The organism is Arthrobacter pityocampae (assembly GCF_002927275.1).
Classification (GTDB): domain Bacteria; phylum Actinomycetota; class Actinomycetes; order Actinomycetales; family Micrococcaceae; genus Arthrobacter_D; species Arthrobacter_D pityocampae.
Genome location: NZ_PRKW01000001.1, coordinates 340,186 through 569,875 on the forward strand (window position 1 = coordinate 340,186; position 229,690 = coordinate 569,875).

Here is a 229,690-nt window from a genome sequence, read left to right on the forward strand (position 1 = left end):
GGTCGCAGCCCTCGGGCGGGGCCTCGAAGTCCCACAGCACCACGCGGACGCCGGGCGAGACGCCGGCCAGGGCGTCGCGCAGGTCGGCGGAGGGGACGCTCAGGGTGCGGACGGTCGGGGGCGCGGCGGCGGGGGTCGTCATGGCGACAGCCTAGCGCCGCACCGGATCCGGGCCGTCCGTGAGGGTGCCGGGCGGCACCGCTCCCCCGGTTTCAGGTTTCGGGCAAAGTGCTGGTAGAGTTTCATGCTGTTGCGGATGACCCGGACGGCACGAAAAAGCCGGGAAAACGCTACGCACCTCTAGCTCAATTGGCAGAGCAATTGACTCTTAATCAATGGGTTCCGGGTTCAAGTCCCGGGGGGTGCACATCGAAGCCCCGTCCTTCAGGTCTCGCCGCCTGGGGGGCGGGGTTTCGTTTTGCCATCAGCCCGCCCTGCCGGCCGATGTCCTCGTGAGGCTGCGGCGGCGGGCCTACGATGGACGCGTGAACGATCTCCTCTCCTTCGTCGGGAGCTACTGGTGGCTGGTGTTCCCGCTCTCGGGTGTCTTCGCGATCTGGGGGAAATCGCTGTCCGAGGCGACGGAGCGGCGGCACCAGCGCAAGATCGAGCTGTATCGGCTGAAGCACCCCGGCGGCGCACTCCCTGCGCCGCACGAGGCCCCGGTGCCCGCCGCGAAGAAACCCACTCCGACGAGGACCCAGCTCGAGCACGTGCAGCGCATGCACGACGCCGTGGACCGGAAGTGGCTGACCTACGAGCTCGACGCGGCGAAGCTCATCGACTACCCCATGATGACCGACGTCCGGGAACCCCTCACCGTGGCGTTCCTGCGGGCCAAGCGGGAGGCGGACGCGCTGCGGCCGGAGCCGTCCTCCCGCGTGACGTCCGAGGACCTCGCGGCGTACCGGTCCGCCGTGACCTCGTACGACGTCGCCTTCCAGATCGCGGAGACGGAGGCCCGACGGGTCCGGACGAGCGGGTTCACCACCGAGGAGCGGCAGCGGCTGGAGACGGCCCGCCGGCTCGTGACCGTGGCGATCGACGACGCCGCCACGGCCGCCGAACGCCAGACCGCCTATCGTCGGGCCCGCCGCGAACTCGACGGCCTGATCGTGCTGCCGGATGCCACGGTCACCTCGCTGGAGGAGAAGGTCGCCGGGGCGATCGGGCAGCGCCGGGAGCCTCCAAGGCCCTGACCTCCGCGAAGCCCTTCCCGGTCCGGCTTTCGGGGACGATAATCGCTCCGTCCAGCACAGAGCGATGGCGGACGCCATCCGAGGAAAGGCCACCCCATGGCAGCGATGATCAACTCCTACCTCAGCTTCAGGGACACCGCGAGGGAGGCGATGGCGTTCTATCAGTCGGTGTTCGGTGGAGACCTCGCCACCAGCACCTTCGCGGAGTTCCAGCTCAGTGAGGACCCGGCGGAGCAGGACAAGATCATGCACTCCCAGCTCACCACCCCGACGGGGCAGGTGCTGATGGCGTCCGACACCCCGAACGCCGAGGAGTACGTGGCCCCTGCCGGTCACTCGCTGTCGATCAGCGGCGATGACGAGCCGGAACTGCGCGGATACTGGGACGCGCTGGCCGGCAGCGGACGGGAGACGATGCCGCTCGCCAAGGCACCGTGGGGCGACTGGTTCGGCATGTGCGTGGATCGGTTCGGCATCTCCTGGATGGTGAGTATCGCCGCGGCGCCCGGGGGTCCCCGGGGCGAGGCGGCCTCGGCGCCGGTCGACACCGCGGGCGCGGCCACGGGCGTCTAGCAGGATCCGGCCGGGTCCAGCGCGGTCGGGCCGACCGCCTGGGGCGGCGGAGGGCACACCGTCCGGCGTGCCCTCCGCTGCCCGGGTGCTACTTGGATGCTTCCTTGTTGACGTCCGTCGGCGAGTCGAACTCGCGGTCGGGCAGGTTCTGGAGAGTCTCGAGGACCGAGCCCTCGGCCCCCTTGTCCTTCGCGTGCCTGACGAGGTCCTCCTTGGACGCCGGGTAGTCCACGCCGCCCAGGGCCTTCTGGATATCGATCGGGCTCGGATCTGCCATGTGGTGCTCCTTCGATTCGATGGTGTCGGATTCTGCTGCTGGTGGTGCCTTCCGGTGCGGAAGCGCCACCGTCACTGGCCCAGGATCTCCCGGGCAGCGTCTGTGTCACGGTCGACCACCGTGGTGGGTGCCTCCAGGTGCACGGCACCGGAGGGGATGATGCCGGCGCCGCCGTAGCGCTCCATGACGCGCCATTGGGCGGCCACGTCCTCCCCCGCGTGCCCGAGCGGCAACCGGTCCCAGAACTCGAACCCGCCGCAGTCCACGAGGGCCCGGCGGTCGAACAGGACGCAGCCGCCCACCCAGGCGACGTGGTACAGCCGCCACTCGCCGGGCGGGACGGCGAGCTCGGCGGCCGCGTGGGCGAGATTGGCGGCGTTGTGCAGGGGCCACCGCGCGAAGCCGTCCGTCCCCGGGCGGATACGCTCGGGCCGCACCTCGTTGCCCGGCCAGAGCTCGAACGCGCTGCGCTCGTGCGGCCGGGAATCATCGAGGTAGGACAGCCCCTGCACCGCGGAACCCACGAACCCGCACCCGGCGGCCTGCAGTGCCCGGCTCATGCGGTCGAGCGAGCCCGGTTCGAGCCAGACGTCGTTGTCCAGGAAGAGGACGGACGGCGCACTCGCCAGGCCCAGCAGGAAATTCCGGTGCTCGGCGAGTCCCCGGCGCGGCAGGTGCCGTTCGAGCCGGACGGGCCGGCCCTGCGCCTCGAGGACCCGCACCATCGCGCGGACGGCCGGCTGCCGGATCGCGGCCTCACCCTCGGTCTGGTCGCTGAGGATGACGCGGAACGCCGGCCCCTCCTGCCCGGCAAGGCCCGCCAGCGTGACGGCGAGTTCGGCGGGACGCCCGAAGGAGGGGATCAGCACGTCCACCACGGGCTCCTCGGGCGGAGGTTCGAGTGCCCACTCCCCCGACCACCGCACCGTCACGGCGCATCCCCCGCCGAGGGCGTGGCGCGGATCCGGCGGACCACCTCCGCGGTAGAGCGCTCGGGCACGTAGTCGAGGATGCTCACGCGTCCACCGCAGGCCTCGACGGCGGGGGCCTCCTCCAGCATCTGTGCGGTGTAGTCGCCCCCCTTGGCATAGATGTCGGGCTTCAGCTGCTCGATCAGCGGCACCAGGGTGTCGGTCGAGAAGACCGTGACGTAGTCGACGCAGCTGAGCGAGGCGATGATGCCCGCGCGGTCGGCGATCGGGTTGATGGGCCGGTCCGGGCCCTTGAGCCGCCGCACGCCGTCGTCGTCGTTCAGGGCGACGACGAGGACGTCTCCGAGCTGCTTCGCCTGGTCGAGGTAGCGCGTGTGCCCGCGGTGCAGCACGTCGAAGCAGCCGTTCGTGAGGACGATCCGCCGGCCCGCGGCGCGGTCGGCGGCCACCTTCCGCAGCAGCTCGTCCGTGGGGAGGGCCGTGTCCGCGAACTGCTGCAGATGACCCGTGAGGTCCGCCGTCGTGCACACGGACGTGCCGGGGCGGTGGACCACCACGTCCGCTGCGGCCTGCGCGAGGTCGAGGCTCGTGGCGAGCGGGAGTCCCGCGGCGCGGGCGACCGTGAGGCTGGCGACGAACGTGTCCCCCGCCCCCGAGGCCTGCTTCTCGGTGGCGGGCCTGGCATAGGTGCGGTGCTCCTCACCGTCCGGTCCCAGCAGGACCGTGCCGTCCCGGTCCAGCGTCACGACGACGCTGGCCGCGTTGGTCGCCGCGAGCAGTTCGCTGCGGCGCGCCGTCACGGCGGCGGCGCGGTCGGTCCGCGCGTCCAGGCGGGTACCGAGGACCTGGGCGGTCTCCTGCGCGTTCGGGGTGACGATGTCCGGGTGCAGTGCGGACCATGCCGCGGTGTCATGCGCGTCCACCACGACCACCGCGCCGGGATCGAGGGTGTCTCGGCGCGCGAGGGCATCACGGACCTCCCCGCCGAGCGCGCCGGAGCCGTAGTCGCAGACGATGACCGCATCGGCGCCCGCGACCGCGCCCGGGATGCGCGCGGCCAGCGCGTCGGTCGCCGCCGGGGGCAGGCCCTCCTGCGTGTCGTCGAGCCGCAGCATGACCTGGTCCCCGCCGAGGATCCTGTACTTGGTGGTGGTGGAGATGCGCGGGTCACGGAGGAGATGCGTGGTGTCCACTCCCGCGTCCTCGAGGATGGTGCACAGGCGGCGCCCGGCGTCGTCGTCGCCGATCAGCCCGCACATCCGGACGCGGCCACCGAGGGCGGCGAGATTCACGGCCGTGTTCGCCGCGCCGCCGGCTGCGTACTCGCGGCGGGTGATGTCGACCACCGGGGCCGGGGCCTCCCGGCAGAAGCGCTCGATCGTGCCGCTCCACCAGCCGTCCAGCATCGCGTCCCCGACCACCGTGACGGCCGGTGCGCGGTCGGCGATCGCCCCCGGGACCCAGGCCGCGAGACCGCGCACCTGTGCCAGCTCCCCCGGGTCGTCCCCGTCCTCCGGAACGGCAGCCATGGAGTCGCGGTGCAGGGCGTCGCCCATCAGCCCTCCTGCGGTGGGGCGCTGATGTGCACGACCTTCACGAGCGAGAACTCGTCCAGCAGCTCGGGGCCGTAGCCGAACCCCGCCCCGCTGATTCCGCGCGGCTGCGCGGAACCACCGGGGGCACCGCCGAACACGGCGTTGACCTTGACGGTCCCCACGGCGAGCCCGGCGACGGCCTTCTGCGCGTGGGCGATGCTGCCGGTGAGGACGGACGCGGCGAGACCGTACGGGCCGGCGGCGGCGAGGCGCAGGGCGTCGTCGAAGCCGTCGACGACAGTCACCGGCGCCACCGGGCCGAAGGTCTCCTCCGCCATGACCGTCATGGTCTCCGTGCAGTCGGAGAGCACGGTTGCCGGGTAGTGGGCGCCCGGGCCGTCGGGGATGGCGCCGCCCTCAAGGCACACGGCACCCTGTTCGATAGCCTCGCCGACCTGCGCCTGGACGGCGTCGCGCATGCGGCGGTCCACGAGCGGCGGGAAGGAGCCGCCCGTGTTGCGGTTACGGGCCTCTTCCGTGAGGGCCGCGAGGAACGGTTCGGCGACGGCCCTGCACACGTAGATGCGCTCGACGGAGGTGCAGATCTGTCCGGCATTGGCGAAGGCCCCGAGGGCTGCCTGGCTGGCCGCCCAGACGGGATCGACGTCGGCATCGACGATCAGTGGGTCATTGCCGCCGTTCTCGCGGATCACGTGGGCGCCGGTGAGCACCGCGGCGCGGGCGATCCGTGCGCCGGTGTCGCTGGAGCCCACATGGGCGAACACGTCGACGTCGGCCTCGGTGGTGAGCTGCTGCCCCACCTCGCCGCCGCCCGTGAGGGTGATGAACACCCCGTCCGGGAAGGCCGGCTGCAGCAGGCGCCCGAGGAGCTCGCCCACGTGGGGGCAGCGTTCGCTGGGCTTGTGGATGACGGTGTTGCCCGTGACGAGCGCGGCCCCGATGAGGCCGGCGGCCACCGCCACGGGGTCGTTCCAGGGGGTCAGGAGCACGGCGACACCGCGCGGCTCGGCCACGGTGTAGTCGGTGGCCGTCACGGCCCCGCGCAGGCTCAGCCCGCGATGGACGGGGCCGAGTTCGGCGTACTGCTCGAGCGTGGAGACGGCTGCCTCGACGCCACCGAGGGCGTCCGCGGGCGGTTTGCCCGTCTCCCGCGTGTTGAGGTCGGCGAGCTCCTGGGCGCCGTCGCGCAGCGCCGTGGCCGCGCGGCGCAGGGCGGCGCCCCGCTCCGCCGGGCTCGTGGACGCCCACTCGGGCTGCACGGACCGGGAGAGGGAGACGGCCAGCGAGACCTGTTCCCGTGCGGCGCAGGGCAGCGTGCCCACCTCGGTGCCGTCCCGGGGGTCGACGATGGTGATGGACTCGTCATCCCGCACATCGGTCGGCGTGGATGTCGGGGTGGTGCTGGACATGGTGCTCCTCGAGGTCGACGGCCGTGATGGCTGATCTATTCGTTCCGTACCCGGCTCGCGTCCGTTCACACAGGCGCCGGGCCGATTTCTGCACTCCCTCCCGTGGTCGTCAGCAGGCTTAGCATATGGTGGCAGAAAGCGGCCGTGGCCCGGCCCGTCGGCGGGACAGGACGGGACGGTGGTCGGCCACGGGATACAGCGGACGGGAAGGACACCCATGCAGGACGGCACGACGACGGCGGCATTCGGCGGGCGGCAGGACACGGCGCGGGCAGTGGGACCGGTGCTCGAACCCTTCAGGGACATCCGGCGGATCGCGGTCCTGCGCGGCGGCGGCCTCGGGGACCTCATGTTCGCGATGCCCGCGATCGCGGCCCTCGGAGCACGCTATCCCGACGCGGCGATCACCCTGCTCGGCATGCCCGGCCACGCGGCACTGCTGGAGGGCCGGCCGGGGCCGGTGTCCTCGATCCTGGAGCTGCCGGTCTGCCCCGGCGTCAGGCCCGGGGACGAGGAACCGGGAGCCGTGGACGCCTTCTTCGCTGGCCTTCCGGGCACGTTCGACCTGGCCGTCCAGCTGCACGGCGGCGGGCGGAACTCGAACCCGTTCCTCCTGCGGCTCGAGGCCCGTCACACGGTCGGCACCCGGACGCCGGACGCCGTCGCGCTGGAACGCACCATCCCCTACGTCTACTACCAGCACGAGGTGTTCCGTGCCCTGGAGGTCGTGGGTCTCGCAGGGGCCGTGCCGGTGGACCTGGAGCCGCGGGTGGGGGTCCTCCCGGGGGAGGTCGACCGCGCGGGGCAGCTGACCGGCGACGGCGCCGTCGTCGCCCTGCACCCCGGCGCCACGGATCCGCGCCGCCGGTGGCCGTCGTCGTCGTTCGCCGAGGTCGCGGTACGTGCGGCGGCGGACGGCTGCGAGGTGGTGGTGGTCGGGGACGCGACGGATGTCCCGGCGGCGGAGGAGATCGTCCGTCTCGCGCTCGCGCAGGCCCCGGCGGCGGACGTGCGGTCCCTCGCGGGGCAGCTCACGCTCGGCGAACTGGCCGGCCTGCTGGACCGCAGCGCGGTGATGGTCGGCAACGACAGCGGACCCCGGCACCTCGCCCAGGCGGTGGGCACGCCCACCGTGGGCGTCTTCTGGATCGGCAATGTCATCAACGCGGGCGCGATCGGCCGGACCCTCCACCGCGTCCACTTCTCCTGGGTGGCGCGCTGCCCGGTCTGCGGCGTGGACGTCACCCAGGTGGGCTGGACGGCGGAACGCTGCGAGCACGACGACTCGCTCGTGGCCGCCGTCCGGCCCGACGCCGTCTACGCGGACGTCGCGGAACTCAGGGCCACGAGCCTTCTTCTGCGTGGGCGATGACCATCTCGCGGATCTCGCAGCTCTTCGGCTGCGAGAGCGCGAAGAGGATCGCCTCGGCGACGCGCTCGGGGTCATTGAGGCGTGAGTCGTCCTGCGGCTTGTACTGCTCGTCGCGGTCGTCGAAGAAGCGCGTCTTCATGCCGCCGGGAATGATCGTCGTGACGCCGATCTGCCCGGTGGTCTCCGCGGCCAGGGCCTGCGAGAAACCCATCACGCCGAACTTCGAGGCGCAGTAGGCCGTCGCGTCGCCGACGGCCTTGATGCCGAGGGTCGAGGCGATGGTGACCACGCGACCGTGGGTCTGCTTCAGGTACGGCAGGGCGGCGCGGGCGGTGGACGCCGTTCCCATCAGATTCACGCCGATCACCTTCTCCCACTCGTCGGCCGGCACGGTGTCGAGCGCGCCGCAGCGGTCGATCCCGGCGGCGGTGACGACGGCGTCGAGCCCGTCCATCATCTCGGCGGCCTCGCGGACCGCCGTCTCCACGGCTTGGCGGTCGGCGACGTCGACCTCGAAGGCCTTCACGCCGGTGACGCGGCTGATGTCGCGGTCGAGGACCACGGGCGTGCCACCGGCGGCGAGGACGCCCTGGACGATGGCCGCGCCGAGGCCGGAGCCTCCGCCGGTCACCAGGACGCGTCCCGGGTTGTAGCCGCTTCCTGTGGTGGTCGTCGTGTTCTCGGTCATGGGTGTTCCTTTCGTAGGGTGCATGGTCCGGCCGGACGGGCCGGAAGATCTATGGTCAGCCGACCGTGTCAGCCGACGGGTCAACCGACGCGGGCGAGCGCGGCGGCCAGTTTCGTGGTGGAGCGGGCGGGGATGTAGGGGACGGTGACGGTCCTGCCGCCCCAGCTGCTCATCAGCGCGGCCTCGGGGAGGTCCTCGGCGGCGTAGTCGCCGCCCTTGACCCAGATGTCGGGCTGCAGGCGCGCGATCGCGTTCTCCGGCGTCGACTCGGAGAAGACCAGGACGGCGTCCACGCAGCCGAGGGCCGAAAGCAGCTCCGCGCGGTCCTCCTGCTTGATGATGGGCCGGCTCTCCCCCTTGAGCCCGCGCACGGACTCGTCCGAGTTGAGGCAGACGATCAGGCAGTCGCCGAGCCGGCGTGCCGCGGCGAGGGTGCGGGCGTGGCCGGCGTGCAGGAGGTCGAAGCAGCCGCCGGTCGCGACGACGGTCCCGCCGGCCTCCCGCGTGCGCCGGGCGACGGTGAGGGCGTCGAGCCCGTCGACGGGCAGCTGCTGCGGCACGTCCTCGTCCTGCCGGGCCATCGCGCCGACACCGCCGGAGGCGAGGAAGTACGCGGCGGCCTCGGTGGCCTGCTGGGCGGCCGCGTCGATCGCGGCACCCTGCGCGAGTCCGACGGCGAGCGCCGAGGCGAAGCGGTCGCCCGCTCCGCAGGGGTCGGGGGCGTCGACGCGGGGCGCCGGCACCACCTGGGGCAGGAGGCCCGGGGCGGCCACGAGCGCGCCGTGGTCGCCCATGGTGACGATCACGGCCCTGCTCCCCCACGCGGCGAGCAGGACGTCGGCCGCCGCGGCCGCCGCGCGCGTCCCGGTGCCCTGGACGTCGGCGAACCGCAGGGCCTCCCCGAGGTTCGGGGTCACCGCGGCCACGCCCGGCACCGGCGGGGCGCCGGAGGGGTGGGGGTCCCACACCACGGGCGTCGTCCCGGCGAGTACCTCGAGGCGCGCGCGCAGGGCCTCGTTGGCGAGCACGCCGCGGCCGTAGTCCGCCGCGATGATCGCGTCGGCGCCGTCGAGGGCGGCCAGCATCGCGTCGGTGGCTTCCGGGACGGGAGGCGTCGCGCAGCCCTCGTCGAACCGGACGACCGCCTGCCCGGAGGCCCGGACCCTCGTCTTGACGGGGGTGGGCGCACCGGAGGGCCCGGCGACGACGGTGATGCCGTCGAGTTCGGCGCGGAGGAGTCCGGATGCCTCGTCATCGGCGAGGACGGTGACGAGCACGGCCTCGTGCCCGTCGGCCTGCAGTATGCGCGCCACGAGGCCCGCTCCCCCGGCGCGCCGCTGGACGACGTCGACGTCGACGACGGGTACGGGCGCGTCCGGCGACAGGCGCCCTGCCCCGCCGGAGAGATCCGCGTCGAGGAGGACATCCCCGACCACCACGATCCTCATCGCTGCTCCTCCCGACGGCGGCGCACCTCGGCGTCGAAGGCCCGGCACATCGCGTGCAGGGCGATGAGGTGGCCCTCCTGGGCGTTCGCGGACGCGGCGTCGACCGCCACGGAGTCGTCGACGCACTCGGTGAGGGGGTTGGGCCCGGCGCCCGTGAGCGCCCAGGTGGTGATGCCGGCCGAGCGGGCGGCCTCGGCGGCGCGCAGCAGGTTGGGGCTCCTGCCGCTCGTGCTCAGGAGCACGAGGATGTCCCCGGGCCGGCCGTGGGCGCTCACCTGGCGGGCGTACAGGTGGTCGAACCCGTAGTCGTTGGCGATGGCCGTGACGGCGGAGCTCTCGGCATGGAGGGAGATCGCGGAGAACGGTTCGCGTTCGCCGTCGAACCGGCCGACGAGTTCGGCCGTCAGGTGTTGGGCCTCGGCGGCGGAGCCGCCGTTGCCGGCCGCGAGCAGCCGCTGCCCGGCGAGGAGACGGTCCGCCAGCTCCACGCCCCAGCCGGCCAGGGTGCCGGCGTTCAGGGCGAGGGATTCGAGGGCCGGTGTGACTGCCCGGAGGTGGTCCAGCACGAGCTGCCGTGAGTCCTCCCGCGCGGTGGCCCCGGCGGTGTCCGGGATCGTGCCGGACGCGATGTCGGGCTGGATGTCGGTCTGCGTGGTCACAGTGCCCTGCCTCCTGTGCTTTCGAGTCGACGCGCGGCACTGTGCCGGGCGGTGGCCTGTTCTGCGGGTGCTGCGTCGGCGAGGGCGCTCTGGTAGGCCTTCTCCGTGTCGGCGGCGATGCGGCTCCACGAGTAGCGGGCCTTCACGCGGCGGTAGCCGTTGTCGCCGAGCTCGCGGGCCCACCCGGGGTCGCCCACGATCCCGGCGATCGCCCCGGCGATGGCCGCCGGGTCCTGGGGTGGTACGTGCAGTCCGGTGGTGCCGTCCACCACGGTGTCGACGAGGCCGCCGACGGCCGCGGCGATCACCGGGACGCCGCAGGCCATGGCCTCCAGCGGGACGATCCCGAACGGCTCGTACCAGGGGGCGCAGACCACGGCGTCCGCGCTGCGCAGCACCGCGGGCATCTCCACCCGCGACACCTGGCCACGCAGGACCACACGGTCCGCGACACCGAGGTCGACGGCGAGCGCGCGGAGTCGCTGCGCCTCCGGGTCGTCCTCGAGCCCGGTGGAGCTGCCGGCACCGCCCACGATGTGGAGTTCGACGTCGTCGCGGCCGAGGTCGGCGAGCTCGCGCAGAGCGCGGATCACGAGGTCCATGCCCTTGCGCGGGACGAGCCGCCCCACGCTGACGATGCGGTGCGCGCGGGTGCGGTCCTCCACGGGCCCGTGCGGGGTGAACAGTTCGACGTCGACGCCGCACGGGGCGATGGACACGCGGTTGCCCGGGACGCCCATGGCCTTGAGCTCGAACACCTCGTCCGAGCAGGTGGCGACGATGCGGTCGGCGCTGCGCCCCACCATCGCCTCGAGCATGAGCCGCTCGGGCGGGCTGGTGTCCTCGGCCCCCTGGTGGCGGCGCTTGACCGTGCCGAGCGCATGGAAGGTCTGGACGACCTGGACGGGGCTGCCTGCGGCGCGCGAGCGACCGGCGGCGTCGAGCGCGGCGAGCCCGGACATCCAGAAGTGTCCGTGCACGATGTCCGGCGGTTCCTGCCCCCAGTCCTCCACGATGCCCTCCGCCAGCCGGCCCATGTAGGGCAGGAGGAGGTCCTTCGGGACGGCTCGCTCAGGGCCGGCGGTGATGTGCACGACCTCCAGGTGCGGGTCGGTGCGCACCCGGTCCGGCAGGGCCGGGTCGTCGCGGCGCGTGTAGACCGTCACGTCGTGTCCCCGGTGGGCCAGTGCGAGGGACAGCTCGGCGACGTGGACGTTCTGCCCGCCGGCGTCGACGCCTCCCAGCGCGGCCAGTGGGCTCGCGTGCTCCGAAACCATGGAGATCCTCACGGGGCCTTCCTCTCTGTGACCGCCAGGACGCGGTGCCGTGTCGGTTCCTGCTCCAGGACGTCGTCCCAGTCGGCGAGGAAACGGGCAAGCCCGTAGGAGGCGAGGGCCGCCTCCCGGGCGGCCCGTCCCCGGACCCGCGCCTCGTCGGGGTCCTCGATGAGCCGCGCCGCCATGCGGACGAGGTCGTCGACGTTCGTGGAGACGGCCCCCGCCTCCGGCGGCACCGCGCGGGCCGCCTCCGTGGTCGCGAGGGCCAGCACGGGGAGTCCCACGTGCATCGCCTCGAGGAGCGAGAGGCCGAGGGAAGTCCAGCGCAGCGGGTGGACGTAGGCCCGGGACCTCCCGAGCCGTGCGTGCAGCTGCGCCGTGGGCAGGTCGCCGCCGATGCGCAGTTCCCGGGGCGTGAGGTCCAGGGCGTCGGGGAGCCCGTCCGTCCCCATCCCGAAGACCTCCAGCGGTGCGACGCCCGCGAAGCGGGGCAGCAGGTCGGTGCCGGTGATGCGGCCGCGGCGCACGGGCTCGTTGATGACGGCGGCGAGCTGCCCGAGCTCCCCGGTGTAGAGGTAGCCGGGATCCACGATGCCGTGCTCGATCACCGTGGTGTCGGCACCGCCGTTGTCCCAGAAGAGCGCGTTGAAGTGGGTGACGTGGATGATCGGGATGTCCGTCTGGCCGGCGAGCGGGTGGACGGTACCCACGATGTCGCGGCGCGGGGTGTTGTGCTCGAGGAACACCGCCGGCAGGTCGCGGCCCGGGGTGCGTCCCAGGAGCCGTTCGCACTCGGCGATCTCCTCGACCCGCTGCAGGACGACGACGTCGATATCGGCGCCGGGGAGGTCCTCCGGCGCCACCTCGATCACGGACGTCGGCCAGTCGCGGCCCGCGCGGCCGAGGCCCCATGCTCCGCCCCCGGGCGTGGTCGGCAGCACGTAGGTGTGGTCCCCCCGCACGAAAGCGTCGGTCCACCCTCCGTGGACGTGCCATAACAGGATCCTCATCGGTGTCCCCTCGTTGGTCGGCGGCCCTCTGTGCGGCCGATGCTGCGGCGTGAGCCGAGTGACGATACGCCGGAGCTGAGCCGGAGCACGGCGTCCATGACGTCCTCCGGGGAGACGCCGGACAGGCAGGGGTGCCCCTGCACGGGGCAGACGCGGGCACGGCTGAGCGCGCAGGCGGCGTCCTGGTCGCCGAGCAGCTCCACGGGCACCCGGTAGGGCGCCCAGCGCACGGCCGGGACCACGGGCGAGAACAGGCACACCACCGGGGTGTTGACGGCGGCCGCGAGGTGCGCGGGCCCGGTGTTGCCCGTGACGATCACCGACGCCCCGGCGATGACCGAGCCCAGGGTGGCCAGGTCGGTGCGGCCCCCGAGGTCCAGGGCCTCGGGGCCCGCGACCGTGGACGTCAGCTCGGTCTCGTCCGGCCCGCCGGTGACAACCACGCGGTACCCGGCGGCGGTCAGGAGTCCGACGGCCGCGGCGTGGTGGAGCGGGGGCCAGGCACGGGCGGGCACGGAGGCGCCGGGGTGGACGACGACGTAGGGGCCGGGGCCTGCGAGCGCGGAGGCGTCGGTGAGGTGCGTGACCTGCAGCCGGCCGTCGTCGCCCGGGGGCAGGGCGTACCCGGCCGCCTCCGCGATGCCGAGCGCCCGCTCCGCTTCCGGCTGGTCCTCGGGGAAGTCCTCGCCGGGCTTGAGGCGGACGTCGAGGAGCGATCCCGCATAGTCCACGGAGGCCCCGGCGATCCGCCGGACGCCGGCGAGGCGGAGCAGCAGGGCCAGGGGCAGCGGCGACTGGTGGAACGAGGTCAGGAGCACGGCCTCGTCGACGGCGAGGGCCGTCACGGCGTCGTGCAGTTCGCCCACCAGCTCCGGTGTGGGTTCGGGGGCCGGGTCCACGATCCAGGGCGCGGACCAGGTGACGACGTCGACGACGCCCGGCAGCAACCGTGCGGCCGCGGCGCCCTGGGGCCCGCACAGCATGACGACGTCGTTCGGGGAATCCCCATGGTCCCCGGCGGCGATGGCACGGACGGCGGGACCGGCGAGGAGGACGTCGCCGGCGCTGTCGAGGCGGGCGACGAGGACCCGGCGCCTCACGGCGTCCCCGCCCACAGCGTGTCGACGGCGTCGGCGAGGGTCGCGGCGACGGCAGGAGCCGAGCGGATCTCGTCCTCGAGCGTGACGCCCGTCGGGACGAGGACGGCCTGCGCGCCCGCGGCTGCTGCGGCTCCCATGTCCGCGCCGATGTCGCCGATGACGGCGACGTCCGAGGCGTCGAGGCCCAGGCGGGTGCTGGCCGCGAGGACCATGCCCGGGGCGGGCTTCCGGCACGCGCAGCCGTCGTCGGCCCCGTGGGGGCAAAGCTCCCAGACGTCGAACGGTCCGAGCAGTTCCTCGACGCGGGCATTGACGGCGTCCACCTGGTCGCGGGTGACGATCCCCCGGGCGATCCCCGACTGGTTGGTCACCACGCCCACCGGGATGCCGCGGGAGCGGAGGCCGTCGAGCACCTCGAGCGCCCCGGGCATGGGCTGCACGAGGGCGGGATCACCGTTGTACGGGACGTCCACGACGATCGTCCCGTCGCGGTCGAACAGGACGGCCCGTGGGGGCGTCCGTGGGGGTCCGGCCGAAGTCTGCATACTGGCTTAGTTCCCGTGGAGGAGCAGTACTAAACACTTTCCGCCCGACTTCTTCTCCGCGGGCCCTGCCGCTCGTCCCGACGATATGCCCCGACGGCCCGGACCCCGATTCTCTGGCAGGATCGTTCCCATGACTTCCGAGGGCACCAGTACCACCGCCACATCCGCCCGGCCTCCCGGAGGCGGCGCGGGGCCCGGCTCCCAGCGGGTCCCCGCGTCCACGCCGGCACCGGACGGGCGTCCCGAGATCCTGGCGCTGCGGGCCCTGAAGCTCGGGGACCTCCTCGTCGCGGTGCCCGCCCTGAAGGGACTGCGGCGTGCCTTCCCCGAGCACCGCATCCTCTACGCGGCCCAGGAGTGGCTCCGTCCGATCATCCCGCTCACGGAGGCCGTCGACGACCTGCTGCCCACGCACGGGCTCGACGACCCGCTGCCCATCGAGCACGGGCGGATCGACCTCGCCGTGAACCTCCACGGCAGCGGCGGGGAGAGCCGGGGGCGCCTCGAGGAGATCGGCGCGCGACGCCGGATGGGACACCGCTCGCCGGGCTGGGACGGCCCCGTGTGGCGCGACGGCGCCCTGGAGCGCGAGCGGTGGGCGTCGCTGATGAGCTGGCACGGCGTCCCCGCGGACCCGCTGGACTGCAGGCTCCGGGTGCCCGACGTGGCGAATCCCGTGCCGGGCGCCGTCGTCGTGCACGTCGGGGCCGCCTACGGGAGCCGGCTCTGGCCCGTGGAACGCTTCGCCGAGGTGGCCCGCGCCCTGGCGGCCGCCGGGCACCGGGTGGTCTTCACGGGCAGCGGCAAGGAACGGCCGCGGGCCCTCGCCGTCGCCGATGCCGCCGCCCTGCCGGAGGCGACGGTCGCCGCCGGGGAACTGCCCCTCGACACCTTCGCCGCCCTGGTGGCCGGAGCGTCCCTGGTGATCTCCGCGGACACGGGCGCCGCCCACCTCGCCTCCGCCTACGCGCGGCCCTCCGTGGTGCTGTTCGGTCCCGCACCACCCTCGGAGTGGGGGCCGCCGCCGGGACCCCACACCGTCCTGACGGACGCCTCGGTGCGGGTGGGCGAGACGTTCTCGGCCACACCGGACCCGGCGTTGCTGGCCGTGACCGTCGACCAGGTGCTGGCCGCGGCGTCGGACCACGGGATCTTCTAGGCGGTTCCGGACCGCGGGGCCTGCCCGTTCCCCGCGGGGGCGCCGAGGAGTCTCTTCTGCAGTTTCACCAGGATCCGGGACAGCGACCTCGAGACCTGCATCTGGGACATCCCGAGCTCGTCGCCGATGCACTGCTGGGTCTGCTCCATGAAGTACCGGCGGTAGAGGAGCTCCTTCTCGCTGCCGTGCAGCTCGTTGACCGCGCCGCGCAGGGAGATCATGTCGTCGCTGCGCTCCAGGCCGCCGGTCTCGCTCGCCAGGGTGTCGGCCCAGGTGCGCCCCTCCATGGGTGCGTCGAGGGATACCGGCCGGAGGCTCGTCGAGCAGGCCTGCGCCTCGAGGACCTTGTGCTCGGGCCGGCCGAGTTCGAGCCCGAGCTCGCGTGCGGTGGCCTCACGACCGTACCGCTGGGCCAGGGCGGGACCGGTCCGGGCGATCTCCGTGCGGAGGTCCTGCACCTCCCGCGGGGGCCTGACCACCCAGCAGGAGTCGCGCAGGTACCGCTTGATCTCGCCGCTGATCGTGGGGACGGCGAACGAGGCGAACGGGATGCCGCGGGCCGGGTCGAAGCGCTGCACGGCCTTGATGAGTCCCAGGTAGGCGACCTGGCGGATGTCCGCCGCTTCGGGGCCGGTGGCCGCGAAGGACCGCGCGACCGACTCCGCGATGTCGAGGTGCCGCACGGTGATGTCGTCCTGCAGGGCCGCCTTGAGGGGCCCGTCCTGGCGGCCGCGGGGGGCGTGGCCGTCCGCGGTAGCGGCGTCGGCGGAACGGCGCGGGCGCGCCGGGACGGTCGGTCGGGCTACGGCGGTACTCTGCATGCTGTTCTCCGATGGGCGCTGGACACTCACGTGACCCAAAGAAAACATCAGTACGCTTACTACGCAAACCGGACACTACGGAACGGGCGATCCGGCCCGGGGGCTTCCCTTTTCCACCGTGTCGGGGTACACGGCTTCAGGCGCCCGCGGAGAAGTCGCGCGGGGGGTGGAGGGCGCCGCGGTGGATCTCGTAGGCGCGGGAGCGCCCGGGCTCATCGGGGTCGTCGACGATGGGCTGGTCCGCCATGAACTGGCGGATGACGTGGGCGAGTTCGCCGGGATTGCTGAAATTGATCGCGTGCGCCGCCCCCTCGATGATCACCACGAGGACGTGGTTGTCCGTGCTGCCGGCGACCTCGGCGACCCGGGCAGGGCTCGGCATCAGCGGGTCCCGGTCGCCGATGACGACGAGGGTCGGGATCCTCAGTGCCAGCAGGCGGTCGAGGGACGGGTACCGGGTGAGGGCGCGGAACATCCTGACGGTGCTGGGTACGCCGAACCGGAGGTAGTCAGGGGCTGCCACGCGCATCAGCCCGACCGGCTCGCGGGTGCCGTCGAGGGCGAGTTGTCGCACGGCCCGTCGGAACGGCTGGTTGTACGCTCCCCCGGCCGGGGAGACGAGGACCGCCCGGTCCACGCGCCCGGGGTAGCGGTGGGCGAACTCGCAGATGACCGGGCAGCCCATCGAATTGCCGACGAGCGTGGCCGAGGTGATGTCGCGGTCGTCGAGGAACCGCGCAGCCGCATGGGCGAGGTCGGGCACGTCGAGGGGGTCGGTCGGCCTGCCGCTGCGTCCGAAGCCCGGGAGGTCCGGCACCAGGGTGTGGAACTCGTCGCGGAGGCGTTCCGCCGTCGGCAGCAGGTACCGGCCCGAGAGGCCGAAGCCGTGCACGTGCATCATGGTGGCCGCGTCCGGCCGGGCGGGTGACTCCCGGTAGAAGACGTCGACGCCGTCGACGCTCGTCCAGCGTTCGGCCAGCGCCGAGGCGGCCCGTCGGGGCAGCCGGCGCGCTCTCCGTCGGCGTGCGGGGAATCCGGGTGGGTCGGCCGTCACATTCCCTCCGGGGGGCTGGTCACCATGCGTCGACCGTAGTGCCCGGACGGGCGTCCCACGTCATTCCCGGGGGGTGATGCGGGACGCCCGGCGGCGCCCCACCGTGGACCCATGGCTCCACGACGACGCCCCGTGCCCGGTCCCCCGAGGGTTGACTGATGGATCCTGTCCTCAGCACCAACCTCGCCTGGATCGTCGGGTTGCTCGCGCACCTCGCCGTCTGCATCATCGCGCTCGTCGTCATCCCGAAACGGCGCAAGCCCACGGCGGCGATGGCATGGATCCTGATCATCGTGTTGCTCCCGGTGGTCGGGGTGGTCTCCTACCTCGTCATCGGTTCGGTCAAGCTGCCGGAACGACGCCGTGCGGAACAGCGCCGGATCACTGCTACGATCGCTGCCGCCGCCGAGGGACTCGACCTGGCGACACATCGGGACAGCTGGCCCGAGTGGTTCGCCCGTGTCACCCGGCAGAACCAGTTGCTCGGCGGCCTCCCGGTGGTCGGCGGCAACACCGGCCTGCTCCTGGACGACTACCGACAGTCCATCGACGCCATGGCCGCGGAGATCGGCACGGCAGAGCATTTCGTGCACGTGGAGTTCTTCATCGTGTCCTTCGACGACACGACCAGAGGATTCTTCGCTGCCCTGGAATCCGCCGTCGCCCGTGGCGTGACGGTGCGCCTGCTCGCCGACCACGTCTCCTCCACCAGGATCGCGCACCACCGGGAGACCTTCGCGGAACTCGACCGCATCGGCGTGGAGTGGAGCTACATGCTGCCGGTGATGCCCCTGAAGGGCAAGTACCAGCGGCCCGATCTCCGCAACCACCGGAAACTGGTGGTGATCGACGGAAGGGTGGGCTTCATGGGTTCCCAGAACCTCATCGACCGCAGCTACAACGCCCCGAAGAACCTGAAGCGCGGTCTGCAGTGGCAGGAGTTGGTGACGCGGCTCGAAGGACCGGTCGTGACGACCCTCAATGCCGTGTTCGTCTCCGACTGGCTGACCGAGACCGGGGAACGCCTCGACACGTCCTCACCGGCTGCCGTGCTGCCGCTGGGCGCTGCCGTCGTCGACGGGTCCGCGGAGGCCATCGAATGCCAGGTGGTGCCGAGCGGCCCGTCCTACGAGACCGAGAACAATCTGCGCCTGTTCCTGTCCCTGCTGTACGGGGCGTCGGAACGGGCGATCATCACGAGCCCGTACTTCGTCCCCGACGAGGCGATGATGTACGCCATCACGTCCGCCTGCCAGCGCGGCCTCGACGTCCAGCTCTTCGTCTCGGAGATCGGCGATCAGGGACCGGTCTTCCATGCCCAGCGGTCCTATTACGGGGAGCTGCTCGATGCCGGGGTGCGGATCTTCCGCTACCCGGCGCCGTACATCCTGCACGCGAAGCATGTCTCGATCGACGACGACATCGCGGTGATCGGGTCCAGCAACATGGACATCCGGTCCTTCAGCCTCGATTTCGAGGTGTCCCTCCTGGTGCGCGGCCGCGTCTTCGTGCAGCGGATGCGTGAGGTCGAGGAGCACTACCGTTCCGTGTCACGGGAGTTGACCCGTGAGGAGTGGGCCCGGGAACCGCTCTCGTCGACCTTCCTGGACGGCATCGCGCGCCTGACGTCGGCGCTGCAGTAGCAGGCCCTCGGTGGCCGCGGCGGTGGTCCCGACAGGAGGGCGTCGCGTGGAGGGGAGGTACGGTGGTTCCGCCCGTTGGGCAGCGTTGCGGCATCGGTCCGGTGCTGGCAGGATCACTGCACTGTCCCTGAAGCGAACGGATCGAGGAGTCAGCCATGCATTGGACGCTGGAGGTCGTGGTCGTGCCGGTGGCGGACATCGACCGCGCCAAGGCCTTCTACGCCGATCAGCTGGGTTTCGTGGTCGACCACGACACCACCGTGAGCCCCGGCAACCGGTTTGTCCAGCTCACGCCGCCCGGCTCCGGTTGCTCCATCGTGATCGGCGAGGGAGTCGTGCCGCCGATGCCTCCGGGATCCGTCCAGGGGCTGCAACTGGTCGTCCCGGATCTGGTGCGGGCGCACGCGGAGCTCGTGGAGCGCGGCGTCGAGGTCGGCGACATCCGGTCCGTGGGACGTGATCCGGAGGCGGTGCAGCGGGGCGGGACAGCACTCGACAACGTCGGTTTCGTGTTCTTCAGCGACCCGGACGGCAACGGCTGGGCGGTACAGCAGATCTCCGCCCGTGCCTGACGGGAGCCATCGGCCCCGCCCTCGGTCCGTGACCCTGCGCTTCACGAGCAGGTGCCGGGAGCTGGACCGGACGGCCGCCGGGTCAGCTGGACACGGTGGCGGCCGGCCCCGTGTCGGAGCCGTCGGCGGCAGCGCCCTCGCCCGAGGCCGCTCCTGCCGCCGTGTAGTTCCAGCGCGGCGCCCCGAGTTCGCGGATGACGGTCTTGAGATGGTCACGCAGCTCCTCGGAGACCAGGCCCCCGCCGGCCACGAGGGTGCGCTCGATGTCCTCGGACGCCTCGAGGACCTGTTGTCCGGCGGGCGAGATCGAGACCATGTGGGAGCGCCGGTCGAGGTCGTTCCGCACGCGCGTCACATGCCCCCTGGACTCGAGCCTGGACAGCGTCTTGCCCATCGTCTGGGCCTGCACCCGTACGATCTGGGCGAGGCTCGCCTGCGTCATGGCCCCCTCGTTCGCGAGGACGCCGAGGGCGATCACCCCGGCGTGGGTCACCCCGATGTCGACCAGTCGCTCATTCCATGCGTGCTCGACCAGACGCGCGGCTGTCGTCAGCAGTCGACCGGTGGGCCATTGCTCCAGATCGGGCATAGAACCGTGCACTTCCTCTCGCTTGCGAGACCGGCGGCCGCCGTCGGCGTCGGATCATCCCCCTATGATAGCTAGGCCAGCTGCCCGCTCTCTCCACGTCGGCATCCGGTCACCTGCCCTCCGGCGCGTTCCACGCTGCCGACGCCCATCGATCCCCAGGAGGACGCATGTCGGAACGACTGCCCACGGGTGCCCCTGCCCCCGATTTCACGCTCAGGAACGCCGCGGGTGAGGACGTCACGCTGTCCTCCCTCCGGGGCGGCAGCGTGGTCGTGTATTTCTACCCGGCCGCCGCCACCCCCGGCTGCACCACCGAGGCCTGCGACTTCCGTGACAATCTGGCCTCGCTCGCCGCCGCCGGGTACACCGTGCTGGGCATCTCTCCGGACCCTGTGGGCAAACTGGCCGCCTTCGCCGAGAAGGAGTCGCTCACCTTCCCCCTCCTCTCGGACGAGGACCACGCCGTCGCGGAGGCGTACGGGGCGTGGGGCGAGAAGAAGAACTACGGGAAGACCTACGAGGGCCTGATCCGCTCCACCGTGGTGGTGGACCCGGACGGCACCGTCGCGCTGGCACAGTACAACGTGCGCGCCACCGGTCATGTGGCGAAGCTGCGCCGCGACCTGGGGATCGACGCGTAGGAACCCTTCCCGCGCCCGGGGCCGCCGGCCCATTGGCGCTACAGTGAAGGGGAAGGAATGCCCTCCGCGTGAGCGGCATCCCGGGCGCGAGTGGCGGAATTGGCAGACGCGCTGGATTTAGGTTCCAGTGTCTTCGGACGTGGGGGTTCAAGTCCCCTCTTGCGCACCATCAGCAGCACCAGGCGGGCCGCTCCGGGCGGCCCGGTGAAGCCCCGTCGGGCAGTCCGCCCGATGGGGCTTTCGTCTGACCGACGGTGCTTCCGCGCCTATCACCGCAGGTCACAGGCTGGTCACAGGGGACTCTCCTTGAACATCCGACCCATCCACCTGCCGACCACGCCCGAAGTACCTCCGAGACATCGACACGATGTGCTTCACACGACAGTCACTGACCCGGGTATCCACCGGGGTCGTCACTTTGGAGGAAATTCATGCAGATCACCAAGCGCAGGAACCTGTCCATCATGGGTATCGCGGCAGTCTCGATGTTCGGTCTCGCGGCATGCGGTGGTGGCTCCGACGCAGGATCCGAGGCCACCCCGAGCAGCATGGCCGAGGAGACCAGCATGGCCAGCGAGTCCCCCTCGATGGAGGCGAGCATGAGCCCCTCTGCCGACGCGATGATGGACCCCGCAGCGAACCTCGTCGGCCCCGGCTGCGAAGGCTACGCCGAGCAGGTCCCCGAGGGTGACGGTTCGGTCGAGGGCATGTCCCTCCTCCCCGTGGCGGACGCCGCTGCGGCCAACCCCATCCTGAAGCAGCTGACCGCCGCTGTCTCCGGTGGCATCAACCCCGACGTCGACCTCGTCGACACCCTCAACGGCGGCGAGTTCACCGTCTTCGCGCCGGTCGACGACGCCTTCGCCGCACTGCCCGCCGAGACCGTCGAGGGTCTGAAGACGGACACCGAGGGCCTCAACAGCATCCTGACCTACCACGTGGTGCCGGGCAAGATCCAGCCCTCCGAGCTCGAGGGCACCACGCAGACCACGGTCCAGACCGCCGACCTCGAGGTGACCGGTTCGGGCGACGACCTCATGGTCAACGACGCCAAGGTCATCTGCGGCGGCGTCCAGACCGCCAACGCCGTCGTCTACCTGGTCGACACCGTCCTGACGCCCCCGGCCGGCTAGGACCTCCCGACCTCCCCGGTTCACTCCTCTAACGTGTCCCGGGGATCACGGACAGGCCCTCTCATCCCTCGCGGGTGAGAGGGCCTGTCCGTGTGTCCGCTCCGCGCGGTTCCTGGGCGGAGCGGACAGGACCATCGCCTACACTTGGGCATTCCAGACACCGGACCATCTTGTCCCGGCCCCCTGCCCTTCGGAGACCGACGCCAGTGAACAACCCTGCCGCGCGCCGCACCAGCCACGGACGGGCGACCCACGGTGGAATCCGCGTCGCCGGGCTGGCCGTCGCCGTCGCCGCCGCGGTGTCCCTCGCCTCCTGCACGGCCGGCCAGGTCCCGCCGCCCCAGCCCGCGACGACGACGGCGCCCCCCGCGTCGGAAGCCGCCACCTTCACCTTCGGGACGGCCGCGCATCCCCGCACCCTCGACCCGGCGCTCGCGAACGACACCGAGTCCTTCCGCGTGAGCCAGCAGATCCTGCAGGGACTCGTGGGCGTGGACCCGTTGACCTCCGAGCCGACGCCGCTGCTGGCCGAATCCTGGGACGAGGGGGACGACGGGCGGTCCTACGAGTTCACGCTGCGGGAGGACGTCGTATTCCACGACGGCGAACCGTTCGACGCCGACGCCGTGTGCGCCAACTTCGACCGCTGGTACACATTCCCCGAGACGGCGCGGGCCGCGGCGAGCAGGCTGCCCTTCGAGAACGTGTTCAAGGGCTACTCCGACACCCCCGAGGTGAGCCTCTACAAGGGCTGCACGGCGACTTCGGCGTACACCGTGGACCTGCAGCTCACCTCCCGGATCACCGGACTGATCCCCGCACTCGCCACGCCCGCGTTCGCGATGTCCTCCCCCGCCGCGCTCGAGGCCGGCGCCGCGGACGACCTCACCGAGTCCCGGGACGGCTCGGGCATCTCCCGGTACGGCCAGGCGCCCGTCGGGACCGGCCCGTTCCGCTTCGTCTCCTGGGGGGAAGGGGACGTGGAGCTCGCCTCCTTCGACGGGTACTGGGGTGAGCGCGGGGAAGTGGAGCGTGTGGTGTTCACCACCATCACCAACCCCGATTCCCGGGCGCGCGCCCTGACCGCGGGGCGGATCGACGGCTACGACTTCGTGTCCGTGGACAGCGCCGTCGACCTTGCACGCAACGGACTGCAGTTCCTGCAGCGCGACCCCTACTCCGTGCTCTACCTCGGCATGAACCAGGGCTTCCCCGGTGTCGACGATCCCCTGTTCCGCGAGGCCGTCGCCCATGCCATCGACAAGGACGCCCTCGTCGACGGCCGCTTCCTCAACGGGACCAAGCCGGCGCGCCAGTTCATCCCGGAGAAGCTCGGTGTGGGCAACGAGACGGTCGAGGACTACGGCTACGACGTCTCCCTCGCCAAGGACCTCCTCGAGCGCTCCGGGTACGACGGACGCGAGCTGCCCTTCTACTACCCGCGCAACGTCTCCCGGCCCTACCTGCCGGCCCCCGAGAAGGCCTACGCCGAGCTGAGCCGCCAGCTCACCGAGGCCGGCTTCAACATCAAGCCGGTGCCCGTGGACTGGAACGACAGCTATGTGGAGGCGGTCCAGCAGTCCGGGGACCGGGCCTTCCACCTGCTCGGGTGGAGCGGCAGCTACCAGGACCCGGACAACTTCGTGGGCGCCCTCTTCGGCACGTACTCGGAGGAGTTCGCCTACGACGACCCGCAGCTGTTCAGCAAGGTCAACCGGGCGCGGGGACTGCCCCCGGGCGAGGACCGCACCGAGGCCTACGCGGACATCAGCGCGCAGATCTCCGACAGGATCCCTGCCGTCCCGCTGGCCTTCCCGATCTCCGCGCTGGCGATGAGCCCGCGCGTGACCACCTACCCCGTGAGTCCTGTCATGAACGAGGTCTTCAACCGCATCGACCTCGCCGACGTCGAGCCCCTGCCGACGCCGTCGGACTGAGCGACCGGACGCGATGATCGCGACCCCAGGACGATTTAAGTTAGGTCACCACCAGCCGCTAGTGTTTGTCTCCTAGTGACCTCGCGACTGGAGACTCCGTTGACCACATCCCATCAGGGCACGCCCGCCAAGACCACCGACGTCGTCCTGATCGGCGGCGGGATCATGAGCGCCACCCTCGGGGCGTTCCTCCGGCAGCTGCAGCCCGACTGGGACATCTCCCTGTTCGAGCGGTTGGACGTCGCGGGCCTCGAGAGCTCCGACCCCTGGAACAACGCCGGCACCGGCCACTCGGCCCTGTGCGAGCTGAACTACTCGCCCGCAGGGAAGGACGGCTCCGTCGATCCGGCCAAGGCCGTCGCCATCAACGAGCAGTTCCAGGTCTCCCGCCAGTTCTGGTCGCACATGGTCTCCGAGGGGCTCATCGGCGATCCGCGCACCTTCATCAACCCGGTGCCCCACATGAGCTTCGTCTGGGGCCAGGCCAACGCCGAGTACCTGCGCCGTCGCTACGAGGCACTGAGCCCGCAGCCGCTGTTCAGCACCATGGAGCACAGCGAGGACCACGACACCATCGCCGGGTGGACCCCGCTCGTCATGCGGGGCCGCAACCCCTCCCAGCCCGTCGCCGCCTCGCGCGTCGAGGGCGGCACCGACGTCGACTTCGGCGCCCTCACCCGCCAGCTCACCACCTACCTCGAAGGGACCGGCGTCGACCTGCACTACGGCTTCGACGTCCTCGACGTCGCCCGGGCGACCGACGGCCGCTGGGACGTCAAGGTCAGGAACAAGGCGACCGGCGAGACCAGCACCGTCACCTCGAAGTTCGTCTTCATCGGCGCCGGCGGCGGCGCCCTGCACCTGCTGCAGCGCAGCGGCATCCCCGAGGGCCGCGGCTTCGCGGGCTTCCCGGTCTCCGGCCAGTTCCTGCGCTGCACCGACCCGGACCTCGTGGGGCAGCACAACGCCAAGGTCTACGGCCAGGCGTCCGTCGGCGCCCCGCCGATGTCCGTCCCCCACCTGGACACGCGGTTCGTCCAGGGAGAGCGCTCCCTGCTGTTCGGCCCCTACGCCGGGTTCTCCACCAAGTTCCTCAAGAGCGGCTCCTACCTGGACCTGCCGACGTCCATCCGCCCCTCGAACCTCGTCCCGATGCTCGCGGTCGCCAAGGACAACATGTCCCTGACGAAGTACCTCATCACCGAGGTCCTCAAGAACCGCGACGCCAAGAACGACGCCCTCACCGACTTCCTGCCGACCGCCGAGGGCGGCAGCTGGGAACTGATCTCCGCCGGCCAGCGTGTACAGGTCATCAAGAAGGCTCCGGGCAAGGGCGGCGTGCTGCAGTTCGGCACCGAGGTCATCACGTCGTCGGACGGCTCGGTGGGAGCGCTGCTCGGCGCCTCCCCCGGAGCGTCCACGGCGGCCCCGATCATGGTGGAGCTGCTCGAGCGGTGCTTCCCGGCCAGAATGTCCGGCTGGGAGCCGAAGCTCAAGCAGATGCTTCCCGGGTACGGCGTCAAGCTCAACAAGGACGCCGCCCTGGCCGCCGAGGTGCAGTCGATGACCGACCGGGTCCTCAAGCTCGCATAACATCCGACGGAACCAGCCGGTCGACCGTCAGCATCAAAGGCAGGTTTCTTGTTCCGTCTGGCCCACTTCTCCCTCGGCAACAGGGCGCTCATCGCGCTCATCACCATCCTCGCCTCGGTCTTCGGTGTCATCACCCTCGGCTCCCTGAAGCAGGAGCTCATCCCCTCCCTCGAGTTCCCGCAGATCACGGTGATCTCGACGCTGCCCGGAGCCTCCCCGGAGTACCTCGACCAGCAGGTCAGCGAACCGCTGGAGGCGGCGCTGAGCGGCGTGGAGGGCCTGGAGTCGTCGTCGTCCACCTCCCGCTCGAGCGTCTCCACCGTCAGCCTCGTCTTCGTGTACGGCACGAACCTCGACCGGGCCCGGGCGCAGGTGGACCGCGCCATCTCCACGGTGCGCCCCACCCTGCCGGACGACGTCGAGCCGCAGGCGCTCGCGGGCAGCATCAGTGACCTGCCCATCGTGTTCATGGCGGTCTCCTCCGACCAGTCGCTCAGCGAACTGAACGGTGACCTGGCCCGGCTGACCGTCCCCCGCCTGCAGAAGATCGACGGCGTCCGCACCGCCGACGTCTCCGGCGGGTCCACGCAGCACGTCGCGATCCTCCCGCGCGAGGGAGCCCTCGCCGACGCGGGCCTGACGGTCGGCGACATCAGCAGCACCCTCGAGGACAACGGCGCACTGTTCCCGGTCGGCAGCCTCGAGGACGATCCGCGGTCGCTGACCATCCAGGCGGGCAGTCGCATCGGATCCCTCGAGGACATCGAGACGCTGCCGGTGCTCCCCTCCTCCGAGGACCCCTCCCCCGGCCCGGTCAGCACCATCGGCGACCTGGCCGATGTCAGCCTGGCCGACGACGAGCCCACCTCCGTCGCGCGCACCAACGGCACCGAGACCCTCGCGCTGACGGTGACGAAGGTCCCCGACGGCGACACCGTTGAGATCTCGCAGCAGATCGTGGCCCTCGTCCCCGAGCTCGAGACCGAACTGGGCAACGCCGCGGACATCACCGTGGTCTTCGACCAGGCGCCGTTCATCGAGCGCAGCATCGACGACCTCACCACCGAGGGGCTGCTGGGCCTCGGCTTCGCCGTGCTGATCATCCTCGTCTTCCTCCTCTCCGTCCGCTCCACCCTCGTCACCGCGATCTCGATCCCGCTGTCGCTGCTCATCACGTTCATCGGTCTGTACGTCGCGGGGTACTCCCTGAACCTGCTGACCCTCGGCGCCCTGACGATCGCCGTCGGGCGCGTGGTGGACGACTCCATCGTCGTCATCGAGAACATCAAGCGGCACCTCGGGTACGGGGAGGAGAAGCGGGAGGCCATCCTCACCGCGGTCCGGGAGGTGGCCGGCGCCATCACCGCCTCGACGCTGACCACCGTGGCCGTGTTCGCGCCCATCGGCTTCGTCGGCGGCCTCGCCGGCGAGCTCTTCCGCCCCTTCGCGATCACCACCGGGATCGCCCTGCTGGCCTCCCTCGGGGTGTCCCTGACCATCGTCCCGGTGCTCGCCTACTGGTTCCTGAAGCGCACGCCGCCGGCGCTCGCGTCCATCGATTCAACCGCCACCGGTTCCATTCCCGCCCGTTCCATGTCCGCCGGTTCCGCCGGTTCCACCGCCTCCCGGGCGGGGTCCGACCGCCCGTCCCTCCTCCAGCGCGGCTACCTCCCGATCCTCACCGGCACGCAGCGCCACCCCGTCATCACCCTCGTCAGCGGCGCCCTCGTCCTGGGCGCCACGGCCGCGATGGTCCCGTTCCTGCCGACCAACCTGCTCGGCTCCTCGGGCCAGAACAGCTTTTCCATCACGCAGAGCCTCGCCTCGGGCACGAGCCTGGCGACGACGGCGGAGACCGCCGCCCGGACGGAGGAGATCCTGATGGACACCCCGCAGATCCGCGACGTGCAGCTGACGGTCGGCAACCCCGAGGGCGCGTTCGCCGCCCAGTTCTCCGGCGGCGCCTCGGTGGCGACTTTCACCGTCATCACCGACGAGGACGCCGACCAGGAGGCCCTGCAGGAGTCCGTGCGCCAGGACCTCGAGGGCCTCGAGGACGCGGGCACCATCTCCCTGTCCAGCCAGCAGGGCGGCTTCGGCACCTCGAGCACCATCGACATCGACATCACGGCGCCCGTCGCGGCGGATCTCGAGGCCGCGGACAGCGCGGTGTTCGAGGGGCTGCAGGGGCTCGACGGCGCGGGTGAGATCACGAGCAACCTCGCGGCGGCCCAGCCGCAGGTCCAGATCGACGTGGACCGCACGGCGGCCGTGGAGGCGGGTCTGAGCGAAGGTCAGATCGCGGGCCTCCTCGGCGGCAGCATCAGCCCCGTCCCGGCCGGTTCGGTCCGCTTCGAGGCGGACGACTTCCCCGTCCTGATCGGCGAGGGCACCACGATCACGAGCATCGACCAGCTCCGGGACCTGCAGGTCCCCACGGCGACGGGACCCGTCCCCCTGACCGAGGTCGCCTCCGTCGAGGAGGTCCAGGTGCCGCTGTCGGTCACGAGCTCCAACGGCGAACGCACGGCCCGGGTCTCGATCACACCGTCCGACGACGACCTCGGCACCCTGACCGGAGCAGTGAACGAGCGCCTCGCCGGCATCGAGCTGCCGCCCGGCGCCACCGCCACCGTCGGCGGCGCCTCCAGCCAGCAGGCGGAATCGTTCGACCAGCTGTTCCTCGCCCTGTGGGCGGCGGTCGCCATCGTGTACGTCATCATGGTCGCGACGTTCAAGAGCCTCCTCCAGCCCCTGATCCTGCTCGTCTCCATCCCGTTCGCGGCCACCGGCGCCATCGCCCTGCTGCTGATCACCGGGACGCCCCTCGGGCTGCCCTCCCTCATCGGCATGCTGATGCTCGTGGGCATCGTGGTCACCAACGCGATCGTGCTGATCGACCTCATCAACCAGTACCGCCTCCCCCACGACGGCGCGCCGGGACTGCCGGTCGCCGATGCCATCCGGGAGGGCGCCCGCCAGCGCCTGCGGCCGATCCTCATGACCGCGCTGGCCACCATCTTCGCCCTGACGCCGCTGGCGCTCGGCCTCACGGGGAAGGGCGGCTTCATCTCGCAGCCCCTCGCCATCGTGGTGATCGGCGGACTGGTGTCCTCCACCGCCCTGACCCTGGTGCTGGTCCCGGTCCTGTACCGGCTCGTCGAGGGCCGCCGTGAACAGCGGGCGCTGCGCCGGGAGGCTGCAGCCGCCGCGTGACCGGCAGAAGGACGGCGTACACTCGATGCGTCCGTATCTAGTTGCCGGCCGCCCGGCAGGAGGCCCGAAAGCACCATGACTGACGCCCCGCACCCCGCCGTCGGTTCCGCCGTCGAACCTGCCGGCGAAGCGTCCGACGGCGCGGCTGGTGTCTCACACCCGACCGCCTCCGTCCGCCAGGCGTCGGAGACCTGGGAATCGCTCTTCCGGGCGCAGGTCGGCATCATGCAGCGCATCCGGCAGGACCCGGCGTTCAAGGACCTGCCCATCCGTGAGTACGACGTCCTGTTCAACCTCAGCCGGTGCCCCACCGGCTGGACGCGGCTCAACGAGCTCAACCACTACCTCCTGATCAGCCAGCCCAGCCTCAGCCGCATGGTGGACCGGCTCGAGGCCAGGCACCTCGTGCGCAGGCGGCCGGCGGCCAGCGACCACCGCGGCGTCGAGCTGGCGCTGACCGAGGAGGGCCGTGCGCTCCAACGGCGGATCGGCGCGGGCCACGTGCAGCGCATCCGGGAGGTCCTCGCGCCCGTCCTGGACCCCGGGGAGATGGATCAGCTGAAGGCCCTCACGGACAAGATCAACGCCCGGCTGGGCACCACACACGAAGGGTCAGGACCAGCATGAACGATTTCACGGCGGACGCGATCGGCGATCTCACGGGCAGGCGCGCGGTCATCACCGGGGCCAACAGCGGGCTGGGCCTCGAGACGGCCGTAGGGCTCGCGAGGAAGGGCGCCGAGGTGATCCTGGCCTGCCGGAGCGAGGACCGCGGGCGGGACGCCGAGCAGCGGGTCCGCTCGCTCACGGGCAGCGACCGCGTGGAGCTGCGCCTCCTCGATCTCGCCAGTCAGCAGTCCATCCGCGAGTTCGCGGCAGGCCTCAGCGGTCCCGTGCACCTGCTCGTCAACAATGCCGGGGTGATGGCCACGCCGCGCTCGACGACGGCGGACGGTTTCGAACTGCAGTTCGGCACCAACCACCTGGGGCACTTCGCCCTGACGGGCCTGCTGCTGGAGAACCTCCGCGAGGCCGGGTCGTCCCGCGTGGTCACCCTCTCGAGCCTCGCCCACAAGCGGGGACGGATCGACTTCGACGACCTGCAGTCCGAGCGCCGCTACCGCCGGTGGGCCGCGTACGGGCAGAGCAAGATCGCGAACCTCTACTTCATGGTCGAACTCGACCGCCGTGCCCGGGCCGCGGGCTGGGACCTCACGTCGGTGGCGGCGCACCCGGGCGGGGCCACCACGAACCTGACGGCCGGGATGAAGATGCCGGCACTGCTCGATGTGCTCGCCGGCTTCATGGCGCTGATGGGCCAATCCGCGGCCGACGGCGCGCTGCCCACGCTCTACGCGGCCACCGCGGACGACGTCCAGGGCGGGGACTACTACGGTCCGTCCGGCGTCGGCGAGACCCGCGGCGCACCCCGCCTCGTCGCGCCGGTGCCGCGCGTCCTGGACCGTGACATCGCGGTGCGCCTCTGGAACCGCAGCACCGAGCTCACGGGTGTGGACTTCGCGGCCCTGCAGCCCGCGGGCTCCGGCGGGCCCCGGCCTCCGGAGGGGCCCCGGGGGTGATCAGCCCGCGGCGCCGGGGGCGATCCGGAGGGAACCGAGCATCTCGCGGATGGTTGCATAGCCCGGGGTGTCGTAGTGCTTCTGCGCTTCCCCGATCGTCCCGAACGTGACGTTCTGCGGCCCGGTGTTCTCGGGCGTCTTGGGGGCCAGGACCTCGACCTCCCCGAAGCTGACCCGGCCGAGTGGGTCACCGGCGTCGACGGTGTTGGAGAGCGTGCAGGCGAAGCCGTCCGCGCCGCCCAGCCGGTCCGTGATGCCGTAGGAGCCGAAGAAGCGGAAGCCGGCGATGATCCGGATCACGACGCGCGGCTCGAACTCCGCGCTCGCCGGCGCCTCGTCCGTGAGTTCGAGCGGTTCACTGCTGATGACGTGGTAGGGGGTGAGGTTCGCGTCCGGGCACGGAGCTTCCGGCGTCTCGATGCCGGTGTGCAGTTCGGCGATGGTCACGCCCTCCGTGGTGCGGACCGCGTAGTGCAGCGACTCGGGGGCGTAGACCCCGGGCCCCGGCTCGATCAGCTGCACCACCCACTTCTCCGGCAGCTCGAAGCTCAGCCGGCGCCCCTGATCGGTGAAGACCTTCCAGCCCTCGCGGGCCTCGCGCAGCGGTGTGCGCGCGGGCTCGGCGGGCCCGGCCGTCGCGCTCGCGGCAGACGGAGCCGGTGCTCCGCCGTCGGCCCAGGGTGCCGTGCACGCGGTGATGAGCGTCAGGACGAGCGCGGCAGCGGCGAGGGCCTGGGGCTGGTGCCGTCGGCCCGGCCCTCCGGACGGTCGGTGGTCCATGGCGTCCTCTCTGCGGGGAACTCGGTGCCGTCATTCTAGGCGCGGGCGTAGCTGCCGGCGGGTGCCGCGCCGAGGGACCGGACGGCCTCCACGGCGGCGACGACGGCGTGGGCCGCCGTCTCGAGGTCGGCGGACGGGGTGTCCTGGGTCCAGGAGAGCCGTACGGCGCTCTGTGCCGTCGCGTCGTCCAGGCCGAGCGCCAGCAGCACCGCGGACGGCTCGGAGGAGCCGGCCGCGCACGCGGACCCGCTCGAGCAGACGACGCCGCGACGCTCGAGTTCGAGGAGGATCGCCTCCCCGCTGACGCCGGGGAAGCAGAAGGAGGCGAGGTTCGGGAGCCGGTGCACGGCGTCGCCCGTGAGCAGCGCCCCGGGCACGCCGGCGAGCACGTGGCCGGTCAGGGCGTCGCGGGCCGCCGCGGACCGTCCTGCGGCCCCGGGCAGGGCCGCCTGGGCGAGTTCCAGTGCGCGGGCGAGCCCGACGGCACCGGCCACGTTCTCCGTCCCCGAGCGGCGCCCGCGTTCCTGGCCGCCGCCGTGGAGCACCGGTTCGCAGGGCGTCCCGGAGCGGAGGTACAGCAGGCCGATGCCCTTCGGCGTGCCGAGCTTGTGCCCCGAGATGCTGAGCGCCGTGACGCCGAGGCGGTCCACGTCCAGGGGGAGCCACCCGGCCGCCTGCACGGCGTCGGTGTGGAAGGGCACGCCGGCGCGCCGGCAGAGCTCCGCGAGGGCGGGGATGTCCTGGACGGTCCCCACCTCGTTGTTCGCGTACATCACGGTGCACAGCGTCGTCGTGTCCTCGAGCGCCGCAGCGAGGTCCGACGGCGCCACCCGGCCGCTGCCGGAGACGGGCAGCACCGTGATCCGGAAGCCGTGGAACTCCTGCAGGTAGGCCAGGACCTCCAGCACGGCCGGGTGCTCGATCGCGCTGGTGACGATGTGCCGGCCCCGGGGGGCTGCGAGCGCCATGCCCTTGAGCGCGAGGTTGTCCGCCTCCGTGCCGCCCGAGGTGAAGATCAGTTCGCCCGGCCGGCAGCCGAGCAGCGCAGCGATGCGGGAGCGGGCGCGGGCGTAGTCCGCCGCCGCGGCCTCCCCGACGGTGTGGTGGCTGGACGGATTGCCGAACGTCGAGGTCAGCAGGGGCCACATCTCCTCGAGGACCTCGCGGCGGGACGGTGCGGTGGCAGCGGCGTCGAGGTAGATCATGGCCGCCCTCCCGGGTCGGGGATCGCCTGCTCGGGAACGGCGAAGTCCAGGCCGAGGTCGAGGGAGCGGACGCTGTGGGTGAGCGCTCCTGCGGAGATGATGTCGACGCCGGTGGCCGCGATCGCACCCACCGTGTCCAGGCGGACAGTGCCGCTGGCTTCGACGAGCGCACGGCCGGCGATCCGGCGCACACCCTCCGCGAGGTCGGTCAGGGTGAAGTTGTCGAGCATGACGGTGTCCACCCCGGCGGCGAGGACGGGCTCGAGCTGGTCCAGCCGGTCCACCTCGACCTCCAGGTGCACGGTGTGCGGGAGCCTCGACCGCGCGGACCGGAGGGCCTCGGTGAGGGCCTCCGGGCCGTCGACGTCGAGGAGCGCCAGGTGGTTGTCCTTGACCATCACGGCGTCGGACAGGCCGGAGCGGTGGTTGGAGCCTCCCCCGCAGCGGACGGCCCAGCGCTCCAGCACCCGGAGCCCCGGCGTCGTCTTGCGGGTGTCGGTGATGCGCGCCCGGGTGCCCGCTGCGGCGTCCACGAAGGCGCGGGTCAGGGTCGCGATGCCGCTGAGCCGCTGCACGATGTTGAGGGCGGTCCGTTCGGCGGTGAGGATGCCGGCGGCCGGTCCGGTGATCGCCGCGAGGGTGTCACCCGCCGCGAAGGCGGTGCCGTCGGCGCGCGGGAACGTGACGCTGATCCGGGGGTCCGTGAGGCGCATCGCGGCCTCGACGGCGGCCGTCCCGCAGAGGACACCCGGTTCGCGGGCCGTGATGGTCGCTGTCGCCTGCTGGTCCGGGTGGATCAGGGCCTGACAGGTGAGGTCCCCCCACGGGGCGTCCTCGGTGAGAGCTGCGGCCACGACGGCGTCGATCAGGTGCTGGGGCGGCCGCGCCGGTGCGACGGTGGTCGGGGCGGGAGGAGTGATGGTCGTGGTCATGGGCGTGTTCCTTCGGGGGTTCGTGCGTAGGACCGGCTCGGCGCGGGAGCCTGCGGCGGGGAGTCGGGCTGGTCCAGGCGCTGGTGTGCGCCGACCGACGCGGTGCGGCGGGACGCCGCGTGGACGAGCAGGCGGGCGCACAGCAGCAGATTCGCGAGTTCGGGGTCGGCGTCCGTGTCCGGGCGGTAGGAGGCGAGGTGCTTGCGGGCGAGTTCCAGTCCGGCGCCGGTGCGCAGCACACCCGCGTGGTCGGACAGAACGGACTGCAGGTCGGCGCGGGTGAACGACTGCGTGCCCGTCTCCTCCGCCTCGAGGTCGAGGTGGTCGACGTCGAACGACGGCGCCTCTCCCCCGCCGGCGGCGAGCGCCTCCGCGCAGCGGGCACCGAACACCACGCCCTCGAGCAGGCTGTTGGAGGCGAGCCGATTGGCGCCGTGCACGCCGGTCCGGGCCACCTCCCCGACCGCGAGGAGTCCGGGGACGGAGGTCCGCCCCGCGGTGTCGGTCCGCACCCCGCCCATCCAGTAGTGGGCGGCCGGCACCACCGGGACGGGGGTGGAGGACCAGTCGAGGCCATGCCTGGCGGTCAGGGCCGTGAGGGTGGGGAAGCGCCGGGCCAGGAAGTCGCGGCCGAGGCCCGTCGCGTCCAGGTACACGGCCGGACGCCGGCGCCCGTCCTGTGCGCCGGGGCCGCCGCGATCGCCGTCGCCCGCGGCACGACCGGTACGGCCGCCCGCAAGGTGCTGCGCGATGCTGCGGGAGACGACGTCCCGCGGCGCGAGGTCCCCGTCCGGGTGGTAGCCGGCCATGAACGGGTGGCCGTCGGCGTCGATGAGGCGGGCCCCCTCGCCGCGGACGGCCTCCGAGATGAGCGGGTTACCGGGGACGTCGAGGGAGGTGGGGTGGAACTGGAAGAACTCGAGATCCGCCACCGCGGCACCGGCACGCCAGGCCAGCGCGACGCCGTCGCCGGTGGCGATCCGGGGGTTGGTCGTGGACTCGAACAGCTGGCCGGCCCCGCCCGTCGCGAGGACGACGGCGTCCGCCGGGAGGTCCCGCGCCACGCCGCCGGAGAGCACCTCGACGCCCGTGGCGCGCCGCCTGACCCCAAGGGCCGGGCCGTCGCCGCCGAGGGCCGGGCCGTCGCCGTCGAGCAGGACGCGCGTCACGAGAGTGTCCTCGAGGACCTCGATACCGGGGTCGCGGCGGACCGCGGCGGTGAGCGCCGCGACGAGCCCGGCCCCCGTGGCGTCGCCGCCGAGGTGCAGGACCCGCGCGGCCGAGTGCGCGGCCTCGCGGCCCCGGGCCGGCACGCCCGGGTCCGCAGGTGAGGTGTCGAAGACGACGCCGGCGGCCTGGAGGGCGGCGATGCCCTGTGCCGCCTCCCCGCAGAGCACGGCGGCGGCCTCGGGATCCGACAGTCCGGCACCCGCGGCGAGCGTGTCGGCGATGTGGGCGTCGACGGAATCGCGCGGACCGTCCGTGGCTGCCTCCACGCCGGCCGCGGCGTCGGGCACGACGGCGGCGATTCCTCCCTGCGCCCACCGGGTATTGCTCTCGGCGAGCGACGTCTTCGTGGTGAGGACCACGGCGCAGCGCGGCGCGAGCCGGCGCAGCACCAGCGCGGTCTGCAGGCCGGCGACGCCCGAGCCCACGACGACGACGCGCTGCAGCGACTCCCCCGTCATGGCCGGACCCCGAGCATCCGGTTCAGCGCCACCCGGGCGGGCTCGGCGACGGCGTCGGGCACCGTGATGCGGTTGAGCACCCGGCCCTCCACGAGCCCCTCGAGCACCCAGGCGAGGTAGCCCGGGTGGATCCGGTACATCGTGGAGCACGGGCAGATGACCGGGTCGAGGCAGAAAATGGTGTGCTGCGGGTACTGGGCGGCGAGGCGGTTCACCATGTTGATCTCGGTGCCGACGGCGAAGGTGCTGCCGGGTGCTGCGGCGTCGATCGCCTTGCGGATGTAGTCGGTCGACCCCGCCTCGTCGGCGGCGTCCACCACGGGCATGGGGCACTCGGGGTGCACGATCACGCGCACACCGGGATACTCGGCGCGGGCCTTCTCGATCTGCGCCACCGTGAAGCGCCGGTGCACCGAGCAGAAGCCGTGCCAGAGGATCACGCGGGAGTCCCGGAGGGTCTGCTCGTCCGTGCCGCCCCAGGGCTTGCGCGGGTTCCACAGGGGCATCTGCTCCAGCGGCACACCCAGGGCCTTGGCGGTGTTGCGCCCGAGGTGCTGATCCGGGAAGAACAGGACCCGCTGGCCCCGCTCGAACGCCCACTCGAGCACGGCCGCGGCGTTCGAGGAGGTGCACACGATCCCGCCGTTCTCCCCGCAGAAACCCTTCAGGGCCGCCGAGGAGTTCATGTACGTCACGGGGATCACGGGCTGGCGGCCTCCGGCGTCCGGTTCGGAGCCGAAGAGCGCGGTGAGCTGGTCCCAGCACTCCGCGACGGAGTCGACGTCCGCCATGTCCGCCATCGAGCAGCCGGCGGCGAGGTTGGGCAGGATCACGGCCTGCTGCGGCGTCGAGAGCATGTCCGCCGTCTCCGCCATGAAGTGCACTCCACAGAAGACGATCGCCTCGGCCGCCGTGCGTTCCGTGGCGGCGCGGGCGAGCTGGTAGCTGTCGCCCACGAAGTCGGCGTACTGCACCACCTCGTCGCGCTGGTAGAAGTGGCCGAGGATGACGACGGACTCGCCGAGGGTCTCCTTCGCGGCACGGATGCGTCCGTCGAGTTCCTCGGCGGAAGCCGCCCTGTACTCCTCCGGCAGCTCCCCCTGCCGGGGGGTCGCGGCCGGGGCGGTGTCGTGCATCGACGCTCCGGGGCCGTAGTCGGGCAGGGGAAGGGCGTCGAAGGCCCACGGGTCCCGGGCGAGGTCCGGCGAGCAGGTCCCGGTGGCCCCGGCAGCCTCGATGTCTGCGCTGGCCGCGGCCTCGCCGCGGGTGATCAGCTGGATGGCGGTGGTGACGGACATGGGATTCTCCCTGGGGGTGGGGCCGGCACGGCGTCCGGCGTCGGGGAATGGAGTCTGGGTATGGAGTCTGTGAACGGGGTCTGTGAACGGGAGGGTCACGGGCCCGTGTAGCGGTAGAGGCGCGGCGGCCGGTTCCGTCCGCCCTGCAGGACCTCGTCCGTCGCCGCGATGTCCTGCGCCGATCGGAGCTGGCGCCGGAAGTTGGCCGGATCGAGGTGCTTGCCGAGCACGGCCTCGTAGACGCCCCGCAGTTGCGCGAGGGTGAAGCGGTCGCCGAGGAAGTGGTAGGCGACGGACCCGTAGGTGACCTTGCCACGCAACCGCTCGAGGGCGTAGGCGACGATCTCGTCATGGTCGAAGGCCAGGCCCACCGCCTCGGAGGCGCGGAACCACCGGACATTCTCCGAGTCGCGGGCCAGATCCGCCTGGTCCGGACGGACGAGGGCCCAGTAGACGATGGACACGAGCCGCTGGGTGGCGGACCGGTCCAGCCCGCCGAACGCGTAGAGCTGTTCGAGGTAGGTGGGGTCGAGGGCCGTCGTCTCCCGCAGGTTCCGTGCGGCGGCGTCCTGCAGCGACTCCCGGGCGCCGAGCGGCCCGCCGGGCAACGCCCACTTGCCCAGGTGCGGCTGCCGGATCCGCCGGACGAGCGGCAGCCAGATCTCGGACGCGCCCGAGGAGGGGTCCGTGCGGAGCGCGAAGATCACGGTCGAGATGGCGAGGGACGGTGCCTGGGACTGCCGTTCCGCGACGTTGGCCGAGTTGTACATCCCGGTCCTTTCGTCTGCCGGAGAATCCCCGGCCGTTAGGGTCATGATGACTATAACTCATGGCGGGCGATTCCTCCAGGGGACTTGCGACCCGGTCGCGCCCGCAGATGGTGTCCGGTCGGCCCGAACGGTGCCACGCCCCTACGATGGGAGGCATGGACCACCATGCCGTGCACGTCGTCGAAGGCGTCGACCCCCGCCTGTCCCTCACCCGCAGCGACGCGGACTCACCCCTGGACCTGCCGCCGATCCTGCTGCTGCACGGCTTCGGGTCGTCGTCCCGGCAGAACTGGGTGGAGACCGGCTGGGTCCGTTTCCTGAACGAGGCCGGTCGGAACGTCATCATGGTGGACCTCCCCGCTCACGGCGACAGCGCGGCTCCGGAGGACGCGGGGTCCTACGCCCCGAGCCGCATGCGCGCGGACATCCTCCAGGCCCTGTTCGACGCGCGGGTGCTCCCCCTGCGCAGCGACGTACCGGGCTCCGGCGTCGACGTCGTCGGCTACTCCCTCGGCTCGCGACTGGCCTGGGAGTTCGGCGCCACCCAGCCCGAACTGGTCCGCAGGATGGTGCTCGGGGGTCCCGGCACCGCCGATCCGCTCGCCATGTTCGACCTCGAAGGGGCGGAGCTCTTCCTCGCCGGCGGGCCCGCCTCGCAGGACCCGACGACGGCGGACCTCCTGCGCATGGCCCAGGCCGGCCCGCACAACGACCTACCCGCGCTGCTCGCGATGGTCTCCGCCATCAAGACGGAGCCGTTCGACCCGCAGCAGGCCGTCCCGAAGATGCCCCTGCTCCTGGTCGCCGGAGACGAGGACGAGTACGCCGAGGGCATCACCGATCTCCAGGAGTGGGCGCCCGATGCCCGCATCGCGACGCTGCCCGGCAGGAATCATTCCAACGCCATCACCTCCCGGCCGTTCAAGGACGCGGCCCAGGCCTTCCTGGCCTGACCCGCCGATGATCAAGGTTCGATAAAGGGACCTCCGGCCCGGTATTCCGCGGATCGGCGGCACTATACTGGCGCTCAATCGGCAGACTTCGGGGCCTGCTGGGCGACGGCCATCAGCGGTAGGGGGAGGACGCGCGTGACTGTTCTCCTCGCGGACCGCTACCGGACCACGGACCTGCTGGGGGTCGGCGGCACGGCGTCCGTGTACCGGGCCCACGACTGCAGGCTCCACCGCGACGTCGCCGTGAAGATCTTCAACGCCACCACCTCCGACGACGACGCCTACCGCCGCCAGCACATTGAGACGATCCTGCTGACCACCCTTAACCATCCGGGCCTGGTGACCGTCCACGATGCGGGGATGCACAAGGACCAGGAGGGCCGCACCGCAGGGTACCTGGTGATGGAGTTCGTGGACGGCGAGGACCTCAGTCACCTGCTGCAGCGCGGCGCGCTGCCCGCCGACGTCGTCGCGCAGCTCGGGGCCGACATGGCCGACGCGCTGGCGTACATCCACTCCGAGGGCGTCATCCACAGGGACGTGAAGCCGGCGAACATCCTCCTGTTCTACAGCAGCGACCACGGCACGCGCCTGTACCCCAAGCTGACCGATTTCGGGATCGCGCGCGTGGTGGAGGCCGCCTCGGCGACGGCCGTCGGTGCGACGATCGGCACGGCGAACTATCTCAGCCCCGAGCAGGCGAAGGGCGATCCCCTCGACCGGCGGAGCGACATCTACTCCCTGGGCCTGGTCCTGCTCGAGTGCCTGCTCGGCGAGAAGTCCTTTCCCGGCCCGGTGGTCGAGGCCGCGCTGGCCCGGCTCCTGCGCGATCCGGACGTGCCCGACTCCCTGGGACCGGACTGGGTCCGGCTCCTGCGGCAGATGACCGCGAGGGATCCCCTGCTCCGGCCGGACGCGCACGAGGTCGCCCTGCGGCTCCGCAGCCATGACGATGCCCCGTTCCGCGCCGGCGTCGTCGACTCCGGGATCCTCCCTGCCCCGCCGGGGGCGATCGGCGGGACGGAGGCCGGCGACCTCCTCACCGGCGGTGTCTTCACGGGGAGCGTCCACATCCCGGCTCCGCCCTCCCGCGCTCCCAGCATCCACTGATCCGGGACCACCCGGGCCGCTCCCCGGGCCGTTCTACAGACCGCTCCCCAGACCGCGACCCGGACCGCTCCCTGGACCGCCGACAGTCCCCGGACAGGACTGCGCCCCCGACGGGGTCGTCCGGCGGGGGCGCAGTTCCAGCGGTCGTCGGAGCGGCTAGCGCCCGTCGCCTGCCTCTTCCTCGGGTTCGAAGCTGTTCGGCTCGTCCGTGGAGCCGGCGGCCACGCCGTCACTGCTGGCCGGGATGGTGCCCTCGGGGCCGGCGCCCTCGGAATCGTCGGCGTCGTCGCGCCCTGTGCCTTCGGTACTCATGGGTCCTCCTGGATGTGGGTGTCCGTCGATCCTATGCGGGACGCGGAGTGGTTGTCAGCCTGCTGATGATCGGGGCGTGCCCGTCACGCCCGGCTGACGTCCCGCAGCGCGACGGCGGACACCGCGCCGAGCACGAGCAGGACGGCGGCGGCTGCCGCCGGGACCACGACGGCGGCGGCCGCTCCCCCGCCTTCGGCGAGCAACCCGGCCAGTCCGGACCCGATGGCCGTGCCGGCGACGATGCCGCTGGCGAGGAGCGTCATCACCGTGCCCAGGCGGTGCGCCGGGGCGACGGCGGAGCCGATGGAGAAGATGGTGACCATGGTGGGCCCGACGAAGACACCGAGGAACAGCAGTGCGACGAGCATCGCGCCGATCGTGGCGGGCAGGGCCAGCGCGGCTGCGGCCACGGCCATCGCGGCGGCCGAGGCGATCCATCGGTGGGTGTGGCGGAAGCGCTGCGGCCAGTAGGCGACGGACAGCGCCGCGACGGCCGAGGTGAGACCCATCACCGCGTAGAGCAGGCCCGAGGACTCGGCGGCACCGAACTGGCCCGAGAAGGCGGTCAGGAAGGTCTGGGTGGACCCGAAGAACGTACCCACCGCGACCATACCCGCGACCGGCAGGAGGACCAGGGCGAACCGGGCCCCGGGCGCGTGGTCCTCGGTCGCATGCTCCGCGATCGACGTCGGGCCGGCAGTCTTCCCGGCCGGGATCGATTCCGTGTTCCCGTCGGCGAGGCTGCGGGGGGCGGAGGTCCCCCGATCGCTGTAGAGGACGGTCCGGTGGACGGCGAAGGCACTGACGAGCGTGAGGGTGAGCGCCGCGGCCAGCGCGAGGGGGAGCCAGGGGGCGATCAGGCTCGCGAGCAGGCCGACGAGGGCCGGCCCGAGGACGAACGTCAGCTCGTCCGCCGTCCCTTCGTAGGACAGGGCGGTGTCGAGGGCGGAGCGCGGGCTCCGCCGGGTCATGGCCATCCAGCGGACCCGGGCGAGCGGGCCGATCTGGGGGCAGGTGAACCCGACGGCGAAGGCCGCTGCGAGCACGAGGGCCAGCGCTCCCCCGGTGAAGGTCGCACTGGTCAGCGTGACGATCAGGAGGGCCGCGATCGCCGCGGTGTTGAGCAGGGCCGAGACGAGCAGGACGATGCGCTGGCCGCGCTTGTCGGCGAGGAACCCGAGCAGGGGGGCTCCGAGCGCGGACCCGAGGCCGACGGCGCCTGCGGAGAAGCCTCCGGCGGCGTACGAGCCGCTCGCCGTCGTGACGAGCGTCAGGGCTCCGACGGTGAGCATCGCCAGGGGGAGGCGGGCGAAGAGGCCGAGCACGAGGAAGGAGGTGCCGGCGAGCTGCGGGAGGACCCCGAACTTGCCCAGGCGGGACCGTTTCGGGGCTGGCTGGGAGGTCGAGGGGGTGGCGGAGGACGGCGAAGCGTCCGGCGTGGCCGAAGGATCAGAGGTGTACATGCGCTTTCCCGGGTGCATCGAACGCGCATCGTCCCTCCTCCCGATGTGCCCGACCCGGTAACGGACCGAGTTTACACGCTGGCGGGCTGCTCCACATAGCGGAGGACCGAGCCCTGCCGGCCCTTCACGACCTGCAGTTGCGCGCTCACCCGCTGCTTCAGTTCCGGCACGTGACTGACCAGCCCCACCACGCGTCCGCCGCTCCGCAGCCCCTCCAGCGCATCCATGACCTGCTCGAGGGCCTGGTCGTCGAGGGAGCCGAACCCCTCGTCCACGAACAGGGTCTCGATGTCGAGGCCGCCCGCCTCCTGCTGCACCACGTCGGCCAGTCCGAGCGCGAGGGCGAGGGAGGCCATGAAGGACTCCCCTCCCGAGAGCGTCGAGGTGTCGCGCCGGTTGCCCGTCCAGCCGTCGATCACGTTCAGGCCGAGCCCCGACCGCCGGTTGCCGGCCGTGGCGTCGCTGTGCACCAGCTGGTACCGGCCGTCGGACATTTGCAGCAGACGCTCGGTCGCGGCGTCCGCCACCTGTTCGAGGCGTGAGGCGAGCACGTAGGTGGCGAGGGACATCTTGTAGAGGTTCTCCCCGCCGCCGCGCGCGGTCTCGGCCACGGCCGCGGCAAGCTGGGCCTCCTCGCGCAGCGGGGCGATGTCCTGCTCGAGGTCGGCGAGCTGCCGGGCATAGGATTCCAGCTGCACGACCGAGTGCCCGAGCACCTCGACGCCGATGCCCGCCCGGTGCGCCCGCCCGCGCAGGTCCTCAGCCGTGGCTGCGGCGGCGTGCTCGTCGTCGTCGGTCGGCGCGAGGATCCCCTCCTGCTCCTCGCGGAGGGTCTCCCGGACGGCGTCGTCGTCCTCCGCGGCGTCGAGGCGGTGCCCGCGCTGCTCGTACTCCTTCAACGTGACCGCGAGGCCCGCGGCGCGGTCCTCCGGCAGGAGGGCGCTGCGGGCCTCGTCCGCCGTGTCGAACGGTGTCCCCCGGAGCGCGTCCTCGAGGCGTCGCGCGTTCTCCTGCTGCACACCCTCCGCCCCCGCCAGCGCTTCGAGGCTCTTCCGGACGCGGTCGAGGTCGTCGTGGGCGTGCTGCACGGCGTCGATCCGCGCGGCGAGCGACGGCGCGTCCGCCTGCAGTCCTGCGAGCCGCCGGGACAGCTCGGCGTCCTGGTCGGTCAGGGACGACTGCCTGCTCCCGGCGGCGGCGCGCTCCTCCCGCAGCGTGTCCCGCTTCTCGGTCGCGGTGTCCTCCTCCGCGACCGCGCGGCGTATCCGCTCTTCGACGGCGGTGCACTCGGCATCGGCGGCCTCGGCGGCCTGCAGCGTGGAGCGCGCGGTCCGGGTGGCCGCCGCGGCGTCCTCCGGGGCCGTCCCGCCGCCGCGGGCGGCCAGCTGTGCCACCTCGAGCCGTCCGCGGTCGCGCACCTCGCGCGCCTCCTGCTGCACGGCCTCCGCCTCGGCCTGCAGGCGGCGCGCCTCCTGTTCCTCGTCGAGGCTGATCCGCTCGCCCTCCGGGGACGGCACCGGTGCCGGATGCTCGGTACTGCCGCACACAGGGCACGCGTGCCCGTCCTCCAGCTGTTCGGCGAGTTCCTGGGCCGCCTGTTCGAGCCGGAGCTGCAGCTTGGCCAGCCACTCCTCCTTGAGTGCCAGGAACTGCTCCGAGGCGAGCGCGTAGCGGGCGTCGGCTGCTGCCAGGCGCTGCGTCGCGGCGCCGTACTGCCTCACTGTCTCCTCGGCGGCCACCACGGCGGCGAGGTCGGAGCGGAGATGGGCGAGGCCGTCGGCGGCCTCCCTCAGGGGAACGAGCGTCCCGGCGTCGTCGGCCCGCTGGCGCTGCAGCCGGGTGATGGTGTCGTGGGCGTCGTCGAGCCCTGCATCGAGCCGGCGGATCATCGACTCGAGGGCTTCCCGCTCCGCGCGGACGTCGAGCAGCCGCTGCTCGTCGGGCAGTGCTGCCCGCAGGACGGCCAGGACGGAGGAGGACGCCGCGCAGGCGTCCGTCAGGGCGGTACTGTCCGCCGCGTCCCCCGGTTCGAGGTACTCGTCGGCCGCGCTGTTGTGCCGGAGGCGGTCCAGTGCGTCAGCGTGCCGCGCGCGCGCCTGCCCGAGCAGGGAGGCCGCCTCGTCGTCGAGCCGGAGGTGGGCTGCGAGCCCGCGGGCCTCGTCGTGGCGCCGCGCCTGCTCCCTCAGGTCCGCGATCTCCTCCGCCCGGGCCTCGTGCTCGGCGCGGTGCGCCCGGAGTTGCGCCAGCGCCGCGAAGCGGTTCCGCCGCTGCCTGAGCGTGGCCAGCGCGGTGTCGGCGAGCGCGCTCTGCCCAGCGAGCTCCGTGGCGTCGAGGGTCGCCGCGTCGCGGCGTTCGGTGAGGGCCCCCGACAGTGCCTGCAGGGTGGCCGCCCAGGCGTCCGGTGCCTCCGGATCGGCGCCGACGTCCACCGGGGCGAGGTCGTGGCGTCCGGCTTCGTCGACGGCGCGGAGGAACAGGTGACGCTGCCGGTCCTCCTGCTCCGCCAGCCGGCGCGCGGTCCGCTGGTGCTCGTCGGCGAACAGCTTCTCGAGGTCCTCGAAGCGGGCGGTCGAGAAGAGCCGCTGCAGCAGTTCCCGGCGCGGTTTGGCGTCCGCCCTGAGGAAGGCCGCGAACTCGCCCTGCGGCAGCATCACCACCTTCGTGAACTGTTCCTTGTCCATGCCGAGCAGGGACTGCAGCTCGAGCCCGGCTTCGTCGTTCCGCGCGGACTTCTGGACCCAGTCGCTGCCGATCCGCTCGCTGAGCAGGGTGTGTGCCTGTTCGGTGGTCGTGCCGCCCCCGCGGCGCGCCGGCCGCTCCCAGGCCGGTGACCGGACCACCCGGAAGCGCCGATCGGCGACGGAGAACTCGAGGGATACCTCCGGGGCGAGGGACTCGGCCGCGTGGTCGCTCCGCAGCCTCTTCGCCGCCTGGCGCGCCCCCGGCACGGAGCCGTACAGGGCGAAGCACACGGCGTCGAGCACGCTCGACTTGCCGGCGCCCGTGGGGCCGTTGAGGAGGAACAGACCCTGCGCCGAGAGGGCGTCGAAATCGACGGCCTGCCGGTCGGCGAAGGGGCCGAAGGCCTGGATCTCGAGGTGGTGCAGTCTCATGCGTTCCCTACCGTTCGTGGGCGAGGCTCAGCGCGGCGTCGACAGTGGCCCGGACGAGCGCCTGCTCCTCGGCCGAGGCCTTCCGGCCGCGCACATGGTCGAGGAAACCGCAGCAGATCTCGGCGTCGTCCCGGGCTTCGGCAATGCGCTGGCTGTACGTGCGGGCGTCGGCCTTCTCGCCCCCCTCCGGCGCGAAGGCGAGGACGAGCGTGTCGGGGAAGCGGGCCCGCAGTCGCTCCATGGCCCGCGCCGGCCGTTCGGGGTCGGTGAGCGTGATCTGGCAGTAGGCCGCCTCGGCCCAGGCGAGGTCCTCCCGGACCAGCAGCTCCTCGAGCCGCCCGCTGAGGACGGCCAGGTCACGGGGTGCGGGCCACTCCACGGCACGGATACCGCCGATGCCGTCCGGGGTCACCTCGAGGAGCCACGCACCCTTGGCCTGGTTGGCCTCCGAGAAGGAATACGCGAGGGGCGAGCCCGAGTACCGCACGCTCTCCGAGAGCTTCTGCCGGCCGTGGAGGTGTCCCAGGGCGCTGTAGTCGAAGCCGTCGAACAGGGAGAGCGGCACCGATCCGAGCCCGCCGATGGCGAGATCGCGCTCGCTGTCCGAGCCGGCGCCGCCGGCGGCGAACGTGTGGGCCAGGACGATCGAGACGGTGCGCCGCACGGACGAGCGCTGGGCCAGGTCCTCCCGGATGCGCTCGAGTGCCGCGCGGGTCACCGCGGTGTGCGTGGGAGCCTCTGCCTGCAGGCTCTCCGCGACCACCCGCGGCTCGAGGTAGGGCACACCGTAGATCGCCAGCTCGGCGTCGCCGTCGAGGGGGCGCAGAACGGGGACGGAGATGTCCTCGATGCGCGTGCGCAGGTGGACCCCGCCACGGGCGAGGATGCGTCCGCCGAACCCGAGCCTCGTGGCGGAGTCGTGGTTGCCGCTGCTGATGACCACCTGGGCGCCGGCCAGCGTCAGCCGGTCCAGCGCCTCGTCGAACAGGGCGACGACGTCCACCGCGGGCAGGGCCCGGTCGTAGACATCCCCGGCGACGAGGACGACGTCGACGCCCTCCTCGCGGACCGTCTTCTCCAGGTTGTCGACGAAGATGCGCTGGGCGTCGAGGGTGCCTGTGCCGTGGAAGGACCGGCCGAGATGCCAGTCCGACGTGTGGAGGATCTTCATGATTTTCACGCTACCGCCGTACTCCGACATATTCCGTATCCGCGCGCGACGGGCCGTGATCCCGGTCGGGGCTCCGGCGCCACGGAACCCCCGGGCGCTGCAGGCCACCGCCTCCTAGACTGGACCGGTGATGACGAACGATACCGCCGGCACCGGCAGCACCACCGATCCCGCCTCGAACGGCCCGCGTGCCGTCGGGAGTGCGCCGCAGGGCTCCCCGGCCGCCTACGAGGACCGGGTGCTGGGGTGCCTCCTCGGCACGATGGCAGGTGATGCGTACGGGCTCCTCTCCGCGGCGGGGGACGATCCGCTGCTCGCCCTCGCCGACCCCTCAGATCTGGCGGTCTCGGACGCCACCCAGCTGACGCTCTACACCGTGGACGGCCTGACCGACGCGCTGGAGTGGGCGAACGACGGCGTGGCGGCCGACGAGACAGCCTGCCTGTGGCTCGCCTACCTCCGCTGGCTCATGCGCCAGGGCGAGCACCTTCCGCCCCGGGCGCCGGCCCCGCCCGCCCGGTGGCTGGACCGGCAGGAGGACCTCCTCCCGGTCCACGACCCGGACGCCGACACCGTCCGGGCCCTGCTCACCGGGGAGATGGGGACGCGCGCCCGGCCCCTGAACCCGGACGCGGAGGGGGCGGGGGCGGTGATGCGGTCGGCGCCGTTCGGCCTGGTCCCCCGCATCCCGGCCAGCCTCGTGGAACGGCTGACACTCGAGGCTGCCGCCCTCACGCACGGATCCGCGGCCGCCCGGGCCACCGCGGCGCTGTACAGCGGGATCATCCGGTCGCTCGCCATCGACGGTCTCTCCCTCGAGGACGCCGTCGCCGCCGAACGCGGTGAGGAGCAGCAGCTGGCGGAGGGCACGGGGAGGGACGCGGCGCGTGCTGTCGCGGAGGGCGCCCCGGCACACCGCGCCCCGGCCGATCGGACGGGTGCGGGGACGACGGCCGCCGCGACGCTGGAGGCGGCTCTCCAGGCGGCCCGCGAGGGTGCGGCCGCCGCATCCCCCCGCGACCAGTTCGCCGCCGCCCTGGCGCATGCGGCGGGCGCCGGCCGCCCCGACGCCTCGCCCGCCGTCGCGGCCTCGCTCGCGGGCGGCATCCTCGGGGCGCTGCACGGCACGATCGCGCTGCCCCCGGCCTACCTGGACGCACCCGGGGCCGCCGGCGTCGTCCGGTCCATGGCGAGGACGCTGCTGAAGGCGACCACCGGATCCTGAGCAGCGTCCCCGGCGCAATCCCGCACCCCTGCGACGGCGATCCGGCGGCCGGGGACGGCGGTTCACCCTAGGCTTGGTCGCATGTGGAATCCCCTCGACCTCCCCCCGCTCGCCGGCGAGCGCATCCTCGTCACGGGCGGCAACGCCGGTCTCGGCTATTTCGCCTGCGAGCAGCTGGCCGCGGCCGGCGCCTCCGTGGTGATGGCGTCGCGGAGCGCCGACAAGGCCGAGCGGGCCATGGACGCCATCCGCGGCCGGCATCCCGGCGCGGAGGTCTCCTTCCAGAGCCTCGACCTGGCGGACCTCGCGTCGGTCCGCGCGGCCGCCGCGACGATCGCCGACGGGGCGCCGCTGAGCGGCCTGCTCGCGAACGCCGGGGTGGTGGGGTCCCGACGGCGCCGGACGACGGCGGACGGCTTCGAGCTCCAGTTCGGCACCAACCACCTCGGGCACTACGCGCTGATCGCCTGGCTCCTGCCCTCGCTGTCCGCCGCGGGGACGAGGATCGTGCACCTCGGCAGCATCAGCCACCGGTGGGCGCGCCTCACGCCGTCGTTCCTGGATCCGTCGAGGTACAGCGGCGCCCGCGCCTATGCGACGTCCAAGCTCGCGGTCATGGCCTTCGGATTCGAGCTCGCACGGCGTCTGGAGGCCACGGGCAGCCCGGCCACGAGCGTCGTCGCCCACCCGGGACTGGCCCTCGGCATGCTCACCCCGGACCGCCCGGGGGTCGCCGCCGGCCCGTCCGTGCCGGCGCCCCGGTGGAGGCGGCGGATCATGGGGCAGGTGGCGCAGGGGAAGGACGACGGCGCGTGGCCGCTCGTGCGCGCCACGATCGACCGCACGATCCCGAACGGCGCCTACTGCGGCCCGGACGGCTGGTTCCAGCTCACGGGTCGGCCCGTCGTCGTCCCGGCCAAGCGCCACGCGCGGGAGCGCAACGCGGCCTCCCGGCTGATCGATCTCTCGGCCCGGCTGACCGGCGCCGACCTGCGCTTCTGAGTCACGAGTCGCCGGTATGCGACGGTCGGCCGGTTCGGCTACTGGCTGTCGGTTCGGCTACTGGCTGTCGGCCGGCCAGCGTCCGCCGGTCATCTGCAGGAACTCGGCCTCGGACAGCACCTCGATCGCCTGGCCGCGCTCGTGCAGTTCGAGGACCCGCCGTGCCTTGCCGGTGACGCGGCCGTTGCGGAGGTCGGCGGCCACGAAGCCGTCCCCGACCACGAGGACCGTGGTGCGCCGGGTGACGTTGCTCGCCGGCTGCGCCCCGAGGCGCGCGGCGCGCTCCTTGGCCTGGGGTCGCGGGATGCCGAGATTACCGGTGAAGACGACGGTCTGCCCGTACAGCGGGTGCCGCGGATCGGCCTGCGCGTTCGCGTGCGGGTTCTCGCCCTCCTCCGGCCAGCCGGACCAGCCGGCGGGCGAGGTGCCGCGCTCCAGGGCCGTCCGCGTGGCCTTCGAGAGCTCGTCGACGCCGGGCGCGTAGGGCTCGGCACGCGAGAGCGGCAGGTTGTGGCTCGAGAGCACGCCCTCGACGGTCGGGGCGTCATACCGTCGCGCGATGTCGATCATGATGCCGGCGCATGCCCGGGCGTCCTCGACGGCGTCGTGGTGGTTGAGCAGGGGCACCCCGGCCGCCTCCGCGACGAACGGCAGGGAGTAGGAGGGCAGCGAGTAGCTCCGGCGCGCGAGCACCACGGTGCAGGCGTAGTCCCAGGCCGGACCGGACAGCGCGGAGACCTCGAGCGCGGACCGGATGACCCCGAGGTCGAACGCCGCATTGTGCGCGACCAGGACGTCGGAGCCGATGAAGCCGCCGATCTCCGGGAACAGCTCACCGAAGCGCGGGGCGTCCTCGACCATCGCCGAGGTGATGCCGTGGATCGCGATGTTGCGGGAATCGAAGTGGTCGTGCCCGACGGGCGGCCGCATGAGCCACGAGGCCTCCTCGACGACTCGGCCGTCCCTGACCTTCGTGAGGCCGACGGCGCACGGGGAGCCGCGGAAGCCGTTCGCTGTCTCGAAGTCGATGGCCGTGAACGCGATTCCCACACCCCCAGTTTACCGCCGCGCCTGCCGTTCACCCGACGTTCACCGCGGTACCGGTGTCGGGGGCCGGGCACCATTCCTATGCTGGAGGATGGCCCGCACAGACAGCACCCGACGGTGGTACCTCTTCGACTACGGGAACGTGATCTCCACGGCCCCCACGCCCGAGGACTGGGACCGGCTCGCGGAGGCGACCGGCGTCGACCGCCTGCAGGACCGCGGGTCCTCCTACTGGCGGCACCGCGTCGCGTACGACGCCGGATCCCTGACCTCCGACGAGTACTGGTCGCTCGTGCAGGGCCGCCGCGTCAGCCCGGCCCGCTCCGCGTGGTTCGACGTCCTCGATGCGCACCAGTGGTCACACCTCAACGTCGAGGTCCTCGACGTGCTCGAGGACCTCGAGGCGCGGGGCGAACGCCTGGCGGTGCTGTCGAACATGCCGGCGGCCATGGTGCTGCAGTTCGCGGGCGCCCCGTGGACGAGGCTCGTGGGACACAGCTTCTTCAGTTCGTCGCTGCGCCTCGTCAAACCCGCTCCGGCGATCTTCGAGCACGTCCTCGCCGACCTCCAGGCCGCCCCGGGACAGGTGACCTTCGTCGACGACTCCCCCGCGAACGTCGCCGCGGCGCGGTCCCTGGGGATCCACGGGCTGCTGTTCGATCCGTCGTCGGACCTCTCGCGCGTGCTCGCGCAGGGCCTGGCGGTCAGTCCGGCGTCCCGGGACTGAGAAGCTCCAGGGCGGCGTCGCCGCCCTGGACGTCGACCACCCAGCCGGGCCGTAGGAAGTCCTCCCGCATGAGCAGGAGGTTCTGCTGGACGTCGACCTCCCCGGGGCGCGCCTCCACGAGCGAGGTCCCGTTCGGCGCGTAGCCGAGCCGCGTGGACACGCCGAGAGAGGCACCGTTCCATGCTGCGGCCTCGGACACCGCGGAGGTCGCGCCCAGGTGGTCGAACGCGAACTGCAGCACGGCCGACCGCATCTCGGTCCCGAGCCCCTGGCCGTGGGCGGTGCGGGTGAGCCACGATCCGGAGCCGACGCGCCGCAGCGACGGGAACGAACGGGCGTTGAGGTCCTGCACACCGATCACGCGGCCGGCGTGCAGGACGGCGAAGTTGATGGTCCAGTTCTCCCTCGAGACGCCGGCGCGGACCCGCCACTGGTGTCTCGCGGTCTCGGTGATCAGGACCTCCCGCGGCGCGTCCGTCCAGGGAACGGTGAAGGGCATCTCGGCCGGGTCGTGGATGCCGGCGAGGACGGCGTCGATCAGCTCCGGCAGGTGCTCGTCGCGGACCGGGGTGAGGACCAGCCGGGGCGTCGTGAGCACGAGCCCGAACAGCGGCCAGACGCGGACCAGGGGGCCCTCGGCGGCCCCGCCGGCACGCTCCCCGGTCACTGGATCCGCTTCTTCGCCCGGTATTTGCGCACCTTGGAGACGATGAAGTAGAGGAGGAACAGCACGACGGCGACGATCACGATCTTCTGGAACGTGCTCGCGTACTGCTCCACGATGTGCCAGTTCTCCCCCAGGTAGAACCCGGCGAGCACGAAGATCGAGTTCCAGATCAGGCTCCCGGCGGTGGTGAGCAGGAGGAACTTCCCGACCGGCATCCGCTCGATGCCCGCGGGGATGGACACGAGGCTGCGGAAGAGCGGGATCATGCGGCCGAAGAAGACGGCCTGGTACCCGTGCCGGTTGAACCAGGCCTCCACCTTGTCGACGTCCTCCAGGTCGATGAGCGGCACCCTGGACACGAGGCGGCGCATGCGGTCGCGGCCGAGCCAGGCGCCGAGGGCGTACAGCGCGTAGGCGCCGACGACGGAGCCGATGGTGGTCCACAGGATCGCCTCGAACAGGGAGAAGTTCCCGCGGCTGGCGGTGAAGCCCGCCAGGGGCAGGATCACCTCGCTCGGCAGAGGGGGGAAGAGATTCTCGAGGGCGATGGCCAGACCCGCGCCGGGCGCGCCGATGGTCTCCATCAGGTTCACCGCCCAGTCGGTGACCGCGCCGAGAGCCGAACCGTCCGACGTCGTGGTCGCCGCTGCGACGTGGATCGTCTGGACTGTCTGGGAAATGCTCACGGTGTATCCGTCCCTCTCATGGACCGTCCTGCAGGACGGCCGGTGTGCTGTGCTGGCGGGTGCTGAAGATCAGATGTGTGGCCGGGGCGCGCTGCGGGTCGACCGCTACCGCAGCGCCTCGACGAGATGCGGCAGGAGCGCCCTGAATGCGATGCCTCGGTGGCTGATCGCGTTCTTCTCCTCCGGGGCGAGTTCGGCGCACGTGCGGTCGAGTCCGTTCGGGACGAGGACGGGGTCGTAGCCGAAGCCGCCGGCGCCGCGCGGGGCGGCCAGGAGCGAGCCCCTCAGCTCGCCGCGTTCGGTGTGCCCGGCGGGACCGCCGTCGGGGTGGGCGAGGGCCGCCGCGCAGACGAAGGCCGCGCCGCGGCGTTCGGACGGGATGTCTGCGAGCTGGGCCAGGAGGAGGTCGAGATTCGCGGCGTCGTCGCCGTGGCGGCCCGCCCACCGGGCGGAGAAGATGCCGGGGGCCCCGCCGAGGACGTCCACGGCCAGCCCGGAATCATCGGCGACGGCGATCACGCCCGTGGCGCGGGCGGTCTGCTCGGCCTTCAGCAGGGCGTTCTCCTCGAAGGTGACGCCGCTCTCCACGACGTCCGGGGCACCGAGCGCGGCGGCGTCGACCACCTGCGTGTCGACGTCGAGCCCGGGTACCTGCCCGCGCAGGAGATCGCGCAGCTCGCGCAGCTTCCCTGGGTTCCGGGTGGCGAGCACGAGCCGGGGACGGGACTGCTCAGGCATCCCGCGAATCCCGGAGGGTGTCGAGCTGGATCTGCGTGAGCTGGGCGGTGCCCAGCAGCGCGAGGTCGAGCAGGGCGTCGAGCTCGGCGCGGTCGAACGGGGCGCCCTCCGCCGTCCCCTGGACCTCGACGAAGGTGCCGGACCCGGTGACGACGACGTTCATGTCCGTCTCGGCGCGCACGTCCTCGACGTAGGGGAGGTCGAGCATGGGGACGCCGTCGATGATGCCGACGCTCACGGCGGCCACGGTGTCCGTGAGCGGCGAGGCGGAGGCGGGGATGAGCTTCGTGTCCTTGGCGTACCGGATGGCGTCGGCGAGCGCCACGTACGCTCCCGTGATCGCAGCCGTCCGCGTGCCGCCGTCGGCCTGCAGGACGTCGCAGTCGAGGACGATCGTGTTCTCGCCCAGCGCCTTCGTGTCGATGACGGAGCGCAGCGACCGGCCGATCAGCCGGGAGATCTCGTGCGTCCTGCCGCCGATCTTCCCCTTGACCGATTCGCGGTCGGACCGCGTGTTCGTGGCGCGGGGAAGCATCGCGTACTCGGCGGTCACCCAGCCCTTGCCCTCCCCCTTCAGCCACCGCGGCACGCCGCTGGTCAGCGACGCCGTGCACAGCACGCGGGTGTTGCCGAACTCGATGAGGGCCGATCCTTCGGCCTGCTTGGACCAGCCGCGCGTGATGGTGATGGTGCGCAGCTCGTCGGGTGCCCGGCCGTCCGCGCGGAGGGCGGGGGCGGTGCTCACGGGGGCAGGGACGGACGTCGGGTTCGCGGGGGTCATGGCGTCCAGTCTAGACGGGCGCACAGAGGAGGACGCTGGCAAGCATCCCCTTGCGACGGCCCCGCCGTCACGTCAGACGGTGTAGGAGACGCCGGCGACGGCGACGGCGAGGTGTCCGTCGTAGCTCTCGCGGGCCTCGCTCACGGCGACGTTGGCGTCGTTCCAGACCGGCAGGTGCGTCAGGAGCAGGCGCTTGGCGGACGCCCGGGTGGCGACGTCGCCGGCCCGCTTGCCGGTGAGGTGGACCCCGGTGATGGCGTCGTCGCGGCCCTCGTGGAACGCGGCCTCGCAGAGGAAGATGTCGGCGTCGCGGGCGGCGTCCACCAGGCCGTCGCACGCGTCGGTGTCACCGGAGTAGGTGACGACGCGCGTGCGGTCCGCGCCGTCGGCGTCGGTCTCGGTCACCTCGACGCGCAGCGCGTACGCCTCCTCGATGGGATGGAGGACCCGGTACGGGGTGATCGTGAAGGGACCCACCGTCACCGGGCCGCGGTCGGCCCAGGACCGGAAGTCGAAGTCCTCGTGCATGCCCGGGTCGAGTTCGAGCCCGTAGGCGCTCGCCATCCTGTCCGCCGTCGCCGCCGGTCCCCACACGGGGATGCGGGGCAGCCCCCAGCCGGAGGGGTCCCAGTGGACGGCGACGTGCAGGCCGCACAGGTCCATGCAGTGGTCGGGGTGCAGGTGGGACAGGAAGACGGCGTCGATCTCGCGGAGGTCCATGTGCCGCTGCAGGGCGCCGAGCGACCCGTTGCCGAGATCGAGGAGGATCCGCCAGGTCCGCCCCTGCCACTGCGCGCTCAGCAGATAGCAGGAGGCCGGCGACTGGGGGCCGGGGAAGGAGCCGCTGCACCCGACGATCGTGAGCTTCATGACCGCGGGAACCCCGCAGCCGCGATCATCTCGGGCGTGATCCGCGCGAGGCTGCCCGTCGGGTACTGCGCGGCCACGTGGTCCACGTGCTGCACGCTGAGCACCTCCGGGCCGAGGAAACGGCGCGCGAGGACCTCGAAGCCCGCGGCGTCGCCGGTCGCGATGAAGCGGTGCACGCCCGGTGCGGTGGTCTCGCGCTCGAGGCCGTGCGAGACGAGGGCGCGGTAGACGTCCTTGGCCGTCTCCTCCGCGCTGGAGACGAGGGTGACGGCGTCCCCCATGACGTAGGAGATGACGCCGGTCAAGAGCGGGTAGTGGGTGCAGCCGAGTACGAGGGTGTCCACGTCCGCGTCCCTGAGCGGCCGGAGGTACTCCTCCGCCGTCCGCAGGAGCGCCTCACCGCCCGTGACGCCCGCCTCCACGAATTCGACGAACGCCGGGCAGGCCACGGAGGTGATCTCCAGGTGCGGGGCGGCCGCGAACGTGTCGTCATAGGCGCGTGAGCCGACGGTCGCCGTCGTCCCGATGACGCCGATCCTGCCGGAGCGGGTGGCGGCGACGGCGCGGCGCACCGCGGGCTGAATGACCTCGATGACGGGGATGCCGTAGCGGGCCGTGTAGCGCTCGCGGGCGTCGCGGAGGACCGCGGCGGAGGCCGAGTTGCAGGCGATCACGAGGAGCTTGACGCCGGAGTCGACGAGTTCGTCCATGACGCCGAGTGCGTGCGCGCGGACGCGGGCAATGGGCAGCGGGCCGTACGGGCCGTTCGCGGTGTCGCCGACGTAGATGACGGATTCGTGCGGCAGCTGGTCGATGACCGCTCGGGCGACCGTCAGTCCGCCGACGCCGGAGTCGAAGATCCCGATGGGCGCCTCGCGGCGGTCCGTGGTCGTTGGCTCTGGGCTCATGATCTCCGACCATATGACGTGCCGCCGTCGAAAACTATTCACCGATCCGTGGGTTTTGTCACAGCCCCCCGTCCGAGCGCGCATGGGCGGTCCCGGTCGGCGGGTCAGCGCTCGAGCTTCACCGCTTTCAGCATCGCCTGCACGAGCGATTCCTGGAGCCAGGTGACGAAGTTGTAGACGAGGGCGAGGTAGGAGTCGACGTCGTCGACGTCCTTCGAGTCCGCGATGTCGTGGAGGCGCTCGGCGTCCTCCTCCGTCTCGATGCCGATCCGGTCCGCGAGGACGAGCCGGACGTCGTTGAGGGCCTGGGCGAGCAGCCGCGCCTGCTCGCCGGAGAGCGTCATGGGGCTGGACTCGATCAGCAGCGCACTGCTGCGGAGCGCACCGATCTTCTGCTCCCGCAGGGAGCGCTCCGTCAGGCGGCGGAAGGCGAGCGCTTCGTCGTCGTCGCCGCGCACAGCGTCGGGGAGGAGGCGCCGGACGGCGGAGTCGTCGGGCACTGTGGCGTCGGCGTCGGCGTCGGACATGCCGACCATCGCCGCCAGCGGATCCTCGCTCGGCGCCGTCTCGGGTTCGAGCATGGAGACGACGTCGTCGAGGAGGGCGCCCAGCAGGCGTGCCTCACCGGGTTCGAGCGCTCCGGTGATACCGCGGCGCGTCGATTTGAAGGGTTTCGCCATGGCGTCCGACTACTCGCTTCCGACTTTTTCGAAGGTGGCCCACAGTCCGTACGAGTGGAGGGCGACGGTGTCCTGCTCCACCTTCTCGCGGCTCCCGGAGACGACGGCGGAACGGCCCTGCTCGTGGACCTCGAGCATGAGCGTGCGCGCCTTGGCCTCGCTGTAGCCGAAGTAGGACTGGAAGACGAAGCTCACGTAGCTCATCAGGTTTACGGGGTCGTTCCACACCACCACGACCCAGGGCTGGTCGAGGTCGGTCTTCTCGGCCGTCCCCACCTCTTCCCTGGTGTCGGTACCGGTTGCAAAGCCTACTGTCATAGTCGCCATTCTAGGTCGGCCCGCCCGCCCCGGGGTGCCGGGTACTCTCTCGGCGGACGCCCGGCTATCGTTTTGGGGGTGACCGATGCCCTGACCACGAATCCGCCGGCCGCTGCCGGTCCTGCGTCGCCGATGGTGACCCCACCGAACAGCGCGCTGTTCACCGACCAGTACGAGCTCACGATGCTGCAGGCGTCCCTGCACTCCGGTGCGGCGCACCGCCGGTGCGTGTTCGAGGCCTTCGCGCGGCGCCTCCCGGCGGGCCGCCGCTACGGCGTCGTCGCGGGCACGGGTCGGCTGCTCGAGGAACTGGCCGGCTTCCGGTTCGACGACGCCCAGCTCGCGTTCCTCGGCGATCACCGGATCGTGGACGACACCACCCTCGCCTGGTTGGCCGGCTTCCGTTTCTCGGGGTCCATCTCGGGGTACGCGGAAGGCGAGGCCTACTTCCCCAACTCCCCCATCCTGACCGTGGAGTCGACCTTCGCCGAGGCCTGCATCCTCGAGACGCTCATCCTGTCGATCCTGAACCATGACAGCGCCATCGCCTCCGCGGCGTCCCGCATGACGGGGGCCGCCGCCGGGCGCCCGTGCATCGAGATGGGCTCGCGCCGCACGCACGAGGAGTCCGCCGTCGCAGCCGCGCGTGCCGCGATCATCGGCGGCTTCGCCAGCACCTCCAACCTTGAGGCCGGCCGACGGTACGGCGTCCCCACGGTGGGGACGGCCGCGCATTCCTTCACGCTCCTGCACGACTCCGAGCGGGAGGCCTTCGAGGCGCAGGTCGCCGCCCTCGGGCGCAGCACCTCGCTCCTGGTGGACACGTACGACGTCGAGCAGGGCGTACGCACGGCCGTCGAGGTCGCGGGCCCCGAGCTGGGTGCCGTCCGTCTGGACTCCGGGGACCTCGTGGCCCAGGCACGGTGGGTGCGCGAACTCCTCGACGACCTCGGCAACGACACCACGAAGATCGTGGTGACCTCCGACCTCGACGAGTTCGCCATCGGGCTGCTCGCCTCGGCGCCCGTCGACTCCTACGGCGTCGGCACGTCCCTCGTCACCGGCTCCGGCGCTCCGACCGCGGGCATGGTCTACAAACTGGTCAGCCGGCAGGACGACGGCGGCACGTTCGTGGCCGTTGCGAAGGCGGCCAAGAACAAGGCCTCGGTCGGCGGCCACAAGCACGCGCTGCGCCGCCTCGACGAGCACGGCACGGCGCAAGCCGAGATCGTGGGCATCGGTATCACCCCGGCCTCCGACGGCAACGACCGCCCGCTCGTGCAGCAGTTCGTGAAGGACGGCGTGGTCCTGCCCGGCTGGACCGGGCCCGAGGCCGTCGCCCGCGCCGCCGAGCGGCACGCACAGTCCATCGCCGAACTGCCGGGAGCAGTCCGGCGGCTGCAGCGCGGCGAACCCGTCATCCCCACCGAGTACGAGGAGGCAGCATCATGACGCGCGCACTGATCATCGTGGACGTACAGAACGACTTCTGTGAGGGCGGTTCACTCGCCGTCGACGGCGGCGCGCAGGTCGCCGCCGACATCAGCGACCACCTCGACGAGCAGGCCGCCCGGTACGACTACGTCGTCGCCACCCAGGACTGGCACATCGACCCGGGGAGCCACTTCTCCGAAGCCCCCGACTTCGTCGACTCCTGGCCCGTCCACTGCGTCGCGGACACCAAGGGCTCCGACTTCCACCCGGACCTCGACACCGAGAGCATCGACGCCGTGTTCCGCAAGGGCATGTTCGAGGCCGCCTACTCCGGCTTCGAGGGGGTCAAGGCTCCCGACGACGAGGTGCCGACGGGAGACCAGAAGCTCGGCGCCACCGTGGACACCGACGAGGACCCGATGACCCTCGACGACTGGCTTCGCGACCACGACGTGGACGACGTCGTCGTGGTGGGCCTCGCGACGGACTACTGCGTCCGGGCGACCGCCCTGGACGCGCTGCAGGCGGGCTACTCCGTCACGGTGCAGACCGCACTCACGCGGGGCGTGCACGGGGACCGGTCCGAGGAGACACTCGACGAGCTGGAGGCCGCGGGCGCCGAACTGGTCCGCTAGGGACTTACACGCGAAGGCCGGGCCGGCTCTCCGGTCCGGCCTTCTTCGGTCTCTTCCCGCTACTTCTTCCCGATGAACCAGTCCTGCAGTTTCTGCAGGCGGCGCTGGAGCTGATCCTCGTTGGCCTGCGCCACCGCCGGCCCGCCGCACTGGCGCCGCAGCTCCGAGTGGACCTGGCCGTGCGGCATGCCCGTACGGGCCGCCCACGCCGAGACGTTCTTGGCGAGCTGGCCGCGCAGCTCGGTGAGCTGGCGGTGGTCCACCACGAGCGGCTCGGCGGCCTGCACCGCGGCCGGCCTGGTCTTGCGGCGGGACTGCTGCTCCTGCTGGCGCTGGCGCAGGAGCTGGCCCACCTGGTCGGCGTCGAGCAGGCCGGGGATGCCGAGGAAATCCTGCTCGTCCTCGCTGCCCATCTCGCCGCCGGTCCCGAATTCGCCGCCGTCGAAGAGGACGCGGTCGAAGGACGCCTGCGATTCGAGCGCCTCGAACTTCTGCTTGGTCAGGGAGTCCGAGGCCTTGTCCTCGCGGTTCGCGGCCTCCATCAGGGCGTCCTCGAGGCCGAACCCCTCGTCGTCCTTCTCGGGCCGGTCGAGGGCATGGTCGCGCTCGAGTTCGAGCTGGTTGGCCAGTGCCATGAGGTTGGGCACCGAGGGGAGGAAGATCGACGCCGTCTCCCCGCGCCGTCGCGCCCGGACGTACCGGCCCACGGCCTGGGCGAAGAACAGCGGGGTGGCCGTCGACGTCGCGTAGACGCCGACCGCGAGGCGTGGGACGTCGACGCCCTCGGACACCATGCGCACCGCGACCATCCAGCGCTTGTCCCCCGCGGAGAACTCCTCGATCTTCGAGGACGCCTTGGCGTCGTCGGACAAGATGACGGTCGGGGACTCCCCCGTGATCCGCTTGAGCTGCCCGGCGTAGGCGCGGGCGTCGTCGTGGTCCGTCGCGATGACGAGACCGCCGGCGTCGTGCACGGTGCGGCGTACCTCGGTGAGCCGCTTGTCCGCGGCCGCGAGCACGGCGGGGATCCACTCGCCGGTGGGATTCAGGGCCGTCCGCCACGCCTGGGCGGTGATGTCCTTCGTGACCGACGCCTCGCCGAGGGAGGCCGCCATCTCCTCGCCGGCGCTCGTGCGCCAGCGCATCTGGCCGGAGTAGGCCATGAACATGACGGGCCGGACCACGTGGTCCTTGAGGGCCTGGCCGTAGCCGTAGGTGTAGTCCGCGCGGGAACGGCGGATGCCGTCGCGGTCCTCGGCGTACTCGACGAACGGGATGGCGGCGGTGTCCGAGCGGAAGGGCGTCCCGGTGAGGGCGAGGCGGCGGGTGGCGGGCTCGAACGCCTCGCGGATGCCGTCGCCCCAGGACAGGGCGTCGCCGCCGTGGTGGATCTCGTCGAGGATCACGAGCGTGCGGGCGGCCTCGGTCTTGGCGCGGTGCAGCATGGGCTTGCTCGCCACCTGCGCGTAGGTCACCGCGACGCCGATGAACGCTCCGCCGTGGCGGCCGTCGGCGTTCTTGAAGTTGGGGTCGATAGCGAGGCCCACGCGTGCGGCGGCGTCGGCCCATTGGCGCTTCAGGTGGTCGGTCGGGGCGACGACGGTCACCCGGTTGACCACTCCGCGCTCCACGAGCTCGGTCGCGACGCGGAGGGCGAAGGTGGTCTTGCCGGCGCCGGGCGTGGCGACGGCGAGGAAATCGCTCGGCGAATCGTGGAAATACTTCTCCAGCGCCTCGCTCTGCCACTGGCGCAGTTTGGGGGCCGTGCCCCAGGCGGCGCGCTCGGGGTATGCGGGGGGCAGGGTTGCGCCGGACCCGAACAGGGTGTCACTACTCACGCCGGGACAGGACCTTCCATTGGCTTTCTGGGGGCGAGACCGGGGCCGTCACCGGATGACCGGGCCCCTCTCAGACCCGAAACTATACCTGCTGCCGTGAACACCCAGAGAGCCAGCCAGATCGCAACGAAGGTGGGGACGTGCCCCGGGTCGGCGTCGTCGTGCAGGAGGGCGAAGAGGGCGCCGGCCCCGGCCGTGCCGACCACCCCGCCGAGCTGGTCGGAGATCTGCAGGGCCGCGGAGTTCCTGCCCTGCTCGCTGGTGGCGGAGAGCTTCAGGACCAGGACGGAGGTGCTGGAGAGGGTCATGCCCATCGCGAAGCCCGACAGCCCCCACACCACGGCGAGCATCCAGAGCGGGGCCTCCACGGCCGTGGCGAGGGCGAAGGCGCCGAGACTGAGCGAGAGGATCGAGGATCCGGCGACCAGGAGCCACTGGCGGGCGAACGTCACGCGCGCCTGGACGAAGGACCCTGCGCTCCAGCCGAGCGCCCCGGCGCTCAGGGTCAGGCCGGCGGTGCCCGGGCTGATGTCGCGGGAGCTGACGAGCATGAGCGGGATGAAGGCCTCGGTCCCGAAGAACGCGACGTTGACGAAGCCGCGGGTGGCGATGATGCTCGGCAGCCCGCGCGCGAGGACCAGCGTGCCCTTCGGCAGGAGGGCGGGGAGCACGAGGAGGGCGACGACGACGCCCGCCGCCGCGAGTCCCACCAGTCCGGCCACCGTGGCGGCGCCGGGGTCCTCGGTGTCCGCGAGATGGACGAGCGACCACTGGGCGGCGAAGACACCGGAGGCCAGCGCGAGCCCCCGCAGGGTGCGGGCCTTCGCCGAGCCGGCGTCCGGGGCGTCGACCGGGCCTAGAGCCTTTGTCCTCGGCCAGACGATGAGGACCGCCGCGAGCACGATCGGCACGACGCCGAGGAACACCCAGCGCCAGCCGAGGTGCTCGGTCACGAAGCCCGCCACCACCGGGCCGATCAGCGCGGGTAGCACCCAGGCGGCCGCCAGCCAGCCGAAGACCACGGGCCGCGCCTTCTCCGGGAACGACCGCCCGATCACGACGTAGACGGCGACGATCATGAAACCGCCACCGAGACCCGAGATGGCGCGGCCCACCGTCACGAGCCAGAAGGCGGGTGCGGCACCCGATGCGAGTAGTCCCAGCACCATGAGGCCCAGCCCGACGGCGAGGGCCGGCCGGGGTCCTCGGCGGTCACACCACGAGCCGGCGACGACGGTGCCGAGCAGCGATGCCGTCAGGTACATCGAGAAGGCCAGGCCGTAGCTCGACTCCCCCGAGAGCTCACGCGCCACCGACGGCATGGCGGTCACCACGGCCATCGCCTCGAAGGCCGCGCACGTGATGATCGCCAGGATCCCGATGGTCAGGGGCCGCAGCTCGGGCGACATCGCCCCGCCGGTCGCGCCCGTGGATGGATCCGCAGTCCTGCTCATGTCACCTCGGGTTCAGGGCGGGGCTCTTCCGGCCGCCGCCAGTGGGTTGCCCCTCCGGGCGCGCCAGTGGCGCCGACCGTACCGGCCGACGCGGTGGGGCGAGCCCGGTCAGGCGGGTGTAGTCAGTCCTTGGGCTTGTCGTTGCCCGGGCGGAGACCGTTGTAGATCTCCTTGCACTCGGGGCAGACGGGGAACTTCTCGGGGTCGCGTCCGGGAGTCCACACCTTGCCGCAGAGGGCGATCACGGGCTCGCCGGTGAAGGCCGACTCCATGATCTTCTCCTTGCGCACATAGTGCGCGAAGCGCTCTGCGTCGCCGGGCTCGACCTCCTGGCGGACCTCCTCCCGCTCGATGGTCGCAGTCGAGCCGCCGGTGCCGGGATCGCGGGGATCGTTGTCGAAGGGATCAGCAGGCATAGTCATGGCGCCAGTCTATCGCCCGACCCCCGCGGCCTCGAGGTATTCGCCTCCCGGGAGGTGTGCCGAATGGCGGTTCCGGGCCCTCGGAATGTCGGTGGCAGGCGGGAGAATAAGGCCATGGGAACGGCAGCGGAACACGCGAGGGAATTCGATCGGATCTCCGATCGGATCACCGCACTGAACGCCGAGAAAGCACGGATCGACGCCGAACTCGCGGCGAGTACCGAGGAATTGAGAAAAGTCTTCGAGACGAAGATGATGGACCATTTCTGGCCCGGCCGGCCCGGGCCCCACCGCACCAATCTCGCCGACACGACCACCGCCACGGAGATCGCGTGCCTGCTGCGCATCTCCGAGCGCAGCGCGCACCGCCTCGTCCAGTACTCCGCCCTGCTGGTCAACTATCACCCCAGGACCCTCTCGGCTCTCCGCGAGGGTGCCATCTCGTGGCCTCATGCCACCACGCTCCTGCACGAATACCTCGGCCTGCCCCACCATGCCGCGGCCCGTCTCGAGGAGGCCCTGCTGCCCATCGCCGCGGACACCACCGTGCCCCGGCTGAGCTACCGGGCCCGCCGGCTCCGCACCGAGCTGCATCCCGAAGCACTCGAGAAGCGCGCCTGCACCGCAGCCCAGGGACGGCGCGTGGATCTCGAGGCCGCCGACGACGCCATGGCCTGGCTCCACGTCCACCTGCCGGCGACCGACGCCGCCGCCATCGACGCCCGGCTCACCCATGCGGCCCGCACCCTCGAGGGCCCCGCCGAACGCCGGACGCTCCCGCAGCTGCGTATCGACGTCCTCACCGATCTCCTCCTCGGGGACTCCGCGCGCCCGGACCACGGGGGCGCACCCGGTTCCTCGGCGTCCGGCGGGTACCGGATCCGGGCGCACGTCAACGTCACGGTTCCGGTCCTCACCCTGCTCGGCGTCGACGACGCGCCGGCGGATCTGGAAGGGTACGGGCCCATCCCCGCCGACATCGCCCGTCGGCTCGCCGCGCATGCACCCTCCTTCACGCGGCTCCTCACCCACCCCGAGACCGGGGCCGTCCTCAGCGTGGGACGCAACACCTACGCCGTCCCCGCGGATCTGAAGAAATGGCTGCGGGTGCGCGACCGGACGTGCCGACATCCGGGATGCAGCATCCCGGCAGTCCGGTGCGAGCTGGACCACACGGTCCCCTGGTCCCGCGGAGGACCCACCACCCACGACAATCTCGCCCACCTCTGCCGCAAGCATCACATGCTCAAGAGCGAAGGCATCTGGCACTACGACCAGCCCACGCCGGGCACCCTCGTTGCCACCTCGCCCGGCGGCCGCGCGTATGCCTGCGACCCCGAGCCTCCGCCCTTCTGACCCCGGGCCCGGGCGCCGCCCAGCGGGCGAGCCGACGGGCCCGGGAGCTCACTGGCCCCGGAGCTCACTGGCCGCTATCGGGTGGGGGCTGCGCAGCCGATCCCCTGGGGATTCTCGATGCAGTTCTCGCTCACGTTGTGCCCTTCGGTGCGCCAGATACTCATGAGGTGCGGTTCGGACACGACCGCCGCCTCGCCCGCGACCGGCTGGAACGGGCCGCCGTCCACCGAGTAGTCGCCGGCGAAGTACGTGGTCAGGATCAGTTGGAAGTCACCGGTCCGGGTGTACTGGTGGCTCGTCGGCGTCTCGGTGTCGAAGGCGGCTCCGTCCACGGGGCCTCCCGGGGTGGTCGTCGTGGCGCCCGTGCCGTCGCCGTAGTTCCACTGGTAGGACACCGGGCGGGCCTTCAGGACGATCTCGGCGTCCTGGAACTCGAAGGTGAACTCCTGCTCCTGCGCCTGGGCATAGACGTTGGAGTGTGCGTTGCGGAGGCCGAAGTTGGACGGCTGCGACACGATCGTGGCCGCCAGGACGGGTTGCTTCTGGAACTCCTCGAGGGTGATCACGATCGGCGCTTCCTCGGGGGCCTCGACGCCTTCGATCGGGGGAGCAGGCGCCTCACCGGGATACATGCAGGACGACCTCCCCGTCGGCGTCCGCGTGGCCGGCCGCACGGTGCTGTCGAGCTCGATCCAGTTGACGAGGATGCCGTCGTCCTGGGCATCACACTGGGCATCCATGCGGGGGCAGGTCGCGGGGTCCAGATCGCTGCCGGCGCCGGCGGTGCAGGCCCGGACGTAGGTGTAGGAAATGCCGTCGTCTTCAGGTAGGGCGGCTGGCTGAGCATCAACTCGCCCCATTGTGGGCGCCCGTTTCCCGCCACCCACCGCCTGTCTCACTGTGTTCCCCGCATTGACCCACCCGGACTCTGTTATTCCTGCCGATGGACCGGCTTCTTCATCAATTGCAGGAGTAGAGGATGCGACGAGCGCGATTAAGAACGCGACGAGTGCGATAGTCTTCAGTGCCGCGCTCATCTTAGGAACCCTCCGGGGAACCGAAGTCGAGCATTACCCAATGATCGACTTCCCAATACGCGATGGAAACTCCCAGGACTGGTTCTGTTTTCTTAGAACCCTTCACTTCAATGCCACTTGAGTCGAAGTAGAGTATTTCATTCTGGGTGATGTCAATGAAAGAATTTATCGAACCTGTTGTGTTTTCTACGAATTCCGTATTGGTCGAATTGAGGGAAATCCCGCCCCCGTCGATCCAGCCCCCACTCTCGTAGTGCTTCTGGACCTCCGCTTTGAGGTTCTCACAGGTCCTACAGCCGGGGTCCGTCACCGCCTCGAACGGTGCCCAGTCATTGGTCTCGTAGCCGTAGGAGAACAGCTCGAGCCAGTATGCAGTGAAGGCCTCGAGGCCTTCCGGCGAGTTCTCGTCCGCCAACGCCGGCTTGACCGGAACCGGGATGTTGGTGGCAGGACCGGCCGATGACGCCGGAGACGGTTCGGGTGCAACCGACGGTGTGGTGGTCGGTTCACTGGTCGCGGGCGCCTGTGAGGAGGGCGGCTCGGAGGTCGGGATGGGTGCGGCATCGGCATCGTTCCGGCATCCGGTGAGAAGCAGCAGCGCGACCGCCGCTCCGGCGAGAATCGGTACTGCTCGTCGATGGCCTTCTGCACGCACAGGAAACACGCAACTCCCCCATCACTTGGCCGGTCTGGCCGGAATGGGCCTCAGCATAGCCCGAAGCACTCAGCCACCTGAAGGTTATGCACAGGCTGGAAATGCGGCCGGACTACCCGATCGAGTCCACTCTTGTCAGGGCACTCCTCCTGGCTTAGGGTGCATGCCGCGGCAGCAGCCCGCGCCCGGCCGGATCAGCGGTTCGCCGATACCGCCAGCAGCAGTTCCGGTGCCCTGCGGTCGTACCATCGGCCGCCCGTCCGGATACCGACCACCAGGAGGACTGCCCCGAGGACCAGCCCCACGAGCAGGCCCAGCCAGCCGTACAGTGCGTCACCGGTGACGAAGTAGACGATCGTGAGGACGATCTCCGGCAGCGCCAGGAGCAGCATGACGATCCAGCCGATGATCTGCACGGCGAACATCATGAAGTTGGTACCCGGCGGTGTCTTGAACGCACTCTCACCCGGGAGCGGCACGTTGTAGGTGTATCGCGCGGACACGAGGCTCGAGAGCCCGGTCCCGGTCAGCAGGAGACCGAGCGACAGACCCAGCATGACCGGCAGGTCCTCGAGCCGTCCCGCGATCAGCAGCGGCACCACCGTGAACACCAGGGTGGTCGGCAGCGCGAACACCAGCAGTGCGAGCGCCCGGCCCAGGCGGTCGTCGCGCCCGCTGACGCCCGTGGAGAGGTGCAGGCTGAAGGCGGTGTTGTCGTAGGAGATGTCGGCGGAGATGGACCAGGCCAGCAGGAACGCCGTGATGGGACCGAAGAAGGCGACAGCCCCGCCCTGGGGACCACCGGAGATGACGAGCAGCACGGCGAGGAACGGGACGGCCACGAGGGAGGCGAAGTAGCGCGGGTCCCGCTGCCAGTAGGTCAGGGCGCGGGCGGCCACGGCGCCGGCGGGCGTGGCCGGGAACCGGCCGAGCCACCCGAGATTACCGCCCGCACGCTTCGTCACGGCGTTGTAGGGAGGGGTGACCAGCGCGTGGCTGAGGCTGCGGCTCCACAGCACGACGAACAACGCGAGCGTCCCGAGGCCGATCAGGAAGCGGAGTGCAGCGGTCCCGGCGTTGCCTGCGGCGACGTCGGCGGGCGCTGCCCAGAGCGCACCCAGCGGCGTCCAGGCGAGGACATCGGCCAGGGACGCCGCGAACCCTGGCGAGCCCTGGAAGCCTGCTGTCACTCCCGCGAAGATCGGGCCGAGGAAGATCAGCGGGATGAAGGCGACGATGCCGTTGATGTCCTTGAACCTGCGCGAGCCGGTCATGGAGGACATCGCCGTCGTCACCAGGCGTGAGGCGACCACGCACAGCAGCACGGCGACCAGCGCGCACACCAGCGCGGTCACGGCCGCAGCCGGGTACCGGATCCAGCTGAACACCTGTGCCAGGGCGGCGATGAGGGTGACGATGCCGGGGATGCCCACCAGCCCGCCCAGCACGAGCCCCGTGAGGAGCTGCCGCTGCGGGATGGCGAAGGTGACGAACCGGGCAGGGTCGAGCGTCATGTCGATGCCGGCCGCGGCGATCGGGATCAGGATCCAGCCGAGGACGACGGCGGATCCGCCGAGCACGAGGACGGTCCGGATCAGCTCGGGGTCGGCCGCGCCGAGGAACGCGAGTCCGACGACGACCGTCCCGAGGATGCCGAGCCCGTACAGTCCGCCGAGGATCACCCCGACCAGCTGCGCGGTGCTCCGTTTGAGGGAGTTGCGCAGGAGGAGGAGCTTCAGCCTCAGGAGGTGCGCAACCATGACAACCCCTCGGAGGTGTTGCGACCGCCGACGAGTTCCACGAAGCGGTCCTCCAGCGTCGCGTCGCCGCGGACCTCGTCGACGGTCCCCGCGGCGAGGACGGTGCCGGCGGCGATGACAGCGACGTGGTCGCACATGCGCTGCACGAGATCCATGACGTGGCTGGAGACGATGACCGATCCGCCGGACTGCACGTACCCGGTGAGGATGTCGCGGATGTTCGCCGCCGAGACCGGATCGACGGACTCGAACGGCTCGTCGAGGACGAGCAGGCGGGGCGCGTGGATGAGGGCGGAGGCGAGGGCGATCTTCTTCGTCATGCCCGCCGAGTAGTCGACCACGAGCGTGCCGGCGTCGTTCACCAGGTCGAGTGCCCGCAGCAGGTCACCGGTCCGTTCGGCGACGGTCTCACGGTCCATGCCCCGCAGCAGTCCGGCATAGGTGACCAGCTGCTCACCCGTCAGCCGGTCGAACAGCCGGACGCCGTCGGGCAGGATCCCCATGAGCTTCTTGGCTTCCAGCGGCTGAGCCCAGACGTCGACGCCGTGGACCAGTGCCTGCCCGAAGTCGGGGCGGAGCAGCCCCGTGGCCATCGAGAGCGTCGTGGTCTTGCCGGCGCCGTTGGGGCCCACGAGCCCGTAGAAGGACCCCTGCGGGACCTCGAGGTCGACGCCGTTCACGGCGATCTTCTCGCCGAAGCGCTTGGCGAGCCCGCGGATGCTGAGGGCGGCGCTGCCGGCCCGCCCCCCGGGTTCGTTCTCGACGGATGGCGACGGCACAGGGGAACTCATAGTGCAACGCTAGCAACGGGTCGATCCGCTGATCGTCATCCCAAAGGAGGAACCCGGAGAATGAACCGGAGGAAGAACCAGGACGAGGGATCAGGAGACGAAACAGACGTCCTCAGTAGGCACCGGCGCGCTCGTACTGGGGTGCGGGCACCAGCTCGTGGCCGAGCTCCTGGGCGGCGCGCATCCACCAGTGCGGGTCCCGCAGGGCGGCCCGCGCGATCAGCACGACGTCGGCCCGCTCGCCCCGGATGATCTCCTCCGCCTGGCGTGCGTCGCCGATGAGGCCGACCGCGCCGGTCGGGACGCCGGAGGACCGCACCTCCTCGGCGAGCGACACCTGGTAGCCGGGTCCCACGGGGATGGCGGCGCCCGGGATCGCACCACCGGAGGACACGTCCACGAAATCGACGCCCTCCTCCGCCGCCCGCTTCGCCAGCCGCGCGGAGGTGTCGCCGTCGAGCCCGCCCGCGGTCCAGTCGGACGCCGAGATGCGCAGCAGGAGGGGCATTGTCTCCGGGATGGCACGACGGACCGCGCGGACGACCTCGAGCGTGAGCCGGAACCGGGCCTCCTCCGAGCCGCCCCAGCCGTCGGTCCGCGTGTTGACCAGCGGTGAGAGGAACTGGTGCAGCAGGTAGCCGTGCGCGGCGTGGATCTCCATCGTGTCGAAGCCGGCGTCGACGGCGAGCCCAGCGGCCGCGCCGAAGTCGCGGATGACCTGCTGGATGTCCTCCTCGGTCATCGCACGCGGTGCGGCATACGCATCGAACGCCTCGTCCGTCGGCCCGAGGGTCTGCCACCCGCCCTCCGCCTCCGGCACGGAGCCGCGCTTGCCGCTGAACGGCCAGTAGGTCGACGCTTTCCGCCCGGCGTGGGCGAGCTGCACCGCGGTCTTCGTGCCGACGGCACCGTGCCCGTGGATGAAGTCGTTGATCCGGCGCCACGCAGCGGCCTGCTCCCGCGTGTAGAGACCGGCGTCGCGCGGACTGATCATGCCCTCGGGGCTCACGGCGGCCGCCTCGGTGATGATGAGTGCCGCGCCACCGAGCGCGAACTGCCCGAGGTGCACGAGGTGCCAGTCCGTCGGCACGCCGGGCGCGCCGACGGGGTCGCACGAGTACTGGCACATCGCCGCCACCCAGCCGCGGTGCGGCAGCTCGAGGGATCGGAGCGTCAGGGGATCGAACAGGCCGGGCGCGCCGGACGGGGAAGCTGCAGAAGTCATCGTGGTCCTCAGGGAGATCGGGTGGGCGCCGGTGCGCCGGATGATGCGCCTAGAACAGTGCGCGGGCCAGCGCGCTGCGCGCCTTCGTGACGCGCGGGTCCGCGCCGCCGACGACGTCGAACAGCTCCAGCAGCCGCTTGCGGGCCGCGTCGCGGTCGTCGCCGGACGTCCTGCTGATGAAGGCGACGACGCGGCTGAACGCGTCCTCGACGTGACCGCCCGTCAGATCCAGGTCCGCGACGGCCAGCTGGGCCTCGAGGGCGTCGGGCTCGTCGGCACCGCGCTGCCGGACGTCGGCGGCGTCGAGGTCCTGGATGCGCTCCATGAGTTCCACCTGGGCGAGTCCGGCCTTCGCGTCGGCGTCGGCCGGCTGCTCCGCGAGCGCACGACGGTAGGCCGCCGCGGCGGCCCCGTAGTCACCCCGCTCGATCGCGTCGAACGCCTCCTGGTGCAGGGGCGGCAGGGGCGGCTCCTCCGCCTCGGCGGGTCCGGGCTGGGCGCCGTCGTTCAGCGTGCCCGTGACGCCGTTCGCCTCGGCGACCTTCATCAGCTCGTCGAGGTAGGCGCGGATCTGCGGATCCGGGAGGACGCCCTCGAAGAGGGGGACGGGCTGGCCCTTCACGACGGCGACGACGGTGGGCGCGCCCTGGGCCTGGAAGGCCTGCGCGATCTGCGGCTGCGCCTGGAGGTCGACGTTGGCGAGCAGCATCCGGCCGTCGAACTCCACGGCCGCGGCCTCGAGGACGGCGGTGACCTGGGTGGACTGCTCGCTGTAGGTGGCGCGGAGATTGACGACCACGGGGACCTGCGCCGAGAGCTGCACGAGCTGCGGGAAGGTCTGCTCCGTCACCTCCACGATGTACGGGCTCGGCCCGGCGGCGGGCTGCCGGGCGGCGGCGGGACGCGCGGCCGCGTCCGCGCGGGCCTTGAGGGCGGAGAGGTCCACCGCTCCCCGGAGGTTCATGTTCGACGGCGGCATCCCGCCCCGCTGTGCTGGTGTGGACAATGCTCTGCCTTTCTGTGACTGCTGCTGGTCGGAGCCGGGAGGGACATCCCGGGAAGAGGGGGTGCGGGTCAGCGGAGGGTGGCCGACAGCAGCTGCTGGGCGGCGCCGATCACCCGGATCCTATCCTCGCTGCCGGCGGGCGGTACGTACATCATCACGGCCTCGCCGTAGTTGACGTCGATGCCCTTCCCGCTCGAGGCCTTCCCGGTCAGCGACTGGTACACGGTGCCCTTGAGGTCGATCGTGTCGCCGCGGGACTTGGGGGTGCTGGAGTAGGTGTGGGTGAGGTAGCCGAAGACCATGGCCCCGCCGTCGCCCGTCATGAGGGCCTGCGTCTGGTCCTTCTGCGCCGTGTGCGTGAAGGCGATCTTCGCGGCCTTGTTGCCCGGATCCGCGACGACGTCCGACTGGAACCCGGTGATCGCCTCGGCGAAGGAGTTCTCCTCGAAGGTCTCCGCGTTCGCGCCGGAGGGTTTCGTGAGGAAGTCCGCGATGGACGCGACGGAGGCCTGCGGTGCACGCGCGAGGACGCCGTCGTCGTCGATCGGCACGGGCCCGGCGGCGCCGGGAGCCGGCGGCGAGGGGAACGTGGTGCCCGGCAGCATCTGCACGGCCGAGGTCAGTCGGTAGTTCTCGCGCGGGGTCTCCTGGACCAGCAGGAGCGCCTGCGGCACGGGGTTGTCCTCGCCCTGTGTCAGGGCGACGACCGTCCGCGGCCAGCCGGTACCTGTGGGGATCATGTCGAGCAGGAGCTCCGACGCGGCGACCGGCGCAGGCGCCACGGCCTTCTTGTCCTTCGCGCCCACGGCATAGGCGCCGGTGCGAAGGTCCAGGGCTGCGCCGTCGACCCGGGGGGTGAGGAGCTTCGCGTCGGAGGCGGCATCGGCGTCGGCCACTGTGGACGCGACGGAGGCGAGGATGCGGTCGAGCTGGACGTCGAGGACCACGGGCGGGCCGCTGGCCGCGCTCCCTGCCGACGGCGCGCCGTTCACGCTTGCCGACGACGCGCTGGCGGTCGGTGCGGGGGCCGGTGACGGCGTCGTCGTGGCCAGGGAGGGGCCGACACCCAGGAGGGAACCGGTCCCCACGAGGCCCGCGACGAGGAGGGCCGCCCCGGGCGCGGCGATCCGGGGCGAGATCCGGGAGGATCCGCCGCTCGCGGCGTGCCGGCGTGCATAGGCGCGCGTGCCCTCGACCGGCTCGGGCCGGTCCCCGCTCCCGTGGCCGCCCCCGTTGCCGGAGCGGCGGGGCGAGACCAGCAGGAGCGCGATGCCGAGGACGACGACGAGCGCGCCGCCGATGACGAGCGGCAGGGCGAAGGGGGTGGACTGGTCGTTGGGGGTGGTCACGGACACCCGGGTGGGGGCGGGGGCCTCGCCGTCGGCCGCGAGGAGGAGGGACCAGTCACCCCGGGTGGGCTCGCTCCACCGGTAGGTCAGGGAACCGTCCGCGGATTCCTCCGCGATCCAGAGATCGCTGCCGCTCGGATCGGGCACCGTGGCCTCACCCGACGAGAAGCCGGCCTCCAGCGACTCCTCACCGAATCCGGTCACGCTCAGATGGGCGGCGTCGCCCACCCAGGCCTCGACGTCGGAGGTACGCCCGACGGCGAGGGTGAACGGGCTGTCGGCCTCGACCGTCACCTCGACCGGCCCCTCGGCGTCGCCGCGGGCTCCGGGCTCGATCACGGTGACCGGCCCGGCGTCGACGCCCTGCGCCACGGCAGCGGTGACGGTCTCGGCAGGAGCCCAGACGGTCCGCTGTCCGATGCCGAGGAGCATCAGCAGGAGCCCTGCCACGATGATCGGTACTGCTGTCTTCACGCGCACTGATTGCCTATCGTTGTCCGTGACGGCGGACCGCGAGGCCCCTTCCGCTCTGATCCCGCGTCGATTCCGCTCCGGCGCGGCGCTGCACACCTCTGCAGCCCTTACAGGAACAGCTCCTCCATGGTAACGACAATCGGCAGGCCCGATCCGGGCGCCGCAGGGCGGGGCACACCCGGACGGGGATCCGTCAAGGACGGGCGCGGCATGGCCCGACTGTTAGGGTTTCGCTAGTCCTCCCTCCCCCGGCCGGGACACCTCACAGGAAAGCGGAGCTCTTCGTTGACAGACCCCCAGGACGTGCCGGTCGATCAGCCGCTCCCGCGGCCGGAGCCGGCCGCGAACGGCAACGACGAACAGCCCTCAGCGGTCGGGGCGCAGGCGGCCGACCGCCGGTTCTCGACGTGGCGCTCCCTGTTCACCCGCGTGCGGCACGCACTGCCGGCCGCGCAGCCGCGACCCCGCTTCGAATTCCCGCCGGAGGTGGAGCCCGCCGAGGTCGCCGTGGACCGGGGCGTGTCCCTGACCGACGAGCGCCTGAAGTTCGGCGACACCGGTGCGCCGACCATGCGCGCGCACCCCATCCATTTCGGTTTCATGATGAGCGTCGGCGTGGGGCTCGCCCTGCTGGCCTTCTTCATCATCACCAACGTCGGCCAGCTCCTCGTCTGGATCGGAGCGGCGCTCTTCATCGCCCTCGGCCTGGACCCGATCGTCCGCTGGTTCGAGACGAGGTACGTCCCGAGGCCCGCCGGCATCGCCGTGTCCTTCCTGCTCCTCATGGGGGTCGTGGTCGGCTTCTTCGCGCTGCTCATCCCGACGATCGTCAGCCAGACCTCGCAGATCGTCGCCCGCGCGCCGGGCTACGCCAACACCTTCCTCAACTCCGAGTTCTTCCTCGGCGTCGACCGGCAGTTCCAGGTCCGCGAGCGCGTCAGCTCCGAGATCGACAAGTTCTTCGCCAACAGCGAGGCCGTGGGCGGGATCTTCGGGGGCGTCCTCGGAGTCGGCACGGTGATCGTCAACGGGCTCTTCGGCGCCCTGGTGATCCTGGTCCTCGCCCTCTACTTCCTCGCGTCGATGCCGGGCATGAAGAAGTGGGCGTACCGGTTGGCCCCGCGCTCCCGCAGGCCCCGCGTCGAGGTGCTCTCGGAGGAGATCACGCGCAGCGTGGGCCTCTACGTCATCGGCCAGGCGTGCGTGGCGCTGCTCAACGGGGCCTTCGCGTTCATCGTGATGACGTTCGCCGGCGTACCGTTCTCCGTGCTGCTGACGTTCGTCGTCGTGCTCCTGGCCTTCATTCCGCTGATCGGCGCGGTCATCGCGGCCGTTCTCGTCTCCCTGATCGCCCTGACCGTGGGCTGGCACACCGCCCTGCTGTTCGCCATCCCGTACGTCGCCTACCTGCAGTTCGAGGCGTACTTCATCTCCCCGCGGATCATGCAGCGCGCCGTGGCGGTGCCCGGCTCGGTCGCGGTGATCGCGGTCATCGCCGGCGGCACCCTCCTGGGGGTTCTCGGCGCCCTGATCGCGATCCCGACGGCCGCCGCCGCGATGCTGCTGCTCAAGGAAGTGTTCATCGCCCGCCAGGACCGCCACTGACCTGCAGGGCCCGCCGCGAGCGTCCGCGGTGACGACGGTGACGACGGTGACGACTCAGCGTGCCGCGAGTGCGGACGGCGCGACGGCGGCCGGGCCCGACCACCGGGTGGGCAGCGGGAGCTCCAGCTCGGGGCGCACGACGCCGACGATCTCGTCGAGGGCGCGGGCCGCGTACTTCTCCCCCACCCAGAGGTGCTTGGCGCCGTCGATCCCCCGGACGTCGGCCTGCGGGACGCGGGCGAACCGGGCGGCGGCCTCCTCCGGCACCAGGTAGTCGTCGTACTCCGGCACCAGCACCTTCAGGGGCAGACCGCTTGCAGCCCATGCATCGAGGTCGGCGTCGCCCGCGCGGTGCAGCGGGGGTGAGAGCAGGATGGCCCCCTCCACGAGTTCCGCGACCGGGTCCTGGGCGCCGTACTTCAGGCACAGCTCGGTGCCGAAGGACCAGCCCACGAGCCAGACGTGCTGCAGGCCCTGCGCCACCACCCAGTCGACGGCCGCCTGGAGGTCCAGGCGCTCGCCGTCCCCGCCGTCGAACGCTCCGTCGCTGCACCCGCGCGGGGAGCAGGTGCCCCGCGTGTTGAAGCGGAGGACGGCGATGTCGGCGAGGGCGGGCAGCCGGAAGGACGCCTTCCGGTACACGTGGGAGTCCATGAACCCGCCGTGCGTGGGCAGCGGATGGAGCGTCACGAGGGTCGCCTTCGGGGGACGCCCGCCGGCGGGTGCGGCGAACTCCCCCACGAGGTTGAGCCCGTCAGCGGTCCGCAGGTCGATCTCCCGCCGATTGGCGGGAAGCACCGTGGAGGCGCGGATCTCGATCGGCTCGTGGCTGGTGGAGAAGGTGTGGTCGGTGGTGTCGCTCGCCATGCTTCCCAGTCTAGGTGGGCGTCGTGTCAGTAGCGGAAGCTGCGCGTCTGCCAGCACCGCACGTGCCAATGGCGGCGCTCGGCGAGAGCCGTCTCCGGCCCGAACAGGGAGTCCTCGCGCCAGACGACGAGGTGGGCGATCCCCGGCAGGATGGACGAGTGGCAGCCCGGGCAGGTGTAGGTCTTGGCGGCGTTCCGCTCCGTGATGCGGCGCACCGACCATTCGCCGTCGGGCGCGCTCTCCCGGGCGGGGATCCCCGCGCGGGCGCGCTCGAGGTCCAGGTCGGGCGGCGGGGTCCACTTGCTCCGCGCACCACCACCGGGCCGGCTGGGTCGGTTGGAACGGGGCACGGTTCCAGTCTGCCACCCGGCGCGGCCCCTGCGGTTCCCCGTGGACCGGTCCGCGAAGCGGGGACTGCGCCCTCCGCCCGGTAGAGTCGTGTCCGTGCGTCTCGTCATTGCCCGCTGCTCCGTCGACTACATCGGCCGTCTCCGGGCCCATCTCCCGCTGGCCACCCGTCTCCTCATGGTGAAGTCCGACGGCTCGGTGCTGGTGCACTCCGACGGCGGCTCCTACAAGCCCCTGAACTGGATGAGCCCGCCGGCGAGCCTGCGCGTGAGCGCGCCCGACGACGCCGATCGTGCCGAGGGCATCACCGAGGTGTGGACCGTGCAGCACGCCAAGACCGACGACCGCCTCGTCATCAGCATCCGCGAGCACCTGCACGACTCCTCCCATGACCTCGGTGTGGACCCCGGCCTCGTCAAGGACGGCGTGGAGGCCGATCTCCAGCGCCTCCTGGCGGAGCAGATCGAACTCCTCGGGGCGGGGTTCACGCTGATCCGGCGCGAATACATGACGGCGATCGGCCCGGTGGACATCCTCGCGCGCGACGCCCAGGGCCGCACCGTGGCGATCGAGCTGAAGCGCCGCGGGGACATCGACGGCGTCGAGCAGCTCACCCGCTACCTCGAACTGCTCAACCGCGACCCGCTCATGGCTCCCGTGCGCGGCGTGTTCGCCGCCCAGCAGATCAAGCCCCAGGCGCGGGTCCTCGCCGCGGACCGCGGCATCGACTGCCTGACGCTGGACTACGACGCAATGCGCGGCGTCGACGACAGCGCGTCCCGCCTGTTCTGAGCCAAGCTTCTAGGGAGCCCGCCCGCGGCCCCCTACACTCGGAGAATGGCTCTCTCCAGCGGAACGCCCACTGCCCTGTCCGGACGACTGGTGACCGGTGAGGGGATCATCGATGACGGCATGCTGCGCTGGAACGGCTCCCGCATCACCGAGGCCGGGGCGGCGCGTGGCGGCGCACCCGCGGAGCAGCTGCCCGATGGCTACCTCATTCTGCCGGGCCTCATCGACCTGCACTGCCACGGTGCCGGCGGAGGCGACTTCACCTCGGGCTCCGACGCGGACATCGAGGCCGCCGCGGCGCACCTGCACCGCAGCGGATCGACGACGTTTCTCGCCAGCACCTGCGCGGCACCGCTCGAGGACCTCGAGGCGGCCTTCGGCAGGCTCGCGGCGGCGGCTGACGCAGGACTGATCGCCGGCATCCACGCCGAGGGTCCCTTCCTGTCGAAGCAGCGCAACGGCGCTCACGATCCCGCCTTCCTTCTCTTGCCCACGCAGGAGGACGTCTCCCGCCTCGTCACCTCGGCCCGGGGACGCCTCGCCTCGATGACCTACGCCCCCGAACTGCCGGGGAGCGACGTCCTCGTCTACGAGCTCGTGATGCACGGGGTGATTCCCTCCATCGGGCACACGGACGCCACCACCGAGGAGACGGGCGCGGCCCTGGACCTCATCAACGAGGAACTGGCCTCGACCGGCTTCGCGGGTTTCAGCGGACGACCGACGGCGACCCACCTGTTCAACGCCATGCCGGTGATCCATCACCGCTCGCCCGGCCCGGCCCCCCTGCTCCTGCAGCGGGCGCGGGCCGGGGAGATCGCCGTCGAGCTCATCGCGGACAACGTCCACCTGCACCCGGAGACCGTCCGGATGGCCTTCACGATCGCGGGCCCCGAGAACATCTGCCTGGTCAGCGATTCGACCGCCGCGGCGGGCCGTGCCGCCGGCACCTACAGGCTCGGGCACAGGGAGGTCACGGTCATCGACGGTGCGGCCGTGCTGCTGCAGGGTGGGGCTCTCGCCGGCGGCGCCGGGAGCCTCCTCGACGTCGTGCGCTGCACCATGGCAGCGGGAGTGGGGGTGGTCGACGCCGTCCGCGCCGCGACCGCGGTTCCTGCCGTCGTCCTGGGCCTTGCGGATGAGGTGGGGAGCCTCCGCGCGGGGCTGCGTGCCGACGCCGTCGTGGTCTCGCCCGAGCTCGAGCTCAAGGGCGTCCTGCGGGACGGGGTATGGATCAGGCCGCTGGAGGGCTGAGGATCGGGCGCGGCGGGCGCTCCCGAGGGGACGTCAGCGCCAGGTGCCGATGCCGATGACCGGGCCGGCCTCGATCCACGAGGAGAGGCCCGCATAGACGTCGTAGCGCATGGCGAGGTCGAACGGCTCGCCCTCGTGCGTGAGGTGGACGATGATCGCGCCGGGCTGGATCCGCACGCGCTCCGCCTCCGTGGCCGCGCGCCACCCGTCGACCTCGAGGGAGCTCCGCAGGAACCGGAACTTCGGCAGGGGGCTGAGCGAGAGCAGGCTGAGCCACTCCAGGTGGTGGTCCGTATAACGACAAACCCCCACCCGCCAGCCCTGGGGAGGGAGGCGGATGGAGGCGTCGAACGTGCCGAGGGCACGGTTCAGGTGGTACCGGCGGAGGAGGAAGGCGCCGATCACGAGCACGAGCAGGCCGAAGAGGACCGCAAGGCAGATGAACGTCACCCCCAGGGCCTCCATGTGGGAGGCCTACTCGGAGTCCGGCGTCACCGAACCGCCGACCCTGGCGTTGTCCGCCACGATCACGACGCGGTTGGAGTCGACCGAGAAGAAACCTCCGTCGACGCCGACGACCACGCGTTCGCCGCTGACCGGCTCCACCGAGATCTCGCCGGCCTCGAGGATCGCGAGGATCGGGGAGTGCCCGGGAAGGATCCCGATCTGGCCGTTCGTCGTGCGTGCGTTGACCTTCCGCGCCGCGCCCGACCACACGAAGTGGTCGGCCGCGACAACTTCGACCTCAAGTTCGCCCTGTGCTGCCATGAGCTACTTACCGGTCTGCTCTTGGATCTTGGCCCACTGGCGCTCGACGTCGTCGAGGCCACCGACGTTGAAGAACGCCTGCTCCGCGATGTGGTCGAGGTCGCCGTTGCAGATCGCCGCGAAGCCCTCGATGGTGTCCCTGATGGAGACCGTCGACCCCTCGACGCCGGTGAACTGCTTGGCGGTGTAGGTGTTCTGCGAGAGGAACTGCTGGATGCGGCGCGCACGGGCGACGACGACCTTGTCCTCTTCGCTGAGCTCGTCGATGCCCAGGATCGCGATGATGTCCTGCAGTTCCTTGTTCTTCTGGAGGATCTGCTTGACGCGCACGGCCGTGTTGTAGTGGTCGTGCCCGATGTACTGCGGGTCCAGGATGCGCGAGGTCGAGGCGAGCGGGTCCACGGCCGGGTACAGGCCACGGGACGCGATCTCGCGGGAGAGCTCGGTGGTCGCGTCGAGGTGCGCGAACGTGGTGGCCGGGGCCGGGTCGGTGTAGTCGTCGGCCGGCACGTAGATCGCCTGCATGGAGGTGATCGAGTGGCCCTTGGTCGAGGTGATGCGCTCCTGCAGGAGGCCCATCTCGTCGGCCAGGTTCGGCTGGTAGCCCACGGCGGACGGCATGCGGCCGAGCAGGGTCGACACCTCGGAGCCCGCCTGGGTGAACCGGAAGATGTTGTCGATGAAGAGCAGCACGTCCTGGTTCTGCACATCGCGGAAGTACTCCGCCATGGTCAGGGCCGAGAGGGCCACGCGCAGGCGCGTTCCCGGCGGCTCGTCCATCTGGCCGAACACGAGGGCGGTGTCCTTGAGGACGCCCGCCTCCTCCATCTCGACCCAGAGGTCGTTGCCCTCACGGGTACGCTCTCCGACGCCGGCGAACACCGAGGTGCCGCCGAAGTTGCGGGCCACACGCGTGATCATCTCCTGGATCAGCACGGTCTTGCCGACACCGGCGCCGCCGAACAGGCCGATCTTGCCGCCCTTGATGTACGGGGTCAGCAGGTCGATGACCTTGATGCCGGTCTCGAGCATCTCCGTGGAGCCCTCGAGGGACGCGAAGCTCGGGGGCTTGCGGTGGATCGGCCAGCGCTCGGTGATCTGGAGCTCGGACTCCTCGACGTCGAGCGGCTTGCCCAGGACGTTGAAGATGTGGCCCTTGACGCCGTCGCCGACGGGCACGGAGATCGCCGAGCCGGTGTCCTGTACCACGGTCCCCCGGACCAGGCCGTCGGTGGCCTGCAGCGAGATGGCGCGCACGAGGTTGTCACCGAGGTGCTGCGAGACCTCGAAGGTGATCAGGCGGGTCTCTCCGCCGAGGGTGACCTCGGTGGTGAGCGCGTTGTACATTGCGGGGATTGCGTCGGCCGGGAACTCGACGTCGACAACCGGGCCGATGACACGTGCAATACGGCCGGTGGCGCCGGGGGCAACTGAGTCCGTACCGTGTTCAACAGTCTGGGCAGTCATCTCTCTCACTTCATTTACGTAGATGGCGTGGAAACAAGTCTAGCTGTGCACCCGGGCCCTCGAGGGTCCGGGTGGGGCGTGCGTCAGGAGGCGCTCAGCGCGTCCGCACCGGCGACGATCTCCGAGAGTTCCTGGGTGATCTCGGCCTGGCGGGCGGTGTTGCGGAGACGCGTGTACTTCTTGATCAGCTCCGTCGCGTTGTCGCCGGCGGACTTCATCGCCCGCTGACGGGCCGCGAGCTCGCTCGCCGCCGCCTGCAGCATGGCGGCGAAGATGCGCGATTCGATGTATCGCGGCAGGAGCGCGTCCAGGACCTGCTCGGGCTCCGGCTCGTACTCGTACAGCGGCAGGAGGTCGCCCTCCTGGGTCACTTCCTCCTCGACGACCTCGAGCGGGAGCAGGCGCATGACGGACGGCTCCTGCACGACCATGGAGCGGAACTTCGTGTAGACGATGTGGATCTCGTCCACTCCGCCGTCCTCGTAGTCCTTGAGGAAGGAGGCGAGGAGTGCCTCGCCGACCTCACGCGCGGTGCCGAACTCGGGGGCGTCGGTGGAACCCGTCCAGACCTTCTCGTAGTCGCGGCCGCGGAAGTCGAAGTACACCTGGGCCTTCCGGCCGAGCAGGAAGGCCTGGATCTCCTTGCCCTCCGCGCGGAGCGTCTCGAAGAGCCCCTCCGCCTGCTTGAGTGCGCTGGCCGAGTACGACCCCGCGAGACCGCGATCCGAGGTCATCACCAGGACGGCTGCACGCCGGACCTGACCGTGCTCGGTGGTCAGCGGGTGGTCGATTTCAGACTGCGACGATACGGCCGAAACGGCACGGGTGATCGCGTTGGCGTACGGCAGTGCCGAGGCCACACGCGAACGCGCCTTGCCGATGCGAGAAGTCGCGATCAGCTCCATCGCCTTGAAGATCTTCCGCGTCGACGTGGTCGAGGCGATCTTCTGGCGGTAGACCCGGATCTGGGCTCCCATTCTTGTCCTTTCCTTCGCCTCCGCTGGGGGAAGCGATCAGGCCAGGGTCCTGCGGCCGGGAGGGGCGTGGAGCCCCTCCCGGCCTGCAGATCCTCTAGCGCTTCTGTCGAACGATCTTTTCCTGCTCGACCGAATCGGCGTCGATCGCTTCGAATTCCTCGTGACCTGCCCCGAACCCGTCGGCGCCGGCACCGAAGAAGCCCTGCTTGAAACCGGTGATCTGCGTCTTCAGTTCCTCGGCGGTCGAATCCTCCAGCTTGCCCGTCTGGGCGAGCGTCGTGAGGATCTGCGACTTGTGTCCGAGGTGCTCCAGGAACTCCGTCTCGAAGCGGTTGATGTCCTCGACCGGGACGTCGTCGAGGTAGCCGTTGGTACCGGCCCAGATGGACACGACCTGCTGCTCGACCGGCATCGGCGAGTACTGGCCCTGCTTGAGCAGTTCCATCAGGCGTGCACCACGGGTCAGCTGCTGGCGGGAGGCCGCATCCAGGTCCGAGGCGAACATGGCGAAGGCCTGCATGTCCCGGTACTGGGCGAGGTCCAGCTTCAACGTTCCCGAGACCTTCTTCATCGACTTCACCTGGGCGGCGCCGCCCACGCGGGACACCGACACGCCGACGTCCACAGCGGGACGCTGGTTGGCGTTGAAGAGGTCCGACTGCAGGAAGATCTGGCCGTCGGTGATGGAGATGACGTTCGTCGGGATGTAAGCCGAGACGTCGTTCGCCTTCGTCTCGACGAGCGGCAGGCCCGTCATCGAGCCGGCACCGAGCTCGTCGGAGAGCTTGGCACAACGCTCCAGCAGGCGGGAGTGCAGGTAGAACACGTCGCCCGGGTAGGCCTCGCGTCCCGGCGGGCGCCGGAGCAGGAGGGACACCGCACGGTAGGCCTCCGCCTGCTTCGACAGGTCGTCGAACACGATGAGGACGTGCTTGCCGCCGTACATCCAGTGCTGCCCGATGGCGGAACCGGCGTAGGGGGCGAGGTACTTGAAGCCCGCGGGGTCGGAGGCTGGAGACGCGACGATGGTCGTGTACTCCAGGGCGCCCTTGTCCTCGAGGGTCTGGCGGACGGCGGCGATCGTCGACGCCTTCTGGCCGATGGCCACGTAGATGCAGCGCACCTGCTTGTTCACGTCACCGGAGGCCCAGTTGGCCTTCTGGTTGATGATGGTGTCCACGGCGATCGCGGTCTTGCCGGTCTGGCGGTCACCGATGATCAGCTGGCGCTGTCCACGGCCGATCGGGATCATGGCGTCGATGGCCTTGAGCCCGGTCTGCATGGGCTCGTGCACCGACTTGCGCTGCGTGACGCCGGGAGCCTGGGTCTCGAGCGCACGGCGCCCTTCGGCGACGATCTCGCCGAGGTCGTCGATCGGCTGGCCCAGGGGGTCGACGACGCGGCCCAGGAAGGCGTCACCGACGGGGACCGAGAGGATCTCGCCCGTGCGGTGTACTTCCTGGCCTTCTTCGATCCCGTTGTAGTCGCCGAGCACCACGACACCGATTTCGCGGGTGTCGAGGTTCTGGGCGAGTCCGAGCGTGCCGTCCTCGAACCGCAGCAGCTCGTTGGCCATGACGGAGGGAAGACCCTCGACACGGGCAATGCCGTCGCTTGCGGTGGTCACGCGGCCGACTTCGACGCGCTCCGCGTTTCCGGGCTCGTAGGACGCCGCAAAGTCGTTCAACGCACTACGGACGTCTTCGGCGTTGATGGTCAATTCGGCCATCTCAGTCCCTGCTCTCCTGTGTTGTGATCACCATGGGATGCGTGGCGACCGGTGTGTGATTCAGTGGGTGTGGCGCGGATCGGACAGGGCGCGAGCCCTATCCCGCCAGCTTGCGGCGCAGTTCGGACAGCCGCGTGACGACGGTCGAGTCGACCATCTCGTCTCCCACACTGACGCGGACTCCGCCGATCAGTGTGGGGTCTACGGTGATGTTGACCTTCAGTTCGCGGTTGTACATCGCGTTCAGCCCGGACTGCAGCCGTTCGAGCTGGCCTGCCGTCAGCGGACGGGTGACGCTGACATTGGCAATCCAGCGCTGCTGGCGCGCGGCGACCAGTTCGAGGAACCGTTCGACGAGGATCGCGGGCTTCAAGCCGCGCGGCGCACGCACGGCCTGGTCGATGAGGAGCCGGCCGGCGGGCCCTGCCTCCGGCACGAGCTTGAGACCGAGGACCACCTTCGACTCCGGGGTGGCCTGCGCATCCGAGAGCGCCCTCTGCAGGGCGTGGTTCGAAGCGACCACCTGGATGAAGGAGAACAATTCGTTCTCGAGCCGGTCCAGGCCCTCCACACCGCTGCCGCGCTCCGCCACCGCGATGACCACGGTGGCCGCGAGGGTCTCCAGGGCGTCACCGATGTCGCGGGCGTTGGCCCACCGCTCGCTGACGAGGTCCCTGACCACTGCTGCAGCTTCGGTCGAGACGCGCCCGGCGATCAGCTGATCGACGAGCACCGCCTTGTCCTTGCCGGTGCGGGAAGGATCCGTGAGTGCGCGGCGCAGGCCGGCGTTGCTGTCGAGCATCGACAGCACGCCGAACAGCTCCTCCGCGAGGCCCAGGGTCGCGCCCGGTAGGCGGGACTCAAGCCCTTCACGGACCGTTGCCAGGGACTGGCTCGATACACCTGCCATTACTTCGCCGCACCTGCGCTCTGTGACGAGGTCTCGAGGTCAGCGAGGAAGCGGTCGATGACGCGGGACGAGCGGGCGTCGTCCGCCAGGGACTCCCCGACGATCCGGCTCGCGAGATCGGTCGCGAGCGTGCCGACCTCCGCGCGGAGCGAGACCACGGCGGCCTGGCGCTCGGCCTCGATCTGGACGTGGGCCTGCTCGGAGATGCGCGCCGACTCGGCAGCCGCCTTCTCCTTCAGGTCCGCGAGGATCTGGGCACCCTCGGCGCGTGCTTCCTCACGGATGCGGTTGGCCTCGGTGCGGGCGTCCACAAGCTGCTGCTTGTACTCTTCCAGTGCCGCGTTGGCCTCCGCCTGCGCGGCTTCCGCCTTGGCGATGCCGCCCTCGATGGCAGCCGTCCGTGCTTCGAACGTCTTCTCGAATGCCGGCATGACGTACTTGATGACGATGAACATCAGCACGGCGAAGCCGGCCAATGTCACGAGGAACTCCCACCAGTTCGGTGCGAGCGGGCTCGTGCCCTCCTCCGCCGCCATAATCGCTGCGTTAAGCATTTTTCACCCGTCTTTCTTAAGCTTGTCTTCGGTCGGTCAGGCGGCCTTGTCAGGCGCCGATGACGAAGGCGAAGACGAGACCCAGGATCGCGAGGGCTTCGGTCAGCGCCAGGCCGAGGAAGGCGATGGGCTGGAGAACACGCTGTGCCTCGGGCTGGCGAGCCACGCCATTGATGTAGGCCGCGAAGACGAGACCGACGCCGATACCACCGCCGATTGCGGAGAGACCGTATCCAACGAGGTTGAGGCTACCCTGTACTTCCATTGTGTTCCTTTCAAGATGCCGCTTGGTGCGACAGGTTGCATGGGATCATCCCCGACGGGGAAGACTTGTGTGAATCAGTGGGCGTCGGCGTGCAGCGCGCCTTCGATGTAGATCGCGGCGAGCAGCGTGAAGACGTAGGCCTGCAGGATCATGATCAGGACCTCGAGCATGTACATCGCGATGGCGCCGAGGAGGACCAGGACGCTGGTGCCCTGCAGGAGGATGTTGCCCGTCATGACCATGTACTCGATGGCGGATCCCGCGAGGGTCACGATCAGGTGGCCGGCGAGCATCGTCGCGAAGAGTCGCAGCGAGTGGGTGACCGGGCGGACGATGAAGTTCGAGATGATCTCGATCGGCACGACGATCGGCAGGATGTACCAGGGCACGCCTGAGGGGACGACGGCCAGCTTGAAGTAGCGCAGGCCGTGCTTCTGGACGCCGATGCCGACCCAGAGCAGGTAGAAGATCGCCGCGATGGCGTAGGCACTGCCCGGGTGCGAGAAGCTGGGCAGCTGCAGGAACGGGATGGCCCCGAAGATGTTGTTCACCAGCACGAAGAAGAACGCGGTGAACAGCCAGGGGACGTACCGCATGAAGTCCCGGCCGCCGATGATGTCCTTGCCGATGGAGTTGCGGACGAAGCCGTACGCGGACTCACCGAGGAACTGCACCTTGCCGGGTACCAGCTGGTGGCGCCGTGACGCGACCAGGAAGAATGCGGCGATGAGGACCACGGACAGGATGACCATGAGCATCTGCTTGCCGAAGCCGGGGTCGAACCAGACTCCGTAGGCGTCACCCCACGGGAGGATGTCCCGGTAATGGGTGTCCTCGATCGTCGGGGCTACGAATCCCTCTTCGGTAGTTGCGGCCGGGAGCGCAAGCGCGATCAACGCGTTTCCTCTCTGCAGTGTCCATCGTTGGGCAAGATCTGTTCGGCCGCAGCGTGACTGGTCCGACTCCTGAAGTTCTGGGGATTCACTCGGGTTCATCCTCGGCACCGGACGTCGGCCGGGCTCCGCGCTGCGGGTCCGGCGTGTGGTCCTGGGTGAGGTTGTGCATGTGGGAGAGGTAGAAACCCCCTGCTGCACCTAAGAACGCTCCCGCCAGCACCAACCAGCGCGTGTCGAGGAGATTATCCAGCCCCCAGCCTATCAAACTCCATACCGCGATCCCGCCAATCATGTAGCTCAGGACCGTGATGCCGGCGTTGTAGCCGCCGTTGGAAAACCGCGCCTCGTCCGGCGTCGGGGTGTCACCGGAAGGGTCGCCGGGACCCGGGGAAGAGCCGGTCATGTCAGTGTCCTTCCGGTCGCGAGGGAGCGGAAGGACGCGCGAGCGCCCCGGACGTGTCGTCGTAGAGGGGTGTGCGGAGCCGCGAGAACGCGACGACCTCCGCGACCTGCCATACGAGAACGGTCGCGAGGGCTCCCCAGAAGAACCACGTCCGGTCCAGCCAGTCCGGCGTCCCGAAGAGGAACAGGACGACGGCGAACCCGACGACCTTGATGGCGTAGGTGACGGCGAAGAGTCCGAGCGCCCCGGACGGGTTGGTCCTGCCGGTGAAGTGGCCGATGAGGAGGCTCAGGCCGAAGAACACCATGACGAGGGCCGCGCCGAACAGGACACTGAGGGCGGCGGCGGGTGAGGCGGCGAGCAGCGCTGCGATCGCGAGCAGGACGGCGATCGCCGCGCCCCCGGCGGCACTCCAGCCGAGGATGCGCAGCCACGGGCTCTCCGTGGGCCCCGACGCCGGGGCGAGCGTCGCATGGTCGGCTCCGGTGGCCGGGTTCTCCGGTCGTGGCACGTGCTGTCCGCTCTGTCGGCTGCGCCGTGGGGCGCCCTGCTGGTCCCCGATCGACGGCGTCGTGAGGTCTGGAGCCGGTTCCGCAGGACCGCTGGTCCGCGGACCCGGCGCCTGAAATTCTACCGCACGGCGGGGTTCACTCCCCCGATCCGGCGTCGACCGCCGTCCGGCGGCGGGCGATTGCGCGCACGATCCGCGGGGAGTAGAGGTACAGCGCGACCACGGCCGCGGCGAGCAGCGATGCCGACACCGCGAGGGGTGCGGGGGCGGTGGCGGCCACGAAGCCCGCGGCGCCCGTGAGTGCGGACAGGACGCTCACGAGGACCGCCACCTGGACGTGGTTCAGCCCGGTGTCCGTGAGTCTCTGGTAGACGTGCTGGCGATGCGCGACGGCGAGCCGTTCCCCGCGCCGGGCCCGGCGCAGGAAGGTGGTGAACGTGTCCGCCAGGTAGATGAGCACCGGCGAGAGAAGGTACTCGAGGTAGACGCCCGCGAGCAGTCCGGTGACGGCGATGGCCGCGATCGACGCCCCGAGCAGGTAGCTGCCGACGTCGCCCAGGAACACGAATCCCCGGCCGAGGTTCCAGGGCAGGAAGCCCGCGAACGCGGCGGCGACCACGAGCCCTGCGACCGTCAGCCACAGCTGGTCGCTGAGGACGCCGGCCCCCGAGTAGAAGAGGCCCACGACCACCCCGTGCATGCCGGAGATGCCGTTGATGCCGTCCATGAAGTTGGCGGCGTTGATGTACGTGGCCACGGCCACGGCCCCGACGGGGATCCACCAGTAGCTGCTGTCCTCGATGGTCGTCGCGAGGACGATCGTGCCGACCACGCCGATCATGAGCTGCGCGCCGGCACGCACCCGCACGGACAGTCCCCGGAGGTCCTCGATCCAGCCCAGGGTCGCGGCCGCGCCCACCATCCCGATGACGACGAGGATGAGCGAGCGGTCGACGGCGACGAGCCCGATCGCGAGGGACGCGGCGAGGGCGACGAGGATCGCGACCGCGACGGCCATTCCCATCCCCCGGACGACGACGGTGGAGTGGGAGGAGCGGTGGTTGGGGATGTCCACGACCCCCCACCGCTTCAGCAGGGGCTTCACGACGACGGGCAGCGCGAGGGACAGCCCCAGGGCGAGGAGCCCGACGATCACCAGCTGCGCGGTCACGACGCCGGCCCTGCGGCGGCCGTGGACGGCGCCGTGCGGGCGGCACTCTCCGGCGTCTCGCCGGCGAGGGCACCGATCCGTCCCTGGCCGAACCCGCCCTCGGACTTCCACTGCTGGAGGCTCAGCCGCCCGGGATCCAGCGGCGCCACCGAGGTGTGGGAGATCTTCGGGTGGAGCGGGCGGGAGTCGTCCTCGCCGACGCCGATCAGGTCCTCGTGCATCTTCTCGCCGGGCCGCAGGCCCGTGAAGACGATGTCGATGTCCTTGCCGGACATCGCGATCATGCGCTGGGCGACGTCGAGGATCTTCACGGCCTCGCCCATGTCGAGGATGAGGACCTCCCCTCCCCTGCCGATCGCCCCCGCCTGGACGACGAGCTGGCACGCCTCGGGGATGGTCATGAAGAAGCGGGTCACCTCGGGGTCGGTCACCGTGATCGGACCGCCGTTGCGGATCTGCTCGGTGAAGAGCGGGAGCATGGAGCCGCGGCTCCCGATCACGTTGCCGAAGCGCACCGAGACGTACCCCTGGCCCGTGGCCTCGGCATGCCAGGACGTGAGCTTCTCGGCGACGCGCTTGGAGTGCCCGAGGACACTCGTGGGGTCTGCCGCCTTGTCCGTGGAGATGTTGACGAAGTTGGTCACGCCGACGGCTGCGGAGGCCCGGAGGACGTTCAGCGACCCCTGCACGTTGGTCTTCCAGGCCTCCTCCGGGTACTGCTCGAGCAGCGAGACGTGCTTGAGGGCGGCGGCGTGGAAGACGACCTCCGGCCTGCGGTCCTCGAAGATGTTCAGCAGCGCGTCGGCGTCCCGGATGTCGGCGAGGACGGTGTCGCGGCCGGTGAGCAGTCCGCGCCCGGTGAGGGAGATCTGCGTGGACTGCAGGCCCGTCTCGTCGCGGTCGAGCATGATGAGCTCGGCCGGGGCGAAGGCGGCCAGCTGCCGGCACAGTTCGGAGCCGATCGAGCCGCCGGCTCCGGTCACCAGGACGCGCTTGCCCGCGACGTACCCGGCGACCTCGTCCGGGTGGATGTCCACCGGCCGGCGTCCGATGAGGTCCTCGACGGCGACCTCGCGGAAGTCGGCGATGGCGGCGTGCGCGGCGCCGGCCGCCCCGAGCATGTCCCGTAGCGGTGGCAGGACGAGCACCTTGATGCCGAGGCCCGCCACGAGGTCGGAGACGCGGCGCACCTGCGCGGCCTCCACCTCCGAGAACGCAATGACCAGGATGGAGGCCTGCGTCCTCGCCACGACGTCCCGCAGGTCGTCGACCCGCCCGAGGACCGGCACGGTGGAGAGGCGGAGGTGCTTCTTGGCGGGATCGTCGTCGATCAGGCCGACGGGGAAGTAGGGCGAGCCCGGGTCCTGCATCATGCGGCTCACGAGCGAGTTCCCCAGGAACCCCGCCCCGTAGATCAGGGTGCGCTGGGCGTCCTCACCGGGCTTCGCCTTGCTCTCCACGTACATGCGCTTGAGGTAGCGGGTGGCGGCCAGGAACATGCACGCGAAGGGGAAGGCGATGATGCCGATGCTGCGCGGCACCTCGATGACCGTGAAGAACGCGACGCTGACGAGCACCAGGATGACGGCGACGAGCACCGCGACGACCACGAGCAGCTTCGCCTCGTGGAAGCTCCCGAAGCTGTACCTCCCCCGGTACAGCGCGAAGCTGAGTCCCACCACCAGCTGGGCGACGACGGCCACCGCGCAGAACACGGCGATGCCCGGCACGTTGAGCTCCTTGACGAGGAGCTCGTAGCGGAGGATCAGCGCGAGGACGATGGCCACGATCCAGGCCGCGGCGTCCAGCAGGTACTGCGACCACAGCCACAGCGCCGGTTTGTCGCCGGAGGAGGCTACGGGCGTGGAGCCGGGTGTCCGGGCGGAGGCCCGGCCTTCATTGAGTGCCATGATTCCTAACGGTGTCATGCAGGCGTCCACCGCGTCGCAGGGCGTCATGAGTCCCGTCGGTCCCGTACCCGCGGGGCCGGGACACGTGGGATCGGGACCCGTCCGGACGGGGCTGGAACACGGTGTAATAGACTGCTACTACCCCAGAATACTAACTGCCCCGCCTGTGCCAGGCCTGTTGCGCACTGCAATGGCGCGGCCCGGAAGGACCAGCTTGCACGTCCCCTCCGCCGGCTCGCCCCGCGTCTTCCTCGTGATCACGACGTTCAACCGGGCGGCCCTCCTGCGGGACCTCCTCGACTCGATCGCCGCCCTCGATCCGGCCCCGGCCGCCGTCGTCGTGGTGGACAACGCCAGCACCGACGCCACCGGGGACGTCCTCGCCGACGCCCGCCTCCCGATGGACCTCATCGTGGAGCGCCTGCCGGTGAACGTGGGTGGATCGGGCGGCTTCGCGGCCGGCATGGCGCGCGCCCTCGGGGAAGGGGCCGACTGGCTCTGGCTGATGGACGACGACGTCGTCGTCCTCCCCGACGCCCTGGCCTCCTTCGCCCCCTGGATGAGCCGGTACTCCTGCCTCCACGGACGCCGCTACGACGCCGAGGGCCGGCCGTTCTTCTGGCAGCACGTGCTCGACGAGTTCACGGGCGTGCACCTGCCGGTCCGGGGCGACGTCTTCGCGACGTCGTCCGTCTTCCACACCAACGTCGCCTGCTTCGAGGGCATGCTCGTCTCCGCCGGCGTCGTCCGCGAGATCGGGCTGCCCGACGCCCGGTTCTTCCTCAACGGCGACGACCTCACGTACGGCTGGCTCGTCTCCCAGCGGTTCCCCGTGGCGTACATCGACGCCTTCGTCCTGCGGAAGACGCGCGCGCAGCGGCAGGTGGACCTCGGCGTCCGGCACCTGAACGAGTCGAGCGACCTGTCGCGGTTCTGCGGTATGCGCAACCGCGGGCATCTGGCGCGCTACCTGCAGCTGCACGGCCGCTACCACCGGGTGGGGTTCGGCCTCGGCACCTTCCTGTCCGCCGGCAAGGAGCTCCTCCGCCTGGTCGCCGTCGAGCGGTCGGTCTCCGGCGCCGCCCAGGTGTGGCGCGGGTGGAGGGCCGCCCGGGTGATCCTCCACGACCCCGCCTGGCGGCCCGAGCCGGCGCTGCCGGAGCCCGCCGGACGGACGGGCGGATCCTGATGCGCTACCTGGTGCTCGGTGGCTCCGGCTTCGTCGGCTCGGCCGTGCTGCGGGCACTCGACGCGGCCGGTCTCGACGCGCACGCGCTGCCCGCGCCGCGCCTGGCGACGGCCGCCGCCACGCCGGCGGCACTCCTCGCCGCGGCGGACGCCACGGACACCGCGGGGCTGGCGACGGCGTTCGCGGGGTTCGACGTCGTCGTGAACGCGGCCGGCCTGGCCACACCCTCGGCGCCCGACGGAGCGGCGCTGCTCGGCGCGAATGCCCTGCTGCCCGCCGTCGTCGTCCGTGCCGCTTCCGCCGCCGGTGCCCGGCGCGTCATCCACCTGAGCAGTGCGGCCGTGCAGGGCCGGACCGGCCTGCTCGACGAGACCGGGACCGTGCGCCCCTTCTCGGCGTACTCGCGCAGCAAGGCCCTCGGCGAGCAGGCCCTGGCGCTCGCGGCGGCGCGGGAGCCGTCGCTGTCCGTCGTGACGGTGCGGGCCACCTCGGTGCAGGGCGAGGGGCGTCCGACGACGGCGGCACTGGCGCGCCTGGCCCGCTCGCCGCTCGCGTCCGTGGCGTCGCCGGGGACCGCGCGGTCCCCGATCACGTCGGTGGACTCCCTCGCGGACCTCGTCCTGGCCCTCGGCCGCTATGACGGGGCCCTTCCGCCGCGCGTGCTGCAGCCGTGGGAGGGGCTCACGGTGCGCACGGTACTCGAGGCCGCGGGCGGCCACCCCCGCACGCTGCCGGCGGCGCTGTGCCGCGCTGCCGTCCGCGGCGGCTACGCGCTCTCGTCCCTGGTGCGCGGCCGCCTCGACGGGCACGTGCGCCGGGTCGAGCTCATGTGGTTCGGTCAGGACCAGGTGACCGGGTGGGTCACCGACCAGGGCCTGGTCCCGGCGGCGCGGGTCCGTGAGGTCCTCGCCGGTGCCGCGACACCCGGTGCCGGCGGGCACTGAGCCGGATCCCCTAGGGCCGTGAGCTACGCCCCGACGGTCGGCTCGTCCGGTGTTCCGGCCGGCGGCCTTTCCGCCCCCGCGGCCGGCGCGCCCGATGCGGCCCCAGCCGCCGGAGCGTCCGGAGCGCCCGCGGCCGGCGCGCCGCCGTCGACCCCCACGACGCCCGGCACCACCTCCCGCAGCTGCTCGAGCGACACGGTGCCCTGCCGGACCACGCGCAGGGTCTCCCCCGTCGTGTCGACGATGGTGGATCCCGTGCCGCCGGCGTCGGTCCGCGGGCCGGCGTCGAGGTAGACGGCCACGGACTCGGCGAGCTGCTCGGCGGCCTCCGCCGCCGTCCTCGCGGCCGGGTGTCCCGTCCGGTTCGCGGAGGACACCGCGAGCGGTCCCGTGAGGGTCAGCAGTTCGAGGGCGAGGGCGTCGTCGGGCATGCGGAGCGCCACGGTGCCGAGGGTGTCGCCGAGGTCCCAGGTCAGGGACGGCTGGGCCAGGCAGATGAGGGTGAGGCCGCCGGGCCAGAACGCCTCGGCGAGACGGCGGGCGTCCGGGTGGACGTCGGTCGCCAGTCCGTCGAGGGTCTGGATCCGCGGGATGAGGACCGGCGGCGGCATGTTCCGCCCGCGCCCCTTGGAGGCGAGCAGGGTGGCCACGGCCTGCGGCGAGAAGGCATCCGCGCCGATGCCGTAGACGGTGTCGGTGGGCAGGACGATGCACTGCTTGAGCGATACCGCGCGCTGGGCGGCGGCCAGCCCTTCGCTTCGCAGGGCGGGATCGGAACAGTCGTAGCTCGTTGTCACCCGATCATCCTTCCACTGCTACCCGCGGCCGCGCACATCGGGCATGTTCCCCCGCCGGACTCAGGACGACGGCGGTGGCCCGAAGCCCGTACCGCGGAACCCTGCCGAGTACGCGGCGAACCAGGCGCGCAGGCCCTTCAGGTCGCGCTGCGTGAGGAAGTAGTAGGGGAAGCCGATGACGTCCGCACTGAACCAGCGCAGGTTGCGGTACTTGCGGGCGAGGTAGGCGCGGTTCCGGAAGTAGGAGAACCGCTTGAAGTCGCCGTCGGGGATCACCGGGGTGATGAATCCGCCGAAGACGGGTTTCATCTCCGACCACGTGGCAGGATGCCGGACCGCGACGGTGGCGAGCGTCCCGTACTTCAGGCCGGCCTTCCGGACGCGCGCCAGGAAGTCCACCTCGTCCCCACGGATGAAGAACTTCATGTCGGGCAGGCCGATCCTCGAGAACACGTCCGCGCGGACCAGTGCCCCGTTGAAGAAGTGCACCATGCCGGGCAGGTACCCCATCGGCTCCAGGGTGGCGCGGTCGTTGGTCAGCAGCCCGTTGATCCTGAAGTTGAAGGACAGCCGTGAGGGGTCCGACGTCGCGGCGACGAGCGGGCTCACGATGTCGAGCCCGTGCTCGTGCGCGGCCTTCAGCAGTTCGGCGAGGCAGTGCGCGTCCTCGGGGTGGCCGTCGTCGTCCATGAGCCAGATCCACTCGGCGCCGCTCGCGATCGCCGCGAGGATGGCGAAGGCGAAGCCTCCCGCGCCGCCCAGGTTGGCTTCCGAGCGCAGGTAGTGGATGGTGCCGCCGGCTGCCGTGGCGGCGTCGACGACGTCCGTGGCGGGCGTCGTCCCCGAGTCCACGAGGGCCACGGTGCGGATCGCTGCGGTCTGCGCCGCGAGGGACCGCAGGAGCTGTGCAAGTTCCTCGTGCCGGTCGTAGGTGACGGCCGCGACGGCGACCGTGGCCTGCGGGCGGGTGGCGGCCAGATCGGGGACGGACCGGCCGGGTGGGGTGTGCTCCGTCATCGGGATGCCTCTCGGGGTGTGTCGGGGAGTACGGGTTCCGCGGTCAGCACGGCACTCGTGGCACGGTCGCGGCCGCCGAGGTCCTGGTGCGTGGTGACCTCGGTCCACACGCCCGCCCGCTCGAGCACGGCGGCGACCCACGGGGCCTGCACCTCCGCGTGCTCCATCACGAAGTAGCCGCCGGGCCGGAGCAGGCGTGCGGCCGACTCCGCGGCGGCGCGGGGCAGCTCCATGCCGTCCGCTCCCCCGCCGTACAGTGCCATCCGGGGGTCGTGCTCGGCGACCTCCGGCTCCTGGGGGACGGCCTCGGCGGGGATGTACGGCGGGTTGGAGACCACGACGTCGAAGGTCCCGTCGCACTCCGGGAGGGCCGTGGCGAGGTCGCCCTGCACCAGGTGGACCCCGAAACGCGCGAGGTTCGGTCCGGCCCAGGCGAGGGCGAGGTCGCTGAGCTCGACGGCGTACACCTCGGCCCCGGGCACCTCGTCCGCGACGGCGGCGGCGATGGCCCCGGAGCCCGTGCCGAGGTCGACGATCCTGGGCGCGGCACGACCCAGCGCGCGGTCGATCACGAGCTGCGCGACGGTCTCGGTCTCGGGGCGGGGCACGAAGACGCCGGGTCCCACGGAGAGTTCGATGCGGCGGAAGTACGCCACGCCCGTCAGATGCTGCAGGGGCACGCGCCGGGCGCGCTCATCCACGAGGGCCTGGAAACCCTCAGGGACGGGCGCGCCGATCAGCGCCAGGGCGCGTAATCTTCCGCGCGAGACGCCCAGCAGGTGGGCGGCGAGCAGTTCGGCGTCGACCTGCGGGCTGGGGACGCCCGCCGCGCGGAGCTGCCGTTCGGCGGCCCGCAGGGCCTCCTCCACGGCTACTCGTCCGCGCCGATGGCGTCCAGGCGGGCCTGCTCGTCCATCTCGATCGCCGACTGCACCACGGGCTCGAGGTCCCCGTTCATGACGGCGTCGAGGTTGTAGGCCTTGTAGCCCGTGCGGTGGTCCGCGACCCGGTTCTCCGGGTAGTTGTACGTACGGATGCGCTCCGACCGGTCCATCGTGCGGATCTGGGACTTCCGGATGTCCGAGTTCGCGGCGTCGATCTTCTCCTGCTCGTGGGCCAGGATGCGGGAGCGGAGCACGCGCATGGCGGCCTCGCGGTTCTGCAGCTGCGACTTCTCGTTCTGCATGGCGACGACGATGCCCGTGGGCAGGTGGGTGATGCGCACGGCCGAGTCGGTGGTGTTCACGGACTGCCCGCCGGGGCCGGAGGACCGGTAGACGTCGATCTTGAGGTCGTTCTGGCTGATCTCGACCTCCTCGGGCTCGTCCACCTCGGGCAGCACGAGCACGCCGGCGGCCGAGGTGTGGATGCGGCCCTGCGACTCGGTGACGGGGACGCGCTGGACGCGGTGCACCCCGCCCTCGAACTTGAGGCGGGCGTAGACGCCCTCCGCGGGGTCGTTCGAGGACCCCTTGATGGCCATCTGCACGTCCTTGTACCCGCCGAGGTCCGACTCGTTCGCGGAGATGAGCTCGGTCTTCCACCCGCGGGACTCCGCGTAGCGCGTGTACATGCGCAGGAGGTCGCCGGCGAACAGCGCGGCCTCGTCGCCGCCCTCGCCGCCCTTGACCTCGATGATGACGTTGCGGCTGTCGTTGGGGTCGCGCGGGATGAGGAGCCGGCGCAGCTTCTCCTGCGCCGTCGCGAGTTGCTCCTCGAGCACGGGCACCTCGGCCGCGAATTCGGGGTCCTCGGACGCCATGCCGCGGGCGGCCTCGAGGTCGTCCTCGAGAGCGCTCCAGCGGTTGTGCGCGTCGACGATGCGCCCCAGCTCCGCGTACCGGCGGCCGAGCCGGCGGGCCAGCGCCTGGTCGGCGTGGACGGCCGGGTCGGCGAGCTGGTCCTGGAGCTCGGAGTGTTCGTCGAGCAGTCCCTGGATGGACTCAAACATCGGATGTACCTCTTTCGGCGTGTGCAGCCAGTCTACGAAGATCGAGAAGGCAGAAGTGACCACGATGCAGGGCATCTCCCGGTCATATCTGCCTTCTCGACGCAGGGTGCCGGTTAACGGACGAAGCCGTCCGGGACTCACCGGCCAGAAAATGGCCGGCACATCCCGGACGGCTGTCCGTTACTAGTCGGAGTCCTTGGAGCCCAGCGTGGTCTTCTGGACCTGCATGAGGAACTCGACGTTGGACTGCGTCTCCCGGATCTTGTTGGTGAGCAGCTCCAGGGCCTGCTGGGTCTCGAGACCCGACAGCACGCGGCGCAGCTTCCACATGATCTTGACCTCGTCGGGCGAGAGCAGGTTCTCCTCGCGACGCGTGCCGGAGGCGTTGACGTCGACGGCGGGGAAGATCCGCTTGTCGGCGAGGTTCCGCGAGAGGCGGAGTTCCATGTTGCCGGTTCCCTTGAACTCCTCGAAGATGACCTCGTCCATCTTGGACCCGGTCTCCACGAGGGCGGTCGCGAGGATGGTGAGCGAGCCACCGTTCTCGATGTTGCGGGCGGCACCGAAGAAACGCTTCGGCGGGTACAGCGCCGCGGAGTCGACGCCACCGGAGAGGATCCGGCCCGACGCCGGAGCGGCCAGGTTGTAGGCGCGGCCGAGGCGGGTCATGGAATCCAGGAGCACGACGACGTCCATGCCCATCTCCACGAGGCGCTTGGCACGCTCGATGGAGAGTTCGGCGACCGTGGTGTGGTCGTCGGCGGGGCGGTCGAACGTCGAGGCGATGACCTCGCCCTTGACCGTCCGCTGCATGTCCGTGACTTCCTCGGGACGCTCGTCGACCAGGACCATCATGAGGTGGACCTCAGGATTGTTGATCGTGATGGCGTTGGCGATCGCCTGGAGGATCAGGGTCTTGCCGGCCTTCGGAGGGGAGACGATCAGGCCACGCTGGCCCTTGCCGATCGGGGCCACGAGGTCGATCACGCGGGGACCGATCTTCTTCGGGTCCGTCTCGAGGCGCAGGCGGTCCGACGGGTAGAGCGGCACGAGCTTCGCGAACTCGACGCGGTCCTTCAGCTCCTCGGCAGGCTTGCCGTTGATGGAGGTGACGCGGACCAGGGCGTTGAACTTCTGCCGCGCGCTGGCCTGGGTCTCGCCCTCACGGGGGGCCCGGATCGCACCGACGACGGCGTCGCCCTTGCGCAGGTTGTGCTTCTTGACCTGGGCGAGCGAGACGTAGACGTCGTTCGGGCCCGGCAGGTAGCCGGAGGTCCGCACGAACGCGTAGTTCTCGAGGACGTCGAGGATGCCCGCGACGGGCAGCAGGACGTCGTCGTCGGTGACCTCGACGTCGTCGACCTCGGGGTTCTGGTTGCGTCCCCGACGGCGGTCGTTGCGCTCGTTGCGGTCGCGGAAGCGGCTGTTGCGGTCCTCGGGACCGTTGCCCCCGTTGCGGTTCGCACGGTTGCGGCGGTTGCGCCCGCGGCCCTCGTCCTCGGAGGAGTTGTTGCCGCGGTTGTCGCTGCGCTCGTTGCCGCTGCGGCCGCCGTCGTTCTGGCCGTCGTTGGTCGACTGGCCGTTCGAGGGGCTGTTGAACTGGTTGCCCGACTGGCCGTTCGACTGGTTGTTCGAGCCGTTGCCCGAGCGGTCGTCGTCGCGACCGTTGCGGGAGCGGCTGCGTCGCTCGCCGCGATCGCTGCGGGCGTCGCCCTGCCCGGACGGGGATTCGGCCTGCCCCTCGCCCTGCCCGGCGTTGGCGGACTCGCCCTGCGCGCCGTTGGACTCGGTGGAGCCCGACTGAGCGTCCGAGCGGTCCTCGCCGCGACGGTTGCGGCGGTTGCGCTGGTTGCGGCCGCCGTTCTCGCGGTCGCCGCGGTCCTGCTGCTCGGAACCCGCGGTGTCCTCGGCGCCGTCACGGGAGGGCGCCTCGGCCCGGTCGGTGGCGACGTTCTCGGCCGCCGGCACGGAGACCACGCCGTCGCTGCCTGCGCGGCGGTTGCGGTTGCGCGTGCGGGGCTGGCGCTCGGCCGGGGCGGCCTGCGCGTCCTGCTGGTCCTCTGCCCCGGCCGGGGCGCCCTCGGCAGCCGGACGCTCGGCGTCGGCGCTGCGGTCGGTGCGCACAGCGGGTGCCTTCTGGCGGTCGGCGACCGCGCCGCCGCGCTGGTGGTCGGAGATCGCGGAGACGAGGTCGCTCTTGCGCATCCTCGATCCCCCGGTGATGCCGAGCTGGCCGGCAAGCGCCTGCAGCTGCGCGAGCTTCAGGCCTGCGAGGCCGCTGCTCTTGGAAGTCGTTGCGCCGGTTGCTTCAGCGTCTTGGGTGGCCACACCTGGTAACAGGTCAGTGGTTTCAGTCACGAAGGATCCTTCCCCCTCGTCGGGCGGCCACATGATCAGTGGTCCGCGGTGGTTTGCCCCGTGCCGCATTCGAAGCGGGCGGGGATCAGCCGAACCGGATGTGATCCGGCAGGCCTGGGTGGTGCTGGGAACCTGAGAGTGTCCCTGCGCAAGAAGGTGAGTCCATACGCTCCGGGATAGGGTCGGAGGCTACACCGTCAGGATGTGCTGCTGCTGATGGGACCTGCAGTGTTGCGGCGGTCCAGAGAGGACGGCCGACTCAACAGAAGCACACGATGCTTCTCGAAACGAACTTTCCGGGAAACACAGCAGTTCGGCGTGAACGCCTCACTACCCATGGTGCCTTCCCATTTTAGCACCTTCCCGCTCCACCGCCAGCCGGAGGACCCGCCATGCCCCGGGCGTGTCGCCCGCGCCGATCAGGCGATGCAGAGTCTCCTCGGCGGCCGAGGCACCGGCCTCTCCCACGGCGAGCGTCAGCACGCTGGGACCCGCCCCGGAGATGGTGCTGGCGAATCCGGCGGCGCGCAGTGCACGCAGCAGCGTGGCGCTCGGCAGCATGGCCGGGGCACGGAAGTCCTGGTGGATCGCGTCCTGCGTGGCAGGGAACAGCAGGGACGGATTCCTGCCGAGCGCCTGCACGAGAAGGGCCGCCCGGCCGGCGTTGGCCGCGGCGGCGGAGTGGGACACGGACGCCGGCAGCAGCGCCCGTGCGCTCTCGGTGGAGAGCGACAGGTCGGGAACCGCGAGGACCGGGATGACGTCCGGGTGCACCTCGACGCGTGTGCTGTGGAACGCGCGTCCGCTCTCCCACGAGATCGCGAGGGCCCCCATGAGGGCGGGAGCCACGTTGTCCGGGTGTCCCTCGATGGAGGCGGCCCACTGCAGGAGGTGTGCGGCGTCCATCTGCTCGTGGGCCGGCAGCAGCGCGTTGCCCGCGAGGACCCCCGCGACGATCGCGGACGCGGAGGACCCCATGCCTCGGCCGTGCGGGATCACGTTCACGGTGTCGAGCTCGAGCCCCGGGGCGCGACGACCGGCCCGGTGGAGCGTACTGATCAGGGATCGCGCCACGAGGTGGCGGCCGTCGAGCGGCAGTTCCCCGGCGCCCTCGCCCGTGGGGCGTACCGTCGTCGAACCCGACGACGTCGTGCGGACGCGCACGGTGTCGCGGAGCGAGAGCGCGAGCCCGAGCGCATCGAACCCCGGCCCGAGATTCGCGCTCGTGGCGGGGACCGTGACCTCGACGTCCTGGCCGGCGTCGACGACCGGGAGGTCGATCAGGTCCTCCGGCAGGGGTGTTGCGTGCAGCATGTCAGTCCTCGAGTCCCAGGGCGGCGGCGACGCTCACGACGTCGAACTCCACCTTCGTGGGCTCGACGTCGGCGCCGTCCGCTGTGCGCAGCGCCCACTGGGGGTCCTTGAGGCCGTGGCCGGTGACGGTGATGACGATCGTCTTGCCCTGCGGGACGAGGCCTTCGGCGTGCTTCTTGAGCAGGCCGGCGACACCCGCGGCGGAGGCAGGCTCCACGAAGACGCCCTCGCGGGAGGACAGCCAGCGGTGGGCGTCGAGGATCTCCTCGTCGGTCACGGCCTCGATGAGCCCGCCGGACTCGTCCCGCGCGGCGATCGCGAAGTCCCACGACGCCGGGTTGCCGATGCGGATGGCGGTCGCGATGGTGTCCGGCTCGGTGATCGGGTGCCCCTTGACGAGCGGCGAGGCGCCCTCCGCCTGGAAGCCCCACATGATCGGGGTGTGCGTCGCGACGGCCGGGAGCTCCCCGTGGTACATGGAGTCGTAGGGCGCGGCGTACTCCTTGTAGCCCTTCCAGTACGCGCTGATGTTGCCCGCGTTGCCCACCGGCATGAGGTGGTAGTCCGGGGCGTCGCCGAGGGTGTCGACGACCTCGAAGGCTGCCGTCTTCTGTCCCTCGAGGCGCGCGGGGTTCACGGAGTTCACGAGGAACACCGGGTACGCCTCCGCGAGCTTCCGGGCCACGTCGAGGCAGTTGTCGAAGTTGCCGTTGACCTGCAGCAGCTGCGCCCCGTGCGCGATGGCCTGGCTCAGCTTGCCCATCGAGATCTTGCCGTCCGGCACGAGCACGGCGCACGTGATGCCGGCCTGCGTGGCGTAGGCGGCCGCCGAGGCGGAGGTGTTGCCCGTGGACGCGCAGACGACGGCCTTCGCGCCGGCGGCGACGGCGGCTGTCATCGCCATGGTCATGCCCCGGTCCTTGAAGGACCCCGTGGGGTTCATTCCCTCGACCTTGAGGTAGACGGCGGATCCCGTCAGCTCGCTCAGGTGACGGGCGTGGACGAGCGGGGTGCCGCCCTCGCCGAGGGTGATGACCTCGGTGGCGTCGGTGACAGGCAGGCGTTCGGCGTATTCGCGGATGACTCCGCGCCACTGGTGGGCCACTTAGATTCCCTCTACTCGGAGCACGGATGAGACGGCGGTGATGACGTCGAGCGCGGCGACCTGCGCGACGGTCGCGGCGAGGGACGCCTCGGGCGCGCGGTGGGTGACGATGCGCAGCTCAGCGGTGGTGCCGCCGTCGGGCCCGCCCTGGTGGATGCGCTGGCGCATGGTCTCGATGGACACGCCGTTCTCGGCGAAGATCTGCGCGATCCGGGCGAGGACGCCCGGCTGGTCCGCGACCTCGAGACCGATGCAGTAGCTGGTGCGGACGGTGTCGATGCTCAGCGGCGGGACGTGCCCGGTGGTGGTCTCGGTGCGGCCCGGGCCGCCGAGCACCATGCGGCGCGCGGCACTGATGACGTCGCCCAGCACGGCCGAGGCCGTGGGGGTGCCGCCGGCGCCCTGGCCGTAGAACATCAGCTCCCCGGCGTTCTCCGCCTCGATGAACACCGCGTTGAAGGCTCCGTGGACGGCGGCCAGCGGGTGGGTGCGCGGCAGCAGCGTGGGGTGGACCCGGACGCCGATCCCGGCCGCGCCGGCGTCGTCGGTGAGGATCTCCGCGATGGCCAGCAGCTTGATGACGTAGCCGTCCTCCGCCGCGGCCGCGATGTCGTCGGCCGTGACCGCGGTGATGCCCTCGCAGTGGACGTTCTCGAGGGCGAAGCGGGTGTGGAAGGACAGGGAGGCGAGGATCGCGGCCTTCGCGGCGGCGTCGTGGCCCTCGACGTCGGCCGTCGGGTCCGCCTCCGCGTACCCGAGGTCCTGGGCGGCCTTCACCGCGTCCGCGAAGGACGCACCCGTGGAGTCCATCTGGTCGAGGATGTAGTTGGTGGTCCCGTTGACGATGCCGAGCACGCGCGTGATGCGATCGCCGGAGAGGCTGTCCCGGATGGGGCGCAGGATCGGGATGGCGCCTGCGACGGCGGCCTCGTAGGAGAGCTGGACGCCGGCGGCGTCGGCCTGCTCGTAGAGTGCCGGGCCGTCCTGGGCGAAGAGGGCCTTGTTGCCGCTGACCACGGTGGCGCCGTGCTCGATGGCGCGGAGGATCAGGGACTTGGCGGGCTCGATGCCGCCCATGAGTTCGATGACGATGTCGGCGTCCTCGACGAGCTTGTCGGCGTCGAGCGTCAGGAGCCCGGCGGGCAGGTCGACGTCGCGCCGGGCGTCGAGGGTGCGGACGGCGACCCCGACGAGTTCGAGGGGCGCTCCGGCGCGGCGGCCGAGGTTCTCCGCGTCCTCGAGCAGGATGCGGGCGACCTGCGAGCCGACGGTGCCGCAACCCAGCAGGGCGACGCGGAGGGGCTTGCGGGAAGGCGTGGCTGGCGTGTTCATGCGGTCCGTGGTGCTCCTGGTTCCGGGGTGGGTGAGGCGGGGTCGTGCGAGGCCGGTTCGCGCTCGACGTCCCTGCGGAACAGGTCCTCCTCGGTCTCGCCGCGCACGATCAGCCGGGCCCGGCCGTCGGCCACCGCCACCACGGGCGGGCGCGTCAGGTAGTTGTAGTTGCTCGAGAGCACCCAGCAGTAGGCTCCGGTGCCCGGGACGGCGAGGAGGTCACCGGCTCCGGTGTCCTCGGGGAGGTAGACGTCCCGCACCACAATGTCACCGCTCTCGCAGTGTTTCCCAACCACGCGGGAGAGCACCGGGGCCGCCTCCGGCGTCCTGGACGCCAGGACGGCCGAGTAATCCGCGCCGTAGAGCACCGGGCGGGCGTTGTCGCTCATGCCGCCGTCCACCGACACATAGCGTCGCGGGTGCGTAACGGAGGTGTCCTGCAGTTCCTCGGAGCCGTTCGCCGCGGCGTCCACGCGCACGGTCTTCGTGGTGCCGGCGGTGTACAGCGTGAACGTCGTGGGACCGACGATGGCACGGCCCGGTTCGATGGAGATCCGCGGGACCTGCAGTCCCAGCTCACGGCAGGTCGAGCCGACGACGGACGCCATGGCACGGGCGATCTCCGCCGCCGGACGCGGTTCGTCCTCCTCGGTGTAGGCGATGCCGTAGCCGCCGCCGAGGTCGAGTTCGGCGAGTTCGACGCCGTGCCGGTCCCGGACCTCCGCGAGGAAGCCGAGGAGCCTCTGCGCCGCCAGCTCGAAGCCCTCGGACTCGAAGATCTGCGACCCGATGTGGCAGTGCACGCCGAGGAGGTTGATGCCCGGGTGCGCCAGGGCGTCCGCCACGGCGCGCGCGGCGGGCGAGGCGTCCTCCCCTGCGGCCTGGCCGGGGCCCTGCTCGGTGGTGAGCGACAGGCCGAACTTCTGGTCCTCGTGCGCCGTGGCGATGAATTCGTGGGTGGAGGCGTGGACGCCCGGCGTCAGGCGGAGCATGACGTTGGCGCGGCGGCCGCGCTGCACGGCCAGGTCGCCGACGAGCGCGACCTCCTGCAGGCTGTCGACGACGATCCGGCCGAGGTCGGCGTCGATGGCGCGTGTGATCTCCGCCGCGGACTTGTTGTTCCCGTGCAGTCCGAGCCGGGAGCCGGGCATGCCGGCACGGAGTGCGACGGCGAGTTCCCCGCCGGAGCAGGTGTCCAGGCCGAGGCCTTCCTCGCGGACCCAGTGCGCCACCTCGGTGCACAGGAAGGACTTGCCGGCGTAGAACACATCCACTCCGCCGCACAGGTCGCGGAAGGCGTCGTCGAAGGCGTCGCGGAACGTCGCGGCGCGCGAACGGAAGTCGCGTTCGGACATCACGAACAGCGGGGTGCCGTACTCGGCGGCGAGATCCGCGACGGACACGCCGTCGATCCGCAGCACGCCATCGGTCCCGCGCTCCACGTCCTCGGCCCACAGCTTCGGCTCCAGCCGGGACTGGTCCTGCGGGAGGGAGAGCCAGTGGGGCGCGAGCGGTGACGCTTCGTTCGATACGGGCACGACCGTCACATCCGCTCCGGCGCGGAGACGCCGAGGAGGTCGAGGCCGTTGGCGAGGACCTGCTGGGTGGCGTTGTTCAGCCAGAGGCGTGAGCGGTGGACGTCCTCGACGGGCGCGTCACCGAGCGGGGCGACGCGGCAGGCGTCGTACCAGCGGTGGTAGGTCCCGGCGATCACCTCGAGGTGGCGGGCCACGCGGTGCGGCTCGCGGAAGGTCGCGGCCTGCGCGACGACGCCGGGGAACTGGCCAAGGGCGGCCAGCAGTTCGCCCTCCGTGGGGTGGCTCAGCGAGGCCGCGTCGAAGGAGCCGGTGTCCACGCCGGCCGAGACCGCGTTGCGGCCGACGGCGTGGGTGCGGGCGTGGGCGTACTGCACGTAGAACACGGGGTTCTCGTTGGTGCGCCGGGTCAGTAGATCGAGGTCGATGTCGATGTTCGAGTCCGCGGAGAACCGGGCGAGGGTGTACCGAGCGGCGTCCACGCCGACGGCGTCGACGAGGTCCTCCAGCGTCACTACCGTGCCGGCCCGCTTGGACATGCGGACGGGTGCGCCGTTCTTCATGAGGTTCACCATCTGGCCGATGAGCACCTCGACACTGTCGGGGTCATCGCCCAGGGCCGCGGCGGCGGCCTTCAGGCGGGCCACGTACCCATGATGGTCGGCGCCCAGCATGATGATGTTGAGGTCGAACCCCCGGCGGCGCTTGTTGACGAAGTAGCCGATATCACCCGCGATGTACGCCGGCGCACCGTCGGACTTGATGACGACGCGGTCACGGTCGTCACCGAAGTCGGTCGACCTCAGCCACCAGGCTCCGTCCTCGAGGAAGAGATTGCCTGATTCCTTCAGCTGCTCGAGCAGGCCGCCGACGAAATTGTTCTCGAACAGCGAGTGCTCGTGGAAGTAGACGTCGAAGTCCACTCCGAAGTCATGGAGCGAGGCTTTGATGTCGGTGAACATGAAGTCGACGCCGACCGCACGGAAGCACTCGATGGCGTCTTGCTCTGAGAGCGTCAGGATGTCGGGCTCAGCGGCGACGACACGCTGCGCGATGTCCACGATGTACTGGCCACCGTAGCCGTCATCGGGGGCGGGCCTGCCTGCGGCGCTCGCGTGGAGCGAGCGTGCGAACCGCTCGATCTGGGCGCCATGGTCATTGAAGTAGTACTCACGCACGACGGTGGCGCCCTGTGACTGCAGCACGCGGGCGAGGGCGTCTCCCACCGCAGCCCAGCGCGTCCCACCGATGTGGATCGGGCCTGTCGGGTTGGCCGAGACGAATTCGAGGTTGATCTTCTGGCCCGCGAGCGCCTCGTTGGTGCCGTAGGCCGGCCCCGCCTCGACGATGGTGCGGGCCAGCTCGCCGGCCGCTCCGGCGTCGAGCGTGATGTTGAGGAAGCCGGGGCCGGCGATCTCCACGCTCTTCACGCCGTCGATGCCGGCGAGGCGTTCGCTGAGGATCTGGGCGAAGTCGCGGGGGTTCATCCCCGCCTTCTTGCCGAGCTGCAGGGCGATGTTCGTGGCCCAGTCGCCGTGCTCACGGTTCTTCGGCCGCTCCACACGCACCTCCGAGGGGAGGTCGATCGTGAAGTCGCCGGCGTCGACGGCGGCCGTCAGGCAGGCGGAAATAGCGGCAGAGAGTTCTTCGGGAGTCACCCGACCAGCATAGCGGCGCGGTCCCGGCCGCCCGGGGTTTCGTGACGTGGGTCAAGTGTCCGTGAAAGCATGCGAGGGAACCGTCCGCATCGGCCGTGGATACGAAGCACCATGGAGAGCGTTGGATCGAGCAGAGATGTCGGTTGCAGGTTCGACACTTCCCGACATGCCGAGCGCCCGCCCCGTATCGCCGCGGCACCCCGACAGGAGCACCCAGTGACCAGAACAAGCCCCACCCGACCCGCCGCCCGCACAGCGGCCGGCACGCACGGCGTCCCCCGCCACAAAAGGGTGCTGACGGCACTCGCCGCGGTGTCGATCCTCGGCGCTGCGGGCTGCGCCGGCGCGGAGGCCGAGGAGCCTCCCGCAGGAACCCCGGCATCCGAACAGCCGATGACCGACGCCACGACGCCGGCGACCGGTGGAGCCGCCGAGGGTGCCGGAACCGCCGGTGGAACCTACAAGGACGGCACCTACTCCGACACGGGCGCCTACCAGTCCCCCGCCGGGCAGGAGGAGGTGGGCGTGACGCTCACCCTCGAGGCCGACGTCGTCACCGCCGTCGAGGTGGAACCCATGCCCGACAACCCCACCACCACCGAGTACCAGGGCCGCTTCGCGGGCGGCATCGCGGATGCCGTCGTCGGCAAGAAGCTGGACGAGCTCTCCGTGGACAAGGTAGCCGGCTCGTCCCTGACGAGCGGCGGGTTCAACGACGCACTGGGCAAGATCAAGAGCGAAGCCCGGCTCTAGGCACGCCGACATGGCGGATTCCTTCAGCTTCGAGGCGATCGGCACCGCCTGGCGCGTGGACACCGGCGCGATACTCACGTCCGGTCAACGGGCCCGGCTGCTGCACCTCGCCGAGGAGTACGACGCCCTCTACTCGCGGTTCCGCACCGACTCCCGCGTCACCGCACTCGCCGCTGCCGGCGGCTCGCTGCCCCTGCCGCCCCACGGCGCGGAGCTCGGTCGCCTGCTGCGGACGCTCTACGACCTCACGGACGGCGGCGTCTCGCCGCTCGTCGGCGACCCCCTCACCGCGCTGGGCTACGACGTCGGCTACTCCCTGACGCCCACGCGACCGCCCGCCCCCGCCCGTGCCTGGGACGACGTCCTGACCTGGACGGACGAGGGCCTCACGCTGCAGGAGCCCGCGATCCTGGACATCGGGGCGGCCGGCAAGGGGCAGCTCGTGGACCTCATGCTGGAGTACCTGAGCGCCGAGGGCCACGAGGACGTGATCGTCGATGCCAGCGGCGACATGCGCCGGGCCGGCGAGGGCACCATCACCGTCGCCCTCGAACACCCCTACGACCCGTCGTCGGCGATCGGCGCGGTGAGCCTGGGGACCGGCGCACTGTGCGCGTCCGCCTCGAACCGCCGCGTATGGGGCGACGGCCTGCACCACGTCCTGGACGCGAGGACCGGGCGGAGCGTGGACACCGTCGTCGCCACCTGGGCCCTCGCCGCGGACGCGATGACGGCCGACGGCCTGTGCACGGCCCTGTTCCTCACCGATCCCACAGACCTCGCGGAGGCGTTCGCCTTCGACTACGTCCTCATGTACTCGGACGGACGAGCCCGCTGTTCCGCACCCCTCGCAGGAGCCCTGTTCTCATGACCGCAACACTCGACGGCCTCCTGGGCCGCATGACCATGTACCGGCTCACACTGACGCTCCTGCTGATCCTGACCGTGCAGGCGCTGATCCTCTCGCTGGCCGGCCTGCTCGCATTCACCCCCGCCGAGATCGGCGGCACCCTCGTGGCCGCCGTCGGCGGCACGATCATCGGCACCCGGCTGATGGCGCTGATCCTCCGGCTCCGGCCCCACGGCGAGTCCTCGCTCATCACCGGGCTGATCCTCTTCCTGATCATGTTCCCCTCGGACACCGGAGCCGGCCTCGGCGGGATCCTCGCAGCGGGCGTGGCGGCCGGCGCCTCGAAATTCCTCCTGGCCGTCCGGGGACGCCATGTCTTCAATCCGGCCGCGACGGGCGCGGTCGTCGCCACCCTGCTCGGGGTGGGGGTGGCCGGGTGGTGGGTCGCGAACGCCTTCATGCTCCCCGTCGTCGCGGTCGGCGGTGCGCTCCTGCTCTACCGGACGCGGAGGCTGTCCATGGCGGCCGTGTTCCTCGCGGTCACCATCGGCCTCCTGCTCTACGGACTGGTGCAGAACGGGATGATGCCCGGAGCCGGCCTGCAGCTCGTCCTCACCTCGTACCCCGTCCTGTTCCTCCTCGGCTTCATGCTGACCGAGCCGCTGACCCTGCCACCGCTGCGGTGGCAGCAGGGGCTCGTCGCCGCCGTCGTGGGCGTCGTGTTCGCCCTCCAGCTCTCCGTCGGTCCGGTGTTCCTCGGACCCGAGTTCGCCCTCGTGCTCGGCAACGCCGTCGCCTTCGCCATGGGGCAGCGCCGCGGCGTGCGGCTCTCCCTCGCCGGGAAGCGGCAGCTGACGCCCACCAGCACGGAACTGGTCTTCGAACCCGCGCGCCCCGTGCGTTTCCGGGCCGGCCAGTACATGGAGCTGGACCTGCCGCACCGCGGCGCCGACAGCCGCGGCAGCCGCCGGACCTTCAGCATCACCTCCGCGCCCCAGCAGCATGACGCCGTGACCTTCGGCCTGCGGACCACCGAGGCAGGCAGCTCCTTCAAGACCGCCCTCCTCGACCTCCCGGACGGCGCGCGGGTCACGGGAACACTCGTCGGCGGTGACTTCCACCTGCCCCGCGACCCGGCGGTCCCCCTGCTGCTGGTCGCCGGCGGCATCGGGGTGACCCCGTTCATCAGCCAGCTCCGCGACCTCGCCGAACGCGGCGAGGAGCGCGACGTCGTCCTCGTGTACGCGGTGCGCAGCGAGCAGGAGATCGCCTTCCGCGACGAGCTGGCGGCCCTGGGGACGCGCGTCCTGCTGTTCCTGCCCACACCCGGTGACACTCCGGCCCTGCCCCGGGAGTGGACCCTCGCGGGGGCCGAGCCGACGGCGGAAGCGCTGCGCGCGGCGGTGCCGGATCTTCCCGGGCGGAGGGTCCTCGTCTCGGGCTCCCCCGCGTTCATCGGACGCCTCCGCGCGGCGATGCGCACGGCGGGCGTCCGGCGGGTGACGACGGACGCCTTCCTGGGCTACTGAGCCCAGGATCCGCTGCCCTCCAGCCCTTTCCGACGCCGGTCATGCGGCCTACGCTGGACCGCACGGTCGGCGAGGAGAAGGAGCGAGCCATGGAGATAGCCCTGACGAGTCTGTTCGTCGACGACCAGCGGGAGGCGCTCGCCTTCTACACCGATGTGCTCGGGTTCGTGAAGCGCCAGGACATCCCGCTCGGAATGCATTCGTGGCTCACCGTGGTGTCCCCCGAAGCGCCGGACGGGCCCGAACTGCTCCTGGAGCCGTCCCACCACCCTGCCGTGAAGCCGTACCGGGAAGCCATGATCCATGACGGCATCCCCCTCGCCCAGTTCGCGGTCGGGGACGTCGAGGCCGAGTACGCCCGGCTGGCCGGCAGGGGCGTGGTCTTCACCCAGCCGCCGCTCGACATCGGCGCCGCCGTCGTCGCGATCTTCGACGACACGTGCGGCAACCTCATCCAGCTCATGGAACCGAAGCCGGACGAGGACCCTTCCTAGCCCGAGCACCGATGATTTCCGCGGGGGTGCGCCGTCGAAGAAGTACGGCGACCGCACGGCGTCGAACCATTCGCCCGGATCGGAAGGCCCCACCATGAGTGCATCAGTCGGTTCCACCGTCACCCGCACGTTCGCAGCACCGCCCGAGGCGGTCTTCGACGCGTGGGTCACCCCGTCGTCGTTCACGACCTGGTGGGGTGGCAGCGGGATCGAGGTCCCCCTCGAGTCCGTAGCCATGGACGTCCGCCCCGGCGGCACCTGGCGAGCCACGATGATCCTGGGCGGCGACATGCCCGATTTCCACTGGCGGGGCGAGTTCGTCGACGTCGACCGCCCGCGAAGGCTGTCGATGACCATGACCGATGAACCCGGCGAGGCACGCGAGCTCCTGAGCGCGACGTTCACCGCCGTCGACGACGGTACCGAGATGGTGTTCAGCCAGACGGGCGGCCATCTGTCGGCCGAGCAGTACGACGCCACCACGGCGGGCTGGCAGTTGGCCTTCGACACGCTGGACACGGTGCTCCTGTCCTGACGTCGTCCGTTCTCGTGTTCGCCACCCGGCAGGACGGCGAGTGGTTCACGCTGACGCCGTTCGACGGCACGCTGCCCTCCAAGCAGGAAGCGGTCGAGACCCTCACGAGGTGACGCGCGGAAAGTCGAGCACGAATTATTGTTGAACAATCTCCCTGGGTCGGGCATCCTGAAGGAACTACCCAGCAGAGACGAGGATCACAGTGATTTCCATCGACCTCAACAGCGACGTCGGCGAATCGTTCGGCAACTGGACGATGGGGGACGACGCCGCGATCTTCGGCTCCGTCTCCAGCGCCAACGTCGCGTGCGGCTTCCACGCCGGAGATCCGTCCATGATCGCGCAGACCTGCCGGGACGCCGTGGCCGCGGGGGTGACCATCGGCGCCCACGTCGGTTACCGCGATCTGGCGGGGTTCGGCCGCCGCTTCCTGGACTGCTCTCCCACCGAACTGGCCGACGACGTCCTCTACCAGCTCGGCGCCCTCGACGCGATCTCGCGGGCGGCAGGCGGCACCATCCGCTACGTGAAGCCGCACGGTGCCCTCTACAACACCATCGTCACCCACGAAGTCCAGGCCCAGGCCGTGGTGGACGCCGTCAGGGCGTTCGGCGGCGACCTCCCGCTGCTGCTCCTCCCCGGCTCCGTGGCGCTGAAGGCTGCGGAGGCGGCAGGCCTCCGCGGGGTGGCCGAGGCCTTCGCCGATCGGGCCTACAACCCGGACGGCACCCTGGTGTCCCGCCGCGAACCCGGCGCGGTCCTCCACGACGAGGACGCGGTCGCAGCCAACATGGTCCGCCTTGCGACCGACGGCGTCCTCATCGCCCGCGACGGCTCGACCATCAGGACCACGGCGGAAAGCATCTGCCTCCACGGCGACACCACCGGCGCGGTGTCCATGGCCGCCGCCGTCCGCCGCGACCTCGAGGCCGCCGGCGTCGACATCCGGAGCTTCGTGTGAGACCTCCCGGGATCCGCTGGGCCGGACCGCGCGCCCTCCTGATCGACCTGGAATCACTGGGTTCCGTCCTCACCGTCCACGCGCACCTGCAGGAGCACCCGCTCCGCGGGCAGGTCGACGTGCTCGCCGCCGCCCGGACCGTCCTGGTCGTCTTCGACTCCGGCGCCGACGCCCGCGCCGCCCGCGCCGCCGTCGCCCAGCTGGACACGGCGCCCAGGACGGACGCAGGCGCGGCCGGTGATCCGGTCCGGATCGAGGTGGTGTACGACGGCGACGACCTCGCCGAGGTGGGCCGCCTCACCGGCCTCGGCCCCGACGCCGTCGTCGCCGCGCACACCGGCCAGCTGTGGACCGCCGCGTTCGGCGGGTTCGCCCCGGGCTTCGCCTACCTGGTCGGGGAGAACGAGTCGCTCACGGTCCCCCGCCGCACCACGCCCCGCACCGCGGTCCCCGCCGGGGCAGTGGCGCTGGCGGGCAACTTCTCCGCCGTCTATCCGCGCCGCTCACCCGGGGGCTGGCAGCTCATCGGGCGGACCGCATCCCGGATGTGGGACCTCGACCGGGATCAGCCGGCCCTCCTCCGACCGGGGACCGCCGTGCAGTACGTGGCCGTGCGGGAGTCCGTGACGCTCGTCGATCCTGCCCCCGCTTCGGAGGCCCTCCAGGAGATCCCCATCGGGCAGGACCACGCCCTGGAGGTCCTCGCCCCCGGACCGCAGTCGCTCATCCAGGACCTGGGCCGGCCCGGACTCGGCGACGCAGGCGTCTCGAAGGCCGGCGCCGCCGACACCGCGAGCGCCCGGCAGGCCAACCGGCTGGTCGGGAACGCACCCGGTGACGCCGTCATCGAGACGGTCCTCGGCGGCCTCACCGTCCAGGCCCGCGGGGAACTGACCGTCGCGGTGACCGGTGCCTGGACGCCCGTCGGGATCAGCGGCGACCGCACCACGCGCCCGGCACCCATGTGCACCCCGTTCGCCCTGCACGACGGCGAGACGCTCCGCCTCGACGTGCCCGACGCCGGGCTGCGCACCTACCTGGCGATCCGCGGCGGCATCGACGTGCCGGAGGTGCTGGGCAGCCGGTCGACCGACGTGATGTCGGGGATCGGTCCGGCCCCCCTCGCGGCGGGAACCGTCCTTCCGATCGGCGCGACGGACCGCGGCCGCACGGTCGGCGCTGCCGAGCCCTCGACGCTGCCCGACGCCCTCCGGCCCGGCGCGCAGGAACCGGTGGTCCTCCGCATCACCGGCGGTCCTCGCCACGACTGGTTCACCGACGCGTCCCACACGGCACTCACCGACCGGCACTGGACCGTGACCGCCGAGTCGAACCGGATCGGGGTCCGCCTCGCGGTCGGCGCCCCGGACGACGCCACCGGCACACCGCTGGAACGCCGCACCGCTGATGAACTGCCCAGCGAAGGGGTCGTCGCCGGATCGCTGCAGGTGCCGCCCTCGGGCCTGCCGGTGCTCTTCCTCGCCGACCATCCGGTGACCGGCGGATATCCGGTGATCGGCGTCGTCGTCCCCGAGGACCTGCCCGTCGCCGCGCAACTGGCGCCCGGCACCACGCTGAGATTCCAGGCCGTGGATCCCGAGACCCTGCACCCCACCCCCCATCCGCTCGCCACCCGACGCCCGTGAAAGCAGAAGCCATGAAGAAGGTCCTGATCGCCAATCGCGGGGAGATCGCCGTCCGCATCGCCCGCGCGTGCTCCGACGAGGGGCTCACCTCGGTGGCCGTGTACTCCGACCCCGACGCCGACGCCCTCCACGTCCGCCTCAGCGACGAGGCCTACGCACTGGCCGGATCCGCGAGCGCCGACACGTATCTCGACATGGACAAGCTGCTCGCCGTCGCCGCGAAGTCCGGCGCCGACGCCGTCCACCCCGGTTACGGCTTCCTCTCGGAGAACGCCGACTTCGCCGACGCGGTGCAGGACGCGGGACTCATCTGGGTCGGCCCGTCGCCGGACGCGATTCGGAGCCTCGGCAACAAGGTCACCGCCCGCGAGATCGCGGTCAAGGTGGGCGCCCCGCTGGTCCCCGGGTCCGACGGACCTGCCGCGAACGCCGAGGAGGTCCGCGCCTTCGCCGAGCAGTACGGTGTCCCCGTCGCCATCAAGGCCGCCTACGGCGGCGGCGGCCGCGGCATGCGCATCGCCTACCGGATGGAGGACATCGACGACGCATTCGATTCGGCGGTCCGTGAGGCGACGGTCGCGTTCGGCCGCGGTGAATGCTTCGTCGAGCGGTTCCTCGACAAGCCGCGGCACGTCGAGGCGCAGGTGCTGGCCGATACGCACGGGAACGTCGTCGTCGTCGGGACCCGCGACTGCTCGCTGCAGCGCCGCAACCAGAAGCTGGTCGAGGAAGCCCCCGCACCCTTCCTGACCGACGGCCAGCGCACCCGCATCCACGAGTCGGCGCGCGCCATCTGTCGCGAGGCCGGCTACACCAGTGCCGGGACCGTCGAGTACCTGGTGGCACCCGACGGCGTGATCTCCTTCCTGGAGGTCAACACCCGCCTGCAGGTGGAGCACCCGGTGACGGAGGCGACGTCGGGCATCGACCTCGTCCGTGAACAGTTCCGCATCGCCGACGGCCTGCCCGTCAGCATCACCGAGGACCCGGCACCCCGGGGCCACGCCATCGAGTTCCGGCTCAACGCCGAGGACGCCGGCCGCGGGTTCCTGCCCTCCCCCGGGCCGGTCGACGTGTTCGAGGCCCCCACCGGGGCCGGGATCCGCGTCGACACGGGGGTGCGGTCCGGGTCCCGTGTCCCCGCCGAGTACGACTCCCTGATGGCCAAGCTCATCGTCCACGGCGAGGACCGCCCGCAGGCGCTCCGCCGTGCCCGCGCCGCCCTCGACGAGCTGCGTATCGAGGGCCTCCCCACGGTGGTCCCCTTCCACCGCGCCGTGGTCAGGGACGCCGACTTCACCGACCCCGACCGGCTCGGGGTCTACACGACGTGGATCGAAGCGGCGTTCGCGGGACGCCTGGAGGCCGCCCTCTCGAGCGGGACGGCCGGGCAGGTGGCCCGCCGGGAGACCCTGACCGTGGAGATCGACGGGAAGGCCGTACAGCTGGGGCTCCACGCCGAGGTCTTCGCCGCGCTGATGAGCGGCGGCACCGGCGGGCCGGGCGCCGTCGTCCCGTCCGCCGATCCGACGACGAACGACGCCGGCACGGTCACCGCCTCGATGGGCGGCACCCTGGTGACGTGGCTGGCCGACGACGGCGCGACCATCGGCGCCGGGCAGCCCGTCGCGGTGCTCGAGGCGATGAAGATGGAGACCGAGGTCCTGTCGACGGTCGCCGGTACCTTCCGGCGCGGCGGGCAGGAGCCGGGCGCCGCCGTCGCGCGCGGCGAGGTGCTGGGCGAAGTCCTCGGGGTGGTCGGCTAGCATCGGTTGGTGACGAGGTACGGGGGACGACCATGGCGATGAAGGCAGCAGCGGAGTTCGATCGCGCGACGGCGGCCGAGCACGCGCACACCGCGGTGTGGATCGCCACCGTGCTGCGGGGCCGCATCGCCGCCGGGGAGCTCACGCCCGGGTCGAAGCTGTCGGAGCAGGCGCTGTCGAGCGCGCTCGGTGTCTCACGCAACACGCTGCGCGAGGCCTTCTCCACGCTCGCCGGCGAATCGATGGTCACCCGGATCCCCAACCGCGGTGTGTTCGTGGCCTCCCCCGGGGTCGAGGAGGTGCGCGAGATCTACCGCGTCCGCCGGATGATCGAACCCGCCGCCGCCCTGTGGGGCGAGGTCACCCCCGAGGCCCTCGACACCATGGAGGCCATCGTCCGGCGGGCACAGGAAGCGCGCGACGCCGGCTCCGTCGCCGACATGGCCGACGCCAACCAGGCCCTGCACCGGGCCGTGGTCGGCCTGACCGGAAGCGGCTCCCTGCAGACGCTGATGGACCGCGTCCTCGCCGAGATGCGCCTCGTGTTCCACGCCATGGCCTCGACCCCGGACTTTCACAGCCACTACGTGGACCGCAACGTACGGCTCGTCGAGCGGCTCCGGGCCGGGCGGCGGGACGAGGCGGCCTCGGGCCTGAGCGCCGACCTGGACGTCGCCGAGGCCGAACTCCTGGACCGACTCGCCGACGCGTCCGGGTAGGACCCAGCCCGGCTCAGGGCACCAGGTAGTCGCTGTCCCGCGCGTCGGTGATGAGCATGTGCCCCGGCGCGTGGCCGATGGCCAGCGGCGGACGCGACTGCATCACGGCCGCCTGCGGAGTCACCCCGCAGGCCCAGAACACCGGCAGGTGCCCCTCGGGGATCCGCACCGCGTCACCGAAGTCCGGTGACCTCAGGTCCACCCCCAGTTCCTCCGGATCGCCCACGTGGACCGGTGCGCCGTGGACGGCCGGATAGCGCGAGGTGATGCGGACGGCGTCGGCCACCTGCGCCGCCGGGACCGGGCGCATCGACACCACCAGCGGGCCCGCCATGGCACCGGCGGGGGCGGCCTGCCGGTTCGTCCGGTACATCGGCACGTTCACGCCCTGGTCGAGATGCGCGATCCTGACGCCGCCGTCCTGCAGCGCCGCCTCGAAGGTGAAGGAGCACCCGAACAGGAACGTCACCAGGTCATCGCGCCAGTGGGCCGAGACGTCGGCGGGCTCGTCCACCAGCACGCCGTCGTGGTAGACCGTGTACTTCGGGACGTCGGTCCGGATGTCACCGCCGGCGAGCAGCGGCCCGGAGGTCTCGCCGGGCTCCAGCACCCCGAGGACCGGGCACGGCTTGGGATTGCGCTGGGCGAAGAGCAGCAGGTCGAAGGCCTGCTCCCGCGGGATCGACAGCACGTTCACCTGCGCGTAGCCGCGGGACCAGCCCGACGTCGGCGTCACCAGGCCGGCGCGGAAGGCGGCCCGCGCGTCGGCGGGCAGCACCGCCGCCGGATCGGCGGGCATCCCCCGGGGCGGCGTCCTCAGCCCCATAGCTTCGCCAGCCCGGTGAGTGCGGTGTAGCCGAGGAAGAGGGTCAGGAACCAGGTGGCGACGCCGACGATCAGCAGCCATTTCGGGTAGGCGTACCCGTTCATCAGATCCCTGCGGCGCCAGGCCACCCAGAGCAGCACACCGAAGCCGACCGGCAGGATCAGGCCGTTGAACGCGCCGGCGAAGATCAGCAGCTCCTGGGGCGCCTGCCCGAGGAGGAGGTAGGCCACGCCGCAGCCGGCGATGAAGACGACCGTGATGAGGTTCCGTCGGCGTTCAGGGGTCTTCGAGGTGGTGATGAAGGAGACCGAGGTGAACGCGGCGCCGATCACCGAGGTGAGCGCGGCGGCCCAGAGGACGATGCCGAAGACCCTCATACCGATGTCGCCTGCTGCGACACCGAAGGCTTCGGCGGCCAGGTTGTCGCTCGTCAGCACGGCCCCGCCGGCCACGACGCCGAAGATCGCCAGGAACAGGAGCACCCGCATGACGCCGGTGACCAGGATGCCGAGCACCGAGCTGCGGGTGATCTGCTTGACGTGCTCGACGCCCGTGGCACCGGAGTCCAGCATGCGGTGGGCACCGGCGTAGGTGATGTACCCGCCCACGGTGCCGCCCACCAGGGTGGTGATGATGAGGAAGTCGATCTGTTCCGGGAGGACCGCGTTCTTGAGCGCCTCCCCGACGGGCGGTGCGGCGACGACGGCCACATAGATCATCAGCAGGATCATGACCGCACCGAGGAGCACCACGATGCGGTCCAGCGCCAGGCCGGCCTTCTTGCTGACGAAGACCAGAATGGCGATGCCCGCGGAGATGGCGCCCCCGATCTTGGGGTCCATCCCGAGCATCGCGTTGGCCCCGAGTCCGGCGCCGGCGATGTTGCCGATGTTGAAGACCACGCCGCCGATGAAGACGAGTCCGGCGAGGAACCAGCCGATGCCGGGAAGGACCTTGTTGCCGAGCTCGTGGGCGCGGAGTCCCGAGACGCCGATGACGCGCCAGACGTTCATCTGGACGGCGATGTCGATGAGGATCGACGCCAGGATGGCGAACGCGAACGCCGCACCGATCTGGACGGTGAACACCGTGGTCTGGGTGATGAAGCCCGGCCCGATGGCGCTGGTGGCCATGAGGAACATGGCTCCCAGCAGTGCGGTGCGCCGGGCGGAGGAGCTCAGCGTCGGTCTGTTCTCGGTAGTTGCCATGGGCCCGTCCGTTGCGTCGAGGTGACCGGAGTCACGTTGCGTGGTCGAGACGACCCTACAGGTTGTTGAACAACTTTCGGCCGGCGATTGGCTCTTGCGCGAACTCCTTCGGACTGCAACCCGCCGCTCGTCGGCCGGGCGCATCCCCGGCCCTGTCCGCACGGCATGGGACGCTGTCGGGATGGCTGACGCAGCGTGGCACCACACCATCGACCGCTTCTACGAGCAGGAGTTCGACGACGCCGATCCGCAGGGCTCGAGCACGAGGATGCGGGAGCTCGTCGCGGGCAGGCCCGACGACGACGCCGAGGCGCTCTTCGAGCTGGCGGGCGTCCACGACGCTCTCGGGCTCGAGGACGAGGCGATCCCGCTGTATCGGCGGGCCATCGCGGCGGGGCTGGAGGGCGAGAGCGCGCGCCGCGTCTCGATCCAGCTGGCGAGCTCGCTGCGGAACGTCGGCAACTCCGCCGAGGCCGTGGCGATCCTCGAAGCGATGCCGGATGCCGGCGTCGACGAAGGGGCGCGCCAGGCCTTCCTCGCCCTGGCGCTGCACGACGAGGGCCGCCACGGGGACGCCCTGAGGACTGCGCTGCTCGCCCTCATCCCCACCCTCGACGGCTACAGGCGGTCCCTCACGGAGTACGCGGAGGAACTGCCGGGCACTGTCGGGAACGGCTGACGTGGAGTGCAGCGCTGATTCCGCGGTCCGGGTCGGCGGACAGTCGCGCACGGAGCTCCGCCGCTCACTCCGCGACGCCGGCGTGCGCCTCAACGCGCACGCGGAGACCCTGCTCGCCCACCCCGCGTTCGACGACCCCGGCGAGCGAACGCTACGCATCGTGGAGCGGACCGTGGAGGACCTCGGCCTGGAGGAGGGCGCCGTCCAGTCGCGGGTGTTCGCAGCGGCGAGGAGCCTGGGCCTCGAGCTCTGCCCACTGGTGGCAGGCCCCTACCTCCGGCTGGCACTGACCGATCAGGCGGACGCACCGGATTCGGTCCTGTCCGCGGGTCGCGCACCGACCGGCGCGATCCACCTCGCGTCCGAGCCGATCAGCGACGACGTGGAGTACCCCAAGGGCTTCTACCTCCGGGTCGTGGATGGACAGTCCTGGCTCCGGGGCTACTGCTGCGATGACACGTATGTATGGGCTCCGGAGCAACGGATCGCGTTCGTCGTACCCGAGGGCCGTCCGAGCGCCGGCTGACCTGGTCAACGGGCACCCGGGACGGGTCCCCGGCTCCACTGCACCTGACCGGGGAACTCGCCGAGGACGGGGAGCCTCGTCCCACCGGCCGGCCGGGACGATGGTCGGATGGCCCCGTGTGCGAGAGTGGCGCCATGACTCTGGATGACGAACTCGACCTGATCGTCGGGCGCCGGGACCGCAATGACATGCAGCCGACCATCGATGCGCTGCTTCCTCTCCACGCCGCGCACCCCGAGGATGCGCGCGTGCTCTACGAAGTCGGCGGCGCCTACGACACCGCCGGGCAGGAAGACCTCGCACGGGGGTTCTACGAGAAGGCTCTCGCTGCCGGGCTCGAGGGTGACCTGCTGCGCCGGTGCTACCTCCAGTACGGGTCGACGCTCCGGAATCTGGGCGAGTACGGGACGTCGCTCGAGGTCTTCGGAACAGCGCGCGCGACGTTCCCCGGCTCCCCCGCCCTGGGTGTCTTCGAAGCCATCACCCTGCACGCCGCGGGTAGGCCGGATGCAGCCGTCGCTGCGTTGCTGGAGCTCGTGGTGGCCCACCTCGACACCCCCGACGTCGAGCGGTACACACAGGCGATCAGGGGCAATGCGGCCCACCTACGCCGGCTAGGCGAAGCAGCCGGACACCGCCCGTAGGGACCACGGCAGAACGTCGGGATCGGGCGCATCGAAGGAGCGCCGGGACCTTTGATCGAGCTACTCCGAGGAGACGTGGTCGTCCTGGCGTAGCGCGATGATCGCCTTGGCGACGTACACGACAGCCCCGATCGCGAGGATGCAGGTACCCAGGATCAGGTACCAGGTGTCAGCACCGATGGCGTCAGGGGACGACGACGACCTTGCCGAGCGCCCGCCCGGCGCCGACGTAGGCGAGTGCCTGCGGTACCTCGCCGAGCGGGAAGGTGCGGTCGATGTGTATGCGGAGATCGCCGTCGATGCACCGCTGAGCGACGGGCTCGAAGGACGCCGGGCCCTGCCGGACGGCGAGGATCCCGATCCGTCGTCCGGTGAGGAGGCCCGCAACGGCTCCGACGGTCGCGACCTGCAGGAGCGTCCTGACGGGTCCGCCGACGCAGAGATACCGGCCGCCACGCGTCAGCGCCCGCCGGCAGGCCATCGCAGAGCGGTGGGCGACGAGGTCGAGCACCAGGTCGTAGGGCTCGAGCCGGGTGAAGTCCTGGCTGCGGTAGTCGATGACCTCGTCGGCCCCGAGGTCCCGCAGGAAGTCGAGCTTGCCGGCGTTGTCCACCCCGGTCACGTGGGCACCCGAGAGCCGGGCCAGCTGGACCGCGAGGGACCCCGACCCGCCACCGGCCCCGTTGATGAGCACGCGCTGCCCGCGGCGAGCGCGGGCGGTCCCCTGGAGGGCGATCGCGCCTGCCTGCGGCAGCGTCGACGCCTCCGCGAAGGTCAGCTCGGCGGGCTTCGAGGTGAGCGCCGCCTCGGGCACGACCGAGTACTCGGCGAAGCCGCCCTTCAGTCCGAGGTTGTCCCCGTACACCTCGTCGCCGGGCCGGAACCGGGTGACGCCGGAGCCGACGGCGGTCACCCGTCCGGCGATGTCGGAGCCCAGCACCCGGCGGGCCGGGGCCCGCAGTCCTCCGATCCGTGCGTACAGCGGGGTGCCGCGCAGCCCCTCCCAGTCCGAGAGATTGACCGACGTCGCGGCGACCTCCACGAGCACCTGGTGGGCCCCGGGTACCGGCTCCGGGACGTCCCGGAGCTTCAGCACGTCCGGTGGACCGTAGCGCTCGTACACGACGGCCTTCATGCGGTGCTGCCCTGGGTGGAAGATCCGGAACCGGCCATGCGGGTCAGGATACGCCGGGGACGAGGATCGCGCTGCACTCTCGGAGGACGCCCGGGTCCGCGGCGAGGACGACACTGCAGGGCACCCCTGTCGCCGCCCACCGTTGTACTGTCGACACCCGATGTCCCTAGCCCAGGAGGCCCCCATGAGTGTTCACTTCGCCGGCACCACCGCCCTTGTCACGGGCGCCAGTTCCGGCCTGGGCGCCGAGTTCGCCCGGGTCCTCGCCGCACGCGGCGCAGATCTCGTCCTGGTTGCACGGCGCCTGGACCGGCTGGAGGCCCTGGCGCGGGAACTGGAGACGCGGCACGGCATCACGGCGCGGATCCTCGGTGCCGACCTGGGCGAGCCCGCAGCATGGGCCCGGGTGAGGGCCTTCACCGACGCGGAGGGCGTCCGGGTGTCCACGCTCGTGAACAATGCCGGCTTCGCGACGTACGGTGTTCTCGCCGAGACCGATCCCGGCCGCGCCGACGAGGAGGTCCGGCTGAACGTGGGGGCGCTCACCGCCCTGACCCGGCTGTACCTGCCCGATCTCATGAGCGAGGGACGAGGTGCTCTGGTCAACGTCGCCAGTACTGCGGCGTTCCAGCCCGTCCCGTCGATGGCGGTGTACGGGGCGACGAAGGCCTACGTGCGCAGCTTCACCGCGGCGGTGGCGTGGGAGACCCGCGCGACCGGCCTGCGGGTGACCGCCCTGTGTCCCGGCGCGACGAGGACGGAGTTCTTCGACGTGGTCGGGTCCGAGGACGCGAAGGTCGGCCGGTACCAGAGCGCCGGGCAGGTCGTCCGCAGGGCGATGCGCGCTCTCGACGCACGGCGGACCCCTCCCGTCGTCGTCTCGGGTGTCGCCAATCGGGTCGGCGCAGTGCTGGGACGGCTGGCACCGGAGCGGCTGGGACTGCCACTGACCGAAGCACTGATGGGACGCTAGCCGGCAGTGCCCGACGGAACACAGCAGCCGTCACCGCTTCCGGATCCAGGCGGCCAGCAGGACGACGGCGGCCCCCGCCGCGGCTGCTGCGGCCGACGTCGACCGTCTGCGTTGCCCGAGCATCACACCGGCGAACGCCCACAGGAGCGTCCCGGCGTAGGACCGGGAGGAGACGCTCGCCCGCTCCGGGCCGGCCGCGACCCTGGCGCCGAGCGCGCCGAGCACCGACAGGAGGCTCACCCCCGCCACGGCGGCCTTCGGCCCGGCTGGAACGATCTCCTCGGCCACGAGCACGGCCGCCAGGTTCACGCCGCATGCCGCCTGCCCCCAGGCGGCCAACATGCCTGCTGCGGGTGCAGCCGCGGCCACCTCGGCAGCGCTCAGCCCGCCCTCCGCCTCCGCCCGGGCGATCCGACGTCGTCCCGAGTCCGCCAGCACGGCGAGCGCCATCAGCGCCGCCTGCGCACTCCAGACCCTGCCCGACCTCGCCAGCGGCGCCCAGAGCCCGGCCGCGGCGAAGGCTCCGGCCAGGGGCCAGCCCGCCGACCGCCAGACCTCGCGCGTCCGGGCGGGGCCCCGGGCCTGATGGGCCGCGTATGCGATGGACGAGGCGAAGATCGGGAACCAGACGGCGAAGGCGTACGGGGCCGGCTGGATCACGTCGGGTGGTGCGTCCCCACCACGGAACCGTGGTCCGTAGAACGTGGGCAGCAGCACCTGGGCGGCAGCAGCGACGCAGGTGAACACCTGGCGGGAGGAATCCCCCGAGGCCGCTGCCCACATACGGCCGGCGCTGCTGGGACAAGAGGCGGTCATGGGGCTCCTCATCGTGTGACGTGGGTCCGGCTGCGGATATGGTCCACGGTACGGACCAACTCGCTGCAGGTCACCCCTTCACTTCCCGCACCGCAGCGCGGCGGCCGACGTTCAGGAGGTCTGCCGCCGCAGGGTCAGCGACGCCAGCACCAGGACGCCCACCACGAAGGCCGCCATGATGCCGGCGTCCTGCCACAGGGCGGTCGTCGCATCGGCGTTGGCCGCGATCTCCTGGAGGGCATCGACCGAGAACGTCAGGGGCAGTACGTCGGAGACGGCCTCGAGGAAGCCGTTCATCTGCTCCCGGGCCACGAAGAGCCCGCACAGCAGGATCTGCGGCACCACCACCACGGGCATGAACTGCACGGCCTGGAACTCCGTGCGGGCGAACGCGGAGCACAGCAGCCCCAGGGCCACCCCGAGCACCCCGTTGAGGACGGCGATCATCACCACCAGCCCGGCGGCCCCCTGGATCTCAAGTCCGAAGATCCAGTACGCCACGGCGGTGGCCACGATCGACTGCAGCGCCGCCATGATGGAGAAGGCCGCAGCGTAGCCGAAGAGGAGATCGGCCTTGTGGAGGGGCGTGGTCAGCAACCGTTCGAGCGTCCCGGACGTCCGCTCGCGGAGCATCGTGACCGAGGTGACGAGGAACATCACCACGAACGGGAAGATGGCCAGCATCGTCAGGCCCACGCGGTCGAAGGTCCGCGGGGCCCCGGGTGGCAGGGTCTCGTTCTCGAACAGGAAGTAGACGACGGCCAGCAGGAGCGCCGGCACCACCAGGATCAGCGCGACGCTGCGGTGGTCGTGCCGCAACTGCTCCAGCACACGAACGGTCGTGGCGAGCATCATCCGCGGGTTCATCGTGGCGCCCCCCTCTGTGCGGCCGGGCCCGGGTCCGGTCCGGCGGTGCCCTCCTCGATGATGCGCAGGAACGCTCGCTCGAGGTCGCTGCTGCGACCGCGCTCGGCGAGCTCGCCGGGGGTCAGTTGCGCGAGCAGCAGCCCGTCGCGCAGGAGCAGCAGTGACGAACAGTGCGAGGCCTCCTCCATCACGTGGCCGGACACCAGCAGCGTGGTTCCTGCCTCCGCCATCGCGGCGAAGCGCTGCCACAGCTCGGCCCGCAGCACCGGGTCGAGGCCCACCGTCGGTTCGTCCAGTAGCAGCAGCTGCGGATGCGCGACGAGCGCGCAGGCCAGCGACACGCGGCTGGACTGCCCGCCGGACAGGTCCGCCGTCTTCTGCCCGGCGAACGGGCCGAGCCCGACGGCGGCGATCGCCTCCGCGGTGTCCGCCGCCGTAGCGCCGTGCATGGCCCCGAAGTACCGGACGTTCGCGTCCACGCTGAGGTCCCCGTAGACGCTCGGTGCCTGCGTGACGTAACCGACGTCGTGCCTCAGCGAGCGCTCGCCGGCCGGACGGCCGAGCACGCGGAGGGACCCGCCGGTGATCCTCTGCACGCCCACGATGGTGCGCATGAGGGTGGTCTTCCCGCTGCCGGACGGTCCGAGCAGGCCGGTGACCCGGCCGCGTTTGATGGTGAAGTCGACGCCCCTCAGGATCCTGGTGCGGCCCCGCGAGACGTGCAGCGCCACGGCCTCGACGGCTGCGGACGCGGCTGGGGCGGGAGCAGCATCACCGCCCCGGGGCACTGCACTGTTGTCTGCAGCATGGGACATCGTGGCCTCCCGCGGTCTCGACCGCTTGATCGGCCACTTCATCGACCGACGAATCGACGCTAGGCCCGATCGCCGTCGACCGTCAATGGATTGCTGCCGTCACGCCCGCGACGGGTGGGACGGGTCCAACGACGACGGTGTGATCTCCGCTGATCCGCTCATTTCCGACGACCTACCATGAACTACGGGCGTGGGCTCGCCACGTGCGAACGAGGTTCGGAGGAACCATGAGGACAGCACGCTATTACGGACGAGGCGATATCCGGATCGACGACGTTCCCGAGCCCGAGGTGGGGCCGGGCACCGTAGGCATCGACGTAGCCTGGTGCGGGATCTGCGGTACTGATCTGCACGAATACCTCGAAGGGCCGATCTTCTGCCCCACCCACGACACCCCGCACCCGATCTCGGGCGAAACCCTGCCCATCACGCTGGGCCACGAATTCTCCGGCGTCGTCTATGCCGTCGGCGACGGCGTGGAGGACCTCGCGGTGGGCCAGCACGTCGTCGTCGAGCCCTACATCATCAGCGACGACGTCGACACCGGCCCGGAGAGCACCGACTATCACCTCTCCGAGAACATGAACTTCATCGGCCTGGCCGGACGCGGCGGCGGACTCGGCGAGAGGATCGCCGTGCAGCGACGCTGGGTGCATCCGATCGCGGACTCGGTGCCCCTGGATCAGGCAGCGCTGATCGAACCCCTGTCGGTGGGCTACCACGCCGTGAACCGGTCCGGGGCCAGGGCCGGGGACGTGGCACTGGTGGGTGGCGCGGGACCGATCGGCCTGCTGACCGCGGCCGTCCTCAAAGCCCTCGGCGTCACGGTGGTGATGTCCGAGCTCAGCCCCCTGCGTCGCCGGAAGGCGCTCGAGTCAGGGGTGGCCGATCATGCGCTGGACCCCCGTACGACGGATGTCGCCGCTGAGGTCCGCACGCTGACCGGGGGCAGGGGCGCGGATGTGGCGTTCGAATGCACGAGCGTGCAGGTGGTCCTGGATACCCTCATGGACGCACTGCGTCCCACCGGTGTGCTGGTCGTGGTCTCGATCTGGGGCAAGCGGTCGGACTTCGACATGCACAAACTGGTGATGAAGGAGATCGACCTGCGCGGCACGATCGCCTACGTCAACTCCCACCCCGCGACCATCGAACTGGTGGAGTCGGGGAAGATCGACCTCGCCCCCTTCATCACCGGCAGGATCGGGCTGGACGGCCTCGTGGAGGAGGGGTTCGACACACTGATCCATCGGAACGAGACGGCTGTGAAGATCCTCGTCTCACCCTCCGGCACGGGCCTCTGACCGCGGCGCGGCGGACGGACAGTCTGCCTGCCGCGCCCGTTGCGGGTCAGTGACCCGGTCCGGTGAGGATCCTGTTCCGTTCGGACTCGTGCACGCCCCCCTTCTTCGCCAGGGTGGCGCATGCCTCGTCGATGTCCCGGGCGAGCGTGTCGACCTGCTCGCGGCTCATCGTCTCCTTGACGAGGGCCCGCATGATCGTCACGTCCTGGGCGTTCGGCGGCAGGGTGTAGGCCGGCACCATCCAGCCGCGCTCGGCAGAGAGCTGCCAGGCGATGTCGAATTCGTCGTAGCCGGTCTCCTCGGCGAGCCGGAACGCGACCAGGGGAAGCTGCTCCTCGCCGGCGCCGATGATCTCGAAGCGGCCCATGGCGGCCAGCTTCTCGGCGAGGACGCGCGCGTTGGTCTGCATGTTCTGCATGATGTACGTGTATCCGGCACGCCCGTAGCGCACGAAGTTGTAGTACTGGGCGAGGACCATCGCCGAGCCGGTGGAGAAGTTCAGGGTGAAGGTCGAGTCCGTCTTGCCGAGGTAGTTCTCCTCGAAGACGAGCTCCTTGGCGAGGTCGGCCGTCTCCCGGAAGATCAGCCAGCCGATGCCGGGGTAGACCAGGCCGAACTTGTGTCCGGAGACGTTGATCGAGCGGACCTGCTCCAGCCGGAAGTCCCACTCCGAGTGGGGGTAGAGGAAGGGCCAGACGAACCCTCCGCTCGCAGCGTCCACATGCATGGGCACGTCGAGGCCCCGCTCGGCCCTGATCCGCAGCAGCAGGTCGTTGATGCCGACGACGTCGTCCTTGTGCCCGGTGAACGTCGTGCCCAGGACGGCCGCGACACCGATGGTGTTCTCGTCGATGTACGGCTCCACGTCGTCCGGGCCGATGGTGTACTTCCCCGGCTGCAGGGGAACGATCCGCGGCTCGACGTCGAAGTAGCGGCAGAACTTCTCCCACACCACGTGCACGTCGCCGCCGAACACCAGGTTCGGGCTCGACGTCGACGCTCCGGCGGCCTCGCGGCGTTTCCGCCAGTTCCACTTCAGGGACAGGCTGCCGAGCATGATCGCCTCGGACGAACCCTGGGTCCGGGCACCCGTCGTCTCGCCGGGGGCGTGGAAGAGGTCGGCGAGCATCCTGATGCAGCGCTGCTCGATCTCGGCGGTGCGGGGGTACTCGGCGTGGTCGATGAAGTTGCGGTGCAGGTTCGCGGCGATGATCTGCTGGGCCTCCGGCTCCATCCAGGTCGTCACGAAGGTCGCCAGGTTCCGGGCGGGGTCGCCCTCCAGCGCCAGGTCCTCCGCGACGAGGTGGAGGGCATCCTGGGCGAACATGCCGGTGTCCGGGAACTCCCGGCTCGGCACCTCCTGGGTGACGAAGCGGTTGCCGAACAGTGCTGCATCGGCAGCCATCTGCCGTGAATCGATGGACATGATGTCTCCTTCAGGAACGGTTGACGGGTCTACGGATGGATTCCCTGGTCCGCGTGAACCGGGGTACCGGAGGGTTCCGGGGTGAGCATCAGGACCGCTCCGGTGAGGAAGCACAGGGCTCCGACGAACGTGCCGAGACCGGCGAGACCTGCGTTCAGGAGCTCCCCGCTCGAGGGCAGGACGAAGGCCGCGACCGCTGAGACTCCGAAGGCGACCGACCCGGCCACGTTGATCACGCTGATCGTCCACGTCCGCGGCCGGGGCCGGCCCCGGCCGGCAGTGCGGCCGGCAGAGCGGAGCACCACGCCGCTCGACACGAGGAAGGCCACCGACCCCAGCACGTCCGGCCGCCACACCCGCTGATCGGCAAGCGCTGTATCGAGGTTCACCGGCATCGCGTTCGCCGTACTCCAGTTGAACCAGAGCGTGCCGGCGAGTTGGACTGCACCGGCGAGCCAGAGGGCGTTCCGCGGCGCCCAGACCCAGGACGAGCGGCGGACCGCGGCGCCCCCGCCCGGGAGCGCGCCGACGGCTTCGCGGTACTGCAGGTACGCGGCATTCGTGAAGAACACGGAGCCCACGAAGAAGGTCAGCCCGGTCCAGCGCGGTCCCACGGCCTCGGCGTAGAGCGGCACCGCGCCCAGGGCGAACAGACTCGAACCGATGATGAACAGCCAGGCGATCCGGAGGTCCCGGGCCGCCGATCGGCCGGAGGCCGCGGTGGTCGAGGTGGTGTTCCGTGGTGCACGGCGTTCCGTGGCGCCGACGTCGCCCGGTGGACCGGGCTCCTTCGGCCGGGACTCCTTCGGCCCGGGGACGGGGAGCACGGTGATGATCACGAAGGCAACGGCCACGGCCACCACCACCTGGGGTGTCACGGCAACCCCGTCGACGCCGAGGAGCAGCGTGGCCAGCAGCGTCGAGGTCAACGGCAGCCGCAGCATCGCCGCGCACATCGCGCCCATGCCCATGCCGATGCCTGCCGAGAGGGTCATTCCCGGCAGTCCGCTCGCAGCGATGCCGAGTGCGGCTCCGATGAACATCGAGGGGAACACAGGCCCACCACGGAAGGCGCTGAGCGAGAGTGCGTAGACCAGGGTCTTGCACACGATCAGCAGGGCCAGCAAGGGCAGCGCGTAGTCCGCCGCGTTCCCGACGAGTTCCGGGAGTGCCTCCTGCCCCGAGAACAGCACCTGGGTGAACGTACGGCCGGTGATCACCTGGTAGGCCATCGCTGTCATGCCGATCAGCGCACCGAGCGTCGTGGTCACGAGGATGCGGTTCCAGTGCACGACCGGGCGCAAGGACAGCGCACCCCAGCGGATCACCCACCCGAGCAGGGCGCAGACAACACCCATGAGAACCGCCCAGCCCAGCATGGCGACCGTCGGCGGTTCTGCGGGCGGCACCGAGGGCAGCGCCAGGGAGAAGCTGCCCAGCCCGGTCCAGCCGTCCAGTCCGACGAACACCAGCGCCCCGATGCCCGAGGCGAGCAGTCCGGGCAGGGCGACCAGGCTCAGGGTCATCCCCCCGATCCCGGCGGCTTCCATGATCAGGAAGGCGCCGAGCACGGGAGAGCCGAGCAGGGTACTGATCGCCGCGAAGCTGCCGGCCGACGCCATGATCGTCAGCGCCATCGGAGGGGCGTCCTTCTTCACCAGGTGCACCGCCAGCGCTCCGAGGCCGCCACCGATCGCGATCAGCGGGGCTTCCGGTCCGAGCACCGCACCCAGGCTGAGCGTGGTCAGCGCCGCGAGCACGATGCCGACGAGCTCCCGGCCGGTGGGCGGAGCACCGCCGGTCGCGAAGCCGCGGGCGGGTGAGTGGCCTCCGGTGCCGGGCAGGAACCGGATGGTCGACGCCGTCAGCAGCCCGCACAGCATCAGCCACGGGACGGGCCACCACGCGGGTGTCGGGCTGCCGAGGATCGCCTCCGGCAACCCGACGAAGATGAACTGCTGGAGCGCTGCGACGACGGCCAGGAAGCCGTACGCGAGGATCGAGACGGGGACGCCCAGGATCGCGGCCAGGATCAGCGCAGCGATGTACGGCTTGGAACGCATCACCGCGACCGGGTCGGTACCGGGTGACGACGGGGCAGGCACGCTCATGCCCGGAAACCTAGCGCTTCCGGTGCCGTCGACCATCACCAGTGGCGGGTGAATCAGGCGCGGAGACCGTCCGAGGAACTTCGCGCACCCCCGAACCGTGCAGAGGTGAAGGAGTACAGGGCCTGGAGGAGACACGGATGACCAGCTGGCGGATCAGGGATTTCCACTCGGCGGACCTGGACGGGATCCTGCATCTGTGGGAGACCCTCAAGGCGAGCGACGTCGACCCGGTGTATGCCCTCTCCGAGGTGCTCGCCTCCTGCGAGAAGGATCATGCCGTGGTCGCCGTGCAGGCCGACCGCATCGTGGGTGCGGCGGTCGGACGCGCGGCGCACGACCAGGGCTGGATCGTCTTCCTCGCCACGCTTCCGGACTTCCGCGGCCGTGGCATCGGCACGGCCCTGCTGGCGGCGGTCGAGAACAGCATGTCGCCGCACGGGCTGAACAAGCTCTCCGCCCTGATGCCGGAGTCGGAGACGAGGGTGGAAGCGTTCCTGGGCCGTGGGTTCGCGCTGAAGAAGAACCTGCGGTACTTCGAGCGCACCATCCCCGTGCAGCGTCAGGAGCTCGGGGCCCTGGGGCAGCTCGGCGGGCGCATCCTCGCACGCGACCAGTGGGAGAAGGTGGCGGGCATGCGCAAGGAGAAGGAGCTGCTCGAGCGCCGCCTGGTGCTGCCCCTCGCCGAAGCGGATCTCGCCGACGAGTTCGGTGTCGTGCCGCCGCGCGCCGTCGTCCTCTTCGGCCCACCGGGGACCGGCAAGACCACCTTCGCCAAAGCCATCGCCTCCCGCCTGGAGTGGCCCTTCGTGGAAGTGTTCCCCTCCCGCCTGGCGGCCGATCCCCAGGGGCTGGCCGGGGCGCTCCGCGAGACCTTCCTGGAGATCGCCGAGCTGGAACACGCCGTGGTGTTCATCGACGAGGTCGAGGAGATCGCCTCGCACCGCTCCGGTGAGCCGCCCTCGCCCCTGCAGGGCGTCACCAACGAACTCCTCAAGATCATCCCGGCCTTCCGCGAACAGCCCGGGCGGCTGCTGGTCTGCGCCACCAACTTCATCCGGTCCCTGGACTCGGCGTTCCTCCGGCACGGGCGGTTCGACTACGTCATCCCCATCGGCCTTCCCGACCGTCAGGCCCGCGATGCCATGTGGCGACGCTTCGTCCCCCCGTCGGTGGCGGACGCCGTGGACGTGGCGTTGCTCGTGGACCGCACCGAGGGCTTCTCCCCCGCCGACATCGAGTACGCCGCCCGCAGCGCCTCGCAGCGCGCACTGGAGAAGGCCGTGTACGACGACGGCGGTCAGACCGGCGGCCGCCCGTCCGTCCGCGCGGCAGACCGCAAGGGACCCACCACGCAGGACTATCTGGACGCCATCGGGGAGACCCGGACCACCGTCAGCCACGAGGTCCACCAGGACTTCCTGGAGGACATCGAAACCCTCGGGCGCGTCTGACGGCGCTCCTGCTGGCGGCCCGGCGCGCCGCTCTCAGCGCCGGCGTTTTCCCCACGCATGCGCCACCTGCTAAGCTCGATAAGTCCCTCACGGGTACGGGAGTTTCCGTATCTGCCTTCGTAGCTCAGGGGATAGAGCGTCTGCCTCCGGAGCAGAAGGTCGTAGGTTCGAATCCTATCGAGGGCACATCCACCGCCGTCGGCCATCAGGCCGGCGGCGGTTCTGTTTTGGTAGGCTCCACAGGATGCGGCCCTCGTGGTCCGCACGAGTACCTACCGACGGGGGGAACGTGGGGACGACAGCCGGACCGCCGCGCGCCCCCGCCGTCCTGACCCTGGTCGTCCTCCTCCTCGCCGTGGTCGCTGCCGCATTCCTCGGCGAGTTCTCCGCCGACCCCGTGACAGTCGGTCCGGACTACTCCTCCCAGCAGACGGAGCCGCCCACCCCGCCCGAGACCGTCACGGCACCGCCAGTACCCGACGGCGAGCCAATCGTCGTCGACGGCGGCACCCTGGCCGCGGCCACCCTGGTGCTCCTCGTGCTCGCGCTGGCTCTCCTGACGCGGTTCCTGATGCGGTTCCGCGGCCGGCACGGACCCGACGGGGATCCGCCGGAGCACGCCGACCTCCATAACGGCGGGACCTTCGCCCTGGTGTCCGTCGCCCTGCCGGGCTGGGCGAAGGAGTCGCAGGCGGCACTCGTGACCGGCGGTGACACGACCGACACGATCATCCGCTGCTGGCTCGAGCTCGAGCGCGTCTGCGCCGAGGCCGGCGTGGGACGCGCGCCCACGCAGACGACGTCGGACTTCGCCTCCGCTGCGGCGGCCGCCCTCGGACTCCCGCCCCGACCTCTGACCACCCTCAACCACCTGTACCAGCGCGCCCGCTTCGGGCAGGCCGGCCGGAGCATCTCCTCCGACCCCCTGGGTCCCGCCGACCGCGATGCGGCGGCCGCTAGCGTCGACGAACTGGGACGGGCCCTTGCCGGCCGAGCCCGGCGCCCGGAGGTCAGGCCGTGAAGCGGTCGGCGTGGGCCATCACGGCAGTCCTGGTCGGCCTCGCCCTGGTCGCGGCGTGGTTCTTCGGGCTCGATGCGCGCCACGCCGTGGTCCTCGTGGGCGCAGCAGCCGCTGCGGGAATCGCGAACGGCGTCCTCGACGCCGTCGACGTCCCGCGGATCGTCCTGCCGCGCCTGCCCGAGCCGGAGCGCGGCCTCGCCGACCTGCAGGCGCTCGAGTTCTCCCTGGCGTCGGCCGAGCCCGGCGCGCGCGCGGTCCTCGAGCTGCACGCCCTTGCACTCTCGGTGGCCGTGGCCCGGCCCGGCGCTCCCCGCAGTGAGGCGCTCGACGCCTTCCTCGCGAAAACCCAACCGCCTGCCATGACCCACCGCGAGTTCCAGCTGCTCGGCGCGGAACTGGAGCGCATCGTCCTCTCCCCCGTGCCCGAACCGACCCCTTCCCAGGAGGCCCCATGACCGAGCCGAACACCACTCCGCCGGGCGCTGGTCAGCTTCCGGGCGCCGGTCAGCTCCCGGGCGCCGTCCTGACCGGCCCTGCCGACAGCACGGACGCTGGGGCAGCCGAAGCCGCCCGGGTGGGCCGGGAGGTCCTCGACCGCGCCGGGACCGTCGTCGTCGGCGCGGAGGGAGCCCTCCGCCTGGCCCTCGCGGCGGTGCTCGCGGGCGGCCACGTCCTGTTCGAGGACCTGCCGGGCCTCGGCAAGACCCTTGCGGCCAAGACTCTCGCCCAGACGCTGGGGCTCGATTTCCGGCGCCTGCAGTTCACGCCCGACCTCCTGCCCTCGGACGTGACCGGCTCGTCGATCTTCAACCCGGCCACGCGGGAGTTCGAGTTCCGGCCCGGCCCCGTCTTCGCAGGGCTGTTCCTCGCCGACGAGATCAACAGGACGTCCCCGAAGACCCAGTCGGCGCTCCTCGAAGCGATGGCAGAGGCGCAGGTCTCCGCAGAAGGCACCACCCTGCCGCTCCAGCGGCCCTTCCACGTGTTCGCCACCTCCAACCCCATCGAGTTCGAGGGCACCTACCCGCTGCCCGAGGCGCAGCTGGACCGGTTCATGGTCCGCCTGCGCTTCGGCTACCCCGGCCCCGGAGGTGAGCAGGCCATCATCACACGGCGCATCACGCGGCGGCAGGACGAGACGCAGGTGGCGAGCGTGATCACGGCCGAGGGGCTGCTCCGCCTGCAGGCCGTCGTCGAGTCGGTGGGCGTGGACGACGACGTCATCGACTACGCGGTCCGGCTCACCGCTGCGACGCGGACCCATTCCGCGGTCGAGGTGGGGGCCTCCCCGCGGGGGTCGCAGGCGCTGGTCCTGCTGGGCCGCGCGCTCGCCGTCCTCGACGGCCGGACCTTCGTGCTGCCCGAGGATCTGAAGGAGGGCGCCGTGGCCGTCCTCGCCCACCGGCTGACGCTGACGCCGTCGTCCTGGGCGCAGGGCGTGGCGACGGAGAAGGTGGTGCGGGACGTGCTGGCCGACGTACCCACCCCGCCGACCGTGCACCGTGGCTAGGGCCACTGCGGCCGTCCGCTCCCCGGTCTGGGCGCTCGCGGTCATCCTGGTACTCGTCTGCGCCGTGGCGGGCCTGGTCTCAGGCCGCCCGGACACCGTGGCTCTCGCGGCGCCGTTCGCCTTCCTCGCGCTCGCCGGTCGCGCAGGGCCGAAGTCCGGGAGCACGTGCGCGGTGCGTATCGTCCCGGACCGATCTGCGGACGCCGGTGGCCCGCGGCTGCGCGTGCTCCTCACGTCGAGCGAGGCTGGCCGCGCCTCGGACCCCGGACGCCTGGTCGTCACGACCCTGGCCGCTCCCGGCTTCCCGCCGGACGCCGTCGTCCTGCTGACCGGCGAGGAGTGCCCGGTCCTGGTGGACGCACCGCCGTCGGGGGAACGGGACGTCCTCGCGTACGGTGCCGCATCCTTCACGGCCGACCTGGCCCGGCCCACCCCCTTCGTGCCGGCGCCGCCGGTGCGCGTGAGCATCCTCCCGCCGGTGGGGCCGGTGCTTGCGCGGTCGGTCTCCCGGCGGCTCGTGGGCCTCGCCGGGACGCATCGGTCGGGGCGTCCGGGCGACGGCGGGGAGCTGCGGTCCGTCGGTCCCCTGCAGCCCGGGGACCAGCTCCGGCGGATCGACTGGCGCGCCACCGCCCGACGGTCCACCGACCAGGACCGGCTCATGGTGCGGCGCACCTTTGCGGATGCAGAGGCCTCGGTGCTCCTCGTCGTCGACCAGGCCCACGACCTGCCGTCCTCGACCGCCCACTGGTTCGTCGCGACTCCTCCGCGTCTGGCCGCCGGGTCGCTGCACGTGGCCCGGGCAGCGGCGGCGACGGTCGCGGCGTCCTACCTCGCCGTCGGAGATCGCGTGGGCCTCGAGGACCTGTCCGGCACGCGCCGTGCCCTCCGCACGGCGGCCGGAGCGCGCCACCTCGAACAGGTCCGGGTGCGGCTTGCGGGCACGGCCGTGGTGCCACGGCGGCGGCGCCGGAGGGACCCCGTGCCGCCACAGGGCGCCGTCGTCGTGGTGTTCTCCGCCTTCCTGGACGCCGAGCCGGCACGTCTGCTGCGACTCTGGCATGCACAGGGGCACGTGGTGGCCGGGATCGACTGCATGCCGCCGCTGGACAGGACGGAGACGACGACGGCGCAGGCCGAGGCAGTGCGGCTCACGCTCCTGCGGCGTCGCCTGCTCCTCGAGGGCCTTCAGGACAGCGGCATCCCGGTGATCGCCGGAGTCCACCCCGGCCGAGCGAGTGGTCTCGAGGACCAGCATCCGGCCCGGAACCCGGCCCGGACGAACGGCCTCGGCGCGCCGGGGCTCGGCACACAGGGTCCAGAAACGCCAGGCCCTGGCACACCCTCCGGGCCAAGCTCCGGGCCGGGCTCCGGCAGGCCGTCCGGGCCGGACCGTGGCAAACTGTCCGGGCCGGACCTCGGCAGCTCTTTCGGGCCGGACCTCGACACCGGGTTCCGGCTGCTCGCACGCCAAGCCGCACGGCGTGCCGGTCAGGGCTCGGGCCGGAGAAGCTCGTGAAGCCGCAGCGATTCGCCAGATCCGCCCGGTCCACCCGGTTCGCCGGTTCGCCGGCCGTCCCCGACCGGCGTGGCCTCATACCCCTATGGATGGTCCGCAGCGCGACGGCCCTCCTGGCTGTCCTCCTCGGCAGCATCGCCTGGGACGGTTCCGTATGGATCGTCCTGCCCCTCGTGGTGGCTGTGGGCGCCGCGGTCCTGCCGTCGGTCGGTGTGGTCACGCTGTCCCTGCTGCTGCTTGCGGTCGCATATGCGGTGAACGTACCCGCTGGATCCGCCTGGCTCCTGGTGTTCGTCGCCGGGCTGCACGCCATCTTCGTCCTCTATCTCCTGCTCCTGCAGCTACCCCTGCGTGGATGGATCAGCACTGCCGCGCTCCGTTCGCTCGCACTGGCCTTCCTGCGGATCCAGGCGGTGGCGCAACCCGTCGCCGTCCTGGCCCTGCTGGTGGGCGATGCCGGATCCAGCCTGCCGGCTGTGCTGGTCGGCGTCGCGGCCCTTCTCACGTGGGCGGTGTGGTTGGTGAGGGAACGCGCAGAGGCGTGATTGGCCGAAGACGACGGTGCCATTCTCAGCGAGCTGTCCTCGTACGCGGCTCCGTCATGAAGCCTGCAGTGGGTCAAGCCAGGATCAATTCGGCCCGCGCCACCTTCTCTGCCAGTTCTAACCGTTCTGCCACTTCTACCTGCTCCACCTGTTGAGCCTGTTGTGCCCGCTGAGCCCGTCGACGCTCCTTCTTGATCGTCCGTCGGGCAGCTCGTCGTTGCTGGGCTGACGTGTCGTCGGGTGGAGTGTTGTGACTGCTCCCGGGGAGGGGTGGCGCGGTGGAGTGGTAGGTGTGCCCGGTGGGCGTGGTGACCGTCAGGGCGTGCCGTTCCCCGGGCGCGGAGACGGTTCGTGCTCTCCAGCCGTCGAGTTCCTTGGTGTGGTTGCACGCCTCGCACAGCCCGGCCCCGTTGGCCAGGGTGGTGGGTCCGTTGGTGTGCCAGGGGATGATGTGGTCGTAGTGCCGGATCGGCGCATCACAGTACGGGGTCCGGCACAGATCGTCCCGGGCCTGGAGGAACCGGCGCTGCCCGGTAGTGAACAGCCGAGCCCGGGAGTCGACGCCGACCAGTTCCCCGGTTCCGGGGGCGGTGTAGAGACGCCGGAGCCACACCTGCTGCTCTGCCTTGTCCTGGGTGAGGAGGTCCCGGGCCCAGCCGGCGGGGACGATCCCATACCCGGGCAGGCGGGCCGGTTCACTGTCACCCTGCAGCAGGGTCCTATCCGTCATGATCAGCTGCACCTCGATGCGGGAGAACCCGCCCGGGGTTCCCGTGGTCCGCTCCACCAAGGCGTCCGCCATCAGCTGCCCCCTGCTGCGGGTATCACCTATGGCGCGTCGGGTGTCGGCGTGCCGGGTCAGCTCCGCATGCACCGCCACCCCCTGAGCGACCGGGAGCAGGGCGGTCAGATACGTCATGGTGTCCGGCGCAGGACGCAGACTCACATGCCGGTCCCTGGCGGCATGGCTGGCACGCTGGGTGACGCTGCGCGGATCCCGCCGATACGCCGCCGCCCGCGCCACGGCCACCAGCTGCCGGTCCCCGACACCGTCGAAACTGCCTCTATCCGCGGCCAGTTCGTCGTCGACCGCGCACCGATCCGCAGCCGACAGGCACGCCGTCTCCCGCACCAGCAGGGTCGCCCGCCACTCATTCAGGCGACCCGACTCCAGGGCCGCGAGGGTGTGCGGCATCTCCGTCACCAACGCCCTCGCCAACCCCAGCAGCCGGCCCCCGCGGGCCGGCGACTCCCGGCGGGCCAGGGCGAGCTGCGCGCCCACCCCACGACCCTGCTCCACCACCGGAACACCAGCGGCCGCCTGCACTTGGCGCTGGACCAGATCGAAAGCGACAGCAGCCCGCGCCTGGGCGCCGGCAATCGCGGACTTCAACTCCTCCAACGCGGCCACGAGATCGACCAACCCAGCCCCGTCCACGCCACCCACGGCACCAGCAGCACTGCCCGCACTACTGGCACCAGTGGTGCCAGCGGCACCACTGGCACCGACGCCGCCCTTGTTACCGGTACCGCCGACACGAGCTACCTCACCAACGCGAGCCGCCTCACCAGCACGAACGGGCAGTGAGACCACTTCCCCGATCAGTTCCCGTACCCGAGCAGCCGGGCCCGAAGACCCAGTGCAGGCGGACGAGACCAAAGGGGACGGGTCAGCAACTGGCCGGACCGTGCCGGATGAGGTTGCAGCAGGCGGGGTCGCATCGGTGGGGGTGGTACCAGGCTGGAGGAAAGTCGATAGAACGCCACCCCGCTGCAAAGCACCACCAACAGAGGCGGTCTTCAACGAGGCATTCCGGCTGCTGTCCATACTGAATTCTCCCAACCGTCACCGACACGATGCGGGCCGTTCCGGGCTATGTGGACAAGTCGAGGTGTTCCATCAGGAGGATGCTCCGTACCCGCCGGTCTCCTCGTCCGATCCCGACCTCTGGCCACCGAATCCCTCGACCCGGAGCCGATTGAGGACAGCTATCGTCCGCTTCCGGTCGTACCGTTGACCCATGATCGAGACCTCGGCGCGCCTGCTCCAGCTCCTCTCGCTCCTCCAGCTCCGGCGCGAATGGACCGGACCCGCCCTCGCGCAGCGCATGGGCGTCACGGAGCGCACGGTCCGACGCGACATCGGCAAGCTGCGGACGCTCGGCTACCCCATCAACGCATCCCCCGGAGTGGCGGGCGGGTACCAGCTCGGCGCCGGGGCTCAACTGCCACCCCTCCTGCTCGACGACGACGAGGCACTCGCCGTCGCGATCGGCCTGACCGCAGTCACGGCCAGCCCTGTCTCCGGTGTGGGCGAAGCCTCCGTGCGCGCGCTCACGAAGCTCGAACAGGTCCTGCCGCCCCGGCTGCGGCCCCGGTTCGCCGGGCTGCGTTCTGCGGTGACACGCATGGCGGCAGCCAGCACCCCGGTGAATCCGGAGATCCTGACCGCCCTCTCCGCAGCCATCACCGAACACCGGTGCGTCGCGTTCCGGTACGACCGGCACGACGGCGAATCCTCCCGACGCATCGTCGAACCGTACCGGCTCGTGGACACCGGTCGACGGTGGTACCTGGTGGCCTTCGACCGCTCCCGGGAGGACTGGCGGACCTTCCGCGTGGACCGGTGCCGGAGCGTGCCGGTGGCCCGCGACCGCTTCCTCCCCCGCCCCCTCCCTGCCGCAGACCTCGCGGCGTACGTGCAGGAGTCCATCACCCGCTCGCCCTTCTCCTACGACGCCGTCATCAGGTTCCATGCACCCCTCCGAGACCTGGAACCGCACGTCCCGCCCAGCACGGGCACCCTCGACGCCGACGGTGATCACCACACGCTCCTGCGGGCGGGCTTCGACTCCCTCGACTTCCCGCTGGCCTACCTGGCGAGCTGGGACATCGACTTCGAGGTCCTCGAACCGGCCGCGATGCGCGAGCGTGCCGCCGTAGTCGCCGACCGGCTCCGCCGCGCTGCAACACCCTCCGCCCGGGAAGCACCGCAAGAGCTGGACGGCGAAGCACCGGACGCACCGAAGGGCGAACGGCCGGACAGGGACTGACTGGACGGCGAAGCACCGGACGCACCGAACGCCGAGCGACCGGACACCGGCCCTCGGTGAACATCCCGACTGCGGCCCGGCGCGAGGAACTAGACTGGCAGGCAACTATGCCACTGACTATCTCCTATCCCGCGGACCTCCCTGTCTCGGAACGCCGGACCGACATCATGGCCGCCATCGCGGCCAACCAGGTCACCATCATCGCCGGCGAGACCGGGTCCGGGAAGACGACGCAGATCCCCAAGATGTGCCTGGAGCTCGGCCTGGCCGAGCACGGGCTGATCGGTCATACCCAGCCCCGGCGCCTCGCGGCCCGCACCGTCGCCGAGCGCATCGCCGAGGAACTGCAGGTCCCGCTGGGCGAGGAGGTGGGCTACCAGGTCCGCTTCACCGGGTCGGTGGGCCGGAAGACGAAGATCAAGCTGATGACGGACGGCATCCTCCTCGCCGAGATCCAGCACGACAGGATGCTGCGCAAGTACAGCACGATCATCATCGACGAGGCCCACGAGCGCAGCCTCAACATCGACTTCATCCTCGGCTACCTGAAGCGGATCCTGCCCGAGCGGCCGGACCTCAAGGTCATCATCACCTCGGCCACCATCGACCCCGAGCGCTTCGCCGCGCACTTCGCCGCCGACGCCGCCGTCGCGAACACCTCCCCCGCGCCGATCATCGAGGTCTCGGGCCGCACGTACCCGGTCGAGATCCGCTACCGGCCGCTCGACCAGCCGCCGGGCGGGCTCGACGACGGCGAGGGCGGCGCAGAGAGCGAACTCGAGGAGGAACGGGACCCGCTCGACGCCGTCTGCGACGCGGTGGACGAGCTCTCCCTCGAAGCCCCCGGCGACGTCCTCGTGTTCTTCTCCGGCGAGCGTGAGATCCGTGACGCCGCCGACGCCCTCCGCGCACGAATCCAGGCCACCACCCGCCTGCGCGGCACGGAGGTCCTCCCCCTCTTCGCGCGGCTCTCCCTCGAGGAGCAGCACCGCGTCTTCCGCCCCACCGGCAGCCATCGCCGCATCATCCTCGCGACGAACGTCGCGGAGACCTCCCTCACCGTGCCCGGCATCAAGTACGTCATCGACACCGGCACGGCCCGCATCTCGCGCTATTCGCACCGCACCAAGGTGCAGCGGCTGCCGATCGAACGCGTCTCCCAGGCCTCCGCGAACCAGCGGTCGGGCCGCAGCGGCCGCGTGTCCGACGGCATCGCCATCCGCCTCTACTCGGAGGAGGACTACGCCTCGCGGCGGCCGTTCACCGAGCCGGAGATCCTGCGGACCAGCCTCGCTGCGGTGATCCTGCAGATGGCGGCCATGGGCGTCACCCGCAGTCCCAAGGACATCGCCGAGTTCCCGTTCGTCGAGCCGCCCGAGACCAAGGCGATCAACGACGGCGTCGCCCTGCTCCGCGAGCTCGGTGCACTGAAGGACGACGGCGGCCTGTCCGCGGTGGGCCGCAAGCTCGCCCAGCTCCCCGTGGACCCACGCCTCGGGCGCATGATCGTCGAGGCGGGGACGCGCGGCTCCGTCAAGGAGGTCATGGTGCTCGCCGCGGCCCTGACCATCCAGGACCCGCGGGAGCGGCCGTCGGCGGATCAGCCCGCCAAGCAGCAGCAGGCTGCCGAGAAGCACAAGCGCTTCATGGACGAGAACTCGGACTTCACGGCCTATCTCAACCTGTGGCGGTACCTGCAGGAGAAGCAGGACGAGCTCTCCTCGACGCAGTTCCGGAAACTGTGCCGCACGGAGTTCATCAACTACCTGCGGGTGCGGGAGTGGCAGGACCTGTTCCAGCAGCTGCGCCAGCTGGCGAAGCCGCTCGGTATCACGCTGCCCGCCGGCCCGGTGGATCCCGTGGGCCTCCACGAGCAGATCCACATCAGCCTGCTCTCGGGACTGCTGGGCAACATCGGCCTCTACGACCAGCGCAAACGGGAGTACTCCGGCGCACGCGGCACCCGCTTCGCCGTGTTCCCCGGCTCCGCACTGTTCAAGAAGTCACCGGACTGGGTCATGGCCGCCGAACTCGTGGAGACCTCCCGGCTCTGGGCGCGCGTCGTGGCGCGGATCGATCCGCTGTGGGCCGAGCAGGTGGCGCCGCACCTCGTGAAGCGCTCGTACAGCGAACCGCACTGGTCCCGGAAGATGGGCTCGGTCATGGCGTACGAGAAGGTGACCCTCTACGGGGTGCCGATCGTGCCGCAGCGCCGCATCAACTACGGGCGGATCGACCGCGAGGTGGCCCGCGAGCTGTTCATCCGGCACGCCCTCGTGGAGGGCGACTGGAAGACCCACCACACGTTCTTCAGCCGCAACCAGGCCCGCCTCGCCGAGGTGGAGGAACTCGAGAACCGCCTGCGACGGCGTGACCTGCGGGTGGACGACGAGACGCTGTTCGAGTTCTACGACCAGCGGATCGGCCCGGATGTCGTGTCGGAGCGGCACTTCGACTCCTGGTGGAAGCAGGCCCGCCACGAATCCCCCGACCTGCTCGACTTCGACCCCGAGCAGCTCCTCAGCGAGGACGCCGCGGAGCTCGACGAGGCGGCCTTCCCGAGCACCTGGCACCAGGCGGGCTTCGAGCTGCCCCTGGCGTACGAGTTCTCGCCCCTCACACCGGGCGCGCACGACGGCGTGACCGTGACCATCCCGGTCCTGTTCCTGAACCAGCTGGACCCGAAGCCGTTCCGCTGGCAGATCCCGGGTCAGCGCGTGGAACTCGTCACCGCGCTCATCAAGTCCCTGCCGAAGCAGGTGCGGAAGAACTTCGTGCCCGCACCCGACGTCGCACGGAGTGCCGTCGCGGCCCTCGCCGCGGACTTCGATCCGGCCCAGGACGATCTCGAGGCCTCCCTCGAGCTCGCGCTGCGCCGCCTGCGGGGCCATGTGATCCCGCCCGGATCATGGACCTGGTCCGCGGTACCGCAGCACCTCCTGATGATGTTCCGGATCGTCGACGCCGCGGGGCGGGTGCTCGACGAGTCGCGTGATCTGGAGGCCCTCCGGGAGTCCCTGGCCCCTGCGGTGAGCCGCGCCATCGCCGAATCTCTCGGCGCGACGCCCGGCAGCACCCGGCCGGCGGGCGGTCCGGGTCGCGGGGGCCGCGGGAAGGCCTCCGCCGGTCCGGCCGGTCGGAACAGCACGAAGGCCGAGTCGGCGGGCCGCGGGTCCGGTCGGACGCCCGCAGCGGACGGCCCCGCGTCGGGCGGGCAGACCGCACAGGGCGCCGCCCTGTCCCGTGGGGCGGTGGCAGTGGCCGAGGCACCGGCGATCGCCGAACGGACGGGCGAGAGGACCTGGGTCTTCGGGGACATCGGGCGTGAGGTGTCCCGCACCGTCGCCGGGCACCGGGTCACCGGGTACCCCGCCGTCGTCGACGAGGGCACCTCGGTAGGCCTGCGGGTGTTCCCGACCCCGGGCGAGCAGGCGACGGCCATGCGCGCCGGGATCATCCGGCTGCTGTCACTGCGCATCCCCAGCCCGGCGAAATACGTCCTGGAGCACCTCAGCAACACCGAGAAGCTCACCTTCAGCCAGAACCCGCACGGCAGCGTCGCGGAACTCATCCGCGACTGCTCGCTCGCGGCGATCGACAAGCTCGTGCCCGAGCAGCTGCCCTGGACCGAGGCGGCGTTCGACCGGCTCTACGAGGAGGTCCGCGCCGAGCTCATCGACACCGTCTTCATCGTGACGGCGACGGTGGAGAAAGTGCTCTCCAGCAACCGGCGCATCCAGAAGCAGCTCAAGGGGACCACGAGCCTGGCTCTGATCACAGCCCTGAACGACATCCGGAGCCAGCTCGAGCAGCTCGTCCACCCGGGTTTCGTCGCGGCCACCGGCTACGCCCAGCTGGCGCACCTCCCGCGCTACCTGCGGGCCATCGAGGTGCGGCTCGAGAAGCTGCCGACCACCGTGCAGCGGGACGGTCTCGGCACCGCCGTCATCCAGCGGCTCGAGGACGAGTACGACGACGCCGTCGCGTCCCTCGCGGCGGGACGGCATCGGCCCGCGTCGCTGGGGCGTGTCCGCTGGATGATCGAGGAGCTGCGGGTGAGCCTGTTCGCCCAGGACCTCGGGACCGCCTACTCGGTGTCCGAGAAGCGCGTGCGGACGGCGCTCAACGAGGCCCTCGCCGAGACGCGGTGACCGGGACCCGCGCGGTGCCGGCCGGTGCCGGAGCGCCGACCGGCGTCCGGTCCCCCCGGACCCGGGCGGAGAGGTTCCGGGCACGCTCGGCCACCGAGGTCCGCGGGTCCTCCGCCAGGCGCTCGAGCCGGGGCTCGAGCCACGCGCGCAGGGTGGGATCGTCGTCGGACCACGCGGACAGCGTCTCCATGGTGTTGATCAGTACGATCCAGTCGTGCTCCTCGATGTTGCGCTGGAGGATGACCGTCGCGCGGTCGCGCTGATCCGGCGTCAGGTCCGGCGTGAGCCGCAGGAACAGCTTCGCGAGCGTCCACTGCGCGGAGGCCTGATCGAGCGTCCCCACCTCGTCGATGAGGCGGTCGGCGAACGGGATCAGCCACTCGTGTCGCGCGGCCTCGAGGCGTTTGAGGGCGCTGGAGGTGCGCAGCCGCACCACCGGGTCATCACTGCCGTAGCACTCGAACAGCTCCTGCAGCCTTGACCGGTCCGCAGCGACCAGCTCGACGACCTCGACCGTGCGCCCCATGGAGTTGGGGTGCCCGCCCGTCAACATGCTCTCGATAGCTTCCATGCACCGGCAACCTACCAGCGGAGAGCGGTTCGCGGTAGCGGTCTACGGCCCGTTCAGGCCGGGACGGAGGCGGAATGCCCGGCTTCGCGCAGCGCACTCCGGAGGGCCTCGGCGGTCCGGTCCATCGCGGCCGGGTCCGGCGCGTGGTCCACGCGCTTGACGTCGAAGTCCTCCGGGGACTGCGTCGGCCAGACGTGCACGTGCAGGTGGGGCACCTCGTAGCCTTCGAGCAGGACCCCGACGCGCTCGGCACCGAACGCCGCCTCCTGCGCCCTGCCGATGACCTGGGCAACGGCCATCACGCGGGTCAGGGTCTCCGGATCGGCCTCGAGCCAGTGTGGGATCTCGCGCCGCGGCACCACGAGCGTGTGCCCCGGGGTGATCGGGGCGATGGTCAGGAACGCCACCACGTTTTCGTCCTGCCAGACGAAGCGCCCGGGCACCTCGCCGTTGATGATCCTGGTGAAGAGAGTGGTCATCGGTCCTCCTGGGGTCGCTGCCGGCCGGACACCTCCGCGCGCCCGGCCGGCGGGCAGCGGGATGCCGCCGCGCAGGGGCGGCGGTGCGGGGCGTCCTGGGGTCATGCCCCGACGCTACCGTGCCGCGGTGCGGCGGGGCGACCGCCGGCCCCGCCGCGTGTCAGTCGTGCAGGCGCCATCGTGCAGGCCCCGCCGCGTGTCCGTCGTGCAGGCGCCTTCGTGCAGGCGCCGTCGTGCAGGCGCCGTCATGCAGCTGCCGTCCTGCCGGACGGCGCCTGCACCGTCCGCTACTGTCAGGCCCCCGTCGCGACGGGCAGGCCCTCCGTCGTCGACCACTGGGACCACGAACCAGGGAACAGGGCCGCGTCGATCCCGGCGATGTCCAGCGCCGCGATCGCGTGGGCCGCGGTGATGCCCGACCCGCAGTAGACCGCAGTGCGCCTCCGGCCGGCACCCATGCGTTCGAAGCGGCGGCGGAGCTCCTCCGCGGACCGGAAACGGCCGTCGTCGCCGAGGTTCTCGGTCGTCGGGGCGCTGACCGCACCGGGGATGTGGCCGGCCAGCGGGTCGATCGGTTCGTGCTCACCGCGGAAGCGTTCACCGGCGCGGACGTCGAGGACGACGTCGCCGTGCGCGGGATCGAGCAGGTCGGGGATCGCGACGACGGGCATGTGCCCCGAGGAGAGGTGGACGCTGCCGACGCAGTGCCGCTCCTCCCCGCCCTCGACGTCGTACCCGGCCGCGCGCCAGGCGGCGAGGCCGCCGTCGAGGAGGCTGACCGACGCGAAGCCGGCGTCGCGCAGGAGCCACCAGAGGCGTGCCGCCGCGAGGTTCCCGGAGTCGTCGTAGGCGACCACTGTGTCGCCGTCGGCGAGGCCCCACTGGCGGGCCGCCTCCTGGAGGGCCTCCGGGTCGGGGAGGGGATGGCGTCCGAGCCCGGGACCGCCGGGAGCGCACAGCTGCGTCTCCAGGTCCACGTACACGGCGCCGGGAATGTGGGCTTCGCGGTAGTGCCGGTGGCCGAGGGGGTCACCCAGGGACCAGCGCACATCCAGCAGGATGGTCTGCCGGCCGGAGGTCATCCGGTCCCGCAGCTCCTGCACATCCATCAGAGTCTTCATCGAGATCTCCTGTCGGAACGGTGACCGGACCGCGGGCTCACCGCGGCCGGTCCTGATGCAGGCCAGTCCACCACACCCGGGGTGCCCCACCAAGGAATCCGTCCGGCGGTCGGAGCGGGTCGGCGCGGATCAGACGTCGACGCCCTCGCGGACCGCGAGGTGCCGGAAGGTCGTCCCGTACTTCGCGCCCAGGCGCGTGAGATGGCCCTCGACGATGCCGAGCCCGGCGTCGTTGAGGAGGGCGTCGTGGATCTGGAATGCCCGGGGGGCCCGGACCGACACCGTGAAGTCCACGACCTCCCCCAGCTTCGACCACGGCGCGTGCACCGGGACCAGCAGCGTGCCCACCTCGATGCCGTCCGGCACGATGAGCGAATCACCCGGGTGATAGACGGATTCCTCGACGAGGTAGCCCACGTTGGTGATCACCGGGATCAAAGGGTGGATCAGCGCGTGCTGTCCGCCGAAGGTCCGCACCCGGAACCCGGCGGCCGTGAAGTCCTCGCCGCCGGACACGGAGTGGACGCGGTCCCCCGCGGCGTCACCCAGAGCCGCTGCGACGGTGTCGGCCACTCCTTGGGGCGCCCACAGGGCAAGCGCGGGGTCCGCCGCGAGTACGGCGACCACGCGGTCGACGGCGATGTGGTCGGGGTGCTCGTGCGTGACGAGCACGGCGGCCGCTCCTTCGAGCGATTCCTCGACCTCGGAGAAGGACCCGGGATCGAGCACGAGCACGGAGCCCTCCTGCTCGAGCCTCACGCACGAATGGGAGTACTTGGTCAGCAGCATCGCCCCAGACTACCGCCGTGGGCGCTGATAATCTGGATGCTGAACCCCGGGCACGCACGCCCGCAGGAAGGGTAGGACATGACGCCTGAGGCGACCTCCGAGGCAGGAACGATGACGGGTACGGCTGCACCCACCCGCAAGGGATCCGAGCAGCGCGTCACGCGGCAGCGCCGCGCGGTGAGCGCCGCCCTCGACGCCCTCGACGACTTCGTGAGCACGCAGGAACTCCATCGCGTGCTCCACCAGCGCGGGGAATCGGTCTCCCTCGCCACGGCCTACCGCATCCTCCAGTCGATGGCCGACGACGGCCTCGTGGATGTCCTGCGGAACGGGGACAACGAAGCGGTCTACCGTCGCTGCGCCGTCGAGCACCACCACCATCACCTGCTCTGCAGGAACTGCGGACGCGCCGTGGAGATCGAGGCGCCCGCCGTCGAGCAGTGGGCAGCCCGCATCGCGGCCGAGCACGGCTTCTCCGACGCGGCCCATACCGTCGAGATCCACGGCCTGTGTCCGGACTGCACGGCGGCCGCGGACCGGGTCTGAGGCCGTGCCGTACGCACCGGAGTCGTTCCCGCCCCCACCAGGGGTACCGATGATGTCGGCGTGGTCCATTAGGCTCGTTCCGTGACCTCCCGTGACCGCTCCGCCCACGCCGCGGACCCCGTCCAGGACCTCGTAGACGCTGTGCGCCTCTACCGGGACGCCGAGAGCTCCATGCGCAGCCAGAGCCGGGACTCCATGCACCTCGGCAGGACCGACATGACGGCGCTGCGCGTCATGCTGCGGGCGGGCCAGGCCGGGCGCCCGCTCAGTGCTGCAGCCCTCTCCCGTGAACTCGGGATCTCCACGGCAGCCACGACGGTGCTGGTCGACCGCCTCGAGCAGAGCGGCCACGCCGAACGACGCCGGAGTGCTACGGACGGGCGGGTGATCGAGGTCTGGCCGACCGCGGCGACCGAACGCGAGGTGCGCGCGACGATGGGCACGATGCACGAACGGATGATGCAGATCGCCTCCGCGCTCCCGCCCGAGGACAGCCGGACCATCCACCGCTTCCTCGTCGCCCTCGGACGGGCGATGACGGAGCTGGACTTCCCTGCGACCGGAACCGCCGGGACCGTGACGCCTTCCCCCTGAGCGGGGCCCGGGTTCGGCGGTCGGACAAGTACCTAGGGAGCTTGACTACTAGATGGTCTAGGATAAAGCCATGAATCCTACGGACGCGCGGCAGGGAGCGGGCTACTGGTATCCCCCGTCCGGCGAGGAAGGTACCCCTCAGGCTGCGACCGGCGTCGACGTCCTCAACGCCCTGCGGGCCTACCGGACCGTGGAGAGCGGCCTCCGCCGGGAGCTCAGCCAGCGACTCAGCATCAACGAGACGGATCTGGCGGCCCTACGCTACCTCCTGGGCGTGTGGCAGAAGGACGAGGGGGCCAGCCCCAAGGAGCTCGCCGTCGCCCTCGGGATCTCCAGTGCGTCGACCACGCTCGTCATCGACCGGCTCGAGAAGGCCGGCTTCATCCGGCGCCGCAGGCACCCCGTCGACCGGCGCGCCGTGATCCTGGATCCCGGGGACAGGGCCACCGGCGAGTTCCGGTCCGCCTTCGACATCGAGGAGCGCGGCGTCCTCGCCGCCGCCGACGGCCTCACGGGCGAGGAGACCGAGACGGTCACCCGCTTCCTGCGCAGCATGGGACAGGCGATCGCCGACGCCGTGCGCCCGCCGGACACGGACACCCGCGCCTAGGCCCTCCTACCGCAGCGAGGTGACGGCGGCAACTGCCGGCTCCGCCGGGCGGGATCTGCGCACCGAGCGGCGGGACCCGACCATGCGGCATACGAGGTAGATGGCGAACGAGATCGTCGTGACGTAGGGGCTGATCGGGATGCGGCCGCCCAGCGCCAGCAGGATGCCTCCCACCACCGACGTGCACGCGAACACCACGCTGAGCAGGACGACGACGCCCGGCGCCGACGAAACCCTCAGCGCGGCCGCCGCCGGGGTGATCAGCAGCGCGAGGACCAGCAGGGCCCCCACCACCTGGATGGACAGGGCCACCGAGACCCCCAGCAGCACCATGAACAGGATCGAGAGGCCGCGCACCGGCACGCCACGGGCCTCCGCGAGATCCGGGTCGGCGCTCGCGAAGGTGAGCGGACGCCAGATGGCCGCCAGGGCGAGCATGACGACGACCGCGCACCCGACGAGCAGGTTCAGCTGCACGTCGTCGACCGAGACGATCTGCCCGGTCAGGAGGCCGAACTTGTTCGCGGCACGCCCCTCGTAGAGGGCGAGGAACAGGATGCCGAGGCCGAGCCCGAAGGGCATCACGACGCCGATGATCGAGTTCCGGTCGCGGGCGCGGATGCCCATGAAGCCGAGGACGAGCGCGGCGAGGACGGAGCCGACGAGCGAACCGGCCACGACGTTGGCCCCGACGAGCAGGGCGAACGCGGCTCCGGCGAAGGAGAGCTCCGCGATGCCGTGCACCGCGAACGCGAGGTCGCGCATCATGACGAAGATGCCGATGAGTCCACCGAGGAGTCCGAGTACCGCCCCCGCGATGAGCGAGTTCCGAACCAGCGGCAGCAGCTGGGCGTAGTTGTCGAACGTGAAGAGGGCGTCGACGATGTCCTGGAGGTCCATGGCCTAGGCGCTCTCGTGGTGGTGGGTGGTGGCGTCCGGCAGGCCGACGACGACGATCCTCCCGTTGCTGTGCAGCACCTCGACGGGACTGCCGTACAGCTCGGAGAGCACCTCGCTCGTCATGACCTCGGCGGGGCTGCCCACACGGAACTTGCCGTCCGCGAGGTACAGCACGCGGTCCACGTAGTCGATGACGGGGTTGATCTCATGGGTCACGAAGACCACGGCGCTGTTCCGCTCGTGGCACTGCCGGTTGATGAGCGAGCTCACCGCCTGCTGGTGGTTCAGGTCCAGCGAGAGCAGGGGCTCGTCGCACAGGAGGACGGCCGGGTCCGTGGCGAGGGCCTGCGCGGCCCGCAGCCGCTGCTGCTCGCCGCCGGAGAGAAGGCCGACGGGCGCGTCCGCATAGGAGTCCGCGCCGACGTCGCGCAGGAGCCGGTCCACGTGCCCGCGGTACCCACGGTCCCGGAGGCGCAGCCCCCAGCGGTGGCCGTCCACCCCGAGACCCACGAGGTCGCGGGCCCGCAGCGGGGTCTCGGGGGGAAAGGATTTCTGCTGGGGGATGTAGCCGAGCGCCCGGCTCCCCCGCGTGACCGGGCCGCCGTCGATCGTCGCGGTGCCGGCGTCGAGGGGCTGCAGCCCCAGCAGGACCTTCAGGAAACTCGTCTTGCCGGAGCCGTTGGGGCCGAGGACGGCGAAGAACTCGCCGGGCAGGATGTCGAGGTCCAGCCCCTCCCACAGGGTCCGGCCGCCGAAGGACAGCGCTGCGTCGCGCAGGCTGATCGCCGGTCGCACGTCGGTCCCCCGGGGGGAGGACGACGGCCGGGGAACGGTGGAGGTCATGCGGGGCGGCTTCCAGTCTGTCGTGGTGCGGGGGCTCCGGCGGCTCAGGTGTGGAGCGGGAGCGCTGCCGGGGATCCTCAGGATCCGAGGGCGGCGTCGATGCTGTCGGTGTTGCCCGTCATCCAGGACACGTAGTCCTCGCCGTCGGGCAGGGTCTCCGTGAACTCGACGACGGGCAGGCCCGCCTCGTCGGCGACGGAACGGACGGCTTCCGTCTGCGCCCCCTCGGTCTGGCCATTGTAGGCAAGGAACGCGAGGCCGCCACCCTCGACGAGGGTCTTCATCTCGTCCAGTGCCGCGACGGGGACGTCCGACTCCTCCTCGATCGCCTCCGTGAACGCCTCCGGCGTCACGTCCTCGAGACCGGCCGCCTCCAGCAGGTACGCGGGGACGGGCTCGGTCACCGCGACCTCGACGTCCCGGCCCTCGTTCTCCGATGCCAGCGCGGCCAGCCGCTCCTGGAGGGGCCGCAGCTCCTCGACGAAGGCCTCGGCGCGCTGGCGGTAGGCGTCGGCGTTGGGCTCGTCGAGGCGGGCCAGCTCGTCCGCGATCGCCGTGGCGAGCGTGGCCATCGCGGGGAGGTCGTACCAGACGTGCTCGTTGAAGGACCCGTGCCCGTGGCCCTCCCCTGCATGCTCCTCACCCTCGTGGTCCTCGCCGGCAGGCTCCTCGTCGGCATGCTCCTCGAGGCCGGACAGCTCGACGGCGTTGAGCACCGTCTCCACGCCGGTCTCGTCCGCGAGGCGCCCGAGGAAGGCGTCGTACCCCCCACCGTTCTCGATGACGAGGCCCGCCTCCGAGACGGCCAGCTTGTCCTGCACCGTGGGCTCGTACGAGTGGGGATCCTGGCTCAGGCTGCTGACGATCGACGTGACCTCGACGTCGTCGCCGCCCACGGCGGCGGCGATGTCGCCGTACACGTTCGTCGCGGTGACGACCGTGATCGCCGCATCGCCCGCGGCACCCGCCTGCCCGTCGGCCGCGCCCGACCCGCCGTCCCCGCAGGCGGAGAGGCCGAGGGCCGAGACCGCCACCAGGGCGGGAAGAGCGAGACGGCGGGAGACAGACATCGGGGAACCTCGATCGACTAATGAGAATTGTTCAGGTTAGCGCTTCGAGCATAGCTCAAACGCGAACCGTTCGCAGTTCTCGGGTGCCGCCGGTCAGGCCACCGGCGCGTCAGGGCCGCCGATGCCCTCGCCGGACCTGCGCGCACCCTGGTTCTGGGTGGCGTCGCGGATCTCGCCGATCAGCTGCTCGATCACGTCCTCGAGGAAGAGCACGCCGCGCGTCGTGCCGTCGGGCCCGAGCACGCGCGCCAGGTGCGAGCCGGTCCGCTGCATGACCGTCAGGGCGTCCTCGATCTCGTCGTGCAGGGACAGGTTGGCCAGCGTGCGGACCTTGTTCTCCGTGATGGGCCGGCGGTACATGGCCTGCGGCATCGACATGATGTCCTTCAGGTGCATGTACCCGGTGAGGTTGTCGTGCTCGTCCACCATCACGAACCGGGAGAACCCGGTCCGGCCGACGGCGCGCTCGAAGTCTTCCGGTGTGGCGTCGGTGCGGACGGTGACGAGCTCACCCAGCGGCACCATCGACGTCTCGGCCGTCTGGCCGGAGAACTCCAGGGCGCCGGTGATGAGCCCCGACTCGTCGTCCACGAGCCCGCTCTTGGTCGACTCCTCGACGATGGACTGCACCTCCTCCAGCGTGTAGGTGGAGGACACCTCGTCCTTCGGCTCCACCCGGAGGGCGCGGAGGATGTGGTTCGCGGCCCAGTTCAGCGAGGAGATCACCGGGTTGACGATCCGGGCGATCATCACCAGGGGCGGCGCCAGGAGGAGCGCGGCCTTGTCGGCGACGGAGACCGAGATGTTCTTCGGCACCATCTCGCCGAATGTCACGTGGAGAAAGGTGACCAGGATCAGGGCGATCGCGAAGGCCAGACCGCCGGCGAGGCCCTCGGGGATCCCGACGGCCTCCAGCGGCACCACGAGAAGGTGGTGGATCGCGGGCTCGGCGACCTGCAGGATCAGGAGCGAGCAGACGGTGATGCCCAGCTGCGCGCACGCGAGCATGAGGGAGACGTGCTCCATGGCCCAGATGGTGGTCCTGGCACGCTTCGACCCCGTTTCCGCCAGGGGTTCGATCTGGCTGCGGCGCGCCGACATGATGGCGAATTCCGCGCCGACGAAGAAGGCGTTGCCGGCCAGGAGGATGACGAGCCAGAGGATTCCTGCCCAGTCGCTCATCGGGGGTCCTTTCGGTGGGCCGTGCTGCCGGCGAAGACGGGCCCGGGAGTCTGCTCGACCTTCGGTGATCCCTGGGGCACCGCCTGGTGCTCGGGGACGACGGCGCTCTCGGCGTCGTGCCCCTGCTCGGCGTCGGGGGTGGGTGCCGGGCGGAACTGCAGGCGGTCGATGCGCCGTCCGTCCATGCGCTCCACGGTGAGCGTGCCCGCGGGGACCTCGACGGCGTCCCCGGGGGCGGCGACCCGCCCGAGTTCGGCCATGATGAACCCGGCGACGGTCTCGTAGCCGGCTTCGTCCGGCACCACGAGGCCGGGTATCTGCAGGGTGACCTCGTCGGGGCGCATCAGGCCGGGGAAGAACCAGTCCCCCGCGGCGCTCTGCAGCACCCCCAGTTTCAGCTTGTCGTGTTCGTCGGCGACCTCGCCGACGATCTCCTCGACCAGGTCCTCGAGCGTGGCGACGCCGGCGGTGCCGCCGTACTCGTCGAGCACCACGGCCAGCTGGAGGTTCGCCTCACGCAGTTCGCTGAGGAGCGAATCGAGGTGCACCGTCTCGGGGACGCGCAGGACGTCGGTCATGATGGTGCCGGCGGGAAGCTCCGCGCGCTTGTGGCGCGGGACCGCGACGGCCTTCTTGACGTGCACCACGCCCCGGATGTCGTCCGCGGAGTCGCCGATCAGCGGGAACCGGGAGAACCCGGTGCGGCGCGCGGCCTCGACGACGTCGGCCACGGTCTGGTCCGAGTCGATCACCTCCATCCGGATGCGCGGGGTCATGACGTCCGCCGCCGTCCGCTCGGAGAAGCTGAAGGTGCGCGCCAGGAAGTTGGCAGTGCCCTGGTCGAGCGTGCCCATCTCGGCGGAGCGGCGCACGAGCGAGGAGAGCTCCGACGGCGTCCGTGCACCGGAGATCTCCTCCTTGGCCTCGAGCCCGAAGATGTTGAGGATGCGGTTGGAGAACCCGTTGAGGACGAGGATGGCCGGCTTGAAGACGGCCGTGAACATGAGCTGCGGGCGGGCCAGGGCCCTGCCCACCCGGAAGGGCAGCGCGATGGAGAGGTTCTTGGGGACCAGTTCGCCGATGAGCATGGACAGCAGGGTGGCGAGGATCATCGCGAGGACGAGCGAGGCGGAGGCGACCAGCGCTTCCGAGAGGCCGAGCGCCGTGAGCGGCGTCTCGAGGAGCTTGCCCACGGAGGGCTCCATGACGTAGCCGGTCAGCAGCGTGGTGAGCGTGATGCCCAGCTGGCAGCTGGAGAGTTGCGTCGAGAGGGACTTCAGGCAGCGCAGCAGGGGCACGGCTTTCGTGTCCCCCTCGTCCACCGCCCGCTGGACGTAGGTCTGGTCGAGGGCCACGAGGGCGAATTCGACGGCCACGAAGAAGCCCGTGCCCAGCACGAGGAGCAGGCCGGCAGCCAGGTAGATCCATTCCACCGCTACTTCCCCTCCTCGATCAGGTCGGGGCGGGAGAGCAGCGGCCCGGGTTTGAGGGGGTCCGCGACGTCCGTCGGGGCAGGCAGGGCGCCGCCGTGGTCGGTATCGGCGTCCACCGTGCGTCCGGCATCGGGTCCGGGCAGCGGATGGGCAAGAGGGGAGGGTGCGCCGGCGTCGAGCCGGCCCCTGGAAGGACTGTCCATAAGACTTCCAAGTTTACGGGCAGGGCTCCCGCCCGGCGGACGGCGCGGTCGGGGGTATCCCGGATTCTTCGCTCACAGCGCAACGGCCCGGACCGGCTCCGGCGCCTCGGCGCCGGAGCATGCCCCTACCAGCTCTGCGGGAGCGGGCGACCCTCCTCGTACCCGGCGGCGGACTGCACGCCGACCACCGCGCGGTCGCGGAACTCGCCGAGCGTCGTCGCCCCGGCGTAGGTCATGGAGCTGCGGACGCCGGCCGTGATCAGGTCGAGGAGGTCCTCGACGCCGGGCCGCGCCGGGTCGAGGTACATCTTCGAGGTGGAGATCCCCTCCTCGAACAGTCCCTTCCGGGCGCGGGCGAAGACGTCGTCGCTGCGGGTCCGGTTCTGCACGGCGCGGGCGGAGGCCATGCCGAAGCTCTCCTTGTACCGGCGTCCGCTGCTGTCGGTCTGGAGATCGCCCGGGCTCTCGTAGGTCCCGGCGAACCAGGAGCCGATCATGACCTGGCTCGCACCGGCCGCGAGGGCCAGGGCGACGTCGCGCGGGTACCGCACGCCGCCGTCGGCCCACACGTGGGCGCCGAGCTCCGCGGCCGCGAGGGCGCACTCGTGGACGGCGGAGAACTGCGGGCGGCCGACCGCCGTCATCATGCGCGTGGTGCACATGGCGCCGGGTCCGACGCCCACCTTGACGATCGAGGCCCCGGCGGCGACGAGGTCGCGGACGCCATCGGCGCTGACGACGTTCCCCGCGACGATCGGGACCGTCGGGTCCAGGCCGCGCACGACGGCGAGCGCGTCGAGCATCTTCCGCTGGTGGCCGTGGGCGGTGTCGACGACGAGGACGTCCACGCCGGCGTCGAGCAGCGCCGCGGCCTTCGCCTCCACGTCGCCGTTGATGCCGACGGCCGCCGCCACGCTGAGCTTGCCCCCGGCGTCGAGCGCGGGCTCGTAGATGGTGGAGCGGAGGGCCCCGGTGCGGGTGATGACGCCCTGGAGCGCGCCGTCGCGCACCACGGGAGCCAGGGAGACGCGGGACCCGTCGAGGTCCTCGAAGGCCTTCTGGAGTGCGGCCGCGGGATCGGCGTCGAACATGGACGCCTCGAAGGCGGCGGGAGCCGGGCGCATCACCGACTCCAGCGAGGCGAAGCGGTCCACCTCCTCGCAGTCGTCGGCGTCGACCACGCCGACGCAGACGCCGGCATCGTCGGTGACGAGGACCGCCCCGTGGGCGCGCTTGTGCATCAGGTGCAGCGCGTCCACCACGGTGTTGCCGGGCTGGAGCTGCAGCGGCGTCTCGAAGACGGGGTGGCGGTCCTTGACCCACGAGGTGACCTCCGCGATGACCTCCACGGGGACGTCCTGCGGCAGGACTCCGAGACCCCCGCGCCGCGCGATGGTCTCCACCATGCGCCGCCCGGTCACCGCCGTCATGTTGGCGACGACGAGCGGGATGGTGGTGCCCGTGCCGTCGTCAGAGGACAGGTCGACGTCGAACCGGGAGACGACCTCGGAGGTCGAGGGCACGAGGAACACGTCCGAGTAGGTGAGGTCCGTGGTGGGCGGATTGAGAAAGCGCATGGTTCTCCTTGATAGACAGCCGCAGAAAGTCTAATGCGTCCGGCACGGCTGATTGGATAGTCCCGGACCCTGTCACTACACTTGGACAGGGTCCGGGCACGGCTTCGCGCCGCCCGCCCGACCCCACCGCGCTCAGGCGACTTATGGAAGAGGCGTATACCCAGTGCCAGAACAGACCAGTCACCGTCTACCTGAAGAATTCGGCGGGAACGAGTGGCTTGTCGACGAGCTCTACGAGCAGTTCCAGCAGGACCGCCACTCGGTGGACCGCAAGTGGTGGGAGCTCTTCGACTCGTTCGACGGCGACGGAGCACCCTCGGGGAACGGTGAGGGCAAGGATGCCTCGGCCGACGCCGCGACGCCACCCGCTGTCACGACGCCCGCCGGTCCCGCGCCGGCCACGCCGCCGTCGTCCCCTGCCCCGGATGCGAATCCCCTGACGCAGGAACTACCGATCGTGAAGACCGAGGCCGCAGCACCGAAGGCCTCCGGCGAGTCCCCCGCGAGTGCCCAGCAGAGCGGCAAGCCGCCCGTGCCCAACGAGCCGGCGAAGAAGCCGGAATCGTCGCGCCAGGACAAGCCCGCCGTGAAGCCCATCCCCGCGCAGCTCCCCGCCTCGGACCGCAACCCCGAGATGGACGAGAACAAGATCAGCGTGCTGCGCGGCCCGGCGAAGGCCATCTCCACCAACATGGAGGCCAGCCTCAGCGTCCCCACGGCCACGAGCGTCCGGGCCATCCCCGCGAAGCTCCTCATCGACAACCGCGTGGTCATCAACAACAACCTCGCCCGTGCCCGCGGCGGGAAGGTGTCCTTCACGCACCTGATCGGCTACGCGATCATCCGCGCGCTCGCCCAGTTCCCGTCCCAGAACGTCTACTACGACGTCGTCGACGGCAAGCCGTCCGCCGTGCAGCCCGCCCACGTGAACTTCGGCCTGGCCATCGACATGCCGAAGCCCGACGGCACGCGCTCCCTCGTGGTGCCGAACATCAAGAAGGCCGAGACCATGAACTTCTCGGAGTTCTGGCACGCCTACGAGGACCTCGTCAAGAAGGCCCGGGGCGGCAAGCTCGGTGCCGACGACTACGCCGGCACCACGGTGTCCCTGACCAATCCGGGCGGCATCGGCACGGTGCACTCCGTGCCGCGCCTGTCCAAGGGCCAGGCCTGCATCATCGGTGCGGGTGCCCTCGAGTACCCCGCGGAGTTCCAGGGCTCCAGCGAGAAGACGCTCGCGAAGCACGCCATCAGCAAGACCATCACGCTGACCTCGACCTACGACCACCGCGTGATCCAGGGTGCCGGCAGCGGCGAGTTCCTGCGCATCATCCATCAGCTGCTGCTGGGCGAGCAGAACTTCTACGACGAGATCTTCGAGTCGCTGCGCATCCCCTACGAGCCCGTGCGCTGGAGCGCGGACATCCAGGTCGATCCGATGGACCAGATCAACAAGGTCGCCCGGATCCAGCAGCTCATCCACGCCTACCGCGTGCGCGGTCACCTGATGGCGGACACCAACCCGCTCGAGTACGTCCAGCGCAAGCACGCCGACCTCGATATCCGCACGCACGGCCTCACCCTGTGGGACCTCGACCGCGAGTGGCCCACGGGTGGCTTCGGCGGCCAGCCGACGCTCAGGTTCCGCGACATGCTCGGCGTACTCCGTGACGCCTACTGCCGCACCACCGGCATCGAGTACATGCACCTGCAGGACCCCGAGGAGCGCCAGTGGTTCCAGGACGAGCTGGAGCACCCGTACTCCAAGCCGAGCCGTGAGGAACAGCTGCGCATCCTGCACAAGCTGAACTCCGCCGAGGCGTTCGAGACGTTCCTGCAGACGAAGTTCGTGGGCCAGAAGCGCTTCTCCCTCGAGGGCGGCGAATCCCTGATCCCGCTGCTCGACGCCGTGATCTCCGGGGCGGCCGACGACGGCCTCGACGAGGTCGCGATCGGCATGGCGCACCGTGGGCGGCTCAACGTCCTCACGAACATCGCCGGCAAGACCTACGCGCAGATCTTCCGCGAGTTCGAGGGCACCCAGGATCCGCGCTCGGTCCAGGGCTCGGGCGACGTCAAGTACCACCTCGGCACCGAGGGGACGTTCACCTCCGACGCCGGCAACGAGACGAAGGTCTACCTCGCCGCGAACCCGTCCCACCTCGAGGCGGTGGATCCCGTGCTGGAGGGCATCGTCCGCGCCAAGCAGGACCTGCTGGACCAGGGCGGCGCCTTCCCCGTCCTGCCGATCCTCATCCACGGCGATGCGGCCTTCGCCGGCCAGGGCGTCGTCGCGGAGACCCTCAACCTGTCGCAGCTGCGCGGCTACCGCACCGGCGGCACCATCCACGTCATCGTGAACAACCAGGTGGGCTTCACCACGAGCCCGACGTCCTCGCGCTCCTCCGTGTACTCCACGGACGTGGCGAAGATGGTCCAGGCACCCATCTTCCACGTGAACGGCGACGACCCCGAGGCCGTGGTCCGCGTGGCCCAGATGGCGTACCAGTTCCGTCAGCGGTTCAACAAGGACGTCGTCATCGACATGGTCTGCTACCGCCGTCGCGGCCACAACGAGGGCGACGACCCCTCGATGACGCAGCCCATGATGTACAACCTGATCGAGGCCAAGCGCTCCGTCAGGAAGCTGTACACCGAGGCGCTGATCGGCCGCGGTGACATCACGCAGGAGGAAGCCGAGCAGGCACTGCGCGACTACCAGGAGCGCCTGGAGCGCGTCTTCGCGGAGACCCATGCGGCCCAGACCTCGCCGATCCCGGTCGTCGCCAAGGACCCGCAGGCAGTCTCCGACCTCGAGCGCCCCTACGCGCAGCAGTCCGACGCCGGCGACGGCGCGGCGCCGCAGACCGCGATCAGCCCTGAGACCCTGGCGCGCATCGGCTCGGTGCACACCGCCATCCCCGACGGCTTCACGGTCCACCCGAAGCTCAAGGCGCTGCTCGACAAGCGCGAGCAGATGTCCCGCGAGGGCGGGATCGACTGGGGCTTCGGTGAGATCGCGGCCTTCGGGTCCCTGCTCATGGAGGGCGTCCCCGTCCGGCTCGCCGGCCAGGACTCGCGCCGCGGCACCTTCGTGCAGCGGCACGCCGTCTTCCACGACCGGGCCACCGGTCACGAGTGGCTCCCGCTGGACGATCTCAGCGAGGACCAGGCGAAGTTCTGGATCTATGATTCCCTGCTGAGCGAGTACGCGGCCATGGGCTTCGAGTACGGCTACTCCGTGGAGCGCCCCGACGCCCTCGTGATCTGGGAGGCGCAGTTCGGCGACTTCGTCAACGGCGCGCAGACCATCATCGACGAGTTCATCAGCTCTGCGGAGCAGAAGTGGGGCCAGCGCTCCTCCCTCGTCCTCATGCTGCCCCACGGCTACGAGGGCCAGGGCCCCGACCACTCGTCCGCGCGCATCGAACGCTTCCTGCAGATGTGCGCCGAGGAGAACATGGTGGTGGCCAATCCGAGCAGCGCCGCCTCGCACTTCCACCTGCTGCGCCGGCATGCCTACACGCGTCCCCGGAAGCCGCTGATCATCTTCACCCCCAAGCAGCTCCTGCGCCTGAAGGCGGCGGCCAGCTCGGTGGAGGACTTCACGCAGGGCACCTTCCGGCCGGTCATCCCCGACACGCTCGAGACGCCGGGGACGGACGTCGAGCGGGTCATCCTCGTCTCCGGACGCCTGTACTACGACCTGCTGGCCTCACGCCAGAAGCTCGACGACGGCAAGACGGCCATCGTGCGCGTGGAGCAGCTCTACCCGCTGCCGGTGGAGGAGATCCGGGCCGCCCTGGAGACCTACCCGAATGCGGAGATCGTCTGGGCGCAGGACGAGCCGGCCAACCAGGGGCCGTGGCCCTTCATCGGGCTGAACCTCCCCCAGCACCTCGACCGGCCCCTCCGGCTCGCGTCGCGTCCGGCGTCGGCCTCCACGGCGACCGGCTCGGCGAAGAACCACGCGAAGGAGCAGGAACTCCTGCTCAAGCTGGCGTTCGGGCGGCAGTAGTAAGCCATCAGTATGATGTCGGGTGGGGCTCGAGGCCCCACCCGATGTCTTTAAGTGCCTGTCAGTGGCATGTCCGGGCAGCCATGCACCTTTCGACGAACACACCGAGGAACCAGTGGAACAACGCAGAATCCGGCTAGCAGCAGTGGGCGACGAACTCCTCGCAGGGCTCGGTGATCCGAGGGCTCTCGGCTGGCTCGGGCGTGTGATGGCCCGGACCAGGCCCGACAACGTCTCCGTCGAGGCGTACAGCCTGGCCGCCCCCGGCGAGGGGACCGAGGCCCTTGCGAACCGCTGGCTGCAGGAGGCCGGGCGCCGCTTCGCGGACGGCTACGACAACCGCCTGGTGATCGGCCTGTCCGACCGCGACCTGGACCTGGAGCTGTCCACCGCGAGGAGCCGCCTCAATCTCGCGAACATCCTCGACGGCGCTTCCCAGTCGAGCGTCAAGGCCCTCGTCGTCGGGCCCCCGCCCGGGCTGGACGCCGAGCGCAACCGCCGCCTCGCCGACCTCTCCGCCGCCTTCGGCGATGTCACGACGCGCCGGAAGCACGTCTTCGTCGACACCTTCACCCCGCTGCTCGCCCACGAGCAGTGGCGCCATGACCTCGCGTCCAACGGCGGGACGCCCGGTCAGGCCGGCTACGGCCTGATGGCCTGGCTGGTCCTGCACCGCGGCTGGTTCCAGTGGCTGGAAGTGCCGGCGCCAGAGTAGGGCACGCAGGCGCGGAAAGGACCCCGGGACACGCTGATCCCGGGGTCCTTTACGTTCTTCAGACCCCTTATGTTTCACAGGGGTAACAAACGGGTTATTAGTTCCTTACTGAGTGTCCGAAGGCAACGATCCTTCGCTATGCTGACCGAGTGTGATTGACGTCACGACGACAATCCGCCTCGGGGGGCCCAATGATGCCTCCCGCGCCCAGCACAGTAAGGACTATCGAATGCGTAATAAGCGCACACTGACGCTCGCCGCACTGTCCATCGGAGCGCTCGCCCTGAGCGCCTGTGGCTCGGCGGGCGGCACCGCCGGAACCACGGCCTCCGACAGTGCCGAGGAGAACCTGGCGACGACGATCAACGTCGCGATCAGCCAGGCTCCGACCGGCTTCAACGGCAACACCGCGGCGACGAACTCCGTCTACAACGGCTACATCAGCAACCTGACCACGAGCGGCTTCGCGGCCTTCACGGCGGCCGGCGAGCTGGAGGCCAACCCGGACTTCGGCACGTACGAGAAGGTCAGCGACGACCCCCTGACGATCAAATACACCATCGACGACGATGCTGTCTGGTCCGACGGCGTGCCGATCGACTACGACGACGTGCTCCTGAGCTGGGCCGCCATGTCCGGCACGCACCCCAGCGGCGAGAAGGATGCCGAGACGGGCGCCGAGTCCGATCTCTTCCTGGCCTCCTCCACCAACGGGTTCGCCCAGACCGAGATGATCGAGGGCGAGCCGGGCGACAAGGAGTTCGAGCTCGTCTTCTCGGAGCCGTACGCCGACTGGGAGGCGCTGCTCACCGGCGACCTCATCATGCCCGCGCACATCGCCGCCGAGCAGGGCGGGATGTCCGCGGACAGCGACGGCGCCGAGCTCGTCGAGGCCATCCAGGCGAAGGACACCGCCGCCCTCACGCCCGTCGCCGAGTTCTGGAACAGCGGCTGGGACTACGAGGTGGATCTGCCGAAGCTCCCCGACACCGCGCTCCTGCCCTCGTCCGGCCCGTACAAGCTGGACAACGCCACCAACGGCACCCTGACGCTCGTGAAGAACGACAAGTACTGGGGCGAGGAGCGGGCCGGCAAGACCGACACGATCGTCTTCAAGACCATCGTGGACGAGGAGGCCGTCCAGGCCCTCCAGAACGGCGACGTCGACGTCATCGACCCCTCCAGCCCGTCGGTCGACACGAAGACCGCCCTCGAGCAGATCGGCGAGACCGTCACGGTGGACACCGGGACGTCGATGACCTTCTCGCACATCGACCTCGACCAGCGCCCCGGCGCCGTCTTCGAGGACGTCAAGGTCCGGCAGGCGTTCAACGCCTGCACGCCGCGGGCCGACATGGTCGACAAGTTCGTGACCCCGATCGATCCCGAAGGGACGGTCATGAACCTGCGCGAGTACCAGCCCGGACAGCCCGACTACGACACCGTCCTCGACGGTGCTCCCGCCGCACAGGGTGACGGCGTCGCCGACATCGAAGGCGCCAAGAAGCTCCTCGAGGAGGCCGGCAAGACCGAGCCCGTCAAGGTCTCGCTGATGTACGCGTCCACCAGCCAGCTGCGCGCCGACATGGTGGCCCTGGTCAAGGACTCCTGCGACAAGGCCGGCTTCGAGATCATCCCGCAGCCCGAGGCCGAGTGGAGCGCCAAGCTCTCGCAGCCCGGCGCCTGGGATGCCGTGGTGTTCGGCTGGTCCGGCTCCGGCCTGGTCGCCTCCGGCCAGTCGATCTACGTCTCGGACGGCGAGCAGAACTTCGGCGGCTACGCCGACGAGGAGGTCGACCGCCTCTGGACCGAGATCGCGACCACCACGGAGGCCGACAAGGTCCCCGCGCTGAAGACCGAACTCGAGCAGCGCCTCGCCGAGACGCAGTACAACGTGGTGCTCTACGCGAACGCCGACATCATCGGATCCTCCTCGAAGCTCGAGGGCGTCGAGATGAACCCGACGCAGACCGGCATCACCTGGAACGCCTACAGCTGGACGAAGCAGAACTGATTGCAGCCTCTTCGCTGACGCAGAAGGACGGGCAGGCCCTCGGGCCTGCCCGTCCCTGTGCCCGGCACCGCAACTGCCTGCACCGTTTCCTAGGAGCCCCCACGTGTTCTACTTCATCGCCAAGCGATCCATCATCTCGTTCTTCATCATGCTCGCAGCCACCACGCTGATGTACTTCCTCACCATCAACTCGGGTGACCCCTTCGAGGACCTCGGTGAGGCCAGCGGTCCGGAGAAGGAGGCGACCATCGCCGCCCGCACGGCCGCCATGAACCTGGACGTCCCACCCATCCCCCGCTACTTCCTCTGGCTGAAGGAGGTCGGCTACTGCCTCGTCCCCGGCGGCGTGACCTGCACGCTCGGCATGGACCGTGCCGGGGCCGCGGTCCTCCCGCAGCTCCAGAACGCGATGGGCTCGACGCTGCGCCTCGTCGTCGTGGCGACGGTCCTCGCCCTGGTGCTCGGCGTGATCGTCGGGATCGTGACCGCCATCCGCCAGTACAGCACCTTCGACTACTCGGTCACCTTCATCTCCTTCCTGCTGTTCTCCCTGCCCCTGTTCTGGCTCTCCACGCTGCTGAAGCAGTACCTGGCGATCGACCTCAACACGTGGCTGGCGAACCCGCAGTTCTCCTATCTCTCGATCGCCCTGATCGGGGTGATCGCCGGCGTCATCTGGGCGGTCGTCGTCGGCGGCGACCGCAGGCGGCGCCTGACCACGTTCGGCATCGCCGCGGCCGCCACGGCCATCGCGCTCTATCTGCTCCTGGTCACCGGGTGGTTCGTCAGCCCGGGCTTCGGCGTCGTCGGCATGCTGGTCTCCGCCGCAGGCATCGCGGTCCTGTGGACGGCCCTCCTCGCGGGCTTCCGCCGCCGGCGCGTGCTGCACGCCGCCCTCGCGGCCGCAGGCGTGAGCTTCCTCGGCTACCTCGTCTCGCTCTTCCTCCTCGACGACCCGAACTGGCTCACCGTGCTGGCACTCGTCGTCGTCACGGCGGCGCTCGCGTACGTCGTCGCCGGGGTGGTCGGTGGGCCGTTCCGTGCCCAGGCCGCGAAGATCGGCGCCGTCATCGCGGTGTCGGTGAGCCTGCTGATCGTCCTCGACCGCCTCCTGCAGGCGTACCCGACCCTCTCGGCCAAGGCCGGCGGACGGCCCATCCCCACCACCGGCTCGCAGTCGGCCAACCTGGCGGGAACGTTCTGGGAGATCAACCTGGACTACGCGCTGCACCTGATCCTGCCGACCATCGCGCTGACGCTCATCTCGTTCGCCACCTACACCCGGTACACGAGGGCCAGCCAGCTCGACGTCATGAACCAGGACTACATCCGCACCGCCCGGGCCAAGGGCCTCAGCGAGCGGACCGTGCTCGTCAAGCACGCCTTCCGCAACGCGATGATCCCGATCACCACCCTCATGGCGTTCGACTTCGCCGGTGTGCTCGGCGGTGCGGTCATCACCGAGCAGGTCTTCGGCTGGAACGGCATGGGCAAGATGTTCATCGACGGCATCGGCCACGTGGACCCGGGGCCGGTCATGGCCTTCTTCCTCGTCGTCGGAACGGCCGCCGTGCTGTTCAACATGCTCGCCGACATCGCCTACGCGTTCCTCGACCCGCGCATCACCCTGAGCTAGGACATCATCATGAGCAATTCCCAGAATCCGCGGGACGATGCCCGCCCGTCGGTCGAACTGTCCGAGATGACCCTGCAGAGCCAGGGCACGGACATCGCCACGGCCACGCCCACGCGGGAGCAGACCGACCGCATCCGCACGACGGAGGCGAAGAGCCAGGGGCGCCTCATCCGGGAGCGCTTCTTCCGGCACAAGGGGGCGCTGGCCGGCATCGCGCTGCTCGCGCTGATCTTCCTCCTCGCCTTCACCTCGATCGGCTTCGCCGGCATCCCCGGCTGGTGGAACAAGGACTACGACGTCCTCGCGGACCGGTTCAACGAGGGCAAGCCCACCCTGACGCTGTGGCCGTTCAGCCTCGGCGAGCACCCGTTCGGCCAGGACGTGCTGGGCCGCGACTACTTCGCCCTGACCATGCGCGGCATCCAGACATCGCTGATCATCGCGTTCATCGTGGGGATCGTCGCCATGATCATCGGCACCACGGTGGGCGCCGTCGCCGGCTACTTCCGCGGCTGGACCGAGGCGTTCCTGATGCGCATCACCGACGTCGTCATCACCATCCCGACCGTCGTCATCGCGGCAGCCGTCGCGGGTATCGTCGCCAAGCACGGCATCATCCCCTTCGCCGTCTTCCTCGGCCTCGTCACCTGGACCGGGCTGGCGCGGCTGGTCCGCGGCGAGTTCCTGTCGCTGCGCGAGAAGGAGTTCGTGGAGTCCGCGAAGTCGGTCGGGGCGAGCTCGGCGCGCATCATCTTCCGCCACATCCTGCCGAACACGGTCGGCGTGATCATCGTGTCGACCACGCTCGCCATCTCCGGGGCCATCCTCCTCGAGACCGCCCTCAGCTACCTGGGCCTGGGCGTCACGGCGCCGGACACCTCTCTCGGCAAGGCCATCAACGACAACCGCTCCGCACTCACCGTGCGGCCGTGGCTGTTCCTGTGGCCCGGCGCCTTCATCATCGGCATCGCCCTCGCCGTCAACTTCATCGGTGACGGCCTGCGCGACGCGTTCGATCCCAAGCAGACAAGGGTGAAGCAGTAATGAGTTCCAGCACCATCACCATCACGGACGAGCAGACGACCCCGGCCGGCGGCCCGATCCTCGCGGTCCGGGGCCTCGGCGTGGAGTTCAACGTCGACGACGAGTGGGTCATGGCCGCGGAGGACGTCTCCTACGAGATCCACCCGGGCGAGATCCTCGCGATCGTCGGGGAATCCGGCTCCGGCAAGAGCATGTCCTCCATGGCCCTGCTCGGCCTCCTCCCCCGCAACGGCCGCTCGCACGGCAGCGCGAAGATGCTCGGCAGGGAACTCATCGGCGCATCGCAGGGCACGCTCCAGCGCGTCCGCGGCAACGAGATCGCCATGATCTTCCAGGAGCCCATGACCGCCCTGAACCCGGTCCTGACCGTGGGCGAGCAGATCCGGGAGGCCGTCGAGCAGCACACGGAGCTCTCCCCCGCCCACGCGAAGCAGCGCTCCATCGAGCTCCTGCGCATGGTCGAGATCCCGGAACCGGAGCGCCGCTACGACAGCTTCCCGCACCAGTTCTCCGGCGGCCAGCGGCAGCGCGCGATGATCGCCATCGCCCTCGCCAACGACCCCATGCTGCTTATCGCCGACGAGCCGACGACGGCGCTCGACGTCACCGTGCAGGCCGAGGTCCTGGACCTCCTGCGCAAGCTCAACAAGCGGCTCAACAGTGCCGTGCTCCTGATCACCCACGACATGGGGGTGGTCGCCGACCTGGCCGACCACGTCGTGGTCATGGAGCGCGGGCGGATCGTCGAGGCCGCGCCGACGGCGCAGCTGTTCGCGGCCCCGGCCGAGGCCTACACCCGGCAGCTCCTCGGGTCCGTGCCCCACCTGGGCTCGAAGGTGGGCGGCGTCCTCACGGACGTCGAGGTCGTCGACGGGCAGCTGAGCATCCACGAGGGGTACGCCGCGGAGGCCCTGCGCGCCCGGGAGTCGCACACCGCCTCCGGCGTCGTGCCGGCCCTGGAACTCACGGACGTCGACATCGAATACCCCGGGCGCTTCCGCCAGCCTGCCTTCAAGGCGGTCACCGGCGTCTCGCTCACCATCAACCCGGGCGAGGTCCTGGGCCTCGTCGGGGAGTCCGGCTCGGGCAAGTCGACGATCGCGCGGGCCGTCACCGGGCTGATCAGGACCTCCGCCGGAAGGGTGAGGATCGGCGGCACGGACATCACGGAGCTCAGCGCCCGGCAGCTCCTACCGCTGCGCAAGCGCTTCGCCATCGTGTTCCAGGACCCTGCAGCGTCGCTCAATCCGCGCCTGTCGATCGGCGAGAGCATCGGGGAGCCCCTGTTCCTGCACGAGAAGCTGAAGCGGGCGGACCTGGACAAGCGGGTGGCCTCGCTGCTGGAGGACGTGCAGCTGCCGGTCGCCTTCCGCAACCGGTATCCGCACGAACTGTCCGGCGGGCAGCGCCAGCGCGTCGGGATCGCCCGCGCGCTGTCGCTCCAGCCGGACCTTCTCGTCGCGGACGAGCCGACGTCGGCCCTGGACGTCTCCGTGCAGGCGAAGGTCCTGGAGCTCCTGCAGGAGCTCCAGCGCGAGCGCGGCTTCGCGTGCCTCTTCGTCAGCCACGACCTCGCGGTCGTCGAGCTCCTCGCGAGCCACATCGCGGTGCTGAACAAGGGTGTACTCGTGGAGCAGGGCAGCACGGAGCAGATCCTGAAGTACCCCCGCGATCCGTACACGCGCCGGCTGCTCGCGGCGGCGCCCGTGCCGGACCCGGCGGAGCAGGCGCTGCGGCGCCGGCAGCGCTCGGCGATCCAGGCGGCGGCCGTCGCCGAGTAGCGGACACCGTACGACGACGAAGGACCCCTCCGTGCGGAGGGGTCCTTCGTCGTACGGGCTGGTCGTCGGAGGGGGTGTCCGCTCAGTGGCGGAAGACGATCTTCCCGAACAGCTCGCCGTCGAGCATGCGCTGGAAGCCCTGGGCGGCGTCGTCGAGCGGGAGGACGGCGTCGATGACGGGCCGCACCCCGGTGGCCACGAGGAAGCGCGTCAGACGGACGAGCTCGTCCCGCGTGCCCATGGTGGAGCCGAGCACGCGCAGCTGCAGGAAGAAGACCCGGTTGAGGTCCGCCGAGGGCGCGGCGCCGCTCGTCGCGCCGCAGGTGACCACGGTGCCGCCCGGCACGAGGGACTTCAGGGAGTGCGCCCACGTGGCCTCGCCCACGGAGTCGAAGACGACGTCGACGCGCTCCGGCAGGCGGGCGCCGGCGTCGAACGCCTGCTCGGCGCCGAGGTCCAGGGCCTGTTGCCGCTTGTCCCCGCTGCGGCTCGTCGCCCACACCCGGTAGCCGGCCGCGGACGCGAGCGCGATCAGGGCGGAGGCGACCCCGCCGCCGGCACCCTGGACGAGCACCGTGGAGCCGGGGGCCGCGGGCGAGACCGTGAACAGCATGCGGTACGCCGTCAGCCACGCGGTGGGCAGGCATGCGGCCTCCTCGAAGGAGAGCTCCGCCGGCTTGGGCACCAGATTGCGCTCCGGCACCCAGACGTAGTCGGCCATCGTGCCGGGGTGCCGCTCGGAGAGCAGGGACCGCTGCGGGTCGAGGGTCTCGTCGCCGCGCCAGCCGTCCGAGGAGATGACACCATGCACGATCACCTCGTTGCCGTCGTCGTCGATCCCGGCCGCGTCGCAGCCGAGGACCATCGGCAGGCTGTCCTGCGGGAGGCCGACGCCCTTCAGGGACCACAGGTCGTGGTGGTTCAGGCAGGAGGCCACGACCTTCACCCGGACGAAGCCCTCGGGGGCGGCGGGGACATCGAGGTCCCCGACGGTGAGGCCGACGAGGGGGGTGTCCGCGGACTGGGTCGCGGCGTAGGCAGCACGCATGCATAAGCTCCTTCGATCATGGATGGTCCCCTCATCCTAGGCCGGACCCCTGTTTAGGCGACGCCCGTGGCCGTGTGGGAGACTGGGGTGCAGTTCTGCACGACTACAGTCCTGAAGAAGAAGGAGGCAGCCATGAGCAAGCGAGCACGCAAGCGTCGCGACCGGAAGCGTGGTGGCGCGAACCACGGTAAGCGCCCCAACACCTGAGTCCAGGCGTACGAGGCGTCCCCGATGTCCGGGGACCCGAACAGCAGAAAGCCTCCGGCCCCTACGGGCGCCGGAGGCTTTCTGCTGTTCGGGTCTGTGTCCCGCTCTGTGTGTCCCGGGACCTCAGTGGTCCACGGTCTTGAGGTGGCTGATCCTGTCCAGGATGCTCGCCTTCAGGGTGGACGGCGCCACCTCGGTGCAGGACCGCTTCACGACCGACCGGATGACGCACTCGAGGTCGTGCTCCTCGGCGCACTGTGGGCAGTCGTTCAGGTGGTCCTTGATCTCCACGAGGTCCTGATGGGACAGCGCACCGTCCAGGTACTCGTACAGCCGCTCGATCCTCGCATCGGCGCAGTCGCCCATGTTCCCGCAATCGCTCATTTCTCCATCTCCTCTTCCGTGCCCTTCGCGCCCGCTGCGACCGAGGCCTTGGAGCCGGCACCGGCGCTGACTCCGAGCCCGCGATCACGCGCGTACTCCGCGAGATGCTCGCGCAGCAGCTTGCGGCCGCGGTGCAACCGGGACATGACGGTCCCGATGGGCGTGTTCATGATCTCTGAGATTTCCTTGTATGCGAAGCCCTCGACGTCCGAGAAATACACGGCGAGCCGGAATTCCTCGGGGATCGCCTGCAGTGCGTCCTTCACGTCCGAGTCGGGCAGGTGGTCCAGCGCTTCGACCTCCGCCGAGCGGAGCCCGAGGGAGGTGTGTTCGGCGGCCTTGGCGAGCTGCCAGTCCTCGATGGTGTCCGAGTGCGACTGCAGCGGCTCGCGCTGCCGCTTCCGGTACAGGTTGATGTAGGTGTTGGTGAGGATGCGGTACAGCCACGCCTTCAGGTTGGTGCCCGGCTTGTACTGGTGGAAGGCCGAGAACGCCTTGGTGTAGGCCTCCTGCACCAGGTCCTCCGCGTCGCTCGGGTTGCGGGCCATGCGCATGGCAGCCGAGTACAGCTGGTCCACGTACTGCATGGCATCGCGTTCGAAGCGCGCCTTGCGATCGGCGTCCGACTCCGTCGACACGTCCAACTGTGCATCTTCCGCCGGGTTGCTGCCTGCGGGGGCTGTGGTATTCATCGAGCGAAAGTCTACGCGCCCCCGTCGGCGCGGCGCCGTGGCGTCGGCCCGCCCGGGAGAGGTCGACAACTGGAAATCCGGTCTTCCGGTCGTCGCGGTCCGTGCGCCTGCCATCGAAGAATTCCCTTCACCGTCCTGCTGTCCGTTACCCCTGGTCCAACCCCTCGCTGCAGCCCCTTATTCCTGTCCACCGTCCTGTCCACCGTCCTGTCCACCGTCCTGTCCACCGTCCGGTCCGTCAGCAGCCTGCCGTCCCGGCCCCGTCCGCAACCCCACCCGCCCGCCCGGGCCGCTGATCGTCCCCGGTGGGAGGGCATGCAAAACTAGAGCCAGCGTGCTTCGTACCCGTAACCCATGTCCGGCCCACGCGCCGGCACCCAGGAGGCAGTCATGACCCTTGTCCGCGTAATCGCCCGACCCCTGATCGCCAGCAGCTTCGTCGTGAGCGGCGTCGACCGGCTCCGCACGGCGGGCACCACGGCCCCGCAGCTCAAGCCCGTCCTGGCCGGTGTCGCGAAGGTCGTCCCCTCGGCGGGTGCGATCACCGGCAACGAGAAGCTCGTGGGCCAGGTCCTCGGCGCCACGCAGGTCGGCGCGGCCGTCCTGCTCGGCATCGGCCGGTTCTCCCGGGTGGCAGCCCTGCTGCTGACGATCACCACCACGGTGAACGCGCTCGTCGACTACCGCTCGGCGGACACGACCACCCCGGAGGGCAAGAAGGCCCGCCGCTCGCAGCTGCTCAAGAACCTCTCCCTCATCGGCGCCGTCCTGCTCGCCGCCGTCGACACCAATGGACGCCCGGGCATCGCCTGGCGCGCCGAGCACCTGGCCACGGATGCGAAGAAGCAGTTCAAGAAGGCGGACAAGGCCGTCCGCAAGACCGCGTCCGACGTCGTGGGTTCCTAGCCTCCATGGCAGCGTCATCAGGCGGGGCGCCCTCCCGGACCGGGTGGAGGGCGCCCCGCCTGACCCGTCCCGTGGACGCCGACCTCTCGGTCCCCGGCTCCAAGTCCCTCACCAACCGCTACCTCGTGCTCGCCGCCCTCGCCGACGGCCCCTGCCGCCTGCGCCGGCCCCTGCACTCGCGTGACTCGGCCCTCATGATCGCCGCGCTGCGCGGCCTCGGCGCCGTCATCGAGGAGGTTCCCGGCGACGGCGACTTCGGCCCGGACCTCACGGTGATCCCCCTGCGGGGTGGCACGCCGGCATCCCGTGCCGTGGACTGCGGTCTCGCGGGCACCGTCATGCGCTTCGTCCCCCCGCTGGCGGGCCTGGTCTCCGGCACCACCACGTTCGACGGCGATCCGCACGCACGCCGCCGCCCGATGGGCAGCATCATCGACGCCCTCCGGGGCCTCGGCCTCCGGATCGACGACGGCGGCGCCGGCTCCCTCCCGTTCTCCGTGCACGGCGAGGGGCACGTGCGCGGCGGCCGGCTGGTCATCGACGCCTCCGCGTCCTCGCAGTTCGTGTCGGCACTCCTGCTCGTCGGCGCGCGCTTCACCGACGGGCTGCACCTCGAGCACGTGGGCAAGCCCGTGCCCAGCCTCGACCACGTCCGTATGACGGTGGAGACCCTCCGGGCCGTCGGCGTCGCCGTCGACGACTCCGTGCCGAACCACTGGCGCATCCCCGCCGGCCCGATCACCGCGTTCGACGTCGCCGTGGAACCCGACCTCTCCAATGCGGGCCCCTTCCTCGCCGCCGCCGTCGTCACCGGCGGCACGGTCCGCGTCAGGAACTGGCCCGAGGGCACCACGCAGGTCGGCGACGCCTGGCGGCGGATCCTGCCCCTGATGGGCGCCACGGCCGTGCTCGACGGCGGGGTGCTCACCGTCACCGGCGGCGCATCGATCGCCGGCGGCACCTTCGCCGACACCTCCGAACTCGCCCCCACCGTCGCTGCACTCTGCGCGCTGGCGACGACGCCGTCGACCCTCACCGGCATCGCCCACCTCCGCGGGCACGAGACCGACCGGCTCGCGGCGCTCGTCGCGGAGATCACGAACCTCGGCGGGGACGCGGAGGAGACGTCCGACGGCCTCGTCATCCGTCCGGCACCGCTGCACGGAGGGGTGTTCAGCACCTACGACGACCACCGGATGGCCACCGCGGGCGCGATCATCGGCCTCGCCGTGGACGGCGTGGACGTGGAGAACATCGGCACCACGGCCAAGACCATGCCGGAGTTCCCCGCTCTCTGGGCCGCGCTCGTCCGCACGGCCGGCGGCCCCGACGGCACACCGGACTCCCCCGCACCCCGGGCCACGGCATGAGCGAGACCGGCAACCGCCGCGGATCGCGCGCCTGGGACGAGTCCGATGTCCGCATCCGCCCCAACAAGAAGGGGACGCGCCCGCGGACCAAGAACCGGCCCGCCTACGACGACGCCGTGACCGGGCGCGTCGTGACGGTCGACCGCGGCCGGTACACCACGGTGGTCGACGAGGGCACCCCCGGCGAGCGGACGGTCATCGCCGCCCGGGCGCGTGAGCTGCGCCGTAACGCCGTCGTCGCCGGCGACCTCGTGGCCCTCGTCGGTGACCTCTCGGGGGGCCCCGACTCCCTCGCGCGCCTCGTGCGCATCGAGGAGCGGACCACGGTCCTGCGCCGCAGCGCCGACGACACCGACCCGGTGGAGCGCGTGGTGGTCGCGAACGCCGACCAGCTCGTGATCGTCGTCGCGGCCGCCAACCCCGAGCCGAGGACCGGCTTCATCGACCGGGCGCTCGTCGCCGCCTACGACGCCGGCATCGAACCCCTGCTGTGCATCACCAAGGCGGACCTCCGCGACCCGGCACCCCTGCTCGCCAACTACGAGCACCTGGACCTCCGCGTCATCATCAGCGGCACGGACGAGGGCACCGGCATCGCGGCCACCTCCGACGACGGCGACTCGGCACGGCTGTCCTCCGCCGCCGTCGACGCCCTGAGGGACGAGCTCGACGGGCAGGTGAGCGTGCTGCTCGGCCACTCCGGCGTGGGCAAGTCCACCATGGTCAACGCCCTGACCGGGTCCACGCGCGCCACGGGCGGCGTGAACGCGGTGACGGGCAGAGGGCGGCACACGTCCTCCTCCGCGCTCGCGCTGAAGGCCGCCGACGCCGCGCCCGGCACCTGGATCATCGACACCCCCGGCATTCGGTCCTTCGGGCTCGCGCACGTGGAGGCGGACAGGATCCTGAAGGCGTTCCCCGACCTGGAGCCGGGCACCGAGCGCTGCGAGCGGGGCTGCCGGCACGACGACCACGCGGTCGGGTGCGGACTGGACAGCTACGTGGGCGAGGGCCTCGCAGGCGACTCCGGACCCGTGCGCCTGGCCTCGCTGCGGCGCCTGCTCGGCGCCGGGACGGCCGAGGCGCGAGGCAGCTCACACGACGCCAAGGAACTCGGACACCAGTGATCGGCCCGATCACTGGTAGAGTCGATCCTGTTGTTGTTTGCGCATTACATCTCTAAGCCTTGACCCTCCACCTGGAGTTCGACAGCTTTTTTGATAAGCGGGTAACGAACTGCACGATGAGCCCCGAACGTCGGGACGCTCTCACCTGGTAAGGAAATCTCAATGGCTACTGGCACTGTGAAATGGTTCAACGCTGAAAAGGGCTTCGGCTTCATCGCTCCCGAGGACGGCGGCGCCGACGTGTTCGCCCACTTCTCCGCGATCAACTCGAACGGCTACCGGTCCCTCGAAGAGAACCAGAAGGTCAACTTCGAGACCACCCAGGGCCCCAAGGGCCCCCAGGCCGAGAACATCACCGTTCTCTAATACTTCCGACACCGCCTGGCGGTGACAGCAGAAAGCCACCGAGCGGCGCGAGCCCTCGGTGGCTTTCTGCTGCTCCGGGCCGCTCCCTGCGCCCCGCACCGGATGCGCCCACCGAGACGATAGGTTGAACGGTATGAGTTTCACGCAGGGCTACAACGACGACCTCCGTCTCGCCCACATCATGGCCGATTCCGTGGACGACCAGACCATGTCGCGCTTCAAGGCGCTCGACCTGCGGGTGGAGACCAAACCGGACCTCACACCCGTCACGGACGCCGACAAGAGCGCCGAGGAGGCCATCCGCGGGCAGCTCTCCCGGGCCAGGCCCCGCGACGCGGTCCTCGGCGAGGAGTTCGGCAGCACCGGGTCCGGATCGCGCCGCTGGGTGATCGACCCCATCGACGGCACCAAGAACTTCGTGCGCGGGGTCCCGGTCTGGGCCACGCTCATCTCGCTCATCGACGACGGCAAGCCCGTCGTCGGGCTGGTGAGCGCCCCCGCGCTGGGCAAGCGCTGGTGGGCCGCCCAGGGCACCGGCGCCTACACCGGCAAGTCCCTCGCCGCCGCGCAGCGCCTCCGCGTCTCCAACGTCTCCCGCCTCGAGGACGCCTCGCTGTCCTACTCCAGCCTGGGCGGGTGGCGCGAGCGGGGCACGCTCGCCGAATTCGTGAACCTCGCGGACCGCGTGTGGCGCACCCGCGCCTACGGGGACTTCTGGTCCTACTGCCTCGTGGCGGAGGGGGCGGTGGACATCGCCTGCGAGCCGTCACTGAACCTGTACGACATGGCCGCGCTCGTGCCGATCGTCACCGAGGCCGGAGGGCGCTTCACCTCCCTCGACGGCGAGGACGGGCCCCACGGCGGCAACGCCCTCGCGACCAACGGCACGCTCCACAGCGAGGTGCTGCGGACCCTCAACCCCGATGTGGATGACCTGCTCTAGCAGCAGGCGCCGCGTCGCCGGCCGGGCGCGGTGAAGGGCGGGCCCCGGCTCGCCGAGGAACGCCGCCGGGACCTGGCGGCGGCCTACCTGTCCGGGGCCGGCCGCTACGATCGCGTCCGCCCCGGGTACCCTGCCGCCGTCGCCGACTGGATCGTCCCCGCGGGTGCCCGCCGCGCCGCCGACATCGGCGCCGGGACCGGCCTGTTCACGGAACTGCTCGTGGAGCGCGGACTCGCGGTGACGGCCGTGGACCCGTCCGAGGACATGCTGGCCGTCCTCGCGGACAGACTGCCCGGGGCGCCCGCCGTCCGCGGCACCGCCGAGGAGTCGCACCTCCCGGAGGCCTCCGTGGACCTGCTCACGCTGGCGCAGACCTGGCACTGGTGCGACCACGCCGCCGCCGTCCGCGAGGCGGCCCGGGTGCTGACGCCCGGGGGTCGGCTCGCCCTCCTCTGGAACCAGCTCGACGTCTCGGTGCCGTGGGTGCACCGCCTGTCCAGGATCATGCACGCCGGCGACGTGTTCTCGCCCTCCTACCGCCCCGTCGTCGGGGACGCCTTCGACGCCCCGGAGGACCTGGTGGTGCACTGGACCCAGGACCTGGACGTCCCCGGCGTCCTCGACCTCGCCCGCTCCCGCAGCTACTACCGCCGGGCGGCGCCCGCGCTGCAGGCCCGCGTCGAGGCTAATCTGCGGTGGTACCTCACCGACTACCTCGCCTTCGCCCCGGATGCCCCGCTCCGCCTGCCCTACTACACCCACGCGTGGCGGTCATCCCTGCGACAGGCCTAGATTTCGGCATGCCTAAACGTTAGTTTTAGGCATGCCTCAAACGCTGCGGCGCCCGTCCGTCCGGGCCATGGGCCTCCCGCGCCTGGTCCTCCAGTGCCTGGTCCTCGTGATCGTGGCCACCGGGTGCGCCCGCCCGGCGCCGCCGTCGTCCCCGGACGACCGCCCGCACGTGCTGACCACCTTCTCGGTCCTTGCCGACCTCGTCGACACCGTGGGCGGCGGGCACGTGCGCGTCGAGTCGATCACCAAGGTGGGCGCGGAGATCCACGGGTACGAGCCGACGCCGTCGGATCTCGTGCGGGCGCAGGACGCCGACCTGATCCTCGACAACGGCCTGGGACTGGAGCGCTGGTTCGAGCGGTTCCTGAACTCCGTGGACGCGCCCCATGCGGTGCTGTCCGACGGCGTCGAGCCCATCGCCATCCAGACCGGCGACTACCGCGGCCGGGCCAACCCCCACGCGTGGATGTCGCCCGTCGCCGCGCAGGTCTACGTGGACAACACCGTGGACGCCCTCTCCGGGCTCGCCCCGGAGCACGCGGAGGATTTCGAGGCGAACGGTCGGCAGCTCAAGGCGGACCTCGCCGGGCTCCTGACCGGCTTCCGCGAGGACCTCGGAGACGCCGACGCCGCGGCGCTGGTGACCTGCGAGGGCGCCTTCTCCTACCTCGCCCGCGACGCCGGGCTCGACGAGGCGTTCATCTGGCCCGTCAACGCCGACGCGGAGGGGACGCCGCGGCAGATCCGCGACGTCATCACGTTCGTCGAGGAGAACCGCGTGCCCACGCTCTTCTGCGAGTCCACGGTCAACCCCTCCGCCCAGGAACAGGTGGCCCTCGCCACCGGCGCGCAGCTGGGCGGCACGCTGTACGTGGACTCCCTCTCCGGGCCCGGAGGCCCGGTGCCGACATTCGTCGACCTCATCGAATACGACCTGCACACCATCGCGGAAGGACTCACACGATGACCACCCCTCCGGGGACTGCGCCCGCGCCCGTCGTCGACGTACGGCACCTCACCGTCCGCTACGGCGACGTCCTCGCCCTCGACGACGTCGGCCTGCACCTCGCGCCCGGGCGGATCTGCGGACTCATCGGCGTCAACGGGTCCGGGAAGTCCACGCTCTTCACCTCGCTCATGGGGCTCCTCACGCCGCAGGCCGGCTCCGTGGAGCTCTTCGGGACCTCCGTCGCCCGGGCCAGGAAGGACGGGCTCGTCGCCTACATGCCGCAGGCGGAGGGCGTCGACTGGACCTTCCCGGTGTCGGTGTCCGACGTCGTCGGGATGGGCCTGTACGGGCGGCTGGGCACCGCGCGCCGCCTGCGCGCCGCGGACCGGGCGGCGGTCGACGACGCCCTCGAGCGCGTCGGGCTGTCATCACTGCGGAGGCGCCAGATCGGGCAGCTGTCGGGCGGCCAGCGCAAGCGCGTGTTCATCGCCCGGAGCATCGCCCAGGACGCCCGCCTCCTGCTCCTCGACGAGCCCTTCGCGGGGGTCGACCGGTCGAGCGAGCACACCATGACCGCGCTGCTGAAGGCGCTGCGGGACGAGGGGCGGTCGGTGCTGGTGTCCACGCACGACCTCGCGGGCGTGCCCGACCTGTGCGACGAGGCCGTCCTCCTGCACCAGCGGGTGCTCGCGCACGGCGACCCGTCCGAGGTCCTCACCCACGCCAACCTCGCGCTCGCCTTCGGCCCCCTGCCCGCCGACCTCTCCCCCGGCGCGGCGCCCTCCTCCCCGAACGGAGCACCCTGACATGGACCTCCTCGCGTTCCTCCTCGAACCGCTGCAGTACGGCTTCCTGACCCGGGCCCTCGCCGTCACCGTCGCCGCGGCCGTCGTCGCCGCGGTGCTCTCCTGCTGGCTCATCCTCATGGGGTGGTCGCTGATGGGCGACGCCGTCTCCCACGCGGTCCTGCCCGGCGTCGCCCTCGCCTACATCCTCGGTATCCCCTTCGCCATCGGTGCCTTCGCCTTCGGCATCGGAGCCGTGGCGCTCATCGGGCTGGTCCGCTCCACCACCAAGCTGAAGGCGGACACCGTCATCGGGGTGGTCTTCACCGGCCTCTTCGCGGCCGGGCTGGCCATCGTCTCCGCCACGCCGTCGCAGATCGACCTCATGCACATCCTGTTCGGCAACGTGCTCGGGGTGTCCGCGGGCGATGTGTGGCAGGTGCTGATCCTCGGCGCGCTGACCCTCGCGATCCTGCTGGTGAAGCGGCGCGACCTCACCCTCCTGGCCTTCGACCGCACGCACGCCCACGTCATCGGCCTCAATACGCGATTCCTCTCCGCGCTCCTCCTCGGCCTGCTCGCGCTGACCGTCGTCGTGGGCCTGCAGGCCGTGGGCATCATCCTCGTCGTGGCCATGCTGATCACGCCCGGCGCCACGGCGTTCCTGCTCGCCCGCAGCTTCGACCGCATGCTGGTGATCGCCGTCGTCCTGACCGTCGCCGCCTCCGTGGCCGGCATCTACGCCAGCTACTACCTCGACATCTCCACCGGCGCCGCCGTCGTCCTGTGCCAGGCGCTCGTGTTCGCCGTCGTCTACCTCGTCGGCAGGCCGGACGGCGTGCTGTGGCAGGCACGACGACGGCGCACGAAGGCGGTCCCCTCCGGCACGCAGGGTGCCCCCTCCGGCACGCAGGGTGCCCCCTCCGGCACCCCGGGCGCTCCCTCCGGGACCCCGGGCGCGCGACTGCGGGACGCCTGATGGCGGGCCGCCGTGGCGCCGTCCTCAGCATCGAATCGACCAGCGTGCAGGACTACGTGAAGGCCATCTACGCGTTCACGGAGTGGCAGCCGGACCCGATCACCGCCACCCACCTGGCCGCGCGCCTCGCGGTCGCCAACTCGTCCGTCACCGGCATGGTCGGCAAGCTCGTGGACCTGGGCCTGGCCGAGCACCGCAAGTACGGGCCGATCAGCCTCACGCCGTCCGGGCAGGCCCTCGCCCTGGCGATGGTCCGCCGCCACCGGCTCATCGAGACGTTCCTCGTCACGGAGCTCGGCTACGGCTGGGACGAGGTGCACGACGAGGCGGAACTGCTCGAGCACACGGTCTCGGACGCCTTCGTCGAACGCCTCGATGCGAAACTCGGCCGGCCCGGGCGCGATCCGCACGGTGATCCGATCCCGGGCGCGGACGGGCGCGTCCGCTACCCTCCGGCGCACCGCCTCGACGGCCTGGACGACGGCCACCAGGGCACGCTCGCCCGGGTCAGCGACGACGATCCGGAGGTGCTGCGCCTGCTCGACCGGCACGGCGTCGCCCTCGACGCCGTGCTCCTGGTGGCCGGGGGCGCCGGCCCGCCGACCGAACTGCGCCTGGGTACGGACGCGTCGGCACCGAGCCTGCCCGTGGACGGCACGCTCGCGCGGTCGCTGTGGATCGAGAGCACGGCACCCCACGCGGGCTGCACGGCCGACATCGAAGCACGGCAGGGCGTCGCGCCCTCCTAGACTGGTCGGGACCTGCAACGCCCTGCGCCACGCCAGCTGAACGGAGTGCCCCGATGACCACGCTCGGACTGGAGGAGGAATACCTCCTCCTCGACCCGCAGACGGGACTGCCCGCCCACCACGCCGCCGAAGTGGAGAGGCTCCTCGCATCCCACCCCGAGGTCGGCTCCGACGAGATCCAGCGCGAACTGCTCTCGTGCCAGATCGAGACGGCCACCCCGGTCTGCGCCACCCTGACGGAGGCCGAGGAGTCCCTGCTGAACTTCCGGCGGCGGTTCGCTGACGCGGCGGCGCGCACGGGAAGTATCGGCGCGGCGACCGGTACGGCACCGCAGATCCCCCAGGCCTATCCGGAGCTCACCGACAAGCAGCGCTACGAGGACCTCCGGGCCAGCGCGCCCGGAATCGTCGGCGACCAGTTCGTCAACGGCCTCCACGTGCACGTGGGCGTGCCGGACCCCGAGCGGGGCGTGCAGGCCCTCAACCGGATCCGGCCGTGGATCCCCCTGCTGACGGCGCTCAGCGTGAACTCTCCGTACTGGCTCGGCCGTGACAGCGGTTTCGACAGCTGGCGGGTCATCCATTACCGCCGCTGGGCCGTGCAGGGGATCGCCCCGTATTTCGCGGACGCCGCCGACTACGAACGCCGCATCACCCGGCTCGCGGCCACGGGCGCGATCCTCGACCGCGGTGTCCTCACCTGGGTGGCACGGCTCTCCGACCACTACCCCACGCTGGAACTCAGGGCGTGCGACGTCCAGCTCGAGGCGCAGGACGCCGTCCTGCTCGGCGCGCTGACCCGCGCGCTCGTCGTCACCGAACTGGAGGCAGCCGAGACCGGCGCCGCTCCCCTCGTCCCGGATCCGGAACTGCTCGATGCCGCGCTCTGGCAGGCGGCACGCGACGGCATGGGACGGCACCTCATGGATCTCGCAACGGCCGAACCCGTCCCGGCGGAGCGGCACCTCGCGGCGTTCCTCGAGCACGTCGGCCCCGCCCTCGAGGCCGAGGGCGACACCGACTGGGTGAAGGCGGGCCTCGAGACTGTCGCCGACCGCGGCACCGGCGCGCAGCGCCAGCGGCGGGCCATGCACGACGGCGGCCCGCAGGCCCTGCTGTCCCTCTACACGGAGACGCTCACCGCGGAACCGTGAGGTCCCACGCCGTCGCCCCGACGCGGCCGCCTACGCGCCGACCGCGCGGAACTCGATGAGCAGGCTCTGCTCGGGGACCAGCACGGGGGCCTGGAGGCCCGCCTGGGCCAGGGAGCGGCCGGACAGGCGCACCGGCCGCCCCTCGAGGGCCAGCTGCAGCCAGGCCAGCGGCGACTGCCCGTTGCCCGGGTGCCCCTCCTCCGGGACCGCGGGGCGCACCTCGTACAGGGCGTCGGGGTCGAGGCCCGGGAACGTGAGGGGACCCGGCGGGTAGCTCGCGCTCGACGCCGTGAGCGAGTACCCGAACAGGGCGCGGCGCCGGTCCTCCGAGATGATGCCCCGCAGGTCCATGGCCGGGTCCGGACACTCGGCATGCACCACGCTCCCGCGGTGCAGGTCGTCGCGCCATGACCGGTGGAGGCCTACGTAGCGGCCGAGGACCTCGTACTCCGCCTCCGTCAGGTCGGAGATGTCCCATTCGATGCCGAAGTGGCCGAAGATCGCGGTGGCCGCCCGGAACGGCAGGGTGTGGGCGCGACCGGTCGAGTGCGAGACCGGGCCGCCGATGTGCATGCCCAGCAGCTCCGGCGGCACGACGAGGCCCGTGTACTTCTGGTTCACGAGCCGCTCGATCGGGTCGATGCAGTCGCTCGTCCAGACGCGGTCCGTGCGGGCGAGGATCCCCAGGTCCACGCGGGCCCCGCCCGACGCGCAGCTCTCGATCTCGAGGCCCGGGTGCCGGCGGCGCAGTTCGTCGAGCAGCCGGTAGAGCGCGGCGACGTGCCGGTGGACGGCGGCCCGGCCCGTCCGCGCGTCCGCCGCCTCGAGGAGGTCCCGGTTGTGGTCCCACTTGACGTAGGCGATGTCGTTGGATGTCAGGATGTCGTCGAGCCGGTCGAGGATGTACGCGTAGGCGTCCGGGTTGCCCAGGTTGAGCACCTGCTGCTGGCGGCCCGGCAGCGGCAGGCGGCCTTCCGCCTGCAGGATCCAGTCCGGGTGGGCGCGCGCCAGGTCCGAGTCGGGGTTGACCATCTCGGGTTCGAACCACAGCCCGAACTCCATGCCGAGGCTCCGCACGTGGTCGATGATGGGCGCCAGCCCGTCGGGCCAGACCGTCTCGTCCACGTACCAGTCGCCGAGGCTGGTGGTGTCGTCGCGGCGCCCGCGGAACCAGCCGTCGTCGAGCACGAACCGTTCGACGCCGAGGGACGCCGCGCGGTCCGCGAGGGCCAGCAGGCGCGGGAGGTCCAGGGCGAAGTAGACGGCCTCCCAGGTGTTGAGCGTGACCGGTCGGGGGCGCCGCGGGTGGGTTGCGCGCGCGCGCAGGTCCCGGTGGAACCTGCCGGACAGCTCGTTGAGCCCCTGTCCCCAGGACCCGACGGCGGGCGGGGTGGAGTAGCTCTCCCCCGGCGCCAGGACGACTTCGCGGGGCGCGAGCACCTCGCCCGCCGCGAGGAACACGGAGCCTGCAGGGGTCTTCTCGGCGAGGACCTGCTGGTTGCCGCTCCAGGCGAGGTGGATGCCCTGGACGAGGCCGTGCTCGAAGCCGAAGCCGGAGGTTCCCGCGGCGAGGAGGACGGTGGCGTCCGCGCCCGGCCTGCCCCGCCTGCTGGTCCGCGAGTACGTGCCCGTCGTCAGGTCGTGACGCTGCGGCGACCGTTCGCGCAGGTGCCGTCCGGTCGTATCCAGGATCTCGGTCGCCGTGTGGCGCAGCGGGAAGAACAGGTTGAGGGCGCGCACCTCGTAGTCGTCGTCGCCCGTGTTGGTGAGCTCCAGGCTCTGCGTGAACAGGCCGGCTGCCGTCAGGCCGAGACGGGCGCGCACGGTGAGGCCGGCGGCGTCGTCGCGCGCCTCCACGAGGGCACCGTCGCCGCCGGGCTGCCGCTCCATCGAGGTCACGGTGAACCGCGGGTAGAGCCGGGCGCCCCCGCGGTCGCCGGTGAGGCCGGGGGTCCCCTGCCAGCCGGTGGATTCGAGGGGCAGCAGGGTCAGGAGGGCCGGGACGTCGATTCCGCCGGACACGCGCTGGGGCTGGTGCGCCGCGGTGATCCCGCGCAGCTCGTCAGGGCCCATGTCGCCGAGGTCGGGCCCCCAGTAGGCGATGGTCGGCAGGCCGTGGGGATGCGGATCCAGCACCACGCTGGTGCCGCCGCGGGAGAGGTGGAGGGGTTCGGACGTCATAGGTTATTTTTATCGTGTAAATAACCCCCGGGCAACACGCCTATCGGGCGCGGGTGTCCCGCCGGAGCAGGCCGACGATCAGGCAGAGCAGGCCGAGCAGGAGGGGGATCAGGGTGTAGAGCGTGTGGGTCCCGCCGAGATAGCTCATGATGAAGATGTACACGAACGTGCTGCCCACGAGGATCCAGCCGAGCACGATCAGGCCCCGGCCCCGACGGGGCGGCGGCAGCGGGGGGAGCCACGGCGGCGTCCTGTCAGTCCAGCTCATGGCCCCAGTGTAGTTCGCTCTTCCGCCGCCGCTTCCGGGGGCGCACACCGCACCGTGCCGGCGCGGCAACGACGAAGCGCTCCGCCGGGGACCGGCGGAGCGCTTCGTTGTGGGTGGTGGAGATGGCGGGAATTGAACCCGCGTCCGATGCAGTGTAGTCAGGGCTTCTCCGGGCGCAGTTCGCGTCGGTTTTTCTCGGCTCCAGTCATCGTGCGAACGAGTGACTGCCGAGCCCAGTTGTATAAGAGTCCCCCCGGTCCCTACAACGAGGACCGGGAGCAGTGGCCCTCTAAATGACGCCAGTATCCGGGGCGAGAGCAAACCCGGGCTGACGGACTAGCTAGGCTGCTTAGGCAGCGAGAGCGAAGTCAGTGCGCTTTTGTTCGGCACTTATTGTTTTACAAGGAGCGTTTACGAGATAACCCTGTATCCTCGGCCCGCTTCCCCTGTCGCGACTAACATCGTCGAAACCTGTCATCCCCATGTTCAGTTATCAAATGTTCTGTTGATTCCTGTGCTGTCCGGCCCACCGGCCGTCCAGTTCCTCCACTCTACCGCACCCGTGGAATCCGGGGCAGGGCTTCGCCGCAGGTGAACGGACGGCTACTGCCCCAGCGTGGCCCCGAGGATGACGACGGGCGACTGCCAGAGGCGCACGACCACGAAGGCGAGGGTGACGAACGCGATGCCGAGGGCGGCGAGCGCGGTGGTCGCGGCCTGCTTGCGGCGGAACCCCCACCAGAAGATGGCCGCGTTGAGCACCAGCAGCACGGGCGAGATCCAGACGAGCACCTGCGCGAAGAAGACGTAGATGAGGAAGACGAACGGGATGAGGGAGAGGATCCCGACCGGCACCACGACGAGCAGCAGGATCAGATCCACGAGGGCGCCGAGCGTCACCCACCAGGGCCTCCTGTACCGGAGCTCCGACGCCTCGGGCTCCTCGTCCTCCTGGGTCTCCCAGAAGACGTCGCTCATGCCCCGAGGTTCTTCTCGCGCATGGCGCGGAGCGCTTCCCGGTTGTCCTGCTTCTCGCGGAGGGTCTGCCGCTTGTCGTAGTCGCGCTTGCCGCGGGCCACGGCGATCTCCACCTTGGCCCTGCCGTTGAGGAAGTAGAGCTGCAGCGGCACGAGGGTGAAGCCCGACTCCCGGATCTTCTGCGAGATCTTGGTGAGTTCCTCGCGGTGCAGCAGCAGCTTCCTCCGGCGGCGCGCGGCATGGTTGGTCCAGCTGCCCTGCGAGTACTCGGAGATGTGGATGCCTTCGAGCCAGAGCTCGTCGTTGTAGAAGACCGCGTAGCCGTCGACGAGGGAGGCGCGTCCTGCCCGCAGGGACTTCACCTCGGTGCCCATCAGGGCGAGCCCGGCCTCGTAGGTGTCGAGCACGGCGTAGTCGTGGAAGGCCTTCCGATTGGTGGCCACCACTTTCCGGCCACTTTCCTTCGGCACGGCGATACTCCTTCTCGCGACACTGCTGCGGACGGCGGCCCGCGGGTGGGCAGTGCCTTCCATCCTACGACCCGAGCAGGCCGAGCGGGTCCACGAGCGTGCCGTTCAGCATGGTCTCGAAGTGGAGGTGGCAGCCCTTGGAGTTCCCGGTGGTGCCCGTGTACCCGATCAGCTGGCCCGCACTGACGCGCTGCCCCACCGAGACCACGGAGCTGGTGAGGTGGTAGTAGTTCGTCGCGAGCGCGTTGCCGCCGATCACGCCGTGGTTGAGGACGATCCGGTTGCCGGCGCCGAGCAGGGCATCCGAGTCCGCGTACCAGACCTCGCCGGCGGCGGGCGCGTACAGGGGTGTGCCGCAGGCGACCCCGTAGTCGAGGCCGGTGTGGACGTAGCCGCCCGTGCCGTTGAAGTCGATGGTCCCCACCGGCGTCGGGCGCCAGCCGAAGCCGGACGAGATCGGAGCGTTGACGGGGGACCTCAGGTCGAAGGCGGCCGGGCCCGTCGGCGCAGCCGCGGGAGGGTCCGGGATGACGGGAGGGCCCGGGATGACGGGCACCACGGGAGCGACGACCTGCGGCGGGACGGGCTCGGGAGCCGGCTTGTTCGCGGCCGCGGCTTCGGCGGCGAGTCGTGCCGTCTCGGCGGCTGCGGCGGCTTCGGCCTCGGCTCTCAGGCGCGCCTCCTCGGCGGCGGCTGCTACCTCGGCCTCCGCGCGGACGCGCTCCTGCTCCGCCTTCCGGCGGGCCTCCTCCGCCTTCTGGCGGGCTTCCTCCGCCTTGCGCGCCTCCTCGATCTGGCGGCGCTGACGTTCGGCGATGTCCGCGTTGACCTTCCGTTGCGCCTTCTCGACGCCGGCCAGTTTCGCCTCGATGACGGGCTTCTGCTCCTGGAGCTTCTCGGACAGCGCCGAGGTGTCGGCGACGAGCTGGTCCACCGTGGCCTTCTCCTCTGCCGCGGCGTCGCGTGCCGACTGCTCGGCGGCGAGGGCGGCGTCCGCAGCCTCCTTGAGCCTGGTGATCTCGGCCTCGACGGCGGTCAGGCGCTCCCGGCTGCTCGCGTTCGTCGCGGTGTGCTCGGACAGCCGCGTCATCGCGGCGTCCTGGCTGCGCAGGGCCTGGTCCACCAGGTCCATGGACCGGGTGAGGTCCTCGACGCCGTCGGCGCCCAGGAGCAGCGACACGTTGGTGGGGACGCCGCCGTTCTTGTAGGCCTCCGTGGCGATCTGGCCGATGACCTCGCGGGTCTCGGCCATCTCCTGCCGGTCCGCGCGGAGTTCCTCCTCGATCTTCGTCTTCGTCTCCTGCGCCAGATCGACGCGCACCGCAAGGGCACCGACCTCGTCCGTCGCCGTCTCGACCCGACCCTGGGCGTCTGCCAGGGACTGCTGCGCGGCGGGCAGCTGGTTCTGGTAGGTCTTGAGCGCACCGATGGTCTCCGCGATGTCCTCGTCGAGGTACTCCATGGACTGCTGGACCTCGACGACCTCTTTCTCGAGGGCACTCCTGCGGTCTTCGAGCTCGTCCGCCGCCACCGGGGTGCCGGAGCCGAGCGCGAGGGCCGCGACGAGCGCGATCGACAGACCCGCCGTGCCGCGGACGGCCTGGATCCGCTTGTCCTGTCGGAGCCGCAGCGAAGAGCCTGGTGGGCGGATGGATTCTCGGGCACTGGTCGTCATCGCTGTCAGACCTTCACATAGCGGCGGAGGGTGAGCAGGGACGAGAGCCCTGCGAGGAGGGCGCCGAGCAGGATGAGCGCCGGCACCAGGAGCAGCACCTGCTGGGAGGAGATGAACGCCGTCTGCGGGAAGGTGTTCACGAGCCAGCCGTCGATCAGGAAGCGGGAGGCCCCCCACAGCGTCGCCGACGCGAGGACTGCCCCGATCACGGCGGCGATCACCCCCTCGAGGATGAACGGCAGCTGGATGACCGCCTTGGACGCCCCGACGAGGCGCATGATGCCGGTCTCCCGGCGGCGGCTGAAGGCCGAGAGCCGGATGGTCGTGGCGATCAGCAGGATGGCGCAGAACGTCATGATGCCGGCGATCGCGAGCGCGACGACGGACGCCCAGTTCATGTAGCGGAAGATCGTCTCGAGGAAGTCCCGCTGGTCGCTGACGGCGTCGACTCCCGGCTCCGAGGAGAACGCCTCGTCGATGACCTCGTACTTCTCGGCGTCGACCAGCCCGACCCGGAAGGATTCGGGCAGCTGGTCCGCGGTGACGGAGTCGACGATCGGGGAGTTGGCGAACTGGTCGCGGAAGTGGCCGAGGGCCTCCTCCTGCGTCTCGTGGGTGACGGTGTCCACGTAGGGAGCGAACTGCTCGGACTCGAGCTTCGCCTCGATGGCGGCGCGCTGGTCGTCGGTCACCGGTCCGGCGGCGCAGCTCGCCGCGAAGGAGTTGTCCACGCAGAGGTAGACGGTGACCTGGACGCGGTCGTACCAGTAACCCTTCATCTGGTTGATCTGCAGCTGGAACAGGCCGGCCGCACCCACGAAGGTCAGCGAGATGAACGTCACCAGGATCACCGAGGTGACCATGGACAGGTTGCGGCGGATGCCCGAGCCGATCTCGGACAGGATGAAGGCGACCCTCATCCGGCCAGCACTTCGGGCCGGCCCACGTAGATGCCCTGCGCGTCGTCGCGCACCACCGACCCGCTGCGCAGTTCCACGACGCGCTTGCGCATCGTGTTCACGATGTCGTCGTCGTGCGTCGCCATGACCACCGTGGTGCCGTTCTGGTTGATCGTGTCGAGGATCTTCATGATGCCCATGGAGGTGGTCGGGTCCAGGTTCCCGGTGGGCTCGTCCGCCAGCAGGATCCCGGGACGGTTGACGATCGCGCGGGCGATCGCGACGCGCTGCTGCTCGCCGCCGGAGAGCTCGTGCGGCATGCGGTTGTCCTTGCCCTCGAGGCCCACCGTGGCGAGGACGTCTGGGACGGTCTCGCGGATGACGGCGCGGCTCCTGCCGATGACCTGCATCGCGAAGGCGACGTTCGCGAAGACCGTCTTGTTGGGAAGGAGGCGGAAGTCCTGGAAGACGACGCCGATGCCCCGGCGCAGGCGGGGCACGCGCCAGCTGGGGATGTTCGCGACGTTCTGGCCGGCCACGTAGACCGCACCCCGGGAGGCCCTGTCCTCCTTGAGGACCAGGCGGATGAACGTCGACTTGCCGGAACCCGAGGCGCCCACGAGGAAGACGAACTCACCGCGGTCGATGTCGAGTGAGACGGCATCGAGGGCGGGCTGCGCCGTGGTGTCGTAGGTCTTCGTGACGTCGTCGAATCTGATCATGATCACTCTGCGCCCGTGGATCGCCGGGGCACGGGCATTGGCTCGGGAAAAGGAGCGCCGGCTCCTCGACTATAACGACTCGTCGAAAAACGCCCTATACCTGTGCGGTGTGTCGCGGGCAAGAACTCGAGCAGAAGACAAGTGGCTTGCGCCGAAAAGACGGGTAGGACTAGGTAGTGTCGTTGCGGTTGTTCGTGCGCCAGCGGATGCCGGCGTCGATGAAGTCGTCGATCTCGCCGTCGAACACCGACGACGTGTTGCCGACCTCGTGGTTGGTCCGCAGGTCCTTGACCATCTGGTACGGGTTGAGCACGTAGGAGCGCATCTGGTCCCCCCAGGACGCCTTGACGTCACCCGCGAACGCCTTCTTCTCCGCGTCCTCCTGCTCCTTCTTCAGCAGCAGCAGCCGCGACTGGAGCACCCGCATGGCCGCGGCGCGGTTCTGGATCTGGGACTTCTCGTTCTGCATGGAGACGACCACCCCGGTGGGCAGGTGGGTCAGGCGGACCGCCGAGTCCGTGGTGTTGACCGACTGGCCGCCGGGCCCCGAGGACCGGAAGACGTCCACGCGGATCTCGTTGTCGGGGACCTCGATGACGTCCGTCCCCTCGATGAGCGGGATGACCTCGACCGCGGCGAAGGACGTCTGGCGGCGCCCCTGGTTGTCGAAGGGGCTGATGCGCACGAGGCGGTGCGTCCCGGCCTCCACGGACAGCGTGCCGAAGGCGTAGGGCGCCTTGACCTCGAACGTCGCGGACTTGAGGCCGGCCTCCTCCGCGTAGGAGGTGTCGAGGACCTGGGTCGGGTAGCCGTGGCGTTCGGCCCAGCGCAGGTACATCCGCAGGAGCATCTCGGCGAAGTCGGCGGCGTCCACGCCCCCGGCGCCGGAGCGGATGGTGACGACGGCCTCGCGCTCGTCCCACTCGCCGGCCAGCAGCGTGACGATCTCGAGGTCGTCGAGGGACCGGCCGAGGGAGACGAGCTCCCGCTCCGCCTCGGCGAGGGTGTCCTCGTCGCTCTCGTCCTGCGCGAGTCCCACGAGGACCTCGAGGTCGTCGATGCGGCTCTCCAGGGTCTCGAGGCGCTCCAGGGCCGACTGCCGGTGGGACAGCTTCGACGTCACCTTCTGGCCCGCGGCGGGATCGTCCCAGAGATCCGGGGCTCCCGCTTCCTCGCTCAGTTCGGCGATGTCCTTGCGGATCCCCTCGACGTCGGACACCTGCTCGATCGACTGGTACTTGGCGCGGAGGGCGCGGATCTCTGCGGGAAAATCAGTGGTTGCCATGGTCCGTCCAGCCTACGTCATGGGCTCTGCCGCCGGCCTACCGGACGAGCTCGGCCCGGGCATCCGCCTGCGCGACGATCGGGATGCCGGCGGGCACGAGGAAGCTCACGAGCGGCGGGCGGACGACGGCGGTGAGGACCACCCGCGCGGTCCGCCCGTCCTCCGCGCCGGTCGAGGGATCGACGGACAACCGCTCGAACCGGGCCGCGGCACCGGTGGCTGCCAGGTAGCCGGCCGCCGACTCCTCCACCCCGGCGTCCTGCAGGGACGGAAGCGGCGTCGTCGTGCCCGTTCCGCCCGCCCCGCCCGCCCCGCCCGCTCCGCCCGCTCCGCCCGCTCCGCCCGCTCCGACGTCGATGCTGTAGTTGTCGGCCGCCGCGAGCGCCGCACCGTCGGCCACGGACAATAGCTTCTTGTGGTCGATGTATACGGCCGAGACGGCGAGGACGACCGTGACGACCAGGAGGCAGACGAGGAGGTAGCCGATGACCAGCACGCCGATCTGCCCCTCCTCCGAGCGGTCGCCCTCGCCGCCTGCTACTCCTGCCCTGTCCGCACCGCCCGCGCGCCTCCTCATCCGAAGCGCTCCACGATCTGCGTCGAGGTGGCGTCCACGGTGGCCGCCGAGGGATGGGTTCCCGCGATCGCGGGGACCAGCGGGAGGGGGACCTCGAGGCGGACGACGACGGCCACGGTCGTCCCGGGCGCGAGACAGTCCCCGCTGCAGGCGATGTCCACCTCGGCCTGCTCCGGGCCGAAGCCGAAATCGGCCAGTGCGATACGGGCGGCCTCGCGCGCCCTCGCATCGGCCTCCTGCGGGGTGGTCGCGTCGACGTAGACCTTCGCCGCCTGGTCGGCGGCCCCGACGACGGCGAAGGAGCCACCCTGGAGCTGCCCGACCGTCAGGACGAGGTAGACGACCGGCACGAGGAGCAGGACTCCCAGGAACACGAACTCCACGACGGCGCTGCCGCCCTCGTCCTCGAGGCGGAGCAGTGGGACAGCACGACGCCGCGGCCCTCCGCGCTCTCCCAGTCGTCCGCGGTTCGCCTCAGGACGGGAGTGCCGCATGGCCGCGGACCTCCATGGTCCCTGCGGAGCCGATCAGTCCGATGACCGGCAGCGGGGCGCGGACCACCACCTCGAGGGTCCGCACCCCGCCGACCGTGCTCTCGCCGACCGAGACGTCGGACCCGTAGGCATCGGCGAGCGACCCGCGGATCAGCTCCTCGGTCCGCCCTACGGCGTCCTGCGGGGAGCGGTCCGCGAGCGTGCCGTACCTCGCTCCCGAGGCGGCGGCGTCGATGAGCGTGTTCCGCACGTGCAGGACGAGCGTCAGCTGGATGACGGCGATGAACACGACCGTCAGCAGGCCTCCGATCAGGGCGAAGTCGACGACGGCAGCACCGCGCTCGGGATCCTCACGGTGGATCTGGCCGGCGGGGTGATGGGGCGTCGCGGGGTGATGGGGCGTCGCGGGGTCCATGGCCTAGGGCGATACCTGATCGATCGCCTGGTTGAACAGGCCTTCGAGGGCGGGCCCGGCGATCGCCAGGAGGGCGGCGACGAGGACCGCGGACATCAGCGTGATCATCACCCAGCCCGGCACGTCCCCGCGTTCCCTGTCCCCGGATCTGCTCAACAGGACCGCCGTGACGCCCAGGAGGAACTGGGTGAGGCGCGAGGCGCCGGTCAGGATCTTCATGGGATTTCCCCTTCGTTGTAGTGGGTGCGTGTCAGAAGCCGAGGTTGATCAGGGCGATGCCCGGGTAGACTGCGAAGAGGACGGTCAGAGGCAGCACACCGAACACCAGCGGGACCATCATCGCGATCTCCTTCTTGCCGGCGGACTCCATGAGTTCGCGCTTGGCCAGGTCGCGGACGTCCTGGGCCTGGGCGCGGAGGACGTCCGCGAGCGGCGTCCCGCGCTGGACCGCGACCGTGATGCCGTCGACGAAGCGCGCGAGCGGCGCGAGGCGTGTCCGGTGCGAGAACTCCTGCAGCGCCTCCACGAGTGGTTTGCCCGCGCGCGTGGCGGCGAGCACGAGGGCGAACTCGCCGGCCAGCTCCCCCGTCGCCGTCCGGCAGATGCGCTCGAGCGCACCCGTGGTGCTCTCCCCCGCCGAGACGGCCAGGGCCATGAGCTCCGCGAGGCTCGGGAACTCGGCGAGCATGCGGGCCTCGCGCCTCCTGATGTCGGCCGAGAGCACGTAGTCACGGCCCACGAATCCCAGGACGGCGCAGCCCAGGACGATGACGACGGCGAATGGCACGTCGACCGACCCCGAGGCCGCCAGGAACACCATGACCAGCGTCGACGCGGCGAGGTCGCCCGCGGCCCACAGCAGCTGCTGGGCCCGGAAATCGGCGGCGGTCTGTGCCCGTCCGGCCTGGGCGAGTCTGCACGCAAGGGTCGCGGCCGCCGGGTTGAAGCGGTGCGACCAGGCGACGGCGTCGGCCAGCAGGGGCCGGATGATGCGCTCGAGCGGCCCGAAGGGCGTGACGTTACCGGGCGCGTCCGCGAGCAGCCGGGACCGCAGGTCCACTGCCCGCAGCTGGGGTGCGATGCGCTGCGTCAGGGTGATGGCACGCATGGCCGGGATGCGGACGACGACCAGCCAGAGGCCCGCACCGAGCATCAGGCCGCACAGTATCGCCAGTGCGAGCGGCGGCGTCACCGGAGTACCCGCTCGTCCTCGGGCAGTGCGCCGATCCTGAGCATGACGCGGTAGCAGGCGATGGACACGACCAGTCCTCCCAGCAGCACGACCGCGCCGCCGGCCGTGTTGTAGGCGCGCACGGCCTCGGGACGGGTGGACAGGAGCAGGAGGACGAACCAGGGCGCCGCGACTGCCAGGCGTGCAGCGTTGATCGTCCAGGACTGTCGCGCCTCCAGCTCGCTGCGCGTGCGGGCGGCGTCCCGCAGGAACTCGGACAGCGTGCCCAGCAGGCGGCCGAGATCCGATCCGCCCACCTCGCGCGTCATGCGGAGCGCCTCGACGATGCGGTCCGCGACCGGGTCCGCCAGCCGGTCCTTGAGCCGGTTGAGCGCGTCGTCGAACCGCCCGCCCGCGCGGTAGTCGCCCGCGAAGGCACGGAAGGCCGACCTCAACTCGACGGGCCCCTTCTCCCCCAGCTGGATGAGCGCCTCCGGCAGCGAGAGTCCGGCACGGATGGCCGACCGCAGGTGGTCGACGACGTCGGGCCACAGTTCCCGGAGCGACGCCGTGCGCTTCGCTGCGCGCCAGCGCACGATGGAGAACGGCAGGAAGCTGCCGAACAGCGCGAAGCACAGCGCGATCGGCGCCGAGCCGGTCAGCACGAACCCGAGGAGCAGCACCACCAGCCCCGTGCCGGCGCAGGAGACGAGCAGACCGCGGGCCGATACCCGCTCGACGCCGGCACGCAGGAGGAGATCGTCGAGGGGCCGCCGGCGCGAGGGGCCGCGGCGTTCCACCACGGGCCGCTCCCAGCAGGACCACCAGACGAGGAACAGGCCGACGCCGAGGCCGACGCCCGCCGCCGTGTTCACGCCCGCGCGCCCAGCAGGGACGAGACGTCGACCCCGGCGGCCGCGAACTTCTCCTCGGCGGGCATGCTCGTCGCCGTCAGCTCCAGGCTCCCGTCGATCCGGGTGAAGACCGGGGAGGACTCGATGACACCGTTCTCCACCCGCCGCCCGAGTGCCATGATCTCCGTGACCCGGCGCTGCCCGCCGGGCAGCCGCGCGCAGTGCACCACGAGGTCGATGCAGGAGGCGACGGTCGGCACGACGAAGCTGCTGGAGATGTTCTCGCCCGCCAGGAGTGGCAGCGTGCAGATCTTCGTGATGGCGTCGTGCGCGCTGTTGGCATGGACGCTGCACATCCCGGGCAAACCGCTGTTGAGGGCGATGAGCATGTCCAGGCTCTCGGCCTCGCGCACCTCGCCGACGATCAACCGGTCCGGCCGCATCCGCAGGGCCTCCTTCACGAGGCGCCGCAGGGGGATCTCCCCGTGCCCCTCGAGGTTGGGCTGTCGGCACTGCAGGCCGACGACGTCGCGCAGCGGCAGCTGCAGTTCGAAGATCTCCTCGACCGTGATGACCCTCTCCCGCGGGCCGATGGAGGCACCCAGACAGTTGAGCATCGTCGTCTTGCCGGCCTGCGTCGCCCCGGAGACCAGGATGTTCAGGCCGCCGGCGACGGCCGCGCCGAGGAACCGGGCGGCATGGGGCGACAGGGTGCCCAGCTCCACGAGATGCTCGAGCCGCGATGCCCGCGCGATGAACTTCCGGATGTTCACTGACCAGTGGGTGCGGGTCACATCCGGGATCACGACGTGGAGCCTGGATCCGTCGGGCAGGGAGGCGTCCACAAACGGGGAGGACAGGTCCAGGCGCCGCCCCGAGGACTTCAGCATCTTCTCCACGAGGTCCCGGACCTGCTGGTCGGTCAGTGAGAGGGCCGTCAGTTCCGACTCGCCGTTGCGGGCTACATAGATCTCCGAGGGGGCGTTGATCCACACCTCCTCGATGGTCGGATCATCCAGCAGTGGCTGGAGGGCCCCGAAACCGGCGACGGCGTCGTAGATCTGCTTCCGCGCCGCATCCAGCCGACCGAGCGGTGGAAGGACCCCGAGCACCGACCGTTCCTCGTAGTCGGCGACGGCGTCGTGCACCAGCAGCTGCACCTCGCCGACCTGGCGGGAGGGGTCGAGTCCGCGCCTGCGGATGAGTTCCCGCACCTCGCCCTCGACCAAGCGAACAGCATCCATCGATGTCCCCCATACGTCCGCCCGCGACGTCGATATGGCGTTCGGGCCCCGGAATTGCTTCCGCCGGGCTCACACTACTGAAACCACGCCCACCCGGCTAGAGCAGGCCGCGTATGTGCATAAGCGCCGATGATCTCGGCTGGTTGACGCACCGCAGTCCTCTGCAGACCATCGATCGGGACGTGACCTCACCGTGAATGCCCATGGTCGACGATCACGGGAATCACCCGCGATGCTCAAGGGTGAGCTCGCCCGAACGCGGCGGATCGTTGCGCCCTCGCCGCAGGAAGGCTTCAAAGGACACTCCGCCCGAAGCCTCTTTGCTGTCCGGGGCAGAATTCGACGATCCTGCGCAGACCCTGGGGCATTCCTGCCGGGTTTCGGGGCGTCGCTGAGCAGGTCCATCTCTAGCCTGACAGGAGCGCCTGAAGTACCGGGCCGACCCGTCAGTACCACCAGAAATGGAGCATCACCGTGACCACCAGTTCCAAGATCGCCGCCGCCGTCCTCGCCGCGGGCCTCATCGCAGGCGCCGGGGCAGGCGCTGCCACCGCAGCACCGTCACTCACCGCAGCATCCTCGCACTCCGCGTCCGTGACGTCGCAGCCGACCGTCACCAAGGAGCGCGCTGCCGCGAACAAGCTCGCCGCCGCGGCGAAGTCGGCCGAGGCGAAGGCCGTCGCAGCAGAGAAGAAGGCTGCAGCGGAGGCGAAGAAGATCACCGCGAAGTCCACCGCAGCCGCCAAGAAGGCCGCAGCGGCACTCAGGGTGACCGCCAACAAGGAGCGGGCTGCAGCGAACAAGACTGCAGCGGAGGCCCGGGTCGCCGCGAAGAAGGCGGAGATCGCCGAGAAGAAGGCGTCGAAGCCCGCTCCGGTCGTGCCCCCTGCGCCGGAGCCCACCTCGACGGAGACCCCGGAAGCGCCTGCCGAGGGCTGATCCTCCTTGCCTGCGTGAAGCCCCGGTGTCCAACGCCGGGGCTTCTGCGTGTCCGGGAACGGGAGCGCTCAACCACATGACCGCGGCAACGCTCCAGAACCATGAGGTCGCGCGAGCCCGCCGGAGTCAGCGCCGCTCCTCCGGTGTCCGCTACGACCGGTTACGGACCCGGTGCCCGATACGACGGCGTCCCGGCCCCTGGACCCGCCCTCCTGCATCAGACCTTCGATGCCCTCTCCCACCTAAGTTCCCTGGAACAGATACCTGGTCATCGTTCGTTCCTCTTCTGCTCTGTCCGAACAGAAGCCCATCCGCACGCCCAGCGCATCCGATGAGTGAGGGATCCTGGCGTTCTCCCCCGATGGGCTGTTCGCCGAGCCCGCGCCCGTCCCTTCCGACCGACCGACCGACAACGGTCCACAGCCCCGTCTTTCCGGGCCTGGTGCAACCGCTGCGCTCATAACACCGGTCGACGTCGAAGCCCCGCTTCCGGCCTCGCCACCACAGGAGCGACGTCCGCACAAGCGCGACACACCTGCGCGCATCCGGACATAAGCGCAGGTTTTGCCTAAGATTCTATTTTCACTTCCGAAACGTTAGTCACGTAAGTCACAGAACTGTAGTCTGCACGGGATTTGATCAGTCCGCTGACGCTCAAACTCCCCTGGAGATACTCGTGACTTTGCCCTCCCCTGCCCGGCTCCTGTGCACGGCCCTGCTGTCCTTCGGGCTGCTGGGTAGCGCGGTTCCCGCCGTGGCGACGAATACCGTGACCGCTCCGACGCCGTCCGCAACGACAGCTCCTGCCGTTGCTCCGACGGCTCCGCCCCAGCCGTCGACCGCACCGACGGCCACACCGAAGACCGCAGCAACGGCGGCACCCACGCCGGCCAAGGTCCCTGCCCCGGCTGCGACGACCGCGCCGGCGGCCCCTGCGCCCACCAAGGGCGGGGAGCCGGTGAAGAAGCCCGCGGCACAGGACGAGGTGACATCCTTCGTCCCCGACCTCGACTGGAACCCACTCGAGGAGCCAGGCTCGAATGCCCGGTACGGCGAGCACTACACGGAGCCGGTCACGCCGATGAAGACCGCGTCGCCGCTGAATGCCGACGGCAGTGGTGGCATGGCAGCCATCGCCCCCCGCTCCGGCGCTTTCAAGGTAACCCTGGTCACCGTGCAACTGTCGGGGAAGACAGTTGCCGATACCAATGCGATCAACATGACCGCGGCACGCAACTCGATCACGAGCGCCAATGCGTACTGGAAATCGGCCTCGGCCGGACGGCTCTCCATGACGACGGTGAAGGAATTCCGCCACGTCTCGAAGGCGAAGATCACCGACTCCTACGGAACGATCATGGACACCGTGACGAAGGAACTGAACTGGCAGTACCGCCCGTACGAGTCTCTCGTGGTCTTCGTCCCGCACGCCGATCTCAACTACAACGGCTCCTGGGGCATCCTGGGCGGCGGATTCACCGACAGCGACACCAGCGGCCGCGTCATCATGCCCTACCCCTCCGCCCTCACGAACAACGTCGTCACGCACGAGTTCGGGCACGTGCTCGGTCTCCACCACGCGAACTCGCTGGCGTGCCCGAACGGGCGCCTCGATGCACCGCGCACGGGGTCGACCTGGGGCACCACGGGGTGCTGGTCGTCCGAGTACAGCGACATGTCCGATCTGATGGGCTACGCCCAGACCAGCTCACCTGTCATCAACGCCTTCCTCTGGGAATACGGCGGCTTCGGATCTGGCTCCGAAGTACGCAATATCGGAACACCCACGACCAAGCAGCAGTTCACCCTCAGGCCCTGGGGCGGTACCGCCCCCCAACGAGCGCTGAAGTTCACCGATCCGGTCAACAAGGAGGTCTACTACCTCGAACTGCGCGTGCCGGTCGGGTACGACGGAACCGCGGCAGTAGGCGGCAACCAGGGCGTCAAGATCACGAAGCAGGACATCCTGGGCTGGAGCGGCAACGCATCGGTGGTCCTCACGCCCAACAGCAGCTACTACGGGTACTCGTATCGGGCCCTCACCTGGGGCGCGGGACAGACCTTCGTCACGACCTCCGGAACACGCGTCGAGATCACCTCGATCAACCCCTCCACGGGCCAGCCCAGTGCTGCGAGTGCGATCGTGACCATCACCCCGCCCAACACGACTCCTCCTGCTGCTACGGCGGCGATTGCGGCGGTGGTGTCCTCTGCTCCTGAGCTCGGGGGTGTGAAGTCGGCGGTGACCTGTGGCCTGGTCAACGCCGGCTGCTACCAGAACTTCGCCAATGGCGCGGTCATCTGGTCCTCCGGGACCGGCGCCGCGATGTCCCTGAACGGGCCGATCCGCACCGCCTGGCTGGCCGCCGGCGCGCAGAACGGCGTCCTGGGCTACCCCAAGGCCGCCCAGGACTGCGGGAACCGCGACGGCGGCTGCTACCAGTCCTTCCAGAAGGGCGAGATCTTCTGGTCCACCGCCTCCGGCGCACGGATCTCCAAGACCGGCCCCATCCGCACCGCCTACCGCGCAGCCGGCGCCGAGAACGGCATCCTGGGCTACCCCATCGGCGCGGAGACCTGCGGCCTGAAGAACGACGGCTGCTTCCAGGCCTTCCAGCGAGGAGAGATCCTCTGGTCCTCGACCACCGGCGCCCGGATCTCCAAGGCCGGCGCGATCCGCACCGCCTACCGCGCAGCCGGCGCCGAGAACAGCGCCCTGGGCTACCCCATCACCGCGGAGATCTGCGGGCTCAAGCTCGGCGGCTGCTACCAGGCCTACCAGAAGGGCGAGATCCTCTGGTCCTCCGCCACCGGAGCGCAGATCAGCAGGTCAGGAGAAATCCGCGCCGCATACCGCGCCGCCGGAGCAGAGAACGGCGTCCTGGGCTACCCCACCGGCAAGGAGACCTGCGGCCTGAAGAACGGCGGCTGCTACCAGTCCTACCAGAACGGCGAGATCGTCTGGTCCTCGGCCACCGGCGCCCGGATCGTCTCCGCCGGACCCATCCGCACCGCCTACCGCTCAGCCGGAGCAGAGAACGGACGCCTCGGCTACCCCCTGACCCATCAGACCTGCGGCCTGAAGGACGGCGGCTGCATGCAGTCCTTCCAGGGCGGCGAGATCTACTTCTCGAGCACCTCCGGAGCGCAGATCAGCCGAGGCGGCAGCATCCGCACCCTCTACCGCTCCCTCGACGCCCAGAACGGGCGCCTGGGCTACCCCATCACCGCGGAAATCTGCGGACTGCGCGACGGCGGCTGCTACCAGGGCTTCCAGCGAGGCGAGATCTACTGGAGCGCCAAGACCGGAGCGAAGATGGTCAAAACCGGGTCCATCCGCACCGCCTACCGCGCCGCCAAAGCCGAGAAAGGGATCCTCGGCTACCCCCTCACCCACGAGATCTGCGGCCTGAAGGACGGCGGCTGCTACCAGTCCTTCCAGAACGGCGAAATCATGTGGAGCGCCAAAACCGGCGCCCGCATCACCGCCACCGGCCCCATCCGCACCGCCTACCGCAAAGCCGGCGCCGAGAACGGCACCCTCGGCTACCCCACCACCAACCAGACCTGCCCCACCACCACACGCTGCACCCAGAGCTTCCAACGCGGAACACTCACCTGGACCCCCACCGGCGTCAAACGAACCTGACCCCACCACCCACACGATGCTCAAGAGCCTGTCCTCCTCCCGGGGTCGCTCCGAACAAATAGGTGATTCTACTGTGATACCCACCCGAACCTCCCGACTGGCCGGCATCTCGCTGCTGCTGGCGGCGATACTCGTCAGTCCCGCGACGGCATCGTCGATGTCTCCCGTCCACGCACTCGAGACCACGGCGACGGCCCCGCCGGCCATTCCCTCCCCGACGGGCGGGAGCTCCGCGACGTCAAAGCCGGCTGCCCCGTCCCCGACGGGCGGGGGCTCGACGACGGCAAAGCCGGCCACGCCATCCCCGACGGGCGGGAGCTCTACGACGTCAAAGCCGGCTGCCCCCGCTCCGAAGAAGAGCCCGTCCCCCGCCGCCACGGCGAGTGAGCGGGAGGAGGACGCAGCCGAGCCGTCGGAGGTGAGGAATGCTTCCATGGGGCAGGGGCTCGCGCGGATCGCCGAGACGGGCGATGCCCAGACTCCTCGCGCCGCCGAGGCCCTGGACGAGAACGGCGAGAAGGGCGCAACCCGGGATCTTTCGGACACGGGCGCTGCCGCAACCAGCTACTGGAACCCCGGGGGGGTCCTCGGGGTGGACGTGAGCAGCCACCAGGGACGGTTCGTCGACTGGTCATCGGCCTGGAGGAACGGCGCACGGTTCGCCTACGTGAAGGCCACCGAGAACAACGACTACGCCAACCCGTACTTCTCGGACCAGTACGCCGGGGCTGGTGCAGCCGGCATGTATCGGGGCGCCTACCACTTCGCCCTGCCCAGCCTGTCCTCCGGAGCCACGCAGGCGACGTTCTTCGTGAAGAACGGCGGCGGGTGGAGCGCGGACGGGAAGACCCTGCCTCCACTGCTCGACGTCGAATACAACCCCTACGCGTCGCTGGGCAACACCTGCTACAACATGACGCCGTCCCAGATGGTCGCGTGGATCGCCGACTTCTCCCGTCAGATGCAGACGCTGACCGGCCGGAAGCCGATGATCTACACGACGGCGAACTGGTGGAACGAATGCACCGGGAACACCACGGCCTTCGGCGACCACGCGCTGCACCTGGCACGCTACGGGTCGACCACGCCCGGCGCCATGCCCAGCGGCTGGACCAAGCAGAGCGTGTGGCAGTACACGGACGTCGGACCGGTCGTCGGGGACTGGAACCAGTGGAACGGCGACCTCGCCAGCCTGGATGCCTTCGCGCGGAATACCGCGAAGACGACGAATCCTGCTGCTACGGCGGCGATTGCGGCGGTGGTGTCCTCTGCTCCTGAGCTCGGGGGTGTGAAGTCGGCGGTGACCTGTGGCCTGGTCAACGCCGGCTGCTACCAGAACTTCGCCAATGGCGCGGTCATCTGGTCCTCCGGGACCGGCGCCGCGATGTCCCTGAACGGGCCGATCCGCACCGCCTGGCTGGCCGCCGGCGCGCAGAACGGCGTCCTGGGCTACCCCAAGGCCGCCCAGGACTGCGGGAACCGCGACGGCGGCTGCTACCAGTCCTTCCAGAAGGGCGAGATCTTCTGGTCCACCGCCTCCGGCGCACGGATCTCCAAGACCGGCCCCATCCGCACCGCCTACCGCGCAGCCGGCGCCGAGAACGGCATCCTGGGCTACCCCATCGGCGCGGAGACCTGCGGCCTGAAGAACGACGGCTGCTTCCAGGCCTTCCAGCGAGGAGAGATCCTCTGGTCCTCGACCACCGGCGCCCGGATCTCCAAGGCCGGCGCGATCCGCACCGCCTACCGCGCAGCCGGCGCCGAGAACAGCGCCCTGGGCTACCCCATCACCGCGGAGATCTGCGGGCTCAAGCTCGGCGGCTGCTACCAGGCCTACCAGAAGGGCGAGATCCTCTGGTCCTCCGCCACCGGAGCGCAGATCAGCAGGTCAGGAGAAATCCGCGCCGCATACCGCGCCGCCGGAGCAGAGAACGGCGTCCTGGGCTACCCCACCGGCAAGGAGACCTGCGGCCTGAAGAACGGCGGCTGCTACCAGTCCTACCAGAACGGCGAGATCGTCTGGTCCTCGGCCACCGGCGCCCGGATCGTCTCCGCCGGACCCATCCGCACCGCCTACCGCTCAGCCGGAGCAGAGAACGGACGCCTCGGCTACCCCCTGACCCATCAGACCTGCGGCCTGAAGGACGGCGGCTGCATGCAGTCCTTCCAGGGCGGCGAGATCTACTTCTCGAGCACCTCCGGAGCGCAGATCAGCCGAGGCGGCAGCATCCGCACCCTCTACCGCTCCCTCGACGCCCAGAACGGGCGCCTGGGCTACCCCATCACCGCGGAAATCTGCGGACTGCGCGACGGCGGCTGCTACCAGGGCTTCCAGCGAGGCGAGATCTACTGGAGCGCCAAGACCGGAGCGAAGATGGTCAAAACCGGGTCCATCCGCACCGCCTACCGCGCCGCCAAAGCCGAGAAAGGGATCCTCGGCTACCCCCTCACCCACGAGATCTGCGGCCTGAAGGACGGCGGCTGCTACCAGTCCTTCCAGAACGGCGAAATCATGTGGAGCGCCAAAACCGGCGCCCGCATCACCGCCACCGGCCCCATCCGCACCGCCTACCGCAAAGCCGGCGCCGAGAACGGCACCCTCGGCTACCCCACCACCAACCAGACCTGCCCCACCACCACACGCTGCACCCAGAGCTTCCAACGCGGAACACTCACCTGGACCCCCACCGGCGTCAAACGAACCTGACCCCACCACCCACCACCCGGGGGGGCCGGGAGTGCCGAGGAGGCTAGTATGGGATCGCACTCGTCCTTCGAGCAGCCGGACGAAGATCTCGAATACTAGGAGAATGAGTGACCGACCGTACCTCCGTGGTGGGGTCGCCACGACGGCCGCAGACGGATTCTCCGCAGCGGCATGACATTCAGGCGCTGCGGGCTCTGGCTGTCTCCCTCGTCGTCGTCAACCACCTCTGGCCGTCGTCCCTCAGCGGCGGTTATGTGGGGGTCGATGTCTTCTTCGTCATCTCCGGCTTCCTCATCACCAAGCACCTGCTCGGTGAGTTGCGGCGGTCGAACCGGATCAGGCTCGGGCAGTTCTATGCCCGACGCGCGAAACGGCTGCTGCCGGCGGCCTTCGTCGTCGCTGTCACGTCCCTCCTGGCGGCCGCGATTTACCTCCCGTCGGACAGGCTGCTCGCGATCGGATGGGAAACCATCGCGGCCACCCTCTACGTGGAGAACTGGCTGCTCGCCGCGCAGTCCGTCGACTACTCGGCGCAGAACAATCAGGCCTCCACCGTCCAGCACTACTGGTCGCTGTCGGTCGAGGAGCAGTTCTATCTTCTCTGGCCGCTCCTGCTGCTCGGCGCGTATCTCCTGGCGGGCAGATTGCGCTCTCCGCGGGCCGTCCTGCTGACGGTGCTGGCCGTTGTCGGGGTGGCCTCGTTCGTGTTCTCGGTCGTCCTCACCTTTGCCAGTCCGAGCGAGGCCTATTTCGTGACTCCCACCCGGGTGTGGGAGTTCGCCGTCGGCGGCCTCATCGCTGCCGCGTCCTCCGCCTGGTTCGGCAACCACCGGCACCACGTTCGCCTCCGACTGGCGGGGTTCGCCCAGTGGTCGGGGCTGGGCCTGATCCTGGCGTCCGCGCTGGTGTTCGACGAAGCGACCGCCTTCCCGGGCTATCTCGCCGCTGTCCCCGTCCTGGGCACGGCGCTCGTCATCGCATCGGGCCCCGGATCCCCGGCATGGTCGCCCAACACCCTGCTCGGTGTCTCCCCGGTCCAGACGCTCGGGAACATCTCCTACTCCCTCTATCTCTGGCACTGGCCCATCATCATCCTGCTGCCGTCGATCATCGATCGCACCCTGGGCACGCCGGATCTCCTCGGGGCGCTCCTGCTCTCAGTCGTGCTGGCGGGATTGACGAAGAAATACGTGGAGGATCCCGGGCGGTCCCGGTTGCTCCCGGGCGCGTCTCCGAGGAGGGTTCTGGGCATGACCGCCGTGGCCACGGCGACGGTCCTCGTGATCTGCTCAGGGTCCGTCGTGGCTGCCACCGTCGCCCGGGCGGAAGAGGTGCAACGGCTCGATGCCCTGTCGGGAGGCGAGTGCTTCGGCGCCAAGAGCCTTTCGTCGTCCGGTTGCGCGGATCCGTTCGGCCCGCCCCAGGTGGCGAATATCGGCGAGGGCGAAGCGCCCTGGTTCGACGACGAGGAATGCAGCCCCCACCCCGATCCGATCCTCGCCGGTGCCAAGAAGGTCCTGACGCTGTGCGACTTCTCCGACGGGCAGGACGACAGCGAAACCGTCTGGCTGATCGGCGATTCCCACGCGGAACAATGGAAGGCGGCTGTTCTCCCCCTCGCGCGCGAGAACAACTGGACGCTCCACGTCAGCCTCGTCGGCGGATGCCCGTACGTCGGCGCGAAGCGATCGGCGTTCATGGGGGCGGCGACCGGTGAGAAGGTACAGACGAAGTGCCTCGACTGGAGTGCGGCCGTGTCCGATCGGGTCCTCGCGGACCCGCCCGACCTGGTGTTCCTGTCCTCGTTCTCCGTCGGGGAGGAGATCGACGACGGGACCGGCCGCTCCCAGGCCGAGCAATACAGGACCGCCTTTTCGGATCGTGTGGGCCCCTGGGCCGCGCAGGGCACCGAGGTCTACGTCATCAGGGACACCCCTCTGACGCTCGACCGCTCCAACCCGGACTGCCTGGCCCGTAACGAGTCGTCGCCGCTCGACTGCGCGAATGCGAAGACGGAGGCACTCCCCGCCGATCCTGCCGCTGATGCGGCGAGGGCCCTCGAGCAGCCGAACATCCATGTCCTCGATCTCTCCGACCGGTTCTGCCCGGACGACACGTGCTACGCCGCCATCGGCGGCCTCCACGTCTACTTCGACCAGGACCATGCGGCGAGGAGCTACATCCGCTCGCTGATCCCGGACTTCGCACAGCGGTTCGCGGCCACGACGTCCTGAGAGAGCGGGTCAGGCCCCGGACGGCGTGCGTGCCGGGGTCCGCCGGGACCGAAGGAGGAACAGGGCGATCAGGACGGCAGCGACCGCAGCAGCCTCGATCACCCCGGCGGTGACGCTGAGCGGGAACAGGCCGAGGAGGACGACGACGCCCACCTGCACGCCCAGGCCTCCCAGGAACAGGGCCACGGGCACGCTTCTGCCAGGGGGCGTCCGGAGGACCATCGCATAGGTCAGCAGGCCCAGGCACGCGAACCCGAGCACCTGGATCATGGCCACGAGGACGAGGGCGGACGCCGATGCGGCCCCGTAGGCGAGCAGGGCGACGACGACGAGGACACTGGGCGTCCCGAAGGCGAGGAGCCTCGTCCTGTCGGCGATGTACAGCAGGTTGGAGGACACGAGGAACAACGCGTACCCGGTGGACACCAGCGGGAGCGTGAGGGCGATCGGCCAGACGAGGCCGGGCTCCGTGGAGAGGACGAACGAGCCGACGGCGGCGCCGGCGGAACCCAGGAGGCCGACCGCCAGGGCCCAGGCGGCGGCTTCGACGGACACCCGCTGCGTCTCCGCCACCAGCCGGTCCTCGCCGGCGGACATCATCCGGGTGGACCAGGCGTTGTTCAGGGCGTTCAGGATGGTGATCGGGCCGAGCGCGAAGATCAGGACCGCCCCGAAGTAGCCCGCGTCCTCGACGCCGGCGGCGTAGGCGAGAATGAGGACCGAGCCCTGCGTGAGCAGCATGAGCGCACCCGTGTGCGGCAGCAGCGGCAGGGCGATCCTGAACGATTCACGGCTTGAGCCCGGCACCCTCCACGGCAGGCGTGGCCGGGCGAGGACGAGCGCCGCGACCCCGGTCGCGAGGACCGCGAGGCTGTAGGCACCCATGTAGACCTCGGCGGTGGGTGCGATGAGGAGGATCCCCACCAGCCCGAGGAGGTTGGCCAGGACGGACGAACCGATACTGAGGAGCACGAAGCGCCCGGGCCGGTTCTGGGCGCGGAGGACGGCCTGCGATCCCAGGACCGTTCCGAGCACGCCGACGCTGACCACCGACAGGACGACAGTGGTCGGCGCTGCGCCCTCCCCGCGCAGGGCGGCCAGTCCGAGGAGTCCGAGCACACCGGCGGCAGCCAGTGCTGCGGAGGCGAGGGCCATGAACCCGTACATCCCGCGGGAGCGGTCCGTCCCCCGTTCGCGGGCGAACCAGAGGTTCGTAATGGCGAGCGGGAGACCTGCAGAGATGAGGACGACGAGGACCTGGATGGTCACCACCGACGTCGAGACGTATCCCCACTGTCGTTCGTCGAGGATCCTGACGGCGAACGGCTGGATGAGCAGGAGCCCCAGGCCCTGGAGGAGCGAGCCGACGAGGTACCAGGTGCTGGAGACGCTCCGGTCGGTCCCTGTTGGCCGTGGCGTGGAGGACCTGCTGGGCACCACTACCTGGTGAGGGCGTGAGCGGTCAGCTTGCGCATCCCGCCCCACATACGGCGTCGCGCCACCTGGGGCAGGAGGGTCAGTGCGTGGAGCCGGGACGACGCGTGGCGACTCGCGGCGGTCGCGGCCCGCTCCCATCCGAGCTTCCGGAAATCCTTGACGCACTCGTCGAAGAAGGCGCGTTCCTCGGCGAACCGGCGGCCATCGAGGGCCCGCACGGAGGAATCGGATTCGCGGTGCCGCCGGTAGAGGAAGCAGGTCTCCGCCAGGACGAGCATCTTTCCGCCGGACATGATGATGTCCGTGGCCAGAGCGAGGTCCTGCACGACGTCGTACTGCTCCCGGAAGCTGTGACGCTTGATGGCGTCGGACCGCCAGGCGAGGGACGGGAAGTACAGCCAGTCTCCCGTGAGGAGGCTCGCGGCGAGCGGTTCGCCCTTCACGACCGCGCTCGCGCTCTCCCCCACGAGCCGGCGGCGGAGGTAGCTCTTGACCCGATCGCCCATCGGCTCGTAGACGGTCCCGTTCTCGTCGATGACGTCCACGCCGGGCTGGATGATGTCGACGTCCTGTCCCGCGAAGCCCGCCTGGACCACGGAGAGGTAGTTCGGCAGCATCAGGTCGTCCGCGCCCATGATCACGACGTAGTCGTGCTCGATGAGGGACAGGCACTTCCGGTAGTTCGCGTTCGCGCCGAGGTTGACCTCGTTCTTGAAGTACCGGACGCGGTCGTCCGCCTCTGTCAGGGCCTTGAAGTAGGCCGGCAGCGAATCGTCGGGGAATCCGTCGTCGACGATCGTCAGCACGAAGTCACGGTATTCCTGGTCGAGGACGGACTGCACGGCCGCCTTCATCATCTTCACGTCCCCGTAGTAGGGGAACATCACGTCGATAGTCATTGGTCTTTCCTCTGTTGGTCAAAGTTCATCGGGTTGTCGGTCCGGTCGCGGAGGGCGCTGGCGGCATTCGTGCTGCTCAACCGCTCGACGGCCGAGCGGAGGATCGAGACCTCTTCTGCGAGGATCCGTGTCTCGTCCTCGAGGATCGTCAGTTCGCGGGACACGTGGAGGGAGACTCCCAGGAGCAGGAGGATGGCCAGCGCGAAGAGCAGGTTGGCCGGGATGATCACGCCGACGGCGTCCGCCGCGAACTCCAGCATGCTGGGGAACAGCGCCAGGACGATCGACAGGCTGCCGATGACGATCCAGAGGATCGCGTACTTCTCGCGCAGCTTCCCGTTGCGCAGCATCACGAGGACGGCGACGACGATGAGGACGGAGGAGAACAGTGAGAGTGCCACGCTCATGCTGGTACGGGTCCTTCTCCTGCTATGTCCCCTGTCGAGGGAGCCTGATGATCACGCGGGGTCTTCCGGCGGGCGAGGGCGAAGCACAGGACCAGCCCGGACCGCGCGAGGTAGATGGCCGATTTCCACGGGCTCTGGCTCGGGGTGCCGGCCTGGCGCGGTCTCATCTCCACGGGTACCTGGGTGACCGTACAGCCTGACTTGAGGGCGACGACGAGCGAGTCCACCGTGTCACCGAGGTACTCGGCCGGGAAGTGCTCGATGTACTGGTGCAGTCCGCGCTGGTTGACGGCCCTGAAGCCGGAGGTGACGTCGGTCAGCTTGGTCCCGGCCACGCGGGAGATGACGACGGCGAGAAGCGACATCGCCCAGCGGCGCGGCCCCTTCGCCCGGTAGTCCCCCTTGCCGGCGAACCGCGCCCCGATGGAGATGTCGGCCGTCTCCAGGCCCTTCACGACCTTCGAGATCTCCTCGGGCATGTGCTGTCCGTCGGAGTCGACCTGGATGACGCCGGAGTACCCGTTGCGGAGCGCATACTTGAAGCCGGTACGCATCGCGCCGCCGACGCCCAGGTTGAACGGTAGTTTCAGGACGACGGCGCCGGCTTCCGCTGCGATCCTCGCCGTGTCGTCCCGTGAGCCGTCGTCGACCACGAGGATGTCCATGCCGGGTTCAACACGCCTGATGTCCCTGATGGTGTTACCGATCGCCTCTTCCTCGTTCCAGGCAGGCATGACGATCAGGATGCCGGAAGGCGGTCTGTTACCCATGATGTGCAATCATAGCAATAGGCGTCGCGACCCCGGTGCCGAGCTCCCGGGAGCCGCCAATCACGGCTCGGTGCGCCTGAGCCAGGCCACCGCCTTCCCTGCTCGGGGGCCCCGAAGTGGCAACGATCCTCTCGTAGGGCTACTGCTGTGTCCTCCGAACGCGGCCCCCAGGAACACGACGAGGAGAATGACCATATGAGCTGGTGGGCTACCGCCCCTGCTTTCGCTAGCACGGTACTCGTATTCTTCGGACCGGGACTTCTCGTCCTGGCCGCCGCCGGCGTCAGGAGGCTCAGCCTCGCCGCCCTCTCGGCCCCGCTCTCGATGACGATCGGCTCGTGCCTCGCCGTCGTGCTGCCCTTCGTCGGCGTGGCCTTCAACCCCGTCTCGTACCTGGTGTTCACCCTCTGCCTCGCCGCGGCGGCCCTGCTCGCCCGCCGGCTCCTCCTGAGGAACGATTCCGCCGGCCTCGCGCCGGTCCGCCGCTTCGGGGACCTGGCCCTCGTGGACAACCAGGCGATGCCGCGGGAGGGACTCCCTCGCTGGATCACGAGGCTGCTGGTCCCGGTCGCCGTCGCGTTCCCGGCCGTGATCATCGGCGGCCGGTACATCGCTGGTTTCGGGGCGCCGGAGAACTTCTCGCAGACCTTCGACAACGTGTATCACCTGAATGCGATCAAGCACATCGCGGAGACCCAGAACGGCTCGGCCCTGAGCCTCGGGAACCTGACGGAGGCCTCCCAGGCCTTCTATCCCGCCGCCATGCACGACCTCATGGCGCTCGTGGTCATGATGACCGGCACCTCCGTGCCCGTCGCCGTCAACGTCGGCACGATCGTCCTGGGCGCCCTGGTGTGGCCCCTCTCCTGTGTGTTCCTGATCAGCCGGGTCATCGGCTACCGGCCCATCCCGCTGCTCGCGGCCGGCGTCCTGTGCGCGGGCATGAGCGGCTTCCCCTACATGATGGTCGCCTTCGGGGTCCTCTACCCGAACCACGCAGCCATCGCCCTGCTGCCGGCCGCGCTGGGTCTGGTCGTGGAGGCCCTCGGGATGACTCCCGGGCGCCGTCGTTCGTTCTCCGTCTCCGCCGGCCTGCTCGCGGTCGCCGTCGTCCCCGGCCTCGCCCTGGCCCATCCCAGTACGCTCCTCGCCCTCCTGGCATTCGCCGGGCCGGTCGTCGCGGCGAGGGCCGTGAGGGAGTTCCAGGGGCGCCGCGGCGGAACGGGCGAGCGCTCACGCCCCGTCCTCTGGGGCATCCTCTTCGTCCTGTATGCGGGCGTGACGCTCGTCGCGTGGCTGAAGGTCCGGCCGTCACTGGCCTTCGCCCCGTGGACGCCCTTCCAGACCAACGCCCGGGCGATCGGCGAAGTACTCGGAAGTGCGCCGATGGGTGCGACCACGGCGTGGGTCCTCCTGATCCTGACGGTCGCCGGAATCTATGTCGCGGCGCGGCAGTTCCGTGACATGTGGTGGATCCTCATGATGTTCGTCATCGGCGGCGTCCTCTACATGATCGTCTCGAGCTGGAGCCTGGGCTGGTTCCGCACCTTCATGACCGGGGTCTGGTACAACGACAGTTTCCGCCTCGCGGCACTCCTTCCCGTCGTCACGCTTCCGCTGGCCGTTCTCGGTGCCGAATGGCTGACGGGTCTCCTGCGGCGGATCGGGAAGCCCCGGACCGCGGAGGAGCCCGCCGGGGGTGCGGGTACCTCCCCCGTGGCCCGCACCCGACGCGCGGTCTCCGGGATCACGAGCAGTCCGATCACCGCTGCGGCGGTCGTCCTCGTCCTCGGGGTGGGGACCCAGGGCGGGACCCTGTCCGGGGTCCAGACTCGCATGGAAGAGGTGTTCGCGCTCGAGGAGGAATCCCCCCTCCTGACCACCGATGAGCTCGCCCTCCTGCAGCGCGTCCCGGACCTCGTGCCCGCCGACGGTGTGATCGTCGGCAACCCCCGGACCGGCGCGTCGCTCGTCTACGCCCTGGCGGACCGGCGGACCGTGGCCCCGCACATCTTCGGGGACCGCACCGACGCCGAGCAGACGCTCCTCGACCACTGGGACGAGGCCGGGTACAACGTGTCCGTCTGTGATGACATCACCCGTGAGGGCGCCCTCTGGGCGCTCGACTTCGGCGACCAGGAGATCGTCCCCGGCGACGAGCCCTACATCGGCCTTCGGGCCCTGGAGGACGGGAGCGCCCCGGGGATCTCCCTCGTCGCGGAGGAGGGCGACGCCCGCCTCTACCGCGTCGACGCCTGCACGGAGTCCTGAGGTCCGACGACGGCGACCGGCGTCGACCGGCGTCGACCGGCGGCGCGTGGACCTCCGACGGTGCTCCCGGACCGCCCCGGCGGGTCAGGGCGGGGAGTACCCTGCGCTGCCCTCGCGGGTGAATCGGACCACCGAGGTGCCCGTCCCGTCGAACCGCGCGTCCGCGCCGTAGCCGAGCGACCTGAGCGTCCGCTCCGGTGCCCGCTCGCCCCTCGGATACACGACCCAGACGACGTCGTGCGGCAGGATCCTGTCCTCCACCGAGTCCACGTCGAAGCGCTGATCGTAGATCCTCCCCCACTCGTCGGCGGTCTTGCCGATGGTGATGTCGTCCAGCCCGGCGAAGGAGTCCTGGTAGGCGATCCGGCCGAGGCCCGCGTCCCCGGTGAGGGCGATCGCGTCCCCGGCCTCGGCCTCGTCCCTGATGGTGTCCGCCACGAAGCGGAAATCGTCCTGCGGACTCCTGCCGTACTCCGTCCGCTGGCCCAGGTAGGACGGCAGGGCCAGGAGCGCGACGGCAACCAGCACACCGGCCGCTGCCCGCCGCTCCCGGCTGGACGCCATCGCCGGCCGGCGCCCGGACGCCGGTTCGCCCGCCCTGAGCACCGCTGCTGCGGCGAGGAGCGGGACGGTCGGGAGGATGAAGGTGAGATAGCGGGGCAGGTAGTACGGGGACCCGAGGATGAGGGATCCACCGATGACACAGAGCAGCGGGACCACGAGGAGCGGCACGGCCAGCTTCACCGCGAAATGCCTCCGCAGCCGGATGGCGCCGACGAGCGCCATGCCCCACAGGATCACGGCGAGTCCCACCGTGGTGAGGTTCTCGCCGGGGGTCGGCAGCGGCGAGATGGCGCCGTCGAGCATGAGGTAGGCGTCGCTGAAGAACTGCAGGAGGGCGACCTCCGCGACGACGCCGCTGTCGATCGGTCGTATCCATGCGATCTGGAACTGCTGACCTGCGCCGATCGCGGCGAGGCAGGCTGCGGGGACGAGCCACGCCGGGCTGGCGGCCAGGAACGGGCGCCAGCTGCGGCGCAGTCGCCGGTCCAGGCAGACGGTCACCGCGTGGGCCACGAGCACGAGCACGGTGTAGAAGGACAGCAGGGTGGCCAGCAGGCCCGCCGCGGCGTAGCCGACCCAGAATCGCCGTCGGGGTAGCTCTCGGGCACGGACGAGGAAGTAGGTCGCGGCGACGCTGGCGGCCAGCGCCAGGGCATAGGACCGGGCATCGGTGGCCACGTACTGGGTCCGCGGCAGCAGCACCAGCAGTGTGGCCGCCGTCAGACCGTAGGCGAGGCCTCCGATCCGCCGTCCGATGGCGACGACCAGGCCCGCAGCCACACCGACCGCCAGCAGGCTCGGCAGGCGGAGTGCGACCTCGGAGACTCCGAAGAGTGTTGCCCAGCCGCGCAGGAGGAGGTAGTAGAAGCCGTGCACGGCGTCGATGATGCCCAGCATCCGGATCAGGTCGGGCAGACTGCGATCGATGGCGCTGACCGTGGCCGCCTCGTCCACCCAGAAGCTCGGTGCGTGGATCCTGAAACCGGAGTAGACGACAGCGAGAATCGTGACAAGGACAGCAGCCTTCGTCGTCCTTTGCACACTTCCCAGTAAATCATGCACCGCGGGCCTCCCGTGATCGGGGGATCCGACGCCCCGGGCGCCCCGCGGCCGGACTACTGGCGCACGTCGAAGGCGGCCTCGGCCAGGACGGGGACGAAGTTCCGCGCCAGCCACTCGAGGCTGAGCGGGGACACCATGATCATCGCGGCGCCCATCTCGTCCTTCGGGGCGAGGACGGTCTGCTGGGCCGGATCGAGGTCCTCCGCGAGGTCCTCCGCCAGCTCCTTGGCCCGCCGTCGTTCGGCGACGAGGACGAGGACCTCCGCCCGAAGTTCCTCCGCCCGGGCGCGGGGCCACCGGACCTGACCGACGGCGCCGAAGACCTCGTCCACCAGCTCGTCGGACTCCTCCAGGCCGGTCGGCACCGGGGCGGGCTCCATGCCGAACTCCTCGAGGGTGACCACGGGCCCGGATCCGGAGACGTAGACCCCGAGGTCCGCACCGGCCGCAGCGAAGGCCTCGACGACGAGGAAGGTGGTCCCGGGCAGGTCCGGGTAGTCGGCGACCGACGCCGTGATCGACTGCTCCGTGTCCCGGATGAGCTCCGCGCCCTCATCGGGCCGGCCGACCGCCCGTGCGACCTGCTCCACCGTCTCGCGCCAGGAGGGCTTCCCCGCGCTCGTCCCGTGGACGACCGGGGCGATGTCGGACAGCCGGTCGTACTGCTCGCGGGTGAGGTCGGCGCCGGTGGTGAAGATCAGGTCGGGTTCGAGGTCCTCGATCGCGGGGAGGGCGAGCTCGAGATCGTCCGGGTAGAGGACCGGCATCAGGGTTTCCTCGGCGACGCGCCGCAGGTTGTACCAGGGGGTGGCGTTCGACCCCGGCATGCCCAGGGGTGCGATCCCGAGGGCGATGCAGACATCCGCGGCGGCGTACCCGAAGGTCGCGATCCGCGCCGGCCGTTCGCTCACGGTCGTCTCCCCGAAGCGATGCTTGACCTCGACCGGGAACGTACCCGTCCCGGCCTCCGGGGCCTCGTCGCCGCTGGTGCAGGCGGCAGCGAGGAACGGCAGGCCGAGCATCCCCAGGACGACGGCCCGGCGGCTCATCATCGGATGGGCCTCACCGGCGCTCTCATGTCTCACTATTCTTCCCTCTCGTGAAATCCGTGCGTTCCGGGCGCCTGATCCGGGCCCCGGCTCCCTGCGGCGTCCCTAATGATCACTCGCGCGCTGTCTCAGCTCCGCGACGACGGATGCGACGTCGCCGTCCTTCACGAGCCGTCCGTTCTCGAGGAGGATCCCGCGTTCGCAGACGCTCGACACCAGGTCGAGGTCATGGCTCACGACGATGAGGGTCTTCCCCGCGTCCGCCAGTTCCCTGATCTTCGCCAGGCACTTCCGCTGGAACGGCTCGTCGCCGACGGCGAGGATCTCGTCGACGAGGAAGATGTCCGGATCGGTATGGACCGCGATCGAGAATGCGAGCCGGAGGTACATGCCGGACGAGTAGAACTTCACCTCGGTGTCGATGAACTCGCCGATCTCGGCGAACTCGATGATGGAGTCGAACCGCTCCTCGATGTCCTGCTGGGACATGCCGAGGATCGCCCCGTTGAGGTAAACGTTCTCCCGCCCGCTGAGGTCGTGGTGGAACCCTGCCCCGACCTCGATGAGCCCGGCGAGGTGTCCCCGCGTGCGGATGACTCCTGCATCCGGCTGGAGCACGCCCGAGATCAGTTTGAGGAGCGTCGATTTACCCGAGCCGTTGAGGCCCAGCAGGGCGACGGTCTCCCCCGTCCGCACCGTGAAGCCGACGTCGTCGAGCGCGTTGAACTTCTGGACGAGCTCACCCCTCCGCCCACGGACGAACCAGACGAAGGCCTCCTTCAGCGACCGGGTATGACGGAGGACGAAGCGTTTCCGCAGTCCGGTGGCGACGATCGCATCGGCGGCCATCCTCACAGCTCCTGGGCGAAGTTGACCGACAGGCGCCGGAACACGAACTGGCCGATGAACAGGACCACCAGTGACAGGACTGCCGCGATCGGCACCCACAGGCCGAGAAGGTCGGGCATCAGCGCGGGACCCGTCGTGTCCTCGAGCGTGGGGACCCAGAAGCCGAGATGGAACAGTTCGACCGCAACGGTCATGGGGTTCAGCTGGTACAGGAAGAACCACGGGCCGAGCGCGTCGCTGACCAGGATCCAGCTGTAGAGGACCGGCGACGCCCAGGTGACCACCATCAGGATCATGTCGACGAGGTTCTCCGCATCACGGAAGTACACGTTGACCGCCCCGAACAGCAGTCCGAGCCCGGCGGCGAGGCAGGCGACGATCAGGAAGCCGACGAGCGCCAGGGACAGCTGGAGGACGTCCGGACGCCACCCGACGATGAGGCAGGCGCCGGCGAGGACGAGGAGCTGGGGAAAGAAGTGGACGGCCGACACCCAGACCGCGGACATGGGGAACAGCTCGCGGGGAAGGTAGATCTTCTTGATGAGATCCCGGTTCTCAACGATCGAGCGGGTGGCGTTGCCGAAGGCCTCGGTGAAGAAGTTGATGAGCACGATGCCCGAGAACAGATAGATCGCGTAGTTCTCCGTCGTGCCCTGCAGATCGAGGAAGATCCCCAGCGCCACGTAGTAGACGGAGAACTGGAGGAGCGGCTTGAGGTACGACCAGAGCAGACCGAGGATCGACCCGCGGTAGCGGACGTGGATCTCCTTCCGGACGAGAAGCCGGAGGAGGAACCGGTTCTTCAGCACAGCCCCGAGCCCGCCGCCGGCCCCCGGTATCTGCATGGCGCCCGGCAGATCCGCTGCGGATCCTCGCACCCCGTTGCTCAATCTGCCGTGTCTCCCTCGATCTCCTTGGAGAACCGGCGGAAGGTCCCGTTCCAGGTCTGGCGGCTGGTGAACTCGGGCAGGGCATCGCCGTACTGTCCCTGCAGTTCGGACCAGTTGCTGACGAGCCTCCAGTGCCGTGAGAGCGTCTTGCCGAGGAGCGAGAAGAACAGGGAGCGGTCGCGGCGGTACCAGGACACACCGGTCCCGTCCGAAGCGGTGACCAGCGCGGAATCGAACCGTGTCAGACGCCACCAGCGCGCGTCCATGGCCGGGACCTCGACCGCGGGGCGCTCGCCGGCCTCGGCGGGAACCGGCCGCCACTGGGACAGCAGGGCGAGAACGGCGCGGACCAGTGATTCGGGAACCGTCGCCGGCTCCTGGATGGCATGGAGATTCCTGCGTCCCTGTACTTCCGGGAAGTCCGAGGAGTTCGGCATCACCCGGGCGTCCGTGAAGTCGCGCCGCGCCGTCCTGACCCACTGCAGCCGTTCGCCCAGGGTGGCGTGGAGGTGCGCGGGTCCGTCGAGGACGTCGTCGAGCGCCTTGATGCGGACGGCGACCGCGGAGTACTGCATCGAGAGGAGGTGCCGGACGTCGAGGGCGAGACTCTCGAAGGGCATCGTCCCACCGCGGGCGAAGGGGGAATGACTGAGCGCGGCGACCCACCGGTTGCGCTGGTGGTAGTAGGCCTGCCAGTCGATCGTGTCGTCCTTCTCCGTCCAGGGCATGTGCCACACCGCCGCCCCGGGGAGGGTGACCGTGGAGAACCCGGCCTTCTGCGCGCGCACCCCGTACTCCGCGTCGTCCCATTTGATGAAGACCGGCAGGGCGAGCCCGATCTCACGGACGACCTGCAGCGGGATCAGGCACATCCACCAGCCGTTGTAGTCGACGTCGACGCGTCGATGCACCCACGGTGTCATCCGGAGGTTCCGCTCCGAGAAATCGTGGCCCTCGAGGCTCTTCGCCGCCGGCCCCCAGAAGAAGCGACGACGATCGACCTGCTCGCCGAAGGTGTGGAGGACAGCCCGTTCGTAGAGGTTGAACATGTGGCCGCCGACGATCGTCGGATCGGTCGTGTAGTGCGCGAAGTGCAGGGCCCGGAGGATGCCCTCGGTCTCGATGCTCACGTCGTCGTCGAGGAGCAGGACGTAGTCGCTGTCCTCGCCGCGCAGGGCTTCCTCCATGCCGCGGGCGAAGCCGCCCGAACCGCCGAGGTTGGCCTGCTCGACGAGACGGAACCTCTCGCCGAGCCGCGCGGCAGCCGCCGCGTAGTCGGCCTGGTCCGTCACCCTGTCGTCGCCCTGGTCGATGATGATCAGGCGGTCCAGGACCTGGAGCAGATCGGCGTCGTTCGCGACGGTGGTCATGTGCCGTACCGCGTACTCGGGGCGGTTGAAGGTCGTGACGGCGATGGAGAGGGATCCCCGGCTGCGCGCCGAGGCGGCCGGCACGGACCAGTCCGCCCGCGTGAGCGTCACCTCCTCGTCGTGGGCGACGAGGTCGAACCAGTACCAGCCACCATCGACGAAGGAGGCCAGCGGGAGGTCGAAGACGAGCTCGCCGCCGGTCGTCGTCGTCGCCGTGTCGACCCTGTTCGAGGTGCCGCGCGGGCTGGACCGGTAGACGATGACCGACGCCTCGGCACCGGCCTCCACCTCGACGCGGAGCCGCACGGAGCGTATGGGGGTGTGCCGCCGCCAGTAGCTGGCGGGGAACGCGTTGAAGTAGGTGCCGAGGGAGACCCTCTGATGGGCCGGCAGTTTCAGGCTCGTGCGTCCGGCGATGAAGTCCGACCTCTGGTGGCTGAGGACGGGGAACGACGGCGGCGTCTTCGGCGCCCCGTTCCGGATCGCCCGGCGCGTCGGGTCGGTGACCCGGCGTGCCGGGTTGAAGTCCACGTAGAGCGGCAGGACGTCGGTGTCGCCCTCCACCGGGAGCACGACCTTGTGAACCACCTCGTACGCGGCGCCGTCCGTCACGGGGCCGCTGCCGGCGGTCTTCGTCGCTCCGACGGTCATGCGTCGACTCCGCCGCTCACGAACTTCTGCCCGCTCGTGAAGTGCGGCGCGATCTTGTTGTCGAACATGGACAGGGCCGAGCCGATGGCCATGTGCATGTCGAGGTACTTGTAGGTCCCGAGGCGGCCGCCGAACAGGACGTCCTTCTCACCCTTCGCCAGATCGCGGTAGGCGAGCATCTTCGCGCGGTCCTCGGAGGTGTTGATCGGGTAGTACGGCTCGTCGCCCTTTTCGGCGAAGCGCGAGTACTCCCGCATGATGACGGTGGCGTCCTTGGTGTAGTCGCGCTCCGGGTGGAAGTGGCGGAACTCGTGGATGCGGGTGAACGCGGAATCCTCGTCGGGGTAGTTCATCACGGAGCAGCCCTGGAAGTCCTCGACCGGGAGGACCTCCTCCTCCAGGTCGATGGTGCGCCAGGAGAGGTCCCCCTCCGCGAAGTCGAAGTACCGGTCCACGGGCCCGGTGTAGATCACGGGGACCTGGCCGAGCGTCGACGAGCGCGAGTACTCGTGGCCCTCGTCGAAGAAGTCGGTGTCGAGGTGGATGTCGATGTTCGGGTGGTCCGCCATCCGCTCGATCCAGGCCGTGTAGCCGTTGACCGGGAGCCCCTCGTACTTGTCGTTGAAGTACCGGTTGTCGTACGTGTAGCGGACCGGAAGGCGCGAGATGATCTCCGCGGGGAGGTCCTTCGGATCGGTCTGCCACTGCTTGCCCGTGTAGTGCTTGATGAAGGCCTCGTACAGCGGGCGCCCGATCAGCTGGATGCCCTTGTCGTTCAGGTTCTGGGGGTCGGTGCCGGCGAGTTCGCCCGCCTGTTCCTGGATCAGCGCCCGTGCCTCGACGGGGCCGAGCGCGGAGCGGAAGAACTGGTTGATCGTGCCGAGGTTGATCGGCATGGGGTACACCTCGCCCTTGTGGCGGGTGTAGACCTTGTGCACGTACTTCGTGAACTCGGTGAAGTTGTGGACGTAGTCCCAGACCCGCTCGTTGGACGTGTGGAAGAGGTGCGCACCGTACCGGTGGACCTCGATCCCCGTGCGGGCCTCGTTCTCGCTGTACGCGTTGCCGCCGATGTGGTGCCGGCGGTCGAGCACGGCCACCTTGAGGCCCAGCTGGGTGGCCGCTCTTTCCGCAACGGTCAGGCCGAAAAAGCCCGACCCGACGACAACGAGGTCAACGTTCACAAGTGCTCCTGAATTCATTCCGACGACGGACATACCCGGTTAAGGCTACCCGACGGAAGCGCGGGGCCTTCCAACCGACGGGGCGGTGAAGCCTCGTCGCGCACCCCGACCGGCCTAGGGACCCACTGCCTCGTCGAAGCGCTGAGTGAAGATCGGCAGCATGGATCTGAGGTAGCTCGCACTGACGTGGTTGTCGTCGATGTACACGAAGACGTTGCCGATGACGGCCGGGCAGACCTCGTCCCGGCACAGGTAGTCGGTGAAGTCCAGGAAGGCGACGTTCGGAGCCTGTCCGAGCAGCTCGGCGACCGGGGGCTGATCGCTGAGGGTGGCAGCGCGGGGAGGGTTGCACGCGGGGCTGTCCGCGCCCTGCGTCTCGACGCAGAGCACCCGGCTGGTCCCGAACCTCGGATTGTCACGGACGGCCACCACCTGGATGCCGCGGTCGTCGAGCATCCGTGCTATCCGGGCGAAGCCGGCCGGCAGGACGTCCTGCGGATCATCGCTGCGCGCGACCGTCCCCACCGTGTAGACGAGGTCCGGCGCCTGCTGGAGGACGTAGTCGGTCACCGTGGCGTTCCACTGCTCGCATTCGGGGGTGCGTCCCTCGGGGCCCGCCCCGTACTTGCATCCTCCCAGCAGGACGAACGTCATCTTCCAGCCCCGCTCCTGCGCCATCGCGGCCAGCGGCACCGCCCACTGCTGGGAATGCGAGTCGCCGACGACGACGATGTCCCGTACGGGCGTCGAGGGGGGTTCGACGACGTAGCACGCGTCCCGGATCAGTTCGGCGGCCGGGACGTCCTCGCCTGCGCATGCTTCGTCGAACTGGAAGTACTCCTTGTCCATCTCGGTCGTCGCGGGGATCGGCGGCACGCCCGCAGGGGCGGAGATGCCGAGGAGCGGATCCAGCACCAGGGCACCCGGGTTGTTCGTGTCGGCCTCCGCAGCGAGATTCCGGGCCTCCTGCGTGATGGTGTGCTGCCAGGCGGCCAGGGGCGCAGCGACGAGCCCCACGCTGACGGCGAGGACCACCACCGCGCGGCGCCGCCGCTTGTCCGCCCAGGCGAGGGCCCGCAGCGGACGCTCCACGAAGCGCATCGTCAGGTACGCGAGCACCAGCGACACGGCGATGATGATGAACCCGCCCAGCAGTCCCGGGGACGGCCGGTCCTGCCAGACCAGCGCCAGCACCAGTACCGGCCAGTGCCATAGGTACAGGGCGTAGGACAGGTCCCCCACCCGCACCAGGGGCTTGGCCGACAGGAAGCGGTCGGCGCCGATCGCGCTCCCCGTCTGGCCCGCCAGGATCACCAGCGCCGCGGCCAGCAGCGGCCACAGGGCGACATACCCGGGGAACTGGCCCTGGACGTCGAGGATGAAGCCGCCGCTGAGCATCGCGGCGACACCGACCCACCCCGCCACGATGCGCAGGGACCGCGGCAGCCGGACGAAGGGCAGGGCCAGGGCCAGCAGGGTCCCGAGGGCGAACTCCCACAGGCGGGCGCGGGTGTCGAAGTAGGCGTACGCCTGGTTCGTGTACGTCTCCCAGATCGAGAACCCGAGCGAGGCGACGAACACGGCCCCGAACACGAGCATGACGACGCCGCGTACCCTGAGCCGGAACCTGCGGGCCAGCAGCGCGCTGGCGAGGAACAGCAGCGGCCACAGGATGAAGACCTGGCCCTGGACCGACAGGGACCAGAAGTGCTGGAGCGGGCTCGCGAGACTGTGGTCGTCCGCGTAGTAGTCGACCGCGTTCGAGGCCAGCACCCAGTTCTGCACGTAGAACAGGGACGCCCAGGACTGCTCGATGATGTCGGGCCACCGCGACGGCGGCACGAGGACGTAACTCGCCCCGAGCACGCCGAGAATCACGACGACGACGGCGGGCAGCAGCCGCTTGAACTGGTGCAGCCAGTGCTGCGCGAGGTCCAGCGGCTTACCCCCCTCGATCCTTCGCAGGAAGGACAGGGACAGGAGGAAGGCCGAGATCAGCAGGAAGATGTCCACGCCACCCGAGACCCGGCCGAACCAGATGTGGTAGGAGACCACCATCAGCACGGCGAGCGCGCGGAGGCCCTGCACCTCGGGGCGGAACCCCCGGTCGGAGTCGGCGCCCCGACCACGGGGAGGACCCGGACGAGTCGCCTCAGCGACGGACATGAGTGATTCCCGGGGTAGACACGCTCCCGTACTCTACCGGGGCCGTCCGGCCCACCGGCAATCTTCCCCGCGAATGTGATGAACCCTTCGTGCTTGACAGGAATCGGGTGCGGCCGCGCGTTGTCCACATCGACTCCCTCGTCGACGCGGCCGGTCCACGATGCTCCTAGTCTGGTCCCCACCCTGCCAGGAGGCCCTCGATGGATCTGCACGTCACGCTCGCCGGCGCTCCCCCGGCAGCCTTCACCCGGGAGATCGTCGTCGACACCGACACCGTCCGCACCGGCGCGGCGCTGGCGGACCGGCTCGCGGCGGGCGGACACCGGGGGCCCTTCACTGTGGACGGGCGGCCGCTGGCCGGTCTCCTCCCGCACACCGGTGACCTCCCGCACGGTGCGGTCATCGTGTGCGGCGCGCAGCCCGGGCCTCCTGCCCCGGCGCCGCTCCCCCACCTGGTGTTCGTCGTCCACACGGGGCCGGACGCGGGCCGGGTCGTGCCCCTGACGCGGGGCAGCTACGTCATCGGACGCGCGGCGGCCGGCATCACCATCGCGGATCCCGCGCTCTCCCGGAGCCATGCCCTGCTCACGGTGACGCAGGACTCCATCCTCCTCGAGGACCTCCGCTCGGTGAACGGGACATTCGTCGACGAGGCCAGGATCACGACGGCCGCCATCACCACCGCCGCGGACCTGCGGTTCGGCAGGAGCCGGTGCGGCATCGAACTGGTCGACGACCCGGGATGAACGGCAGGCGACCCCCGAACGGTCCTCGGGCCCCTGCCCGTCGACGTGGCGCTTCCGGGCCGGCCGTCGCGCCTCCTCGTCGTGACGGCACTCCTGCCCCTGGTCCTCGGGGTCGTCCTCGCGCTGACCACCGGCCTGTGGTTCTTCCTCGCCTTCAGTGGCCTCTCCGCCGTGACCGGTCTCGTACCGTTGGTGACGTACCGCCGGGCGTCGGCCGTCTTCGCCGGCGAGGTGCGCGACGCCGCCGCACGGGACCGCGCCCGACGCCGGAGCGCAGCACCCGACCCCGGGCAGACCGCGCTCGACGCCGTCCGCGCGTCCCGCCATCCCCCGCCCGGACCGTCCGGGGGGGCAGGGCCAGCACCGGAGGTGGTCCTGTTGCGGCTGGGTACGGCGGACCAGCCGGCGCACCTCACGGCTCCGCGGGCGGACGTCCCGTTCGATCCTCCGAGCCTGGACGGGGTCCCGCTCCTCCTTCCGTGTTCGAGGGAGACCGGCGCCGCGTCCCGCCCGTTCACGATCACCGGTGACGAGGAGGGAGTGCACGGCGTCCTGCGGGCCCTCCTGCTCCAGGTGGCCCACCCGCGGTCCGGCGCCCCGATCCTCGTGTGTTGGGGACCGGCCCGGGACCTGCCGCTCCACGCGCGGTTCCTGCCGAACGTCCACCTCACGCACGACCGGGGCGTCCTCGCCGCGCTCGCTGCCCGGGCGGTACTCCTGCTGGTCTTCCAGCTCTCCGAGGACCTGCCCGGGTGCGCCGCGAACGTCGTCGTCCTCCGCTTCGCCCCCGGATCACGACCCGACCGGACGCTCCCTGGACCCGATGGGCTGCACGGGACCGATGGGATGACGCTGACCGCCGGGACCGCGAGGGCCCGCATGGGCGGTTATGACTACGCGGTCCTTGCGGACGGCGTCTCGGCGCGGACCTTCGAGCGGACCGCGCGGACGCTCGCCCGGGCGGCGGCTCTCGGCCCGGCATCGCCGGCCGGCAGCCGCGGGGTCCGGCCCTCCACCCTCGCGAGCCTCCCGCGCTCGGCCTCGCTCTGGTCGGAGGACCTGATGCCGGCCACGCTCGCGCCGGCAGTCACCGCGCGGTGGTCCCGGTCCGACGGCGGGCACGCCACCGCCCACGTGGGCAGGTCCCTCGAGGGCCGCCTGTCGATCGATCTCGTGCGGGACGGCCCGCACCTGCTGGTCGCCGGGACCACCGGCTCCGGGAAGTCCGAGTTCCTGAGGACCCTCGTGCTCGGCCTCGCCCTGAACCAGCCGCCCGAGCACCTCACGGTCCTGCTGGTCGACTACAAGGGCGGTTCCGGTCTCGGCCCCCTGGCGTCCCTGCCGCACTGCGTCGGCAGTCTGACCGATCTGTCCTCCGAGTCCACCGGCCGGGCCCTGGCATCGCTGCGCGCGGAACTCCGTCGGCGGGAACGCCTGTGCTCCGAGTACGCCGCCGACGACCTCGATGACCTTCGCCGCGTCGCCCCGGGAGCCTGCCCTCCCCGGCTGGTGATCGTGATCGACGAGTTCAGGTCGCTGAGCGACGACGTCCCGACGGCGATCCCCGACCTGATGAGGATCGCCTCGCTCGGCCGCTCCCTCGGGGTCCACCTGGTCCTGGCCACCCAGCGGGCCCAGGGCGTCGTCACTCCGGACCTGCGGGCGAACATCACCGCGTCGGTCCTCCTCAGGGTCCAGACCCCGATGGAGTCGCAGGACCTCCTCGGGACACCGGCGGCCGCGGAGCTGCCCGTCGACCTCCCGGGGCGGGCCTTCCTGCGCCGCGGGTCGGAGGCCCCGATCGCCTTCCAGGTCGCGTCGTCGTCGGAGTTGCCCGCCGCGGACCGCAGCGCGGGCTGGCAGGATGCCGCCGCCCGCATCGATGGCGCATCGGCCGCTCCTGCCCGGGCAGCCGTGCCCGACCCCGAGGGAACGGCCGGGCCGCAGACTTCCTCCGTGCTCGCCCAGGCGGTCGAAGCGCTGCGGTCCGCGGCTGGAGGATCGTCCGCTCCCCGGCCGCGCCGACCCGTCCTGCCGCCCCTGCCGGCCGTGCTCACCTCGCGGGCATGCGGGGCCTTTCCTCCCGCCACGGCCGGGCACGACACCCCCGACGCCCGGCGCGGGCACCGGGGGGTGGCCCTCGGCGTCGCCGACTTCCCGGACCGCCAGGAACAGCGACTCCTGCTCTGGAGACCCGGGGAGCACTCGCATCTCGCGCTCATCGGGCTCCCGGGCAGCGGCGCAGGAGAGGCCCTCGCGGCGGTCGCCTCGTCCCTGCCGGTCGCCGATCCCGACGTCCACCTGTACCTCCTCGACGGTGACGGCAGCCTGGCCGGCTGCTCGTCGGGTCCACACGTGGGCGCCTACGTCCGCCCGGACGAGACGCGACGCGCCGGCCGCGTCCTGCAGCGGCTCGTGGGTCGTGCGGGTGCCCGGTCCGACGACGGTCCGGGCATCGTCCTCGTGGTCACCGGCTGGGGTCGGTGGAGCAGCCAGTTCCGCCAGGGCCGCTTCGCACGCGCGGAGGAGGACCTGCAGTCGCTGGTCCGGGACGGAGCTGCGCACGGGATCGCGGTCTGCCTCGGCGGGGATCGGGAGCTGACCGCGGCCAGGTTCTTCGCCCTCCTCCCGAACCGCGTCTACCTCCCACGGGGAGCCCAGCAGGAGACGACCCTGACCTGGCCGAAGATGCCGCCCCTCGAGGCCGTCGCCGGCCGCGGCTTCGCCCAGGGCCGGATCACCGGCACCTGGGGCGACGGCACCTGCCAGCTCGTGCAGGACGGCGCCGATGTTCGTCCGACGCCCCCATCCCGGGCGCCGTTCCCGGTCCATCCACTGCCGCACGCCGTCACCGCGGAGAGGCTCCACGCGCAATCGGCGCCAGCGCAGCGCCGGGGCTCGATCGACCTGCTGGTGGGCGTGTGCGGGGACGACCTCGAGGCGTATGTCATCGGCCTCCGGCCCGGTGAGGTGTTCCTCGTGCTGGGCCGTCCGGGGACCGGACGCTCCACGACGCTGGGGGTGCTCCGGGATTCCGCCTCCCGGCTCCGGCCGCGTCCCACCGTCCTCGCACCGCGGGACGGCGGCTCGGGCGAGGACGCGGTGCGCTACTGGCGGGACCTCACCGAGCACGGCGCCCGTCCTCCGGGACAGGACTGCCTCCTGCTCGTCGACGACGCCGATGATCTCCCCGCGGACGTGCATCAGGTCCTCGCGGGGCTGGTGGCCCGGGGCGCCGCCGCGGTGCTGGCCGCCGTGCCGGGGCCGTCCCTCCTGGCGCGGGTTCCCCTGGCCGCCCAGGGGCGCGGGCAGGGTCGGGGCCTCGTGCTGTCGCCCCGGTCGTCGGGTGACGGGGATGTCCTGGGGGTCCGCCTCGAACCGGAGGGTCGCCCGATCCCGGGCCGCGGATTCGCCTGTGACCCGTCGGGCATCATGGAGCTCCAGGTGGCGCAGGGACCGGGTGATGCGGACGGGGAGGTTCGTCCGCGGGCAGGAGAGCTGCGACCTAGAGCGTCCTCGCGGGCCCCGACCCCCGGGTCGTGAAGTCGACGACGGGCTTCGAGAAGAGCGTGATGATCACCGCGGCCGCGGGCGCGATGAGCAGGACGCCGATGACGGGATCACCGGCGGTGAAGTAGGGGAAGGCCAGGATCACCAGGAACAACTGGACCACCAGCGCCGGCGAGCGCGGCCAGCGGAACCCGGCCGCCAGTTTCCTCGCCATGGCCACCAGGCCTGCCGCGACGAGCAGGAGCAGGACGGTCATGAAGACCGATCCCCCGACGGAGACCGGGTCCGCTGCGAAGACCGACAGGAGGAAACCGACCGACAGGGCGAGGAGGGCGACGGCCTCGAGCACCAGGACCGCGGCGATCAGGACGACGCCGGGCGGTCGGGAGAGGGAGTGCGGGGCAGGATCGGTGGCCACCCTAGAACCCTACCCGAGCGGCTCCCGGAGAACCGGGACACCTACGGCACCGCCTATAACAGGCATCGCTGTGACAAACCACTCATCCGTCAGTCCAATTATCCGGGTCAGACACTTGTTTACCGGTTGGTTACGTGACAGCGTTAAACCGAGTTGAGACCCGGGGGCCGAAAGCGGCCCCTTTACTATGAGCCCCCTCGTGAATGTTTTCACAAACACACGGCGTGCGAGGCTGAAGGAGAATGTGATCACCATGGATTGGCGTAGTCGCGCGGCCTGTCTGGACAAGGACCCGGAGCTGTTCTTCCCGGTCGGCAACACCGGACCGGCCCTCCTGCAGATCGAGGAGGCAAAAAGTGTCTGCCGCCGCTGCCCGGTGCAGGACACCTGCCTGCAGTGGGCCATCGAATCCGGGCAGGATGCCGGCGTCTGGGGCGGACTGAGCGAGGACGAGCGCCGCGCGCTCAAGCGCCGCGCCGCACGGGCCCGCCGCGCCTCCTAGGGGTCCGGGCCGATCCGCCGGCCCGAACGCGGGTGGATCCCGCGCTGCGGGTACTGATCGATCGACGAAGGGCCGCCCAGGGGCGGCCCTTCGTCGTCGGACCCGACAGGTGGGATGCGGCCGATCGGCCTAGGACCCCTGGTTCAGCCGCAGTCCCAGCTCGAGGGTGACCGACGTGCCGCCGCCGGGACGTGTGCTCCACGCGATCGTCCCGTCGAGCTCACTCATGACCAGCGTCCTGACGATCTGCAGGCCCAGTCCTTCGGCGTGTCCGCCCACGGGCAGGCCGACGCCGTCGTCCTCGATCGTGACGCGGAGGATCTCCTGGCCGTCGTCCTCCGTCCGGCGGTGCGCCCTGAGCCATACGGTCCCCGCCCTGCCGGACAGGCCGTGTTCGACGGCGTTCGTGACGAGCTCGTTGATCACCAGGGCCAGGGGTGTCGCGAGATCGCTCGGAAGCTCCCCGAAATCGCCGCTGCGTTCGGTCCGGACGGCCTGGGACGGCGACGCCACCTCGGCGGACAGGCGGAACTGGCGGGAGATGAGTTCGTCGAAGTCGACGCTCTGGGCCAGGCCCTGGGACAGTGTCTCGTGCACCAGCGCGATCGTGGACACGCGGCGCATGGCCTGCTCGAGGCCGAGCTTCCCCTCCTCGCTGACCATCCGGCGGGACTGCATCCGCAGCAGCGCGGCCACGGTCTGCAGGTTGTTCTTCACCCGGTGGTGGATCTCGCGGATCGTCGCGTCCTTCGACACCAGTTCCATCTCGCGGCGGCGGAGCTCGGAGACGTCCCGGCACAGCACGAGCGCCCCGAAGCGTTCCTTCTCGTCGCGGAGCGGGATGGCCCGCAGGGACAGGCTGACGCCGCGGGACTCGATCTCCGTGCGCCACGGCATCCTGCCGGTCACCACGAGGGGCAGCGTCTCGTCGACCATGCGCCGGTCCTTCAGCAGTCCCGTGGTGATCTCGGCGAGCGGCCTCCCCTCGAGGGTCTCCACGTCCCCGAGGCGCCGGAACGCCGACACCCCGTTGGGGCTCGCGTACTGGACGATGCCGTCGACGTCGAGCCTGATCAGCCCGTCCCCCACCCGGGGCGCGCCCCGGCGGGACCCGGTCGGTGTCGCGAAGTCGGGCCACAGCCCGAGCGTGCCCATGCGCAGGAGGTCGTAGGCGCACTGCCGGTAGGTCAGTTCCAGCCGGGAGGGCATCCTGGAGCTGGACAAATCCATGTGGGTCGTCACGACGGCGAGGGTCCGGCCGTTGCGCACCATGGGGACGGCCTCCACGCGCATCGCCATCTCGGTGGTCCAGTTGGTCTCCCCGGAGCGCTCGATCTTCTGGGACTCCCAGGCGACGTCGACGAGCGGCTGGAGGTCCGCGCGGATACGCTCCCCCACGAAGTCGCTGTGGAAGACGGTGTGCGACGTCGACGGCCGGGCGTGCGCGAGCGCGACGTACCCGCCGCCGTCGAGCGGGAACCACAGGGCGAGGTCGGCGAAGGCGAGGTCCGCGACCATCTGCCAGTCCCCCACCAGCAGGTGCAGCCACTCCGCGTCGCCGGGTTCGAACCCCGTGAACTCGCGGATCGGATCAGTGAAGATAGCCATGGGGTCTCTCTGTAGCGACGAACGGCGGGCGGGCCGCGGGCGGGTGCTGGACACCCGGTGGGACTACCGGGATCCAGTCTGTCATCCCCGGCCGGGCCCGCCCACCCGGCGGTTGCCTCAGCGGACGATCGAGCGGAGGAGCCGCAGCGCCACCGACAGGGACGAGATGTCGTCCTGTTCCAGCCTGTTCACCTCCGCGAACATGTTGCTGGCCCGCTGGAGCTGGTCCTCGTTCTGGTCCTGCCACGCCTGCAGGCGTTCGCCGGCGTCGCGGTCCTGCAGGTCCTGGGACGCGCGCATGACGGCCACGGTGATGTCCGCGGCGGTGGAGTACAGGTCGTCGCGCAACGCGGCCCGCGCGAGGGCCTGCCACCGGTCCGTGCGCGGCAGCTTCGTGATCCGCTCGAGCAGGTCGTCCACCTCGAAGCGGTCGTAGACCGCGTAGTAGACGTGCGCGATGTTCCCGACCGGCTCGTCGATCCTGCGCGTGGCGAGCGCGATGTCGAGCAGGGCGAAGGACTCGAACTGTTCGGCCCAGTGCCGGCCGAGTTCCTCCGGCAGGCGCCACTGGGTGGCCCGCTCCCGCCAGCGGAGGGCGCGCTCCAGGTCACGGCCCCGCAGGTACTCGGACAGATGCATGTGGAACGGCTCGATCAGCGGCTTGAACGCGGCGATGTCCTGGTCCACGGAGGTTCCCGGCTCGACGTGGTTCACGAACCAGCGGACGGCGCGGTCCAGGAGCCGCCTCAGGTCGAGGTGCACGGTGCACCAGTGCTCCGTCGGGAAGTCCGCCGGCAGCGCTGCGAGCGCGTCCACGGTCCTGTCCAGCGAGTAGATCTCGCGCAGGGCCACGAACGCGCGGGCGATCATGGGTTCGGGGACGGAGGTCTCCTCCAGTACCCGGAACGCGAACGTGATCCCGCCCATGTTGATGATGTCGTTGGCGACGACGGTCGAGATGATCTCCCGGCGCAGCGGATGGGTGTCGAGGACGTCGTCGAACCGTTCCACGAGCCGGCGCGGGAAGTAGCGCCGCAGCGTGCCGCTGAAGTGCGGGTCGTCGGCGAGGGTGCTGGCCGTGAGGACCCTGGTGAGTTCGATCTTGGCGTAGGCCGCGAGGACGGAGAGTTCGGGCGAGGTGAGGCCCTGGCCGGCGTCGACCCTTTTGCGCAGCTCCGCCGTGGTCGGGAGCGCCTCGAGGTCGCGGTCGAGATCGGCCTTCTTCTCCAGCCAGTCCATCATGCGCTCGTAGCTGGGGCTCCACTCGACGACTCGCTGGCGGTCGTTGAGCAGCAGGACGTTCTGGTCGATGTTGTCCTGCAGGACCAGGCGGCCCACCTCGTCGGTCATGGAGTGCAGGAACTCGGCGCGTTCCTCGGGCTGCAGGCGCCCGGCCCGCACCATCCGGTCGACGAAGATCTTGATGTTGACCTCGTGGTCGGAGCAGTCCACGCCCGCGCTGTTGTCGATGGCGTCGGTGTTGAGGACGACCCCGGACAGCGCGGCCTCGATGCGTCCGCGCTGGGTCATCCCGAGGTTCCCGCCCTCGCCGACGACGCGCGCCCGCAGTTCGCTGCCGTTCACCCGGATGGCATCGTTGGCGCGGTCGCCGACGTCCGCGTTCGTCTCGTCGGTCGCCTTCACGTAGGTCCCGATCCCACCGTTGTAGAGCAGGTCGGCGGGGGCCCGGAGGATGGCGCGCAGGAGTTCCGGTGGGCTCAGCTGCGTGATCCCGGCGTCGAGGTCCAGGGCCTCCCGCACCTCGGGCGAGATGGGGACGGACTTGGCCTGCCGCGGGTACACGCCGCCGCCGGCGCTGATGAGCGCGGTGTCGTAGTCCTCCCAGCTCGAGCGGGGGAGTTCGAACAGGCGCCGCCGCTCGGCGAAGGACGCCGCCGCGTCCGGGCTCGGGTCGAGGAAGATGTGGCGGTGGTCGAAGGCCGCGAGGAGGCGGATGTGCTCGGAGAGGAGCATCCCGTTCCCGAAGACGTCACCGCTCATGTCGCCCACCCCGACGACGGTGAAGTCGTCGGTCTGCGTGTCGAGGTCGAACTCGCTGAAGTGCCGCTTGACGGACTCCCAGGCGCCGCGCGCGGTGATGCCCATGGCCTTGTGGTCGTAGCCGACGGACCCGCCGGAGGCGAAGGCGTCTCCCAGCCAGAAGTCGTACTCCGCGGACAGCTCGTTCGCGATGTCCGAGAACGACGCCGTGCCCTTGTCCGCGGCGACCACGAGGTACGTGTCGTCGTCGTCGTGCCGGACGACGCGCGGCGGGGGCGCCACCGTCTCGGTGGTGCCGTTCGTGATCACGTTGTCGGTGATGTCGAGCAGGCCGCGGATGAAGGTGCGGTAGCTGGCCTGCCCCTCGGCGATCCACGCCTGGCGGTCGAGCGAGGGGTCGGGCAGCTGCTTGGCGAAGAAGCCGCCCTTGGCCCCGGTCGGCACGATGACCGCGTTCTTGACGGTCTGTGCCTTGACGAGCCCGAGGACCTCGGTCCGGAAGTCCTCGCGCCGGTCCGACCAGCGCAGCCCACCGCGCGCCACCTTGCCGAAGCGCAGGTGCACTCCCTCGACCTGCGGGGAGTAGACCCAGATCTCGAACTTCGGCCGCGGGAACGGCGCGCCGGTGATCCGGGAGGTGTCGAACTTCAGGCTCACGTGACGCTTGTCCTGGAAATAGTTGGTCCTCAGCGTCGCCTCGATGAGATTGGCGAAGGTCCGCAGCACGCGGTCCGCGTCGAGGGTGGGGACCTGCTCCAGGCCCTCCTCGAGCGTGGTCCGCGCGGCGTCTGACGCGGCGTCCCGGTCGCCCTCGAGATCGGGGTCGAACCGCGCGGTGAACAGTGCCACGAGGGCCCGGGTGACCGTCGGGTTGCGGAGCAGGGTGTCGGCGACGAACCCGTACGAGTTGGTGTTGCCCATCTGGCGCATGTACTTGGCGTAGGCCCGGAGGATCACCACCTGGCGCCAGCCGAGCTCCTCGCTGAGCACGAGCCGGTCGAACTGGTCGGACTCGCTGTCGCCCACGACGGCCGCCGTGAACGCCTCACGGAGCAGGGGCGCGGTGTCGAGCGGCGAGATGCCGGCGGGGAACCTCAGCCCGAGGTCGTAGAGGAAGAACGAGCGGTCGTCGGACCGCGTGATCTCGAAGGGCCGCTCGTCCAGCACCTCGAGTCCGAGGTTGTGGAGGTACGGCAGGATCTGCGTGAGGCTCTTCGCCTCGGCCAGGTAGAGCTTGAGGCGGGCGTCCTCGGCGTCCTGGCGGTCCGGCACGTACACGTGGAGCTGCGGAGCGCCGTCGGGCTCCTCTGCCAGCCGCTCGAAGCGGGGGATGTCCTCCAGGGCGTCCTCGACCTCGTAGTCGACGCGGTAGCTGGGAGGGAAGGACTCCGCCCACAGGGTCGCGAGCCGCTGTGCGTCGTCCTGCTCGAACCGCTGCTGGGCGACCTCCACCACGCCCTCGGACCAGGAGCGGGCCGCCCGGACGAGGCGTTCCTCCAGCTCGATGGTGTCGATCGCGGGGATCTCGACGCCGCGCTGCAGCCTGATCCGGAAGAACAGCCGGGCGAGCGCGGACTCGCTCATCCGCGCCTCGAAGTCGATGGACTCGGCATGGAGGGCCGTGCCCAGCTCGTCCTCGATGCGCCGCCGGACGCTGGTCGTGTACCGGTCGCGGGGAAGATAGACGAGGGCGGACATGAACCGGCCGTACACGTCCGGGCGCAGGAAGAGCCGCGTCCGGCGTCGTTCCTGCAGGCGGAGGATCCCGAGCGCCGTGGACACGAGGTCGGCGTCGTCGATCTGGAACAGCTCGTCGCGGGGGTAGGTCTCGAGGATGGACAGCAGGTCCTTGCCCGAGTGCGAGTCCGAGGGGAAGCCGCAGCGGCGCAGCACCTCCGTGACCTTGTCGCGGACCAGGGGCACGTTGCGGACCGACCCGGTGTAGGCGCTGGTCGCGAACAGGCCGATGAAGCGGCGCTCGCCGTCGACGTTGCCCTGCGCGTCGAAGCTCTTGATCCCGATGTAGTCGAGGTACGCGGCGCGGTGCACGGTCGAGCGCGAGTTCGCCTTCGTGATCACGAGGAGCCGCCGTTCGCGCGCCATCGCGCGTCCCGCCGCGGTGAGCTGCTGCAGGTGTCCGCTGCCGTGCCGGAGCAGGCCGAGGCCGCTGCCCTCGCGTTCCAGGAGCGCGTCGGCGCCGTCCTCGTCCCTCACGAGGTCGTACTCCTTGTAGCCGAGGAACGTGAAGTTGCCGTCGTCGAGCCACCGGAGGAGTTCCTGCGCCTGGCGCAGGTCGGGAAGCTGCTCGGCGCCGACGACCGACGCGAGCGACGCCTCGATGGAGCGTACGGTGTTGCGCATGGCGGGCCAGTCCTCGACCGCCGCACGGACATCACCCAGCACCCGGTGGAGGCCGTCGATGAGCGACTCCTTCGCCGCCGCGTCGGACAGCCGCGCGACCTCCACGGAGATCCACGACTCGATGTGCGTGGTGCGTCCGTCCAGGCCCACGAGGTCGCCGATGTTCGGCAGGGCCGCGGTGTCCCCGCTGGAGGCACCGGCTGTCGAGGGGACACGCTCGAGGGTCGTCAGGGCATGGGACTCGTCCTCGCGTACGGCGAGGAACGTCGGGTGCACCACCAGGCGGATCGCGGCGTTCTGCCGGACGAGCTCTGCCGTGACCGAATCGACCAGGAACGGCATGTCATCGGTGACGATCATGACGACGCTGGAGGTGCCCTGATCCATGATGCCGACGGCGGCCGTCCCCGGCCGGCGGGATTCGGCGAGGTCCCGATGGGCGAACGCCCGCTGGCGGAGGTCGGCGGGGAGGTGCCCGACGGCGTCCTCGCGCGCGAGATGCTCGAAGTAGTGCTGTACGAAATCCCGTGACGTGTCCGAGCTTGACTGATCCGTTGTCCTGGATCCAGACGACATGGGGAGGGCCTCCGTAACGTGATGAAAGGCCGCTCCGTTGCGACCTCTTACCGTGGAATCCTAGCCGGGATACCCGGAAACTTCACGTTGCCGGATCTCGTCCCGGACCCGCGCCGTCGCGCCTCCCCGCCCGCGGGGACGCCCGCGAGGGCGGCGATCGCGAGTCTCAGCGGCGAGCCCGGTGCGGTCTCGAGCAGGGCCGTTCCGGCGAGCAGCGCCCGGTCCGCCGCCGCGGCGTCCAGGGGCAGGAACGCGGAGATCCCGAGTGACGGCCCGAAACGCTCCCAGGCCTCCCGCAGCTGCGTCTCGGGAGCGCGGCCCACGGCCGCCGCCCGCACCTTGTTGAACACCACGCGGGGTGTCGCCGTGGGGACGGCATCACCGAGTTCCGCGAGTGCCTTGACCAGGCGCGGCACGCCGATGGTGTCCGCCGCGCCGATCGCGAGAACCGTGTCCGCGACCTCCAGGCAGCGCAGCGCCGCCCCGTTGCGGCGCGGGGCGAGGGTGTCGAAGCTGAGCTCCTCGTCGGCCTCGAGGCAGAACCCGCAGTCGACGACGGTCACCTCCGCCAGGGAGCGCCCCGCCTCGAGGACCCTGCTGAGGGCCGCGGGCCGCAGTTCGGGCCACCGGTCGGGGCGGGTGATACCCGTCAGCACGCGCAGCCGGCCGCCCTTCACCGCGACGCTCACCGCGATCCGGCCGAGCGCCGTGCCGTCGAACTGGCCCTGATCGGCGATGCGGCAGGCCTGCGCGAGCCCCGCCGACTCGTCGAGCAGGCCGAGCGAGGCTCCGATGCTCGCCCCGTAGGTGTCGGCGTCGACGAGGAGGACCGAGCGGCCGGCCGCAGCCAGTTCCGCGGCCATGTTGAGGGCCACGGTGGTGCGCCCCGGGGCCCCGGGTGGCCCCCACACGGCCGTGATGCGTCCGGCACCGGGTTCCTCGGTCACCCCGGTCCCCTCGATGGGCCGTGCCGCCGCCACGTCCGGCCGGCCCAGCGGATCGGCATAGGCGAGGGAGCCCTGCGGACGGCCCGGATCGGCGTCGAAGCGTCCCACCGCCCGGGTGATGGCCGCCGCGAGCACTCCGGCCTCCACCGATGCCTCGACGTACTCGATGCCGTCGACGGTGGGACCGACTGGTCCCGGCAGCCGGTCGCGGAGCGCGACGACGGCGACGCCCGTGAAGCGCAGGCGGTCGACGAGGGACGCCGTGAGCTCGGCGGCACCGGGGGCGATGACCACGGCTCGCGCCAGGCCGCTCTGGCAGGCGGCGACGAGCTCGGTGAGTTCCGTGCAGCGACGCACCACGGTCACGGGCCCCCGCAGCTGTTCCAGCCCGGGGACATAGGCGTTCGCCTCCGCCCCGAGCGTGATGACCGGGATGCTCACGAGCCGGCGCCCGGGTTCAGCACGACGGCGATCCGGGCGTCGTTGGACAGCGCCCCCAGCAGCGCGGGCATGGCGCCGTCGTCCACGAGGACCTGGACGAGCGTGGAGGAGCTCCCTCCGAGGGCGGACTCCCCCACCGTCAGCTCCGCCACCTCCGCGGCCTCGAGGAGCAGCCGGGGTTCGTCGTAGGAATTCGTGTCGGTCCGGAGCGAGACCCAGATATCCACGCGGTCCCCGGCAGCGGTCCCGCTTGGCAGCGGGTCCTCGACGGTGAGCCCCACCGGCTTGCGGTCCAGCCCGTCCGTCCTGCCCACCGCGGCGGCGGGGACGAGCTCGCCCCGGGGAACGAGGCGGGTCGCGACTGCGGCGTCGGGGATGCCGGCGGCCACGGTCAGGTAGGCGTCCGACACGTCGCCCAGACGGACGGGCACGGCCACCAGATCCTCCTCCGTCAGCTTCGACCCGACGGCGATGTCCTCCCGGGCGGAGTACACCTGCGTGGTGGTGTTCTGGCTGTCCAGGAGCGCGATCACCCCCGCCGTCGACGAGAGGACCAGGAGGAGGCCGATCAGCAGCCGTGGATCCTTCCAGGACGGCTTCCTCAGACGCGGAGCCTCGCTCGGCACCTGCATGGCACGCGTGTCGATACTCACTGTCGTCCCCCATTCGACCGGTGGCGCCCCGACCGGGCTTCACTCCCCGCACGCCATTGTTGTGTACGGCGGGCCCCAAGGGAACCGATCGACGGCAAATGGCGTCGACCTGTGGAGAACTGCGGCCGGCGACCCCGGCGGTGGCAGACTGGAGGCATACCCGAACGACCATGAAAGGCGGACCCGTGGCCGAGCGGCGCTTCCTCACCCTCGCCGACGTCGGTGAGGTGCTCAACATCAGCGCATCCCAGACATACGCCCTCGTCCGCTCGGGGGAGCTGCCGGCCATCCAGGTGGGGGGCCGGGGCCAGTGGCGCGTGGAGACCCGGATCCTCGAGGAGTACATCGCTGCGGCCTACGAGAAGACGGCGGCGGCGCTGAGGAACGACGCCGCGGGCACTCCACCCGCCTGATCACGGGCGACGTCCAGCCCGCACGCGGCTCTCCCGGGACGCGGCGGACGGGCGCCACGATCGTCCTCGATCCGCCGCGTGGTGCCACGGGCTCAGCCCGCCGCGGCGTCGTGCCCCGGGTTCAGTCCGCCGCCGCGTCGTGCCACGGGTTCAGTCCGCCGCCGCGTCGACGGCGTCGAGGGAGGCGAAGGGCACGGTGAGGACGTCCCGGCCCTGCGCCTGTCGGCCCTCACGGTCGACTCCCGTCGTTCCGACGTCGACGAAGTCCGCACCGACCCTGTCGATGATCCCCGCCTGGCGGGACGGGGGCGACACCGTCCAGAGCGTCACATACGCCCGGTCGCGGGACAGGACCCGGAGCGCCGATCCCAGTCCCAGGCGGGCGCCGACACCCGACAGCGGCTGACCGGCCCCACGCCCCATCCCGCGGAGCAGGTGCAGTGACGACAGCGGGACGATCACGGACCGCCCCTCCACCGCGACGGCGATCCACTCCGAGCCGACATTCGTGAGGATGCCCTCGAGTGACCGGCCGCCTCGCGTCGACACCCCGAGCGGCCGCCCGACCTGGCCGAGCAGCCGCTGCACCAGGGTCAGCCGCGCCTGCTCGGCGCGCGTGCGTTCCCTGATCTCACTCTCCTGCTCGAGGGCGGTGGCCGCCTGGAGCTGCGACTCGAGGTCGTTGAACAGGGCATCCCAGCGCATCTCCCCAACCTAGGAGCCCTCCGTCCCGACGTCAATCGAACAGGTATCCCGTGAATAGAAAGCAAGTGTAGACAAACTACATCAAACGACATCAAACTGAGGCCTCGAGGAGGAGGGTTTCCATGAAGACGTCGGACACGATTCAGGCCGGACTGATTCTCGGGTGCGGTGTCGTCACGACGGGGGCAGGGACCGCCCTGCTCGTCGGCCGGCAGGCGACCGGCAGACCGGTGCTGGAGGACGCCCTCGGTCTGGCACTGGCGGGGCTCGGGCTCGCCGTCGTCGGCGGGTGGGTGGTCCTGTTCCTCGTGGCGCTCCTCGCCGAACTGCTCCACCGACGCGGCCCGTCGATCGCCGCGACCTGCGCCTCCCGCTGCGCTCCCGCGCTGATGCGGCGCCTCGCCGTCGCACTGCTCGGCCTCAACCTCCTCGCCGTTCCCGCCGTGGCACACGCGGCGACGGCCGGCACGGCGGGGAGTCCGGGGCCGGCTGTAGCCGCGACCACCGGGGCGGCGGGCAGTCCGGGGCAGGCCCCGTCCGCTGCCGGTCGATCGGCATCCGTCGCGGCTCCGGGGCCTACGGACCCGAGGCCCGAGCCCGTGTCCCCCGCCTGGCAGCCGGAGCCCCTGCCGGTGGACGGCGGACCGCTGGTGCGGGGGCCGAGCCGCGCCGTCGTCGACGCGGAGGAGGCTGTCGTCGCGCCGGGTGATTCCCTGTGGTCGATCGTCGCCGCCCGGCTCGGGCCGCTGGCGACCGCGGCGGACATCGCCGAGGTGTGGCCGACCTGGTACGAGGCCAATCGCGCTCTCATCGGGGACGACCCGTCCCTCCTGCTCCCCGGCACGGTGCTGCAGGCGCCGTCCGGGTAGGAACCGGATGGGGATCCGGTTGCAGGCCACTCGCTGCTCACCCAGCCCGTCACCCGACCAGTCAACGAAGGGAATCCGCATGAACCCCGTGACCCAGCTCCGTCCCGCTGCCACCGAACTCGCCGCGGCAAGCGGCGCGCCACGAGCGCTGCTCGCGCCGCCCCGCCCCGCGGACGCGCAGGCCACCGTGATCCCGCTGAGGCCGGCGGAACCGCCCGGGACGGCCCCGACGCCGGGGCCGCCGCAGGACGCGGACCCCCTGGGGGCCGCTGATGCGGGGATCGAGCTCCGGATCGCCGGGATCGCCCGGTCCGTCTGCCAGGGCGCCCTCGAGGTCCTGGGCGGATCGCGCCCCCTGCAGCAGATGGCCCGCTGGCTCGACACCGAGAACTACGAGCGGTTGCAGCTGCGCGCGAACCTGGTGCGCTGCGTCGGCGCGCGTCCGGCCGGCCGGGGAGGGGAGGTCCCGGGGAGCACGGACCGGCATGTGGTGGTCCGCTCGGCCCGCGTCTGCCCCGTGAGCCCCGGCGTCTACGAGGCCTCGGTCGTCGCCTTCGACCGGAAACGCGTCCGCGCCGTCGCTCTTCGGATAGAGCAACGGCGCGGAGCGTGGCGGGTCACCGCCCTCGAGATCGGCTGACTACCGCTTCTTGTTCTTCCGGCCGGCGGACGGCGCGGCCTGCGTCTTGTTCCGCTCGACGTGCACCTCGGCCTCGCCCTGGGCATTGGGGGCGATGAAATTGAGGGTCGCGGGCTTGGCCGGTGCTTCGAGTCCGGCCGCCTTGATCGTCGGCGCCTGGACCACCCCGCGACCGTCCGTGACCCCGGGAAGACCCGTCTGGGCCGGCGCCGAGACCTCGACCTCGAGGTTGAACAGGTAGCCGATGCTCTCCTCGCGGATCGACTCCATCATTGCCTGGAAGAGGATGAAGCCTTCACGCTGGTACTCGACGAGCGGATCCCTCTGCGCCATCGCGCGGAGGCCGATGCCCTCCTTGAGGTAGTCCATCTCGTAGAGGTGCTCCTGCCACTTCCGGCCGATGACCGAGAGCACCACGCGACGCTCCAGTTCGCGGACCGTCTGCTCCCCGAGGGCTTCCTCGCGCGCCTGGTAGGCGAGCTTCGCATCGGAGAGGATCTCGTCGTGCAGGAAGTCGCGGGTGATCTTCGACGTCCCGCCCGCCTCCTCGATGACCTCGTCGGAGGTCAGGGTGATCGGGTACAGCGTCCTGAGGTTCGTCCACAGCAGGTCGTAGTCCCAGTCGTCGCCGTGGCCCTGCGCCGTGGCTTCGTCCACCATCGCGGTGATGACGTCCTCCAGGAAGAACTGCACCTTCTCCCTCAGGTCGTCGCCCTCGAGGATCCTCCGGCGGTCGCCGTAGATCGCCTCACGCTGGCGGTTCAGCACGTCGTCGTACTTCAGGACGTTCTTGCGCTGTTCGGCGTTGCGGCCCTCGACCTGGCCCTGGGCGCTCTCGATCGCCTTCGACACCATCTTCGACTCGAGCGCGACGTCGTCGGGCATGGTCGCACTGTTCATGATCCGCTCCGCGCCGCCCGAGTTGAACAGGCGCATCAGGTCATCGGTCAGGGACAGGTAGAAGCGGGACCGCCCCGGGTCCCCCTGGCGGCCGGAGCGGCCCCGCAGCTGGTTGTCGATCCGCCGCGACTCGTGGCGCTCCGTCCCGAGCACGTACAGGCCACCGATCTCGCGGACCTCCTCCTGCTCGGCCTTGACCGCTTCCTTCGCGGCCTCGAGCGCCGCGGGCCACCGGGCCTCGTACTCCTCCGGGTTGTCGGCGGGGTCGAGCCCCGCCTTCTCCAACGCTGCGACGGCGTTGAACTCGGCGTTGCCGCCGAGCATGATGTCGGTGCCGCGGCCGGCCATGTTGGTGGCGACGGTGACGGCGCCCTTGCGGCCGGCCTGCGCGATGATCGCGGCCTCCCGCGCGTGGTTCTTCGCGTTCAGGACCTCGTGGCGGACGCCCGCCTTCGCGAGCTGCTTCGAGAGGTACTCGCTCTTCTCGACGCTCGTCGTCCCGACGAGCACGGGCTGTCCGGTCTCGTGGCGCTCGACGATGTCCTTCACGACGGCGTCGAACTTCGCGACCTCGTTCTTGTAGATGAGGTCGGAGAGGTCCTTGCGCGCCATCTCCCGGTTTGTGGGGATGGGGACGACGCCCAGCTTGTAGGTGGACATGAACTCGGCGGCCTCGGTCTCGGCGGTGCCGGTCATGCCCGAGAGCTTGTCGTAGAGGCGGAAGTAGTTCTGCAGCGTGACGGTGGCGAGGGTCTGGTTCTCCGCCTTGATCTCCACGCCCTCCTTCGCCTCGATCGCCTGATGCATGCCCTCGTTGTAGCGCCGGCCGGCGAGGATGCGGCCCGTGTGCTCGTCGACGATCATGACCTCGCCGTTGAGGACCACGTAGTCCTTGTCCCGCTTGAAGAGTTCCTTGGCCTTGATGGCGTTGTTCAGGAACCCGATGAGCGGCGTGTTCGCCGACTCGTACAGGTTGGAGATGCCGAGGTAGTCCTCGACCTTCTCGATGCCGTCCTCGAGGACGCCGACGGTGCGCTTCTTCTCGTCCACCTCGTAGTCGACGTCGACGGTGAGCTTCTGGACGACCTTCGCGAACTCGGTGTACCAGCGGTTCACATCCCCCGAGGCCTGGCCGCTGATGATGAGCGGGGTCCGCGCCTCGTCGATGA

Annotated in this window: 205 protein-coding genes, 3 tRNA genes and 1 other RNA gene (2 of these 209 running past the window's edge); 83 read left to right on the forward strand and 126 right to left on the reverse strand. The window is 70.7% G+C overall.

Annotation, left to right across the window (positions count from 1 at the left end):
• A protein-coding gene (locus C4K88_RS01655) for a 2-hydroxyacid dehydrogenase (protein ID WP_104119888.1) crosses the window boundary here: on the reverse strand, positions 1-142 show its 5' end (the start). The gene continues 824 nt to the left of window position 1, outside the view; 142 of the gene's 966 nt are visible here — the first part of the coding sequence; the start codon lies at positions 140-142; its stop codon lies off the left edge, out of view.
• A gap of 152 nt (positions 143-294) precedes the next feature.
• On the opposite strand from C4K88_RS01655, the gene C4K88_RS01660 reads away from it, so the two are divergent.
• The 3 genes from C4K88_RS01660 to C4K88_RS01670 all read left to right on the forward strand — a co-directional run bounded on the left by C4K88_RS01660 (position 295) and on the right by C4K88_RS01670 (position 1,772).
• Positions 295-367 (forward strand) — tRNA-Lys (locus C4K88_RS01660).
• Between the two features lie 118 nt (positions 368-485).
• On the forward strand, positions 486-1,199 hold the full coding sequence (locus C4K88_RS01665) for a hypothetical protein (protein WP_104119889.1): 714 nt from the start codon (positions 486-488) through the stop codon (positions 1,197-1,199).
• 96 nt (positions 1,200-1,295) lie between these two features.
• Positions 1,296-1,772, forward strand: a complete 477-nt coding sequence (locus C4K88_RS01670) for a VOC family protein (RefSeq protein ID WP_104119890.1) — start codon at positions 1,296-1,298, stop codon at positions 1,770-1,772.
• 88 nt (positions 1,773-1,860) lie between these two features.
• On the opposite strand, the gene C4K88_RS01675 is transcribed toward C4K88_RS01670, so the two are convergent.
• From C4K88_RS01675 to C4K88_RS01690, 4 genes are all read right to left on the reverse strand, one after another.
• Positions 1,861-2,049, reverse strand: coding sequence for a DUF2795 domain-containing protein (locus C4K88_RS01675; protein WP_104119891.1), 189 nt, complete (start codon positions 2,047-2,049; stop codon positions 1,861-1,863).
• A 71-nt stretch (positions 2,050-2,120) separates the two neighbouring features.
• The gene (locus tag C4K88_RS01680) at positions 2,121-2,924 is read right to left on the reverse strand and encodes a glycosyltransferase family 2 protein (RefSeq protein ID WP_241521653.1); all 804 of its coding nucleotides are present in this window, start codon (positions 2,922-2,924) and stop codon (positions 2,121-2,123) included.
• 53 nt (positions 2,925-2,977) lie between these two features.
• Complete coding sequence (locus C4K88_RS01685; protein ID WP_104120287.1) at positions 2,978-4,510, reverse strand: PfkB family carbohydrate kinase; 1,533 nt, start codon at positions 4,508-4,510, stop codon at positions 2,978-2,980.
• 26 nt (positions 4,511-4,536) lie between these two features.
• Positions 4,537-5,946 (reverse strand): aldehyde dehydrogenase family protein, encoded by a 1,410-nt coding sequence (locus C4K88_RS01690; protein ID WP_104119893.1) that lies wholly within the window; start codon positions 5,944-5,946, stop codon positions 4,537-4,539.
• Positions 5,947-6,163: 217 nt separating this feature from the next.
• Here C4K88_RS01690 and C4K88_RS01695 point away from each other — a divergent pair, with 217 nt between their 5' ends.
• Positions 6,164-7,318, forward strand: a complete 1,155-nt coding sequence (locus C4K88_RS01695) for a glycosyltransferase family 9 protein (protein ID WP_104119894.1) — start codon at positions 6,164-6,166, stop codon at positions 7,316-7,318.
• Here the strand turns inward: C4K88_RS01695 and C4K88_RS01700 are convergent.
• The 7 genes from C4K88_RS01700 to C4K88_RS01730 form a co-directional block, all read right to left on the reverse strand.
• Entirely contained in the window at positions 7,284-8,006 is a 723-nt protein-coding gene (locus C4K88_RS01700) for an SDR family oxidoreductase (protein WP_104119895.1), read from the reverse strand. The two genes, C4K88_RS01695 and C4K88_RS01700, sit on opposite strands and share 35 nt — an antisense overlap.
• 80 nt (positions 8,007-8,086) lie before the next feature.
• Positions 8,087-9,454, reverse strand: coding sequence for a PfkB family carbohydrate kinase (locus tag C4K88_RS01705; RefSeq protein WP_104119896.1), 1,368 nt, complete (start codon positions 9,452-9,454; stop codon positions 8,087-8,089).
• Positions 9,451-10,068, reverse strand: coding sequence for a D-sedoheptulose-7-phosphate isomerase (locus C4K88_RS01710; protein WP_241521690.1), 618 nt, complete (start codon positions 10,066-10,068; stop codon positions 9,451-9,453). Before C4K88_RS01710 ends, C4K88_RS01705 begins: the two co-directional genes overlap by 4 nt.
• Before the next feature lie 41 nt (positions 10,069-10,109).
• Positions 10,110-11,402, reverse strand: coding sequence for a glycosyltransferase (locus C4K88_RS01715; protein WP_104119898.1), 1,293 nt, complete (start codon positions 11,400-11,402; stop codon positions 10,110-10,112).
• Complete coding sequence (locus C4K88_RS01720; RefSeq protein ID WP_104119899.1) at positions 11,399-12,400, reverse strand: glycosyltransferase; 1,002 nt, start codon at positions 12,398-12,400, stop codon at positions 11,399-11,401. The genes C4K88_RS01715 and C4K88_RS01720 overlap by 4 nt, the downstream gene beginning before the upstream one ends.
• On the reverse strand, positions 12,397-13,500 hold the full coding sequence (locus C4K88_RS01725; protein ID WP_104120288.1) for a glycosyltransferase family 9 protein: 1,104 nt from the start codon (positions 13,498-13,500) through the stop codon (positions 12,397-12,399). Before C4K88_RS01725 ends, C4K88_RS01720 begins: the two co-directional genes overlap by 4 nt.
• Positions 13,497-14,045 carry a D-glycero-alpha-D-manno-heptose-1,7-bisphosphate 7-phosphatase gene (locus C4K88_RS01730; RefSeq protein WP_104119900.1) on the reverse strand — a complete coding sequence of 183 codons (549 nt, stop codon included), beginning with the start codon at positions 14,043-14,045 and terminating at the stop codon, positions 13,497-13,499. Before C4K88_RS01730 ends, C4K88_RS01725 begins: the two co-directional genes overlap by 4 nt.
• Before the next feature lie 130 nt (positions 14,046-14,175).
• Here C4K88_RS01730 and C4K88_RS01735 point away from each other — a divergent pair, with 130 nt between their 5' ends.
• Complete coding sequence (locus C4K88_RS01735) at positions 14,176-15,204, forward strand: glycosyltransferase family 9 protein (RefSeq protein WP_104119901.1); 1,029 nt, start codon at positions 14,176-14,178, stop codon at positions 15,202-15,204.
• Here C4K88_RS01735 and C4K88_RS01740 read toward each other — a convergent pair.
• Both C4K88_RS01740 and C4K88_RS01745 read right to left on the reverse strand, forming a co-directional pair.
• The gene (locus C4K88_RS01740) at positions 15,201-16,025 is read right to left on the reverse strand and encodes a sigma-70 family RNA polymerase sigma factor (protein ID WP_104119902.1); all 825 of its coding nucleotides are present in this window, start codon (positions 16,023-16,025) and stop codon (positions 15,201-15,203) included. The genes C4K88_RS01735 and C4K88_RS01740 overlap by 4 nt on opposite strands.
• Positions 16,026-16,161: 136 nt before the next feature.
• Positions 16,162-17,079 (reverse strand): alpha/beta fold hydrolase, encoded by a 918-nt coding sequence (locus C4K88_RS01745; RefSeq protein ID WP_104119903.1) that lies wholly within the window; start codon positions 17,077-17,079, stop codon positions 16,162-16,164.
• A 158-nt stretch (positions 17,080-17,237) separates the two neighbouring features.
• On the opposite strand from C4K88_RS01745, the gene cls reads away from it, so the two are divergent.
• Positions 17,238-18,722: a cardiolipin synthase gene (gene cls, locus C4K88_RS01750; protein WP_104119904.1), complete on the forward strand. Its 1,485-nt coding sequence runs from the start codon at positions 17,238-17,240 to the stop codon at positions 18,720-18,722.
• Positions 18,723-18,877: 155 nt separating this feature from the next.
• Positions 18,878-19,294: a VOC family protein gene (locus tag C4K88_RS01755; RefSeq protein ID WP_104119905.1), complete on the forward strand. Its 417-nt coding sequence runs from the start codon at positions 18,878-18,880 to the stop codon at positions 19,292-19,294.
• Between the two features lie 82 nt (positions 19,295-19,376).
• Here the strand turns inward: C4K88_RS01755 and C4K88_RS01760 are convergent, their stop codons facing one another.
• Complete coding sequence (locus C4K88_RS01760; RefSeq protein WP_104119906.1) at positions 19,377-19,883, reverse strand: MarR family winged helix-turn-helix transcriptional regulator; 507 nt, start codon at positions 19,881-19,883, stop codon at positions 19,377-19,379.
• Between the two features lie 167 nt (positions 19,884-20,050).
• Between C4K88_RS01760 and bcp the strand changes: the two genes are divergently transcribed.
• From bcp to C4K88_RS01800, 8 genes are all read left to right on the forward strand, one after another.
• The gene (gene bcp, locus C4K88_RS01765; RefSeq protein WP_104119907.1) at positions 20,051-20,524 is read left to right on the forward strand and encodes a thioredoxin-dependent thiol peroxidase; all 474 of its coding nucleotides are present in this window, start codon (positions 20,051-20,053) and stop codon (positions 20,522-20,524) included.
• An 84-nt stretch (positions 20,525-20,608) separates the two neighbouring features.
• A tRNA-Leu gene (locus C4K88_RS01770) sits at positions 20,609-20,693 on the forward strand.
• Between the two features lie 262 nt (positions 20,694-20,955).
• Positions 20,956-21,657 carry a fasciclin domain-containing protein gene (locus tag C4K88_RS01775; RefSeq protein ID WP_104119908.1) on the forward strand — a complete coding sequence of 234 codons (702 nt, stop codon included), beginning with the start codon at positions 20,956-20,958 and terminating at the stop codon, positions 21,655-21,657.
• 206 nt (positions 21,658-21,863) lie between these two features.
• Entirely contained in the window at positions 21,864-23,594 is a 1,731-nt protein-coding gene (locus C4K88_RS01780; protein WP_241521654.1) for an ABC transporter substrate-binding protein, read from the forward strand.
• Between the two features lie 99 nt (positions 23,595-23,693).
• A complete protein-coding gene (locus tag C4K88_RS01785; protein ID WP_104119909.1) occupies positions 23,694-25,187 on the forward strand; it encodes a malate:quinone oxidoreductase in 1,494 nt (497 codons plus the stop codon).
• A gap of 48 nt (positions 25,188-25,235) precedes the next feature.
• Positions 25,236-28,403, forward strand: a complete 3,168-nt coding sequence (locus tag C4K88_RS01790; protein ID WP_104119910.1) for an efflux RND transporter permease subunit — start codon at positions 25,236-25,238, stop codon at positions 28,401-28,403.
• 75 nt (positions 28,404-28,478) lie between these two features.
• A complete protein-coding gene (locus C4K88_RS01795) occupies positions 28,479-29,030 on the forward strand; it encodes a MarR family winged helix-turn-helix transcriptional regulator (protein ID WP_104119911.1) in 552 nt (183 codons plus the stop codon).
• Positions 29,027-29,983 carry an oxidoreductase gene (locus tag C4K88_RS01800; protein WP_104119912.1) on the forward strand — a complete coding sequence of 319 codons (957 nt, stop codon included), beginning with the start codon at positions 29,027-29,029 and terminating at the stop codon, positions 29,981-29,983. Before C4K88_RS01795 ends, C4K88_RS01800 begins: the two co-directional genes overlap by 4 nt.
• Here C4K88_RS01800 and C4K88_RS01805 read toward each other — a convergent pair whose 3' ends face one another.
• From C4K88_RS01805 to C4K88_RS01830, 6 genes are all read right to left on the reverse strand, one after another.
• Entirely contained in the window at positions 29,984-30,763 is a 780-nt protein-coding gene (locus tag C4K88_RS01805) for a hypothetical protein (protein ID WP_104119913.1), read from the reverse strand.
• Between the two features lie 35 nt (positions 30,764-30,798).
• Complete coding sequence (locus C4K88_RS01810; protein ID WP_104119914.1) at positions 30,799-31,968, reverse strand: cysteine desulfurase family protein; 1,170 nt, start codon at positions 31,966-31,968, stop codon at positions 30,799-30,801.
• Positions 31,965-32,900 carry a carboxylating nicotinate-nucleotide diphosphorylase gene (gene nadC, locus C4K88_RS01815; RefSeq protein WP_104119915.1) on the reverse strand — a complete coding sequence of 312 codons (936 nt, stop codon included), beginning with the start codon at positions 32,898-32,900 and terminating at the stop codon, positions 31,965-31,967. The genes C4K88_RS01810 and nadC overlap by 4 nt, the downstream gene beginning before the upstream one ends.
• Entirely contained in the window at positions 32,897-34,588 is a 1,692-nt protein-coding gene (gene nadB / locus C4K88_RS01820; protein ID WP_104119916.1) for an L-aspartate oxidase, read from the reverse strand. Before nadB ends, nadC begins: the two co-directional genes overlap by 4 nt.
• The gene (nadA, locus tag C4K88_RS01825) at positions 34,585-35,886 is read right to left on the reverse strand and encodes a quinolinate synthase NadA (protein ID WP_104119917.1); all 1,302 of its coding nucleotides are present in this window, start codon (positions 35,884-35,886) and stop codon (positions 34,585-34,587) included. The genes nadB and nadA overlap by 4 nt, the downstream gene beginning before the upstream one ends.
• 95 nt (positions 35,887-35,981) lie before the next feature.
• A complete protein-coding gene (locus C4K88_RS01830; protein WP_104119918.1) occupies positions 35,982-36,656 on the reverse strand; it encodes an NUDIX hydrolase in 675 nt (224 codons plus the stop codon).
• A gap of 155 nt (positions 36,657-36,811) precedes the next feature.
• Here C4K88_RS01830 and C4K88_RS01835 point away from each other — a divergent pair, with 155 nt between their 5' ends.
• Together C4K88_RS01835 and C4K88_RS01840 are read left to right on the forward strand one after the other, a co-directional pair.
• Entirely contained in the window at positions 36,812-37,609 is a 798-nt protein-coding gene (locus C4K88_RS01835; protein ID WP_104119919.1) for an alpha/beta fold hydrolase, read from the forward strand.
• 135 nt (positions 37,610-37,744) lie between these two features.
• Positions 37,745-38,719, forward strand: coding sequence for a serine/threonine-protein kinase (locus C4K88_RS01840; protein WP_104119920.1), 975 nt, complete (start codon positions 37,745-37,747; stop codon positions 38,717-38,719).
• A gap of 156 nt (positions 38,720-38,875) precedes the next feature.
• On the opposite strand, the gene C4K88_RS17295 is transcribed toward C4K88_RS01840, so the two are convergent.
• The 4 genes from C4K88_RS17295 to C4K88_RS01860 form a co-directional block, all read right to left on the reverse strand.
• Positions 38,876-39,031: a hypothetical protein gene (locus C4K88_RS17295; RefSeq protein ID WP_167398948.1), complete on the reverse strand. Its 156-nt coding sequence runs from the start codon at positions 39,029-39,031 to the stop codon at positions 38,876-38,878.
• An 83-nt stretch (positions 39,032-39,114) separates the two neighbouring features.
• A complete protein-coding gene (locus C4K88_RS01850; protein WP_104119922.1) occupies positions 39,115-40,494 on the reverse strand; it encodes an MFS transporter in 1,380 nt (459 codons plus the stop codon).
• Between the two features lie 71 nt (positions 40,495-40,565).
• Positions 40,566-43,607, reverse strand: a complete 3,042-nt coding sequence (locus tag C4K88_RS01855) for an AAA family ATPase (RefSeq protein WP_104119923.1) — start codon at positions 43,605-43,607, stop codon at positions 40,566-40,568.
• 7 nt (positions 43,608-43,614) lie between these two features.
• The gene (locus C4K88_RS01860) at positions 43,615-44,778 is read right to left on the reverse strand and encodes an exonuclease SbcCD subunit D (protein WP_104120290.1); all 1,164 of its coding nucleotides are present in this window, start codon (positions 44,776-44,778) and stop codon (positions 43,615-43,617) included.
• Between the two features lie 130 nt (positions 44,779-44,908).
• Between C4K88_RS01860 and C4K88_RS01865 the strand changes: the two genes are divergently transcribed.
• Together C4K88_RS01865 and C4K88_RS01870 are read left to right on the forward strand one after the other, a co-directional pair.
• Positions 44,909-46,003, forward strand: a complete 1,095-nt coding sequence (locus tag C4K88_RS01865; RefSeq protein ID WP_104119924.1) for an ADP-ribosylglycohydrolase family protein — start codon at positions 44,909-44,911, stop codon at positions 46,001-46,003.
• 81 nt (positions 46,004-46,084) lie between these two features.
• Positions 46,085-47,005, forward strand: coding sequence for an SDR family NAD(P)-dependent oxidoreductase (locus C4K88_RS01870; RefSeq protein ID WP_104119925.1), 921 nt, complete (start codon positions 46,085-46,087; stop codon positions 47,003-47,005).
• Between the two features lie 57 nt (positions 47,006-47,062).
• Here the strand turns inward: C4K88_RS01870 and C4K88_RS01875 are convergent, their stop codons facing one another.
• Positions 47,063-48,055, reverse strand: a complete 993-nt coding sequence (locus C4K88_RS01875; RefSeq protein ID WP_104119926.1) for an exonuclease domain-containing protein — start codon at positions 48,053-48,055, stop codon at positions 47,063-47,065.
• Between the two features lie 88 nt (positions 48,056-48,143).
• On the opposite strand from C4K88_RS01875, the gene C4K88_RS01880 reads away from it, so the two are divergent.
• Positions 48,144-48,779 (forward strand): HAD family hydrolase, encoded by a 636-nt coding sequence (locus C4K88_RS01880; RefSeq protein WP_104119927.1) that lies wholly within the window; start codon positions 48,144-48,146, stop codon positions 48,777-48,779.
• On the opposite strand, the gene C4K88_RS01885 is transcribed toward C4K88_RS01880, so the two are convergent.
• From C4K88_RS01885 to clpS, 8 genes are all read right to left on the reverse strand, one after another.
• Positions 48,757-49,446, reverse strand: a complete 690-nt coding sequence (locus tag C4K88_RS01885; RefSeq protein ID WP_241521655.1) for a GNAT family N-acetyltransferase — start codon at positions 49,444-49,446, stop codon at positions 48,757-48,759. The two genes, C4K88_RS01880 and C4K88_RS01885, sit on opposite strands and share 23 nt — an antisense overlap.
• A complete protein-coding gene (locus C4K88_RS01890; protein ID WP_394252226.1) occupies positions 49,443-50,132 on the reverse strand; it encodes a DedA family protein in 690 nt (229 codons plus the stop codon). Before C4K88_RS01890 ends, C4K88_RS01885 begins: the two co-directional genes overlap by 4 nt.
• Before the next feature lie 105 nt (positions 50,133-50,237).
• Positions 50,238-50,870: an RdgB/HAM1 family non-canonical purine NTP pyrophosphatase gene (gene rdgB, locus C4K88_RS01895; RefSeq protein WP_104119928.1), complete on the reverse strand. Its 633-nt coding sequence runs from the start codon at positions 50,868-50,870 to the stop codon at positions 50,238-50,240.
• The gene (rph, locus tag C4K88_RS01900) at positions 50,863-51,651 is read right to left on the reverse strand and encodes a ribonuclease PH (RefSeq protein ID WP_104119929.1); all 789 of its coding nucleotides are present in this window, start codon (positions 51,649-51,651) and stop codon (positions 50,863-50,865) included. Before rph ends, rdgB begins: the two co-directional genes overlap by 8 nt.
• A 72-nt stretch (positions 51,652-51,723) precedes the next feature.
• The gene (locus C4K88_RS01905; RefSeq protein WP_104119930.1) at positions 51,724-52,521 is read right to left on the reverse strand and encodes an MBL fold metallo-hydrolase; all 798 of its coding nucleotides are present in this window, start codon (positions 52,519-52,521) and stop codon (positions 51,724-51,726) included.
• Positions 52,518-53,429: a glutamate racemase gene (gene murI, locus C4K88_RS01910; RefSeq protein ID WP_104119931.1), complete on the reverse strand. Its 912-nt coding sequence runs from the start codon at positions 53,427-53,429 to the stop codon at positions 52,518-52,520. The genes C4K88_RS01905 and murI overlap by 4 nt, the downstream gene beginning before the upstream one ends.
• Positions 53,430-53,533: 104 nt before the next feature.
• Positions 53,534-54,109, reverse strand: coding sequence for a DUF2017 domain-containing protein (locus tag C4K88_RS01915; RefSeq protein ID WP_104119932.1), 576 nt, complete (start codon positions 54,107-54,109; stop codon positions 53,534-53,536).
• A 9-nt stretch (positions 54,110-54,118) separates the two neighbouring features.
• On the reverse strand, positions 54,119-54,427 hold the full coding sequence (gene clpS / locus C4K88_RS01920; RefSeq protein ID WP_104119933.1) for an ATP-dependent Clp protease adapter ClpS: 309 nt from the start codon (positions 54,425-54,427) through the stop codon (positions 54,119-54,121).
• Positions 54,428-54,559: 132 nt separating this feature from the next.
• Between clpS and C4K88_RS01925 the strand changes: the two genes are divergently transcribed.
• Positions 54,560-55,879: a nicotinate phosphoribosyltransferase gene (locus tag C4K88_RS01925; RefSeq protein WP_104119934.1), complete on the forward strand. Its 1,320-nt coding sequence runs from the start codon at positions 54,560-54,562 to the stop codon at positions 55,877-55,879.
• Positions 55,876-56,496, forward strand: coding sequence for an isochorismatase family protein (locus C4K88_RS01930; protein ID WP_104119935.1), 621 nt, complete (start codon positions 55,876-55,878; stop codon positions 56,494-56,496). The genes C4K88_RS01925 and C4K88_RS01930 overlap by 4 nt, the downstream gene beginning before the upstream one ends.
• A 59-nt stretch (positions 56,497-56,555) precedes the next feature.
• Here the strand turns inward: C4K88_RS01930 and C4K88_RS01935 are convergent, their stop codons facing one another.
• The 3 genes from C4K88_RS01935 to C4K88_RS01945 all read right to left on the reverse strand — a co-directional run bounded on the left by C4K88_RS01935 (position 56,556) and on the right by C4K88_RS01945 (position 60,210).
• Positions 56,556-58,334, reverse strand: coding sequence for a DEAD/DEAH box helicase (locus C4K88_RS01935; RefSeq protein WP_104119936.1), 1,779 nt, complete (start codon positions 58,332-58,334; stop codon positions 56,556-56,558).
• A complete protein-coding gene (locus tag C4K88_RS01940; RefSeq protein WP_104119937.1) occupies positions 58,331-59,788 on the reverse strand; it encodes an MFS transporter in 1,458 nt (485 codons plus the stop codon). The genes C4K88_RS01935 and C4K88_RS01940 overlap by 4 nt, the downstream gene beginning before the upstream one ends.
• A 122-nt stretch (positions 59,789-59,910) precedes the next feature.
• Positions 59,911-60,210, reverse strand: coding sequence for a DUF3039 domain-containing protein (locus C4K88_RS01945; RefSeq protein ID WP_104119938.1), 300 nt, complete (start codon positions 60,208-60,210; stop codon positions 59,911-59,913).
• A gap of 114 nt (positions 60,211-60,324) precedes the next feature.
• Here C4K88_RS01945 and C4K88_RS01950 point away from each other — a divergent pair, with 114 nt between their 5' ends.
• Positions 60,325-61,566: an HNH endonuclease gene (locus tag C4K88_RS01950; protein WP_167398949.1), complete on the forward strand. Its 1,242-nt coding sequence runs from the start codon at positions 60,325-60,327 to the stop codon at positions 61,564-61,566.
• Positions 61,567-61,640: 74 nt separating this feature from the next.
• Here the strand turns inward: C4K88_RS01950 and C4K88_RS01955 are convergent, their stop codons facing one another.
• The 7 genes from C4K88_RS01955 to C4K88_RS01980 form a co-directional block, all read right to left on the reverse strand.
• Positions 61,641-62,306: a PKD domain-containing protein gene (locus C4K88_RS01955; protein WP_104119940.1), complete on the reverse strand. Its 666-nt coding sequence runs from the start codon at positions 62,304-62,306 to the stop codon at positions 61,641-61,643.
• A gap of 298 nt (positions 62,307-62,604) precedes the next feature.
• Positions 62,605-63,267, reverse strand: a complete 663-nt coding sequence (locus C4K88_RS17055) for a DUF6318 family protein (RefSeq protein ID WP_146065581.1) — start codon at positions 63,265-63,267, stop codon at positions 62,605-62,607.
• A 185-nt stretch (positions 63,268-63,452) separates the two neighbouring features.
• Positions 63,453-65,018: a transporter gene (locus C4K88_RS01960; protein ID WP_104119941.1), complete on the reverse strand. Its 1,566-nt coding sequence runs from the start codon at positions 65,016-65,018 to the stop codon at positions 63,453-63,455.
• Complete coding sequence (locus C4K88_RS01965) at positions 65,000-65,809, reverse strand: ABC transporter ATP-binding protein (protein ID WP_241521656.1); 810 nt, start codon at positions 65,807-65,809, stop codon at positions 65,000-65,002. The genes C4K88_RS01960 and C4K88_RS01965 overlap by 19 nt, the downstream gene beginning before the upstream one ends.
• Before the next feature lie 112 nt (positions 65,810-65,921).
• The gene (locus C4K88_RS01970) at positions 65,922-67,034 is read right to left on the reverse strand and encodes an NADH:flavin oxidoreductase/NADH oxidase (RefSeq protein ID WP_104119943.1); all 1,113 of its coding nucleotides are present in this window, start codon (positions 67,032-67,034) and stop codon (positions 65,922-65,924) included.
• 49 nt (positions 67,035-67,083) lie between these two features.
• On the reverse strand, positions 67,084-68,040 hold the full coding sequence (locus tag C4K88_RS01975) for a tetratricopeptide repeat protein (RefSeq protein ID WP_104119944.1): 957 nt from the start codon (positions 68,038-68,040) through the stop codon (positions 67,084-67,086).
• 68 nt (positions 68,041-68,108) lie between these two features.
• Positions 68,109-69,863, reverse strand: coding sequence for a DUF8094 domain-containing protein (locus C4K88_RS01980; protein WP_146065582.1), 1,755 nt, complete (start codon positions 69,861-69,863; stop codon positions 68,109-68,111).
• A gap of 285 nt (positions 69,864-70,148) precedes the next feature.
• Between C4K88_RS01980 and C4K88_RS01985 the strand changes: the two genes are divergently transcribed.
• Positions 70,149-71,468, forward strand: coding sequence for an AI-2E family transporter (locus C4K88_RS01985; protein WP_438502315.1), 1,320 nt, complete (start codon positions 70,149-70,151; stop codon positions 71,466-71,468).
• 54 nt (positions 71,469-71,522) lie between these two features.
• On the opposite strand, the gene C4K88_RS01990 is transcribed toward C4K88_RS01985, so the two are convergent.
• Both C4K88_RS01990 and C4K88_RS01995 read right to left on the reverse strand, forming a co-directional pair.
• Positions 71,523-72,335 (reverse strand): alpha/beta hydrolase, encoded by an 813-nt coding sequence (locus C4K88_RS01990; RefSeq protein ID WP_104119947.1) that lies wholly within the window; start codon positions 72,333-72,335, stop codon positions 71,523-71,525.
• 26 nt (positions 72,336-72,361) lie between these two features.
• Entirely contained in the window at positions 72,362-72,685 is a 324-nt protein-coding gene (locus tag C4K88_RS01995) for an Rv1322 family protein (RefSeq protein ID WP_167398950.1), read from the reverse strand.
• Positions 72,686-72,779: 94 nt separating this feature from the next.
• On the opposite strand from C4K88_RS01995, the gene nucS reads away from it, so the two are divergent.
• Both nucS and C4K88_RS02005 read left to right on the forward strand, forming a co-directional pair.
• Positions 72,780-73,475 (forward strand): endonuclease NucS, encoded by a 696-nt coding sequence (gene nucS / locus C4K88_RS02000; RefSeq protein WP_104120294.1) that lies wholly within the window; start codon positions 72,780-72,782, stop codon positions 73,473-73,475.
• Between the two features lie 45 nt (positions 73,476-73,520).
• Positions 73,521-74,729 carry an N-acetylglucosamine-6-phosphate deacetylase gene (locus C4K88_RS02005; RefSeq protein WP_104119948.1) on the forward strand — a complete coding sequence of 403 codons (1,209 nt, stop codon included), beginning with the start codon at positions 73,521-73,523 and terminating at the stop codon, positions 74,727-74,729.
• Between the two features lie 33 nt (positions 74,730-74,762).
• On the opposite strand, the gene C4K88_RS02010 is transcribed toward C4K88_RS02005, so the two are convergent.
• The 13 genes from C4K88_RS02010 to C4K88_RS02070 form a co-directional block, all read right to left on the reverse strand.
• A complete protein-coding gene (locus C4K88_RS02010) occupies positions 74,763-75,194 on the reverse strand; it encodes a DUF2550 domain-containing protein (protein WP_104119949.1) in 432 nt (143 codons plus the stop codon).
• Between the two features lie 9 nt (positions 75,195-75,203).
• Positions 75,204-75,497: a F0F1 ATP synthase subunit epsilon gene (locus C4K88_RS02015; RefSeq protein WP_104119950.1), complete on the reverse strand. Its 294-nt coding sequence runs from the start codon at positions 75,495-75,497 to the stop codon at positions 75,204-75,206.
• Positions 75,498-75,500: 3 nt separating this feature from the next.
• A complete protein-coding gene (gene atpD, locus C4K88_RS02020; RefSeq protein ID WP_104119951.1) occupies positions 75,501-76,964 on the reverse strand; it encodes a F0F1 ATP synthase subunit beta in 1,464 nt (487 codons plus the stop codon).
• 83 nt (positions 76,965-77,047) lie between these two features.
• Positions 77,048-77,941, reverse strand: coding sequence for a F0F1 ATP synthase subunit gamma (locus C4K88_RS02025; protein WP_104119952.1), 894 nt, complete (start codon positions 77,939-77,941; stop codon positions 77,048-77,050).
• Positions 77,942-78,035: 94 nt separating this feature from the next.
• Positions 78,036-79,670 carry a F0F1 ATP synthase subunit alpha gene (gene atpA / locus C4K88_RS02030; RefSeq protein ID WP_104119953.1) on the reverse strand — a complete coding sequence of 545 codons (1,635 nt, stop codon included), beginning with the start codon at positions 79,668-79,670 and terminating at the stop codon, positions 78,036-78,038.
• Positions 79,671-79,767: 97 nt separating this feature from the next.
• The gene (locus C4K88_RS02035) at positions 79,768-80,580 is read right to left on the reverse strand and encodes a F0F1 ATP synthase subunit delta (RefSeq protein WP_104119954.1); all 813 of its coding nucleotides are present in this window, start codon (positions 80,578-80,580) and stop codon (positions 79,768-79,770) included.
• Positions 80,580-81,134 (reverse strand): F0F1 ATP synthase subunit B, encoded by a 555-nt coding sequence (locus C4K88_RS02040; protein WP_104119955.1) that lies wholly within the window; start codon positions 81,132-81,134, stop codon positions 80,580-80,582. The genes C4K88_RS02035 and C4K88_RS02040 overlap by 1 nt, the downstream gene beginning before the upstream one ends.
• 49 nt (positions 81,135-81,183) lie before the next feature.
• Positions 81,184-81,399 carry an ATP synthase F0 subunit C gene (locus C4K88_RS02045; protein WP_019481292.1) on the reverse strand — a complete coding sequence of 72 codons (216 nt, stop codon included), beginning with the start codon at positions 81,397-81,399 and terminating at the stop codon, positions 81,184-81,186.
• Between the two features lie 74 nt (positions 81,400-81,473).
• Positions 81,474-82,295, reverse strand: coding sequence for a F0F1 ATP synthase subunit A (gene atpB, locus C4K88_RS02050; RefSeq protein WP_104119956.1), 822 nt, complete (start codon positions 82,293-82,295; stop codon positions 81,474-81,476).
• 85 nt (positions 82,296-82,380) lie between these two features.
• A complete protein-coding gene (locus C4K88_RS02055; protein ID WP_146065583.1) occupies positions 82,381-82,698 on the reverse strand; it encodes an AtpZ/AtpI family protein in 318 nt (105 codons plus the stop codon).
• Between the two features lies 1 nt (position 82,699).
• The gene (locus C4K88_RS02060) at positions 82,700-83,209 is read right to left on the reverse strand and encodes a Cg1360 family ATP-synthase-associated protein (RefSeq protein WP_104119957.1); all 510 of its coding nucleotides are present in this window, start codon (positions 83,207-83,209) and stop codon (positions 82,700-82,702) included.
• Positions 83,210-83,345: 136 nt separating this feature from the next.
• Positions 83,346-84,380 (reverse strand): MraY family glycosyltransferase, encoded by a 1,035-nt coding sequence (locus C4K88_RS02065; RefSeq protein ID WP_104119958.1) that lies wholly within the window; start codon positions 84,378-84,380, stop codon positions 83,346-83,348.
• Positions 84,377-86,290 carry a polysaccharide biosynthesis protein gene (locus C4K88_RS02070; protein ID WP_104119959.1) on the reverse strand — a complete coding sequence of 638 codons (1,914 nt, stop codon included), beginning with the start codon at positions 86,288-86,290 and terminating at the stop codon, positions 84,377-84,379. The genes C4K88_RS02065 and C4K88_RS02070 overlap by 4 nt, the downstream gene beginning before the upstream one ends.
• Before the next feature lie 214 nt (positions 86,291-86,504).
• Between C4K88_RS02070 and C4K88_RS02075 the strand changes: the two genes are divergently transcribed.
• Both C4K88_RS02075 and C4K88_RS02080 read left to right on the forward strand, forming a co-directional pair.
• Positions 86,505-87,479 carry a glycosyltransferase gene (locus C4K88_RS02075; protein WP_167398951.1) on the forward strand — a complete coding sequence of 325 codons (975 nt, stop codon included), beginning with the start codon at positions 86,505-86,507 and terminating at the stop codon, positions 87,477-87,479.
• Positions 87,479-88,423: an NAD-dependent epimerase/dehydratase family protein gene (locus tag C4K88_RS02080; protein ID WP_104119960.1), complete on the forward strand. Its 945-nt coding sequence runs from the start codon at positions 87,479-87,481 to the stop codon at positions 88,421-88,423. Before C4K88_RS02075 ends, C4K88_RS02080 begins: the two co-directional genes overlap by 1 nt.
• A 23-nt stretch (positions 88,424-88,446) precedes the next feature.
• Here C4K88_RS02080 and C4K88_RS02085 read toward each other — a convergent pair whose 3' ends face one another.
• The 10 genes from C4K88_RS02085 to argS form a co-directional block, all read right to left on the reverse strand.
• The gene (locus C4K88_RS02085) at positions 88,447-89,220 is read right to left on the reverse strand and encodes an L-threonylcarbamoyladenylate synthase (protein WP_104119961.1); all 774 of its coding nucleotides are present in this window, start codon (positions 89,218-89,220) and stop codon (positions 88,447-88,449) included.
• Between the two features lie 60 nt (positions 89,221-89,280).
• Positions 89,281-90,237 (reverse strand): glycosyltransferase, encoded by a 957-nt coding sequence (locus tag C4K88_RS02090; protein ID WP_104119962.1) that lies wholly within the window; start codon positions 90,235-90,237, stop codon positions 89,281-89,283.
• On the reverse strand, positions 90,234-91,106 hold the full coding sequence (gene prmC / locus C4K88_RS02095; RefSeq protein ID WP_104119963.1) for a peptide chain release factor N(5)-glutamine methyltransferase: 873 nt from the start codon (positions 91,104-91,106) through the stop codon (positions 90,234-90,236). Before prmC ends, C4K88_RS02090 begins: the two co-directional genes overlap by 4 nt.
• A 2-nt stretch (positions 91,107-91,108) precedes the next feature.
• Entirely contained in the window at positions 91,109-92,188 is a 1,080-nt protein-coding gene (gene prfA / locus C4K88_RS02100; protein WP_043446097.1) for a peptide chain release factor 1, read from the reverse strand.
• 183 nt (positions 92,189-92,371) lie between these two features.
• Positions 92,372-94,546, reverse strand: a complete 2,175-nt coding sequence (gene rho, locus C4K88_RS02105) for a transcription termination factor Rho (protein WP_104119964.1) — start codon at positions 94,544-94,546, stop codon at positions 92,372-92,374.
• A gap of 330 nt (positions 94,547-94,876) precedes the next feature.
• Positions 94,877-95,860 carry a homoserine kinase gene (gene thrB / locus C4K88_RS02110; RefSeq protein WP_104119965.1) on the reverse strand — a complete coding sequence of 328 codons (984 nt, stop codon included), beginning with the start codon at positions 95,858-95,860 and terminating at the stop codon, positions 94,877-94,879.
• Position 95,861: 1 nt separating this feature from the next.
• Entirely contained in the window at positions 95,862-96,965 is a 1,104-nt protein-coding gene (gene thrC / locus C4K88_RS02115) for a threonine synthase (RefSeq protein WP_104119966.1), read from the reverse strand.
• Complete coding sequence (locus tag C4K88_RS02120) at positions 96,966-98,297, reverse strand: homoserine dehydrogenase (protein ID WP_104119967.1); 1,332 nt, start codon at positions 98,295-98,297, stop codon at positions 96,966-96,968.
• Positions 98,294-99,835, reverse strand: a complete 1,542-nt coding sequence (lysA, locus tag C4K88_RS02125) for a diaminopimelate decarboxylase (RefSeq protein ID WP_241521657.1) — start codon at positions 99,833-99,835, stop codon at positions 98,294-98,296. Before lysA ends, C4K88_RS02120 begins: the two co-directional genes overlap by 4 nt.
• Before the next feature lie 5 nt (positions 99,836-99,840).
• On the reverse strand, positions 99,841-101,490 hold the full coding sequence (gene argS, locus C4K88_RS02130) for an arginine--tRNA ligase (protein WP_104119969.1): 1,650 nt from the start codon (positions 101,488-101,490) through the stop codon (positions 99,841-99,843).
• 216 nt (positions 101,491-101,706) lie between these two features.
• Between argS and C4K88_RS02135 the strand changes: the two genes are divergently transcribed.
• From C4K88_RS02135 to C4K88_RS02175, 9 genes are all read left to right on the forward strand, one after another.
• Entirely contained in the window at positions 101,707-102,243 is a 537-nt protein-coding gene (locus C4K88_RS02135; RefSeq protein WP_241521658.1) for an FMN-binding protein, read from the forward strand.
• Between the two features lie 10 nt (positions 102,244-102,253).
• Positions 102,254-103,114, forward strand: coding sequence for an FAD:protein FMN transferase (locus C4K88_RS02140; protein WP_104119970.1), 861 nt, complete (start codon positions 102,254-102,256; stop codon positions 103,112-103,114).
• Positions 103,111-104,622 carry an FAD-dependent oxidoreductase gene (locus C4K88_RS02145; RefSeq protein WP_104119971.1) on the forward strand — a complete coding sequence of 504 codons (1,512 nt, stop codon included), beginning with the start codon at positions 103,111-103,113 and terminating at the stop codon, positions 104,620-104,622. Before C4K88_RS02140 ends, C4K88_RS02145 begins: the two co-directional genes overlap by 4 nt.
• An 89-nt stretch (positions 104,623-104,711) precedes the next feature.
• Complete coding sequence (locus C4K88_RS02150; RefSeq protein WP_104120297.1) at positions 104,712-105,116, forward strand: VOC family protein; 405 nt, start codon at positions 104,712-104,714, stop codon at positions 105,114-105,116.
• Between the two features lie 94 nt (positions 105,117-105,210).
• Positions 105,211-105,651 (forward strand): SRPBCC family protein, encoded by a 441-nt coding sequence (locus C4K88_RS02155; protein ID WP_104119972.1) that lies wholly within the window; start codon positions 105,211-105,213, stop codon positions 105,649-105,651.
• 202 nt (positions 105,652-105,853) lie between these two features.
• On the forward strand, positions 105,854-106,612 hold the full coding sequence (locus C4K88_RS02160; protein WP_104119973.1) for a LamB/YcsF family protein: 759 nt from the start codon (positions 105,854-105,856) through the stop codon (positions 106,610-106,612).
• The gene (locus tag C4K88_RS02165; protein ID WP_104119974.1) at positions 106,609-108,258 is read left to right on the forward strand and encodes a 5-oxoprolinase subunit B/C family protein; all 1,650 of its coding nucleotides are present in this window, start codon (positions 106,609-106,611) and stop codon (positions 108,256-108,258) included. The genes C4K88_RS02160 and C4K88_RS02165 overlap by 4 nt, the downstream gene beginning before the upstream one ends.
• An 11-nt stretch (positions 108,259-108,269) precedes the next feature.
• On the forward strand, positions 108,270-110,024 hold the full coding sequence (locus C4K88_RS02170) for an acetyl/propionyl/methylcrotonyl-CoA carboxylase subunit alpha (RefSeq protein WP_104119975.1): 1,755 nt from the start codon (positions 108,270-108,272) through the stop codon (positions 110,022-110,024).
• Positions 110,025-110,056: 32 nt separating this feature from the next.
• Positions 110,057-110,743: a GntR family transcriptional regulator gene (locus C4K88_RS02175; RefSeq protein ID WP_104119976.1), complete on the forward strand. Its 687-nt coding sequence runs from the start codon at positions 110,057-110,059 to the stop codon at positions 110,741-110,743.
• 13 nt (positions 110,744-110,756) lie between these two features.
• On the opposite strand, the gene C4K88_RS02180 is transcribed toward C4K88_RS02175, so the two are convergent.
• Complete coding sequence (locus C4K88_RS02180; RefSeq protein WP_104119977.1) at positions 110,757-111,542, reverse strand: putative hydro-lyase; 786 nt, start codon at positions 111,540-111,542, stop codon at positions 110,757-110,759.
• A 17-nt stretch (positions 111,543-111,559) separates the two neighbouring features.
• Positions 111,560-112,777 carry an NRAMP family divalent metal transporter gene (locus C4K88_RS02185; RefSeq protein ID WP_104119978.1) on the reverse strand — a complete coding sequence of 406 codons (1,218 nt, stop codon included), beginning with the start codon at positions 112,775-112,777 and terminating at the stop codon, positions 111,560-111,562.
• A gap of 181 nt (positions 112,778-112,958) precedes the next feature.
• Between C4K88_RS02185 and C4K88_RS02190 the strand changes: the two genes are divergently transcribed.
• The 3 genes from C4K88_RS02190 to C4K88_RS02200 all read left to right on the forward strand — a co-directional run bounded on the left by C4K88_RS02190 (position 112,959) and on the right by C4K88_RS02200 (position 114,626).
• Positions 112,959-113,456, forward strand: a complete 498-nt coding sequence (locus C4K88_RS02190) for a tetratricopeptide repeat protein (protein ID WP_241521659.1) — start codon at positions 112,959-112,961, stop codon at positions 113,454-113,456.
• 1 nt (position 113,457) lies between these two features.
• The gene (locus tag C4K88_RS02195) at positions 113,458-113,982 is read left to right on the forward strand and encodes a hypothetical protein (protein ID WP_241521660.1); all 525 of its coding nucleotides are present in this window, start codon (positions 113,458-113,460) and stop codon (positions 113,980-113,982) included.
• Between the two features lie 134 nt (positions 113,983-114,116).
• The gene (locus tag C4K88_RS02200; protein WP_104119980.1) at positions 114,117-114,626 is read left to right on the forward strand and encodes a tetratricopeptide repeat protein; all 510 of its coding nucleotides are present in this window, start codon (positions 114,117-114,119) and stop codon (positions 114,624-114,626) included.
• A 184-nt stretch (positions 114,627-114,810) separates the two neighbouring features.
• On the opposite strand, the gene C4K88_RS02205 is transcribed toward C4K88_RS02200, so the two are convergent.
• On the reverse strand, positions 114,811-115,761 hold the full coding sequence (locus tag C4K88_RS02205) for an NAD(P)-dependent alcohol dehydrogenase (protein WP_104119981.1): 951 nt from the start codon (positions 115,759-115,761) through the stop codon (positions 114,811-114,813).
• Between the two features lie 184 nt (positions 115,762-115,945).
• Between C4K88_RS02205 and C4K88_RS02210 the strand changes: the two genes are divergently transcribed.
• Complete coding sequence (locus tag C4K88_RS02210; protein WP_104119982.1) at positions 115,946-116,734, forward strand: SDR family NAD(P)-dependent oxidoreductase; 789 nt, start codon at positions 115,946-115,948, stop codon at positions 116,732-116,734.
• A 30-nt stretch (positions 116,735-116,764) separates the two neighbouring features.
• On the opposite strand, the gene C4K88_RS02215 is transcribed toward C4K88_RS02210, so the two are convergent.
• From C4K88_RS02215 to C4K88_RS02225, 3 genes are all read right to left on the reverse strand, one after another.
• A complete protein-coding gene (locus tag C4K88_RS02215) occupies positions 116,765-117,550 on the reverse strand; it encodes a TspO-related membrane protein (protein ID WP_146065584.1) in 786 nt (261 codons plus the stop codon).
• A 111-nt stretch (positions 117,551-117,661) separates the two neighbouring features.
• Positions 117,662-118,405, reverse strand: a complete 744-nt coding sequence (locus C4K88_RS02220; protein WP_104119984.1) for an ABC transporter permease — start codon at positions 118,403-118,405, stop codon at positions 117,662-117,664.
• An 8-nt stretch (positions 118,406-118,413) separates the two neighbouring features.
• The gene (locus tag C4K88_RS02225) at positions 118,414-119,232 is read right to left on the reverse strand and encodes an ABC transporter ATP-binding protein (RefSeq protein WP_104119985.1); all 819 of its coding nucleotides are present in this window, start codon (positions 119,230-119,232) and stop codon (positions 118,414-118,416) included.
• Positions 119,233-119,459: 227 nt separating this feature from the next.
• Between C4K88_RS02225 and C4K88_RS02230 the strand changes: the two genes are divergently transcribed.
• Positions 119,460-120,536: a 2,3-butanediol dehydrogenase gene (locus tag C4K88_RS02230; protein ID WP_104119986.1), complete on the forward strand. Its 1,077-nt coding sequence runs from the start codon at positions 119,460-119,462 to the stop codon at positions 120,534-120,536.
• A gap of 46 nt (positions 120,537-120,582) precedes the next feature.
• Here C4K88_RS02230 and gad read toward each other — a convergent pair whose 3' ends face one another.
• Positions 120,583-121,962: a glutamate decarboxylase gene (gene gad / locus C4K88_RS02235; RefSeq protein WP_104119987.1), complete on the reverse strand. Its 1,380-nt coding sequence runs from the start codon at positions 121,960-121,962 to the stop codon at positions 120,583-120,585.
• Between the two features lie 29 nt (positions 121,963-121,991).
• Positions 121,992-124,073 carry a chloride channel protein gene (locus C4K88_RS17580; RefSeq protein ID WP_206604329.1) on the reverse strand — a complete coding sequence of 694 codons (2,082 nt, stop codon included), beginning with the start codon at positions 124,071-124,073 and terminating at the stop codon, positions 121,992-121,994.
• 137 nt (positions 124,074-124,210) lie between these two features.
• On the opposite strand from C4K88_RS17580, the gene C4K88_RS02250 reads away from it, so the two are divergent.
• The 7 genes from C4K88_RS02250 to C4K88_RS02280 all read left to right on the forward strand — a co-directional run bounded on the left by C4K88_RS02250 (position 124,211) and on the right by C4K88_RS02280 (position 130,119).
• Positions 124,211-125,524, forward strand: a complete 1,314-nt coding sequence (locus C4K88_RS02250) for an ATP-binding protein (RefSeq protein ID WP_104119988.1) — start codon at positions 124,211-124,213, stop codon at positions 125,522-125,524.
• A gap of 113 nt (positions 125,525-125,637) precedes the next feature.
• Positions 125,638-125,710 (forward strand) — tRNA-Arg (locus tag C4K88_RS02255).
• Positions 125,711-125,813: 103 nt separating this feature from the next.
• Positions 125,814-126,545, forward strand: a complete 732-nt coding sequence (locus C4K88_RS02260; protein WP_104119989.1) for a DUF4129 domain-containing protein — start codon at positions 125,814-125,816, stop codon at positions 126,543-126,545.
• Positions 126,542-127,000, forward strand: coding sequence for a hypothetical protein (locus C4K88_RS02265; protein WP_104119990.1), 459 nt, complete (start codon positions 126,542-126,544; stop codon positions 126,998-127,000). The genes C4K88_RS02260 and C4K88_RS02265 overlap by 4 nt, the downstream gene beginning before the upstream one ends.
• Positions 126,997-128,055, forward strand: a complete 1,059-nt coding sequence (locus tag C4K88_RS02270) for an AAA family ATPase (RefSeq protein WP_104119991.1) — start codon at positions 126,997-126,999, stop codon at positions 128,053-128,055. Before C4K88_RS02265 ends, C4K88_RS02270 begins: the two co-directional genes overlap by 4 nt.
• Positions 128,048-129,574: a DUF58 domain-containing protein gene (locus C4K88_RS02275; RefSeq protein ID WP_104119992.1), complete on the forward strand. Its 1,527-nt coding sequence runs from the start codon at positions 128,048-128,050 to the stop codon at positions 129,572-129,574. Before C4K88_RS02270 ends, C4K88_RS02275 begins: the two co-directional genes overlap by 8 nt.
• An 89-nt stretch (positions 129,575-129,663) precedes the next feature.
• Positions 129,664-130,119: a hypothetical protein gene (locus C4K88_RS02280; RefSeq protein WP_146065585.1), complete on the forward strand. Its 456-nt coding sequence runs from the start codon at positions 129,664-129,666 to the stop codon at positions 130,117-130,119.
• 73 nt (positions 130,120-130,192) lie between these two features.
• On the opposite strand, the gene C4K88_RS02285 is transcribed toward C4K88_RS02280, so the two are convergent.
• Positions 130,193-131,542, reverse strand: coding sequence for an HNH endonuclease (locus tag C4K88_RS02285; protein ID WP_438502316.1), 1,350 nt, complete (start codon positions 131,540-131,542; stop codon positions 130,193-130,195).
• A gap of 598 nt (positions 131,543-132,140) precedes the next feature.
• On the opposite strand from C4K88_RS02285, the gene C4K88_RS02290 reads away from it, so the two are divergent.
• Together C4K88_RS02290 and hrpA are read left to right on the forward strand one after the other, a co-directional pair.
• A complete protein-coding gene (locus tag C4K88_RS02290; protein WP_104119995.1) occupies positions 132,141-133,172 on the forward strand; it encodes a helix-turn-helix transcriptional regulator in 1,032 nt (343 codons plus the stop codon).
• Positions 133,173-133,279: 107 nt separating this feature from the next.
• Complete coding sequence (hrpA, locus tag C4K88_RS02295) at positions 133,280-137,323, forward strand: ATP-dependent RNA helicase HrpA (RefSeq protein ID WP_104119996.1); 4,044 nt, start codon at positions 133,280-133,282, stop codon at positions 137,321-137,323.
• Here the strand turns inward: hrpA and C4K88_RS02300 are convergent.
• From C4K88_RS02300 to C4K88_RS02315, 4 genes are all read right to left on the reverse strand, one after another.
• Positions 137,295-137,894, reverse strand: coding sequence for a hypothetical protein (locus C4K88_RS02300; RefSeq protein WP_146065586.1), 600 nt, complete (start codon positions 137,892-137,894; stop codon positions 137,295-137,297). The genes hrpA and C4K88_RS02300 overlap by 29 nt on opposite strands.
• A 53-nt stretch (positions 137,895-137,947) precedes the next feature.
• Complete coding sequence (locus tag C4K88_RS02305; RefSeq protein ID WP_104119998.1) at positions 137,948-138,373, reverse strand: HIT family protein; 426 nt, start codon at positions 138,371-138,373, stop codon at positions 137,948-137,950.
• Between the two features lie 293 nt (positions 138,374-138,666).
• On the reverse strand, positions 138,667-139,494 hold the full coding sequence (locus C4K88_RS02310) for a sulfurtransferase (RefSeq protein WP_104119999.1): 828 nt from the start codon (positions 139,492-139,494) through the stop codon (positions 138,667-138,669).
• Between the two features lie 129 nt (positions 139,495-139,623).
• Positions 139,624-140,283, reverse strand: coding sequence for an MBL fold metallo-hydrolase (locus tag C4K88_RS02315; protein ID WP_104120000.1), 660 nt, complete (start codon positions 140,281-140,283; stop codon positions 139,624-139,626).
• A gap of 111 nt (positions 140,284-140,394) precedes the next feature.
• Between C4K88_RS02315 and C4K88_RS02320 the strand changes: the two genes are divergently transcribed.
• From C4K88_RS02320 to C4K88_RS02330, 3 genes are all read left to right on the forward strand, one after another.
• Positions 140,395-140,829 (forward strand): Fur family transcriptional regulator, encoded by a 435-nt coding sequence (locus C4K88_RS02320; protein ID WP_104120300.1) that lies wholly within the window; start codon positions 140,395-140,397, stop codon positions 140,827-140,829.
• 81 nt (positions 140,830-140,910) lie between these two features.
• Positions 140,911-141,423 carry a MarR family winged helix-turn-helix transcriptional regulator gene (locus C4K88_RS02325; RefSeq protein WP_104120001.1) on the forward strand — a complete coding sequence of 171 codons (513 nt, stop codon included), beginning with the start codon at positions 140,911-140,913 and terminating at the stop codon, positions 141,421-141,423.
• 70 nt (positions 141,424-141,493) lie between these two features.
• Positions 141,494-142,033 carry a MarR family winged helix-turn-helix transcriptional regulator gene (locus C4K88_RS02330; protein ID WP_104120002.1) on the forward strand — a complete coding sequence of 180 codons (540 nt, stop codon included), beginning with the start codon at positions 141,494-141,496 and terminating at the stop codon, positions 142,031-142,033.
• Positions 142,034-142,039: 6 nt separating this feature from the next.
• Here C4K88_RS02330 and C4K88_RS02335 read toward each other — a convergent pair whose 3' ends face one another.
• From C4K88_RS02335 to guaB1, 7 genes are all read right to left on the reverse strand, one after another.
• Complete coding sequence (locus C4K88_RS02335) at positions 142,040-142,933, reverse strand: metal ABC transporter permease (RefSeq protein ID WP_104120003.1); 894 nt, start codon at positions 142,931-142,933, stop codon at positions 142,040-142,042.
• 3 nt (positions 142,934-142,936) lie between these two features.
• A complete protein-coding gene (locus tag C4K88_RS02340) occupies positions 142,937-143,776 on the reverse strand; it encodes a metal ABC transporter ATP-binding protein (protein ID WP_174705197.1) in 840 nt (279 codons plus the stop codon).
• A gap of 77 nt (positions 143,777-143,853) precedes the next feature.
• The gene (locus C4K88_RS02345) at positions 143,854-144,846 is read right to left on the reverse strand and encodes a metal ABC transporter solute-binding protein, Zn/Mn family (protein ID WP_104120004.1); all 993 of its coding nucleotides are present in this window, start codon (positions 144,844-144,846) and stop codon (positions 143,854-143,856) included.
• 93 nt (positions 144,847-144,939) lie between these two features.
• The gene (locus C4K88_RS02350) at positions 144,940-146,028 is read right to left on the reverse strand and encodes a hemolysin family protein (RefSeq protein ID WP_104120005.1); all 1,089 of its coding nucleotides are present in this window, start codon (positions 146,026-146,028) and stop codon (positions 144,940-144,942) included.
• Positions 146,025-147,461 carry a hemolysin family protein gene (locus tag C4K88_RS02355; protein ID WP_104120006.1) on the reverse strand — a complete coding sequence of 479 codons (1,437 nt, stop codon included), beginning with the start codon at positions 147,459-147,461 and terminating at the stop codon, positions 146,025-146,027. Before C4K88_RS02355 ends, C4K88_RS02350 begins: the two co-directional genes overlap by 4 nt.
• 2 nt (positions 147,462-147,463) lie before the next feature.
• Positions 147,464-147,664, reverse strand: a complete 201-nt coding sequence (locus tag C4K88_RS02360) for a hypothetical protein (RefSeq protein ID WP_104120007.1) — start codon at positions 147,662-147,664, stop codon at positions 147,464-147,466.
• A gap of 125 nt (positions 147,665-147,789) precedes the next feature.
• The gene (gene guaB1 / locus C4K88_RS02365) at positions 147,790-149,241 is read right to left on the reverse strand and encodes a GMP reductase (protein ID WP_104120008.1); all 1,452 of its coding nucleotides are present in this window, start codon (positions 149,239-149,241) and stop codon (positions 147,790-147,792) included.
• 163 nt (positions 149,242-149,404) lie between these two features.
• Between guaB1 and C4K88_RS02370 the strand changes: the two genes are divergently transcribed.
• The 6 genes from C4K88_RS02370 (at position 149,405) to C4K88_RS02395 (ending at position 160,449) form a co-directional block, all read left to right on the forward strand.
• Positions 149,405-153,259 (forward strand): multifunctional oxoglutarate decarboxylase/oxoglutarate dehydrogenase thiamine pyrophosphate-binding subunit/dihydrolipoyllysine-residue succinyltransferase subunit, encoded by a 3,855-nt coding sequence (locus C4K88_RS02370; protein WP_104120009.1) that lies wholly within the window; start codon positions 149,405-149,407, stop codon positions 153,257-153,259.
• Positions 153,260-153,374: 115 nt separating this feature from the next.
• Positions 153,375-153,974: a GDSL-type esterase/lipase family protein gene (locus tag C4K88_RS02375; protein WP_104120010.1), complete on the forward strand. Its 600-nt coding sequence runs from the start codon at positions 153,375-153,377 to the stop codon at positions 153,972-153,974.
• A 229-nt stretch (positions 153,975-154,203) separates the two neighbouring features.
• The gene (locus C4K88_RS02380; protein WP_104120011.1) at positions 154,204-155,988 is read left to right on the forward strand and encodes an ABC transporter family substrate-binding protein; all 1,785 of its coding nucleotides are present in this window, start codon (positions 154,204-154,206) and stop codon (positions 155,986-155,988) included.
• A 103-nt stretch (positions 155,989-156,091) separates the two neighbouring features.
• Positions 156,092-157,624, forward strand: coding sequence for an ABC transporter permease (locus C4K88_RS02385; protein ID WP_104120012.1), 1,533 nt, complete (start codon positions 156,092-156,094; stop codon positions 157,622-157,624).
• A 9-nt stretch (positions 157,625-157,633) separates the two neighbouring features.
• Positions 157,634-158,668 (forward strand): ABC transporter permease, encoded by a 1,035-nt coding sequence (locus C4K88_RS02390; RefSeq protein ID WP_206604330.1) that lies wholly within the window; start codon positions 157,634-157,636, stop codon positions 158,666-158,668.
• Complete coding sequence (locus C4K88_RS02395; RefSeq protein WP_104120013.1) at positions 158,668-160,449, forward strand: ABC transporter ATP-binding protein; 1,782 nt, start codon at positions 158,668-158,670, stop codon at positions 160,447-160,449. Before C4K88_RS02390 ends, C4K88_RS02395 begins: the two co-directional genes overlap by 1 nt.
• 82 nt (positions 160,450-160,531) lie before the next feature.
• Here C4K88_RS02395 and C4K88_RS02400 read toward each other — a convergent pair whose 3' ends face one another.
• Positions 160,532-161,497, reverse strand: coding sequence for a zinc-binding dehydrogenase (locus tag C4K88_RS02400; protein WP_104120014.1), 966 nt, complete (start codon positions 161,495-161,497; stop codon positions 160,532-160,534).
• Positions 161,498-161,629: 132 nt separating this feature from the next.
• Here C4K88_RS02400 and C4K88_RS18215 point away from each other — a divergent pair, with 132 nt between their 5' ends.
• On the forward strand, positions 161,630-161,704 hold the full coding sequence (locus tag C4K88_RS18215; RefSeq protein ID WP_369299106.1) for a 50S ribosomal protein bL37: 75 nt from the start codon (positions 161,630-161,632) through the stop codon (positions 161,702-161,704).
• Between the two features lie 123 nt (positions 161,705-161,827).
• Here the strand turns inward: C4K88_RS18215 and rsrA are convergent, their stop codons facing one another.
• Both rsrA and C4K88_RS02410 read right to left on the reverse strand, forming a co-directional pair.
• Positions 161,828-162,088 carry a mycothiol system anti-sigma-R factor gene (gene rsrA, locus C4K88_RS02405; RefSeq protein ID WP_043446197.1) on the reverse strand — a complete coding sequence of 87 codons (261 nt, stop codon included), beginning with the start codon at positions 162,086-162,088 and terminating at the stop codon, positions 161,828-161,830.
• Positions 162,085-162,894, reverse strand: a complete 810-nt coding sequence (locus C4K88_RS02410; protein ID WP_104120015.1) for a sigma-70 family RNA polymerase sigma factor — start codon at positions 162,892-162,894, stop codon at positions 162,085-162,087. The genes rsrA and C4K88_RS02410 overlap by 4 nt, the downstream gene beginning before the upstream one ends.
• Before the next feature lie 276 nt (positions 162,895-163,170).
• On the opposite strand from C4K88_RS02410, the gene C4K88_RS02415 reads away from it, so the two are divergent.
• The 11 genes from C4K88_RS02415 (at position 163,171) to C4K88_RS02465 (ending at position 172,900) form a co-directional block, all read left to right on the forward strand.
• Complete coding sequence (locus C4K88_RS02415) at positions 163,171-163,686, forward strand: DoxX family protein (protein ID WP_104120016.1); 516 nt, start codon at positions 163,171-163,173, stop codon at positions 163,684-163,686.
• 5 nt (positions 163,687-163,691) lie between these two features.
• Positions 163,692-165,056 (forward strand): 3-phosphoshikimate 1-carboxyvinyltransferase, encoded by a 1,365-nt coding sequence (gene aroA, locus C4K88_RS02420; protein WP_104120017.1) that lies wholly within the window; start codon positions 163,692-163,694, stop codon positions 165,054-165,056.
• Positions 165,053-166,183, forward strand: coding sequence for a ribosome small subunit-dependent GTPase A (gene rsgA, locus C4K88_RS02425; RefSeq protein ID WP_104120018.1), 1,131 nt, complete (start codon positions 165,053-165,055; stop codon positions 166,181-166,183). The genes aroA and rsgA overlap by 4 nt, the downstream gene beginning before the upstream one ends.
• 162 nt (positions 166,184-166,345) lie before the next feature.
• Positions 166,346-166,549, forward strand: a complete 204-nt coding sequence (locus C4K88_RS02430) for a cold-shock protein (RefSeq protein WP_043446208.1) — start codon at positions 166,346-166,348, stop codon at positions 166,547-166,549.
• A gap of 133 nt (positions 166,550-166,682) precedes the next feature.
• Positions 166,683-167,492 carry a histidinol-phosphatase gene (gene hisN / locus C4K88_RS02435; protein ID WP_104120019.1) on the forward strand — a complete coding sequence of 270 codons (810 nt, stop codon included), beginning with the start codon at positions 166,683-166,685 and terminating at the stop codon, positions 167,490-167,492.
• A gap of 30 nt (positions 167,493-167,522) precedes the next feature.
• On the forward strand, positions 167,523-168,284 hold the full coding sequence (locus C4K88_RS02440) for a class I SAM-dependent methyltransferase (protein WP_104120020.1): 762 nt from the start codon (positions 167,523-167,525) through the stop codon (positions 168,282-168,284).
• Between the two features lie 31 nt (positions 168,285-168,315).
• Positions 168,316-169,251 (forward strand): metal ABC transporter substrate-binding protein, encoded by a 936-nt coding sequence (locus tag C4K88_RS02445; RefSeq protein ID WP_104120021.1) that lies wholly within the window; start codon positions 168,316-168,318, stop codon positions 169,249-169,251.
• A complete protein-coding gene (locus C4K88_RS02450; RefSeq protein ID WP_104120022.1) occupies positions 169,248-170,039 on the forward strand; it encodes a metal ABC transporter ATP-binding protein in 792 nt (263 codons plus the stop codon). The genes C4K88_RS02445 and C4K88_RS02450 overlap by 4 nt, the downstream gene beginning before the upstream one ends.
• Before the next feature lies 1 nt (position 170,040).
• Entirely contained in the window at positions 170,041-170,997 is a 957-nt protein-coding gene (locus C4K88_RS02455; RefSeq protein ID WP_104120023.1) for a metal ABC transporter permease, read from the forward strand.
• Positions 170,997-171,746 carry a metal-dependent transcriptional regulator gene (locus tag C4K88_RS02460; RefSeq protein ID WP_104120024.1) on the forward strand — a complete coding sequence of 250 codons (750 nt, stop codon included), beginning with the start codon at positions 170,997-170,999 and terminating at the stop codon, positions 171,744-171,746. The genes C4K88_RS02455 and C4K88_RS02460 overlap by 1 nt, the downstream gene beginning before the upstream one ends.
• A gap of 53 nt (positions 171,747-171,799) precedes the next feature.
• A complete protein-coding gene (locus tag C4K88_RS02465; protein ID WP_104120025.1) occupies positions 171,800-172,900 on the forward strand; it encodes a carboxylate-amine ligase in 1,101 nt (366 codons plus the stop codon).
• A gap of 30 nt (positions 172,901-172,930) precedes the next feature.
• On the opposite strand, the gene C4K88_RS02470 is transcribed toward C4K88_RS02465, so the two are convergent.
• From C4K88_RS02470 to C4K88_RS02540, 16 genes are all read right to left on the reverse strand, one after another.
• Entirely contained in the window at positions 172,931-175,081 is a 2,151-nt protein-coding gene (locus C4K88_RS02470) for an alpha-galactosidase (protein ID WP_104120026.1), read from the reverse strand.
• Positions 175,082-175,121: 40 nt separating this feature from the next.
• Positions 175,122-175,349, reverse strand: a complete 228-nt coding sequence (locus tag C4K88_RS17060; RefSeq protein WP_146065587.1) for a cysteine-rich outer membrane protein — start codon at positions 175,347-175,349, stop codon at positions 175,122-175,124.
• A 114-nt stretch (positions 175,350-175,463) separates the two neighbouring features.
• Positions 175,464-175,831: a transfer-messenger RNA gene (ssrA, locus tag C4K88_RS02475) on the reverse strand.
• A 121-nt stretch (positions 175,832-175,952) separates the two neighbouring features.
• Positions 175,953-176,327, reverse strand: a complete 375-nt coding sequence (locus C4K88_RS02480; protein ID WP_104120027.1) for a hypothetical protein — start codon at positions 176,325-176,327, stop codon at positions 175,953-175,955.
• Positions 176,324-176,797 carry an SsrA-binding protein SmpB gene (gene smpB / locus C4K88_RS02485; protein WP_043446231.1) on the reverse strand — a complete coding sequence of 158 codons (474 nt, stop codon included), beginning with the start codon at positions 176,795-176,797 and terminating at the stop codon, positions 176,324-176,326. The genes C4K88_RS02480 and smpB overlap by 4 nt, the downstream gene beginning before the upstream one ends.
• Positions 176,798-176,861: 64 nt before the next feature.
• Positions 176,862-178,472 (reverse strand): M23 family metallopeptidase, encoded by a 1,611-nt coding sequence (locus tag C4K88_RS02490; protein ID WP_104120028.1) that lies wholly within the window; start codon positions 178,470-178,472, stop codon positions 176,862-176,864.
• A 5-nt stretch (positions 178,473-178,477) separates the two neighbouring features.
• Entirely contained in the window at positions 178,478-179,392 is a 915-nt protein-coding gene (gene ftsX, locus C4K88_RS02495; RefSeq protein ID WP_104120029.1) for a permease-like cell division protein FtsX, read from the reverse strand.
• On the reverse strand, positions 179,389-180,093 hold the full coding sequence (ftsE, locus tag C4K88_RS02500; protein WP_104120303.1) for a cell division ATP-binding protein FtsE: 705 nt from the start codon (positions 180,091-180,093) through the stop codon (positions 179,389-179,391). Before ftsE ends, ftsX begins: the two co-directional genes overlap by 4 nt.
• 169 nt (positions 180,094-180,262) lie before the next feature.
• Positions 180,263-181,378 carry a peptide chain release factor 2 gene (gene prfB, locus C4K88_RS02505; RefSeq protein WP_104120030.1) on the reverse strand — a complete coding sequence of 372 codons (1,116 nt, stop codon included), beginning with the start codon at positions 181,376-181,378 and terminating at the stop codon, positions 180,263-180,265.
• Between the two features lie 37 nt (positions 181,379-181,415).
• A complete protein-coding gene (locus C4K88_RS02510) occupies positions 181,416-181,955 on the reverse strand; it encodes a pilus assembly protein TadG-related protein (RefSeq protein WP_104120031.1) in 540 nt (179 codons plus the stop codon).
• Positions 181,952-182,449 carry a hypothetical protein gene (locus C4K88_RS02515; RefSeq protein ID WP_241521662.1) on the reverse strand — a complete coding sequence of 166 codons (498 nt, stop codon included), beginning with the start codon at positions 182,447-182,449 and terminating at the stop codon, positions 181,952-181,954. Before C4K88_RS02515 ends, C4K88_RS02510 begins: the two co-directional genes overlap by 4 nt.
• The gene (locus tag C4K88_RS02520) at positions 182,430-182,864 is read right to left on the reverse strand and encodes a TadE family protein (RefSeq protein ID WP_104120032.1); all 435 of its coding nucleotides are present in this window, start codon (positions 182,862-182,864) and stop codon (positions 182,430-182,432) included. Before C4K88_RS02520 ends, C4K88_RS02515 begins: the two co-directional genes overlap by 20 nt.
• Positions 182,865-182,867: 3 nt before the next feature.
• Entirely contained in the window at positions 182,868-183,083 is a 216-nt protein-coding gene (locus tag C4K88_RS02525) for a hypothetical protein (RefSeq protein ID WP_104120033.1), read from the reverse strand.
• Between the two features lie 31 nt (positions 183,084-183,114).
• Complete coding sequence (locus C4K88_RS02530) at positions 183,115-184,017, reverse strand: type II secretion system F family protein (protein WP_104120305.1); 903 nt, start codon at positions 184,015-184,017, stop codon at positions 183,115-183,117.
• Between the two features lie 35 nt (positions 184,018-184,052).
• Positions 184,053-184,910: a type II secretion system F family protein gene (locus C4K88_RS02535; RefSeq protein ID WP_104120034.1), complete on the reverse strand. Its 858-nt coding sequence runs from the start codon at positions 184,908-184,910 to the stop codon at positions 184,053-184,055.
• The gene (locus C4K88_RS02540) at positions 184,907-186,133 is read right to left on the reverse strand and encodes a TadA family conjugal transfer-associated ATPase (RefSeq protein WP_104120035.1); all 1,227 of its coding nucleotides are present in this window, start codon (positions 186,131-186,133) and stop codon (positions 184,907-184,909) included. Before C4K88_RS02540 ends, C4K88_RS02535 begins: the two co-directional genes overlap by 4 nt.
• Before the next feature lie 474 nt (positions 186,134-186,607).
• Here C4K88_RS02540 and C4K88_RS02545 point away from each other — a divergent pair, with 474 nt between their 5' ends.
• From C4K88_RS02545 to C4K88_RS02560, 4 genes are all read left to right on the forward strand, one after another.
• Positions 186,608-187,072, forward strand: a complete 465-nt coding sequence (locus C4K88_RS02545; RefSeq protein WP_104120036.1) for a hypothetical protein — start codon at positions 186,608-186,610, stop codon at positions 187,070-187,072.
• Between the two features lie 676 nt (positions 187,073-187,748).
• A complete protein-coding gene (locus tag C4K88_RS02550) occupies positions 187,749-190,721 on the forward strand; it encodes a hypothetical protein (protein WP_146065588.1) in 2,973 nt (990 codons plus the stop codon).
• A 433-nt stretch (positions 190,722-191,154) separates the two neighbouring features.
• Complete coding sequence (locus tag C4K88_RS02555; protein ID WP_104120038.1) at positions 191,155-193,428, forward strand: GH25 family lysozyme; 2,274 nt, start codon at positions 191,155-191,157, stop codon at positions 193,426-193,428.
• Between the two features lie 107 nt (positions 193,429-193,535).
• Positions 193,536-195,662: an acyltransferase family protein gene (locus tag C4K88_RS02560; protein WP_104120039.1), complete on the forward strand. Its 2,127-nt coding sequence runs from the start codon at positions 193,536-193,538 to the stop codon at positions 195,660-195,662.
• Positions 195,663-195,671: 9 nt separating this feature from the next.
• Here C4K88_RS02560 and C4K88_RS02565 read toward each other — a convergent pair whose 3' ends face one another.
• From C4K88_RS02565 to C4K88_RS02580, 4 genes are read right to left on the reverse strand one after another with little or no spacing between them, the layout of a single operon-like run.
• The gene (locus tag C4K88_RS02565) at positions 195,672-197,099 is read right to left on the reverse strand and encodes a lipopolysaccharide biosynthesis protein (RefSeq protein WP_146065589.1); all 1,428 of its coding nucleotides are present in this window, start codon (positions 197,097-197,099) and stop codon (positions 195,672-195,674) included.
• Positions 197,100-197,101: 2 nt separating this feature from the next.
• Complete coding sequence (locus C4K88_RS02570; RefSeq protein WP_104120041.1) at positions 197,102-197,998, reverse strand: glycosyltransferase family 2 protein; 897 nt, start codon at positions 197,996-197,998, stop codon at positions 197,102-197,104.
• Positions 197,995-198,405, reverse strand: coding sequence for a DUF2304 domain-containing protein (locus C4K88_RS02575; RefSeq protein ID WP_104120042.1), 411 nt, complete (start codon positions 198,403-198,405; stop codon positions 197,995-197,997). The genes C4K88_RS02570 and C4K88_RS02575 overlap by 4 nt, the downstream gene beginning before the upstream one ends.
• Complete coding sequence (locus tag C4K88_RS02580) at positions 198,402-199,175, reverse strand: glycosyltransferase family 2 protein (protein WP_241521663.1); 774 nt, start codon at positions 199,173-199,175, stop codon at positions 198,402-198,404. Before C4K88_RS02580 ends, C4K88_RS02575 begins: the two co-directional genes overlap by 4 nt.
• Before the next feature lie 195 nt (positions 199,176-199,370).
• Between C4K88_RS02580 and C4K88_RS02585 the strand changes: the two genes are divergently transcribed.
• On the forward strand, positions 199,371-201,446 hold the full coding sequence (locus C4K88_RS02585; RefSeq protein ID WP_104120043.1) for a DUF6541 family protein: 2,076 nt from the start codon (positions 199,371-199,373) through the stop codon (positions 201,444-201,446).
• 84 nt (positions 201,447-201,530) lie between these two features.
• Here the strand turns inward: C4K88_RS02585 and C4K88_RS02590 are convergent, their stop codons facing one another.
• From C4K88_RS02590 to C4K88_RS02620, 7 genes are all read right to left on the reverse strand, one after another.
• Positions 201,531-203,051, reverse strand: coding sequence for a glycosyltransferase family 39 protein (locus C4K88_RS02590; protein ID WP_146065590.1), 1,521 nt, complete (start codon positions 203,049-203,051; stop codon positions 201,531-201,533).
• Positions 203,052-203,125: 74 nt separating this feature from the next.
• On the reverse strand, positions 203,126-204,157 hold the full coding sequence (locus tag C4K88_RS02595) for an ABC transporter substrate-binding protein (RefSeq protein ID WP_146065591.1): 1,032 nt from the start codon (positions 204,155-204,157) through the stop codon (positions 203,126-203,128).
• 69 nt (positions 204,158-204,226) lie between these two features.
• A complete protein-coding gene (locus tag C4K88_RS02600; RefSeq protein WP_104120046.1) occupies positions 204,227-204,970 on the reverse strand; it encodes an ABC transporter ATP-binding protein in 744 nt (247 codons plus the stop codon).
• Positions 204,971-204,972: 2 nt separating this feature from the next.
• Positions 204,973-205,815 (reverse strand): ABC transporter permease, encoded by an 843-nt coding sequence (locus tag C4K88_RS02605; RefSeq protein WP_104120047.1) that lies wholly within the window; start codon positions 205,813-205,815, stop codon positions 204,973-204,975.
• Positions 205,816-205,856: 41 nt separating this feature from the next.
• Positions 205,857-207,881 carry a glycosyltransferase gene (locus C4K88_RS02610; protein WP_104120048.1) on the reverse strand — a complete coding sequence of 675 codons (2,025 nt, stop codon included), beginning with the start codon at positions 207,879-207,881 and terminating at the stop codon, positions 205,857-205,859.
• Positions 207,878-209,065 carry a UDP-galactopyranose mutase gene (glf, locus tag C4K88_RS02615; RefSeq protein ID WP_104120049.1) on the reverse strand — a complete coding sequence of 396 codons (1,188 nt, stop codon included), beginning with the start codon at positions 209,063-209,065 and terminating at the stop codon, positions 207,878-207,880. The genes C4K88_RS02610 and glf overlap by 4 nt, the downstream gene beginning before the upstream one ends.
• Before the next feature lie 114 nt (positions 209,066-209,179).
• Complete coding sequence (locus C4K88_RS02620; RefSeq protein ID WP_104120050.1) at positions 209,180-211,231, reverse strand: acyltransferase family protein; 2,052 nt, start codon at positions 211,229-211,231, stop codon at positions 209,180-209,182.
• A 200-nt stretch (positions 211,232-211,431) separates the two neighbouring features.
• Between C4K88_RS02620 and C4K88_RS02625 the strand changes: the two genes are divergently transcribed.
• Both C4K88_RS02625 and C4K88_RS02630 read left to right on the forward strand, forming a co-directional pair.
• Positions 211,432-211,977 carry an FHA domain-containing protein gene (locus tag C4K88_RS02625; protein WP_104120051.1) on the forward strand — a complete coding sequence of 182 codons (546 nt, stop codon included), beginning with the start codon at positions 211,432-211,434 and terminating at the stop codon, positions 211,975-211,977.
• Positions 211,978-212,058: 81 nt separating this feature from the next.
• Positions 212,059-215,520 carry an FtsK/SpoIIIE domain-containing protein gene (locus tag C4K88_RS02630; protein ID WP_146065592.1) on the forward strand — a complete coding sequence of 1,154 codons (3,462 nt, stop codon included), beginning with the start codon at positions 212,059-212,061 and terminating at the stop codon, positions 215,518-215,520.
• On the opposite strand, the gene C4K88_RS02635 is transcribed toward C4K88_RS02630, so the two are convergent.
• A complete protein-coding gene (locus C4K88_RS02635; protein WP_104120053.1) occupies positions 215,483-215,905 on the reverse strand; it encodes a hypothetical protein in 423 nt (140 codons plus the stop codon). The two genes, C4K88_RS02630 and C4K88_RS02635, sit on opposite strands and share 38 nt — an antisense overlap.
• Positions 215,906-216,158: 253 nt before the next feature.
• Here C4K88_RS02635 and C4K88_RS02640 point away from each other — a divergent pair, with 253 nt between their 5' ends.
• Complete coding sequence (locus tag C4K88_RS02640) at positions 216,159-216,407, forward strand: WhiB family transcriptional regulator (RefSeq protein WP_043441485.1); 249 nt, start codon at positions 216,159-216,161, stop codon at positions 216,405-216,407.
• Positions 216,408-216,536: 129 nt separating this feature from the next.
• Here C4K88_RS02640 and C4K88_RS02645 read toward each other — a convergent pair whose 3' ends face one another.
• The 4 genes from C4K88_RS02645 to C4K88_RS02660 form a co-directional block, all read right to left on the reverse strand.
• Positions 216,537-218,015 carry a sensor histidine kinase gene (locus tag C4K88_RS02645; protein WP_104120054.1) on the reverse strand — a complete coding sequence of 493 codons (1,479 nt, stop codon included), beginning with the start codon at positions 218,013-218,015 and terminating at the stop codon, positions 216,537-216,539.
• A 117-nt stretch (positions 218,016-218,132) separates the two neighbouring features.
• On the reverse strand, positions 218,133-222,953 hold the full coding sequence (locus C4K88_RS02650) for an NAD-glutamate dehydrogenase (protein ID WP_104120055.1): 4,821 nt from the start codon (positions 222,951-222,953) through the stop codon (positions 218,133-218,135).
• A gap of 47 nt (positions 222,954-223,000) precedes the next feature.
• A complete protein-coding gene (locus C4K88_RS02655; RefSeq protein ID WP_104120056.1) occupies positions 223,001-224,341 on the reverse strand; it encodes a CpaE/TadZ family protein in 1,341 nt (446 codons plus the stop codon).
• On the reverse strand, positions 224,338-224,994 hold the full coding sequence (locus C4K88_RS02660; RefSeq protein WP_306418593.1) for a CpaB family protein: 657 nt from the start codon (positions 224,992-224,994) through the stop codon (positions 224,338-224,340). The genes C4K88_RS02655 and C4K88_RS02660 overlap by 4 nt, the downstream gene beginning before the upstream one ends.
• A gap of 185 nt (positions 224,995-225,179) precedes the next feature.
• On the opposite strand from C4K88_RS02660, the gene C4K88_RS02665 reads away from it, so the two are divergent.
• Positions 225,180-225,407 (forward strand): helix-turn-helix domain-containing protein, encoded by a 228-nt coding sequence (locus C4K88_RS02665; RefSeq protein WP_241521664.1) that lies wholly within the window; start codon positions 225,180-225,182, stop codon positions 225,405-225,407.
• A gap of 150 nt (positions 225,408-225,557) precedes the next feature.
• Here C4K88_RS02665 and C4K88_RS02670 read toward each other — a convergent pair whose 3' ends face one another.
• Positions 225,558-226,112 carry a hypothetical protein gene (locus tag C4K88_RS02670; RefSeq protein ID WP_104120058.1) on the reverse strand — a complete coding sequence of 185 codons (555 nt, stop codon included), beginning with the start codon at positions 226,110-226,112 and terminating at the stop codon, positions 225,558-225,560.
• A 122-nt stretch (positions 226,113-226,234) separates the two neighbouring features.
• On the opposite strand from C4K88_RS02670, the gene C4K88_RS02675 reads away from it, so the two are divergent.
• Both C4K88_RS02675 and C4K88_RS02680 read left to right on the forward strand, forming a co-directional pair.
• Complete coding sequence (locus C4K88_RS02675) at positions 226,235-226,981, forward strand: LysM peptidoglycan-binding domain-containing protein (RefSeq protein ID WP_104120059.1); 747 nt, start codon at positions 226,235-226,237, stop codon at positions 226,979-226,981.
• Between the two features lie 79 nt (positions 226,982-227,060).
• The gene (locus tag C4K88_RS02680; RefSeq protein WP_104120060.1) at positions 227,061-227,621 is read left to right on the forward strand and encodes an Rv3235 family protein; all 561 of its coding nucleotides are present in this window, start codon (positions 227,061-227,063) and stop codon (positions 227,619-227,621) included.
• Here the strand turns inward: C4K88_RS02680 and secA are convergent, their stop codons facing one another.
• A protein-coding gene (gene secA, locus C4K88_RS02685; protein ID WP_104120061.1) for a preprotein translocase subunit SecA crosses the window boundary here: on the reverse strand, positions 227,622-229,690 show its 3' portion. Its footprint extends 640 nt past the window's final position; 2,069 of the gene's 2,709 nt are visible here — the last part of the coding sequence; its start codon lies beyond the right edge, outside the window; the stop codon is at positions 227,622-227,624.

Excerpts from the sequence above, each read along its gene's own strand:
- C4K88_RS01670 (WP_104119890.1), top strand. The coding sequence starts at position 1,296 with ATGGCAGCGATGATCAACTCCTACCTCAGCTTCAGGGACACCGCGAGG.
- C4K88_RS01675 (WP_104119891.1), bottom strand. The coding sequence starts at position 2,049 with ATGGCAGATCCGAGCCCGATCGATATCCAGAAGGCCCTGGGCGGCGTG.
- C4K88_RS01685 (WP_104120287.1), bottom strand. The coding sequence starts at position 4,510 with ATGGCTGCCGTTCCGGAGGACGGGGACGACCCGGGGGAGCTGGCACAG.
- C4K88_RS01690 (WP_104119893.1), bottom strand. The coding sequence starts at position 5,946 with ATGTCCAGCACCACCCCGACATCCACGCCGACCGATGTGCGGGATGAC.
- C4K88_RS01695 (WP_104119894.1), top strand. The coding sequence starts at position 6,164 with ATGCAGGACGGCACGACGACGGCGGCATTCGGCGGGCGGCAGGACACG.
- C4K88_RS01700 (WP_104119895.1), bottom strand. The coding sequence starts at position 8,006 with ATGACCGAGAACACGACGACCACCACAGGAAGCGGCTACAACCCGGGA.
- C4K88_RS01705 (WP_104119896.1), bottom strand. The coding sequence starts at position 9,454 with ATGAGGATCGTGGTGGTCGGGGATGTCCTCCTCGACGCGGATCTCTCC.
- C4K88_RS01720 (WP_104119899.1), bottom strand. The coding sequence starts at position 12,400 with ATGAGGATCCTGTTATGGCACGTCCACGGAGGGTGGACCGACGCTTTC.
- C4K88_RS01730 (WP_104119900.1), bottom strand. The coding sequence starts at position 14,045 with ATGCAGACTTCGGCCGGACCCCCACGGACGCCCCCACGGGCCGTCCTG.
- C4K88_RS01735 (WP_104119901.1), top strand. The coding sequence starts at position 14,176 with ATGACTTCCGAGGGCACCAGTACCACCGCCACATCCGCCCGGCCTCCC.
- C4K88_RS01740 (WP_104119902.1), bottom strand. The coding sequence starts at position 16,025 with ATGCAGAGTACCGCCGTAGCCCGACCGACCGTCCCGGCGCGCCCGCGC.
- cls (WP_104119904.1), top strand. The coding sequence starts at position 17,238 with ATGGATCCTGTCCTCAGCACCAACCTCGCCTGGATCGTCGGGTTGCTC.
- C4K88_RS01755 (WP_104119905.1), top strand. The coding sequence starts at position 18,878 with ATGCATTGGACGCTGGAGGTCGTGGTCGTGCCGGTGGCGGACATCGAC.
- C4K88_RS01760 (WP_104119906.1), bottom strand. The coding sequence starts at position 19,883 with ATGCCCGATCTGGAGCAATGGCCCACCGGTCGACTGCTGACGACAGCC.
- bcp (WP_104119907.1), top strand. The coding sequence starts at position 20,051 with ATGTCGGAACGACTGCCCACGGGTGCCCCTGCCCCCGATTTCACGCTC.
- C4K88_RS01775 (WP_104119908.1), top strand. The coding sequence starts at position 20,956 with ATGCAGATCACCAAGCGCAGGAACCTGTCCATCATGGGTATCGCGGCA.
- C4K88_RS01795 (WP_104119911.1), top strand. The coding sequence starts at position 28,479 with ATGACTGACGCCCCGCACCCCGCCGTCGGTTCCGCCGTCGAACCTGCC.
- C4K88_RS01800 (WP_104119912.1), top strand. The coding sequence starts at position 29,027 with ATGAACGATTTCACGGCGGACGCGATCGGCGATCTCACGGGCAGGCGC.
- C4K88_RS01805 (WP_104119913.1), bottom strand. The coding sequence starts at position 30,763 with ATGGACCACCGACCGTCCGGAGGGCCGGGCCGACGGCACCAGCCCCAG.
- C4K88_RS01810 (WP_104119914.1), bottom strand. The coding sequence starts at position 31,968 with ATGATCTACCTCGACGCCGCTGCCACCGCACCGTCCCGCCGCGAGGTC.
- nadC (WP_104119915.1), bottom strand. The coding sequence starts at position 32,900 with ATGACCACGACCATCACTCCTCCCGCCCCGACCACCGTCGCACCGGCG.
- nadB (WP_104119916.1), bottom strand. The coding sequence starts at position 34,588 with ATGACGGGGGAGTCGCTGCAGCGCGTCGTCGTCGTGGGCTCGGGCGTC.
- nadA (WP_104119917.1), bottom strand. The coding sequence starts at position 35,886 with ATGTCCGTCACCACCGCCATCCAGCTGATCACCCGCGGCGAGGCCGCG.
- C4K88_RS01830 (WP_104119918.1), bottom strand. The coding sequence starts at position 36,656 with ATGTACAACTCGGCCAACGTCGCGGAACGGCAGTCCCAGGCACCGTCC.
- C4K88_RS01835 (WP_104119919.1), top strand. The coding sequence starts at position 36,812 with ATGGACCACCATGCCGTGCACGTCGTCGAAGGCGTCGACCCCCGCCTG.
- C4K88_RS17295 (WP_167398948.1), bottom strand. The coding sequence starts at position 39,031 with ATGAGTACCGAAGGCACAGGGCGCGACGACGCCGACGATTCCGAGGGC.
- C4K88_RS01850 (WP_104119922.1), bottom strand. The coding sequence starts at position 40,494 with ATGTACACCTCTGATCCTTCGGCCACGCCGGACGCTTCGCCGTCCTCC.
- C4K88_RS01855 (WP_104119923.1), bottom strand. The coding sequence starts at position 43,607 with ATGAGACTGCACCACCTCGAGATCCAGGCCTTCGGCCCCTTCGCCGAC.
- C4K88_RS01860 (WP_104120290.1), bottom strand. The coding sequence starts at position 44,778 with ATGAAGATCCTCCACACGTCGGACTGGCATCTCGGCCGGTCCTTCCAC.
- C4K88_RS01865 (WP_104119924.1), top strand. The coding sequence starts at position 44,909 with ATGACGAACGATACCGCCGGCACCGGCAGCACCACCGATCCCGCCTCG.
- C4K88_RS01870 (WP_104119925.1), top strand. The coding sequence starts at position 46,085 with ATGTGGAATCCCCTCGACCTCCCCCCGCTCGCCGGCGAGCGCATCCTC.
- C4K88_RS01880 (WP_104119927.1), top strand. The coding sequence starts at position 48,144 with ATGGCCCGCACAGACAGCACCCGACGGTGGTACCTCTTCGACTACGGG.
- rdgB (WP_104119928.1), bottom strand. The coding sequence starts at position 50,870 with ATGCCTGAGCAGTCCCGTCCCCGGCTCGTGCTCGCCACCCGGAACCCA.
- rph (WP_104119929.1), bottom strand. The coding sequence starts at position 51,651 with ATGACCCCCGCGAACCCGACGTCCGTCCCTGCCCCCGTGAGCACCGCC.
- C4K88_RS01905 (WP_104119930.1), bottom strand. The coding sequence starts at position 52,521 with ATGAAGCTCACGATCGTCGGGTGCAGCGGCTCCTTCCCCGGCCCCCAG.
- murI (WP_104119931.1), bottom strand. The coding sequence starts at position 53,429 with ATGAGCCCAGAGCCAACGACCACGGACCGCCGCGAGGCGCCCATCGGG.
- C4K88_RS01915 (WP_104119932.1), bottom strand. The coding sequence starts at position 54,109 with ATGGCGAAACCCTTCAAATCGACGCGCCGCGGTATCACCGGAGCGCTC.
- clpS (WP_104119933.1), bottom strand. The coding sequence starts at position 54,427 with ATGACAGTAGGCTTTGCAACCGGTACCGACACCAGGGAAGAGGTGGGG.
- C4K88_RS01925 (WP_104119934.1), top strand. The coding sequence starts at position 54,560 with ATGGTGACCCCACCGAACAGCGCGCTGTTCACCGACCAGTACGAGCTC.
- C4K88_RS01930 (WP_104119935.1), top strand. The coding sequence starts at position 55,876 with ATGACGCGCGCACTGATCATCGTGGACGTACAGAACGACTTCTGTGAG.
- C4K88_RS01940 (WP_104119937.1), bottom strand. The coding sequence starts at position 59,788 with ATGAGCAGGACTGCGGATCCATCCACGGGCGCGACCGGCGGGGCGATG.
- C4K88_RS01945 (WP_104119938.1), bottom strand. The coding sequence starts at position 60,210 with ATGACTATGCCTGCTGATCCCTTCGACAACGATCCCCGCGATCCCGGC.
- C4K88_RS01950 (WP_167398949.1), top strand. The coding sequence starts at position 60,325 with ATGGGAACGGCAGCGGAACACGCGAGGGAATTCGATCGGATCTCCGAT.
- C4K88_RS01955 (WP_104119940.1), bottom strand. The coding sequence starts at position 62,306 with ATGGATGCCCAGTGTGATGCCCAGGACGACGGCATCCTCGTCAACTGG.
- C4K88_RS01960 (WP_104119941.1), bottom strand. The coding sequence starts at position 65,018 with ATGGTTGCGCACCTCCTGAGGCTGAAGCTCCTCCTCCTGCGCAACTCC.
- C4K88_RS01965 (WP_241521656.1), bottom strand. The coding sequence starts at position 65,809 with ATGAGTTCCCCTGTGCCGTCGCCATCCGTCGAGAACGAACCCGGGGGG.
- C4K88_RS01970 (WP_104119943.1), bottom strand. The coding sequence starts at position 67,034 with ATGACTTCTGCAGCTTCCCCGTCCGGCGCGCCCGGCCTGTTCGATCCC.
- C4K88_RS01990 (WP_104119947.1), bottom strand. The coding sequence starts at position 72,335 with ATGGCGAGCGACACCACCGACCACACCTTCTCCACCAGCCACGAGCCG.
- C4K88_RS02005 (WP_104119948.1), top strand. The coding sequence starts at position 73,521 with ATGGCTCTCTCCAGCGGAACGCCCACTGCCCTGTCCGGACGACTGGTG.
- C4K88_RS02010 (WP_104119949.1), bottom strand. The coding sequence starts at position 75,194 with ATGGAGGCCCTGGGGGTGACGTTCATCTGCCTTGCGGTCCTCTTCGGC.
- C4K88_RS02015 (WP_104119950.1), bottom strand. The coding sequence starts at position 75,497 with ATGGCAGCACAGGGCGAACTTGAGGTCGAAGTTGTCGCGGCCGACCAC.
- atpD (WP_104119951.1), bottom strand. The coding sequence starts at position 76,964 with ATGACTGCCCAGACTGTTGAACACGGTACGGACTCAGTTGCCCCCGGC.
- C4K88_RS02025 (WP_104119952.1), bottom strand. The coding sequence starts at position 77,941 with ATGGGAGCCCAGATCCGGGTCTACCGCCAGAAGATCGCCTCGACCACG.
- atpA (WP_104119953.1), bottom strand. The coding sequence starts at position 79,670 with ATGGCCGAATTGACCATCAACGCCGAAGACGTCCGTAGTGCGTTGAAC.
- C4K88_RS02035 (WP_104119954.1), bottom strand. The coding sequence starts at position 80,580 with ATGGCAGGTGTATCGAGCCAGTCCCTGGCAACGGTCCGTGAAGGGCTT.
- C4K88_RS02040 (WP_104119955.1), bottom strand. The coding sequence starts at position 81,134 with ATGCTTAACGCAGCGATTATGGCGGCGGAGGAGGGCACGAGCCCGCTC.
- C4K88_RS02045 (WP_019481292.1), bottom strand. The coding sequence starts at position 81,399 with ATGGAAGTACAGGGTAGCCTCAACCTCGTTGGATACGGTCTCTCCGCA.
- C4K88_RS02055 (WP_146065583.1), bottom strand. The coding sequence starts at position 82,698 with ATGACCGGCTCTTCCCCGGGTCCCGGCGACCCTTCCGGTGACACCCCG.
- C4K88_RS02070 (WP_104119959.1), bottom strand. The coding sequence starts at position 86,290 with ATGGCACTCAATGAAGGCCGGGCCTCCGCCCGGACACCCGGCTCCACG.
- C4K88_RS02080 (WP_104119960.1), top strand. The coding sequence starts at position 87,479 with ATGCGCTACCTGGTGCTCGGTGGCTCCGGCTTCGTCGGCTCGGCCGTG.
- C4K88_RS02090 (WP_104119962.1), bottom strand. The coding sequence starts at position 90,237 with ATGACGGAGCACACCCCACCCGGCCGGTCCGTCCCCGATCTGGCCGCC.
- prfA (WP_043446097.1), bottom strand. The coding sequence starts at position 92,188 with ATGTTTGAGTCCATCCAGGGACTGCTCGACGAACACTCCGAGCTCCAG.
- thrB (WP_104119965.1), bottom strand. The coding sequence starts at position 95,860 with ATGCTGCACGCAACACCCCTGCCGGAGGACCTGATCGACCTCCCGGTC.
- C4K88_RS02120 (WP_104119967.1), bottom strand. The coding sequence starts at position 98,297 with ATGAACACGCCAGCCACGCCTTCCCGCAAGCCCCTCCGCGTCGCCCTG.
- C4K88_RS02140 (WP_104119970.1), top strand. The coding sequence starts at position 102,254 with ATGGCGGATTCCTTCAGCTTCGAGGCGATCGGCACCGCCTGGCGCGTG.
- C4K88_RS02145 (WP_104119971.1), top strand. The coding sequence starts at position 103,111 with ATGACCGCAACACTCGACGGCCTCCTGGGCCGCATGACCATGTACCGG.
- C4K88_RS02150 (WP_104120297.1), top strand. The coding sequence starts at position 104,712 with ATGGAGATAGCCCTGACGAGTCTGTTCGTCGACGACCAGCGGGAGGCG.
- C4K88_RS02155 (WP_104119972.1), top strand. The coding sequence starts at position 105,211 with ATGAGTGCATCAGTCGGTTCCACCGTCACCCGCACGTTCGCAGCACCG.
- C4K88_RS02170 (WP_104119975.1), top strand. The coding sequence starts at position 108,270 with ATGAAGAAGGTCCTGATCGCCAATCGCGGGGAGATCGCCGTCCGCATC.
- C4K88_RS02175 (WP_104119976.1), top strand. The coding sequence starts at position 110,057 with ATGGCGATGAAGGCAGCAGCGGAGTTCGATCGCGCGACGGCGGCCGAG.
- C4K88_RS02180 (WP_104119977.1), bottom strand. The coding sequence starts at position 111,542 with ATGCCCGCCGATCCGGCGGCGGTGCTGCCCGCCGACGCGCGGGCCGCC.
- C4K88_RS02185 (WP_104119978.1), bottom strand. The coding sequence starts at position 112,777 with ATGGCAACTACCGAGAACAGACCGACGCTGAGCTCCTCCGCCCGGCGC.
- C4K88_RS02190 (WP_241521659.1), top strand. The coding sequence starts at position 112,959 with ATGGCTGACGCAGCGTGGCACCACACCATCGACCGCTTCTACGAGCAG.
- C4K88_RS02200 (WP_104119980.1), top strand. The coding sequence starts at position 114,117 with ATGACTCTGGATGACGAACTCGACCTGATCGTCGGGCGCCGGGACCGC.
- C4K88_RS02205 (WP_104119981.1), bottom strand. The coding sequence starts at position 115,761 with ATGAAGGCCGTCGTGTACGAGCGCTACGGTCCACCGGACGTGCTGAAG.
- C4K88_RS02210 (WP_104119982.1), top strand. The coding sequence starts at position 115,946 with ATGAGTGTTCACTTCGCCGGCACCACCGCCCTTGTCACGGGCGCCAGT.
- C4K88_RS02215 (WP_146065584.1), bottom strand. The coding sequence starts at position 117,550 with ATGACCGCCTCTTGTCCCAGCAGCGCCGGCCGTATGTGGGCAGCGGCC.
- C4K88_RS02220 (WP_104119984.1), bottom strand. The coding sequence starts at position 118,405 with ATGATGCTCGCCACGACCGTTCGTGTGCTGGAGCAGTTGCGGCACGAC.
- C4K88_RS02225 (WP_104119985.1), bottom strand. The coding sequence starts at position 119,232 with ATGTCCCATGCTGCAGACAACAGTGCAGTGCCCCGGGGCGGTGATGCT.
- C4K88_RS02230 (WP_104119986.1), top strand. The coding sequence starts at position 119,460 with ATGAGGACAGCACGCTATTACGGACGAGGCGATATCCGGATCGACGAC.
- gad (WP_104119987.1), bottom strand. The coding sequence starts at position 121,962 with ATGTCCATCGATTCACGGCAGATGGCTGCCGATGCAGCACTGTTCGGC.
- C4K88_RS17580 (WP_206604329.1), bottom strand. The coding sequence starts at position 124,073 with ATGAGCGTGCCTGCCCCGTCGTCACCCGGTACCGACCCGGTCGCGGTG.
- C4K88_RS02250 (WP_104119988.1), top strand. The coding sequence starts at position 124,211 with ATGACCAGCTGGCGGATCAGGGATTTCCACTCGGCGGACCTGGACGGG.
- C4K88_RS02270 (WP_104119991.1), top strand. The coding sequence starts at position 126,997 with ATGACCGAGCCGAACACCACTCCGCCGGGCGCTGGTCAGCTTCCGGGC.
- C4K88_RS02280 (WP_146065585.1), top strand. The coding sequence starts at position 129,664 with ATGGTCCGCAGCGCGACGGCCCTCCTGGCTGTCCTCCTCGGCAGCATC.
- C4K88_RS02290 (WP_104119995.1), top strand. The coding sequence starts at position 132,141 with ATGATCGAGACCTCGGCGCGCCTGCTCCAGCTCCTCTCGCTCCTCCAG.
- hrpA (WP_104119996.1), top strand. The coding sequence starts at position 133,280 with ATGCCACTGACTATCTCCTATCCCGCGGACCTCCCTGTCTCGGAACGC.
- C4K88_RS02300 (WP_146065586.1), bottom strand. The coding sequence starts at position 137,894 with ATGGAAGCTATCGAGAGCATGTTGACGGGCGGGCACCCCAACTCCATG.
- C4K88_RS02305 (WP_104119998.1), bottom strand. The coding sequence starts at position 138,373 with ATGACCACTCTCTTCACCAGGATCATCAACGGCGAGGTGCCCGGGCGC.
- C4K88_RS02310 (WP_104119999.1), bottom strand. The coding sequence starts at position 139,494 with ATGAAGACTCTGATGGATGTGCAGGAGCTGCGGGACCGGATGACCTCC.
- C4K88_RS02315 (WP_104120000.1), bottom strand. The coding sequence starts at position 140,283 with ATGCTGCTGACCAAGTACTCCCATTCGTGCGTGAGGCTCGAGCAGGAG.
- C4K88_RS02320 (WP_104120300.1), top strand. The coding sequence starts at position 140,395 with ATGACGGGTACGGCTGCACCCACCCGCAAGGGATCCGAGCAGCGCGTC.
- C4K88_RS02330 (WP_104120002.1), top strand. The coding sequence starts at position 141,494 with ATGAATCCTACGGACGCGCGGCAGGGAGCGGGCTACTGGTATCCCCCG.
- C4K88_RS02335 (WP_104120003.1), bottom strand. The coding sequence starts at position 142,933 with ATGGACCTCCAGGACATCGTCGACGCCCTCTTCACGTTCGACAACTAC.
- C4K88_RS02340 (WP_174705197.1), bottom strand. The coding sequence starts at position 143,776 with ATGACCTCCACCGTTCCCCGGCCGTCGTCCTCCCCCCGGGGGACCGAC.
- C4K88_RS02345 (WP_104120004.1), bottom strand. The coding sequence starts at position 144,846 with ATGTCTGTCTCCCGCCGTCTCGCTCTTCCCGCCCTGGTGGCGGTCTCG.
- C4K88_RS02350 (WP_104120005.1), bottom strand. The coding sequence starts at position 146,028 with ATGAGCGACTGGGCAGGAATCCTCTGGCTCGTCATCCTCCTGGCCGGC.
- C4K88_RS02360 (WP_104120007.1), bottom strand. The coding sequence starts at position 147,664 with ATGGACAGTCCTTCCAGGGGCCGGCTCGACGCCGGCGCACCCTCCCCT.
- guaB1 (WP_104120008.1), bottom strand. The coding sequence starts at position 149,241 with ATGCGCTTTCTCAATCCGCCCACCACGGACCTCACCTACTCGGACGTG.
- C4K88_RS02380 (WP_104120011.1), top strand. The coding sequence starts at position 154,204 with ATGCGTAATAAGCGCACACTGACGCTCGCCGCACTGTCCATCGGAGCG.
- C4K88_RS02390 (WP_206604330.1), top strand. The coding sequence starts at position 157,634 with ATGAGCAATTCCCAGAATCCGCGGGACGATGCCCGCCCGTCGGTCGAA.
- C4K88_RS02395 (WP_104120013.1), top strand. The coding sequence starts at position 158,668 with ATGAGTTCCAGCACCATCACCATCACGGACGAGCAGACGACCCCGGCC.
- C4K88_RS02400 (WP_104120014.1), bottom strand. The coding sequence starts at position 161,497 with ATGCGTGCTGCCTACGCCGCGACCCAGTCCGCGGACACCCCCCTCGTC.
- rsrA (WP_043446197.1), bottom strand. The coding sequence starts at position 162,088 with ATGAGCGATTGCGGGAACATGGGCGACTGCGCCGATGCGAGGATCGAG.
- C4K88_RS02410 (WP_104120015.1), bottom strand. The coding sequence starts at position 162,894 with ATGGCAGGCGCACGGACCGCGACGACCGGAAGACCGGATTTCCAGTTG.
- C4K88_RS02415 (WP_104120016.1), top strand. The coding sequence starts at position 163,171 with ATGACCCTTGTCCGCGTAATCGCCCGACCCCTGATCGCCAGCAGCTTC.
- aroA (WP_104120017.1), top strand. The coding sequence starts at position 163,692 with ATGGCAGCGTCATCAGGCGGGGCGCCCTCCCGGACCGGGTGGAGGGCG.
- rsgA (WP_104120018.1), top strand. The coding sequence starts at position 165,053 with ATGAGCGAGACCGGCAACCGCCGCGGATCGCGCGCCTGGGACGAGTCC.
- C4K88_RS02430 (WP_043446208.1), top strand. The coding sequence starts at position 166,346 with ATGGCTACTGGCACTGTGAAATGGTTCAACGCTGAAAAGGGCTTCGGC.
- hisN (WP_104120019.1), top strand. The coding sequence starts at position 166,683 with ATGAGTTTCACGCAGGGCTACAACGACGACCTCCGTCTCGCCCACATC.
- C4K88_RS02445 (WP_104120021.1), top strand. The coding sequence starts at position 168,316 with ATGCCTCAAACGCTGCGGCGCCCGTCCGTCCGGGCCATGGGCCTCCCG.
- C4K88_RS02450 (WP_104120022.1), top strand. The coding sequence starts at position 169,248 with ATGACCACCCCTCCGGGGACTGCGCCCGCGCCCGTCGTCGACGTACGG.
- C4K88_RS02455 (WP_104120023.1), top strand. The coding sequence starts at position 170,041 with ATGGACCTCCTCGCGTTCCTCCTCGAACCGCTGCAGTACGGCTTCCTG.
- C4K88_RS02460 (WP_104120024.1), top strand. The coding sequence starts at position 170,997 with ATGGCGGGCCGCCGTGGCGCCGTCCTCAGCATCGAATCGACCAGCGTG.
- C4K88_RS02465 (WP_104120025.1), top strand. The coding sequence starts at position 171,800 with ATGACCACGCTCGGACTGGAGGAGGAATACCTCCTCCTCGACCCGCAG.
- C4K88_RS02470 (WP_104120026.1), bottom strand. The coding sequence starts at position 175,081 with ATGACGTCCGAACCCCTCCACCTCTCCCGCGGCGGCACCAGCGTGGTG.
- C4K88_RS17060 (WP_146065587.1), bottom strand. The coding sequence starts at position 175,349 with ATGAGCTGGACTGACAGGACGCCGCCGTGGCTCCCCCCGCTGCCGCCG.
- C4K88_RS02480 (WP_104120027.1), bottom strand. The coding sequence starts at position 176,327 with ATGAGCGACGTCTTCTGGGAGACCCAGGAGGACGAGGAGCCCGAGGCG.
- C4K88_RS02490 (WP_104120028.1), bottom strand. The coding sequence starts at position 178,472 with ATGACGACCAGTGCCCGAGAATCCATCCGCCCACCAGGCTCTTCGCTG.
- ftsX (WP_104120029.1), bottom strand. The coding sequence starts at position 179,392 with ATGAGGGTCGCCTTCATCCTGTCCGAGATCGGCTCGGGCATCCGCCGC.
- ftsE (WP_104120303.1), bottom strand. The coding sequence starts at position 180,093 with ATGATCAGATTCGACGACGTCACGAAGACCTACGACACCACGGCGCAG.
- prfB (WP_104120030.1), bottom strand. The coding sequence starts at position 181,378 with ATGGCAACCACTGATTTTCCCGCAGAGATCCGCGCCCTCCGCGCCAAG.
- C4K88_RS02510 (WP_104120031.1), bottom strand. The coding sequence starts at position 181,955 with ATGAGGAGGCGCGCGGGCGGTGCGGACAGGGCAGGAGTAGCAGGCGGC.
- C4K88_RS02515 (WP_241521662.1), bottom strand. The coding sequence starts at position 182,449 with ATGCGGCACTCCCGTCCTGAGGCGAACCGCGGACGACTGGGAGAGCGC.
- C4K88_RS02520 (WP_104120032.1), bottom strand. The coding sequence starts at position 182,864 with ATGGACCCCGCGACGCCCCATCACCCCGCGACGCCCCATCACCCCGCC.
- C4K88_RS02525 (WP_104120033.1), bottom strand. The coding sequence starts at position 183,083 with ATGAAGATCCTGACCGGCGCCTCGCGCCTCACCCAGTTCCTCCTGGGC.
- C4K88_RS02530 (WP_104120305.1), bottom strand. The coding sequence starts at position 184,017 with ATGCTCGGTGCGGGCCTCTGGCTGGTCGTCGTCCGCATCCCGGCCATG.
- C4K88_RS02540 (WP_104120035.1), bottom strand. The coding sequence starts at position 186,133 with ATGGATGCTGTTCGCTTGGTCGAGGGCGAGGTGCGGGAACTCATCCGC.
- C4K88_RS02555 (WP_104120038.1), top strand. The coding sequence starts at position 191,155 with ATGGGGCAGGGGCTCGCGCGGATCGCCGAGACGGGCGATGCCCAGACT.
- C4K88_RS02570 (WP_104120041.1), bottom strand. The coding sequence starts at position 197,998 with ATGACTATCGACGTGATGTTCCCCTACTACGGGGACGTGAAGATGATG.
- C4K88_RS02575 (WP_104120042.1), bottom strand. The coding sequence starts at position 198,405 with ATGAGCGTGGCACTCTCACTGTTCTCCTCCGTCCTCATCGTCGTCGCC.
- C4K88_RS02580 (WP_241521663.1), bottom strand. The coding sequence starts at position 199,175 with ATGGGTAACAGACCGCCTTCCGGCATCCTGATCGTCATGCCTGCCTGG.
- C4K88_RS02585 (WP_104120043.1), top strand. The coding sequence starts at position 199,371 with ATGAGCTGGTGGGCTACCGCCCCTGCTTTCGCTAGCACGGTACTCGTA.
- C4K88_RS02600 (WP_104120046.1), bottom strand. The coding sequence starts at position 204,970 with ATGGCCGCCGATGCGATCGTCGCCACCGGACTGCGGAAACGCTTCGTC.
- C4K88_RS02605 (WP_104120047.1), bottom strand. The coding sequence starts at position 205,815 with ATGCAGATACCGGGGGCCGGCGGCGGGCTCGGGGCTGTGCTGAAGAAC.
- C4K88_RS02610 (WP_104120048.1), bottom strand. The coding sequence starts at position 207,881 with ATGACCGTCGGAGCGACGAAGACCGCCGGCAGCGGCCCCGTGACGGAC.
- C4K88_RS02620 (WP_104120050.1), bottom strand. The coding sequence starts at position 211,231 with ATGTCCGTCGCTGAGGCGACTCGTCCGGGTCCTCCCCGTGGTCGGGGC.
- C4K88_RS02625 (WP_104120051.1), top strand. The coding sequence starts at position 211,432 with ATGGATCTGCACGTCACGCTCGCCGGCGCTCCCCCGGCAGCCTTCACC.
- C4K88_RS02640 (WP_043441485.1), top strand. The coding sequence starts at position 216,159 with ATGGATTGGCGTAGTCGCGCGGCCTGTCTGGACAAGGACCCGGAGCTG.
- C4K88_RS02645 (WP_104120054.1), bottom strand. The coding sequence starts at position 218,015 with ATGGCTATCTTCACTGATCCGATCCGCGAGTTCACGGGGTTCGAACCC.
- C4K88_RS02650 (WP_104120055.1), bottom strand. The coding sequence starts at position 222,953 with ATGTCGTCTGGATCCAGGACAACGGATCAGTCAAGCTCGGACACGTCA.
- C4K88_RS02670 (WP_104120058.1), bottom strand. The coding sequence starts at position 226,112 with ATGCGCTGGGATGCCCTGTTCAACGACCTCGAGTCGCAGCTCCAGGCG.
- C4K88_RS02675 (WP_104120059.1), top strand. The coding sequence starts at position 226,235 with ATGAAGACGTCGGACACGATTCAGGCCGGACTGATTCTCGGGTGCGGT.
- C4K88_RS02680 (WP_104120060.1), top strand. The coding sequence starts at position 227,061 with ATGAACCCCGTGACCCAGCTCCGTCCCGCTGCCACCGAACTCGCCGCG.